167 protein-coding genes, 2 tRNA genes and 1 pseudogene (1 of these 170 running past the window's edge) are annotated in these 230,686 nt (G+C 64.9%); 97 read left to right on the forward strand and 73 right to left on the reverse strand.

Annotated features, from left to right (window positions below; genetic code table 11):
• From VT03_RS14215 to VT03_RS14235, 5 genes are all read right to left on the reverse strand, one after another.
• On the reverse strand, window positions 1–86 hold the 5' portion of the coding sequence (locus tag VT03_RS14215) for a DUF1559 domain-containing protein (RefSeq protein ID WP_075093584.1). Its footprint begins 880 nt before the window's first position; only the first 86 of its 966 coding nucleotides appear in the window; it begins with the start codon at window positions 84–86; the stop codon falls past the left edge of the window.
• Window positions 87–161: 75 nt separating this feature from the next.
• Window positions 162–857 carry a GntR family transcriptional regulator gene (locus tag VT03_RS14220; RefSeq protein ID WP_075093585.1) on the reverse strand — a complete coding sequence of 232 codons (696 nt, stop codon included), beginning with the start codon at window positions 855–857 and terminating at the stop codon, window positions 162–164.
• Window positions 858–1,574: 717 nt separating this feature from the next.
• The gene (locus tag VT03_RS14225) at window positions 1,575–3,617 is read right to left on the reverse strand and encodes an acyltransferase family protein (protein ID WP_156514488.1); all 2,043 of its coding nucleotides are present in this window, start codon (window positions 3,615–3,617) and stop codon (window positions 1,575–1,577) included.
• A 112-nt stretch (window positions 3,618–3,729) separates the two neighbouring features.
• A complete protein-coding gene (locus VT03_RS14230; RefSeq protein WP_075093587.1) occupies window positions 3,730–5,811 on the reverse strand; it encodes an acyltransferase family protein in 2,082 nt (693 codons plus the stop codon).
• Between the two features lie 281 nt (window positions 5,812–6,092).
• Window positions 6,093–6,878, reverse strand: a complete 786-nt coding sequence (locus VT03_RS14235; RefSeq protein ID WP_197489367.1) for an alpha/beta hydrolase — start codon at window positions 6,876–6,878, stop codon at window positions 6,093–6,095.
• A gap of 602 nt (window positions 6,879–7,480) precedes the next feature.
• On the opposite strand from VT03_RS14235, the gene VT03_RS33480 reads away from it, so the two are divergent.
• The gene (locus tag VT03_RS33480; RefSeq protein WP_156514489.1) at window positions 7,481–7,630 is read left to right on the forward strand and encodes a hypothetical protein; all 150 of its coding nucleotides are present in this window, start codon (window positions 7,481–7,483) and stop codon (window positions 7,628–7,630) included.
• Between the two features lie 33 nt (window positions 7,631–7,663).
• Here VT03_RS33480 and VT03_RS14240 read toward each other — a convergent pair whose 3' ends face one another.
• Window positions 7,664–9,064, reverse strand: a complete 1,401-nt coding sequence (locus VT03_RS14240; RefSeq protein WP_075093588.1) for an HD domain-containing protein — start codon at window positions 9,062–9,064, stop codon at window positions 7,664–7,666.
• Between the two features lie 488 nt (window positions 9,065–9,552).
• On the opposite strand from VT03_RS14240, the gene VT03_RS14245 reads away from it, so the two are divergent.
• Window positions 9,553–10,965, forward strand: coding sequence for a neutral/alkaline non-lysosomal ceramidase N-terminal domain-containing protein (locus tag VT03_RS14245; RefSeq protein WP_075093589.1), 1,413 nt, complete (start codon window positions 9,553–9,555; stop codon window positions 10,963–10,965).
• A 162-nt stretch (window positions 10,966–11,127) separates the two neighbouring features.
• Here the strand turns inward: VT03_RS14245 and VT03_RS14250 are convergent, their stop codons facing one another.
• Window positions 11,128–11,460, reverse strand: a complete 333-nt coding sequence (locus VT03_RS14250; protein WP_075093590.1) for a hypothetical protein — start codon at window positions 11,458–11,460, stop codon at window positions 11,128–11,130.
• Window positions 11,461–11,781: 321 nt separating this feature from the next.
• Between VT03_RS14250 and VT03_RS14255 the strand changes: the two genes are divergently transcribed.
• Both VT03_RS14255 and ispH read left to right on the forward strand, forming a co-directional pair.
• On the forward strand, window positions 11,782–12,609 hold the full coding sequence (locus VT03_RS14255; RefSeq protein ID WP_197489325.1) for an SPFH domain-containing protein: 828 nt from the start codon (window positions 11,782–11,784) through the stop codon (window positions 12,607–12,609).
• A 454-nt stretch (window positions 12,610–13,063) separates the two neighbouring features.
• The gene (gene ispH, locus VT03_RS14260; RefSeq protein WP_075093592.1) at window positions 13,064–14,008 is read left to right on the forward strand and encodes a 4-hydroxy-3-methylbut-2-enyl diphosphate reductase; all 945 of its coding nucleotides are present in this window, start codon (window positions 13,064–13,066) and stop codon (window positions 14,006–14,008) included.
• 462 nt (window positions 14,009–14,470) lie between these two features.
• Here ispH and VT03_RS14265 read toward each other — a convergent pair whose 3' ends face one another.
• Together VT03_RS14265 and VT03_RS14270 are read right to left on the reverse strand one after the other, a co-directional pair.
• Window positions 14,471–20,596 (reverse strand): hypothetical protein, encoded by a 6,126-nt coding sequence (locus VT03_RS14265; protein ID WP_156514490.1) that lies wholly within the window; start codon window positions 20,594–20,596, stop codon window positions 14,471–14,473.
• 461 nt (window positions 20,597–21,057) lie between these two features.
• On the reverse strand, window positions 21,058–22,449 hold the full coding sequence (locus VT03_RS14270; protein WP_075093594.1) for a hypothetical protein: 1,392 nt from the start codon (window positions 22,447–22,449) through the stop codon (window positions 21,058–21,060).
• A 1,389-nt stretch (window positions 22,450–23,838) separates the two neighbouring features.
• Here VT03_RS14270 and VT03_RS14275 point away from each other — a divergent pair.
• Together VT03_RS14275 and VT03_RS14280 are read left to right on the forward strand one after the other, a co-directional pair.
• Window positions 23,839–26,247 (forward strand): serine/threonine-protein kinase, encoded by a 2,409-nt coding sequence (locus VT03_RS14275; protein ID WP_075093595.1) that lies wholly within the window; start codon window positions 23,839–23,841, stop codon window positions 26,245–26,247.
• A gap of 105 nt (window positions 26,248–26,352) precedes the next feature.
• Complete coding sequence (locus VT03_RS14280; RefSeq protein WP_075093596.1) at window positions 26,353–27,054, forward strand: glycosyltransferase; 702 nt, start codon at window positions 26,353–26,355, stop codon at window positions 27,052–27,054.
• A gap of 339 nt (window positions 27,055–27,393) precedes the next feature.
• On the opposite strand, the gene VT03_RS33485 is transcribed toward VT03_RS14280, so the two are convergent.
• From VT03_RS33485 to VT03_RS14295, 3 genes are read right to left on the reverse strand one after another with little or no spacing between them, the layout of a single operon-like run.
• Complete coding sequence (locus VT03_RS33485) at window positions 27,394–28,530, reverse strand: prenyltransferase/squalene oxidase repeat-containing protein (protein ID WP_156514491.1); 1,137 nt, start codon at window positions 28,528–28,530, stop codon at window positions 27,394–27,396.
• 41 nt (window positions 28,531–28,571) lie between these two features.
• Complete coding sequence (locus VT03_RS14290; RefSeq protein WP_156514492.1) at window positions 28,572–29,750, reverse strand: hypothetical protein; 1,179 nt, start codon at window positions 29,748–29,750, stop codon at window positions 28,572–28,574.
• On the reverse strand, window positions 29,747–30,826 hold the full coding sequence (locus VT03_RS14295; RefSeq protein WP_156514493.1) for a hypothetical protein: 1,080 nt from the start codon (window positions 30,824–30,826) through the stop codon (window positions 29,747–29,749). Before VT03_RS14295 ends, VT03_RS14290 begins: the two co-directional genes overlap by 4 nt.
• A 599-nt stretch (window positions 30,827–31,425) precedes the next feature.
• Here VT03_RS14295 and VT03_RS14300 point away from each other — a divergent pair.
• Window positions 31,426–33,603, forward strand: a complete 2,178-nt coding sequence (locus tag VT03_RS14300) for a hypothetical protein (protein ID WP_075093600.1) — start codon at window positions 31,426–31,428, stop codon at window positions 33,601–33,603.
• Between the two features lie 129 nt (window positions 33,604–33,732).
• Here the strand turns inward: VT03_RS14300 and VT03_RS14305 are convergent, their stop codons facing one another.
• A complete protein-coding gene (locus VT03_RS14305) occupies window positions 33,733–34,383 on the reverse strand; it encodes a hypothetical protein (RefSeq protein WP_075093601.1) in 651 nt (216 codons plus the stop codon).
• Between the two features lie 146 nt (window positions 34,384–34,529).
• Between VT03_RS14305 and VT03_RS14310 the strand changes: the two genes are divergently transcribed.
• From VT03_RS14310 to VT03_RS35075, 8 genes are all read left to right on the forward strand, one after another.
• The gene (locus VT03_RS14310) at window positions 34,530–35,882 is read left to right on the forward strand and encodes a Gfo/Idh/MocA family protein (protein WP_075093602.1); all 1,353 of its coding nucleotides are present in this window, start codon (window positions 34,530–34,532) and stop codon (window positions 35,880–35,882) included.
• 164 nt (window positions 35,883–36,046) lie between these two features.
• On the forward strand, window positions 36,047–37,063 hold the full coding sequence (locus tag VT03_RS14315) for a serine hydrolase domain-containing protein (RefSeq protein ID WP_075093603.1): 1,017 nt from the start codon (window positions 36,047–36,049) through the stop codon (window positions 37,061–37,063).
• A 217-nt stretch (window positions 37,064–37,280) separates the two neighbouring features.
• A tRNA-Leu gene (locus VT03_RS14320) sits at window positions 37,281–37,364 on the forward strand.
• 154 nt (window positions 37,365–37,518) lie between these two features.
• A complete protein-coding gene (locus VT03_RS14325; protein WP_075093604.1) occupies window positions 37,519–38,064 on the forward strand; it encodes a hypothetical protein in 546 nt (181 codons plus the stop codon).
• Window positions 38,065–38,474: 410 nt separating this feature from the next.
• On the forward strand, window positions 38,475–41,054 hold the full coding sequence (locus tag VT03_RS14330; protein ID WP_075093605.1) for a DEAD/DEAH box helicase: 2,580 nt from the start codon (window positions 38,475–38,477) through the stop codon (window positions 41,052–41,054).
• A 101-nt stretch (window positions 41,055–41,155) separates the two neighbouring features.
• Window positions 41,156–41,668 (forward strand): hypothetical protein, encoded by a 513-nt coding sequence (locus tag VT03_RS14335; protein WP_075093606.1) that lies wholly within the window; start codon window positions 41,156–41,158, stop codon window positions 41,666–41,668.
• A 54-nt stretch (window positions 41,669–41,722) separates the two neighbouring features.
• The gene (locus VT03_RS14340) at window positions 41,723–42,130 is read left to right on the forward strand and encodes a VOC family protein (protein ID WP_075093607.1); all 408 of its coding nucleotides are present in this window, start codon (window positions 41,723–41,725) and stop codon (window positions 42,128–42,130) included.
• Between the two features lie 350 nt (window positions 42,131–42,480).
• Window positions 42,481–45,663: an autotransporter outer membrane beta-barrel domain-containing protein gene (locus VT03_RS35075; RefSeq protein ID WP_075093608.1), complete on the forward strand. Its 3,183-nt coding sequence runs from the start codon at window positions 42,481–42,483 to the stop codon at window positions 45,661–45,663.
• Window positions 45,664–45,953: 290 nt separating this feature from the next.
• On the opposite strand, the gene VT03_RS33495 is transcribed toward VT03_RS35075, so the two are convergent.
• From VT03_RS33495 to VT03_RS14370, 6 genes are all read right to left on the reverse strand, one after another.
• Window positions 45,954–46,130, reverse strand: coding sequence for a hypothetical protein (locus VT03_RS33495; protein WP_156514494.1), 177 nt, complete (start codon window positions 46,128–46,130; stop codon window positions 45,954–45,956).
• A gap of 41 nt (window positions 46,131–46,171) precedes the next feature.
• On the reverse strand, window positions 46,172–46,957 hold the full coding sequence (locus VT03_RS14350) for a hypothetical protein (protein WP_075093609.1): 786 nt from the start codon (window positions 46,955–46,957) through the stop codon (window positions 46,172–46,174).
• 146 nt (window positions 46,958–47,103) lie between these two features.
• Entirely contained in the window at window positions 47,104–47,280 is a 177-nt protein-coding gene (locus VT03_RS14355; protein ID WP_156514495.1) for a rubredoxin-like domain-containing protein, read from the reverse strand.
• A 16-nt stretch (window positions 47,281–47,296) separates the two neighbouring features.
• On the reverse strand, window positions 47,297–47,659 hold the full coding sequence (locus tag VT03_RS14360; protein ID WP_082846211.1) for a DUF2513 domain-containing protein: 363 nt from the start codon (window positions 47,657–47,659) through the stop codon (window positions 47,297–47,299).
• Window positions 47,660–47,892: 233 nt separating this feature from the next.
• Window positions 47,893–48,249 carry a hypothetical protein gene (locus VT03_RS14365; protein WP_156514496.1) on the reverse strand — a complete coding sequence of 119 codons (357 nt, stop codon included), beginning with the start codon at window positions 48,247–48,249 and terminating at the stop codon, window positions 47,893–47,895.
• A 108-nt stretch (window positions 48,250–48,357) separates the two neighbouring features.
• Complete coding sequence (locus VT03_RS14370; protein WP_075093613.1) at window positions 48,358–49,257, reverse strand: formylglycine-generating enzyme family protein; 900 nt, start codon at window positions 49,255–49,257, stop codon at window positions 48,358–48,360.
• 415 nt (window positions 49,258–49,672) lie between these two features.
• Here VT03_RS14370 and VT03_RS14375 point away from each other — a divergent pair, with 415 nt between their 5' ends.
• A complete protein-coding gene (locus tag VT03_RS14375) occupies window positions 49,673–50,059 on the forward strand; it encodes a hypothetical protein (protein ID WP_075093614.1) in 387 nt (128 codons plus the stop codon).
• 15 nt (window positions 50,060–50,074) lie between these two features.
• Here the strand turns inward: VT03_RS14375 and VT03_RS14380 are convergent, their stop codons facing one another.
• The gene (locus VT03_RS14380) at window positions 50,075–50,923 is read right to left on the reverse strand and encodes a helix-turn-helix transcriptional regulator (protein WP_075093615.1); all 849 of its coding nucleotides are present in this window, start codon (window positions 50,921–50,923) and stop codon (window positions 50,075–50,077) included.
• A gap of 104 nt (window positions 50,924–51,027) precedes the next feature.
• On the opposite strand from VT03_RS14380, the gene VT03_RS14385 reads away from it, so the two are divergent.
• The 5 genes from VT03_RS14385 to VT03_RS14405 all read left to right on the forward strand — a co-directional run bounded on the left by VT03_RS14385 (window position 51,028) and on the right by VT03_RS14405 (window position 58,500).
• Window positions 51,028–53,202, forward strand: a complete 2,175-nt coding sequence (locus VT03_RS14385; RefSeq protein WP_075093616.1) for a PSD1 and planctomycete cytochrome C domain-containing protein — start codon at window positions 51,028–51,030, stop codon at window positions 53,200–53,202.
• Window positions 53,192–54,586, forward strand: a complete 1,395-nt coding sequence (locus VT03_RS14390; RefSeq protein ID WP_075093617.1) for a DUF1501 domain-containing protein — start codon at window positions 53,192–53,194, stop codon at window positions 54,584–54,586. Before VT03_RS14385 ends, VT03_RS14390 begins: the two co-directional genes overlap by 11 nt.
• Window positions 54,587–54,728: 142 nt before the next feature.
• A complete protein-coding gene (locus VT03_RS14395) occupies window positions 54,729–55,055 on the forward strand; it encodes a hypothetical protein (RefSeq protein WP_075093618.1) in 327 nt (108 codons plus the stop codon).
• Window positions 55,056–56,227: 1,172 nt separating this feature from the next.
• Window positions 56,228–57,688 (forward strand): YeiH family protein, encoded by a 1,461-nt coding sequence (locus VT03_RS14400; RefSeq protein WP_075093619.1) that lies wholly within the window; start codon window positions 56,228–56,230, stop codon window positions 57,686–57,688.
• 110 nt (window positions 57,689–57,798) lie between these two features.
• A complete protein-coding gene (locus tag VT03_RS14405) occupies window positions 57,799–58,500 on the forward strand; it encodes an ABC transporter ATP-binding protein (protein ID WP_075093620.1) in 702 nt (233 codons plus the stop codon).
• 87 nt (window positions 58,501–58,587) lie between these two features.
• On the opposite strand, the gene VT03_RS14410 is transcribed toward VT03_RS14405, so the two are convergent.
• Window positions 58,588–58,803: a SlyX family protein gene (locus VT03_RS14410; RefSeq protein ID WP_075093621.1), complete on the reverse strand. Its 216-nt coding sequence runs from the start codon at window positions 58,801–58,803 to the stop codon at window positions 58,588–58,590.
• Window positions 58,804–59,146: 343 nt separating this feature from the next.
• Between VT03_RS14410 and VT03_RS14415 the strand changes: the two genes are divergently transcribed.
• Window positions 59,147–59,746: an ECF-type sigma factor gene (locus VT03_RS14415; protein ID WP_075093622.1), complete on the forward strand. Its 600-nt coding sequence runs from the start codon at window positions 59,147–59,149 to the stop codon at window positions 59,744–59,746.
• Window positions 59,743–62,136: a serine/threonine-protein kinase gene (locus VT03_RS14420; RefSeq protein ID WP_075093623.1), complete on the forward strand. Its 2,394-nt coding sequence runs from the start codon at window positions 59,743–59,745 to the stop codon at window positions 62,134–62,136. The genes VT03_RS14415 and VT03_RS14420 overlap by 4 nt, the downstream gene beginning before the upstream one ends.
• Before the next feature lie 125 nt (window positions 62,137–62,261).
• On the opposite strand, the gene VT03_RS14425 is transcribed toward VT03_RS14420, so the two are convergent.
• A complete protein-coding gene (locus tag VT03_RS14425; protein ID WP_156514497.1) occupies window positions 62,262–62,936 on the reverse strand; it encodes a hypothetical protein in 675 nt (224 codons plus the stop codon).
• Between the two features lie 185 nt (window positions 62,937–63,121).
• Window positions 63,122–64,123, reverse strand: coding sequence for a DUF1559 domain-containing protein (locus VT03_RS14430; RefSeq protein WP_261340458.1), 1,002 nt, complete (start codon window positions 64,121–64,123; stop codon window positions 63,122–63,124).
• A gap of 509 nt (window positions 64,124–64,632) precedes the next feature.
• Between VT03_RS14430 and VT03_RS14435 the strand changes: the two genes are divergently transcribed.
• The 3 genes from VT03_RS14435 to VT03_RS14445 all read left to right on the forward strand — a co-directional run bounded on the left by VT03_RS14435 (window position 64,633) and on the right by VT03_RS14445 (window position 69,907).
• A complete protein-coding gene (locus tag VT03_RS14435; protein ID WP_075093625.1) occupies window positions 64,633–65,478 on the forward strand; it encodes a sugar phosphate isomerase/epimerase family protein in 846 nt (281 codons plus the stop codon).
• 1,072 nt (window positions 65,479–66,550) lie between these two features.
• On the forward strand, window positions 66,551–68,275 hold the full coding sequence (locus tag VT03_RS14440; RefSeq protein WP_075093626.1) for a sigma-70 family RNA polymerase sigma factor: 1,725 nt from the start codon (window positions 66,551–66,553) through the stop codon (window positions 68,273–68,275).
• Between the two features lie 612 nt (window positions 68,276–68,887).
• Window positions 68,888–69,907, forward strand: coding sequence for a CPBP family intramembrane glutamic endopeptidase (locus tag VT03_RS14445; RefSeq protein WP_075093627.1), 1,020 nt, complete (start codon window positions 68,888–68,890; stop codon window positions 69,905–69,907).
• 212 nt (window positions 69,908–70,119) lie between these two features.
• On the opposite strand, the gene VT03_RS14450 is transcribed toward VT03_RS14445, so the two are convergent.
• A complete protein-coding gene (locus tag VT03_RS14450; RefSeq protein ID WP_075093628.1) occupies window positions 70,120–73,209 on the reverse strand; it encodes an LPS-assembly protein LptD in 3,090 nt (1,029 codons plus the stop codon).
• A gap of 652 nt (window positions 73,210–73,861) precedes the next feature.
• Between VT03_RS14450 and VT03_RS14455 the strand changes: the two genes are divergently transcribed.
• Window positions 73,862–73,935: transfer RNA gene (locus tag VT03_RS14455), tRNA-Arg, on the forward strand.
• Between the two features lie 260 nt (window positions 73,936–74,195).
• On the opposite strand, the gene VT03_RS14460 is transcribed toward VT03_RS14455, so the two are convergent.
• Entirely contained in the window at window positions 74,196–74,879 is a 684-nt protein-coding gene (locus VT03_RS14460) for a carbonic anhydrase (RefSeq protein WP_075093629.1), read from the reverse strand.
• Between the two features lie 447 nt (window positions 74,880–75,326).
• Here VT03_RS14460 and VT03_RS14465 point away from each other — a divergent pair, with 447 nt between their 5' ends.
• The 13 genes from VT03_RS14465 (at window position 75,327) to VT03_RS14525 (ending at window position 93,940) form a co-directional block, all read left to right on the forward strand.
• Window positions 75,327–76,184 (forward strand): LysR family transcriptional regulator, encoded by an 858-nt coding sequence (locus VT03_RS14465; protein ID WP_075093630.1) that lies wholly within the window; start codon window positions 75,327–75,329, stop codon window positions 76,182–76,184.
• 138 nt (window positions 76,185–76,322) lie between these two features.
• Window positions 76,323–77,375, forward strand: coding sequence for a formylglycine-generating enzyme family protein (locus VT03_RS14470; RefSeq protein WP_075093631.1), 1,053 nt, complete (start codon window positions 76,323–76,325; stop codon window positions 77,373–77,375).
• Window positions 77,376–77,435: 60 nt separating this feature from the next.
• Entirely contained in the window at window positions 77,436–79,286 is a 1,851-nt protein-coding gene (locus VT03_RS14475; RefSeq protein WP_197489327.1) for an arylsulfatase, read from the forward strand.
• A gap of 77 nt (window positions 79,287–79,363) precedes the next feature.
• Window positions 79,364–81,871 carry a fused MFS/spermidine synthase gene (locus tag VT03_RS14480; protein ID WP_082846781.1) on the forward strand — a complete coding sequence of 836 codons (2,508 nt, stop codon included), beginning with the start codon at window positions 79,364–79,366 and terminating at the stop codon, window positions 81,869–81,871.
• 129 nt (window positions 81,872–82,000) lie between these two features.
• Window positions 82,001–82,984: an AAA family ATPase gene (locus tag VT03_RS14485; RefSeq protein WP_075093632.1), complete on the forward strand. Its 984-nt coding sequence runs from the start codon at window positions 82,001–82,003 to the stop codon at window positions 82,982–82,984.
• Between the two features lie 12 nt (window positions 82,985–82,996).
• Window positions 82,997–83,953: a DUF58 domain-containing protein gene (locus VT03_RS14490; protein WP_075093633.1), complete on the forward strand. Its 957-nt coding sequence runs from the start codon at window positions 82,997–82,999 to the stop codon at window positions 83,951–83,953.
• Window positions 83,953–84,507: a DUF4381 domain-containing protein gene (locus tag VT03_RS14495; protein ID WP_082846214.1), complete on the forward strand. Its 555-nt coding sequence runs from the start codon at window positions 83,953–83,955 to the stop codon at window positions 84,505–84,507. Before VT03_RS14490 ends, VT03_RS14495 begins: the two co-directional genes overlap by 1 nt.
• Window positions 84,501–86,531 (forward strand): VWA domain-containing protein, encoded by a 2,031-nt coding sequence (locus VT03_RS14500; protein ID WP_075093634.1) that lies wholly within the window; start codon window positions 84,501–84,503, stop codon window positions 86,529–86,531. Before VT03_RS14495 ends, VT03_RS14500 begins: the two co-directional genes overlap by 7 nt.
• Complete coding sequence (locus tag VT03_RS34205) at window positions 86,528–87,202, forward strand: tetratricopeptide repeat protein (RefSeq protein WP_075093635.1); 675 nt, start codon at window positions 86,528–86,530, stop codon at window positions 87,200–87,202. Before VT03_RS14500 ends, VT03_RS34205 begins: the two co-directional genes overlap by 4 nt.
• Complete coding sequence (locus VT03_RS34210) at window positions 87,199–88,485, forward strand: BatD family protein (protein ID WP_075093636.1); 1,287 nt, start codon at window positions 87,199–87,201, stop codon at window positions 88,483–88,485. Before VT03_RS34205 ends, VT03_RS34210 begins: the two co-directional genes overlap by 4 nt.
• Before the next feature lie 180 nt (window positions 88,486–88,665).
• Window positions 88,666–91,029, forward strand: a complete 2,364-nt coding sequence (locus tag VT03_RS14515; protein WP_075093637.1) for a DUF1592 domain-containing protein — start codon at window positions 88,666–88,668, stop codon at window positions 91,027–91,029.
• Complete coding sequence (locus VT03_RS14520) at window positions 91,029–92,372, forward strand: DUF1552 domain-containing protein (RefSeq protein ID WP_410000421.1); 1,344 nt, start codon at window positions 91,029–91,031, stop codon at window positions 92,370–92,372. Before VT03_RS14515 ends, VT03_RS14520 begins: the two co-directional genes overlap by 1 nt.
• Before the next feature lie 56 nt (window positions 92,373–92,428).
• Entirely contained in the window at window positions 92,429–93,940 is a 1,512-nt protein-coding gene (locus VT03_RS14525) for an ankyrin repeat domain-containing protein (protein WP_197489328.1), read from the forward strand.
• 62 nt (window positions 93,941–94,002) lie between these two features.
• On the opposite strand, the gene VT03_RS14530 is transcribed toward VT03_RS14525, so the two are convergent.
• From VT03_RS14530 to VT03_RS14550, 5 genes are all read right to left on the reverse strand, one after another.
• Window positions 94,003–95,505, reverse strand: coding sequence for a hypothetical protein (locus VT03_RS14530; RefSeq protein WP_197489329.1), 1,503 nt, complete (start codon window positions 95,503–95,505; stop codon window positions 94,003–94,005).
• Window positions 95,492–96,847 (reverse strand): MFS transporter, encoded by a 1,356-nt coding sequence (locus VT03_RS14535; protein ID WP_075093640.1) that lies wholly within the window; start codon window positions 96,845–96,847, stop codon window positions 95,492–95,494. Before VT03_RS14535 ends, VT03_RS14530 begins: the two co-directional genes overlap by 14 nt.
• A gap of 36 nt (window positions 96,848–96,883) precedes the next feature.
• Window positions 96,884–98,062, reverse strand: a complete 1,179-nt coding sequence (gene dgoD, locus VT03_RS14540) for a galactonate dehydratase (RefSeq protein WP_075093641.1) — start codon at window positions 98,060–98,062, stop codon at window positions 96,884–96,886.
• 132 nt (window positions 98,063–98,194) lie between these two features.
• A complete protein-coding gene (locus VT03_RS14545; protein ID WP_075093642.1) occupies window positions 98,195–98,677 on the reverse strand; it encodes a YbhB/YbcL family Raf kinase inhibitor-like protein in 483 nt (160 codons plus the stop codon).
• 72 nt (window positions 98,678–98,749) lie between these two features.
• Window positions 98,750–99,322: a 1-acyl-sn-glycerol-3-phosphate acyltransferase gene (locus VT03_RS14550; protein WP_075093643.1), complete on the reverse strand. Its 573-nt coding sequence runs from the start codon at window positions 99,320–99,322 to the stop codon at window positions 98,750–98,752.
• 175 nt (window positions 99,323–99,497) lie between these two features.
• Here VT03_RS14550 and VT03_RS14555 point away from each other — a divergent pair, with 175 nt between their 5' ends.
• Window positions 99,498–100,217, forward strand: a complete 720-nt coding sequence (locus tag VT03_RS14555; RefSeq protein ID WP_075093644.1) for an SDR family NAD(P)-dependent oxidoreductase — start codon at window positions 99,498–99,500, stop codon at window positions 100,215–100,217.
• Between the two features lie 347 nt (window positions 100,218–100,564).
• Window positions 100,565–101,578, forward strand: a complete 1,014-nt coding sequence (locus VT03_RS14560; protein ID WP_197489330.1) for a DUF4886 domain-containing protein — start codon at window positions 100,565–100,567, stop codon at window positions 101,576–101,578.
• A 27-nt stretch (window positions 101,579–101,605) separates the two neighbouring features.
• Here the strand turns inward: VT03_RS14560 and VT03_RS14565 are convergent, their stop codons facing one another.
• From VT03_RS14565 to VT03_RS14595, 7 genes are all read right to left on the reverse strand, one after another.
• A complete protein-coding gene (locus VT03_RS14565) occupies window positions 101,606–103,303 on the reverse strand; it encodes a PepSY-associated TM helix domain-containing protein (RefSeq protein ID WP_075093645.1) in 1,698 nt (565 codons plus the stop codon).
• Window positions 103,304–103,376: 73 nt separating this feature from the next.
• The gene (locus tag VT03_RS14570; protein ID WP_075093646.1) at window positions 103,377–103,832 is read right to left on the reverse strand and encodes a hypothetical protein; all 456 of its coding nucleotides are present in this window, start codon (window positions 103,830–103,832) and stop codon (window positions 103,377–103,379) included.
• Between the two features lie 105 nt (window positions 103,833–103,937).
• Window positions 103,938–104,936 (reverse strand): DUF1559 domain-containing protein, encoded by a 999-nt coding sequence (locus VT03_RS14575; RefSeq protein WP_197489331.1) that lies wholly within the window; start codon window positions 104,934–104,936, stop codon window positions 103,938–103,940.
• A gap of 53 nt (window positions 104,937–104,989) precedes the next feature.
• On the reverse strand, window positions 104,990–106,603 hold the full coding sequence (locus VT03_RS14580) for an EF-hand domain-containing protein (RefSeq protein ID WP_075093647.1): 1,614 nt from the start codon (window positions 106,601–106,603) through the stop codon (window positions 104,990–104,992).
• Window positions 106,600–107,907 carry a DUF1501 domain-containing protein gene (locus VT03_RS14585; protein ID WP_075093648.1) on the reverse strand — a complete coding sequence of 436 codons (1,308 nt, stop codon included), beginning with the start codon at window positions 107,905–107,907 and terminating at the stop codon, window positions 106,600–106,602. Before VT03_RS14585 ends, VT03_RS14580 begins: the two co-directional genes overlap by 4 nt.
• A 20-nt stretch (window positions 107,908–107,927) precedes the next feature.
• Window positions 107,928–109,505 (reverse strand): DUF1549 domain-containing protein, encoded by a 1,578-nt coding sequence (locus VT03_RS14590; RefSeq protein ID WP_156514499.1) that lies wholly within the window; start codon window positions 109,503–109,505, stop codon window positions 107,928–107,930.
• A 3-nt stretch (window positions 109,506–109,508) separates the two neighbouring features.
• Window positions 109,509–110,441 (reverse strand): DUF1559 domain-containing protein, encoded by a 933-nt coding sequence (locus VT03_RS14595; protein WP_075093649.1) that lies wholly within the window; start codon window positions 110,439–110,441, stop codon window positions 109,509–109,511.
• A gap of 995 nt (window positions 110,442–111,436) precedes the next feature.
• Here VT03_RS14595 and VT03_RS14600 point away from each other — a divergent pair.
• From VT03_RS14600 to VT03_RS14640, 9 genes are all read left to right on the forward strand, one after another.
• Window positions 111,437–112,879: a sensor histidine kinase gene (locus VT03_RS14600; RefSeq protein ID WP_075093650.1), complete on the forward strand. Its 1,443-nt coding sequence runs from the start codon at window positions 111,437–111,439 to the stop codon at window positions 112,877–112,879.
• A 67-nt stretch (window positions 112,880–112,946) separates the two neighbouring features.
• Window positions 112,947–114,371, forward strand: a complete 1,425-nt coding sequence (locus VT03_RS14605) for a sigma-54-dependent transcriptional regulator (RefSeq protein ID WP_075093651.1) — start codon at window positions 112,947–112,949, stop codon at window positions 114,369–114,371.
• Between the two features lie 136 nt (window positions 114,372–114,507).
• The gene (locus tag VT03_RS14610) at window positions 114,508–125,979 is read left to right on the forward strand and encodes a DUF1583 domain-containing protein (RefSeq protein ID WP_075093652.1); all 11,472 of its coding nucleotides are present in this window, start codon (window positions 114,508–114,510) and stop codon (window positions 125,977–125,979) included.
• A gap of 170 nt (window positions 125,980–126,149) precedes the next feature.
• Complete coding sequence (locus VT03_RS14615) at window positions 126,150–127,163, forward strand: AAA family ATPase (protein ID WP_075093653.1); 1,014 nt, start codon at window positions 126,150–126,152, stop codon at window positions 127,161–127,163.
• A 60-nt stretch (window positions 127,164–127,223) separates the two neighbouring features.
• Window positions 127,224–127,619 (forward strand): GxxExxY protein, encoded by a 396-nt coding sequence (locus VT03_RS14620; protein WP_075093654.1) that lies wholly within the window; start codon window positions 127,224–127,226, stop codon window positions 127,617–127,619.
• A 60-nt stretch (window positions 127,620–127,679) separates the two neighbouring features.
• Complete coding sequence (locus VT03_RS14625; RefSeq protein ID WP_075093655.1) at window positions 127,680–128,558, forward strand: DUF58 domain-containing protein; 879 nt, start codon at window positions 127,680–127,682, stop codon at window positions 128,556–128,558.
• A gap of 173 nt (window positions 128,559–128,731) precedes the next feature.
• Window positions 128,732–130,630 (forward strand): vWA domain-containing protein, encoded by a 1,899-nt coding sequence (locus VT03_RS14630; RefSeq protein WP_075093656.1) that lies wholly within the window; start codon window positions 128,732–128,734, stop codon window positions 130,628–130,630.
• The gene (locus tag VT03_RS14635) at window positions 130,627–133,341 is read left to right on the forward strand and encodes a FixH family protein (RefSeq protein WP_075093657.1); all 2,715 of its coding nucleotides are present in this window, start codon (window positions 130,627–130,629) and stop codon (window positions 133,339–133,341) included. Before VT03_RS14630 ends, VT03_RS14635 begins: the two co-directional genes overlap by 4 nt.
• A 185-nt stretch (window positions 133,342–133,526) precedes the next feature.
• Window positions 133,527–135,023 carry a hypothetical protein gene (locus tag VT03_RS14640; RefSeq protein ID WP_156514500.1) on the forward strand — a complete coding sequence of 499 codons (1,497 nt, stop codon included), beginning with the start codon at window positions 133,527–133,529 and terminating at the stop codon, window positions 135,021–135,023.
• 68 nt (window positions 135,024–135,091) lie between these two features.
• Here VT03_RS14640 and VT03_RS14645 read toward each other — a convergent pair whose 3' ends face one another.
• On the reverse strand, window positions 135,092–137,542 hold the full coding sequence (locus VT03_RS14645) for a serine/threonine-protein kinase (protein WP_082846219.1): 2,451 nt from the start codon (window positions 137,540–137,542) through the stop codon (window positions 135,092–135,094).
• Between the two features lie 21 nt (window positions 137,543–137,563).
• Entirely contained in the window at window positions 137,564–138,664 is a 1,101-nt protein-coding gene (locus VT03_RS14650) for a sensor domain-containing diguanylate cyclase (RefSeq protein WP_197489332.1), read from the reverse strand.
• 654 nt (window positions 138,665–139,318) lie between these two features.
• On the opposite strand from VT03_RS14650, the gene VT03_RS34215 reads away from it, so the two are divergent.
• Window positions 139,319–139,525, forward strand: coding sequence for a hypothetical protein (locus tag VT03_RS34215; RefSeq protein WP_197489333.1), 207 nt, complete (start codon window positions 139,319–139,321; stop codon window positions 139,523–139,525).
• A gap of 156 nt (window positions 139,526–139,681) precedes the next feature.
• Here the strand turns inward: VT03_RS34215 and VT03_RS14660 are convergent, their stop codons facing one another.
• The 4 genes from VT03_RS14660 to VT03_RS35235 all read right to left on the reverse strand — a co-directional run bounded on the left by VT03_RS14660 (window position 139,682) and on the right by VT03_RS35235 (window position 147,449).
• Window positions 139,682–143,185 (reverse strand): hypothetical protein, encoded by a 3,504-nt coding sequence (locus tag VT03_RS14660; RefSeq protein WP_075093662.1) that lies wholly within the window; start codon window positions 143,183–143,185, stop codon window positions 139,682–139,684.
• A gap of 1,503 nt (window positions 143,186–144,688) precedes the next feature.
• Window positions 144,689–145,237, reverse strand: a complete 549-nt coding sequence (locus tag VT03_RS14670; RefSeq protein WP_075093664.1) for a hypothetical protein — start codon at window positions 145,235–145,237, stop codon at window positions 144,689–144,691.
• A 495-nt stretch (window positions 145,238–145,732) separates the two neighbouring features.
• Window positions 145,733–146,032 carry a hypothetical protein gene (locus VT03_RS14675; protein WP_156514501.1) on the reverse strand — a complete coding sequence of 100 codons (300 nt, stop codon included), beginning with the start codon at window positions 146,030–146,032 and terminating at the stop codon, window positions 145,733–145,735.
• Window positions 146,033–147,131: 1,099 nt separating this feature from the next.
• Complete coding sequence (locus VT03_RS35235) at window positions 147,132–147,449, reverse strand: transposase (protein WP_082846220.1); 318 nt, start codon at window positions 147,447–147,449, stop codon at window positions 147,132–147,134.
• A 155-nt stretch (window positions 147,450–147,604) separates the two neighbouring features.
• Here VT03_RS35235 and VT03_RS14695 point away from each other — a divergent pair, with 155 nt between their 5' ends.
• The 3 genes from VT03_RS14695 to VT03_RS33500 all read left to right on the forward strand — a co-directional run bounded on the left by VT03_RS14695 (window position 147,605) and on the right by VT03_RS33500 (window position 152,235).
• A complete protein-coding gene (locus tag VT03_RS14695; protein ID WP_231870660.1) occupies window positions 147,605–148,024 on the forward strand; it encodes a MarR family winged helix-turn-helix transcriptional regulator in 420 nt (139 codons plus the stop codon).
• 9 nt (window positions 148,025–148,033) lie between these two features.
• Window positions 148,034–151,564, forward strand: coding sequence for an endo-1,4-beta-xylanase (locus VT03_RS14700; protein WP_075093670.1), 3,531 nt, complete (start codon window positions 148,034–148,036; stop codon window positions 151,562–151,564).
• 317 nt (window positions 151,565–151,881) lie between these two features.
• The gene (locus tag VT03_RS33500; protein ID WP_156514502.1) at window positions 151,882–152,235 is read left to right on the forward strand and encodes a hypothetical protein; all 354 of its coding nucleotides are present in this window, start codon (window positions 151,882–151,884) and stop codon (window positions 152,233–152,235) included.
• Window positions 152,236–152,488: 253 nt separating this feature from the next.
• Here the strand turns inward: VT03_RS33500 and VT03_RS14710 are convergent, their stop codons facing one another.
• The 5 genes from VT03_RS14710 to VT03_RS33505 form a co-directional block, all read right to left on the reverse strand.
• A complete protein-coding gene (locus VT03_RS14710) occupies window positions 152,489–153,757 on the reverse strand; it encodes an MFS transporter (RefSeq protein ID WP_082846221.1) in 1,269 nt (422 codons plus the stop codon).
• Window positions 153,758–153,799: 42 nt separating this feature from the next.
• Window positions 153,800–154,150, reverse strand: coding sequence for a DMT family protein (locus tag VT03_RS14715; protein ID WP_075093672.1), 351 nt, complete (start codon window positions 154,148–154,150; stop codon window positions 153,800–153,802).
• 104 nt (window positions 154,151–154,254) lie between these two features.
• The gene (locus VT03_RS14720; protein ID WP_075093673.1) at window positions 154,255–155,628 is read right to left on the reverse strand and encodes a sensor histidine kinase; all 1,374 of its coding nucleotides are present in this window, start codon (window positions 155,626–155,628) and stop codon (window positions 154,255–154,257) included.
• 88 nt (window positions 155,629–155,716) lie between these two features.
• Window positions 155,717–156,370, reverse strand: coding sequence for a response regulator transcription factor (locus tag VT03_RS14725; RefSeq protein WP_075093674.1), 654 nt, complete (start codon window positions 156,368–156,370; stop codon window positions 155,717–155,719).
• A 76-nt stretch (window positions 156,371–156,446) separates the two neighbouring features.
• Entirely contained in the window at window positions 156,447–157,283 is an 837-nt protein-coding gene (locus tag VT03_RS33505) for an OB-fold nucleic acid binding domain-containing protein (RefSeq protein WP_156514503.1), read from the reverse strand.
• Window positions 157,284–157,689: 406 nt separating this feature from the next.
• On the opposite strand from VT03_RS33505, the gene VT03_RS14740 reads away from it, so the two are divergent.
• The 7 genes from VT03_RS14740 (at window position 157,690) to VT03_RS33515 (ending at window position 166,075) form a co-directional block, all read left to right on the forward strand.
• Window positions 157,690–158,502: an ABC transporter ATP-binding protein gene (locus tag VT03_RS14740; RefSeq protein ID WP_197489368.1), complete on the forward strand. Its 813-nt coding sequence runs from the start codon at window positions 157,690–157,692 to the stop codon at window positions 158,500–158,502.
• 644 nt (window positions 158,503–159,146) lie between these two features.
• Window positions 159,147–161,708, forward strand: coding sequence for an ABC transporter permease (locus VT03_RS14745; protein ID WP_082846224.1), 2,562 nt, complete (start codon window positions 159,147–159,149; stop codon window positions 161,706–161,708).
• Between the two features lie 199 nt (window positions 161,709–161,907).
• Window positions 161,908–162,222 (forward strand): hypothetical protein, encoded by a 315-nt coding sequence (locus VT03_RS33510; protein WP_156514504.1) that lies wholly within the window; start codon window positions 161,908–161,910, stop codon window positions 162,220–162,222.
• A gap of 63 nt (window positions 162,223–162,285) precedes the next feature.
• Window positions 162,286–163,212 carry a DUF1559 domain-containing protein gene (locus VT03_RS14750; protein WP_261340459.1) on the forward strand — a complete coding sequence of 309 codons (927 nt, stop codon included), beginning with the start codon at window positions 162,286–162,288 and terminating at the stop codon, window positions 163,210–163,212.
• 129 nt (window positions 163,213–163,341) lie between these two features.
• A complete protein-coding gene (locus tag VT03_RS14755; RefSeq protein ID WP_075093679.1) occupies window positions 163,342–163,632 on the forward strand; it encodes a hypothetical protein in 291 nt (96 codons plus the stop codon).
• 825 nt (window positions 163,633–164,457) lie between these two features.
• The gene (locus tag VT03_RS14760) at window positions 164,458–165,498 is read left to right on the forward strand and encodes a DUF1559 domain-containing protein (protein ID WP_075093680.1); all 1,041 of its coding nucleotides are present in this window, start codon (window positions 164,458–164,460) and stop codon (window positions 165,496–165,498) included.
• A 97-nt stretch (window positions 165,499–165,595) separates the two neighbouring features.
• Window positions 165,596–166,075 (forward strand): hypothetical protein, encoded by a 480-nt coding sequence (locus VT03_RS33515; protein WP_156514506.1) that lies wholly within the window; start codon window positions 165,596–165,598, stop codon window positions 166,073–166,075.
• Window positions 166,076–166,370: 295 nt separating this feature from the next.
• On the opposite strand, the gene VT03_RS35240 is transcribed toward VT03_RS33515, so the two are convergent.
• Window positions 166,371–166,703: a 2TM domain-containing protein gene (locus tag VT03_RS35240; protein WP_156514507.1), complete on the reverse strand. Its 333-nt coding sequence runs from the start codon at window positions 166,701–166,703 to the stop codon at window positions 166,371–166,373.
• 1,003 nt (window positions 166,704–167,706) lie between these two features.
• On the opposite strand from VT03_RS35240, the gene VT03_RS14775 reads away from it, so the two are divergent.
• The 3 genes from VT03_RS14775 to VT03_RS14785 all read left to right on the forward strand — a co-directional run bounded on the left by VT03_RS14775 (window position 167,707) and on the right by VT03_RS14785 (window position 168,534).
• Entirely contained in the window at window positions 167,707–167,931 is a 225-nt protein-coding gene (locus VT03_RS14775) for a hypothetical protein (RefSeq protein ID WP_156514508.1), read from the forward strand.
• A gap of 71 nt (window positions 167,932–168,002) precedes the next feature.
• Window positions 168,003–168,278 (forward strand): DUF1488 family protein, encoded by a 276-nt coding sequence (locus VT03_RS14780; protein WP_075093684.1) that lies wholly within the window; start codon window positions 168,003–168,005, stop codon window positions 168,276–168,278.
• A gap of 13 nt (window positions 168,279–168,291) precedes the next feature.
• Window positions 168,292–168,534, forward strand: coding sequence for a hypothetical protein (locus VT03_RS14785; protein ID WP_075093685.1), 243 nt, complete (start codon window positions 168,292–168,294; stop codon window positions 168,532–168,534).
• 49 nt (window positions 168,535–168,583) lie between these two features.
• On the opposite strand, the gene VT03_RS14790 is transcribed toward VT03_RS14785, so the two are convergent.
• The 9 genes from VT03_RS14790 to VT03_RS14830 all read right to left on the reverse strand — a co-directional run bounded on the left by VT03_RS14790 (window position 168,584) and on the right by VT03_RS14830 (window position 177,784).
• Complete coding sequence (locus VT03_RS14790) at window positions 168,584–168,817, reverse strand: hypothetical protein (RefSeq protein WP_075093686.1); 234 nt, start codon at window positions 168,815–168,817, stop codon at window positions 168,584–168,586.
• 252 nt (window positions 168,818–169,069) lie between these two features.
• Entirely contained in the window at window positions 169,070–169,327 is a 258-nt protein-coding gene (locus tag VT03_RS14795) for a hypothetical protein (RefSeq protein WP_156514509.1), read from the reverse strand.
• Window positions 169,328–169,523: 196 nt separating this feature from the next.
• Entirely contained in the window at window positions 169,524–169,814 is a 291-nt protein-coding gene (locus VT03_RS14800) for a hypothetical protein (RefSeq protein WP_075093688.1), read from the reverse strand.
• Between the two features lie 524 nt (window positions 169,815–170,338).
• Window positions 170,339–171,082, reverse strand: a complete 744-nt coding sequence (locus VT03_RS14805; protein WP_075093689.1) for a YoaK family protein — start codon at window positions 171,080–171,082, stop codon at window positions 170,339–170,341.
• Window positions 171,083–171,200: 118 nt separating this feature from the next.
• Window positions 171,201–171,644 carry an Hsp20/alpha crystallin family protein gene (locus tag VT03_RS14810; protein WP_075093690.1) on the reverse strand — a complete coding sequence of 148 codons (444 nt, stop codon included), beginning with the start codon at window positions 171,642–171,644 and terminating at the stop codon, window positions 171,201–171,203.
• 844 nt (window positions 171,645–172,488) lie between these two features.
• Window positions 172,489–174,294 (reverse strand): ATP-dependent nuclease, encoded by a 1,806-nt coding sequence (locus VT03_RS14815; protein WP_082846226.1) that lies wholly within the window; start codon window positions 174,292–174,294, stop codon window positions 172,489–172,491.
• A gap of 97 nt (window positions 174,295–174,391) precedes the next feature.
• Window positions 174,392–175,000 carry a hypothetical protein gene (locus tag VT03_RS14820; RefSeq protein WP_075093691.1) on the reverse strand — a complete coding sequence of 203 codons (609 nt, stop codon included), beginning with the start codon at window positions 174,998–175,000 and terminating at the stop codon, window positions 174,392–174,394.
• 58 nt (window positions 175,001–175,058) lie between these two features.
• On the reverse strand, window positions 175,059–176,372 hold the full coding sequence (locus VT03_RS14825) for a reverse transcriptase domain-containing protein (protein ID WP_075093692.1): 1,314 nt from the start codon (window positions 176,370–176,372) through the stop codon (window positions 175,059–175,061).
• Window positions 176,369–177,784 carry a hypothetical protein gene (locus VT03_RS14830; protein ID WP_075093693.1) on the reverse strand — a complete coding sequence of 472 codons (1,416 nt, stop codon included), beginning with the start codon at window positions 177,782–177,784 and terminating at the stop codon, window positions 176,369–176,371. The genes VT03_RS14825 and VT03_RS14830 overlap by 4 nt, the downstream gene beginning before the upstream one ends.
• Window positions 177,785–178,263: 479 nt before the next feature.
• Here VT03_RS14830 and istA point away from each other — a divergent pair, with 479 nt between their 5' ends.
• The 8 genes from istA to VT03_RS14870 all read left to right on the forward strand — a co-directional run bounded on the left by istA (window position 178,264) and on the right by VT03_RS14870 (window position 187,487).
• Window positions 178,264–179,754 carry an IS21 family transposase gene (gene istA, locus VT03_RS14835; protein WP_075092119.1) on the forward strand — a complete coding sequence of 497 codons (1,491 nt, stop codon included), beginning with the start codon at window positions 178,264–178,266 and terminating at the stop codon, window positions 179,752–179,754.
• Complete coding sequence (gene istB, locus VT03_RS14840) at window positions 179,751–180,512, forward strand: IS21-like element helper ATPase IstB (protein ID WP_075092120.1); 762 nt, start codon at window positions 179,751–179,753, stop codon at window positions 180,510–180,512. The genes istA and istB overlap by 4 nt, the downstream gene beginning before the upstream one ends.
• Window positions 180,513–181,163: 651 nt before the next feature.
• Window positions 181,164–182,189, forward strand: a complete 1,026-nt coding sequence (locus VT03_RS14845) for a hypothetical protein (protein WP_075093694.1) — start codon at window positions 181,164–181,166, stop codon at window positions 182,187–182,189.
• 401 nt (window positions 182,190–182,590) lie between these two features.
• On the forward strand, window positions 182,591–184,798 hold the full coding sequence (locus tag VT03_RS14850; RefSeq protein ID WP_075093695.1) for a recombinase family protein: 2,208 nt from the start codon (window positions 182,591–182,593) through the stop codon (window positions 184,796–184,798).
• Window positions 184,799–185,038: 240 nt separating this feature from the next.
• Window positions 185,039–185,401, forward strand: a complete 363-nt coding sequence (locus tag VT03_RS14855; protein ID WP_075093696.1) for a DUF1257 domain-containing protein — start codon at window positions 185,039–185,041, stop codon at window positions 185,399–185,401.
• An 8-nt stretch (window positions 185,402–185,409) separates the two neighbouring features.
• The gene (locus VT03_RS14860) at window positions 185,410–185,601 is read left to right on the forward strand and encodes a DUF2997 domain-containing protein (protein ID WP_075093697.1); all 192 of its coding nucleotides are present in this window, start codon (window positions 185,410–185,412) and stop codon (window positions 185,599–185,601) included.
• 95 nt (window positions 185,602–185,696) lie between these two features.
• Window positions 185,697–187,160 carry an AAA family ATPase gene (locus VT03_RS14865; protein WP_075093698.1) on the forward strand — a complete coding sequence of 488 codons (1,464 nt, stop codon included), beginning with the start codon at window positions 185,697–185,699 and terminating at the stop codon, window positions 187,158–187,160.
• Window positions 187,161–187,181: 21 nt separating this feature from the next.
• Window positions 187,182–187,487, forward strand: a complete 306-nt coding sequence (locus VT03_RS14870) for a hypothetical protein (RefSeq protein WP_075093699.1) — start codon at window positions 187,182–187,184, stop codon at window positions 187,485–187,487.
• Between the two features lie 9 nt (window positions 187,488–187,496).
• On the opposite strand, the gene VT03_RS14875 is transcribed toward VT03_RS14870, so the two are convergent.
• On the reverse strand, window positions 187,497–187,718 hold the full coding sequence (locus tag VT03_RS14875) for a helix-turn-helix domain-containing protein (protein WP_075093700.1): 222 nt from the start codon (window positions 187,716–187,718) through the stop codon (window positions 187,497–187,499).
• Window positions 187,719–187,971: 253 nt separating this feature from the next.
• Between VT03_RS14875 and VT03_RS14880 the strand changes: the two genes are divergently transcribed.
• The 13 genes from VT03_RS14880 (at window position 187,972) to VT03_RS14945 (ending at window position 196,288) form a co-directional block, all read left to right on the forward strand.
• Entirely contained in the window at window positions 187,972–188,751 is a 780-nt protein-coding gene (locus VT03_RS14880) for a hypothetical protein (RefSeq protein WP_156514510.1), read from the forward strand.
• A 140-nt stretch (window positions 188,752–188,891) separates the two neighbouring features.
• Complete coding sequence (locus VT03_RS14885) at window positions 188,892–189,437, forward strand: hypothetical protein (protein ID WP_156514511.1); 546 nt, start codon at window positions 188,892–188,894, stop codon at window positions 189,435–189,437.
• A gap of 133 nt (window positions 189,438–189,570) precedes the next feature.
• Window positions 189,571–190,536: a hypothetical protein gene (locus VT03_RS14890; RefSeq protein ID WP_075097133.1), complete on the forward strand. Its 966-nt coding sequence runs from the start codon at window positions 189,571–189,573 to the stop codon at window positions 190,534–190,536.
• On the forward strand, window positions 190,536–190,772 hold the full coding sequence (locus VT03_RS14895; protein WP_075093703.1) for a hypothetical protein: 237 nt from the start codon (window positions 190,536–190,538) through the stop codon (window positions 190,770–190,772). The genes VT03_RS14890 and VT03_RS14895 overlap by 1 nt, the downstream gene beginning before the upstream one ends.
• 90 nt (window positions 190,773–190,862) lie before the next feature.
• On the forward strand, window positions 190,863–191,111 hold the full coding sequence (locus tag VT03_RS14900) for a hypothetical protein (protein ID WP_075093704.1): 249 nt from the start codon (window positions 190,863–190,865) through the stop codon (window positions 191,109–191,111).
• Between the two features lie 121 nt (window positions 191,112–191,232).
• Window positions 191,233–191,412: a hypothetical protein gene (locus VT03_RS14905; protein WP_075093705.1), complete on the forward strand. Its 180-nt coding sequence runs from the start codon at window positions 191,233–191,235 to the stop codon at window positions 191,410–191,412.
• Window positions 191,413–191,864: 452 nt separating this feature from the next.
• Window positions 191,865–192,413, forward strand: coding sequence for an SOS response-associated peptidase (locus VT03_RS14910; RefSeq protein WP_255378618.1), 549 nt, complete (start codon window positions 191,865–191,867; stop codon window positions 192,411–192,413).
• A gap of 363 nt (window positions 192,414–192,776) precedes the next feature.
• Window positions 192,777–193,571 (forward strand): hypothetical protein, encoded by a 795-nt coding sequence (locus tag VT03_RS14915; protein ID WP_156514512.1) that lies wholly within the window; start codon window positions 192,777–192,779, stop codon window positions 193,569–193,571.
• 294 nt (window positions 193,572–193,865) lie between these two features.
• The gene (locus VT03_RS14920; RefSeq protein WP_156514513.1) at window positions 193,866–194,060 is read left to right on the forward strand and encodes a hypothetical protein; all 195 of its coding nucleotides are present in this window, start codon (window positions 193,866–193,868) and stop codon (window positions 194,058–194,060) included.
• A 267-nt stretch (window positions 194,061–194,327) separates the two neighbouring features.
• Entirely contained in the window at window positions 194,328–194,588 is a 261-nt protein-coding gene (locus VT03_RS14925) for a hypothetical protein (RefSeq protein ID WP_075093709.1), read from the forward strand.
• A gap of 107 nt (window positions 194,589–194,695) precedes the next feature.
• On the forward strand, window positions 194,696–194,935 hold the full coding sequence (locus VT03_RS14930) for a hypothetical protein (RefSeq protein ID WP_075093710.1): 240 nt from the start codon (window positions 194,696–194,698) through the stop codon (window positions 194,933–194,935).
• Between the two features lie 150 nt (window positions 194,936–195,085).
• The gene (locus tag VT03_RS14935; protein WP_075093711.1) at window positions 195,086–195,328 is read left to right on the forward strand and encodes a hypothetical protein; all 243 of its coding nucleotides are present in this window, start codon (window positions 195,086–195,088) and stop codon (window positions 195,326–195,328) included.
• Window positions 195,329–196,027: 699 nt separating this feature from the next.
• Window positions 196,028–196,288, forward strand: a complete 261-nt coding sequence (locus VT03_RS14945; protein ID WP_075093713.1) for a hypothetical protein — start codon at window positions 196,028–196,030, stop codon at window positions 196,286–196,288.
• An 85-nt stretch (window positions 196,289–196,373) separates the two neighbouring features.
• Here VT03_RS14945 and VT03_RS14950 read toward each other — a convergent pair whose 3' ends face one another.
• On the reverse strand, window positions 196,374–196,607 hold the full coding sequence (locus VT03_RS14950; protein ID WP_075093714.1) for a hypothetical protein: 234 nt from the start codon (window positions 196,605–196,607) through the stop codon (window positions 196,374–196,376).
• Window positions 196,608–196,810: 203 nt separating this feature from the next.
• Between VT03_RS14950 and VT03_RS14955 the strand changes: the two genes are divergently transcribed.
• Window positions 196,811–197,641 (forward strand): DUF6585 family protein, encoded by an 831-nt coding sequence (locus tag VT03_RS14955; protein ID WP_075093715.1) that lies wholly within the window; start codon window positions 196,811–196,813, stop codon window positions 197,639–197,641.
• 1,286 nt (window positions 197,642–198,927) lie between these two features.
• Here the strand turns inward: VT03_RS14955 and VT03_RS14965 are convergent.
• The 3 genes from VT03_RS14965 to VT03_RS14975 form a co-directional block, all read right to left on the reverse strand.
• Window positions 198,928–200,970 (reverse strand): ATP-binding protein, encoded by a 2,043-nt coding sequence (locus VT03_RS14965; RefSeq protein ID WP_075093717.1) that lies wholly within the window; start codon window positions 200,968–200,970, stop codon window positions 198,928–198,930.
• A gap of 216 nt (window positions 200,971–201,186) precedes the next feature.
• Window positions 201,187–201,468 carry a hypothetical protein gene (locus tag VT03_RS14970; RefSeq protein ID WP_156514514.1) on the reverse strand — a complete coding sequence of 94 codons (282 nt, stop codon included), beginning with the start codon at window positions 201,466–201,468 and terminating at the stop codon, window positions 201,187–201,189.
• Window positions 201,452–201,697 carry a hypothetical protein gene (locus VT03_RS14975; RefSeq protein ID WP_075093719.1) on the reverse strand — a complete coding sequence of 82 codons (246 nt, stop codon included), beginning with the start codon at window positions 201,695–201,697 and terminating at the stop codon, window positions 201,452–201,454. The genes VT03_RS14970 and VT03_RS14975 overlap by 17 nt, the downstream gene beginning before the upstream one ends.
• Before the next feature lie 327 nt (window positions 201,698–202,024).
• Between VT03_RS14975 and VT03_RS14980 the strand changes: the two genes are divergently transcribed.
• On the forward strand, window positions 202,025–202,306 hold the full coding sequence (locus tag VT03_RS14980) for a 2TM domain-containing protein (RefSeq protein WP_075093720.1): 282 nt from the start codon (window positions 202,025–202,027) through the stop codon (window positions 202,304–202,306).
• Window positions 202,307–203,109: 803 nt separating this feature from the next.
• Entirely contained in the window at window positions 203,110–203,529 is a 420-nt protein-coding gene (locus VT03_RS14985; RefSeq protein WP_156514515.1) for a hypothetical protein, read from the forward strand.
• 205 nt (window positions 203,530–203,734) lie between these two features.
• Here VT03_RS14985 and VT03_RS14990 read toward each other — a convergent pair whose 3' ends face one another.
• A complete protein-coding gene (locus VT03_RS14990; RefSeq protein WP_156514516.1) occupies window positions 203,735–203,959 on the reverse strand; it encodes a hypothetical protein in 225 nt (74 codons plus the stop codon).
• A gap of 342 nt (window positions 203,960–204,301) precedes the next feature.
• Here VT03_RS14990 and VT03_RS14995 point away from each other — a divergent pair, with 342 nt between their 5' ends.
• Together VT03_RS14995 and VT03_RS15005 are read left to right on the forward strand one after the other, a co-directional pair.
• Window positions 204,302–204,538, forward strand: coding sequence for a hypothetical protein (locus VT03_RS14995; protein ID WP_075093723.1), 237 nt, complete (start codon window positions 204,302–204,304; stop codon window positions 204,536–204,538).
• Window positions 204,539–205,207: 669 nt separating this feature from the next.
• Window positions 205,208–205,498 (forward strand): hypothetical protein, encoded by a 291-nt coding sequence (locus tag VT03_RS15005; RefSeq protein ID WP_075093725.1) that lies wholly within the window; start codon window positions 205,208–205,210, stop codon window positions 205,496–205,498.
• A gap of 1,238 nt (window positions 205,499–206,736) precedes the next feature.
• Here the strand turns inward: VT03_RS15005 and VT03_RS15015 are convergent.
• Both VT03_RS15015 and VT03_RS15020 read right to left on the reverse strand, forming a co-directional pair.
• Window positions 206,737–207,573, reverse strand: a complete 837-nt coding sequence (locus VT03_RS15015; protein WP_075093727.1) for an SHOCT domain-containing protein — start codon at window positions 207,571–207,573, stop codon at window positions 206,737–206,739.
• A 62-nt stretch (window positions 207,574–207,635) separates the two neighbouring features.
• Window positions 207,636–208,511 (reverse strand): SDR family oxidoreductase, encoded by an 876-nt coding sequence (locus tag VT03_RS15020; RefSeq protein ID WP_075093728.1) that lies wholly within the window; start codon window positions 208,509–208,511, stop codon window positions 207,636–207,638.
• Between the two features lie 1,203 nt (window positions 208,512–209,714).
• Between VT03_RS15020 and VT03_RS15030 the strand changes: the two genes are divergently transcribed.
• Together VT03_RS15030 and VT03_RS15035 are read left to right on the forward strand one after the other, a co-directional pair.
• The gene (locus VT03_RS15030; protein WP_197489337.1) at window positions 209,715–211,151 is read left to right on the forward strand and encodes a cytochrome B6; all 1,437 of its coding nucleotides are present in this window, start codon (window positions 209,715–209,717) and stop codon (window positions 211,149–211,151) included.
• A 10-nt stretch (window positions 211,152–211,161) separates the two neighbouring features.
• A complete protein-coding gene (locus tag VT03_RS15035) occupies window positions 211,162–211,983 on the forward strand; it encodes a DUF72 domain-containing protein (RefSeq protein WP_197489338.1) in 822 nt (273 codons plus the stop codon).
• Window positions 211,984–212,038: 55 nt separating this feature from the next.
• On the opposite strand, the gene VT03_RS15040 is transcribed toward VT03_RS15035, so the two are convergent.
• The 6 genes and pseudogenes from VT03_RS15040 to VT03_RS15070 all read right to left on the reverse strand — a co-directional run bounded on the left by VT03_RS15040 (window position 212,039) and on the right by VT03_RS15070 (window position 218,542).
• Window positions 212,039–212,950, reverse strand: a complete 912-nt coding sequence (locus VT03_RS15040; RefSeq protein ID WP_075093730.1) for an SDR family oxidoreductase — start codon at window positions 212,948–212,950, stop codon at window positions 212,039–212,041.
• Window positions 212,951–212,977: 27 nt separating this feature from the next.
• Window positions 212,978–214,006 (reverse strand): zinc-dependent alcohol dehydrogenase, encoded by a 1,029-nt coding sequence (locus VT03_RS15045; protein ID WP_082846231.1) that lies wholly within the window; start codon window positions 214,004–214,006, stop codon window positions 212,978–212,980.
• A 9-nt stretch (window positions 214,007–214,015) separates the two neighbouring features.
• Window positions 214,016–215,494 carry an IS4 family transposase gene (locus VT03_RS15050; protein WP_082846232.1) on the reverse strand — a complete coding sequence of 493 codons (1,479 nt, stop codon included), beginning with the start codon at window positions 215,492–215,494 and terminating at the stop codon, window positions 214,016–214,018.
• A gap of 118 nt (window positions 215,495–215,612) precedes the next feature.
• Window positions 215,613–215,774 (reverse strand): annotated as a pseudogene (locus VT03_RS35245) (glutathione-dependent formaldehyde dehydrogenase); the annotation flags it as partial.
• A gap of 425 nt (window positions 215,775–216,199) precedes the next feature.
• Window positions 216,200–216,760 carry a low affinity iron permease family protein gene (locus VT03_RS15060; RefSeq protein WP_315850213.1) on the reverse strand — a complete coding sequence of 187 codons (561 nt, stop codon included), beginning with the start codon at window positions 216,758–216,760 and terminating at the stop codon, window positions 216,200–216,202.
• Window positions 216,761–217,108: 348 nt separating this feature from the next.
• Window positions 217,109–218,542 carry a RecQ family ATP-dependent DNA helicase gene (locus tag VT03_RS15070; protein ID WP_075093734.1) on the reverse strand — a complete coding sequence of 478 codons (1,434 nt, stop codon included), beginning with the start codon at window positions 218,540–218,542 and terminating at the stop codon, window positions 217,109–217,111.
• 1,206 nt (window positions 218,543–219,748) lie between these two features.
• Here VT03_RS15070 and VT03_RS15075 point away from each other — a divergent pair.
• The 3 genes from VT03_RS15075 (at window position 219,749) to glgB (ending at window position 227,267) form a co-directional block, all read left to right on the forward strand.
• Window positions 219,749–221,770: an alpha-1,4-glucan--maltose-1-phosphate maltosyltransferase gene (locus VT03_RS15075; protein ID WP_075093735.1), complete on the forward strand. Its 2,022-nt coding sequence runs from the start codon at window positions 219,749–219,751 to the stop codon at window positions 221,768–221,770.
• Window positions 221,771–221,886: 116 nt separating this feature from the next.
• Window positions 221,887–225,306 (forward strand): alpha-amylase family glycosyl hydrolase, encoded by a 3,420-nt coding sequence (locus VT03_RS15080; protein ID WP_075093736.1) that lies wholly within the window; start codon window positions 221,887–221,889, stop codon window positions 225,304–225,306.
• Window positions 225,303–227,267: a 1,4-alpha-glucan branching protein GlgB gene (glgB, locus tag VT03_RS15085; RefSeq protein WP_075093737.1), complete on the forward strand. Its 1,965-nt coding sequence runs from the start codon at window positions 225,303–225,305 to the stop codon at window positions 227,265–227,267. The genes VT03_RS15080 and glgB overlap by 4 nt, the downstream gene beginning before the upstream one ends.
• Here the strand turns inward: glgB and VT03_RS15090 are convergent.
• The gene (locus VT03_RS15090) at window positions 227,179–227,895 is read right to left on the reverse strand and encodes a low molecular weight phosphatase family protein (RefSeq protein WP_082846233.1); all 717 of its coding nucleotides are present in this window, start codon (window positions 227,893–227,895) and stop codon (window positions 227,179–227,181) included. The genes glgB and VT03_RS15090 overlap by 89 nt on opposite strands.
• 1,634 nt (window positions 227,896–229,529) lie before the next feature.
• Here VT03_RS15090 and VT03_RS15100 point away from each other — a divergent pair.
• Window positions 229,530–230,636 (forward strand): PAS domain-containing sensor histidine kinase, encoded by a 1,107-nt coding sequence (locus tag VT03_RS15100; RefSeq protein WP_197489342.1) that lies wholly within the window; start codon window positions 229,530–229,532, stop codon window positions 230,634–230,636.
• Window positions 230,637–230,686: the final 50 nt, after the last annotated feature.

Here is a 230,686-nt window from a genome sequence, read left to right on the forward strand (position 1 = left end):
ATCGCGACCAGGACGGCGATGATCGCGATGACCACCAGCAGTTCGATCAGCGTGAATCCGCGGCGGGATAGACGTGGCGTCGCCATACGTGCCTCGCTTGCTTCAAAAGGGACAGCCCTGCGGCCTCGCAGGGAAACAAACGGTCTCTGCGTCGTGCCGACTCAACTTCTCCCGCGTTCCGGCGGGGCGTCCTCGTCTCCCGCGAGCGGTCGGCGGGAGCCGCGAATGTGCAGCAGCATCCGCTCGGAGGCGAGCTCCGCCCGGCGGCCCTGAAGTGCTTCCAGAATCGATTCGTGTTCTCCGGCGATCATCACCTGCCGCTGGATCGCTCCCGCTTCGACGTTGGACCGCACCTGTGCCAGGAGGCGGAGCGTCGAGGTCAGGTTCATGACGAGCGGGTTGGCGGCGGCGGCCAGGATGATCCCGTGGAAATCCTGTTCCTCGCGGACCAGGCGGGGCATGAAGCGGTGGCGGCCCTCAACCGTTTCGATATGGGTGACCTTCTCCGCCAGCTCGCGGAACCGTTCGCAGATCCTCTCGAGTTGACTCAGCTGCTTGGCCGTGAGGCGGGTGGCGGCGCGTCCGGCGGCATAGGGTTCGATCAGCTCGCGGACGTCGCAGAGGTTGGCGTATTCGTCGGCCGAGAGTTCGCGGACGTAGGTCCCGCTCTGGGGGCGCCGTTCGACGAGTCCTTCGCTTTCGAGTTGCCCGAGGGCCTGCTGGACGAGCGCGGGGCTGACGCCGATCTCCTCGGCCAGCCGCCGCCGCGAGAGCTTCGTTCCGGGAGCGACCGCCGCGCCCGTGAGCTTGTCGCGGATGTACTCGTAGGTGGACTCGAGTTGTGTGACGACGGTCACAGGACGATCCCTTCCGCAGAGTGACGAATCGATGGGACCCGGTGAGCGCGATGGTCAGTCATGCAACTGACGGACCGCTCATCATGTTTTCATTGACGACGAAGAATTGGTGGCGAGGAACGGATTCGCCGCGAGATGGCGGCGCGCAATGCGAACGAGGACGAAGCGAGAGGGGCTTCGTTGGGAACTGGGACGACTTGAGCGAGAGAAAACGGGCGGACAACCGCCTTAGGACGGGACGATCGGAAACTGGGTAGCCGCAACAGGATTGACGGGTCTTCGGGCAGAGTTGCCCACGGCCTCATCAGGAGACCGTCAATCTGGATATCCAGTTTGCGCACGCCCGCGCAATAAGTCAACGACATTCCGATGGGGTGGATTCTCAAAGAATCGGGTCCAGGGGCACCCTGGTGGGGGATGCAAGGGGGCAACGCCCTTTTGCCCGCCGGAGGCCTGGCCGTTGAGAGATTATCTGAAGGAGCGCGTGTCCAAGCGCGGACAACGTGCCGGATGCCCCCCCCACCTAACCCGCGGGGGTTGTTAAGCAAGCGGTGTGGATTGAGGGAGTCCTCATAGCCGGCTCCACAAAGCGGACGCCCGTTGTGTCCCACGGTTCCTCACAGGAGTGCCTCCGGCGGCAAGGGGGCGTGGCCCCCTTGACCCCAGACTGCCGTGGCACGTTGGGTTTGAGCTACCAACGCTGCGCCGGCAAGAACGCTACCCTCCCGACACCGGCACCGCGGGCTCCTCAGAACGCTCTGCCGCCCGCTCGGGAACACCCGCGAAAATCGGCTCGAACAGCGGCCGCAGATAGAGCGCCCCCGTCGCCGTCAAATGGTTCGAGTCGTAATACAACGACCGCCCATGGTCATGCGCCAGCGACCGCCCCTGCGCGTCAGACAGATACCGCCGCGGCTCCAGCACCTTCGCCCCCAGCGACGCGGTCGAATCGATCGCCGCCCCATACGCCACCAGGTCACGCTCAAAGTCCTCGAACGCGCCGACCCCGATCTGAGCCCCCGCCGCCCCGGCCGCTCCTGCCCCCGCGTCCGTCTCTCCCGCCGCCGACAGCCGCGCCAGCTTTTGCGGAACCGACAGCGTGTAAACCGGAACCTGCTTCATGATCCAGACCGTCGCCCCCGCCTCCTGCAACGCCTTCACGGTCCGGGCAAAGTACTCCGGCATCTCGGGACGCTCCCGGAGATGCGGAGCCAGCCCCTCCACATGCGAGCTCCAGAAACAGGCCAGCACCACGTGCGGGACCCGGTGCCGCCGCACGTACTCCAGGACCTCCTGGTTGAACTTCGGACACTCGTCGAGCAGCGAGTAGATCGAGCGGCTCGCAAACCCCAGCAGCGGCGCCGTCCCGGGATACGTCGCGGCCACACACCGCTTGTGATGCGCCTCGGCCAGCGCCTGAAGCGCCGGCGCGATCGAGCCCGCATGACTGTCTCCCCAGAGCAGACAATGAACCGGATCGGCCGGACTCCCACCCCCCAGCTCGAACAGCCGGTCGCTCCGGACCGCGTCAATCGACACCGGGTAGAACAAGGGAAAGTCGCGGGCCCCCTCGTTGTAGCGGAGCGACGCCTCCGAGAACCGCTGCGGATACCCATCCGACCGCGTCCCCTGGAAACCAAGCGTGAACATCACGACGAGCGCCGCCGCCCCGAAGGCGAGAATCCCCCGACGACGCGGAAACACGATCCGCCGCCGGAACGGCGTCTCGACGAGATACCACGAGGCGATCGCCAGAATCACGCTCACCGCCAGGATCACCCCCCGTTCCACCGCCGTCGGCTCGCGGTAATGCGCCATCCGGGCAAACACGAGCAGCGGCCAGTGCCACAGATAGAGGGAGTACGAAATCAGCCCGATCCCCCGCAGCAGCGGCCACGACAACCACCGGGCGACCGCCGCTGGCCGCGGGGCCAACTCCGCCTCCGCCGAAGACCGGCCAGGCTTTCCCGCCCAGATCACCACCGCGGCCCCCAGACAGGGAAGGAGCGCCGCCACGCCGGGGAACCGCGTCTCCTTGTCGAAGAAGAGAACCGCCGCCGCGATCGCCAGGAGGCCGGCAAATCCGACGACGTTCCTGAGCCCGGTCCGCGAAGCCGCAGCCGCGGGGACATACAGGATCAGCGAGCCGATCAGGAGCTCCCAGGCCCGCGAATAGATCATGTAGTAGTTGATGTTGGGACGGGCATACGACTCGAAGACACACGCGCCGAACGAAAGGACCGTCGCGACCACCAGCCCCGGCAGGATCCACGACCGGCGGAATCGCGCCGCCACCATCAGCGCCAGGGGGAGCACGATGTAGAACTGCTCTTCCACCGCCAGCGACCAGAGATGGAGCAGCGGCGTCGCCTCGGCGGTCGGCTGGAAGTAGCCGGTCTTCAGGCAGAACCACATGTTGGACAGCATCACCGCCTGCGCCGCGACCGATCCGCAGAAGTCCTGAAACTCCTGCGGCAGCAGCCAGTACCAGGCCAGGACCGACGACGTCGCCAGGACGACCAGCAGCGGAGGCATGATCCGGCGGACCCGCCGCTCCCAGAACTGGGTCAGCGAGAACGTCCCCGCGTCCAAGTCCTTGAGGATCAGCCCCGTGATGAGATAGCCGGAGATGACAAAGAAGACGTCGACCCCCACGAACCCGCCCGGCAGACCGAACCCGGCGTGGAACAGGAGAACCGGCAGGACCGCGACGGCGCGAAGCCCGTCGATGTCGGGACGATAATCCGGCGATGGGGTCATGAACCGTGGGAACTCCGGAAAAACACCGCGGCCGGCGCCGACGGTCACAAGCCGGCTCCGGGACGGAAATGGCCCGTGGTGACCGACTCACCGGAACGGACGCCGCCGCAAATCAGGAGCCGGACGGCGCCTGGAGTGCGTTCGCGTCGCGCGTCGGCGACCCGTCGCCGACCGGGACGGGAGCCTCCGCTGTCTGCGGACTCCCCGGCGAGACGACCGCCTGCGAGTCGACCAGTTGCTCGGGCGCGGTGAAGACCGGCTCGAACAGCGGACGAAGCAACAGGGCGCCGGCGGGACTGAGATGGTTCGTATCGGCGTACAGGGACTCGCCCCCGAAATGCCCCGGGATGTTCCCTTCGGCATCGGCCAGGAACGGTCGCGGCTCCAGGACCTTCGCCCCGAGCGCCGTCATCGACTCGATCAGCTCGTGGTAGGCGACCCGTCCCCGGTTGTGATCTTCAAACGCCGTGACCCCCTGAGCGTTGATCAGCCCCGCCTGGCACATCCGGGCCAGCTTCTGCGGGACCGACAACGTGTAGACCGGAACCTGCTTCAGGATCCAGACGTTCGCCCCGGTCTCCCGCAGGGCGGTCACTGTCCGGAGCATGTCGCGCGAGAACTCGGGCAACTCGCAGTACTGCTGGTCGACCGTCTGGGCATAGGCTCCCCAGTAGCAGATGAGAATCACGTTCTGAACGCGATGCCGGCGGGCGAAGTCGACAACCCCCCGGCTGAACTCCGGGCACTTCTCCATGAACGAGTAAGGGGACTGGCTGACGAAATCCAAGAGCGGCGGAGTCGCGGGATGGGTCGCCGTCACGCAGCGTTTCTGATGAGTCTCGGCGAGCGACTGGAAGACCGAGCGGAGCGAGCCCGCGTGGCTGTCCCCCCAGACGAGACAGTGGATCGGATCCGTCGGACCTCCGCCGCCGAGATCGTCGAGCTGATCCTTCTGGACCTGTTCGATCGAGACGAAGCCGGTATTCGGCATCTGGTGGACGCTGGCCCCATAACGGAGCGACGCCTCCGAGAACCGCTGCGGGTAACCGTCGGACCACGTCCCCTGGTATCCGAGGGTGAACATCAGCGCCAGGGACGCCGCTCCGAAGGCCAGAATCCCGGCCCGGCCAGGCAGAACGATCCGCCGCCGGAACGGAGTCTCGACGACATACCACGAGGCGATCGCCAGGACGAAGCTCACCCCCACGACGACCAGGCGATCGAGCGCGGACGGCTCCCGGTAGTGGGCCATCCGGGTAAAGACGAGCAGCGGCCAGTGCCACAGGTAGAGCGAGTACGAAATCAGTCCGATCGCCCGCAGCAGCCGCCACGACAGCCAGCGGACGACCAGGGCCGTTGGCGGCGGCGTTCCGTCCTCTTGCCGTGACCGGTCCGGCTTGCCGGCCCAGATCAGCGCCGCCGCCCCCAGACAGGGGAGCAGTGCCGGGATGCCGGGAAAGCGCGTCTCGCTGTTGAAGAGAGCGATCGACGCCCCAATCGCCAGGAGTCCCGCAAAGCCGACCGCGCTCCGGAGCCGGGTCCGCGACGCGGCCGCCGGAGGGACATACAGGACCAGCGAACCGACAAGCAGCTCCCAGGCCCGCGAATAGATCATGTAGTAGTTGATATTCGGACGCGTGTAGGACTCGAACACGCACGCGGCGAAGGAGAGGACTGTCGCGACGACCAGGCCCGGCAGGATCCACGACCGGCAGAAGCGGGCTGCCGCCATGAGGGCCAGCGGCAGGACGAGGTAGAACTGCTCTTCGACCGCCAGCGACCAGAGATTCAGCAGCGGAGTCGCCTCTCCGGTCGGCTGGAAGTAGCCGGTCTTCAGGCAGAACCACATGTTGGAGAGCATGACCGCCTGCGCGGCGACCGATGCGCAGAAGTCTTGGAACTCGTTGGGAAGCAGGATGTTCCAGGCGATCACCGAGCAGACCGCCAGCATGACGAGCAGCGGCGGCATGATCCGGCGGACCCGCCGCTCCCAGAACTGGGTCAGCGAGAACGTCCCCGCGTCCAGATCCTTGAGGATCAGCCCCGTGATGAGGTAGCCCGAGATCACGAAGAAGATGTCGACGCCGACGAACCCGCCGGGGAAACCGAACCCGGCGTGAAACAGGACGACCGGCAGGACCGCCACAGCCCTCAATCCGTCGATGTCGGGGCGATAGTCCGGCGATTGCGACATGGGCGGAGACGACTTCCCATCGAACCCTGCGACCGGCAACGCAGGATGGCTGCGAACACCCTCCCTAGAGCAGTTCCACGAACGTGTGGCGTCCTCGGCCGCAGTCCCTGAGATGAACCGCAAGGTTCCATGCCCAGGCCACCTGCGCACCAGCCCCGGATCGGACCTGGCAGTGCCGTGCCCGATTCTCAGCCGGTGGGGGGACCGTCGGCAAGAACTTTTCGCAGACCAGAGAAACCCTGGGTGTGATCCCGAGTGGAAGAGACGGCTTCGCAGAGCGACTACGAAGCGGGCTTCGTTTTCGGCGCCTTGATGAACTTGAGAAGAAGCGGATGCGCCGGGCGGGCCATTTCCCCGTGATTGAAGCCGTCGAGCTCATAGAGGACGGTTCCGGTGTGGCCGACTTCCTTCATCATCCGCCACAGGTAGGCGTTTTCCTCGTACCGTCCGCGGAGTTCCAGCTCGCGGTCGCCGGTGATCAGGAGAATCGGCGGGGCGTCCTTCCGCACATGGAACAGGGGGGCCATGTCGTCGATCACCGGCTGGAGCTCGCCGATGCTCCGCTCCTTGCGGACCGTGAAGTGGGTGATCGTCTGGCTGCTGTAGGGGACGAGACCGGCGATCCGGTTGGCGTCGATGTCGTGCGTGGCGAGCCACTTCTTATCGAGCCCCAGCAAAAGCGTCAGGTACGCCCCGGCCGAGTGTCCCGCGACGTAGATCCGGTCCGGCGATCCGCCGTAGCGCTCGATGTTGCGAAAAGTCCACGCGACCGCCGCGGCGGCGTCCTCGACGTACTCAGGCGACTTCGCCTTCGGAGCGAGCCGGTACCCCGCGGCCGCGATCGCCAGTCCCTGCCCGGTCAGCTCGGCGGGAATGCTCCGTTCCCCACCGGTCAGGCCGCCCCCGTGGAACCAGACCACTGTCGGGAAGCCCTTCACACCTTCGGGGACCGAGAGATCGAGCAGGCACCGCTCCTTTGCGTACTCGGGAACGTCCGTTTCGTTCCGGTAGGGGATACCGACCTCAATGCGCGAAGCCGGCTTCCGCGGGGCGCTCTCCTGCGCCATCGCCGATGCCGCTATGGCGACGGCCCAGCTGCCGAGCAACAGGAAAGACACGGCACGTCGTACGAAGGAGCGGCGCATGGGGCGACTCTTCAGGAGAAGGAGGAACAGGAGGGCCTGGATCAGGCAAAGGAGAATGCGGCCCGGGAATGGAATCTGCATTTCATCTGGCGGTAGTCACCCAATACTCGCCAACCGGGGTCCAGGGGGTACCCCTGGTGGGGAGTGCAGAGGGGCCTGTGTTGTCTTCTTGGCCCTTTGCCCGCCGGAGGCCGTCTCGTCGGACAACGGCGGAAGGAGACCGTGTCCAAGCGCAGACACCGTGTCGTATGCCTTCTCACCAACTCGCAGGGATTGCAAAGCGAGCGGTGCGATGTGAGGGAGTCTTCAACGCCGGTACCCCAAAGGGGACATCCGTTGTGTACCACGGTTCCTCACAGGAGTGCCTCCGGCGGCAAAGGGGCGAGGCCCCCTTGACCCCGACTGCCGTGGCACAGTGGGTTTGAGCTATGGGAGTCGTGCCGGCAAGGACGCGGCCCTCCTCGACCGACCACCATCCAGCGATGCCCGCAAGCATCCGACGGGCAGACGATCAAGAGGTCATTATGATTCGCAAACTCAGATCCGGAAAGTATCGGCTGTACTCACGGAAGGTGAATCCTTCGACAGGCAAGCGCCGGAACCTCGGAACGTTCGACACCCGCGAAGCGGCGGAGAAGCACGAGCGCGAGGTCCAGTACTTCAAGCGGCATTGAGCGACAGTCGGGCGTGCCTCGCTCACAGCGGCCCTACATGTTCGTCTTCGCGTCCGCCGTGTCGCCCAGCACCGAGTTGAGCGCGGCGTGCAGTTCCGCGTCGTGGGTGTGGTCCTGGGTGTAGATGCGGAAAATCAGGAAGCTGACCGGCAGGGCCCGGAACAGCTCGTCGTCGTGGAGCTCCTGCGGGGTCGACATGCCCGGTTCGTAGAGGAAGTTCTGTCCGCCGGCGGGGCGGCGGCCGCTGGGGCGGTGGTAGTGGCGGGCGACGTCGATTTTGAGCGGGATGTCGCGGTCGCCGATCGGGAGCCGCTTGCGGACCCGGCTCAGGACGAGGTCCGGCTCGGAGAAGATCGACATCCGCTCGGCGTTGGCGGTGTGGAAGTTCATCGTCCGTTCGACCGCCATCTTCCACGTCACCTCGCGGCAGAGGATCGCCTGCCACCGCTTGCCGAGGTCGTTCAGCGCCGGGTCGGTCGAATCCTGCCAACGCTGGACGTCGACCAGCAGGGAGGACTCCGTCAGGCCGCGGTAGCCGCGGAGGTTCTCGAGCGGGCTGCCGCGGAAGAGGTGCGGCATGGTGGCCGGGAAGATCTCTTCCAGAGCCAGATCGAGGGCCCGGACCGTGCGGTGGAAGTAGACGGTGCGGAAGAGGTTGGCCCGGGTCTCGATGAAGTGGATCAGCGTCGGCAGGCCGCGGTTGTGGATTGTCAGGCCCTGCTCGGTGAAGAAGGAGTAGTGCAGGAGCCGCGAGAGGTCGAAGGCCTTGGTGTTGAAGCCGGTCATGTACGCGTCGCGGAGGACGAAGTCCATGTTGTCGACGGTGTAGATGCCGCTGAAGAGGGAGCGGAGTTTCCGCAACCAGTCGGGGTGGCCTTCGCGGTCGTCCGCTTTGGGGCGGCGGATGAGCCAGGCGACCTGGCGGGGGTCGAGTTCTTCGAGCGGCAGGAGTTTCCCGTTGGGGTTGCGGCGGATCCCGCGGATCAGCTCTCCCAGATCCTTCTCGATGATCGCCCCGCCGATGTCCTCGTGAGTGATGCCGTACTGGTCGAGGTACTGGTCGTCGAAGAAGTGGCCGAAGGGGCCGTGGCCGACGTCATGGAGCAGGCCGGAGATGCGGCAGAGGCTTTCGACGTAGGCGCGGGAGGGGACGCTGGCGCAGGAGTCTTTGAGGGAGTCGTACCACTGTTCGATGACCCGCGAGGCGAGGTGCATCACGCCGAGGATGTGCTGGAACCGCATGTGTTCCGCGGAGGGGAAGACCCACCAGGCGGTCTGGAGCTGGTGGATCTGGCGCATGCGCTGGACCCAGGGGTGGTCGATGAGTTCCTGTTCGGAGATTTCGCCTTTGGGCAGACCGGTGCGGGAGATGAAGGGGATGTAGCCGTGGATCGGATCGTGGGCGAGGCTCTCCGTGGCGTAGTCGCGGGACATGACATCCATTCCGTGAAGCGGGGGGTTTGGGAGACCCTAAAGTCAAATCGTGTCAGGTTCGGTAGCCTCACTCAACCCAGCCGGGTCCAGGGGCACCCTGGTGGGGGATGCAAGGGGGCAACGCCTCCTTGCCCGCCGGAGGCCTGGCCGTCGAGAGATGTCTGAAGGAATGAGCATCCAGACGCGGACGTTGTGTCGGATGCCCCCTCACCAACCCGCGGGGATTGCAGAGCGAGCGGTGTGATGTGAGGGAGTGCTCAATGCTGGTTCCACAAAGCGGACATCCGTTGCTTACCACGGTTCCTCATAGAAGCGCCTCCGGCGGCAAGGGGTGCCCCCCTTGACCCCGGCTGCCGTCGCACGTTGGGTTTGAGCCATCATCACTGTGCCGGCAAGGGCGGCTTCGCTGTTCAATGGCTGGTCGCGCTCTCTAACTTGCCCCCACCAGCGCTCTTCCCTCCGCGGTCCAACGATCCTTCGAGGTCCCCATGTCGGGTCTGGTGTCGAGACGCACATTCCTGGGCCACTGCCACCGAGCGGCAGCCCTCGCAGCCTTCACCCCGTCATCACTCGTTTACGGACAGGAACCGGCCAACGGCTTCCCCTGGAAAGCCGGCATCGCCCGCTCCGTCATCACCCCCGAGAAAGCGGTCTGGCTCGCCGGCTACGGCTCCAAACGATCCCCCGAAGGCAAACTCCACGACCTCTGGATGAAAGCCCTCGCCCTCGAAGACACCGCCGGCCAGCGGGCCGTCCTCATCACCAGCGACTTCCAGGGCGTCCCACGAAGCATGAGCGACCTCGTCTTCGCCGAAGCTGAAAAGCGCTTCGGCCTCAAGCGAGACCAGATCCTCTTCACCTTCTCGCACAACCACTGCGGCCCCCGCCTGGGGGATGACCTCATCGACTACTACCCGGTCGAAGCGGACCAGGAAGAACTAGTCCAGCAGTACACCGCCCGGATGGTGACCGAGACGGTCGAACTCATCGGCCGCGCGCTCGCCGCCCTCGCGCCCGCCCGCCTCCAGCAAGGCTCCGGCAAAGCCACGTTCGCCGTCAACCGCCGCAACAACCGCGAGGCCGACATCCCGCAGCTCCTCGCCGACGGAGCGGCTCTCAAAGGGCCGGTCGACCACACCGTCCCGGTCCTGACCGTCACCCGCCCGGACGGAACGCTCGCGGCCATCCTGTTCGGCTACGCCTGCCATCCCACAACGCTCAGCTTCCTCCAGTGGTGCGGCGACTACCCCGGCTTCGCGCAGCTCGAACTGGAGCAGAACCACCCCGGCGCGACGGCGATGTTCGTCAACACCTGCGGCGGCGACCAGAACCCGCTCCCGCGGCGGACGGTCGCCCTCTGCGAGAAGTACGGCCACCAGCTCGCGGTCGGTGTCGAAGAAGCCCTGAAACAACCGCTGACGCCCATCGCCGCCACGCTGCGAACCGCCTTCGAAATCGTCGATCTCCCCTACCTGATGGTCGTCTCCCGGGACGAGCTGACGGCGTACCGGCAGGACCGCAATGCCATCCGGGCCCGCTGGGCGGAGCGCCTTCTCAAAAAGCTCGACGCCGGCGACACCTTCGAAGCCGCCTATCCCTACCCGGTCCACGCCTGGAAACTCGGGGGCGAGATGCTCGTCATCGCGCAAGGGGCAGAGACCGTCGTCGACTACGCCCTGCGGTTCAAGCAGAAGTACGGCCCCGGAACCTGGGTCATGGGCTACACCGACGACATGATCTCCTACATCCCCTCGCGCCGGGTCTGGGACGAAGGGGGTTACGAAGGAGGATCGAACCTCTTCGAATACGGCCGCCCGGCCCTTCGCTGGGCGGGGGACATCGAAGAGCGGATCGCCGCGACGGTCGAGAAACTGGTCGCTCAGGTCCGCGCGAAACAGTAGGCCCGCCGGGCCGGACGGCACAAAAACTCGAACGGCGGTCGGCTCCCGGTGGTCGTGTCCGTCGGCTGAGCCGGACGCGATTCCCGATTGCCGCCGCCGTTGTCAGAACAGTCCGGCCGGGTTGATCACCCGGCCGGCTTCACTTAGGGCTGGCTGGTCCGGTTACCGGCTGTAGCTGAACCCGAATCCCTTGCCGTAGAACGACACGCCCTGCTGCGGGTACGTCTGATAGACCGGATAGCTGGGAGCGACGTAGACCGGCTGGACCGGGGCGATGTAGGCCGGCTGGTAGCCGTAGCCATAGCCGGCGCCGTAGGGCCGCGGGCGGGGACCGTGGTGATGATGGCAGTCGTCAAAGCCGCGGCCGTAGCCGCCGCCATATCCCCCACCGTAGCCACCGCCGTATCCGCCATAGAACCCGCCGGCCTTGGCTTCCGTGGCGCCGAACAGTCCGAGTCCCAGAACCGCCACCGTCGAGATCATGAACGCCTTCATGGTTAAACCCTTTCACTCAGGAAGAGGAGAATCCTGCGCTCGTGACGTCGGGCTCTTCCCCGGTGTCCAGTTCCGTCGCAGTCGAGGAAGGAACTAAGGAAGTCCCGTGCCAAGCCCGGGGAGCGGCGTTTTCGGCCGATTTTGCCCGCAGATTCTGCCGATTCGCCCCAATTCGACACTCATTCTGATCCGGTTGTCGTCAGGTTGATGATGGAAACGGGTCCCTCGCGGAATCGGGGGCGGGATTCGATGATCCGGGTTTGTCGGCCCAGCGTTGTGACGTCAGGAAACAGGCACAAGACACTCTGGAAGGGCTTCATCATGTCGACCGCGTCAGGGGCTCCGAGTACGAACTACAGGGACATGCCGGACGAGAAGCAGGGGCAGCTGGAGCTGTTTCTGGTGATCTTCTTCTCCGTGATCTTCCCGCCGATCCTGCTGTTCGGGTTCTTTGTGGTGAATCCGCGGGAGGAGATTGTCGTCCTCCGGTTCGGGAAGTTCGTGACGACGCTGAAGACGCAGGGGATCCGGTGGATTCATCCGGTGGGTCGGGCGCTGCATCGGATCTCGACGCGGGACACGACGCATGAGATTCCTAAGACGACCGTCGTTGAGAAGAACGGGAACCCGATCGAGATCAGTGCCGTGGTTCTCTACCGCGTGGAGGACACCTATCGGGCGGCGCTGCATGTCGATGACTACAAGCGGTTCGTTCACGACCAGGCGGGGGCGGTGATCAAGCGGGTGAGTGCGCTGTTTCCGTATGAGTCGGTGGATGAGACGGTGCCGTGTCTCAAGAAGGAGAGTCCGGCGGTGACGGCGGAGTTCATCCGGGAGCTGCAGGAGGCGGTGAATCCGGCGGGGATTCAGGTTCTGGGGGTGCGGATGAACGACCTGACGTATGCGCCGGAGATTGCCCAGGCGATGTTGATGCGGCAGCAGGCGATGGCGCTGATTGATGCCCGGAAGACGATTGTGGAGGGGGCGGTTCACATTGTTCGTGATGCGGTCAGTCAGCTGCAGGCGGAGGGGTTGGAGCTCTCGACGGAGTCGCGGGAGCAGCTGGTGTCGAATCTGTTGGTGGTGATTTGTGGTGGCGAGCGTCCGCAGCCGGTGGTTCAGGTGCAGTCGAGCAAGCGCCAGGGCTAACTCACCGGGTCCAGGGGAACCCTGGTGAGGGGATGCAAGGGGGTCAAACCCCCTTGCCCGCCGGAGGCCTGGCCGTCGAGAGATGCCTGAAGGAGATTGTGTCCAAGCGCGGACACTGTGCCGTATGCCCCCACATCAAGCCGCTGGGATTCCAGGGCGAGCGGTGAGTCCTCAACGCCGGTCGCCTAAAGGGGACATCCGTTGTTTGCCACGGTTCCGCGATGGAAGAGGCCTCCGGCGGCAAGGGGGCGTGGCCCCCTTGACCCCAGGCTGCCGTAGAACATTGGGTTTGAGCTATGGGCGTCGCGCCGGCAGGAACGGTGTTTGGGTGGAAGCGCAATTGCGGTTTGATTCGAGAACCTGCCTCGGACAAGCTCCCCAAAACCACTAGACTACACCCGGCGCCCTGAACCTTTGCGATGGAGCGAAGCCCGCAGCGCCGGAAGGAACAATCATGCGCGTCCTGTTGGCAAGCCCCCGCGGCTTCTGCGCCGGGGTCAACATGGCCATCGAATGCCTCGAAGAATGCATCCGCATCTTCGGAACCAACATCTACGTCTACCACGAGATCGTTCACAACAAATACGTCGTCGACCGCTTCTCCTCCCAGGGGGTCAAGTTCGTCAACGAAGTCGATGAAGTCCCCGAAGGGGCCGTCCTCCTCTACTCCGCCCACGGCGTCTCGCCCGTCGTCCGCCAGGCCGCCCGCGCCCGCAAGCTCCGGACCGTCGACGCCACCTGCCCCCTCGTCACCAAGGTCCACCTCGAAGCGATCAAGTACGCCGAGGAGGGCTACAACATCCTCCTCATCGGCCACGAGGGGCACGACGAAGTCATCGGGACCATGGGCGAAGCCCCCGAGAGCATCACCCTGGTCGAAAGCCCCGAGGACGTCGACCGCCTGGAGTTCGCCCCGGGCGCCAAGCTCGCATACCTGACCCAGACCACGCTCAGCGTCGAAGAAGCGAGCGCCGTCATCACCCGCCTGGAACAGCGGTTCCCGCAGATCGAGCACCCTCCCAAGGAAGACATCTGCTACGCGACGACGAACCGCCAGTTCGCCGTCCGCTCGCTCATTCCCGACTGCGACGTGCTGCTCGTCCTGGGAAGCCAGAACAGCTCGAACAGTCGCCGGCTGATGGAGATCGGCCAGTCGCTTGGTAAATCGGCCCATCTCATTGATGGACGGCACGAGCTTCGTCCGGAGTGGTTCGACGGCGCGGAGAGGGTGCTCGTCACCGCCGGCGCGAGTGCTCCGCAGGTCGTCGTCGAGGAGTGCCTGGACTACCTCCGGGAGACGTTCGGTGCCGACGTTGTGGAAGAGGTGACTCGCGAGGAGCACGTCAATTTTCCGCTCCCGCGGGAGCTCCGTCAGATGGCCCGCGTTCAGCTGCAGTAGTGAACCGCGTCTTTGCCGGCGCAGCTCCCATAGCTCAAACCCATCGTGCGACGGCAGCCTGGGGTCAAGGGGCCAAAAAACAACACAGGCCCCCTTGCCGCCGGAGGCACTTCCATGAGGAACCGTGGTACACAACGGGCGTCCGTTTTGTGGCACCCGCGCTGAGGACTCACCGCTCGCGCTGAAATCCCCGCGGGTTGGTGAGGGGGCATACGGCACGATGTCCGCGTTTGGACACGACCTCCTTCAGACATCTCTCGACGGCCAGGCCTCCGGCGGGCAAGGGGCATTCTGCCCCCTGCACTCCCTGACCAGGGTGCCCCTGGACCCGATGAGGGCCAATGATTCTGAGTTGCGCTGCTCTACCTTCCGCCTTAAGCCTGAACCCCTTCCGCCTCCCTACAGGCCCCCTTGCATCCCCTACCAGGGGTGCCCCCTGGCCCCCGGTTGGTTTGCCAGGACTCAGCCTTCCATCTCCGCATGCTGCATCTGCCACGCAGCAACCACATGCAATAACTTCACGAATCCCGTCGCGGCGATAATCGCCAACCCCAACGCACTCGGCGAAAAGGCCAGCCACCACAGCAGCCCCAGCCCGAACATCGCCACGAACGCGTGACCCGCCATCCAGTCCGCAGCCTCCACCCGCCGCTGCATCCGGTCCAGCCCCCGTAGCAAAAACAGCAGGGACAGCCCCGTAACAACCACCAGGGTGATCCGCGTCGGAAGCTGCGGCAGCGACCGGCCCAGCTCCACCGGCTCCGACAGCGGCTCATAGAACTCCACCGGAATTCTCGCGTCCGACGCAACCATCGTCGTCATCAGGTCCGCCGTCGGCACGCCTCGCGCCGTCGTCCCGGGAGCCGCGGCGTTCACGGGCAGCGTCTGCTGAATCGCCTTCCACTCCCCGCGCAACTCCTCGAGCCGCCGACGGTCGGCATCCGTCCCCGCGCCGCCCGACGCGATCGCCTGCTGCAAGCCGCTCTCGCACTGCCGGATCGCCTCCAGCCCCGGGTCATCCAGCGACCAGGCCCGGTTCCGCTGCTGCTTCACCGTCTCCAGCAGATTCGAAAGATGCCGCAGCCCCCCCACCACCGATGAGACGGACGCTGCGCCGCGATCGAGACGCAGCCGGTCCCGCGGCGGAATCACCGCCAGCAGAACATTCTCATGCCCCTGCGGCCGTGGCACCTCGATCCCCGCTGTTCCCCGTTCCGACGGGGCGGTCCAGGCCAGCTCGATCTCCTCCTGCGAATCGGAGGGGTCGATCCGCAACAGCAGCGGCCCTCCTCCCGCTCCCGCAGCCTTGAGGTCGTCCGCCGGACGGCTGGAGGACTTGCGGCGGATCCCCGTCACCTGCACCCCGTCCGGAACGGTGACTCGCAGCGTCGCCGGACGGTCCGCGACCGCGACGATCCGGGTGATGCCCTGCGTCTCCTCAGCCCGCGGCCAGACGATCGCTTCGACAAGAGGCGTGGCCGCCGTCCCCGTCTCCGCCAGGTCGACGCGATGCTCCAGCGTCCAGCTGTCGGCCCGCCCCAGGTACACGTCGACGTCGGACAGATTGACTCCCGCGCGCCACGCTTCGGGCAGGCTCGCTCGCCGGAATCCGGACGCGGTCGTCGCGGTCCCGGCGGCGGGGACGAACGGGAACGATCGGGGCGCCATCAGGTGGCGGCGAACGACGCGCGCGGAATCGAACGTCGGCTCCGGGATCACCAATTCGCCAGACGGGTCGACCGTGACCACTCCGCCAAAGAGCAGATCGGCCGAGGAGGCCGATTGCGGCGAGGAGACGAGATTCAGCGTGAAGGGGACCGCCCCATCCTCGGCCGGCGTCCCGAGCATGAGCGCCGGTCCGGCGACCGAACCGGCCAGCGCCGCCGGGATCGTTCCCGACAGGACCTGCAGCGGCCCCTCCTGGGACGTGACGCGGCAGTGAATCCCGACCGCGACCTCCGTGTCCGACACGGACGCCAGCCGGACCCACGTCTCCGCCTGCGCCGCGTCGGGACCGGGACGGAGCCGGAAGCGGGCCTCGGGCTGCGCCATCAGGTCCACCAGGACCTGCGAACGCGTCGAGTCGACCGCGGGAAGCGGGACCGACTCGTCCGGTCGATCGAAGTCGGTCTCCAGGATCCAGCTCGACTCGTTGCGGATCGTCAGCTCGCTGCCGCGGGTCTCCCCGTCGAGGATCCCGAGCATCGGGACCGGAGACCAGTTCAGCCGGTCTCCCGACCACGTTCCGTCCATCCGGATCTGCAGGGGATCGGCCGTCTGGCTGCGGACAAAGAGCGTCAGGCGGTCGCCGTTCCGCACGGACCGGACCAGCCGCTCCGCGCCGTCCTGCTCCGCCGACACCAGGTTCACCGTCAGACGCGGGTCGATCCGGAACACATGCGAGAGAAGCGGGGTGCGGGACGGCTGGAGCTCCACCTGCGCGGACCACCGGGTCTGCGAGCGGTCGATGACGAGCCCCTGGCGGACCTGGACGGAGCGCGGGATGCGCGAAGGCTGAGCCTGCAGGGCGATCGGGCCCGGCGCGTTCTGGTCGAAACAGAGCTGCGGAGTCGGCCAGACCAGCTCATCCGGCTGGTTCCGCACGAACTCGGTGACGGGGACCGGAACGAGCGTCCCGTCGGTCCGCGGGATCGGCTCCAGGACCACCGTCCCCCGGTTCGACAGGCCGATCCGATGCCGGGCGAACGAGTGCCCCGGGACCGTCACCAGGGCCGGCAGGGCCGGGCCCGGCTCGGTCGCGTCGAACGGGAGTCGATACATGATGTCGACGTGCGGGTGCTCGGCCCCTCCGGCGGCCCCCCCGCCGACCCCGCTCGCGGGCCTCAGGAGAACCTCGACCTTCTGCGTTCCGGCGGCCGCGCCGGACGTGACGCGATAGTGTTCCAGCAGCGGGCCCGTGACCGATTCGACGAGCGCGCCGGCCGGCACTTCGACCGTCTGCGCCCGCCCATCCGGCCCGAGGGCGAAGTCGACGCGGGCCTGGACCAGGAGCGACAGGTCGTCGATCTCGACGAAGGTCTGCGCCGTCGTCTCCCGGCTGCCAGGGACGGATGTCTCGAGCGGCCGGACCACGGACAGCCGGCCGCTGCTCCCCAGCGCCGCGGTCCAGACTCCGGACTCGGAGTGCCGGACGGGGCCGAGCGAGCGGATCGTCGCCGGACCGCGGTCGGACTCCAGCGACCGGGACCGGAAGGTGAAGTCGGTTGCCCCGGCGCTCGGCACCAGGACCTCCATCCGGGTCCGGTCGAGTCCCTCGGTCCGCGGCAGGAAGTCGATCTGCAGCCGGTGCCGCCGCGGCTCGGCGTCCGAGCCGTCGAACGCGGGACCGGAGGTGGCCGCGCGGGGAGCGGAGGAGGAGGGAGCCGGGAGCGAAATCAGGATCGACTTCCCGTCGGCGGCGGGAAGCATCTGCACCGTCCGGCCGTCCACCTGGCATCCGGAGGCGGCATCGAGGGTCACGTTCTCGAACGGCAGGCGGACGACCGCCGCGGCGGCGGGGTCCAGCACCCGGACCGCGATCTCCGCTTTCCCGGAGAGCCGCCCCTGATCGTCCGAAACCGAGTAGTGCGCGGACTCCACGACATACGCCGGCGAGGCGTCCCGCTTTCGCCAGGCATTCCAGGCGTCGTACAGGGGGGTGTCGAGATAGACCGTCTCGAGCGGCTGCCCATCCTCGGTCGGCAACAGGACCGTCCCGACGATCTGCGGCGGATCGGACGCCTGGTCCTGAGCCGTCAGGGCCGAATGCCCCACAAACAGCGCCACGGCCCCGGTGATGACCGTCGAGACCCGCCGCGGGTCTCGACGCGAGACGAGCTGCCGCGGCTTCCAGAACTGGTCGCGGACGACGATCCCGCGGGGGACCAGATGGATCAGCGTCAGCCCGGCGGCGATCGCCCCCATCGGGATCCCGTACAGCGGCGGGAGGAACCAGGCGAGCGGAACGAGAAGGCACATCGAGAAGTACCCCGCCTGCCGGACGACGTACCACCGCGCGCGGCGGGCAAAGGCCCCTGTCAGCAGACAGCCGAGGAACAGGGTCCAGGCCAGCGTCCGCACCCGAGGGACGGAATAGCTCTGGATCTGGACCCGCGGGGGGACCGATCGCAGGAGGTGCAGCAGATCGTCGGGCCCGGCGGCGGGATCGTCCGCCGGCTCGGGAAACACCAGGTTCCGCCAGTCTCCCCGGCGGAACGGATTGAACACCGGTTCCCCGGGCGACCGCTCCAGCGGACCGAGGATCTGACTCCAGCGGATCCCCAGCGGCGGCTGCGGCGTGCTCTGCTGGGGAAGGTCGGTCCCCAGGAGCGCCCGGGAACCATTCAGTTCGACGCGCCACAGCATCGGCCCGGAAAAGCCCGCCAGCTGCGGGAACGAAATTGACTCCGACGTCAGAAGCCATCCCTCGGAGGAGCGGGTCCGGTAGTCGAAGCGGATCCACCGGGAGCGCCGCTGCGGATCGCCGAAGACGAGGCGTCCTTCGCTGAACGCAAAGGCGACATCCCCGTGCTCATCCTGGATCGAGACGGGGCGGACGTCGGCGGGGAGCGTGAACTGCAGCTCCGCCAGACGGGTCTCGCCCGACAACCGATACTCGGCGGTATGCAGATGGTCCATCGCTCCAGGCGCGCCCAGAGTGGTGACGATCGAGGCGACGGAGACGTCCGGGCCGCCGGCGGCGGGGACCGCCGGATCGGTTGGACGCGGCGGGACGAACGGCGGGGCCGGAGACGCCGGGGGAGCGGCGGCGGGGAGCGGCTCGGAACCGGCGGGGACCGTCGGCACGAGCGTCAGGTTGAGGGGACCCCGCTGGCCGTCCGCCAGCAGAAAGACCGCCTTGTCGAACAGCATCTCCTTGGAGAACGTCCCCCCCAGCTGAAAGAACTCCGCCGGCAGGTCGCCCGTCACCCCTTTCCGCCACGGCGCATTGGCCGCCGGACGGACCTCGTACTGGGGCGGGGCCCAGACCGCCGCAAAGGCGGTCACCTCCCGCGCATCGTCCGGGACCAGGACCGGCAGCGACGCTTCCCGTCCCCCGAGCGGCTGTCCGCGAAGTTCCAGGACGATCCGCTTCGGAGCCTGCGGCGTCAGCCCGCGGCGGAACTCGATCGACAGGAACCCCTGGTTCCCCTTCCGTTCGAAATTCCATTGGGCCAGCGAAGAATCGGGAGCGTCGTCGACCGGGACCACCCGGACCACTTCCCAGGGCTCCGGAATCGGGATGTCGTTGAGTCGATAGGCCTCCCCCGCCTGCGACTCCAGGCTCCAGACGGTCCAGAGCGCGGGGCTGTCAGTCCGGAAGTCGGCCAGAGTCCAGAGCTCGGCCGCCAGGCGGACTTTTGGTTCGGAGACGGCGATCGAAAGCCGGGCATCGCGGGCGGTGGCATCGAAGACGTAGGTCTCGCGGTTGCCCTCCGTTGAGACATCCGCCTGCTCGAGGCCCACCGTCGCCAGCGACTGAAGCTCGAGCGGGCGGTCGACGTGCAGCGTCAGCCGCCGCCGCAGGGCCCGGGCGGCGGGATAGGAGACGTCCTGAAGCAGGACCGACTTCCCGGCGGGCCAGCGGACGGTCTGGGCTCCCCGGAACCGGAGCGTGGTCCGCGCGTCGCGGGGCCAGTCGTTCACTTCGACCATCAGGCGGTCGACCTTCTCGCCCCGTTCGCGGCGGAAGGCGAGGGGCGTCTCACCGTAGGTCACGGAGCTGATCTGGAGGTCCCGCGGGACGGCGAACTCCAGCCGCGGTCCCGGGATCCGGCCCAGGATCGAGAGGTCGGTCGTCGTCTCGGTGCCGGTGCGGGTCACGGTCAGGACGGTGGCGGACTCCCAGGCGGAATTCGACGGATCCGTCTCTTCGCCGGCTGACCGCTTCAACGTCAGCTTCGCCCGCGGCCGATGCCCCAGGTCGAGGACCCACGTGCGCTCGGCCGCCCCCGTCGACGCTCCCTCCGGGCGGACCGGGTGATCGGACTCGACGCTCCAGAGGGACGGCAGCTTGAGGCGGAGGGTGGAGGCGAGCGCCGGAAGCCCCACGAGATCGCATTCGAGGGAGTCGAACACCATCCGTCCGCGGAGCGACCACTGTCCCGTGAGCGGCGCGGAGCGGGAGGGGGCAAAGACAACGAGCCGGTCGTCGGAGGCGACGCCCCACGTCGCCGGAATCGGGGCAGGGGATCCCCATTGGAGCCCGGCCAGCGCAACCCCCGTTCCCGTCAGGTCGAGCAGGTTCGTCCCCGTGGCCCCGGTACCGGGCAAGTCCCCCTCCGGGACGAGGACCTTCGCCTCGAAGGTTCCGACCAGCGCGTCCTGGACCAGGGAGGCTTCATAGGTGATCGATTCGATGAGCGGAACCGGGTTGGGGGCCGCATCGGCGGGCCGCTTCAGGCTCCGGCGGAAAGCCTCAAAGCTCGCCCGCGGAACCGGATGCCAGGGTCCCGCCGGCCACAGGCCGGGCTGGGAGGCCGGAACCTCGATCTCCTGAACCACCGGGCGGCTTTCCTGGGCCACTACAGTCGAGGCGATCAGCCCGCTTGCGAAGAGAACGCAAACCAGCCGGACGACGAATCGCAAGATGACACACGATCGAACCGGTGGAAGACGCTGCGGCCTTGACCGGATCGCGAAGCGCGAGATCGGACGGCCAGTCATCGCCAACGTCATAAAGAATCGCCTGAACTGTCGGTGATGCTGAATTCTCTGAACTCTCCTGAACAAAGGGAAGGGGCGACAACGCCATTCCAACAGAAACAACCCTGGCGAGCCCTGGCTGCCGTCGGATGAATCACCGAGCCCCAAGCTTGCGCGAGGGTGTCGAATCGAAAGGCCGTATCCCCCTCCTTCAGAACACCGCGTCCGCACCGCCATTCCAGCTCAGCCGGCATCGCCGCCCCAGACGGCATACCCAACGAGGAGCTCCGGTCAGCCATGACACGGAGGGCGATGGGAGTTCCCGGCCTCCCTGCAACCAGGAACGTCCGGCAGCTTCGTCCGTGCAAGACCGCCCCATGACGGTTGCGAGAGGCCTCGCCTCGTCAGACTTCGGCGAACGACATTGGCTCGGAGATCGCCGAATGAGGAATTCGCTCGCTGTTGAACCGCGTAAAATCAATGTATCTCTTGAACTTCAGATACTCGTAGTAGTCGTTGTCTTGCCGCGCGCGGCGCAACACCTGCACAGACGACCACAAGCTCTTTTGCCCCCACACATACCGATTAACCTGAATGATTTCAGGGTCCAGAGAATCGAGGTCCTTGTACCCCGCAATGACGCCCGCGCATGGCAGAAACGGGTACTCAAAGTAGCTGAACTCAATCCCTGCGTTGCTGCTAGCGATCGTTTGCAGGTTCGTCATAGATTCTTTGCGCAGCTTGACCATGTCTCGATTTCGCAGTTTGTCAGGAATATCGCTGGTCTTAGTCTGTGCCAAATCAATATCCTGCAACTTCCGCATACTCTCCAGATTGGTCTCCGAGCAGAAATAAACCTCGACCTTGCTGACCGCCGGCAACTGAAACCCGGACCTGGCCACGGCGAAGTGCCGGCTAAACCGCTCATTAATTGCCCCAATGATCACAATTCGCTGGCACGGCACATAGGACTTGTCTGAGAGCAGCTGCCCTAAAGTCTCCTCCATTTGCTTCGGATCACGGATCTCATGGACAACCTTCAGGCTCGGCTCCTCCTCCAACCCTCCGATAACGAGCGTCTTCCTGACCGGCTGGCCATCAGGGTCAGGGATGGCTACAGTGACCGACAAAACGATATTGCAGATTTTCAACTGATAGTCATGCTTGACGGTGTAAATCCCGTCAATCGACGAGACGTTCACTTTGTAATCCGCATCCGCGTTGATCCGCGGCACGCGATCGAGCCCCTTCTGGACCGTCGGGATTAGCGCACTGAGGCCTCGGCGAGCATTGTAGTCTTTTACCTCCGATGCCAGCTTTTCCAGAATGGACGGTGAGGACAGATAGCTCTGATGAAAGTCCATGGAACAGAGAATGTGGCCGTCTGGGCCCCCGATATCCATAATTCGCTGGGCCTGATTAATCGCGTGACCGCAGAAGTTGGAGTTGCCGTTGATATCTTCGATTACGGTCAATTCCCCGGAATGCAGACCGATTCGCAGCGTCACGCCGCTATGCCTTGCCCACTCGGTGAGATAAAATGACAGCAACAACAGAACATGCCCCGTGTCCAGATTGGGCCGTGGAGTCTTTTCCAGACAGACGACCATCCCATCACCCGTGGGCATGGCCGCCACAATCAAGTCTCGCCCGCGGTGTTCCGACAGTCGCTGCTCCCGAAACTCGGGGACCAGGAATCTGGCGCACCTTTCGTTGATGTCTTGCGAGAGCGCCTGCTGCTCCTTATTCGTTTTCTTGGAATAGCTGACGATATCCACAAAGATGATAGCGGCCATTTTTTGAGTGCCTGAATCCCAGGTTGTTTGTTATGGCAGGAGCGGTGGGCCCGACCCCAAGAGCAGGGGTGAAGTGATTGGGAACCTATTCGCTTAAAGATCCCCTGTCAACCAGACGCGGTTTCCTGGAATGACCGACGTGCGCTGGGCCAGTGACGACTTGCCGAACAAGGCGAAAACGCCCGACCGCAGGAACAAGGGGAGGCGGGCCAGCTCAGCCCCTCGCTCGACCACGGTCGGGCGCCGGTATTCTCGGCTGAGGCTGGCCGCCCGCAAGGGTGCCCAGATTATTAAGAATTCGTGAGATCGTGGACCAGGCCAAACAGAGGACCCGCGAAAGCCGCTCGCCCAGAATGAAAACGGGAGAAGAACAGCGGGATTCCGCGAGGGCGCTTTCGGTCGATGGGCGGAGCCCTCTCGACCGCCCAAATAAAGAAAGCCCGGAGGAGAGAAGCCCGCAGCCTCCCCGCCGGGCAATCTGGCCTGCGGTGTTTGACGATCGTCAATCGCCGGCTTCTTCACATGACCTGAAGGGGTCATTCCGGCCGATTCGCGCGAGTTTTTTCGACCGCAGGCCCCCATTTGAGGTCCGGGTAATCCCGGATGTCGAAAGTCCGGTTTGGAAACCACTCGCCCGGAAAGAATTTGACCGGAATCTGACGTCACGCCGCAGCGGGTGACCTAGGGTTGCGATGGTACGTTTTGACGTCACTCCATTTTCAGTCCATTGAGACGGATATCTCCATCCAACCACCCTGTGCGGTGCCCGAGACAGGGGTTAGATGGCTGGGCCGTTTCTCCGTCCGATCGATGGGCCCCGTCCGGTCACGGCACGGGGGACGCCGACGGCCGGAACCCCATTGCCTGACCAGGGGGAGCCAACCATGGTCATCTATCGCGGCGATCTGCCGCACCTGAAGCGCCCGCAAGGGGCGCACACCGAACGGAGTTTGCCGCCCGTGTCACGGGGGGTGGACTCCGCGGAGGACTGCTCCAACCCAGTCCCGGCCCCGCTCACGCGAAGGCTCCGGGACAAGGCGCCGGAGAATGGGACGACGCCGACCAGGCGTCCCACCGGGATGGACCTGTGAGAGACCTCGAGCGACCACGCTCCCGCGGGGCCGCGCCTCCGGTTGATCGAACCCCCCGTTGTCACGCCGGTTCACCCGGCAGCGCTCCGACCGCCTCACGGCCCGCCGGCTGTCGTCGGGGAGCGACGTCCGCCGCCGTCCGTTGAGGATTCGCCAACCCAGACCCTCGACGGACTCCGACTCCGGAACCGTTGTGTTCCCGGAGTCCCTCGCACCGCCCCCCGCCCCGTCGCTCAGTCCTGTCTCCGGGGCTGTGACGGCGCGATCGCGACCCTGTTGATTTTCAGAGTCACTTTCCATGCCACATGACGCGGATGAAAGCAGCCAGTCGTCAGGACCGGGAGGGAGCGCCCTCCTCCCGAAGAGCGACTTCACTCAGGAGACCTTCCGCCTGCCGCGGCGGGACTTCGCCGGCCTCGGGTCTGAAGAGTTCAATGAGCTGCTCGAGCTCGGCGCGCGAGACATGGCCTCCAAGCAGGAGCGGGACTTCATCCTGGCCGCGCTGCTGATCCGCGGGAAGCATCTCGGCGAGCGGGTCCTCCGCAAGGTCCTGAAAGGGTGGACCCCCTTTGGCGAAATCCCCCTGCGGGACTACCTCCTGAAAAGGGAGGCGGTCTCGGAGGAGATCGTGACGCAGGTCGAACAGGAAGGGCGGGAGTTCCTCAAGTCCCTCATCGGCCGGGCCTCCTGGTCGACCCTCGGCCCGCCGGCCCGCCGGACATCCGACCTGCTGGAGCGGATCGACCCCTCCGGACGCGTGGCCAAGCTGCTGGGCTTCTCGCAGATCCGCAAGGGGGTCACCGGCACGGAGGTCCGCAGCTATCGCCAGCAGTTCCGCCTGCTGCGCAAACTCGGACAGGGGGGACTGGGGACCGTCTGGCTGGCGCTCGACATGAGCCTCAACCGCTACGTCGCGCTCAAGGAGATCCTGGGGAGCGCTTCGAGCCATTCTCCGGCGGTCGCCCGCTTCCGCCGGGAAGCGGAGATCACGGGGCGGCTCGATCATCCGAGCATCGTCCCGGTGCACGTTCTCGGGGAGAACGATGGGGACGGGCGGCTGTTCTACGTCATGCGGTTTCTCGGCAACGAGACCCTGGAAGACGCCATCCGCGACTACCACGAGCGGCGGGAAGCGGGGCGGGCCACGCCGCTCGCCTTCCACCGGCTGCTGAACGCCTTCGTCAGCGCCTGCCAGGCGATCGCCTACGCGCATTCGCGGCACGTGATCCATCGGGACCTGAAACCGCAGAACATCGCCCTCGACAGCTTCGGCCAAGTGATCATCCTCGACTGGGGCCTCGCCAAGGCGCTCGGAATGCAGGAGCCGATCGCGCTCCTCCACGAGGGGCGGCGGGGAACGGCCGACCAGGTCGACATGACGATGGCGGGCCAGGTCATGGGGACCCCGATGTACATGGCCCCCGAACAGGCGGCGGGACGGATCGACGAGATCGACGAGCAGACGGACGTGTACGGCCTGGGGGCGATCCTGTTCGCCATCCTGACCGGGTACGCGCCGCACGAGCTCAGCCACGACAGCCTGGCGGCGGGGAGCCAGGTCACGGCGCTGCTCGACGTGATCGTCGAGCGCCCGGCGGTGCCGCCGCGGCAGCTCAACCCCGATGTCCCCTCGGCTCTCAACGCCATCTGCCTCAAGGCGATGTCGCACGACCGCTACCGGCGGTACGCCTCGGCGGCCGCCCTCTCGGACGATCTGCAGCGGTGGATCGCCGACGAGCCGGTCTCCGCGGTCGAAGAGTCCCCGGGCAAGCGTCTGCGGCGGTGGATCGAACGGAACCGCCGGCTCTCCCAGCTCGGTTTCCTGGTGCTCGTCGTCCTCTCGCTGCTGGGGGGCATGTGGGGGATCTCGCAATACCGGGACGCGGTCGCCGCGGCGTACTTCCGCACGGAGCTCCTGGCGGACGATGCCCGTCTGCTCCAGTCGCGGATGACGCACGAGATGCAGACGCTCGCCGGGAATGCGCGGTTCATGTCGTCGGTCCCCCCCGTCTATGAAGTCTTCAAGGCCCGTGTCGCGCGGGACGCCGCCCTGGAGGCGGAATGGACCGAACGGCTGCGGCGGACCTACCGCGGCCTGCTGGACGCGAATCCCAGCTACGCCGCCGTCACGTACTGGATCGACAGTCCGGGGGCGAAGGGGGCACCGATCCGCGTGCTGGTCCCGGCGGCGGAGAACGGTCCGCTCCGCACCGACATCGCGGAGTTCATGGAGCATCATCTTCCGGAGATCGCAGCCCTCTCCGAGCGGAGCGTCTACATCGGCATGCCGGGGGCCGGGCGGGGCGCCGCGGGCGGTTCGGGGGACCAGGAGCAATTCATCGGCCGCTGCATGCTTGCGGGGATCGGCGTGTTCGACCCGGCGACCGGCCAGAAGATCGGAGGGGTCGTGATCGAGTGCAGCCTGGAAGGGCTGTTCCGGGACTACCTGGCGGGGGCGAACCATCAGAACCTGGAGATCCTGCTTGTCGACGGCACCGGCCGCTCGACGATGCAGTTCAACCGCAAGGAGGGTCTGCAGCCGTCACTCGCCTCGCCGCCGCTCGATCCCGCGATGCTGGCCTTTCTGCGGTCGGACGACGGGGGGGAAACCCAGGTCTTCTCGCCGAAGCTCTCGGCCGCCCGGATCACGTTGAACGCCGGGGCGTCGAAGAAGGTTCTGGGCCTGCTCCTGCGAGTGCCGGACTGACCGTTCCCTTCAATCCGGCCGCCCTCCCCGGGATTCCGTTCGCGATCCGTTCCGCGCCGCCGTAGTTCCCGGGATCCCTCTTCCACCGCGGCGGGAGCGGCCGACGTGTTGTCCTTCGTCATTCCAGCCCACAACGAGGAGCAGCACCTGCCGGCGACGCTCTCCGCCGCGCGGGAAGCGGGGGTACAGTGCGGGGAGCCGTTCGAGATCGTGGTCGTCAGCGACAGTTCGACCGACCGGACGGAGGCCATCGCGCGCGAGCACGGGGTGCGAGTGCTCTCGGTGGCTCACCGGCAGATCGCCGCCACGCGGAACAGCGGGGCTCGGGAGGCGCGGGGCGATCTCCTGTTCTTTGTCGATGCGGACACGCTGCCGAACGCGGCGGCGGTCCGGGCGGGGATCGAGACGCTGCGGGGCGGTGCGGTCGGGGGCGGGTGTATCCCGGTGTTCGACGGGGTTCTGCCGTTGTGGGCGCGGCTGATGTATCCCGCGTTTGTCGTGGGGATGCGGACGTTTCGGTTTGTCGGCGGGTGTTTTCTGTTTTGCACGCGGGAGGCGTTCGAGGCGATCGGCGGGTTTCCCGAGCGTTACTTTGCGGCGGAGGAGGTCGGTTTCATTCGTTCGCTGAAGGGAGTGGGGAAGTTTGTGATTCCGCGGCCGACGGTGGTGACGTCGGGGCGGAAGTTGCGGGCGCATTCGGGTCGGGAGTTGTTGGCATTGGCGGGGCGGCGTGTGGTTCGGGGCCGGAAGTTGTTGGAGGGGCGTGAGGGCTTGGCAATCTGGTACGGCCCCCGAACAGAGGATTGAGGGAAACAATGAGCACCCCCACAACCGGGTCCAGGGGCACCCTGGTGGGGGATGCAAGGGGGCCTGTGTTGTTTTCTAGGCCCCCTTGCCCGCCTGAGGCCTGGCCGTCGAGAGATGTCTGAAGGAGATCGTGTCCAAGCGCGGACGGCGTGTGGGATGCCCCTCACCTGGAACGCGGTTCCCACAAAGCGGACATCTGTTGTGCACCACGGTTCCTCATGGAAGTGCCTCCGGCGGCAAGGGGGCCTGTGTTGTTTCTTTGGCCACTTGACCCCGGCTGCCGTGGCACGATGGGATTGAGCTATACAGCCCTGCCGGCAAGGACGTTGTTCGAGCAATCTACGAGGCCCCGCCACCGCCGCGGCTGAGCATCGGAACGACGTTCTCCGGCATCTGCAAAACCATCAGCGCCATCGCCGTCGCATACTCATCCCCGATCTGCAGATCCCCCCACCGCCCATCCCCCAGCTGCATCACCAGCAACTCCTCGCGAACAGCCGGAAACCACCGGCCCCACGCTGCAGCCCCCTCCCGCCAGACCACCTGCGCCTCATAAAACCGGCCGTAATAAAAGTACTCCGCCTGCCGAGGCAACGGCGTCCCCCTCGGCCCCCGCTCCAGATACCGCACTCCCCGACGAACGGCCGCGCCACCCCCCGCCGCCCCCGCCGCCACCTCCCGACCCGCCTGAGCCAGGGCGACAACAGCCGCCGCCGAACGCGGCCACAGAGACTCCGGCGGATCCTTCACGCGGTACCGGAACCCGCCATCAGGATTCTGGCACGACATCACGAACCCCACGCCGCGATCAATCACCTCCCGCGGAACCGAGATCCCCGCCCCGCGCGCCGACAGCAACGCGATCAACTGACACGTCGTGACGGAGACATCGGAGTCATCCGGAAACGGCGTGTACCGCCAGGCCCCCTGCTCATCTTGAGCGGAAAGAATCAGCTCCACCCCCTTGCGAAGCACCGCAGCCACCCTCGATCCACCCGGCGCCAAACCGGCTCCCTCCTCCGCTCCCAGGACCTGAGACAGGTAAGCCACGGCAAAGCCGTGCCCATACATCGGCCCGTGCGTCCGGACTTCTTCCTCCACAATGAACCCGCCCGGCTGGGCCCGCGACACGAGATACCCCGTGCACCGCGTGACGATGTCTGCCCAGCGGCTCCGGACTCCCCCCGCGCACAGAAAGGCGGTCCCGCACAGCGCCGCGACCCCCACGTTGCCGGCATAAGCCCCGCGATCCCCGAAGGCTCCGTCCGCCGTCTGCCGCCCCGCGAGCCACCGCAGCCCCCGGGCGATCGCCTCGCGAGTCGCCGGCGTGACACCGTGCGGATCCTCCAGAGCCACCCCCTCTCTCAGGAACGCGTCGCTGAACACCGACGCTCCAAGCCCGATCCGGACCGCCCGGTCAAGCACTCGACGCCGCGTCTCGCGCTGCGGGTCCTCGCTGGAAGAGTCTGTTGGCATGGATGTCGTCCGTGGCTCGGTTCAGGACCGCGTCAAATACGTCACTCGGGTTCGCCCCCGCGGGCACTCAGGCCGCGGCGGAGGGCCAGCACGGCGAAGGCGGTGGCAATCAAGGGATCGTCTTCCCGCATCGTCGGGTCCTGACTAGCCCATGACCCGTCGCGACGTTGCCGGCGAATCAGTTCCTCCCCCCACAGGCCATACTCGCCATCGGCTTCGGACGTGTCGGCCCGCATCAAGACCAGTGACCTCGCCGCGACCGTGTAGAACGCGAGCCCCCTGTCCGCGCCATGCCCGGCGAACGGCGGAACGTCCCGAGCCTCCCTCCGGATGAAGGCGAGCGTCGCCCGTGACTCCCGCGAATCGACCGGCTCTCCGCAGGCCCGCCGGGCGAGCCAACCGTCGCACGAGGGGGCAAGATACGGACGGGGAAAGCGATTCCCGTTCGCATCGACGAGATCGCCCCCCTTGTTGAGCGGCTCGTCGGCCCGCGGCGTGAAGACGAACCCGCCGTCGTAGTGCTGGTCGCCGGAGCGGTGCCGGCAGCGGTTGAGGAACAGCAGCGCCTCGTCGCGGACCGCCTGATCGAGACTCCCCGCGCGGTCGAGGGCCTGGAGGACCACAGAGGTCAACGACACGTTGGACGGCCCAAACCGCCCGGCGCGGTCGGCGGAGCGGGAGAGTCCCCAGCCGCCGAAGTCGGTCTCATCCCGCCGCCAGCCGTTCCGCTCCGTCCGCTGATAGGCCTTGAGCCCGTCGGCCAGCCGGACGCGAACCGCCTCGTGGTCCCGGTCGGTCGACTCCACCAGGACCAGAAGTGTCAGGGCGGCGGCATAAAGGGGATTGTCCCGCGCTCCATCGGGCGCCACGACCAGACCGTCGTCCGCCGGACGGCCCGTCAGGAACTTCACCCCGCGGCAGATCGCGGCGGACTCTGCTCCCCCTTCAGCCGTAGGCGCCGCCGCGAGAGCCAGCACAACGAGCGCCGTGCAACCCGTCCCGGCCTGCATCGAACCGTAGGTCTCAGAGTGCCAGCCCCCATCATCCGCCTGCCGACCGAGGAGCCATTTGGTGCCGCGTCGACAGGAGGCGTTCCAGGCCCCCCGTCGGACCGCCGCAGCGCCGTCGCTCCCAGCGCCGACCAGATCGTCCGCCGCGGCTGCCCCCGCCGCGCTTCGGGCAATCAACAGCACGACCATCGCCAGGCGCAGCAACGTCATAGGTCGGACAGCGAAAGCTGATGCCGGGGCGCGAGCAGCGTCAGCAGGGCGGAGGCGGTGCAGAACGTCCGGTCCGTAATGCAGTGATGTCCGGTCCAGCTCCCGTCCCGGTTCTGCATCTTGACCACCCCGGCACTGACATCGGGATACCAGCTCCGCCACTCCGGACGCGGATCCTGCACGAGACACTCGGTGACGAGATAGAACGCGAGGTACTCCTCGCCCCCCGCCAGCTCAAAGACCGGCTGCTCCCCCCGGACCGCCGCCAGCAGCCGCGGGATGCTGTCGCGGAAGACCGGCTCCTGCCGCAGGTCGAGCGAATAGAGCACCCGGAGACTGGAGGCTTCCTTGTAGAAGCGATGCATCCAGCTCTCGTCGTCGGGCGATTTCTCCTTCAGTGTCTTGAGCAGAGCGGTCCCGACCCGCCTGGCCGACGCGGTCACCTGAAACCCGGTGGCGTCGGCGGCCCGCAGCGACTCCCAGCCGAGCACCGTCCCCAGGACCGGCGCCCAGCTCTCGGTCCCCCAGGTCCCGTCGGGCCCCTGGGTCTCGCCGATGTGCCGGACCAGCTTCACCAGAGCCGCGCGAATCAGCCGCTCGTCTCCTGGCGACTCGTAGTAGACCTCGGAGAGGTAGATCGCGGCGAGAAACAGGTCCGCGTTCCGGCCGATCTTCCGCTGGATGAGGGTGATGGAATCGAGCGTCCCCGCCTCTCTCTGTTCGAGCAGCTCCAGCAGTCCGTAGAGCAGCCGGCGGCTGTGCTGGGCGTAGCGCCCGCCGCGGGGCGTGCTCCCTTCGGAGAGAAGCGCCAGTCCGACGATCGCGGTGCAGCCGAGATCCGGTCCCTGGTCCCGATCGGGACCGACCGTTCCGTTCCCGCGGATCGCCCCTACCAGCCAGTCGAATCCCCGGTCGATCGACCGGCGGACCTCCGGGCTCGCGCTCTCGGACCAGGCCGCCGCGCCGGCCGGCACACGATCGAGGTCCGCGCGCGTCTCCAGCCACGCCCCCTCGCCGAGCCATGCCACCAGAAGGACCGCCACAGAGACAACAGGAGATCGAGTGCGTCGCACCATCCGCATCGGTCACTGAGCGGTGAGGGGGGAAGGGAGTGACTCCCGGTGAGGCACAATTCGTGCCGCCCTGCCTGGCCGCCGGAAGCGTGACGATTTGCAGCCATCGGCTAGAGCGCCGGGCCACGAACCGGTCACATAGTCGCCACCGTCGACGAATTCTCCATCAGCGCTGCCGCACCTCACCCGGGTCCAGGGGCACCCTGGTGGGGAGTGCAGAGGGGCCTGTGTTGTTTTCTTGGGCCCTTTGCCCGCCGGAGGCCCGTCTCGTCTCGATCAATCTGAAGGAGCGAGCGTCCAAGCGCGGACACCGTGCCGGATGCCCCCCACATCAACCCGCGAGGATTGCGAATTGAGTAGTGAGTTCTCAACGCCGGTTCCACAAAGCGGTCGCCCGTTGCTGACCACGGTTCCTCATGGAAGCGCCTCCGGCGGCAAGGGGGCGTGGCCCCCTTGACCCCAGGTGCCGGAGCACGTTGGGTTTGAGCGAGCAGAGCTGTGCCGGCAAGGACGTGGGAATCGCGTCCGGCTTTCCCTATCATCGGCCACACTGGCCGTTCATTGAGTCCTCACCAAGGACGGGTCAATCCGGGACCGCCTGTATGCATGGGATTCGCCTCGCGCTCGCGTGGTCTCTCTTCGCTGCCACCCTCCCTGTCGCCTTCGCGGCCGAGGACTGGCACCCCTTTCAACCACCGCCCGACGCCCTCGTCGACAGCCCCATCGGCCTGCGGTCCCTGAACGAGCGGTTCGCCGGAGAACACGGCCGGATCGCTGCCCGGGACGGACGCTTCGTCCACGGCGACACGGGAAGCCCCGTCCGATTCTGGGCCGTGAACGGCCCGCCGGATGATCTGACGGGAGACGACCTCCGCCGCTGCGCCCGGATGCTGGCCGACTACGGCGTCAACCTGGTCCGGGTCCATCGTCCGCTGTTCGACGCCAGGGGCGAAGTCGACCCCGCCAAGGTTCGGCAGGCCCAAGAGATCGTCGCCGCCCTGAAGGCCGAAGGGATCTACACGCACTTCTCGATCTACTTCCCGCTCTGGTTCAAGCCGAAAGCGGACCTGGCATGGCTCCCCGGCTACGACGGCCAGAAGCCGCCGTTTGCCGCCCTGCAGTTCAACCGCGAGTTTCAAAAGCGGCATCAGGAATGGCTGCGGGCCCTCCTGACGACGCCGGACGCCAGGACCGGAAAGACCCTCCTCGACGAACCGGCGGTCTTCGGGGTCGAGGTCCAGAACGAAGACTCCTTCTTCTTCTGGACGTTCGATGCCCGCAACATCCCCGCCCCGCAGCTCCAGATCCTGGAGACCCGCTTCGGCGACTGGCTGACCAAACGTTACGGCTCGATCGCCAAGGCGCTCGAAACCTGGAAGGGCCAGGCCCTCCCCCGCGACGCCGAGAAGGAGGGACGCGTCGGCTTCCGCCCGCTCTGGAACATCGCCCACGAGAAAACCCGCCGAGATCAGGACACCGCGACGTTCCTGCTGGAGGTCCAGACCGAGTTCTATCGCGACACGTACCAGTTCCTGCGGCAGCTCGGCTTCCAGGGACTGATCCATTGCAGCAACTGGGCGACCGCCGATCCCGCCGTCCTCGGTCCCCTCGAAAAGCTGAGCTACACCGCCGGGGACTTCGTCGACCGCCACGGCTACTTCGAGTGCAACCACAAGGGGGACAACGCGGCGTGGTCGATCCGCCCCGGACACACCTACAGCGACCGCAGCGCCCTCCGGTTCGACCCGCCCGTCCCCGGCAAGCCGCGGACCATCGGGCATCCGGTGATGGACCCGCACTACGACGACAAGCCGTCGATGATCTCCGAGACGACCTTCACCCGCCCGAACCGCTATCGCTCCGAGGCCCCGCTGTACTTCGCCGCCTACGGAGCCCTGCAGGACAGCGACGGCATCGTCCACTTCGCGTTCGACGGGGCAAACTGGAACGTCAAGCCCCGGTTCTGGATGCAGCAGTGGACCCTCGCGACGCCGGCGATGCTGGGCCAGTTCCCCGCAGCCGCTCTCCTCTATCGCAAGGGGCTGATCCAGGAGGGAGACATGGTCGCCGACATCTCCCTCAACCGCGATGACCTGCTGCACCTGAAGGGGACTCCCCTCCCGCAGGACGCCGCCTTCGACGAGCTTCGGCTGGCCGATGTGCCGTCGGGCGTGGACATCAAGCCGGGGCAGCGGCTCGATCCCCTGCTCCATTTCGCCGGCCGGACGCGAGTCCGGTTCGTCGACGGCCCGGGAGGGTTTCTCGGCTGCGACTCCGCTTCTCTGATCGACCACAAGGGGCAGACGGTCACGAGCACGACGCGAGAACTGAAGCTCGACTACGGCCGGGGTCTGCTGACAATCAACGCCCCGCAGGCCGCGGGGCTCTCAGGCAACCTCAAGTCGGCGGGAGCAACGAAGCTCGGCGCGTTCGAGATCGCGAGTGACCTCGACCTCGGGCATATCCTGGCGGTCTCGCTCGACGATCAGCCGCTGTCGACCTCGAAGAAGATCCTCGTGCAGGCGATGTCCGAAGAGCGGGCAACCGGCTTTCGGACGGAACCTGCGGAAGAGGGGACCTACAAGATCACCGACATCGGCCGCGATCCCTGGCAGGTCCGGAGCCTCTCGGGGACCGTCAGGTTCCATCGTCCGGATGCCGCGACACTGCGCGTGACGCCGCTCGATATCAGCGGCCGGCCGCAGAGGAAGGGAGCGGCCCTGAAGGCGAATGCGATTTCGCTTCTGCCGGACACGATCTACTACTTGATCGAAAAGTGACGGGTGCCAGATTGAGGGACCGGATGAGACTCACGTCCGGGACAGGACGGGGCTCCGTGTGGAGTGGCTGGGATAGGTGTAGAGTGTGGCGCTCCGCGGCCACGGTCGAGTTCAGCGGCAGGGGCGCTATCACCCGGCGGGGAGCCGGAACGGCTCACAAAACTCGTCGCTGCTCCAATCGACTCCCGGACCATCTTTCTTCAGAACGGTCGGCCACCAGAGGCTGCGCGGGAACTGAAAGCAAACCTGCGCCCAATCCGTGTAGAACTGCAACAACGATTCGGCGAGGCGATGCCCGTTCTCACCAGTCCCGCCGTCGCACCAGTCATGTTTGTCGAACACGACGGGGGCCGGGTCCAAGGCGGTGTCGAGGCTGAATCCGTCGCCGTTCCCTTCGTTATGGAAGGGCATCCATTTTCGCATCTTGAGTGCGGTCTGCTTCGCCAACACGGGGTTCTTCGTACCGCTGAAGTCGTAGTCATCGTTCCACTCTGTCATCCAGCTCAGCACGTCAAAGGATTCGATTACCCGACTGTTGAGCTTCGGAAACTCGTGGTTCGCGAATGGCTCTCGATCACGTTTCGTACTCCACGCGAATTCCAGCCCATCGCCCATCTCCGCGTAGAACTCGGCCATCGACGCGGGAATCGGGATCAGCGCCTTCGCCCGCGCGCGTTCGATGGTGGAGGTGGTCAACGCTTCGCCGCGTTCGAACGTGACCTTCACGCCCTGACGCCGCACGTGATCCGCAACCCGTTCGAACAGTTCGAGGTACGCCATGGCGACTGCTGACTCCGCTTATCGGAATGAGGTGCTTTGAGAATGCCCCGCCGCATTCGCCCGTGAACCGTAGCCGGCTCCCCTTTTCGAAGCCACGCCGTTCGCCGATGATGGCGATCTCCCGTCGCTCTCCCGGAGATTCTTCCATGGACCGCCGCACTTTTCTGCAGTTGGGGGCCGCGGGCCTCAGTCTGCCTGCTTTCGGCCCCTCGCTCTACGCCGCCGCCTCCGACAAGCCGCCGCGGGTGGCGCTGATCGGCTGCGGGTGGTACGGCAAGGCAGACCTGCTGCGGCTGATTCAAGTCGCTCCGGTCGAGGTCGTCGGCCTGTGCGACGTCGACAGCACGATGCTGGCGGAGGCGGCGGCGCTCGTCAAAGAGCGGCAGAGATCCGATAAGGCCCCGCCGACATTCCGGGACTACCGCGACCTGCTGAAGCAGACGCAGCCGGAGATCATCCTGATCGCCACGCCGGACCACTGGCACGCCCTCAACGCCATCGCGGCGATCGAGGCGGGGGCCGACCTCTACCTGCAGAAGCCGATCAGCGTCGACGTCGTCGAAGGGGAGGCGATCCTCGCCGCCGCGCGGAAGCACGGCCGCGTCGTCCAGGTCGGAACGCAGCGGCGGAGCACGCCGCACCTCATCGAGGCCCGCGACCAGATCCTCAAGGAGGGGAAGCTCGGAAAGATCGGCGTCGTCGAGATCTACTGCTACTACCACATGCGGGCCCGCGGCAACCCGCCCGACATCGCCCCGCCGGAGAACCTCGACTACGAACTTTGGACCGGCCCCGCGCCGATGCGGCCCTACAACGAGCTCGTCCATCCCCGCCGCTGGCGAGCCTACATGGAGTACGGCAACGGCATCGTGGGGGACATGTGCATCCACATGCTCGACATGGTCCGGTGGATGATGGACCTCGGCTGGCCCAGCACCGTCAGCTCTTCGGGAGGGATCCTCGTCGACAAGGAGAGCCGCTCCAACATCTCCGACACCCAGACCGCCACCTTCGACTTTGGCGGCCTGCCGGTCATCTGGCAGCACCGCACCTACGGACACCCCGCCGACCCCAAGTACCCCTGGGGGGCGACGTTCTACGGCGACAAGGGGACCCTCAAGTGCAGCGTCATGGGCTATGACTTCACGCCGTTCGGAAAGGGCGAGGCGGTCCACCGCGATGTCGTCTACGAACTGGAGCAGTATCCTGAGGACCAGACCGAGAAGGACCTCGAAAAGCACGTCGCCCCCGCGATCCGCGGGCACATGCTCGACTTCCTGAAGGCCCGGGAGTCCCGCGGCCGTCCGGTGGCGGACATCGAGCAGGGGCACATCTCGACGGCGAGCTGCATACTGGCCAACATGGCGATGGAGCTGGGCCGAACGCTGGCGTGGGATCCGGCGACCGGCCGCATCCGGAACGACGACGAGGCCAACCGCCGGCTCCAGAGACCGTACCGCGAGCCCTGGACACATCCGGTCCCCGCGAAGAACGCCTAGATTCGATCCGTTCCGTCGTCCGGCCTTCCCGACTCGTCCGTTACGTTGCCGTTACACGCGGCGGGCGGCTCGTTGAGGGAAGCTCGCCGGATTCGATACCGTGCGGCCGGTGTCCGGCGGCTGACCGGCCGCGATCCCCGTTCGCTCTCCCGGAGGCTCTCCTGATGATCCGTCTTGGTCTGCTCGCGCTCGCGTGCTGTCTTCTGCTCGGCCGGCCGGCCCGGGCCGAAGGGGTGTTCCCCGGCGCCGACTGGGAGACCGCGGCGCCGGAAAGCCAGGGGCTGTCGGCCGAGAAGCTCGACAAGGCCCGCGAGTGGCTGGCGTCGCACAACAGCCGCTCGGGGCTCGTCGTCCGCCACGGCCGCATCGTCGCCGAGTGGTATTTCCAGGAGGCGGACCGGAACTCCAGGTTCGCCGCCTATTCGACCAGCAAGTCCCTCTCCAGCATGGCGACGGGACTGGCGATCGCCGACGGCAAGCTGACGCTCGATACCACCGTGGGCCAGTTTCAGCCGGACGTCCAGCCCGCGGGCAAGAAAGCGATCACGGTGAAGCAGCTCCTGAGCATGAGCTCGGGCGTCCACAACAATCCCGAGGTTCACCAGCGGACGGACCTCTTCACCTATGCCCTGAACGAGGCCCCGCTCGATCACCCGCCAGGCTCGAAGTGGGACTACAACAACACCGGCCTGGCGCTCCTCAGCCCCGTCTTCCAGAAGGCAACCGGCAAGCCGATCGACGACTTCCTGAACGAACGGGTTTTCAAGCCGATCGGGATTGCCGCGGACGACTGGACCTGGGAGCGGCGGGAGGGATACGCCCTTCCGTACTCCGGCTGCCACATGACCGCCCGCGGGATGGGACGCATCGGCCTGCTGGTCCTCAACAAGGGGGAATGGGACGGCCGCCGGGTCGTTCCGGCGGACTGGCTGAAGGAATCGATCGGCCCTTCGCAGGACCTCAACAAGTCGTACGGTTACCTGTGGTGGAACAACACGACGAACAAGTGGCCCAAGGTCCCGCAGGACGCCTACGCCGCGCTCGGCCGCTGGGACAACAACATCCTGATCGTCCCCAGCCTCGACCTCGTCGTCATCCGCCAGTCCGATCTGGCCCCGGCGCAGGGGCATCAGATCGCCGAATATTTTGCGCTCGTCTGCGACGCCGTCGCGAAGCCGTAGTCTCGCGCAGGACCTTCCCCGCGCCGCGCCCGATCCGGGCGGAAAGTCGGGTCACGGCGTCTTGGGTTTGCCCGCCCGGTTGCTCTCGGTAGACTCTGTCGCGTCATCACCCTGTCAGAGCAGGGTGGTGGCGGATTGAAGTCCGGCGTCAGAAAAGGGTGTCGACGACACCGCGCCGGGCCCGGAAACAGCCAATCGACCAGGCAAAGCACTGGTCGCCGAAGTGGCGGAATGGCAGACGCAGCGGATTCAAAATCCGCCGACCTCAAAAGTCGTGTGGGTTCGAGTCCCACCTTCGGCACTCTCAGATTCCTCTCCGTCTCAGCATCCTGCCTGGACGGGGAGCGATGCTCTATGCACTCTCTCGGGCAAACCGCTCCCGTCGTCCGGGCTGACCACGGAGTTGGGACCGGTCGACGTCGCTGTCAGGGGACGAGCTTTCCGGTGACACCGCCATGATGGTTTGCGAAGCCCGATGCCAGGTGTTTCTGCACAACCCCAAGGCAGCCGGGATCGCCGTCGGCAACTGGCTGCGGAAGCATCACGGCTACGTCGATGCTGCCCCGGACCTCGGCGCCCAGCGGCATCCGGACCGTCCCGACTCCTATCTGTGGCGGCACGCCCCGACACCGCCTGACGGCTGCGAGCACTACGAGAAGTGGTGCATTGTCCGGCATCCGCTGCGGCGGTGGGAGTCTTACTTCAACTACACCCGCCGCTGGGAGCCGGAGATTGCTCACCTGTCGTTCGACGAGTTCACCGCGGCCCGCGTCGCGTGGCTGCCGAAGCAGGTGGTCTATGTCCAGGCCTCCGATTACTGGATTCAGGTCGAGCATCTTCAAGCGGGGCTCGCCGAGCTCGGTCTGACGGATCGGCTTGAGGAGCTCACGCGGGAGAACGTGACTGGTCACGGTGTTCTCTGGACCGACTGGTCGCGAGCCCGTGTCCTCGAGCACTTCCATGAGGATTTTCATCGCTGCGGCTACCGGCTACCGCGATAGCCTCTCAGCTCGACCGACCAATCCGGGGTCCAGGGGGCACCCCTGGTGGGGAGTGCAGAGGGGCAACGCCCCTTTGCCCGCCGGAGGCTTGGCCGTCGAGAGATATCTGAAGGAGCACGTGTCCAAACGCGGACAAAGTGCCGTATGCCCCCCTCACCAACCCACGGGGATTTCATAGCGAGCGGTGAGTCCTCAACGCCGGTACCACAAAGGGGGTATCCGTTGTGTCCCACGGTTCCTCACAGGAGTGCCTCCGGCGGCAAGGGGTGACCCCCTTGACCCCAGGCTGCCGTCGCACGTTGGGTTTGAGCTATGGATGCTGTGCCGGCAAGGACGCGGGCCGGCGTCCGTTCCAATTCGCACCTCTCCGCTATCATGCCCGGCTGACCTCACCCACCCGGACCAATCTGATGCCCGAACCGCTGTCTCGCGACGAACTGGCCGCCCGGTATCTCGAGCAGCTCCCCTACGCCCCCTACCCCATCCAGGAAGAAGCCCTCCTGGCCTGGTACACCTCGGAAGAAGGAGTCCTCGTCTGCGCCCCCACCGGCACCGGCAAGACCCTCATCGCCGAAGCCGCCCTCTTCGAAGCCCTGCACCTCGGCAAAGTCGCCTACTACACCACCCCGCTGATCGCTTTGACGGAACAGAAGTTCCGGGAGATGCAGGACGCCGCTGAACGCTGGGGGTTCTCCCGCGAGGACGTCGGCCTCGTCACCGGCAACCGCCGCGTCAACCCGCAGGCCAAGGTCCTCGTCGTCGTCGCCGAGATCCTGCTGAACCGCCTCCTCAACGCCGAAGAGTTCGACAACTTCTCGGATGTCTGCGCCGTCGTGATGGACGAGTTCCACAGCTTCAACGACCCCGAGCGCGGCGTCGTCTGGGAACTGTCACTGACCATGCTCCCCAAGCACGTCCGGCTGATGCTCCTCTCCGCCACGGTCGGCAACACCGCCGAGTTCATGATCTGGCTCCGCGGCAAGCACGGCCGCAAGGTCGACCTCGTCCAGGGGACCGAGCGGAAGGTCCCGCTCCACTTCGAGTGGGTCGGCTCGCGGCTCCTCAACGAGCAGCTCGAAATGATGAACCAGGGAGCGGACGATGGCCGCCGCGTCCCGGCCCTCCTCTTCTGCTTCAACCGGGCGGAGTGCTGGAACGTCGCCGAGCAGCTCAAGGGGAAGGACATGCTGGGAGACGGCCAGCAGAAAAAACTCGTCGAGGCCATGGAGGGCTGGGACTGGAGCGGCGGCGCGGGCCCCAAGCTCAAGCAGATCCTCCTCCGCGGCGTCGGCGTCCACCACGCGGGACTCCTCCCCAAGTTCCGCCGCCGCGTCGAAGAACTGTTCCAGAAGAAGCTGCTGTCGGTCTGCGTCTGTACCGAGACCCTGGCGGCGGGGATCAACCTCCCGGCCCGGTCGGTCGTCCTGACGTCGCTGATCAAGGGGCCGCGAGGGAAGAAGACCGTCATCGATGCCAGCTCGGCCCATCAGATGTTCGGCCGCGCGGGCCGGCCGCAGTTCGACTCGCGAGGCTTCGTCTTCGCCCTCTCGCATGAGGACGACGTCAAGATCCTCAAGTGGAAGGAGCGGTACGACCAGATCCCCGAGGACACCAAGGATCCCAACCTGATCCGGGCCAAGAAGGCTCTCAAGAAGAAGATGCCCACGCGGCGGAACACGGAGCAGTACTGGAACGAGCAGCAGTTCCAGAAGCTGATCGCCGCCCCGGCCGCCAAGCTCGCCAGCCGGGGCCAGATCCCGTGGCGGCTGATGGCCTACATGCTCTCGCTCTCGCCGGACGTCTCGCGGCTGCGGACCTTCGTGCAGAAGCGGCTCCTCGATGCCGCAGCCGTCGAGAAGGGCGAGCGTCGGCTCAACGAAATGCTCCTGACGCTCTGGTCGGCAGGCTACATCGATCTCGAACCGGAGCCCCCCGCGGCGCTGCGAACCCGGATCGTCGTCGAATCGACCGGCGCAGCCACGGGCGACGAGGACGACGGAGAAGACGAAGCCCCCCGCCCGGCGGCAGCCCCGGCATCAAAGGCTCCGGGCGACGGCGAAGCAGACTTCGGCGATGGCCTCGATGACGACCCGGCCGCCGCTGCGGACACAGAGACGGCTGCCGCAGAACCCGATGATCAGCCCCCGCCTGCCATAGCCCGGCTCACCTTCGGCGCGGCCCCCGCTCCACTGCCTCCCCCGGCCGCCTCCAAGCCGACCAAGAAGCAGGGAAAGGTCATCAACCTCACCGGCAAGCCCGCCCCGCCGCCTCCGCCGGAGCTCCCCGCCTACCACCCCGCGCAGGCCCGGCCCACCCCCGCCATGGCCAAGCTGCTCGCCTTCCGAGCCATCAACCCGGTCTACGGGGCCTGGCTCCTCGACCTGATGGGCTCCGCCGAACGGATCGAGCGGCTGCAGATCTTCGAGAGCGTTCTGGAAGTCCCCACGTCGCTCCTCTCGCAGGTCCGCGTCCCGCCGCCGGACGTCCTCACCCCCGGCCCGCTCGCCCGGGAGCGGATCGACCAGGAGCTGATCGCCCGCGGCCTCCTGACCCCGGCCGACATCAACCCGGCAGCGGTGGAAGAAGACCCCGCCGACCGCTTCAACCGCGAACGACGGTTCGCGGTCCCGCTCGCGGAGAAAGTCCGGATGCTGTTCGACTCCGACTACCCCGGCGTCCTGGAGACCCCGGTCCGCGGGGTCTGGATCGCGGGCGATCTCGAGCAGTTCGGCTGGGACTTCCACAAGTACGTCAGCGGCCGGGACCTCTCCAAGCAGGAGGGCCTGATCTTCCGCCACCTGATGCGGCTCATTCTCCTCTGCGGAGAGTTCTCCCAACTGACGCCCCCCAACATGCCCGACGGCGAATGGCGTGATGAGCTCCGCGACCTGAGCGAAAACCTGACGGAAGCCTGCCGCAAAGTCGACCCGGACAGCACGGATGAAGTCCTCGCGGCACTGGAGGGGGCGGACGTCATCAAGGGGGGATGAGACCCCGGGTCAAGGGCGGGAGCCCTTGCCGCCGGAGGCACTTCACTGAGGAACCGTCCAAGCAACAACGGACGCCCGTAGTCGGCCAAGGAGGCCAACCGATGCGGATCTCGTTCGATCTTGACGACACACTGATCTGCTATCAGCCGGACGTTCCTCGCGAGCCGCGTCTCGCGTGGTATCAGCGTGTCTTCGTCGGTGACGAACCGCTCCGTCTCGGTTCGCGCTCGCTCATGAGACGACTTCGCGAGCAGGGCTGGGAGATCTGGATCTACACAACGTCCTATCGCCGGCCGGCCCACATTCGCCGCTGGCTTTGGTGCTACGGAATCCGCGTCGCGAACGTCATCAATCAGGATGTCTACGACGCCCACTTGAAGAAGACGCCGCAGCACCGTCCTCCGACCAAGAGTCCGAAAGCCTTCGGGATCGATCTCCACATCGATGACCTGGAGGGGGTTCGTCTCGAAGGGGAGACCCACGGGTTCCGCGTCCTCGTCATCCGTCCGGATGATGAAGCGTGGGCGGATAAAGTCTGGACAACCACCGAAGAGTTCCGGTGGCGGACGGCTGGCCCGCAGCGGCCAACCGTGGCCCCCGGCGCTTGCGGGTGACTTCAGCGGGCGGCACCATGACCACACCGATTTCTTTCTCTACCAGGCGCTTCCATGCCAACGAGCCTTTTCATCTCACTGCCGGTCCAGGACGTGACGAAGTCGACCGCGCTCTATGAAGCGATTGGTTTCCAGCGCAACCCGCAGTTCACTGGCGACGCGACATCCTGCCTTGTTGTCAGTGACACGATCTCCCTCATGCTGGCGTCGCACGAGCAGTTCCAGCAGATCTCACCGAGACCGATGGCCGACCCGACGAAAGGCTGCCAGGTCCTCCTCAGCCTCTCGCTCGAGAGTCGGGAAGCCGTTGACGACATGGTGGCGAAGGCCATCGCGGCCGGAGGATCGAAGGCCCATGAACCGGAAGATTATGGGTTCATGTACCAGCATGCGTTCTACGATCTCGACGGTCACGGTTGGGGACTGACGTGGTTCAATCCGAATGCTGCTCAAGTGAGTTAGCAAGTCTTCCGGGCATGCGAGAAGGCACTGTTCTGTTGCTCAGAGCGGGTCCCGGGCAGTGGATCCTTCCGCGAAGTGAGACCTCGGCGACCTGCTGCGCATGCCGTCGACCGCGGGGCTCGGGTCGCGCGCCAGAAACTCGCGGTGCTTGTGCGATGGGATTCTTGAGCCCTTCTTCCCAAGAATTGAGGGCTTTGTAATGACCGGCGACCGGTTTTTATGCATCGACGGCCGGATTTGCCCGATTGTTAGAGAAGGAAAAAGCGGATTGCGCGGATTGACCGGCATTGCGGGAGTAGCTTGCCGGCGTTGAGGGCCCATGACTTGCACCAGGGAAGGGATGTTCAGCCATGGCCCGAGCGACGGATCGCCGGAAGACGTTTCGGAAGGCCTGGAGCGCCCTGCTCCTCGGCGTGGCATCGTCCGCTAGCGTGCAGGGAGCGGATTACACGGTGAGCTCGTCGGCGGAGTTCGCGCAGGCGATTGTGGACATCAATGCCGATCCGACGGCCGACCATCGGATCATCCTGTCGCAGGACTTCGCGCTCGCCGGGCAGCCGGGGCCCATCACGCTCACCGGCGGGTCGCTGACGGTGGTCGGCAACGGTCATGCGATCGACGGTAACGGCCAGTACCGGGCGTTCTTCGTCGAGAGCGGCTCGGTGGCGCTCGAGAACCTGTCGATCGCCAATGGGCGGGCCCAGGGGGGCGCGGGGGGCGACGGTGCCGGTGGTGGTCTGGGGGCCGGCGGGGCCGTGTTTGTGGATGCCGGGGGCTCGCTGCGGCTGAAGAACGTCAGCTTCGCCGGGAATGCGGCGGTTGGCGGCAGCGGCGGTGCCAGCGGCACCGGAGGTGGGGGCGGCGGGCTCGGCGGCAGCGGCGGGAGCGCTTCCGCCAGCGGCGCGGGGGGCGGCGGCCTGTACGGCAACGGCGGAAGTGCCACGTCCACGGGCGGCGCGGGGGGCGGCGGACAGTCGTTCAGCGGCGGCTCGTCGAACGCGAGCAACGGCGGCGGTGGCGGCGGCGTGACGTCGGCCGGGGGCGACGGGACATCGAGCGGTGCGGGCGCCGGCGGACTCGGCGCCGATGGCGCGACCCCCGTCGGCGGTGACGGCAGCAACTCGCTCGGTGCGCCCGGTGGCAACGGTGGCAATGGGGGAGGCGGCGGCGGCGGACAACGCGCGGACGGCGGCGCGGGGGGGACGTTCGGCGGCGGCGGCGGGGCGGCCGCTCCGTTCAGCGGTACGAACTACAACGGCGGCAGCGGCGGACGCTTCGGCGGTGGCGGCGGTTCGTCAACGGGGATCGGCGGCGACGGCGGATTCGGCGGCGGCGGTGGTGCGGGGAGTACTGCGGGGGGCTACGGCGGATTCGGCGGTGGCGGCGGCGGGAGCCTCGGCGGCACGCCTGGCGCGAGTGCGTTCGGCGGCGGCGAAGGCGATTCGGCCGGCCAGGGGGGCGGCGGCGCGGGCTTTGGCGGCGCGCTCTTCGTCGCGCAAGGCGCCAACATCACCATTGAAGAGGGGGTCACCTTCTCCACCAACTCGGTGACGGGCGGCAGCAGCGCGGGCATCAACGGCCTCGGTGCGGCCGACGGCAACGATCTCTTCCTCATGAGCGGCACGTCGACGACGTTCGACATCGCCGCCGGCCAGACGCTCAGCTTCGCGCAGCCCATCGGCAACAACGACGGCAACAACTTCGGCGTCGAACTCACCAAGACCGGCGCGGGAACGCTCTCCCTCAGCGGCGCCAGCCCGTGGGTGTCGACCACCTCCGTCGATCAGGGGACGCTCATCGTCAACGGCACGCTCGGCGCGTTCGACCTCATGTCCGGCCGCATCAGCTCGCTCGAAGTCAGTGAATTCGGCACGCTCGCGGGGACCGGAACTGTTCAGGGATACCTCGACAACTACGGCCGCATCTCGCCCGGCAACGCCCCCGGCGACATCGGCACGCTCAACGTCAACGGCGTCTACATGCAGGGCTCTGAAGGGGTCTACGACGTCGACATCAATGCGGCCGGCCAGAGCGACCAGATCGCTGTCACATACGCCGCTCAACTCACGTGCGGCTGCGGACCCGATGGCGGCGATCTGTTCGTCCGCGCTCAGCCGGGGAGTTACACCATCGGCCAGCGGTACACGATCCTGACGACCGGATTCGGCCTCTTCGACACGTTCGGTCAGATCACAACGTCGGGCCTGCCGTACTTCTGGACGGCGTCCGTCGAGTACGACGCCTTCAACGCGTACCTCGTTCTCAACAACGACGGGCTCACGCCGTACGCGCAGACGCGGAACCAGATCAGCACGGCCGCCGCCGTGATGAACACGGCGACCACGACCGACCCGTTGCTGGACAGCGTCTACAGCTCGATGAGCGGCATGACTGCCGACGGCAAGCAGGCCGCGCTCGATCAGCTGAGCGGCGACCTCTACGGCACCCTCGCTTCGTCAGGGATTCAAGGGACCACCGCCTGGCTCGGCGCGATCGGCGATCGGCTCCGTCCCAACGGCGCGATGTCGACTGCTGGAGGGGAGGGCCTCGCCAGGACGCAGGCGCTCCGGCCGCGCGCAGCTCCTGCCCCGCGGACAAGCAATCTTCACTTCGCCTCGTTCGAAGGCGAGAGTGCGATTCGCACGATCGACGCGAGCTCGGATCCCATCGTCGATCCGTTCAATTCGAGTGCGACGCGGCGACCTGCGACGGAGTACCGCGGCTGGATCGGCGGTTACGGACTGGGCGGCACCGCCAGCAGCGACGGCAACGCGCAGGGCTTCCATTACGGCTTCGGCGGCACCGCCTTTGGCGTCGATCGCCGGCTCGGTGACGACATGGTGGCAGGCGTTGCGGGGGGCTATGCCGGCAGCCAGGTGCGGACCGCCAGCCGCCAGCAGTCCGCCCAGGTCGATTCGTTTCAGGTGGCTCCGTACCTGAGCCGCACCTATGGCCCCGCCTACGTGTTTGGCGTCGCCGGTTTTTCGTACGACGACTACCAGACGACGCGCCAGCTGCCGGGAGCGGTGACGGCCCGCGGCGACTACACGGGGTACCAGCTTTCGGCGTACCTCGAAGGGGGCGCGACGTACGCGCTCGGCCGCTGGAACGTGCAGCCGCTCATGAACCTGCAGTACATCGCGCTGCAGCAGGATGGCTTCACCGAAACCGGCGCAGGGGGGGCGGGGCTGACGGTGGGGAGCTCGGTGAACGACTCGCTGCGTCCGGGCGTCGGCCTGCGTGTCGCCCGGCCGACGGCGGTCCGCGGCGTGATCCTCGTGCCCGACCTCCACGCCCGCTACGCCTATGAACTGCTCGACCCCGACCGCCTGGTGACCGCCAACTTCGGCGGCGTGGTCGGCGGCGGGTTCCTCACGGCCGGCAATCAGCTCGGCCGCAACTTCGGCCTGTTCGGCCTCGGCCTCAACGCGGCCTTCACCCCTCGCGTCGGCGGCTACCTCGGCTACGACGCCACCACCGCCGACCGCACCGTCTCCCACGCCGGCACCGGCGGCCTGCAGATTACGTGGTGACGGAATTTGGCGGCTGCGTCCGTCGCATCGTCCTGACTCGTCGCCTTGCGCCTGGCCCGAGCGCTCATCGCTCTCCAAGACAGGGGCGTGTCGACCCAATACACCAGCGTCCCTTCCGGCGATCTTGCGACGCGAATCAGGCTGAGGTCATTCGACCAAATGGCTCTCCCGGCCTCGGTCGATGCTGGCTTGCCATAATTTGACGTGAAGTCGGCAGTGATTCGGTCGGTTGGATCGACCACGGCAATCGCGATGGCCGCCACGGGCCCTATTCGCGAACTCTTCGAATGTCATCGCACCGGACGTACGCCTTTGACGTCGAATCGTTTGGGAGATGGCAGCGGGCAATGGGGAAGCAGACCGTCCGTTTTCTTCGCAGAACGTTGCAGATGGGCGAACCAGATGCCGCCAACAACCAGTGGAATGGCACCCACACACCCACCAATGGCGGCTTTCGTCGGATCCATGCCAGCCCTCCAGTGTCTCAAACGATCGATCTCCCAATAACTCACTTCTCACCGATCAGGACCGAGGAGTCTTCATTCCACTCAATGAGGGCGGGAGACCAACGGGGAGGACTCTCCTTCCCCGCCCCAATCACCTTGCATACCCACTTGCCTTTCTCTTCGTCGGACTTCGCTACGTACAGCGTAATCTCAAGGTGAACGTCTCGCCCGGCCGTGTTGTACCTTCGCAGGTGATTGAGACTTGCCTGGTATGCAGCTTCGGCGACTGCTTCGTATCGCGGTTTGCTTGCTCCAGGTCCTAGGTACGCGTGTGCGAACCGCATGTCCTCTTTGTCTTCCTTCTGCGAGGAGGCGCGAATCAACTTCAGCCCTCGAATGTGGGACATCGCGTCGCTGTAGTTCGCGCTCTCGGCTTCAACCTCCTTCCATCTTGCGAGTCTTGCAAGCGTCTCGAACTCCACCTTCTCGTCGCCTGGAGATGAGCCTTCAATGTCGGCCAACCTGACCCACAGGTACTCCAGTTTGTGTCGTCCGTTGAAGGTCTTCACCTCAGCGAAGTCGCCTTCGACTTTGATGACGCGAACATGAACTCCCAAGCCGAGTTTGCCACCGCGCCCCGCGGCCTCGTGGGTCAGGTAACCTACATCGTCCCTTGCTTCGGCCAACTCGATGGCCCGCCTGAGACCAGCCACGTCGGCTCCGCCGTGGATGCCATCAGGGACCGAGAGCACGTCTCCCGCCTTGATCTTCGGCGCAGGAGGTGGGGCGGTCTTCGAACAACTGGCTAATGCACACGCGGCAATCACAAACAGCAGAACTGTCCTCATGTCTGGCCCTTCGTAGCAGCGATCTTCTCTATTTGCCCTTTAGCAGTTTCGCCACTCCTGTCCAAGTAACTCGCGAGGTCCATCGGACGATGCGAGCACATGCCATGTCGCGGCAGCTCAACCCGTTTCTGATCCCACCATCCGCTTCATTTCCAGCCCGTCGCATAGCCGGCGATGACGATCACGATTCCGAAGGCAATCAGCCCTAGGATCGCCGCGAACTTCAGTTCGTCCTGACTCGGCTGATTCCCGCATCGCGGACATTTGGTTGCCGCGCTGCGTACCCGGAAGATGTAGCCGCAACTCGGGCATACGAACTTCATGGCCATGCCTGTCGCCTCAGAGTTTGATTCCTAGCTTCTCTTCGATCGTCACCTTCGCCAGCGCGTATGCCGCCGAGATCGTGAGCGCGACACCAGACGCTTTCGCCTTCTCGACCACAGCGTTCCAGATCGTTTCGGATCGGACTTTGTCTAAATAGTCATGGCCGCGGGGTGTGAGTCCTTCACACTGTGCAGATCCGTATTCCAGCGTGCCGATGACGCCATGTACGAATCCTTCCATCTCGAGGAGACGGACGTACTCGTCAAAGTCTGGTCGTGAAAGCCCCTGCTTCGACTGGTCGTAGCCAAAGCTCCCGTCACTGGGAATCTCTTCGATCTCGATGAGCAGTCCACGAACTACCGCCAAGTCTCGCTTCATCGATCAGCCCTTACCGTCCACTGCCACTGAGCCCCCATAGCCCAACCTTCGAAGGCAGTATAATTGACAATACTTCAACGGACACGTGGCCCGGCAGGGTGGCGCTGACGGCCCGTGTGACACAGACGGGGGGCGTGTCCGCGGCTTTGCGGGTCGGGTGGCACGCTCTGGAAGCTTTCCGCAAGGGTGTGGTCCGGACAGAGGCGACGTCTGTTCCGACGCGGACAACGGGCTCACTCGCCGGGAGGAACTCTGACCCGTGATTTCTCATTGAGATCCAGGAACCAGACGCCTGTCGTTCCGACGTCTGCCGATTGGACGTTCGCTTCGATTCGGGTCGGCGACACGACTCGAATGACGGAGATCCGCGCGTCCAGGATGGCTGCAACCTGTTCCGTTTCGATCAACTCGGCGCGTCCCTCCTGATTGTTGTCCTTCTCATAGGCCCGCATTTTGTCGAGGGCCGCTTCCGTCTTTCCGGCGACGGCCACGCCGAGTAAGCGGACATCGCCCGGCTTGAGCGTCCCATCCGTGGCTGACGGCCCGGAGCATCCTGAGGCGAGGAGAGTCAGCAGAACGAGTCGATTCATTTCCATCGCCTTCCGACGGGGAGTCCTGACCCTTTGATTTCCCGCTCGCCGGAGCTTCCCGTTGGTCCGGCCCCGGCTCCGGCCATCCCGTCGCCGGTCACCCTGCGGTCACTTCGACACGAAGACCAGCGCCGGCCGGAACCCGAGTCCGGCTCCGCCGAAGTCATGCTTGCCGTAGCCACGCGCCGCCGACCGACAGTGCCGTCCGGCAACGTAGGTGTCGCCTCCCCGTTCGATGCGATTGTCGCCTCCCATCAGGACCACGGGGTCCGTTCCGCCTGGCAGCGATTTCGTCTGAAAGTCGAGACACCACTCGGAAACGTTGCCATGCATGTCATAGAGGCCCCAGGCATTCGGCTTGTACTGCCCAACCTCCCGCTCTTCGAGCACCTTCGGGCCGGCCTTCCCCTTGTTGTAGGGCTTCGCGCCGTTGAAGTTGGCATCCTCGCTGGAAAGTGAGTCGCCGAAGTGCGTGGCGGTCTTCGTTCCCGCTCGGCAGGCGTATTCCCATTGGGCTTCCGTGGGCAAACGGAATTCCCAGTTCTTCGAAAGGCGACCCGCGTCGTGCTCCTGCTGTGTGAGCTTCCGGCAGAACTCCATCGCCTCGTCATGGCTGACGCAGACGATCGGAAACCGGGGCCCCACGGAGTTCGAGTCTGCCGAGAGTGCCTTGGCCCGTTGTTGATCGAGGGTCGTGTGCATGACCGACTCCCAGGCGGCCTGCGTCAGCTCGTGCTTCGCCATCCAGAACCCGTGCGTCAACGTCACATCGACCTGCTCCTCCTCCACGATCGAACCGCGGGGATCGCGGTTCACCTCTTTCGGAGGGCTTCCCATTTTGAACGTCCCGGCCGGGCACCAGCAGAACGAAAGGCCAAGCCCCTTGTTGGACGATTCTTCGCCGGCCTTCGTGCCGTCCCCCGGATCGGCGATTCCCGCGGCCCGGGAGGGTGACGCACTCGACAGGACTGCAAAGACGAGGGCCGCGCAGACACCGGATCGAAACATGAAATCCCTCTCAGAGCGTGGAAGAGGAATGCGACAGAACCGCGATCATAAAGGCCCTGCGTGTTCGGCCAGCAACACCACGGTTACGAATCGGTAACACGCGAGTGACGGGAGGTTTTCGCAGAACGAACCTCCTCAGCTTCGGGTCGGATGGCGCGGGCGTGGTCCGGGCTGAGGCGACGCTTTGGGCGACCATCATGGCGACAACCAATCGCAAGCGGCCTCTCCATGCCCGTGCAATGCCATGCACCTGCCACCCGTCCGTTCAACGAACAGCGGACGCCGGCACCTGGTGAAGGCCTTTACCTTCCGGCAGTGCGAAGGCAGACTGAACGCGCCGCCCGGACTGCAACGTCCGGCGGGCCCCGCTCGGCACGGGCGAGCACTCACTCACAAAGATCCCTCGAGGGCCACGATGACTGATCCGCAGTCCAGACGTACCGCAGGCACATGGCTCGCGTTTCTGGCGGTCTCGGTCCTCTGGATCGCGACGGTCATCGGGATCTCGGCCGACCGCGCACTCTGCGTCCACCTCGCCACCAGCTTCGCGATGGCCATGCCCTCCTTCGCGTACTTCCTTGTCTTCTCCATCCCGACCGCCTTCCTCGCGGGACTCGCGATGTTCGCCATCAGCGGCAGCCTGTTTGTGCAGTACCGCGCCGCGTCGACCGCACAGCGTCTCGCGACTCACTTCGCATGCGGCCTGGCCTGCGTCGTCCTGCTTCTGCTCTACCGGGAAGCGTCGCACGAAACACTCCTGACGCTCCTGCGGGACATCGGCGAAGCACCTCAGGCGGGATAGCTGCAGCCATGCCCCCTACTCGCCTGAGGCCGCGGAGACTCGTTCCGCCGCTCGGGGGGAACGGCCGCGCCACCGCTTGAAGGCGGCTGTGAACGAAGAGGTGCTTTCGTAGCCGACTTCGGCGGCGACGTTCTCGACCGTCTGGCCCGGGAGGCTGAAGAGGTATTCGGCGCGGCGGATGCGGAGCCACGAGACGTGCTGCATCGGGCTCCGGTGCCAGGCCGCACGGGTCAGCCGGCGGAGATGGACTTCGCTCATCTTCGCCCAGGCCGCCAGCTCCGTGACGCTCCAGGGATGCGCGAGCCGCGACTCGACGTGTTGCCAGAGCGGCGCGAGGCGATCGACCTCGCCCGACAGGACGCGGCGGCTCAGGAGAAAAATCGTCTGGGCCCAGGCGGCCAGGTGCTGCGGGTCCATGAACGTCTGGAGCTCGAGCCGCAGCCCCTTGAGGGCACAGTCCCACGCCGCGGGATCGGTCTGGACGACCCGGCTGACCGTCTCCTGCCGGCTGGCGAGCGGGTCGGTCCGCTCGTCGAAGATCACCCACGCCATCCGCCACGGCTTCCGTTCCCGCTGCCATGCCCCCTGGGTGTCGAACGCGGGACGGAGGATCGCGGCGCCGGTCGGGAGTTCGACCCACTGGCGATCGACGAGGTGCAGGCCCGAGCCCTCCAGGCAGATGTTGATGTGCCCGAATGTCGGCCGGAGCCTCACGATCTTGTAACCGAGCCCGACTTCCGCGACGCCGACGCTCCGGATCCCGTACGAATTCAGCGCCGGACAGGAGCCCGAGGCGACCCCCCACTGCCGGGTCGAGGGACTGATGATGTTCGTTTCGAGCAGATCGTCGTCGGCTGGCAACATGGACGCCCCCCGGGGACCGCAATACGATTTTCCTGTCGAATCGCTCGACGAAGTCTTACGGACTGTCTGTTTCTCCAGACACTTTACCGACCCGCCGCGCTCCGATGAATCCGCTTTCCCGATGTTCGATTCTGGCACCGGCCCGCTGGGTCGCTCTGTGGCTGTTCGTTTCGAGCATCGCCGCGGCGGCGGAACCGGCGGTGTCGTACCTGCGGGATATCCAGCCGGTCCTCTCTGATGCCTGCTACCGCTGCCATGGCCCGGATGCCGGGTCGCGGGAAGCGGGACTGCGGCTCGACCTCCGGGCCGAGGCCCTGAAGCCAGCCGATTCGGGGCGGACGGCGATCGTGCCGGGGGCGGCGCTCGAGAGCGAACTGGTCCGGCGGATTCTGAGCGACGACCCGGATGAGCAGATGCCTCCGCCGACCGCGAGGCGACAGCTCACCGGGGCCGAGAAGAGCCGGCTCAAGGAGTGGATCGCGGCGGGGGCCCCCTTTGACCGGCACTGGTCGTTCGCGCCGATCCGCCGGCCTCCGGTCCCCGTGGTCCGGAACCGGGAGTGGTGCCGGACGCCGATCGACCACTTCGTCCTGGCCCGGCTCGAACAGGGGGGACTGCCGGCGAACGGCCCGGCGCCCCCCACGACGCTCCTGCGGCGGATTTCGTTCGGCCTGACGGGACTCCCTCCCCGTCCGGAGGAGATCGCGTCCCTGCTGGCGGCGGCCGAGGGGGTTGACCGCGAGCAGCGTCTCACGGAGGCGATCGATCGCCGGCTGGCGAGCGTGCAGTACGGGGAGCACTGGGCCCGGCACTGGATGGACCTGGCCCGCTATGCCGACAGCGCCGGGTACGAGCTGGACTACCCGTTCGAGCATTCGTGGCACTACCGCGACTGGCTGATCCGGAGCTTTCAGGAGAACAAGCCGCTCGACCGGTTCCTGCAGGAGCAGCTGGCGGGGGACCAGCTCTGGCCGGAGTCGGACGACGCCCGGACCGGGACGCTGTTTCTGACGGTCGGACCCCGCCGCTTCGAGGGGGGGCTGCAAGCCAAAGACGAGCGGGCCTATGAGTGGCTGACGGATCTCGCCGACACGACCGCGAGCGCGATGCTCGGGCTGACGATGGGGTGTGCCCGCTGCCACGACCACAAGTTCGATGCGATCACGCAGCGCGATTACTTCGGCCTGCAGGCGATCTTCGCCGAGAGCCGGATTGAAGAGACCCGACTGGGGGAAAAGAAGAGCGACACCAGCCCCGCCTCGCTGCGGGTGATTGCGCGCGACAAACCGCTGGTGGTGCAGCTCCTCCGGCGGGGGGAACCGGAGCACCCGCTCGGTCCGGTCGAGGCGGCGCTCCCGTCGGCCCTCTCGGCGGAGGGTCCGCTGGCTGAGACCATGGGACCCCGGCGGACGGCGCTCGCCCGCTGGCTGACGTCGGCCGAGCATCCCCTCACGGCCCGCGTGCTGGCGAACCGGATCTGGATGTGGCACTTCGGCAAAGGGCTGGTCCGGACCCCCAACGACTTCGGCCGGCAAGGAGAGCGGCCGACCGATCCGGAGCTGCTCGACTGGCTGGCGAGCGAGCTCGTCGCGTCGGGCTGGGACCTCAATCACCTCCACCGGCTGATCCTGAACTCGGCGGTCTATCGCCAGTCGAGCACCGCCGACCCGGCCATTGAGCAGCAGGACCCCGACCACCGGCTTCTGACGCGGTTCCCCCGCCGCCGGCTCCAGGCGGAAGAACTGCAGGACGCGCTCCGCCTGGTCGCGGGGCGGCTGAACCTCGAGGCGTTCGGTCCTCCGGTTGTCCCGCCCCTCGAGCCGTGGGCGCTGGCGGGGCTGCGGAATGCCAACTGGCAACCGACCACTGCCGAAGGAGCCGCGCAGCGCCGCGGGGTCTACATGGTGGTCCGCCGGTCGATGAAGCTCCCGTTCTTCGACGCCTTCAACGGCCCCGACACGGTCAACAGTTGCGCCGCGCGGGATTCGACGACGACTCCCCTGCAGGCCCTGACCCTCTTCCACAGTGCCGAGACCCTCGCGAACGCCGAGGCGCTCGCGGCCGACCTGTGGCAGACGAGCCGCCACGATGCGCAGCAGGCGGCGACCCTCGCCTGGCCCCGGATCTTCGGCCGGCCGATCCGCGACGCCGAGCGGGACGCGGCCCGCGAGTTTCTCGTCAGCGGGCCCCCGGCGGCCGACGCCACCGCCCTCCCCGAGACCTGGGTGGCGTGGACCCTGATCCTCCTGAACTCGAGCGAGTTCTGTTATGTCGATTGACGATCGTTCGCTGGCATCGCGTCGGGAATGGCTCCGGAGCTCCGCCGGGGCGGTGGGGATGCTCGCGCTCGCGGAACTGCTCGGAGAGACGACCCCCGCGAGAGCGGCAGAGCCTCCGGCGGTGGCGAGGCCGCATCATCCGCCGCGGGCCCGGTCGATCATCTACCTGTTCATGCACGGCGGCCCGAGCCAGGTCGACACCTTCGATCCCAAGCCGAGCCTGACGCGGTACGACGGCACGCCGCCGCCGGAGGCGTTTCACAACCTGAACCTCCAGTTCACCGACGTCCGGAAGCAGAAGCTGATGGCGAGCCGGCAGACGTTCCGCCGCTGCGGCGAGAGCGGCCTCGAGATCTGCGACTCGCTTCCGCAGATGCAGCGCTGCGCCGACGACCTGTGCATCGTCCGGAGCCTGCACCACGAGGTCTTCAACCACACGCCGGCGATCTGGCTGATGAACACCGGGCACGACGTCCCGGGACGTCCCTCGCTCGGCTCGTGGCTGCAGTACGGCCTCGGGAGCCTCACCCGCGGTCTGCCGTCGTTCGTCGTCATGCACGCCAAGCCCCTCAAGCCCGGCCCCGGCGTGTGGGGGAACGGCTTTCTCCCGGCCGCCTTCCAGGGGACCCGGCTGAGCCAGGGGGCGACGCCGATCCCGTACCTCACTCCGCCGGAACTGCTCCAGCGGGGAGACGCGGCGAAGCAGCTCGCCTACTTCCGGTCGCTGAACGGGGAGCATGCCCGCGACCGGCACGACACGGAACTCGACGCCCGGATCGCCTCGTACGAACTCGCCTTCCGGATGCAGTCCGCGGCCCCGGAAGCGGTCGACCTCGCTCAGGAGACGCAGACAACCCGCGCGGCCTACGGCGGCGGCTTCGGCGAACAGTGCCTCATCGCCCGGCGGCTCGTCGAGCGGGGAGTCCGCTGCGTGCAGATCTACCACGGCGGCGGTCCGGACGACTGGGACTCGCACCACGACAACCACAACATGCAGACCCGCCGGATGCAGGAGGTCGACCAGGGGACCGCCGCCCTGCTGCAGGACCTCAAGGCCCGCGGCCTGCTGGACGAGACCCTCGTGGTCTGGGGAGGCGAGTTCGGCCGGACCCCCACGACCGAGGGGAGCAACGGCCGGGACCACAGCCCGTACGGGTTCTCGATGTGCCTGGCTGGCGGGGGCGTGAAGGGGGGCCTCACGTACGGCGGGACGGACGAGCTCGGGTTCCGGGCGACGGAGCAGCCGGTCCATCTCCACGACCTCAACGCGACCCTGCTGCACCTGTTCGGGCTCGATCACGAACGCCTCACAACCCGCCACACCGGCCGCGACTTCCGGCTGACGGACGTCTTCGGCCACGTGGTCCGCGACATCCTGACCTGAGCGAAGTGTGGGACGTCTCGTCGCGGGTGGGTGGCTGGGGCGTTACGGGTCGGGTGGCACACAGCGTCATTGTCCGTGACAGAGCCCCACGCGCCGATAGACCGGGAATGACAAGCTCACTCCCCCTCCATTGGCCCCCGTCATGAACCCCAGGCTCACCCCCGACCAGCAGAAGCTCCTCTCTGCCTACAGAGCCACCGGCCTCATCTCCATCGCCGCCCCGCTCGCCGGCGTCCCCCCCACCCTCCACGAAGACTCCCTCCAGACCTCCGACACCTACCGCGAAGCCTTCGCCCGCGCTCAGTGGGACTCCGCCCTCTCCCTCGAAGAACAGGCCCGGCACCGCGCCCTCGTCGGCACCGAAACCCCCGTCTACCACGCCGGCGAAGTCGTCGGATCCCGCCAGCACCGCTCCGACCGACTCCTCATCGCCCTCCTCCAGGCCAACGCCCCCGGCAAGTTCTACTGACCAGCTCCACCTGACACTCGCGCGATTTTCCCGACACCGCACCGAGCCAGAAGCTCCCGGACCGATGGATTGGCACCTCTTGGTCGGAACCCCGCCATGCCCAAGCCCCTCACCCCCAAGCAGCAGGCCTTCCTCGAAGCCTACCGGACCTACGGCATCGTCCGGATCGCCGCCGCCAAAGCGGGCGTCTCCCGCGAACTCCACTACAACGCCCTCCGGGTCTCCGAAACCTACCGCCACGCCCTCGCCGCCATCGAGAAAGAGCACGCCCTCCATCTCGAAGAACAGGCCCGAACCATCGCCCGGAATCAGGGCGACCCCGAACCGGTCTTCTACGGCCGAAAGCTCGTCGGCTTCAAACGCCGCTTCTCCGACAAGCTCCTGGTCTTCCTTCTCGAAGCCAACAACCCCGAAAAATTCCGTCACCCCAAAGCCCCCCGCCAACGACGCCCCAAACCTGACACTCAGGCGATTTCCCGCCCACACCGACCAGCCCGAACACGTCGCAGGCCCCTGAAACGACGTCCCCCACCGACTCCGCACCCAGTCGGCCCCCTGACAGCCGAGCAGCAGGCCCGCGCCTCGCTCCAGAAGCTGCACGCCCTCCGCCTCGAAGAAGAAGCCCGCACCATCGCGATCCAGGGCCTCCCCGAACCGGTCTACTACGGCCGCCAGATCGTCGGCGTCCGACGTCGCTACTCCGATCGCCTCCTGATCCGCCTCCTCGAAGCCAACAACCCCGCCAAGTTCCGCCGGCCCCGCTCCCCCGCTCGTCAAAGGCGGAAACCTGACACTGAGGCGATTTCTTCGACACCCTTCGCGAACGTTGACGCCGAAATGCGAGCCCGGTCATTCGCCGCAGCGACGCGCCACCGAGGAAGCCTCTGCTCAAGACCCGAACCCGCAGGTCGCGCAGAGGTGAAGGGGGCATCTCGCACCGAACCGCGCCTGGACACGCCCTCCTTCAGACACCCCTCGACGGCCAGGCCTCCGGCGGGCAAGAGGGCGTTGCCCCCTTGCATCCCCCACCAGGGCATCCGCCCTGGACCCGGGTCAGCGGGACGCTGGCTCTCTACCTTCCGCCTTCCGCCTTCCCCCGCCCCCGCCCGGGGTGGCACGTTCCGCACCGGCGGACTACGTTCTAAACCCCCGCCGCTCGAACAGGAACCCCCATGTCCTCCACTGTTCCCGCCTCAAGTCCTGCCGCCCCCTTCGCCTCCACCCCGAACTCGCCCGCCACACCCTCCGACTCAGCGCCTCCCCCGCCCCCCCGCTCACTCTGGCATGAGATGACCACCCACGACGACTGGTGGGCCATCTGGCTCGGCGCCCTGATCCTCGTCGGAGCCACCATCGCCGTCCTCGCCTTCGGCCCGGTCAAGTTCGTCGACGGCAAAGCGGCCCTCCCGTCCGCCCTCAAGAACTGGATCGCCAAGCCCGAAACCTGGGCCTCCAACCCACTCGACGCCTTCACCAAGAGCGGCAAATCGCTCCTCCCCGGCATCGCCGCCATGGGGGGCCTCCTGCTCGCCCTCTTCACCGGAGCCCAGACCCTGCGGGGCCACAACCCCCTCCGCTTCACGATCGCCTTCCTCGGCGTCTTCCTCCTCGGCGTCGCGTCGTTTGTTCTCGCGGGCCAGCACCTCCTGCACTACTACAACCTGGAATACGTCCTCTGGGCCCTCGTGCTCGGAATGGTCATCAGCAACACCATCGGCACCCCGGGCTTCCTCAAACCGGCCGTGCTCCCCGAGTTCTACATCAAGACCGGCCTCGTCCTCCTCGGAGCCGAAGTCCTCTTCGGCCTGTTGTTCCGGCTCGGGCTTCCCGGAATGGTCGTCTCCTGGATCACGACCCCCATCGTATTCCTCCTCTCGTACCTCTTCGGCCAGAAGGTCCTCCGGATCGAATCCCGCTCGCTGAACATCGTCATCTCGGCTGACATGTCGGTCTGCGGCGCCTCGGCCGCCATCGCGACCGGCGCCGCCTGCCGGGCGAAGAAGGAAGAGGTCTCCCTCGCCGTCGGGCTCTCGCTCGCCTTCACCGCGATCATGATGATCGTCCAGCCGATCTTCATCCGCGCCGTCGACATGGATCCCGTGGTCGCCGGAGCCTGGATGGGAGGGACCATCGACTCGACCGGCGCCGTCGCCGCGGCCGGGAAACTGGTGGGGGGCGAAGCGGAGAAGGTCGCCGTCACGGTCAAGATGATCCAGAACGTCCTGATCGGCGTGATGGCCTTCGCCGTCGCGGTCTACTGGACGACCAAGGTCGAAGTCGTCCCCAACGGCCCGCCGCCCACGCTGTGGGAAGTCTGGTACCGCTTCCCCAAGTTCGTCCTGGGCTTCCTCGCCGCTTCGATCATCTTCTCGATCCTGTACGCGGTCCTGCCGCAAGGCGAGGCCCTCGTCCAGGACCTCATCACCAAGGGCGTCACCTCCCCGATCCGCGTCTGGCTGTTCTGCCTGGCCTTCGTCGCCATCGGCCTCGAAACGAACTTCCGGGAGCTCCTCCCGTACATGAAGGCCGGCAAACCCCTCACGCTCTACGTCGTCGGCCAGACCCTCAACCTCGTCCTCAGCTTCATCATGTCCTGGATCGCCTTCGGCTGGCTCTGGAAGGGAGTGCTGTGAGGAGGGGACTAGGGTCCAGGGACTAGAGTCTAGAGACCCAAACTTCATCAACTCATCCCACAGTCCTCTCCCCTCCCTCGTCCCTAGACCCTAGTCCTCCCCCCCCCCCAATGCCTCTCGCCGCCAAGCTCGTCGATCTCCACAAGTCCTACGACCTCGGGGCGGTGATCGTCCACGCGCTGCGGGGGGTGTCGCTCGATGTCCCCGAGGGGGACTTCCTGGCCATCATGGGGACGTCGGGAAGCGGCAAGAGCACGATGCTCAACCTGCTCGGAGCCCTCGACCGGCCGACGAAGGGGAAATACTACCTGGGGGGCCGCGACGTCTCGGAGATGACCGACGACGAGCTCTCGCTGGCCCGCAACGCGATGATCGGGTTCATCTTCCAGTCGTTCAACCTGATCCCGCAGTACACGGTCCTCGAGAACATCGAAGTCCCGCTGACCTACCGCATGGGGCAATCGGGGATCACTCGCGAAGACCGGACGCGGTGTCTGCGGCTCGCCGAGCGGGTGGGCCTCTCGACCCGGCTCGACCACCGGCCGATGCAGCTCTCCGGGGGGCAGCAGCAGCGGGTCGCCATCGCCCGCGCCCTCGTCAACAACCCCACGATCGTCCTGGCGGACGAACCGACCGGAAACCTCGACTCGGCAACCGGCGAAGAGATCATGGAGTTCCTCTGCGAGCTCAACCGCGAGGGCCGGACCATCATCATGGTGACCCACGAGCCGGACATCGCCCGCCGGGCCAAACGGCAGATCTACATGAAGGACGGCGCCATCGCCGGAGAGGGGGTCTTCCCGGGCCACTGAATGAGAGAGGCGGAAGACGGAAGGCTTAAGGCGGAAGGAAGAGTCAGATTGTGCAGGTTCCTGCCTGCTCCGATCTTCGATCTCTCCTTAACGCCCTCCGTAATGCGGCGGCTTCTCCGCCGCTGGATCGCGCGGCGCGACGGCATGGTCTTCGAACTCCGACCGGAACCGCATCAGCTCCGTTCGCAGCCGGGCGATCTCAGCCTGCTGTCCCAGGACCGCCTTGTTGAGCTGCTCCACGTCATACTGCACATGCATCAGCAGCGACTCAACCGCCGCCAGCCGTTCGGATTCCTGAGCCATCGGATGCCTCAATGAGTTCGTCGGAGCCCGCCAGCATACTCTCGCGGGAGAGAGAATGCGTTCGTCGTGCCGATGGAAGATGGGAAGCAACCGCATAACGGACTCAACCACGTCAACGAACCGTGACACGCTGTTGGTCTTCGATTACGCTCCTGCGAAGGATGTGGACCGTTGAACAAGGCCCGTCGCTCGGGATGCATTCGCAACGAGCCGGCGGCGATCGCGGCTCGAGAGTCGCCACCTCGAAGCCTCGTCGGAGTCGGACGGCGGCATCCGTGTCCCGGATCCCTCCCCTTCCTGCGCTATCTCTCCTCGCGCCCTCCCCCCCTCCCCCGATTCTCGGATGAGTGATCTTTCCGACGATTCGATTTCCGGCTGGCTCCAGCAGTTGCAGGCGGGAGACGCAGCGGCCATCCGGGAACTGTGGGAGAAGTTCTTCTCGAAGCTCGTCGCCGCCTCGGAAGCGCAGATGCGCAAGCTCCCCCCCATCTCGGCCGATGGAGAGGACGTGGCGGCCAGCGTCTTCCGCAGCATCTGGAACGGGGCCCGGGAGGGGCGGTTCCGCGAGCTGAAGAACCTGGACGAGGTATGGTGGTGCCTGCTCCGGATGGCCAAGCGGAAATGCATCGACCGCGTGCGGAACGAGGGGGCCCAGAAGCGGGGGGGAAAGTCGCAGATCCTCCCGCTGGAAGGGATCCCGGCCGAGGAGTTCCGCAAGCTCGTCTCCGAGGAGCCGGATCCGGAGTTCGTGGCGACATTCAACGAAGAGCTTTTTCGGCTGGCCGATCTGTTGCCTGACAAAACGGCTAAAGAGATTGCGGTTCTTACGGTAGAGGGCCATTCCGCCGAGGAGATCGCTCCGATCCTGGGACTCTCATTGTCGTCCGTGTATCGGAAGCTGCGAATCGTGCGGAAGATCTGGAAGAACGAGCTGGATACATGAATCAGGATGAGTTTTCGACCGGGCCCACGGATGACGCAGCGGCGACCGGCAGCCCGTCTCGTCAGGACGGAGGAGGAGTAGGAAGAGGAGGGGGGGCCGACATCGAAGTCGACCTGCTGGTCGACTCGGTCTGCGACGCCTTCGAGAGCGCCTGGCAATCGGGAAAGCGACCGGAACTCGCGGATTTTCTCACCGACACGCAGCTCCCGACCTCCACGCTGTTCGTGGAGTTGGTCCAGATCGACATGGACTACCGCCGCCGGACCGGCGAGCGCATCACCATCGAGGAGTACGCCGCCCGTTATCCGAAGTTCGGCGACGTCCTTTCGCACCTCGGCCCCGCCCTCGAAGCGGCGTCGGTCCCGGCCGCCGGCGAACGACCGGCCCAGGTCCTGGGGCGGTTCGAGCTGGTCGCTCCGGTCGGCGAGGGGACGTTCGGCGTCGTCTGGAAAGCCCGCGACACGAAGCTGCGGACCTGGGTGGCGATCAAGCGGTTCCGCGAGTCGATCCTGCTCCAGAACCGCGAGCTGTTCGCCCGCGAGGCCCGGGCCCTGCAGAAGCTGCACCATCCCAACGTCGTTCAGCTTCGCGAGCTGAGCCAGGGGGCCCTGACCGACTACATCGTCTTCGAGTTCGTCGAGGGGCAGAACCTCCGGACGATCCTCGAAGAGGGGGACGCCGCCCCGCTGGCCCCGGAGCGGGCCGCGCGGATCGCCCTGCAGCTGGCCGAAGGTCTGCAGCACGTTCACACCCATGGAATCATTCACCGGGACGTGAAGCCGGCGAACGTGATGCTCACGCCGGACGGAACGGCCAAGATCCTGGACTTTGGCCTGGCCCGGCATGCCGACTCCGCTTCGACGATCGCGGGAAAGGACCGCCTGCTGGGAACCGTGCCGTACATGAGCCCCGAACAGTGCCGGGGTCCGTCGGTGGCGGCGGTGACGGACGTGTATTCGCTCGGCGTCGTCCTTTACGAGATGCTGGCCGGCCGCCGGCCGTTTGAAGGGAGCGCGACCGACCTGATGGCCCGCATCCCGCAGGGGAACCCGCCCCCCTTGGATGCCCCGCCGGTCCTCCAGGCGATCGTCCGCCGGGCCATGGAAGTGGACCCGCGGGACCGGTACGGCTCGGCCGCGGAGATGGCCGCGGACCTGACACGGTTCTTCGAACAGAAGCCTTTGCCGTGCCGCTGGCGTCCGGGCCGTCAACTGGCCAAGACTGTTGGAAACCGTCGGGATTTTCTCGTCGCCGGCCTCGGCATGCTGGCTACGGGCGCGGCGACCTGGGCGTTCGTCAACCGCTCCCCTCCGCTGGACGACGGAAAGGTCACCGTCAAGCTGACGACGGATCCGCCGGGAGCCCGGCTCTCGTTCATCCCCCTGGACCGGGCGAACGGGCGGCCGCAGGCGGAATTCATTGAGCACGCCCCCATGCTCAGCCCCGTAACGATCCGCCTGGCTCCGAGAGACTACCTCGTCGTGGCCACGCTCGGCGACAAGATGGAGCGATTCCACGAGGTCTACCGCCACGTTCCGGCGAACGCGGAGAAGGCAAAGCAGCCCTGGCGTCACACCCTCTGCCGCGAGGACGACCAGGGAGCCATCCTGCTGATCGACATCCAGATTCCGGAAGCCTCCGTCACGAACTCGATGGTGCAGGTGGAGGGAGCCCGGGATTTCAACTGGGCATGGTGGAAAGACGGCGAACAGCGGATGACCATTCCAGACTTCTGGGTCGATCCCTTCGAGTTTACGGTCGCCGAGTTCCGCCGGATCCAGGAGCGAGGCCTGTCCCTGGCGACAGCCAAAAGGCTGACGGACCAACTCAGCCAGAACAAGCCGGACGACTTTGCGATGGGATGGATGTCGTTCGATGAGGCGGTGCAGCGGGCGGAAAACTCGGGAAAGCGCCTGCTCCACGAATGGGAGCACGACTACCTCTCATCCAACCGGGGGACGACTCGATACCCCTGGGGAAACACCCCCTACGATCAGATGGAGTTTCCACCAGCCCTCGGACCGATCGGGGACGTGCCGTTCGACCAGGTCCACACCAAGGGAGGGGTCGTCCACGGACTCTGCTCGAACGTCGATGAATGGGTCGATTCCTATCATCTCCTGCGGCCGGAGATCTGGAGCGCAGACGGCGCCGCACAGAAGGGAGACATGAGCCTGCGACACCTTCGCGGAAATCTGCCCCTTCTGCGAGCCCCCGAGAACATGTCCCAGAATTCGCCCCAGGAAGAACAGGGCTACTACCCGCTCAGACAACTCCGATGGCGATACGACATGTCGGAAACCCTGGGTTTCCGCTGCGCCCGAAGCGTTCGGCCTCGACTGCTGCCGAGCGACTTTGTTCGCGAGATTCGTCCGGCGGCAAACAGGTGATCCGCCGGCCTCGTCGGCTGGCTGGCAGATCGGCACGGCCTGTCCGGCGTTGGACGTCGCCACTCAACGGGGCGACGTCCATGGCACGATGGTCCGACGTGACGGCCGACGCGGGAGTGGTCTCGCTACCGAACCGTTCGCAGCAGATAGACGCTGCCGCGATAGGTGACCTGGTAGAACCCCTGGGCGTTCTTCTTCACGCTGGAGTCCGGAACGGACGTGGCACCGGCGGCATCCCGCGTCTCGAAGCCGAACGAGATCACGCGGTCCGCATCTCGACGCAGGGTCGAGGCCTTGGCGGCGTCCGCGTCGGGCCGGACCTCGGAGGGCTTGATCAGGAACTGATAGCAGTTCACGTAACGAGGGGCATTCTCGCCGGGCAGCTTCACACTCAGTTTCGTGACGGTTCCGACCTGCGAGGAATGGTCACGCCAGACCCCTTTCAGGTGCGTCTCGGGACTCCACCGGGTGGGGTCCTCCTTGGCCGGGGGATCGGTCACCTCAATCGCGCAGTCCGGACAGTACTCGGGACAAAGCTGGCCGGACGGAAGGATGAGCCAGTCCGCATAGGGGTTGTTGCAGTCGTTGACGCTGATTTCCGTGTAGTAGTAGCACAGGCCGGTCGGGTTCGAATCGTCGACCGGACCGAGGCACCACAGGGGGCACTTGTAGACAATGTCGGCCGAGGTCGCCTTCGCGGCACCGCCGACCACTCTTTGCGCCGCCGGCGCTGGTCCCACGTTCACCGGCGGACGGTAGACCTGGCGGTTCCGCCGCCCCGCAAACGAATCGCTCGTCAAGCCCGCGAGAATCACGGCCAGAAACAAAGGCCTCAAGCTCTTCAGGATCACAATGGCACTCCCTCACTGACAATATTCGCACCCAGCAACCGTGCTGGTACGGATCCGTCCACGACACAGCCCCAGCCCGCCCGGACCTGGGCCGATAGATTCCGATGGAGGAGGCGACTCCGAGGCGCGAGCCCTTAATCCACGACCACCTTCAGCCCATCATCCCGGCAAGCCATCCGCTTCAGCGCTTCGATGTCGATGTTTTCATTCACAAAGCGAACTCCGCCGTCTGCCATGACCGTGTTCACTCCGCCTGTGTGCGAAGACGACAGCGGATTGTTCGCGCCATGATTGTCACGCACGCCTGGCTGGGAGTACGCCGAATTCGGGGAGTATCGAATTGTCGTGATGTTGAACGCCGGAGGCGGGTTTGTCCCCGCGGTCGTATGGGTGTAGAGGGGAGGAACACCCACTCCGCTCGTCCCGGCGATCCAACCAAGGTTGAACGATCCGTCGACCCGTTTGAATTGATTCGTGGCCACGTCCCACAGCGACTTGGACGCCTCCCCGATCGCCATGATATTGGACGTTCCGTCCGTCAGTTCGGCGATTCGAATGACAGCGTTCGGCACGAGAACGCCATCCGCGGAGATCTGCCCGGAATTCAAGTCAGGCTGGCAGCAGTCGTTGACCCGCTTCGCCGGGAAACTCCCATGCGTCGTCGCGCCCGCGATTCCCACGTAGGAACTCATCTGCGGAGTGACTCCGACAAACGTGTACGGCGGGAGGGCGTTCGACGGGCAATGAAACTGAGCGAAGACGAGATTGTTGACGATCGGACCGTTCTTGGACCCTGGAAGCGTCGGATTGCCGCTGTTAGGGGAATCCACATCCAGCTTTTCGTAGATATTCCCCTGCTCCAGGTAGGGCAACAGTCCCAGAAGCCACGAGGGGCCGACCCCCCGCTGAACGCGGGCTCCGATCGGAAACGAACCGTGGACCTCGTGGTAATCGTGGAGCGCGATCCCGAGCTGCTTCAGGTTGTTCTGGCAGCGCGAACGGTTCGCCGCCTCCCGCGCCTGCTGAACGGCGGGCAGAAGGATCGCCACCAGAACGGCGATGATCGCAATGACAACCAGCAGCTCGATCAGCGTAAATCCACGCTGGCGGCGGCAGAATTCTCCTGGAGGCAGCACGGTCGTCTCCCTACAACCGATGACCTCGCGCAAAAGGCCACCCGAAAAACAGCTTCGACACCCAGCGGACTTGACCGGCAGGATCGCTGCCAGCCCTGGCCCGCACGACGAGAGAGATCGTCGCATGAAGTCCGCGGGGTGTCGAGTGCTGCTATTCAATACACCGCAATTTGTGGCAGGACGGTGCCACAAAGATCGCTGGATTTTCAGCGACACGCGAAAACCGCCTCCCCCTGCGTGCGGAACCAGTCCAGTCCGCCGGCCGGTCTCGTGCATTCATCGAATCGCTCCGATAGGATCGCCGGAGCGCCGCACCTCGCGGAACGCTCAAGCCTGCCCGCCCGCACCAGACGATTGCACCCGCGATCGTGGCACCGAGGCACGGCAGCCACCCGCGCCGGGTCACTGCACCTCGGCTCTGAACGCTTGAGCTTCCGATCCGTTTCGGACTTCGAACTCCGAAGCCCCACCCCGCCCGCCTCACCCCCTTTACGGTTGGAGAGTTCTCGATGGACAAGTGGCCGATTGGCGTGTTCACCTCGATTGATGCCGGACTCGGCGTCCACATGGATGTGGCCCAGGAACTGGGAATCCGGACAGTGCAGGTCCACGCCCCCCACGCCGGCACGCGCAATCAGGCGGCGGCCGATGCCTTCCTCAAGCGGACGGGAGACGCGGGGATCACGGTCACCTGTGTCTTCGGCGGCTTTGAGGGAGAGAGCTACGCCGACATTGCCACCACCGCGCGGACCGTCGGCCTGGTCCCCGCGGCGACCCGCTCCGCCCGGGCCGCCGAAATGAAGGAGATCTCGGACTTCACCCGCCTGATCGGCTGCGATGTCGTCGGGATGCACATCGGCTTCGTTCCGGAGCGGGGGAGTCCGGACTACAAGGGGCTCCTCGCGACGACGCAGGACCTGCTCGACCACGTCGCCGGGAACGGGCAGCGGATGCACCTGGAAACCGGCCAGGAAACCGCGGACCACCTGCTGGAATTCATCGGGGACGTCGGGCGGAAGAATCTGTTCATCAACTTCGACCCGGCGAACATGATCCTCTACGGCACGGGGAATCCGATCGAGGCCCTCAAGAAAGTCGGGCACCTCGTGAAGAGCTGCCACTGCAAGGACGCCAAGTGGGCCCCCGAAGGACAGCGCGGCACCGGCTGGGGCCAGGAAGTTCCGCTGGGGGAAGGGGACGTCGGGATGGAGACGTACCTGCGAACGCTGAAGGAAGTCGGTTACGACGGACCGCTCACGATCGAGCGGGAGATCGCCCACGACCGCGAGCGCCAGAAGGCGGACATCGGCCACGCCGTCAAACTGTTGACCGACCTGAAAGCTAAGGTGCTGTAAGGGGTTGTGCGTTTTGCCGTGAGGTCTGAGCGCCGGAGACGGACACCGCTGTCGAGGAGGGAACAGCAGCGTCGCTGAGTGCTCTACCTCCGTTCTTGAGTGCTTTCCCTCAATTTCGTCCGGCATGAAAAAAGAGTGTAGACTGAGCGATTCCGCGCGTTAGCATTCTCGTCCATTGGCCTATCCGGGGCTATGTTTCCGATCGCAAGTGGATATCCAATATGCACTTGCGGGAGTTCGCCGCATCAGGCGGCGCGACTCAGAACGGCCCGGAATCGGAAGACCCAATGGGGACTGAAGGGATGCAGTCACAAGCGGGATTCAGCCCATCGGGGGGCGGAGCGATGCCCCAGTCCGGGGAGGGCCGGGATGGGAAGGGGGGAGGCCGATTCCCGTGCTGGCCAGACCGCGCTGTTCCAGACATGTTCGGTCCCCATGCGGTCGCTCCAGATCGTCGCAATGACGGGCCGCTAACGAGGCAGGATGCCGTTTTGCAGCGCGCTGTTCTGCGAAACGGCCCTCGACGGAGCGAAATCGACTGGAACAATAGGGTGAGCCGAACCCGTCGGCGCGGCGGGGTGTCGAATTCAGTTGGTCCGTGTTTATGTGAATGCAATTTTGCGAGGCGGTGTTCTCAGTCCGCCCGTCACTGCTTCCCTAACCGGCTGCGCAAGCCCGGAAAGTTGAGTGATCTCTGCGGATCGGGCCGTGCGGTGCGGACGAACGTCCGAAAACGAAGCCCGGTCCACTTTTCAGGACTCCAAATTTTGTCGGTTCACACATCGCCAAACCCGGGTAGGATCGAAGCTTTCGGCGCGCGAAGAGGCACAGAGCGGAAGACCCGACGAGAAGAAATCCAAGGAGCATTGCTCCCGCTTTCCCTCCGTCCCTCCTCCACCGAGCCGCCTAGCAACCCAGCAGTCTCAGACGGACGGGACTGACACACGAGACTCATCACAAACAGACGCTGCCGCCTGCGGTTCGCCGCGGCCGGCAAGACCCCTGGATGCCCGGTCGAATCGGAATCGAGCGGCCTTCCGGACTACCAATCACTTTCCTCAGGAGTTCGACTGTGCATCGTTACGACCCCGCCCTCAAGGCACTGATGGATCAGGCCCAGGCCCGTGGTTTTCTGACCTACCAGATGGTGGATGAGTACCTCCCTGATGAAGGGGGCGACGTCTCGATGGTCGAGCACATCATCCACGCTCTCGAAGAGACCGAACTCCCGCTCATCAACGACCCCTCCGCCCCCCGGACCATCGCCGACAAGACTCGCCAGGAGCAGCAGGCCAAGGAAGGGACGCCCCTTCCTTCCGATATCGTCAAGGCGCTGATCGAGCCCGAATCGCCGATGTCCTCGCGCGATCCGATCCGCATGTACCTGAGCCAGATGGGGAACATCCCGCTGCTCAACCGCGAAGACGAGATCTTCCTGGCGAAGGAAATCGAGATCACCCGCAAGCGGTATCGCCGCAAGCTGATGGAGTCCGATTACGCGCTCGTCACGGCGTACGACATTCTCCAGAAGGTCAACAGCCAGGAGCTCCCGTTCGAGCGGACCCTGCGGACCTCCGACACCGAGAACACGCACAAGGACCAGATCCTGGGCCGCATGCCCGGGAACCTGAAGACGATCGGCCAGCTTCTCGAGCAGAACGCCGCCGACTGGGTCATCATCCAGGACGAGCAGTCCGGCAAGAAGGAAAAGCAGGCGGCCCGTGACCGGATGGTGATCCGTCGCCGCAAGCTCTGCACGCTGACCGAAGAACTCTCCGTTCGTACGCACCGCCTGACCCCCATCTTCAAGAAGATGGAGCAGATGGCGCAGCGGATGGCCGAGATCGAACGCGCTCTGCATCACTTCCGTCACCGGCCGGCGGCCGCCAAGGAAGTGGCGAAGATGCAGGTCGAGATGGCGGAATACGTCGAGCTGGTCCGCGAGCAGCCGGCCGAGTTCATTGCCCGCATGAACGAAGTCCGGGCTCGGTTTGACGCCTGGACCGATGCGAAGCAGCAGCTCTCGGGCGGAAACCTGCGGCTCGTGGTCTCGATCGCCAAGAAGTATCGCAACCGCGGTCTGTCGTTCCTCGACCTGATCCAGGAGGGGAACGCGGGCCTGATGCGCGGCGTCGAGAAGTACGAGTACCGTCGCGGCTACAAGTTCTCGACGTACGCGACGTGGTGGATCCGGCAGGCGATCACGCGGGCGGTCGCAGACCATGCCCGGACGATCCGCATCCCGGTCCACATGTTCCAGAGCATTTCGACGCTGAAGGCGAAGAGCGAAGAGATCCGTCAGAACACCGGCCGCGAGCCGACGACGGAAGAGCTGGCCGAAGCGGTCGGTCTGTCGGTTGAGGAAACCGAACGGATCATGAAGACCTGGAAGCACCCGATCAGCCTCGACACGCCGGTGGGCGAGAGCGAGGACTCGAGCTACGGGGACTTCCTGGAAGACCACAGCGAGAGCACGCCAGCCGACTCGGCGATGCATCAGATGCTGCGGGACAAGATCAACCATGTCCTGAAGAGCCTGACCTATCGCGAGCGGGAGATCATCAAGCTCCGTTACGGGCTGGGTGACGGCTACTCCTACACGCTCGAAGAGACGGGTCGGATCTTCAAGGTGACGCGTGAGCGGATCCGGCAGATCGAGTCGAAGGCGCTCCGCAAGCTGCAGCACAGCACGCGGGCCGAGCACCTGAAGGGCTTTGTGGAAGCCGCCTACACGGACGGCCCGATGCCGATGGTGGAAGAGGAGTCGGACGTCGACGCGGAACCGGTCGAAGTCTGAGCCGAGAATAGAGCTTGTTCTTTACAAAACGCCCACGGATGAAACCGTGGGCGTTTTTGTTGCGCTGGTCGAATCGTGAGGGAAGCGTCATCCACCGGGTCCAGGGGCACCCTGGTCAGGGGGTGCAGGGGGAAGAATTCCCCTTGCCCGCCGGAGGCCTGGCCGTCGAGAGATATCTGAAGGAGCCCGTGTCCAAACGCGGACGACGTGCCGGATGCCCCCTCACCAACCCACGGGGATTGCAAAGCGAGTGGTGTGGTTTGGTGGAGCCCTCAACGCCGGTACCACAAAACGGAAGCCCGTTGTGTACCACGGTTCCTCACAAAAGTGCCTCCGGCGGCAAGGGGTTGCCCCCTTGACCCCGGCTGCCGTCGCACGTTGGGTTTGAGGTGGCATAGCCGTGCCGGCAAGAACGGCTTTGGGAAACCCCGAAATGTGGGGAACATGCCAGATTCTCCGTTACGACCAATCGCCCCATCCGTATCCAAAGAAGGCCCGTGACTGCCCTTGCGCCCACCTTGTGAACTTTCCCGACGGCCTTTTCCCCCGTCGGGGCAAGCCGCATAATCGGACGGACGACGCGAGCCGCAGCGTTTCCATCGAGGTCGTTTGATGTCCCTCGTGAGCCCCGGCAACGACACAGCCCTCCCCGCCGCCCACGCCCCCTCCGGGACCGAGGCGATGTCCGCCTCAGCCACCGATTCGTCCCGCCTCGGACCGAATCTGCTCGAAAGTATCAGCTGGGTCGGCCTCTATTTCCTGCTGCAGAACCTCGCCTTCGCCGCCACCCTCGGCCTGATCGCCTTCGCGGCATTCGGAACACTCCAGATTTCCTGGAACCAGCTGATCGAGTTCATCATCGAGCTCGACCTCGATCGGTCCTTCGTCCTCATCGGCGTCCCCGGTCTCGCCGCCCTGCTCGCCATCTTCCCCCTCGTCCGCTGGCGAATGGGACCGACCTGGCGAACCGACCTCCGACTCTCGCGGCCGACACTCGACCAGACCCTCCTCGTCCTCGGCGCGGTCCTGCCGCTGGGCCTCCTGTCAGACGAGATCTACCGTCAGGCCCTCATCGTCTGGCGGTCGATGTGGAACATCCCGACTGTCTCCGAAACGCCCCTGGGCCTCCTCGGCAACCATCTGCTCCGAACCCCCTATCCCATCCTGGTCGTGGCCCTGGCCCTCGGCCCCGCGCTGGCGGAAGAACTCGTGTTCCGCGGCCTCATCGGCCGGGGACTCGTGGCCCGCCGCGGCATTGTCGCGGGCGTCCTCTGGACATCGCTTCTCTTCGGAGCGGCCCACGCCTTCCCGCCCCACATGCTTGCCACGATCCCCGTCGGGATCTTCCTCCACGTCGCCTACCTCGCAACCGGGAACCTGTGGGTCCCCATCCTGCTCCACTTCTTTAACAACCTGCTGTGGGTGTCGCTGGCCCGCTACCGCGTCGTCGAGCAACTTCCCAACGCCCCCGCCGTCCTCCTCGCCGCTGCCGTCTACCTCGTGATCCTGGCCTGGAGTCTCCGGCGGCGCTCGGACCAGAAAGTCCCTGCATGCCATCCCCGCGAGGCGGCGTTCGCCGGTCTGGGGATCGCAAATTTCACACTGACGTTCGTGCTGAACACCGTCCGGTAGCGCGGTCGGTCTACTCCCGGACTTGCGGGAGAAAGCTCCTCGGCGGAGACGAAGAGCCAAGGAAGAGTCCTCAACCCGGTCGTCCGTGGTTCGGGTGATTCATCACCGGAACGCCTTCGGTTCTTAGCTCGAACCGCGTCCTCGCCGACACGGCCCCCGCAACCTCAATCCCATCGCCCCACGGCCACCGGGTCCAGGGGCCTCGCCCCTGGTTAGTAGCCTTGAATGCCGAGGAGAGAGCTGAGCTGGGTTGAGCCGCCGGCATAGGAGCCGAACTTGGGCTCGATCGAAATGCCGACGCCAAAGTTGTTCCGGCTGCGGTCGTAGCCGATCCCCAGATGGAACAGCATGTACTCGCCGATCCGGGTCAGCGTTGCCGTCTGCCCGCGGTCGATCCCCTCGGCGACGTCGAACGAAGTGCCGAGCGTCGAGACCCATTTGTCGCTCATGCGGTACGACATGCTGCCGACCAGGAGCTGCGTCTGGACCTCGCCGACTTCAATCTGCCGGAAGCCGACATAGACGCTCCCCCGCGTGCTCCGCTGGCTGAGGATCCCCGCATTCCAGAGCCGCTGACCGCCGACGAAGGGATCCCAGACCCCGCTGGCCAGAAAGCTCGTCCGCTCTCCGACATACCACGCGTAGCGGCCGGTGATGAGACCGAACGTCTCGCCGAAGTTGTCGCGGTTGGCGTTCGGGAAGACCGACATCTCGAGGTCAAGCGTCATCCAGTCCTTGGTTCGGGGACCGGCGGGCGAGCCTTCCTTGGTCTGGAGACGATGCCGCCAGCCAAACGTGGCGACGTGCAGATCGTCGACGAGTTCGGGGGACATCGCGGTAACGGACCGCTGGGCTCCGCTGCGGATCGCATACGATCGCGGATCGACGAACGCCGGAGGCATGCCGTTGAACGAGTTGGTGAACAGCCGCTCGCGGAAACGCTCCTGCGCGTCGTCGTCGAACTCGTTGTACTGGGCGATCTGGCCGATTCCACGCGACGACTCGGAGTACGAGTAGTCGACATCAAAGACCATTTTGTGCGCCAGACCGTTGAGGCCCAGGATCGGGTTGTAGAGGTTCGGGTACGCCTTCCAGAACTCGACGCTGGCCCGCACGCCGAGGCTGCCGTAGAAGCGGTCGATCGCGTCGCCGTTCTGTCCCTGTTCCCAGAACGCCGCCTCGCCGAGGGCATAGGGGACCACCTTGGCCGGCCCGACGTTGAGCGGCAGGCTGACCTCGTGCCGGGTCATGGCGACCAGCCCCTCGACGTCCGGGAAGTACGGCAGCGGCGTGAACACATCCTGGGGATTCGTCGGCGGCTGCGCGGGCTTGATGTGGCCATAGCCGACGGAGGTATGCGAGCTCCAGTTGAGGTAGTCGCCGAGAAGCGGCTGGCCGAGGAGCGTCAGGTCCGCCTTGGGGAGCCACGACGTCTGGTCAAAGATGTTGTTGAGGCGGTCCCGCACCATGATCGACGCCGTCAGGTTGTCGTAGGTGTGCGAGAGAGTCGCCTGCGTCTCCTTGTCCTTGCCGGTGTCGAAGTCGTTCTCGTACCACTGCTCGTAGAAGTTGCGGTCGTTGTTGAGAACGTAGGCCAGTTCGGTCGTCAGCGTGGTGCCGAAGGGGAACTCGATCCGCTGCCCCCAGTCGACCTTGCCGCGGTTCGCGTCCGGAAAGGCCAGGTCGCGGCGGTCGAGACCGAGGTTGTCGAGGCCACTGTCGTTGATGTAGCGGGCGCGGGCATTCCCGAAGACCCGCGACGGCACGCCGAAGATTGGAACCACGCGGTCGTATTCAAACCGCGTTCCGATCGCCGGCCCGCGCTTGGTGTACCCGTCGAGCTCGAGGGTCCAGTCGATATCGTCTTCGAAATTGAGCCCCAGCAGCGTCTCCACGTTCCACAGGGTTTCAACCGAGACCCCGTTGATGCTGTCGGAGCCAACCTTGGCGCGGCGGATCGGGATCAGGCTCTCGTCCGCCGGACCGCTGATCGAGGGGAGAGCCAGAACCGGGACATTCTCGATATAGACCCGCGGATTGACGGCGGAGACATAGGGGGACTGTCGCTTGCCGGTGAACGGGTTCGGCTCGTTGTCGACGAAGATCTCGCCCGCTTCAAGACGGTAACCGGGCTGGCCGAACTCGCTCGTCGTCACGAAGGCGTTCTTCGCGTGGAACTTGTTCTCCGACTGCTGCCGGAGCGTGTCGGCCCGGAGACGCAGCGTCGCGTCGTATTCGGGAACGAAGGTCTTGACCTCCGCGTTCATCATCAGTCCGCGCCGCTCGCGGATGTCGTAGAAGGCGTTCGTGGCCGTGATCTCGTTCGTCCCCTGGCGAATGACGATGTTCCCTTCGAGATAAACCTGAAAGGGAGTCGTCTCATCGACGTCGAAGCCGCCGCCGAGACCGTCGAGCCGGTTGGCGTCGGTCCAGATGACGGCCCGGTCCGCCGTGAGGTCGATGCGGGTGTAGATCGCCTGCCCGGCAGCATTGATCGGGACGTTGTCCACGACCAGGTTGACCCCGCGGGTCACCGTGATGACGTACTCGGGAGGCGCGGTGTTAGGAACGATGCCGCCGCGGATGACCGGATCCTGCCCGATTGTCCGCGGATTGATCGTGACGTGCCGGGGGCCGATGGGACCGGGTGCGATCTGGAGGGGAATGGCGCCGGACCCAGGCTGGGGCGCGGTGCCGGGAGGGCTGGCGGGAACGACGAACTGAGTCAGCTCCACGCCCGTCCGCTGCCGCTTGCGGTTCTGGAAGGCCCGCTTGACGATCGGCCGGTCGGCCATCGAGGACTGAACGAGGCTCGTCTTCGGGAACGACGGATCCGGACGCGAAACGAGGGTGATGCTCGCGAACCCATAGGGATCGCGGGAGGTGGGCCGCTCGATGACGACGTCCCCCTCCATGTAGACGAAATACCGCGTCTCGTCCGCCGGGTCGGCACCCGCTTCGCGGATGACGACCATCTCGTTGGCCGAAAGATTGAGCCGTCCCTGGGAAATCCGGCAGCGCCCGTGGAGATATAGGGCCCCTTCGCCCCCCTCTTCCCAGGACCACCCCTGGTCCGCCTGGAGTTCGATCGGATCGCCGGCGTGGGCGGCGGGAGTCTCCTGGTACTCGGGCGTGGTGATCTGGTGCCCGCTGGCCGGACGGACCGTCGCCTGAGGGATTGCCGCGCTGTGCCCCCCTACTCCCAAGGTTCGCGCGGGGCGCGACTGCCCCAGGGCCTGCGTTGCCAACGCAACGAGGCCGAGGACCGCCAGGCACAGTTTGACGCGAAACGAACGCGGCAAGCGAGCGGACTCGGGGTAGGGGTGAGGTTGGAAGGAAAGGTCGGATGTCGAGTGCCGGCAGCCAGTTGTGAAAACCGGGCTCCGGTGCTTCGGGGGATTTGAGACTTGGAGGGACAGAATCTCTCCAGGGTCTGAAATGGACTTGGACTATACGACTGGGTGAAAAAGATGGTCAATACGGGTCCTCAGGCAGACATCAGACGCGCAACCAATTTGAAAACAACAACTTACACCATGAAGCCGTGCTGACTGCCGGATGCCACCCTGGCAGCGGGGAGCAATCCGGTCGCCTCGTCGCCGGATTTCCCCGAAGCTAAATGCTCATATGGGGTTGTCACCATCGGTCCCGCGATCGACGGTCACCGTCGCCAGAGCCGACGATGCTCCACAAACAAACGGTCCCCCTCGATGGGCAAGCGGGGTCAACAACGGGTCGTGGCGCCCCCAGGGCCAGAGCTGAGCGAGCAATGAAAGCGGCGCCCGGGGACTGCTCGACGGCAGAATTGAGCGGCGGGCGAGCGAGATTCCAAAATGAGCCAGCCGATCGACGCGGCGGTTGATGGAATCGCGACGTCGATTCGATAAGATGCCGAACCCGCCGCCCTGAACGGTGTCGATTTGTCGACACGCCCAGAAGTGGCGACTGCTTTCGGTCCTCGTAGCTCAATTGGATAGAGCGTCGGCCTCCGAAGCCGAAGGTTGGAGGTTCGAGCCCTCCCGAGGACGCTTTTCGCTGGCAACGATTTACGTCGACACCAGCAAGCTTTCTTCCTGGCCCGTCCCAGAACTTTGTCACAGAGGCCCCCCGCCAGCGCCAGCTGACGGGGGCTGCAACGAACCTCTCGGCTCGTCACTGGTTTCCAGAACGAGAGGTTTGAGATCTCAAAGTTTGCTGGGCCGAAGAACGCCGCGAAGCGCCTGGAGCCTCCCCCCGTGTTCCGGCCGGCGTCGCGCAACGCTCCCGGCAGGCGCGTTCCAGCGCGTCATCAAGCTCCATGCCCCGCGCACAGGGCTGGTGTGGCCAGCGGGGTCGCGGAGGCCGCCGGCTGGCAATGCTCCGTGATCGGCTGAAACTGGCCCGTCTTCGGAGCGAACGCGAACACCTCGCCCGTCTCGATCTTGTAAACCCAGCCGTGCAGCTTCAACGTCCCCTTCGCCAACAGGTCCGCGACCGCCGGATGCGTCCGCAGGTTCTCCAGCTGCACCAGAACATTCTCCTGCACCGCGGCATTGACCAGAGCCCCCTCTGACAGATGCTCGTATTTCTCCCGAATGATCCGCCGCGTCCCCTCCGCGTGCGAGAGCCAGGAACGGACCGCGGGCATCGCACCCAGCCGGTCGGAATGGAGCAGCCCTGTCACCGCGCCGCATCGCGTATGCCCGCAGACGATGATGTCCCGGATCTTGAGCTCCGTGACGGCAAACTCGATCGTCGCCTCCTCCCCGCCGGGGTTGGGATGATGCGGCGGAATGATGTTCCCTGCATTCCGGATAACGAACAGGTCCCCCGGATCGGTCTGGGTGATCAGGTTCGGATTCACCCGGCTGTCCGAGCAGGTCACAAAGACCGCCAGCGGCCGCTGTCCGTCGGCCAGCTTCTCAAAACGCTCCCGCTGCGGCCGGAAGATCTTGGCCTGAAAGTGGTGGATTCCGTGCACGAGCTTCTGCATGGTCGGACCTCGCGAGGTGAGCGGCTGAGTGGGAGTTGGAGGAAGGGGAGCGAGCGGCAAGAGCGGAGGGCAGCAGCGCGGCAGGATGCACGGAGCGGCTGTCGACGGGAGAACTCCGGCCTCATGGGCGGAGTCCGCCGGCCGTTAGCACAGGAACCGCTGGAAGAGGAGGACGACATCGCGACGCCGGACGGCGGCCTGTGAGACGGCTGTCCGTGAGGCGACCGCCTGGCCGGTGAAATCAGGCTCCAGCCCGGGCGTCACGCAAGAGCGGCGCGGGAACGGGAACGAACCCAACTCGTGAGAGCGAGACAACGGATCGAGGCTCCTTTCTGGGAATCGTGGCGTTCTTCTCAATCATCGTGCTCGACAGGGTAGGCGCCGCAGTTCTATTTGTACAATTGATAGTTCTCATCTGTCTGATGAGGTTTTTGAATAGGTCGAATCATGTCGTTCTTTGTCGATACGTTGCAGCTCACCAGCTTTGTGGCGATTGCCGAAACCGGCACGTTCAGCCAGGCGGCGGCCAAGGTGAACCGGACGCAGTCCGCCTTGAGCCTGCAGATCAAGAAGCTGGAAACGCAGCTCGGCTGCGAGCTGTTTGACCGCACAGGTCGCCGGGTCTCGCTGACGCCGGAGGGAGAGATCTTCCTGGGCTATGCGCGGCGGATGATCCAGCTTCAGTGGGAGGCGTTCAGCCGTCTGCGGGAGCCGGACATCGAGGGGGAGATCCGATTCGGCACGCCGGAGGACTTCGCGACGCACTACCTGCCGGACGTGCTCGCCCGTTTCCGGCAGCATCATCCGCGGGTGCAGTTGAAGGTGGCGTGCGACCTGACGCTCAACCTGATGGATGGTTTCCATCGGGGCGAGTACGACGTCATCCTGGCCAAACGCGATCCGCAGCGGGTCAAGGGGGGAACGAAGGTCTGGCGCGAGCCGCTGGTCTGGGCGGCGGCGGACGGTTATCAGCCGGAGGAGCGTCTCTCGCTGGTGCTGTCGCCTCAGCCCTGTATCTATCGAGCCCGGGCGCTGGCGGCGCTCGACCGGGCGAAGCGGAGCTGGAACATCAGTTACACGAGCCCCAGTCTGGCGGGAACGCTGGCGGCGGTGAGGGCGGGGTTGGGGATCACGGTGCTGCCGGCGCACATGATTCCGCCCGGAATTCATCCGATCCGGAAGGAGACGAAGCTGCCGCATCTGGCGGATTCGGAGGTGGCGCTGATGAAGAAGGACCAGCTGTCGAGGATCGCGGAGATTTTCGCGGAGCACGTCGTGCGCAGCCTCGAGAGCATCAAGGGCTGACGAGCGTCGTTGCCGGAGCCGCGATCACAGGGGATCCGATGCCGCCTCACTGCTCGCGGACATTCTGACGCGGCGGCGTTCCGCCTCTGATTGCGATGAACCACAATACCCGCGGATCTCACACGGGATGGTTTGTCCATGAAATCAGTTTCGGCCTTCGCCATCGCCCTGGCGGCATTTGGCATCGTGTTCGGCGCCACAAAGGGTTGGCAGGCCTACCGCGGATCGGCCGCTGCCGCGACTCCTCCCGGAATGGTTTGGATTCCCGGCGGCGAGTTCACGATGGGGACTGAGTCGGACCTCGGCTGGCCCGATGAGAAGCCAGCGCACCGCGTCCGTGTCGGCGGGTTCTGGATGGACGTGGCCGAGGTGACGAACGGGGAGTTCGAGGCATTCGTCGCCGCGACCGGCTATGTGACGACCGCCGAGAAAGCCCCCACGGCTGAGGAGATCCTGGCTCAGTCGCCGCCGGGGACACCCGCGCCGCCGCCGGAGACGCTGGTTGCGGGAGCCCTCGTCTTTACACCCCCCGAGGGGCCGGTACCGCTCGACAACGTCGCCGGGTGGTGGAGTTGGACGCCGGGGGCGAACTGGCGACACCCGGAAGGCCCCGGAAGCGATCTGACCGAGCGGGAGAACCACCCCGTGGTGCAGGTCTCGTGGGACGACGCCGAGGCATACGCCCGCTGGGCGGGAAAGCGGCTTCCGACCGAGGCGGAATGGGAGCGGGCCGCGCGGGGCGGGGTCGACCGGGCTCCTTATGTGTGGGGGACGGAGCCGCCGATGAGCGGGGCACCGCGGGCCAACATCTGGGAGGGAGAGTTTCCGTATCGCAACACGATGCAGGACGGCTACGTCCGCACGGCACCGGTCCGCTCCTTTGCCCCCAATCCCTACGGCCTCTACGACATGGCGGGGAACGTGTGGGAGTGGTGCGCCGACTGGTATGTTCGCGACGCCTACATGGAACATTCGCGCCGCGAAGTTACAATCGATCCCGTCGAGGCGACGGCCAGCCGCGATCCGCGTCATCCCTTCACGCCGCAGCGGTCCCAGCGCGGTGGATCCTTTCTCTGCAACGACAGCTACTGTTCCCGATATCGTCCCGGCGCGCGACACGGCTGCGCTCCGGATACGGGGATGTCGCATGTCGGGTTTCGCTGCGTCCGGCCTGATCCGTCCCATCCCTGACTGATTCCGGCGCGATGTCGGTCGCACCGGTTCTCTTGTGTCGTCGAGGAGAGCTACACGATGAAACGCATCCATTGGCCAACGCTCGTGCTGATGGCGTTCGGGGGGGCGCTCGGATACGCCGCCGCCCTGATGCCGTCGCCTGGCGAGAAGGCGGCACTGGCCGCACAGTTGGGGCCGGGCCGCGCCCGCCCCACGGCGGTCGAGCCGGAGACCGCTTCGAAGGGGTCGCTGGGGGACCGTCTGCTCCGGGCCGCGACGGCGGGGAGCGAAGGGGAGAGCGGAGGCGACGGCAGCGGGATCTGCTGCAGTTCGGGAACGGGCCGCTGCGAGGCAGTAGCGAACGACGTCGGGTTCGGCGCCACGCTGCTGGCTCAGGCGGACTCCAAAGCGGCAGCCGCCTCCGGGAAGAAGCCGAACATCCTCGTGATCTTCGGAGACGACGTCGGCCAGTCGAACCTCAGCGCCTACACGCACGGGCTGGTCGGTTACAAGACGCCGAACATCGACCGGATCGCGAAGGAAGGTCTGCTGTTCACCGATTACTACGCGGAGAACAGCTGCACCGCCGGCCGCTCGACGTTCATCACCGGACAGGCGTGCCTCCGGACGGGGCTGTCGAAGGTTGGGATTCCGGGCGCGACGGTCGGTCTCCAAAAAGGGGACATGACGATCGCCCAGGCGGTCAAGCCCCTCGGTTATGCGACGGGGCAGTTCGGCAAGAACCATCTCGGCGACCGGGACGAATACCTCCCGACGGCCCACGGCTTCGACGAGTTCTTCGGGAACCTTTACCACCTCAACGCGGAAGAGGAGCCGGAGCGACCGTATTTTCCGAAGCACGACAAGGCGTTCGTCAAAGCCTACTCGCCACGCGGCGTCATCAAGAGCTCGGCCGACGGCAAGATCGTCGACTCCGGTCCGCTGACCCGGAAGCGGATGGAGACGATCGACGACGAGACGACCGCCGCCTGCCAGGACTTCATCGACCGGCAGGTCAAGGCGGACAAACCGTTCTTCTGCTGGATGAATTTCACGCGGATGCACATCTTTACCCACGTGCGGGAGAGCATGCGGGGGCAGAGCGGCATGCCCGGCAACGAGTATGCCGACGGCATGATCGAGATGGACATGAACGTCGGGAAGCTGCTGAAGCAGCTCGACGATCTGAAGATCGCCGACAACACGATCGTGATCTTCACGACCGACAACGGCCCGAACGCCTTCACCTGGCCCGACGCGGCGACAACTCCGTTCCGATCCGAGAAAGACACGAACTGGGAAGGGGCGTTCCGCGTCCCGTGTCTGGCCCGCTGGCCGGGGAAGTTCCCTAAGGGAGAAGTGCTGAACGGCATCGTTTCGGGTCAGGATTGGTTCCCGACCCTTGTGGCCGCCGCCGGTGATGACGGCGTCAAGGACCGGCTCCTCAAGGGCTGGCAGCCGGAAGGGAACGAGACGAAGTTTCGGAACCACCTCGACGGTTTCAATCAGCTCGACTACCTGACCGGCAAGTCGAAGGACAGCGCCCGGAGTGAGTTCTTCTACTTCAACGACGACGGTGACCTCGTGGCTATGCGGTCGGGGGACTGGAAGATCGTCTTCGAGAAACAGGAGCAGCCCGGCCAGATGGATATCTGGGCGAATCCGTTCAAGAAACTGCGTGTCCCGAAGATGTTCAACCTGCGGATGGACCCGTATGAGCACGCCGAGATCTCCGGCAGCGGTTACGACCAGTGGCGGGTCGAGAACGCCTACGTGATCGCCTACGGTCAGATCAAGGCCGCCGCGTTCCTGGAGACGTTCGTCGAGTATCCACCGAGCCAGCGACCGGCGAGCTTCAGCATCGACCAGATCCGTCGGCGGGTCGACAAGAAGATCGACGAGTCGTTCAAGAAGCGCGGACTGGATTGACCCTCGCTTCTCCGGTGTATCGAGTTGAACCAGGCGTGCCGGTCCGTGACCGGCACGCCTTTCTTATCGAGTCCCTGATGCTTCGATCAGTCGAGACGCGGCGCGAGGCCGCGGCGGCGCTGCTGCTGGCGGCCTCGGGAGCCGCCGCGCTGATCGATCAGACATTGTGGGTGAAACAGCTCTCGCTGGTGGTCGGCGTCGACGTCTATGCGGTGGCGATCGCAGTCAGCGGGTTCTTTGCGGGACTGGCGATCGGAGGAGCGGCGCTGGGCCGGCTGGCGGACTCGGCGCGGAGCCCGCTGATGCTGTATGCCCTCCTCGAAGTCGGCATCGGAGTCCTGGGGGTTGGTACGACGAGAGTACTGGCCTCCGCCGCGCCGGTCTTCGTCGCATGCGAACATTCGTCCGGGTTCCTCGCCTGGGGGCTGCCGTTCGTTCTGGTTGGCGCTCCCGCGTGTCTCATGGGGGGAACGCTCCCCGTGCTGCTGAAGGCCCTGCGGATCACCGGCCCGGTCGGGACCGCGGGGGGCCGGCTCTATGCCGCCAACACCGCGGGGGCAATCGTCGGGACGCTCCTGACGGCGTTCGTTCTGGTTCCCCGGTTTGGCGTTCTGGGATCGTCCTTCGTTGCCGCCGGGTTCAATGGGCTGGCGGCCGTGGGAGCGATCGTCTGGGCCACGTGGGACCGCGGCGCGGCGGCCGTCGGTGACTCCGAACCCGGTCCGGAGTTCTCTCCGTCCCCGCGTCCGGCTGGCTACGGGCTGGCGATGGGGCTCTATGCCGTCGCAGGCGGGATCGCGCTCGGCTACGAGGTGGTCTGGTCGCAGGTCGTGGTCCAGTGGACGAGCACGCGGACCTTTGCCTTTGCCGTCGTCCTCGCGGTCTATCTGGCCGGGCTCGCGATCGGCAGCGCCCTCTTCGCCCGGTGGGCCGACCGGAACAAAGATCCGTGGGGGCGGTTCGGGCTTTTGATCGCGGCTGCCGGCGCGGCGGCGTTGCTGGAAGTGAAGCTGCTGGGGTCCTGGCTTGCCGAGGTTCAGCGGACCGTCGCGGGCTGGGCCTTTGCGGCGACGGGACAGGAGTCGGCCGCGATGGCGGCCCGCTTTCTGACCGCGGCGGGAGCGATCGTCCTCCTCCCGACGATCCTGCTGGGCGCGGCGTTCCCCGCGGCGCTGCGACTGCTGGGGGATGCGCCGCGGGCCGGCCACGATGCCGGGCGACTCCTCGCCTGCAACACGATCGGCGGGATCGTGGGGACGCTGACGACGGGGTTCGTCCTCGTTCCGGCGCTCGGGCTGGAGCGGACGATGGCGGCGCTGGCGGTCGGGGCGGTGATCGTGGGGAGCACGGCCGCCTTTCGCGGGACGTCTCTCACCAAAGGGGTGACGGCCGTCCTGGGGGGGATCGTGGTCATCGCGGCGGCGGCGACCTCACCCGCGCACCTGGGATCGCTTCTGGCGGAGAGCCGCGGTGGAAAACTCCTCTTCCACGAAGCGGGGCCGGGAGGAACGGTCGCGGTTCTCCGGCAGGGAACCGGACAGAACACGTTCCGCCGGCTCTACATCCAGGGGGTCTCGAACTCCGGCGACTCGATGACGTCGCTGCGGTACATGCGGCTCCAGGCCCTCCTGCCGCTCCTGATCCATCGGGGCGAGCCCCGTTCGGCTCTGGTCATCGGACTGGGGACCGGGATCACGACCGGGAGCCTCCTGGCCTATGACGGACTCGAGCGCCGGGTCTGCGCGGAACTGATGCCGGCGGTCGTCCGGGCGGCTCCGCTCTTCGAGGGGAATGCCGGCGTCGCCTCCGATCCGCGGGTCGAGATCCGCCTTCGCGACGGGCGGCGCGAGCTTCTTCGGAGCGACGACCGCTACGACCTCGTTACCCTCGAACCGCCTCCCCCGTCGGCGGCCGGAGTCGTGAACCTCTATTCGCGCGACTTCTACGAGCTCGCCGCGAGCCGGCTGGAAGAACGGGGCCTCGTCGCCCAGTGGCTCCCCTTGCCGACCCAGGGGGAGCCCGAGACGCGGTCGCTCATCCGCAGCTTTCTCGATGCCTTTCCGCATGCCTCGCTCTGGACCACCGAGATCCACGAGATGCTGCTCGTGGGCTCGCGTTCGCCAATGGAGCTGGATGCCGCCAGGATCACCGCCCGCTTCGAGCAGCCGGGGGTCTCCGCGGCGCTGCGGGAGGTGGGGATCGACTCACCCGCCGCGCTCCTGGCGACGTTTGTCTGCGACCGCGCCGGACTCGTGCAATATGCCGGCGACGCGCCGCCGGTGACCGACGACCGGCCCCGGATCGAATCCGGCCCGTGGGTCCTTCCGGGAGAGTTTGAGCGGACGCTCGTCCATCTCCTGGAACTCCAGAGCGAGCCGCCCCTGGCGGGGGGCTCTCCCGATTTTCCCGGGGCCGTTGCTCGCACGCGGCAGACGCTCCACGCCTTCTATGCCGCCGCGCTCTATGCCTACGAGCGGGACCGATCCAAGTGGAGCGAGACGCTCGACGGGGTTCTCCGGGCGGAGCCGCACAACCTGTACTACCACTGGATCGCCGGCCGCGAACCGGCGCGCGGGCCGCCGTAGAGGGCCGCCAGCCCTCGTTCCTGTCGCCGGGAGCGCGGCGGCGCGAGGCTTCGGTATCCTGTTCCCGGGGGACGCGCGGGCTCCCGCCGCCAGTCCCCGCTCCGAATTTCCAACTTCCCCAGAGTCGCCATGTCCGCTCGCGAATCGATCCTGGAGCTTCAGCGCCGCGTCGGCGAGTCGATCATCGGCCAGGCGGCGGTGATCGAGCGGCTGATCCTGGCGCTCCTTACCGGCGGCAACGTCCTCCTTGAAGGGCTGCCGGGACTCGCCAAGACCCGGGCGGTCAAGACGCTGGCCAAGAACCTCGAATCCGAATTCCGGCGGGTCCAGTTCACGCCGGACCTCCTGCCGGCGGACGTCACCGGGAGCGAGATCTATTACGACAAGGGACAGGGGGGCGGTGGCGAGTTCACGTTCCAGCCCGGGCCGATCTTCGGGAACCTGATCCTCGCCGACGAGATCAACCGCGCCCCGGCCAAGGTCCAGGCGGCGCTGCTGGAGGCGATGGAAGAGAAGCAGGTCACCGTCGCCGGGAAGACCCACAAGCTGCCGGACCTGTTCATGGTCCTGGCGACGCAGAACCCCATTGAGCAGGAGGGGACCTACCCTCTTCCCGAGGCCCAGAAGGACCGCTTTCTGCTCCACGTCCTGGTCCGTCAGCCGGGCGATGACGACGAGCTCAAGGTGATGCGGCTCGTCCGGAGCGAGGAGCAGCCGGCCGAGTCCAGGGCCGCCGCCGAGTCCCCACCCAAGATCCCGCAGCAGGCGGTGTTCGATGCCCGGCGGGAGATCCACGGCGTCGGCGTGACCGAGATCGTGGAGCGGTACATCGTGGCCCTCGTGGCGGGAACCCGGCGGCCGGCAGCGTTCGGCAAGGACCTCGCCCGCTGGATCAGTGTCGGGGCCAGCCCCCGCGGGACGCTCGCGCTCGACCGGACCAGCCGGGCCCGAGCCTGGCTCCAGGGGCGGGACTACGTCACCCCCGACGACGTGCGGGCCGTCACCCTCGACTGCCTCCGGCATCGCGTCCTCCTGAGCTACGAGGCCCAGGCGGACGGCAAGACCGCGGATGACGTCCTGGCGGAACTCGTCAAACAGGTCGCCGTGGGATAGCGGAGAAGCGGCATGTCCGAAGAGACCCTCAACTCCGACGACGGCGTCTATTGCGACGTCCGCGACCTTGCGCGGCTCAAGCACCGCACGCAGGGGTTTTCCCTCCTGCCGCGGCAGCCGATCACGTCGATTCTCTCGGGGCCACATGCGTCGCGGCTGCGGGGGCGGGGGCTCAACTTCGAAGAGCTCCGCCGCTACCTCCCGGGGGACGACATCCGGACGATCGACTGGCACGTCACCGCCCGGACCCGCCGGCCGCACGTGCGGGTCTACACCGAAGAGCGGGACCGGCCGCTGCTCCTTATCGTCGACCAGCGGCCCTCGATGTTCTTCGGCAGCCGCCGCGCGATGAAGTCGGTCGCGGCCGCCGAAGGGGCCGCGCTCGCCGCGTGGCGGTCCCTCCGTTCCGGGGACCGCGTGGGGGGAATCGTGTTCAACGGGACCGAGCGGGAGGAGATCGCCCCGCACCGCAGCAACGCCCGCGTGATGCGGCTCCTGTCCGCGGTGGCGCGGCAGAACCGCCAGCTTCGGGCCGGTCAGGTCTCCCGCGACGGGGCGTTCGACGAGGCGATCGAGCGTGCGGCTCAGGTCGCCACGCACGATCACCTCGTGTGCGTCGTCAGCGACTTTGCGGGAGCCGGTCCGGCGACGCTCGAGCCGATGACCCGGATCACGGCGCACAACGACGTTCTCCTGGTCTTCGTCTACGACCCGCTCGAAGCGGACCTCCCCCCGGCCGGCCGGCTGCGGATGGCCCAGGGCGGCGACCGGCTGGAGGTCGACGCCTCCGAAGACCGGCTGCGGGAACGGTTCCGCCAGGACTTTCAGGGGCGGGTCGCCCGGCTTCAGGAACTCTCCCGCCGCCGGCAGGTTCCGGTCCTGACGGTCTCGGCGGCGGAGGACGTGCCGCGGCAGGTCGCGCGGGCCCTCGGAGCCCGGCTGCGTCCGGCCCAGGGAGGCGCGCCGTGATGAGCTTCTTCCTCTCGATGACCGCGAGCCTCGCGGTGGACGATCCGGGAAGCCTCGATCGTCTGGCCGACATCGTGACCGCGCCGCCCGCCGCCTGGTGGCCTCCCGCGCCGGGCTGGATCCTGCTCGCCGCGCTGCTGCTTGCCGCCGGCCTGTGGCGGCTCGCGAAGGAGGCGATCCGTTGGCGAGCGAACGCTTACCGGCGGATAGGGCTGGAAGAACTCGAACGGATCGCCCGCGAGAGCGAGCGCGCTCCGGAGCGGCTGCGGGAGATTCCCGTCCTGCTCAAACGAATCGCCCTTGTGGCAGCGGGACGTCCTCGTGTCGCTGGCCTGAGCGGCGCGGCGTGGCTCCGGTTCCTGAACGAGACCTCTGCGGACGGGACTTTTCCGGCGAAGGCGGGAATCGACCTGGAGTCGATCGCCTATGACCCCGCGGCCCCGGGGAGGCTGTCCCGGCCCGACCGCGAGCGGCTGATCGCCGCGGCCGAGGAGTGGATCCGCCACCACCGCGCGGACTCGCCCCCTTCCTCCGGGGAGCCGGTCCCATGCTGACGCTCGCCGCACCGTGGTGGCTCCTCCTGATAGCGGCCCCGCTCCTGATCGGTTGGTTGGTCCCGGCCTGGCGGCCGGCGCGGGCGGCGGTCGCGGTCCCGTTCCTCGACCGCCTCGCCCGGCTCACCGGTCGGTCCCCCTCGTCGGGAGGAGCGGCCGAGCGGCCCCCCCGCTTTCAGCGGCTGGCACTCTGGAGCGTCTGGCTGTTGACGGTCCTGGCGCTCGCCCGGCCGCAGTGGCTCGAGCCGCCGCTCCGCCGGACTGTCCCGACCCGCGACCTCCTGCTGGCGGTCGACCTCTCGGGCTCGATGGAGACGAAGGACTTCACGAACGCCACCGGGCAGAAGGTCGACCGCCTCACCGCCGTCAAGGAGGTCCTCGACGACTTCCTCAACCGCCGCCAGGGGGACCGGGTGGCGCTCGTCTTCTTCGGCTCCGCTCCGTTCCTCCAGACGACCTTCACCGAAGACCTCGATGCATGCCATGAGCTCCTGGCCGAGGCCCAGGTCCGGATGGCGGGGCCGAAGACGGTCCTCGGCGACGCGGTCGGGCTCGCGCTGACGGTCTTCGACAAGGACTCGACGATCCCGGACCGGGTCATCATCGCCCTCACCGACGGGAACGACACCGGCAGCCAGGTCCCTCCCGAGCAGGCGGCCCGGATCGCCCACGACCGCGGGATCACGATCCACACCGTCGCGGTCGGCGACCCCGCCGCCGCCGGCGAAGAGAAGCTCGATGAGGCGACGCTCAAGTCGATGGCCCGGACCACCGGAGGCCGCTACGCCCACGCGGCGGACCGCGCGGCGCTTGCGGCAATCTACCGGGACCTCGACGCCCTGCGGACGCGTCCGGCCGAGACCATCACGCACCGCCCCCGCCACGAACTGTTTCACTGGCCGCTCGGGATCGCCCTCGTCCTCTCGCTCGTCTGGCAGGCGGTCCGGATTCTGCGGCTCCCGGCGGAGAGCGCGACTGGCTCGCGACCGCTGGCGCCCGCGGCGACGGCGGTCGCGCTCCTTCTGGCCGCGGGGCTCTTCCCGGCGGCGCTCTCGGACCTGCACTTCCTGCGGCCCTGGTGGCTCCTCGGTCTCGGTCCCGCGGTCTGGCTGCTCGCGATGCTCCGCCGCCGGGGCGATCCGCTCTCGGCGTGGCGGCGGGCGATGGATCCGCGGCTGCTGCGGCATCTCGTGATCGGGGCCGATGCGCGGTCGCGGTGGGGACCGCTGGCGGCCCTCGCCGCGGGGTGGCTCCTGGCGATCGTGGCGGTCGCCGGTCCGGCGTGGCGGCGCGTCCCGTCCCCCTTCAGCCGCGACGACGCGGCGCTGGTCCTCGTCGTGAAGGTCACCCCGGACATGCTCGCCCAGGACATCCAGCCCTCCCGGCTCGCGCGGGCGGGGCAGAAGATCGCAGACATCCTGGAGCGGCGGAAAGGGACCCGGGCGGCCCTCGTGGCGTATGCCGGCTCCGCGCACCTCGTCATGCCGCTGACGCATGACGCCACGCAGATCGACCGTTTCGCCACCGCTCTCGATCCGGCCATCATGCCCGTCGAGGGGGACGATCCCGCCGCGGCGCTGAAGCTGGCACAGGCGCAGCTCGCCCGGGCACGGGTCCCCGGCTCGGTCATCCTGCTCGCCGACAGCTTCCCAGCCGACGCCTGGAAGTCCCTCCCGGCCGACTGGTCGCGGAGCGGACCCCCGGTCCAGGTCCTGGCGGTCGCCGCCCCTCCCGACGCCCCGGTTCCGCCGGGGAGCCCACCCGCTCCGCCGCTCGACCGGGAGGCGCTCTCCCGTTCCGTTGCCGCGCTCTCGGCCAGCTTCGTCCCGGTCACTCCGGACGACAGCGACGTCGAGGCGCTCACGAACCGCACCGTGACGCGGCTCGTCGCGTCCAAGGCCGATGACACCGAGAGCCGCTGGGAGGACTCGGGATACGTCCTGCTCTACCCGCTGGCCCTTCTCGTGCTGCTCTGGTTCCGGCCCGGATGGTTCGTGTTCCTCGGATCGGGAGGGGCCGGATGACGAGCCGTTTTCAACAACGAGCGATCGCCGCCGCCGGGGGACTGGGTGTCATCCTGGGGATCGCGTGGGCCTGGTCCGCCGCCGGGGGACGCTTTGCGAACCTGTGGCGGACGCCGGCCCAGCAGGGGGACCGGCTGATGGCCCGCCGACAGTTTGCCGAGGCGGCGAAGACCTATCCCGATCCGCGGCATCGCGCCGACGCTCTCTACCGCTCCGGCGACTTCAAGCAGGCGGCCGCGGAGTACGGCCGGGTCGCGACTCCGGAGGGGAGCTTCAACCGCGGCAACGCGCTGGTGATGGCCGGACAGTACGCCGAGGCGATCGCCAGCTACGACCTCGCGATCCGCGGGCGGCCCGGCTGGAACGACCCGGTCCGCAACCGGGCGATTGCCCAGGTTCGCCTCCAGCGGATCCATCCTCCGAACGACGGCAGCGAGGGGACCGGCGGCCAGATCAAGCCGGACGAGATCGCGTTCGACAGGAAGCCCGCCGATTCCAGGTCGCGGGAGACCGAGACCGTCACCGGCGGGACAATGTCGGACGCGGAGATCCAGGCGGTCTGGCTGCGGCGGGTCCAGACGAAGCCCGCCGACTTCCTGCGGGCCAAGTTCGCCTATCAGCAGAGCCGCACCTCGGACTCTGGAAACGGCCGCCAGGGAGACAGACCGTGAAGGTGGTTTTTCTCGGCGTCGTGGCCTTGATGCTCGTTCCGGATCGGAGCCTTCCCGCCGCGGAGCCGGTCACCGGTCCCGTCGCTATCGAGATGTCGCTGGAGAGCGACAAGCCGCTTCTGGCCGGGCAGAAGTGCCCCATCACGGTCAACCTCCTGACGGCGACCACCTTTTCCAGCGCCGTCGCGTTCGATCTGCCGAGGGTCGCCGGGGGGGTGCTGATGCAGTTCGGCGACCGTCCCACTCTCGGGACCCGCGACGAGGGGAAGACGAGCTATATCGTCCAGACGTACGACCTCGCCTTCTTCGCCCTGCGGCCGGGGACCTACACCCTCCCCTCCTTTGCGGTGCGGTTCTCGTCGCCGGCGATGCCGGGGGGACAACCGGTCGAGCGAAGCCTGATGACGGAGCCGCTGACCATCACGGCGAAAGCTCCGCCCGGAGCCGAGGCCCTTCCGGGAATCGTCTGCGCCGAAAAGTATCGCGTCGAAGAGTCCTGGACGCCCGACAGCCCGAAGACCCTCCATGTCGGTGACAGCCTGACCCGCAGGATCACGTCGACCGCCACCGACGTCCCGGCCATGGTCTTCCCTCCGATCCCCGCCTCCAGCACCGAGACGCTCAAGGCCTATCCGCGACCGCCGGCCGTGGAGGACCGGATCGAGCGCGGCGTTCTCCTCGGCAAGCGAATCGATGAGACGACCTACATCTGTCAGAAGCCCGGTCGCGTGTCGCTTCCGGAACTGGTCATTCCCTGGTGGAACCTGGAGGACAATGCCCTGCAAGAGGTTCGCCTCCCTGCGGTGACGTTTGAAATCCTCGCGAGGCCGGGCGACGCCGCCGACGGCAAGCCCCCCGCTCCGACGGCCGCCTCGGCCCGGCGACTGCGGTGGCCGTGGTGGATGGCCGCAGGCAGCGCGCTGCTTCTGAGCGCCGCCATCATCCTGTTCGTGCGCTGGGAACACTCCGCCTCCTCATCCCCACTTGAGGCAGCGCGTTTCCACGAACTCATCCTTGCCTGTCGAAAGAACGATCCGCGGAAGGCCCACGACGCTCTCTTTCGATGGAAATCGTTTTCGTCCGGCAATGCCGTCATGACCTGCGAAGAGATCGCCGCGCAGGACCATTCCCTGGCCGGTCCGATGGGTGATCTGGAACGCGCTGTCGCCACGGGAGCTCCGTGGGACGGCCGCTCTCTGGCCGACTCGCTGCAGCGTCATCGTGCCGGGGAAGGCCACCAGGCTCGCACCGCCGCCGCCCGTTTGCCTCCGCTGAACCCATAACCCGCAAACCCGGCAAGTGCCCCCGACCACACAAGAAGCTGTCGTCGGGTGGGTTGTTGCATTCATTCGAGACGCGTTCCATACTCGCAAGGAGACATTGATGCGTTGCGGGGGTTGTCGAGACTTCGGGAATCGAAGCCGGCACCGTGATGCACCGTTGCCAGCAGGAATGCACGCGCCATGCATCACCGATGGACTGCGGTCTGGTTCATCGCCCTTCATGCGCTCGCATGCGGCTCCCGCGCGGATCAGCCCTCGTCGCAGCCGTCGACCGTTTCGCCCGACCGGGCGCCTCTCGCGCGGCTGATCGAGTCGAGCTGCCTCAACTGTCACGACAGTTCGGATCACGCCGCGAACCTCGACCTTCAGAAGCTCGTCGCAGCGGAGATCGGCCCGAATACCGAGACCTGGGAGAAGGTGGTCCGCAAACTCGCCTCTCGGCAGATGCCCCCTCCGGAGGCGCCTCGCCCCTCCGAGAAGGATTTCCAATCCGCTCTGGCGGCGCTGACCTCGGCCCTCGATGCGGTCGCCGCCGCGGCTCCGAATCCCGGACGGACCGAGACGTTTCGAAGGCTCAACCGGACCGAGTATCGGAATACGATCCGCGACCTGCTGGACCTCGATGTCGACGTCGCGACGCTGCTCCCCCCGGATGAGTCGAGCCACGGATTCGACAACGTCACGGTCGCCGACCTCTCGCCGGCACTGCTCGGCCGATACCTCGCCGCCGCCGAGACGATCAGCCGCCTCGCCGTCGGCTCCGCGTCGCGGGAGCCCGATGCCCATACGGTCCGGCTCCGCCCCGATGTCACTCAGGACAGCCACGTCGAGGGACTCCCGTTCGGCACGCGCGGGGGACTCCTGATCCACTACCACTTTCCGCAGGACGGGGAGTACGAGGTCCAGGTCCGGCTGATGCGGGACCGCAACGACGAGATCGAGTCGCTGCGGGAACCGCACGACCTCGTCATCCTCCTCGACCGCGCCCGGATCGATCGCTTCCAGGTAAAACCCCCGACCGGCACGGAAAGCCACCAGACCGTTGACGCCAACCTGAAGTCCCGCGTCAGCGTGACCGCCGGCTCTCATCAGGTGGGAGTGACGTTCGTCAAGAAGGGGTCATCGCTCCTCGAATCGACCCGGCAGCCGCTCAACGTCCACTTCAACTTCTACCGCCACCCGCGTCTCGGACCGGCGGTCTACGAAGTGACGATCCTGGGGCCCATTCAGGCGTCCGGCCCGGAGGCCCGCCGGAGCGGGCGGCGGACCTTCGCCACGCCCCCGGCGAACCCGAGCGACGAGCCGGAGGCGGCCCGGCAGATCCTGACGACGCTGGCCCGACGAGCCTACCGCCGCCCGGTCTCCGAAGCGGACCTCAAGACGCCGCTGAAGTTCTTTCAGGAGGGGCGGGCCGAGGGAAGCTTTGAGACCGGCATCGAACGCGGGCTGAGCGCGATTCTCGTCAATCCGCAGTTCCTCTTCCGCATCGAGCGCGATCCCGCACAGGTCTCCGGGGGAACGCCGTACCGCATTTCCGAAGTCGAGCTTGCGTCCCGGCTCTCCTACTTCCTGTGGAGCAGCATGCCGGACGACGAACTCCTCGAACTCGCGACGCGGGGCGAGCTCCGCCGTCCCGAAGTCCTGGAGCCGCAGGTGCGGCGGATGCTCAAGGACCCGCGTTCACGGTCGCTCGTCGAAAACTTCGCCGGACAGTGGCTGTATCTCCGGAACCTCGACGCCGTTACCCCCGACATGCGGCTCTTTCCGGACTTCGACGACAACCTGCGGCAGGCGATGCGCCGCGAGACGGAGCTCGTCTTCGAGAAGGTCCTGCGGGATGACTGGAGCGTCCTGGATCTGGTCCGGTCGGACGCGACGTATCTCAATGAGCGCCTCGCCCGGCACTACGACGTCCCCCACGTCTACGGCAGCCGCTTCCGCCGCGTCACGCTCGATACCGGCAGTCATCGGGGAGGACTTCTGCGGCAGGCCAGCATCCTGACCGTGACCTCCTACGCCAACCGGACTTCGCCGGTCATCCGCGGGCAATGGGTTCTCAAGAACCTCGTCGGCACACCGTTGCCGCCCCCTCCTCCGGACGTCCCGGCCCTGGCCGACAACACCGTCTCAAGCCTCCTGCCGATCCGCGAGCGGCTGCAGCAGCACCGCGCCGACGCGAACTGCGCCGTCTGCCACAACCAGATGGACCCGGTCGGCTTCTCGCTGGAAAACTTCGATGCGGTCGGCCGCTGGCGCGAGACCGAAGGGGAGATGCTGGTCGATGATTCCGGCAGCCTTCCCGATGGGAGTGAGTTCTACGGCGTCGCCGGTCTCGAAGAGGCGCTGCTCCGCCGCCCGGAGCTGTTCGTTCAGACCCTCACCGAAAAGCTCCTGACGTTTGCGCTCGGCCGGGGAGTCGAGCACTTTGACGCCCCGGCTGTCCGGCGGATCGTTCGCGAGGCGGGTCAGGACAACAACCGGTTCTCCGCGCTGATCCTCGGCATCGTTCGCAGCACGCCGTTCCAGATGAGAAGGTCGCCATGATCATTCGAAAAGCCTTGCCGCGGCGGACGGCCCTGCGCGGGATGGGGGCGGCTCTCGCGCTCCCCCTGCTCGACGCCATGGTCGCTCCGCTGACGGCTCTCGCCGAGACGCCGGCCGCTCCGGCGAAGCTCCGCCGTCTGGGCTTCGTCTACATGCCGATGGGCTGCGACATGTCCCGCTGGGCGCCGCCCGGGGCCGAGACGCTCGACGAGCTCTCGCCGACGCTCTCGCCTCTCGAAGCGATGAAGCGGAAGATCGCGGTCGTTTCGAACCTGGAGTTGCGAAACGCCTATCCCGGGACGCATGCGACGTCGAACGCGGCCTTCCTCAGCGCCGCCAAGGCGAAGCGGACGGAGAGTACCGACTATCACCTCGGCACGACTGTCGATCAGCTTGCCGCCCAGCAGATCGGCCGCGAGACGCCGCTCCCGTCGCTGGAACTGTCGATGGACCTGATGTCGGTCGTCGGCCAGTGCGACAACGGGTACGCCTGCGTCTATCAGAACAATTTGTCGTGGTCGAGCCCCACCACGCCGCTCCCCGCGGAGGCCCATCCCCGGCTCGTCTTCGAAAGCCTGTTCGGCGAACAGGGAGCCGGTCCCGACCGCCGCGCCGCCCTCCGCCGCCGCGCGAGCCTGCTCGACTCCGTCACCGAAGAGTTTTCGAGCCTGCAGAAGACCCTCGGTCCGGCCGACCGGCAGCGGGTCGACCAGTACCTGACCTCCGTCCGGGACGTCGAACGGCGGATCCAGCAGGCCGAGACCGCCGCGCGGGACAATCCGCTTCCCGACCGGGACCGGCCGACCGGCGTTCCGGCGAGCTACGCCGATCATGCCCGGCTGATGTTCGACCTGCAGCTCCTGGCGCTCCAAGGGGACATCACCCGCGTGGTGACGTTCCAGCTGGCACGGGAGACGAGCAACCGGACCTATCCGGAGATCGGGGTCAATGAGCCCCACCATCCGCTGACGCATCACGGCAACGATCCGGAGATGATCGCCAAGGTCGCCCGGATCAACCGGTTCCACGTCTCGCTCTTCGCCGAGTTCCTGGAGAAGCTCGACGCGACCCGCGAGGGGGACGGTTCGCTCCTCGACCACTCGCTCTACCTGTATGGGAGCGGGATGGGGAATCCGAACGTGCACGACCACGTCAACCTGCCGATCGTCGTCGCCGGCGGCGCGGCGGGGAAGATGCAGGGGGGCCGCCATCTCCGGTTCGCGGAACCGACGCCGCTGGCCAACCTGCACCTGACGCTCCTCGACAAGGTCGGCGTCCGGCTGGACTCGTTCGCCGACAGCGACGGAAAGATGGACGAGCTGTTCCAGCCGCTCTCGATCTGAGAGGTTTTCAAGATGGGTCGATGTCCTCTTTGAACCACCCTCGAGCCGAGTCCACATTGTCCTCACGCAGATCCCATTGGGCGCTCCTTTCGCGGCTGGCCGGCGCGGTGATCGCGATGGGGCTGATGGTCGCGACCGCCTGCGCGGCCGATTCGCCCGTCGCCGACGCGGCAGAGCGCCAGGACGCCGCGGCAGTCCGGACGCTCCTCGGGCAGAAGGCCGACGTCAACGCGACTCAGGCCGATGGCATGACCGCTCTCCACTGGGGGGCGTATCACGACGATCCGGAGCTGGTGAAGCAGTGCCTGGAGGCGGGGGCCCGGGCGGGGGCCGCCAACGAGTACGGCGTCACGCCGCTCTCTCTGGCCTGCACGAACGGCAGCGAGGCGGTCGTCCGGTTGCTGCTGGAGGCTCAGGCCGACCCGAACGAAACTCTCGCGGGAGGAGAGACCGCCCTCATGACCGCGGCCCGCACCGGACGGGTCGGACCGGTCCGGCTGCTGCTGGAGCACGGGGCCAAGGTCGATGCCCGGGAACGGAAGGGGCAGACCGCCCTGATGTGGGCCGCGGCGGACGGAAACCTCGACGTCGTCGACGTGCTTCTCAAGGCGGGAGCCGATTTCCGGACTCCGCTGGCATCGGGATTTACACCCCTCTTCTTTGCGGTCCGCGAAGGGCGATCTGCTGTCGTATTCCGGCTCCTGGAGGCGGGGGTAGACGTCAACGCTCCCACCCAGCCGTCCGGAAAGAACGGCAAAGCCCTGACGCCGCTGATCCTGGCGATCGAGAACGGACACTTTGAACTCGCCGTCCATCTCCTCGAAGCGGGAGCGGATCCGAATCGCCGGCCGGCTGGCTACGCTCCCCTTCATGCGATCGCCCTGATGCGGAAGCCGATTCGCGGTGATGGCGATCCGCCTCCGCGGGGCTCGGGGCGTCTCAGCAGCCTCGATCTCGTCCGCGCGCTGGTGGAGCAGGGGGCGGACGTCGATCGGCCGCTCGAGAAGGGCTCTTCCGGCCGTGGGCGATTCACCACGACCGGCTCGACGCCGTTCCTCCTCGCGGCGCGGTCGGGGGACATGCCGCTCATGCGGCTGCTGCTGGAACTGAAGGCCGATGCCCGTCTGCCGAATGCCGACAAGTCCTCCCCGCTGCTGGCGGCGGCCGGGGTCGGTGCGCTCGGGGATGGCGACGAGGCCGCGGCGACGGAAGAGGAGGCGATGGCCGCCGTCCGGATGCTGCTCGACCTGGGCGCGGACATCAATGCCGTCGACGACAATGGCGAGACCGTCCTGCACGGCGCCGCCTACCAGAGCTGGAGCAAACTCGTGCCTCTGCTGGCCGAGCGCGGCGCGAAGGCGGAGGTCTGGGACCGGAAGAACAAGTGGGGCTGGACGCCGCTCATGATCGCCCAGGGACACCGCCCCGGAAATTTTCGGCCCTCGCCGGAGACGATCGCCGCCATCGAGCAGGTCCTGCGGCGCGATGCGGAGACGGCGGTTCCGGGGACCGGAGCGCACGCCGCTTCTCAGCAGAAGCCGAGTGGGCCGCCTTCCGCCCCCAAGTGAGTCTGATCGGCCGGGCAAGCCGGTTTGGCCGCTCCTGCCGGAGACGCCGCACAGCGCGTGGCTCAGCCCTCGATCCGGCGTTCGACCGCCTCGATGAGGGCCTCCAGGGCTCCGGGGGCGGTCGCGGCGATGACCTCCTGATAGATCCCCTGGCCGTACGCCGAGGCCGGCGGGATGTAGCCCGGCTGCCAGTCGTTGGCCATCGTCGTCACGAGGATCGGGCGGCCCGCGCAGCGGCTGCGGAGCGTTGTCTGGAAGACCTGGTAGAGCTCGCCGGGGACGAAGATCCAGACCGCGTCCCCGAGGAGGCCGATCGTCACGGGGAGCTTCCACCCCGGTCCCGACTGGAGCGCGGCGAGCCGAGCGAGTTGCCGCGAGCACTGCTCGACCCGGGCCCGGCAGTCGCGGAGCCTGACCTCGTCGCCCTCCGCGCGGGCTCGGGCTTCTTCGGCCGTCCATCGTTCGCGCTCCGCGGTCGTCTCGTCGGTCCGCGGAAGGTCGGCACGGTACGGCAGCTCGACATCCAGTTGCGTCCACTCCCACCGCTGCTGCGCCCGCAGGTCGGTCTCGGCGAGAGGCTGGTGCGTCCACGTCCCGAGGGTGGCCCCCGAGACGACCGGACCGCGGTAGACATACTCGGTCCCCGGGCTCGGCAACGGGGTCAGTGCGGCGAGGGCGGCGTACCCGACTTCGCGGCCGTTGCGGTCCGCCACCGCGGTGTCGCCGACGAAGCCTTCGCGCGGGCCGAGGTCTCCGGAGGCCCCCTGGAGGAAGAGCGTCGGGCTCCCTTCTTCCCGTTCGATCACCTCCCGCATGGCACCGATCCAGTCGGGACTGATGAGGGTATTGTCCCAGGCGAGCGTGGTGGGATGACAGGCGTAGTTGACGAGCGTCGCCAGCGTCCGGCCCGCCGCTTCGCCGTCCGTCGCGACGAGCCGCGCCACGAGGAGGGTGTCGTCCGCCGGGCCCTCCGGGTTCAGTCCGCAGACGAACTGTCCCCGCTGCTCATCGAAGTGGTCGCGGTGCCTGGCCAGACCGCAGCGTCCGGTTCCGTAGAGGAGTGTCGCCGGTTCGAGCTGACCTCCGAGAGGCTTGGCGAGCCGTCCCAGGGACGCGGCGAGTTCGTCGAGGTAGGGACCGATCTTCTCTCCGCCGGGGAGCCCGCTCCGAGAACGGGACATCCAGCCTGAGCCGTGGGTGTGCGAGAGGCAGAGCAGGACGTTCTCGACCGGAAGGGCGGCCGCTTCGGCGATCGCGAGGCGGATCGCCAGCATCTCGACCGAATCGAGCAGGCAGTGATCGATCGCGGTGATGATCCGCCCGTCGGTACTGCCAGTCCCGTGAGTTGATTGGACGGGTTCGAGCCGGAGCATCGTCACGGTCAGCGGGCGATGGACTCCGGTCGCCCGGTCGTGGAGGGCGGCCCCCCACATCCGGTGGTAGATCCCGACCGGCGGGGTGATGTCGAGCCGCGCGACCGCGGCGCGGCAGCGGGTTTGCGGGGTCCGGAGCCGCGGTGTCGGGATCTGCGAGGCCTGAGCCGGCCGGGCGTCATTCCGCGTCATCTGTCTCTCCTGCCAGGGATCCCCGGGGATTCAGGACCGCCCAGCACAGGGCATCGACCGCCATGATGGCGGCGAACAGGAACAGGATCAGGTTCCAGTTGCCGGTCCGGGCCACGAGCCAGCCCGCCGTCACGGGGAAGAGGGCGGCGCCGATGTTGCCGCACATGTTCATCGAGCTGAAGACGGTCGCGACATGCCGGCCGCCGAACTTGATCGCCACGGTGTAGCCGCTCACGCCGCCGAACGTGGCGCAGAACGCCCCTAGCGAGATGACCCCGATGCTCGCCCGGACATCCGTCAGGAAGTACGAGAGGACGATCAGCAGCGCGCAGCTCCCCATCCCGACGACCGCGATCCCCTGCCGGCTGAGGCGGGGATTCCCCGTCCGCCGGAGCAGCTCGTCCGAGGCGAAGCCCCCCGCGAGACTCCCGACGACCCCGCCGACACCGGCGATCGTCGTCAGCAGCCCCGACTCCAGCGATGAGACGCCGCGGGTCTTCTGCAGGAACGTCGGAAACCATGTCAGGAAGAAGACCATCCCGGCCGCCCGGAAGAACTGCTGCCCGCACAGGAGCGCCAGCGATCCGCTCGTCAGCAGCCGGGACCAGGGGAGCGGAGCCGCGACTCCCTCGGAAGACCGGACCGTCGGGAGCGAGACGGGAAGCCGGTTCGCGGGAACGAGCAGGAGGAACGCGAACGTCCAGAGGAGCCCGGGGATCGCGAACGTGGCGAACAGGAGCCGCCAGCGGTCGATCTCCCACCGGTCGGCCAGCGGCACGAGCGATTCCAGGAGCGATGCGGTCAGCACCGGGGCGAGCGCGCCACCAACTGCCATCCCGCTCGCGAGCAGCCCCGAGGCGCGGGCTCGTTCGCTGTCGGGAAAGAGCTGGCCGATCGCCTTTGCGGCACAGGGAAAGGCCCCCGCCTGCGCCGCCCCCATGAGGCCCCACAGGACCAGGAGCGAGCCGTAATCCGTCGCCAGTCCGCTGAGGCCGGTCGCAATCGACCACAGGACACAGAACAGAGCCAGTGTCCGGCGGCTCCCAAGGCGGTCGGCGAGCCAGCCGCTGGGGAGCTGCATGAGGGCGTAGCAGAAGTACCAGACCGACTGGACCCAGCCCATGTCCCGGGCCAGGTCGGCCAGCCGCAGGTCCCGCGCGATCTCGGCGGCCGGGACGCTGAGCGCCGCCCGCTGGACGTAGGCGATCGCGGCCGAGAGGCACAGGAGCGTCAGGATCCCATATCGCCCCTGCCCCGGATCCGGCCCCAGGCGCAACTCCGGCTCGGCCGCGAAGGAGCGGTCCGTGACATCGAAGGACGAAGGATCGGGAGCGGACGACATGGAGGTCTCTTGAGAAACGTGCCGGGCGCCCCGCTGTTACCAGTCGCCGACACTTCCGTCCGGATGGAACACCCGCTGGAGATGTTCCTGTTGGAAGGGGTGTTTACGGACCTCCGCCTCGTTGATCGTGATCCCCAACCCGGGCCGCTGGTTCGGCCGGACGATGCGTCCCTCGGCCTCGACGACGAACCCTTCCTGCACGACATCCTGCCGCCAGGGGACGTCCTGGTGGACGGTCTCGCAGATGACGTAGCTCGGCTGCGCGAAGCCGAACTCCAGCGAGGCGGCGGTGCTGACCGGCCCCTGCGGGTTGTGCGGGGCGAGGCTGATCCGGTGGGCCTCGGCGAGCGCCGCGATCCGGCGGGCTTCGCTGAAGCCGCCGCAGTGCGTGATGTCGAGCTGGCAGACCGCACACGCCCCGGCGGCGAAGAGGTCGCGGAACGACGCGAGGTGCGTCACCCGTTCCCCCGTCGCGATCGGCGTCCGGACCGCGCGGGCGATCGCCGCGAGCCCGTCGACGCTTTCGGGCCAGCACGGCTCCTCGAAGAAATAGAGGCCGTACGGCTCAAGGGCCTTTGCGAACTGGAGTCCCATCGCCGGCGAGGGGCGGGCGTGGCAGTCGACCATGATGTCGATCCCGTCCCCGACCGCCTCCCGCATCGCGGCGACGGCGGCCTCGGCGGTCCGGATCGGCTTCAAGCCGTCGAGCGGCATCGTCGGGGGGACCGCCATCGACTTGAAGGCCGTGTAGCCGTCCGCCACCGCCTGCCGGGCGAGGTCGGCGAACCGCTTCGCGTCATCGGCGGCGGTCTCGTAGAAGTCTTCCATCCGGCCGCCGCCGAGGTGGCAATAGGTCCGGACGTAGTCGCGGACCGGCCCTCCCCAGAGTTTGGAACACGGCAGTCCGGTCACCTTCCCGAGGATGTCCCACAGCGCGAGGTCGATCCCGGCGATCGCTGTCGAGCGGACGATCCCGTGGCCGTGCCAGAAGTGCTGCCGGTACATCATCTGCCACAGATGCTCGATCCGCGTCGGGTCTTCGCCCACGAGGAGCTGCGACAGATCTTCGATGGCCGCCACGACGCCGCGGGTGTGCCATTCGAGGGTCGCCTCGCCCCAGCCGAACAGGCCGTCCTGATCGGTCAGGACCTTGACGAAGATCCAGTTCCGCATCCGGGCGTGACAGACGAGCGTCTCGATCCGCGTAATCTTCATGAGTGCGGCAGTAGCGGGCAAAAGAATGGGGCGCAAGGCTCCCGTGAGCTGCCTGGCCATCGCGAGCGTGAGCGACGGGGCGATCTCCGCAACATAGTCCGCGTCAGCGTCCGTGTCGCGGCTGCGGCGTGGTCACCGCTCGTAGGTTCCGATCCACTCGGCCTCGCCGAGACAGTGTCCCGACATGGCGGCGAGCAGCGCCTTCTTGTCGATTCCCGGCTTCAGTCCGAGCGGAGCATCGAGGGCGTACAGACGGAAGTGGTAGTGATGCACGCCGTGCCCCCGCGGCGGCTCCGGACCGCGGTAACCGTCGACCTGCCCCGATGGCCATGAGTTGAGTCCCTGCCGGGCCGCGACCGGCGAGCGAAGCTCCACCGCGTCGGGGAGCCCTTCGGGGAGCTGCGTGACATCGGCAGACAGGCCGTAGAGGACCCAGTGCACCCAGGGCTCCGGAGTCGGGGCGTCCGGGTCGTCGCAGATCAGGGCCAGTTCGCGCGTGCCCTCAGGGACGCCGCGCCAGAGCAGCGGTGGCGAGACGTCCTCCCCCTCGGAGGTGAACTTCTTCGGGATCGGCGCGCCGTGACTGAAGGCGGAGCATTCCAGTTCGAATGTCATGGCGAATCTTCCTCACGTTGTTTGATGTGAGCGGCCGCCTGCCCTCTCGTGGGGCCGGCGACCGGAAGAGGCTCAACCGGCCGGCGACAGCGTCTCCTGGACCAACAACCGCAGTCGCTTGTAGTCCGCCTTGCCGTTTCCGAGGAGCGGAATCTGATCGAGCGGATGGACCTCGTCAATCCGCATGATGCCGTGAAACCCGGCCTCGGCCAGCAGCCTGTTCGCGTCCTGGAGCGAGATCGGTTTCGTGGTGAACAGGACAATCTTCCGCCGGCTTCCCGCCCCGGCTTCCGTTCCCTCCCCCTGGTTGACTCCTTCGACGGCGACCCGCGGGCCGTTCTCGGACCGCGCTTCCTGGCTCTGCCGGCCGCGGGCCGGAATCGAGATGCCGTTCAGGATTTTCGTCAGCGGACCGACGATCGCCCGGGGAAAGTTCTCTTCGGAGAAGACGATGCGGGGGCGGAGCGCGGGATAGAAGGTGATGAGGAACAGGACCGGATCGACGTAGGCCGGATGGTTCGGCAGGAGCAGGACCGGGCCCTTGAGAGTCGGCAGCACCTCCCGGCCATGCAGATGCACCCGGTACCGGAGCGACAGGACGAACCGGGCCAGCCGGGAGAGGATCGACCGCAGGACCTGCATCATGGCAACACCTTCCGTTTGCCCGGCTTCATTCTCTCCAATTGCGCCGCCGCCGACTATCTGACCCCGCGTCCCGGAGCCCGAAACCACGTCGACGAATCCTCGCCGGCCGGTTCGCTTCCCTCCGTCCTCAGGTCAAGGACAATGGGCCGGGTCCCGTTCTCGCTGGAGGCTCGTCATGAATCCGGAACGCAAGGTCGTGGTCATCACCGGGGCGTCGCAGGGAATCGGCGCGGGACTGGTCCGGGGGTTTCTGGACCGGGGGGATCGCGTCGTGGCGAATTCCCGGTCGATCCAGCCGGATCCCGCCTCGGGCGTGCTGGCGGTCGCCGGCGACATCGCCGATCCGGCGGTGGCGGAGCAGGTCATTGCCACGGCGGTCGAGGCGTTCGGCCGGGTCGACACGCTGGTGAACAATGCGGGCATTTTCGTCGCGAAGGCGTTCACCGAGTACACCGAGGCGGACTTCGCGAAGGTCATGGCGGTGAACATGGCCGGATTCTTTTACGTCTCGCAGTGTGCCGTCCGGCAGATGCTTCAGCAGGATGGGCGAGGGGGGCACATCGTGAACCTCACGACGTCGCTCGTCCGACAGCCGATGAAGGCAGTCCCGTCGGCGATGGCGTCGCTCACCAAGGGGGGGCTGGACGCGGTCACCCGATCGCTGGCGATCGAGTATGCGGACAAGAAGATCCGTGTGAACGCGGTCGCGCCGGGGATCATCCAGACGCCGATGCATGCGCCCGAGATTCATGACTTCCTGGCCGGTCTGCATCCGCTGGGTCGGATGGGCCAGGTGCAGGAGGTGGTCGATGCGGTGCTTTATCTGGACTCGGCCGGATTCGTGACGGGGGAGACGCTGCATATTGATGGTGGCGCGCATGCGGGTCGCTGGTAGCGTCTCCGACGTTTGCACCTCAACCGGGTCCAGGGGCACCCTGGTGGGGAGTGCAGAGGGGCAACGCCCCTTTGCCCGCCGGAGGCCCTCTCGTCGAGAGACGTCTGAAGGAGCCCGTGTCCAAGCGCGGACGCCGTGTCGTATGCCCCCTCACCAACCCGAGGGGATTGCAGAGCGAGCGAGGAGTCCTCACCGCCGGTTCCAAAGAAAGAACATCCGTTGTGTCCCACAGTCCCTCATGGAAATGCCTCCGGCGGCAATCGACAAGTTGGTCCCGGGCCCGTGGTGGTCGCGTTGATCGGCCGCTAGAACATGGGTCCAACGTTCCTCTTCCTCGCGAGGCTGACGTGAGCCGTTCCCGCACCCACCGCCGACCGTTTCTCAACTTCGGGCTCATCCTGCTGTGCGCCCTCCTGGGAGCGATCGATCCGATCACCGCGGCCGAGTCGAAGCCGGCCGAAGCGAGCCAGGAGGCGAAGGGGGGCAAGACCGTCCGGCTCTTCACCGTCGGCAACAGCTTTTCGGGGAACGCGACCCGGTTCCTTCCCAGTCTGGCCAAGGCCGGCGGACAGACCCTCGTCCTCGGGACCGCCTCGGTCGGCGGGGCCCCGCTCGCGCTGCATTGGGGCAAGGCCGAGGCCCATGAGAAGGACCCCCAAGACCCGGAAGGGCTCTACGGCACGAAGAAGAAGGAGGGCCTTCGGGAACTCCTGCGGGGCGAGAAGTGGGACTACGTGACGATCCAGCAGGCGAGCATCAAGAGCCACGACCTGGAGACCTACCGGCCCTACGCGAAGCAGCTGCACGATTACATCCGAACCAACGCCCCTGGAGCGAAGGTGCTGGTCCACCAGACATGGGCCTACCGTGTCGACGACCCGCGGTTCGCCGGCCGGCCCAAGGCGGGCGAGCCGACGACGCAGGAGGAAATGTATCAGCAGCTAACCCGCGCCTACCGCACGATCGCGTCCGAGCTCGGGACGCGGGTTATCCCGGTCGGCGATGCGTTCCACCTGGCAGACACCGACCCCAAGTGGGGCTACCGGCCGGACGCGATGTTTTCTGCGAAGACCGCCATGTCGCCCGCGCTCCCCGACCAGTCCCATTCGCTGCACGTGGGTTGGAAGTGGTCCAAGTCGGCCGACGGCAAGCCGTCGCTCCAGATGGACGGGCACCACGCCAACGATGCCGGCCAGTACCTGGGGGCGTGCGTCTTCTATGAGGTTCTGTTCGGCGAGAGTGTCGAGGAGAACTCCTTCGTCCCGAAGGGGCTCGATCCGGAGTATGCGAGGTTCCTCCGCCAGACCGCTCACCGGGCGGTCGCCGAAGCGGCTGAGCGCGAGTCCGCGGCCAATCGCTGAGCCCGGCGTTCCTACTCCGCCGTCCGGTCAGCGGACGAGCCGGAACCACACAGCGGTGAAGACCACGCACACGGCGAGGAAGCCGCCGAACGCGAGAGAGACCGCCACCGGCGCACGAGACTCTATCGGCTCGGAGGCGACGAAACGCTCGAGAGGCGCGACGTCGAACTCGGCGGAGTGCTCCTGGCCCTCGCGGTCTTCCAGCGTGACCGTGATCCGCTGAGCGGCGAGACCCGATGTGTCGGGGAACTTCGCGCTGAAGGCGTGCCGGGTCCCCTGGAACGCCGCTCGAACACTCTGTTCATCGGAACCGGTCAGCAATCGTCCCTCCAGCCTGCGGAGGTTGGGGAACCGGCCGTCGGGAAAGACCGCACGAAAACTGACGGGCTTTTGGCCCCGGCGATGGAACTGCTGAAGTTCGAGCCGGTAGGGGCCGAGCGGCTTCTCACCGAGACTGACATGGGGAGCGAGTCCGGGCAGCGACTGAACGGGGGGGGGAACGTTTCTCCAGGTGTAGGCGCCGGCTGTCGCCAGTATGGCGGCCGTGACGACCGTGGAGCATCCCCACTCGACGCGGCCGCGCGAGGCGACACCGCCGCGGACCGGGATGGCGGGAGAGGGCGAATCCGATGAGACGCCACGAGAGCGCGAGGAGCGCTGAAGCCAGATCGTCGCGCCGACCGGGATCAGGGCGCTGACAACGAGTCCGCCGGCAAACCACAGGAGCCGCGTCGGGAGTCCGCCGAACGTCCCGAAGTGGAGTGGATCGACGATCTGGTCGAGCGTTCCCGAGAGGTCCGTCGACGGAGCGGCCGACAGGATCGCGCCGGTCACGCCGTCGAACTTCACGAAGTCGGGAGTACGGCCCCGGAACAGGGTCCGGCGATTTGTGTAGAGCGTGACCGCTCCGTTGGGGTCGGGGGCGAACGTCACAAACCGCGGGTCAAAACCCGGGAACTCGCGCGTGGCGGTCGCCGTGAGATCGGCCAGCGAGGCGCGTGGCAGGAAGGGGTCTTCCCCGCTCTCTTCCGCCGAACGGTCGGCAGCGCGCTTTGCCGCCGCAGCGACCGGCGCGGTCCAGAGGGGACGCAGCCGCATCACGAGATACCACGTCCCCGTCGCTCCCCAGAGCAGGAGCAGCACCGCGCCCCAGACTCCGAGGAGCCGATGCAGGTCCCGCCAGAAGACGGACCAGCCCGCTCTACGCCGCAGGACGAAGAGCTTCGTCCAGAATCGGGCGTAACAGCAGAGCCCGGTGATTCCCGAGAGCATCAGGATCGGCCCGTAGAGACCGACCAGGTATGTCCCGTGAATCCCCCCCACGCCGAAGATGTAGAACTGCTTGTGGAACACCCGGAACAGGACCCGGGCGCGGTGCGGTGAGGTCGGTCCCAGGATCTCGCCGGTGCCGGGATGGACGAGATACGCGACGCGAACGCCATCCTCGCGCTCGACCTCGACGGAAGCCGCGAATCCCGGGTCGGTGGACGTGATCGAGGCGACCGACCAGTCGGGGTGGTCGGACTCGAGCTTCGCCTGGATCTCGGCCAGCGACAGCCGGGGCTCCTCGCTGCCGACCCGCAGCCGCGGGTCGATCAGCGCGTCGAGCTCCGGACCGAGCGTGGCGACTGTCCCCGACAGGCAGATGACGAACAGGACCACGCCGCAGTGGAGTCCGGTCCAGCGATGGATGGCATACAGCGTCTTGCGGGAAACCCAGGCCATTCTGGTCTCAAGCGGAACGAAGCTCGCCGGGGACGGCAGCGCGGTGTCGGAATTCGAAGAGGTCGAGTGCGGTTCACTCGGGAAGGCGAATCGGCGGAAGCTCGCCGCCGGCCGGTTCGACCGTCAGCGAGAGCGTCGTCGTCTTCGGATCGGCCAGCTTCCCCTCGAATCGATCGGCGACGTCTCCGCTGAAGACCGCTTGGAGCTGTTGTTCCCGCGGCTGCGTTTCGATCCCGCGGGGCCACAGGACGGTCACGCGATACCGGCCGGGCGCCGCGCCATCGCTCCCCTGGGCGACGCCCGGTACGAGCGTGCCGTCCGCTTCGACGACTCCTCGCGGAGTCCACAGCGACGGAGCCTCGGAATGGAGCGTGACCAGCGCCCCGACGGCAGGCTTCTCCCCCGAAAACACCTTCACCCGGACGGGGACCAGTTTCGGCTTCGGCTCCTGAGCCGTGCAACCGGCCAGAAGGGCCAGCGGCGCGAGGAGGGCGGCGAGGACGACACGGAACGAGGAACGAAATCCCATGAGGGCACGGAAGTCCAGAGAAGGGCGACAACCGGCGCCGAGCTCCTCTTCGAAAGCTCGGGCCGGTTGTCGATATGGGGGGGGCCGGGGTCGCCGGACGCGCGATCAGAACTCGCCGACGATCTCGCGGTCGTTGAGACACCCGAGGCGGAAGTAGTTGTCCGCGCTCATGTTCTCGCTCAGGAACCGGACCGAGCCGTCGCACAGGACCGACTGCGCCCCGCCGGCGTGGAAGCTGTAGGCCTGGAACTGGTTGTTGCAGTTCATGATGCAGGGGCCGGGGGTCGCGGTTCCGTCGCTCGAGTAGTTGTTGATCGCCATCGCGACGTTTCCGGCCCACACCGCATAAAAGTCGAAGCCGCCCCCGACCTTGCCGAGCGACTTCCCCATGATGAACTGCTCGGGCCGCCCCGCCATCTCGATCAGGAGGTTCGTGTTGGAGGTCCCGTCGACGATGTCGCGGATGCGGACAATCCCCGCCGGCATGGCGCCGTCCGAGGCGACGACGGGGCTCCCCGTCGGAACGACACGGCGGATGTTCCGGATGCCGAAGTAGTCGGTGACCGCGGCCTTGACGGTCGGCTGGCTGGCGTCGACCTGGTTCACCAGCGTCAAGGTCCGGTCTGCGACGGGGGTGGCGGGGCAGATGTAGGTCGGGATCACCGTGCTCAGCACCGGCTGGTTGTCGATGCTGAAGCACCCCTTGTCGTAGTCGTACCTGTTGTACAGGTTCGCCTGCTCGACGTACGGGAGGATGAACGCCAGATAGCCGTTCGTCGTCTGTCCCCCCGGGGCGGCGGGAGTGCTGTAGGTGAGACGGCCGGGGGGGAAGCACCCCATGGTCGACTCATAGTTGTGGACCGCCAGGCCGAGCTGCTTGAGGTTGTTCTTGCACTGCGTGCTGCGGGCCGCGGCCCGCGCCTGTTGGACCGCCGGCAGGAGGATCGCCACCAGTACGGCGATGATGGCGATCACGACGAGGAGCTCAATGAGCGTGAAGCCACGATTCTGGCCCGCGCGGAGACGGGCAGGGGAATGATCGGACAAGGTGGGGGCGGAGAAGGGCATGGAGGTCGAGGAGGGAACAAAGGGCAGGGGGGACATGGAATCAAATCCTTCGGGCGAACCTTGGGTTCGGCAGGCGGGAATGGGCGAAGTCACGGGGCAGCCTCCGGCGAGCTCTCGGGACGGAAGGCGGTCGCCTCGGCGGCGTCGATCCAGCCGCTGCCGTCGCGATCGATGGCGGCAAACTGGTCCGCCTCTCCGAGAAATTCGGCGCGGGAGACCGTGCCGTCCTGATTGCGGTCCATCGTCTTCAGCCACGCGGGTCCGGGGCGATCGGGAACGGCGACCAGCGACTCGGGGTGTCCGTGGCTGACGGTGATCCAGACGTGACGCGGAATCCGCGTCCCGTCGAGCCGGCCGTCGGACAAAACACCGAGTCGATCCAGCCGATCGGCCGCTCCGCGGAGCTCCGGGGGGGCGAGTCGACCGTCGCGATCCTCATCGAGGAGCTCGAACACTCCCTGGCCGAGATCGAGGGTCGTCACCAGAAACTGTCCGGCACACAGATCCCGGACGAGGCCCAGCCACGCCTCATGCTCGGCCCGTGAAAGAGCTGCGTCGCCATTGCGGTCCGCGACGTCGAGCACTCTCCGCAGCGACAAATCTTTGACGACCGCGGGACTCTGCGCTGTCAACGCACCGCGTCGATCGGTGTCGGCCTCGTCGAACCGGGCCGCGGCCCGTTGGCAGTGCTCCTTCAGCACGGCGGGGAGCCGCCCGGGATTGGCTGGCAGCGAGAGCCGGAGGCCTGCATCCGGAAGGAGCCGCTCCGAGGCCTCGCGGGAGAGAGCCGGGGCTCCCTGCTCCCAGACGACGTGCCAGGGGACCGAAGGAAGCGTTCGGATTCGTTCCCGGAGCGTCGTCTCTTCGGACGTTCCCTGCGACGCGATGCCGAGCGCTGTCCGCGCCCCAGCCAGAACCGGATCGGACGTTTCTGAAGACGCGGTCAGAGAACGGGCGAGCTCTTGAATCCAGCCTTTGCCCTCAAGGTCGAGGGGCAACAGCGTGATCGAGCGAAACGGCCGAGCGGCCGGCTCCTTGGAAGCGGCGCCGGACTCGCTCCCCCAGGGCTGGAGACGCAGGGTTCCGGCCGCGCCGGGATAACGGGTGCCGGCCACGAGTTCGTCCGGCGTCACCAGTTCGTCCTGGTTGAGATCGAGTGGAGCCAGGGTCTCGCGGGCTCGCTCCAGTTCCCGCCGCGAGACGACTCCGTCGCGATCGGCGTCGAGGCTCCTGGCCAGGGCGGCGTTGAGCGCGGCCACGTCGGGGGCCGTTCCGGTGCCGATCGTTACTTCGGCTCCGCGCCGGCCGTACCACTGGCGGACTTCGTCGGGCGTCAGCCGGCGATCTCCATCGCGATCAAGGGCCTCCCAGTGTTTTCCCAGTCCGGTCGGTGCGAGGAAGGCCCCCCAGAGCAGGCTCCGCAGTTCGTAGTCGGTCGGCAGGCGGCGGGCTTCGGGTTCGGTGAGAGCCCCGTCGCCGTCCCGGTCGTGAAACTCGAACAATCGGTCGAGGGCCCGCCTCCAGACCATCGGTGCCGAGTCTCCGTCGATCGCCAGGGCGAGTTCCACCCGAACCAGTCCGCGAGTTCCGGCCACCAGCAGGCGGGCCGCCTGACGGCTGGACTCAGTCTCAGTGGCCTCCGCTGCGAAAGCGGCCGTGTGGCTCAAGAGCCCCAATAGAAGGAAGGAGGAGCGGAGCATCATCCCAGCACCTCCTCGATCACGGCGGCCGACTGGTCGACGACCCAGATCGGGCGGTTCACGTTCGACAGGTGCGACGTCCGGCAGTCGATGCCGAGCGCCGTGCAGATCGTCGCCAGGACATCCGGGACCTTGACCGGGCGGTCGACGACCGTCGTTCCATCGGGACTCGTCGCGCCGAAGGCCTGACCGCCCCGGATGCCGCCGCCGGCCAGGACCGTCGAAAAGCCCTGGGGCCAGTGGTCGCGCCCCGTCTGGGCGTTAATCCGCGGCGTCCGTCCGAACTCGCCCATCCAGACGACGAGCGTTGACTCCAGCCGGCCGCGGTCCTGCAGGTCCTGCATCAGCGCGGACCAGGCGCGGTCGAAGACCGCCGCGCGCTCCGCGACCTGGGCGAAATTGTTCGCGTGCGTATCCCAGCCATCGAGCGTCACTTCGACGAACGGGACGTCGCGTTCGATGAGCCGCCGCGCGAGCAGGACGCCCTGGCCGAACAGGCTCCGGCCGTAGGCATCCCGCGTCCCCTCCGATTCCCGGGTGAGATCGAACGCCTCCGCGGAGGACTCCTTCATGAGCCTCACCGCTCCGTCGACCGCCGAGAGACCGCTGGCCGCGACTGCGCCGGGACGCGAAGCGGCAAAGCGGCGATTCCTTCGCGACAGGACGTCGAGGCGGGCCGAGGTCTCGGCCGATTCAAGCGGTGCGTGCGGCCGGAGGTTAGCGATCTGAAGCGCCTGCTCGACCGTCGGGGCCGGCTCCTGCCCGAGAACGAGCGGATTGAAGCCGGGGCCGAGGAACCCGCCCGCCAGGTTGAACTCGGTCCCCCGCGGCGGAGCGATGCTGACGTAGTCGGCCAGGTCGCGGACGACTTCAGTCCGGTCCCGGGCCACGAGGGCTCCGAGGGCGGGAAACTGGATCGCGCCCTGCGGCGCGTAACCCGAGCGGAGCAGATGGCTCGCCCGTCCGTGGTCCCCCTCCTTGGTGGTGAGCGACCGGATCACGGCGAGCTGATCGCTCCAACGGGCCAGTTGCGGGAGATGCTCCGAGAGCTCCAGCCCCGGCGTGCGGGTCGCGATCGTCTTCGTCGGCCCTCCGTGTTCGTGGCCCGCCTTGACGTCCCACAGGTCGATCGTCGAGGGGCCGCCGTTCATCCACAGCAGGATGCAGGACCGTTTCCGCTCCGGGCTCGCCGCCACGGCGGAGGCGAGCGGGGCCAGCCACGGAGCGACGGCGGTGCCGGTCGCAACGCGCAGCCAGTGGCGGCGGGAGAGGTTCGACGAACGGAAAGACGAAGGGTGGTTCGACACAGGCAGAGCTCGGTAACGCGTCAGTGATTCGTGCTGAATTCCGTGGAGTTCACCAGGACCCAGAACACCCCTCCCAGATGTTCCGGCGACAGCGAGCCGCGGTCGGGGACGAGCGTTCTCAGCTCCGTCAGCTCCTCGTCCCCCGGGGGCCGGCCGAGCGTGGCGAGGCAAACCCCCTTGAGCTGACCATCGCGGTTGAGGAATGGGGAGGAGGCGATTGCCGTCACGGTCGGGCTGCTGGTCCACTCCCGGCCGAGTGGACCGTTCATCAGCTCCAGCGTCTGAAGAATGGAACGCTGCGCATTCGCCGGCTGATCCGTGGCGAAGGCGGTGACAACGCGCTGCCGCTCCCGCGCGCCGCCGCGGTCGACGGGATCGGCCCGCTCGAACGGGAACCCGGCCGCGGTCCGCAGGCTCGCATAGAGCTGTTCCCCCGACAGGCCACGGACCGCCATTCGGGCAAAGTGGGTGTCGCCGGAGCCGAGGTCCCGCGTCACGATCGCCGCGCTGGAGAGCTGGTAGACCTGGGACGACACGATCGCCCGGGTCAATCGACTGAGGTCGAAGCCCGTTTCGGCAAAGGACCGCGCGAGGTGGTCGAGGAGCGGGGCGTGTTCTGACCGGCTGGCGGCCGACAGGTCGTCGAGCGGCTCGACGAGTCCCCGCCCCAGGAGCGAAGCCCACGTCCGGTTCACCGCGTTGCGGGCGAAGTAGGGATTGTTTCGCGACGTGATCCAGGCCGCCAGGACGTTCCGGCCAGTGTCCCGCTGAAGCGTCGACGGCAGGACCACCGGCTCGTCGCTCAGCCAGCGGGCGGCGACGACCTGGTCCGTCTGCGGGATCCGGATGGTGAGGGCCGTGGGAACGTCCGCCGCCGCGTCCGTCTCCCCTCCCGGTGCGACGAAGAAAGCGGCGAATTCCCAGAACTGCCGGTTCGACCAGCGGGCGAAGGGATGGTCATGGCACTGGGCGCAGTCGAGGTTCACGCCCAGCAGCAGCCGCGACGAACTGGCGGCGAGGTTCTCCGGCTTCCGCTCGCCGACCGCGAGGAAACTCATCGCGGCGGAGGAGGTCTCGCGGTCGCTGTGCGTGGCGGTCAGGAGCTGCGTGATGAGCCGGTCATAGGGGGTCCCCTGCGAGAATTCCCTCTGGAGCCACGCTTCGAACGGGAGGGCGAGGGCCGCATACTCGGCGGCCGAAGCCTGCGGGAGCAGAATCCGCCGCCAGATGTTGGCCCGGTGCAGGCTGTGGGCCGGCGATGCCACGAGACGCTCGATCCAGACCCCTCGCCGCGTGGCCGCGGGAGCCGCGAGGAACTCTCGGACTTCCGCCGAAGTCGGGATCCGGCCGATGACATCGAGCGAGAGCCGCCGCAGGAACACCGCGTCGTCACAGAGGGGCTCGGGACGGATCTTGAGGTCGCCCCAGAGCCGCGCAAAGTGCGCGTCGATCTGATGCGTCATCGGCTCGAGCGCCGCGGGCTCGGCGCTCGGCCCTTCGCCACGCGCGGCGAGGGGCCGGACGAATAACAGCACGAACAGACACACGCAGCAGCGGGCGGGGATCGGACGGGTGGGGGCAGTCGCGAGCGAAGGCACGTCTCAGAACTCTCCTTCGTCGATCACTTCGTTCCCGGCGCGGCTGACGAGGGCGTAGAGCGCCATGTCGTCGATTGTCGACTTCAGGAACCGCACGGCTCCGTCGCACATCAGGGCGTTCACGCCGTTCTCGTGGAACGAGTAGAAGCCGTCCGAGTTGTTGCAGTTCACGCCGCAGGTGGTGGCGTCGGTCTCGCCGTTCTCTCCTCCGGCTCCGCCGCGGCGGCTCGTGCGGATCCACATCGCGTTGTAGGACGCCCACGCGCCGACCCAGCTTCCGTAGGTCTGGTCCTTGTTGTCCGGAAGCCGCTTGCCGTTCTGAAAGTGTCCCCAGCGGGCCGCCTGCTCCGAGATCAGGATCGTCGTGCCGGCACCGTCGGTGATTTGGCTGCGGCGGGGAGTCTCGTTGTACCACGCCAGCGCGCCCAGTTGCCGGCCGGGGGGGAGTCGCTCGTCGAGGTAGCCGCGGGGGACCATGTAGTCTCCGGCCGCCGCGAACTTCTCGGGGTGGATCTCGCCCATGATCTTGAGGGGCCCGACCGGCTTGGCCTCCGGCGAAGCGGGACAGAGGAACAGCGGCACCTGGACCTGGACCACCTTCTGGTTCTCAGGGTCGTACCAGTTCCGCGTGTAGTCGTACTGTTTGGCGAGATCGCCGACATCGAGGTACGGAAGGAGTTCTGCGGTCCATCCGCCGTAGATCGGATCCCAGTGCCCCGCGCGGGGAAGATGGCTGTGGGCGGTCTCGAAGGCGTTGACCCCTTTGCTGAGCGTGACCAGGTTCTTCTCACACTCCACGCGGCGGGCCGCGGAGCGGAGCCGGAGGAAACCGGGAGTGGCGATCACGACGAGGAGGAGCCCGATCACCACCGCCGTGAGGAGCTCGACGAGCGCGAATCCTCCGCGGGCGCTCTCGGACCGTTGTTGCCTGTTCACTCGATTCCCCTCCCCTTTTGTCGCGTCGCGACTTCGTTCTCGCTGGTGCCGCCCCGGACACCCGCAGCCAACCCCGCCTCGGAGCCGGAGCCTGGATGATGGATCAATGCATTCGTGGTGCCGTCTTCGGAAAGACGACCGTTCCTGCCAATCGGACCATCTCCCCGGAGCCGCTGCACACCAGGACAGAATCTCGACTGTCTGGCGAACATTTGTCCGGGGTGTGACGGACGCGGCGAACCGAGTGCCTCGGGTGCCACGGCTCCCACTTCGCCGACGGATCAGGGGACGAGCGTGGAAAACGTCCCGGATACGACTGGGGAGCCGGCCTCACCGCTGGCTGGCCTGATGGGCAGGCTGGCTAACCCCGCGCTAAGAGGGCGCGGGACGGATCGGGCAGGACGAGCATCGAGTTGAAAAGACAGCAATCGTAATGCCACGTCATGTTCGTGCCGACGCTGACTCAATCGCCATCCCGCTCTGCGTGGATCTCCTCCGTGGGATCTCATTCAGGGATCCTGATGGACCGACCTTCTCATTGCCCCAGGGAACATTTCCCGGGTGGTACAGGGAACCGCTCCCCAGGGTCGACCAACTACGATCGGGGTCCAGGGGGTACCCCTGGTGGGGGATGCAAGGGGGCAACGCCCTCTTGCCCGCCGGAGGCCTGGCCGTCGAGAGATGTCTGAAGCGTGCCGTGTCCAAACGCGGACACCGTGTCTTATGCCCCCTCACCAACCCGCGGGGATTCCGTAGCGGGCGGTGAGTCCTCAACGCCGATCACACAAAGGGGACGTCCGTTGTATCCCGCGGTTTCTCACAGGAGTGCCTCCGGCGGCAAGGGGGCGTGGCCCCCTTGACCCCAGGCTGCCGTGGCACGTTGGGTTTGAGCTATGGAAGCTGCTCCGGCAAGGACGCGTTTCGAGACACCCCCGATTGCGAAACCGACACGACGGTGTTGATTCATGCCCGGCTCCCCTGAGACCATGAGACCGATGTCCTGGTCTCTCCGCTATCAGATGATCGTCCCGCTCGCCGCACTCGTGGCGATGCTGATCTTCCACATCTCCAGCATCCGCACGGCACACGAGATGGGACGGCTCGACGTCGCCGAGCGGAGGGAGACCGCGGACCTGGCCCGCACCCTCTCTCCATTGGATGCCGGGCACCTTCGCGAGGAGCTCGAGGCCGCCAAGGCCAGTCGGCCCGGATGGAACTTCGTCGCCTTCCGGGACGCCGACGTCCTGGCCGCGACGCTCCCGCTCGAGGAGCGCGAGCGAGAAGTCCTGGCATCGATTCCCCCGCAGTCGGTCGAGCGGTCCTCGCGGGACATGATCATCGACATGCCGCACTCGTCGGACTACTTCTGGATCACGGTCACGGAAGTGCCGGACTGGCCCGCGGGGACCAAGCTGGTCGGCGTCTATTCCCGCGGGTACGCGCGGGGACTCGACAACCGGATCATCACCATCTCGGAAATCCTCGCCGTCTCGGCGGTCTCGCTCGTGATCCTGGGGGCGGTCTGGTACAGCCACCACCTCAGCCGCCGCGTCGTCCGCATCCAGGAGCAGGTCGAACGGATCGCCGCCGGAGAACTGCATCAACCGGCGGACGAGCAGGGGAAGGACGAGATCGGCCGCCTGGCGAAGTCCGTGAACGCGATGGCCGCCGATCTCGACCGGGCCCGGAAGCAGCTGCGGGACTCCGAGCGGTCCCGCCTGCATGCGCAGCTCGCGGGGGGACTCGGCCACGAACTCCGCAACGGGATCCACGGGGCGAAGATCTCGCTGGAGATTTACCGCGAGCAACTCCCCGCAACCGAAGGACAGACGACGCGGTCGCGGCTGCTCGCGAATGCGCTCCGGCAGCTCGAAGTGACCGGGACGCTCATCAGCCGCTTCCTCGCGATCGGCCGCAAGCCGATGCGGCAGAATCGGACCGCCAAGGAGCTGTCCGACATCCTGTCGGAGACGCAGGCGATCGTGGAGCCGATCGCCCGCCACGGCGAGATCACCTTCGAGAGCCGCGGCGACATCGACGTCCCGTTCCGGATCGACGACGCGGAAGAGTTCCGCGCGGCACTCATCAATCTCTGCATGAACGGCATGGAGGCGGCCGGACGCGGCGGGAAGCTGATCCTGAGCACCGCCATGTCCGACACGGGGGCAACCGTCCAAGTCCAGGACAACGGCCCCGGACCGCCCGATGCGATCGCCGAGACCCTGTTCGAACCGTTCGAGACGACGAAGCGGGACGGGATCGGCCTGGGGCTCGTCCAGGCCCGCGGCGCCGTCGAGGCGGAACGGGGAACGCTGGACTGGCGGCGCGAAGGAGACTGGACCGTGTTCTCGATCCACCTGCCGCGGACGGACCGCGCGGTGCCCGACGCGATCGCGCCTTCGATCGCTCCCGCCGCGGAAGCCCACGTGCTCTCCTGAGGAGCGCGATCTCCCGCGGAGCCCGGTTGTTCCGCGGCCGATTCCCAGACGACACCGGTTGAGCGAAATGGCCGACATCCTGATCGTGGACGACGAACCGGTCCACTGCGACAGCCTCCAGTTGTTCCTCGAAGAGAACGGGCACCGGGTCTCGATCGCCAGCTCGGCCGAACAGGCGTTCGATCTCGTGGAGCGGACACCGTTCCGCGCCCTGCTCCTCGACATCCGTCTTCCGGGACTCGATGGTCTCTCGGCGATTCCGCGTCTGCGGAGCCGGCTGGGGGACGCGCCGATCATCGTCATGACGGCGTTCGGAACGCTCGACACCGCGATGGAGTCGCTGAAGCTCGGCGTCTTCGAATACCTCATCAAACCGTTCTCGCTGAGCGACCTCCGCGGCGTTCTCCGCCGCGCGCTGGCGTCCGAGGCGACCGCACCGGCGGATCCCGTGACTCCCGCTCCGCCCGCCGGCGATGCGGAGGCGCCGGCGATCATCGGCACCTCGCCGGCGATGCAGCGGATCTTCAACCAGATCGCGATGGTCGCCTCGACCGATGTTCCGGTCCTGATCACGGGAGAGAGCGGGACCGGCAAGGAGATCGTCGCCCAGACGATTCATCGGTACAGCCGCCGCGGCGGGTCGCGCTTTGTTCCGGTCCTGCTCGCGGCCCTGAGCCCCGGCCTGATCGAGAGCGAGCTGTTCGGCCACGCGCGGGGCTCGTACACAGGAGCGGAGTCGCACCGGACCGGGCTCCTCGAACAGGCGGCCGGCGGCACCGTACTTCTCGACGAGCTGGGGGACATCCCGCTGTCACTCCAGGTAAAGCTGCTCCGCGCGATCGAGCAGCGCGAGGTGAGCCGCGTCGGCGAGGACCTGCCGCGGCGGATCGACGCCCGCTTCCTGGCGGCGACAAACCGGTCGCTGCCCGACCTGATCGCCCGCGGCCTCTTCCGCGAGGACCTCTACTACCGGCTCGGCGTCTACCATATCGAGCTTCCTCCCCTCCGCGACCGCCGCGAAGACATCCCGGAGCTGGCGCGGCACTTCCTGTCGCGAGTCAGCGCCCTCCATCCGAGCCGCGGATTCTCGTCGGCGGCGATGGACGAACTCCTGAACCGTCCCTGGCGGGGGAACGTCCGTGAACTGCGGAACGCGGTCGAGCACGCGGCGCTCGTCTCGCGGGGAACGCTCATCGCGCCGAGTCATCTCCCGCTTCCGCTCGGCGGGCTGCCGCCGCGGCCCTCCGGCTCCGGCGTCTCGATGCGGAGCGAAGTGGAACGCTGGCTGAAGGAACGGATCGCCAACGAAGACCCGCAGACCTGGAAGGCCCGGCTCCACGGGGAACTCCTTACGGAAGTCGAGGACGATCTCATTGAGCTGACGATGCGGCTCTGCCAGGACAACCAGTCCGCCGCCTGCCGGGTTCTCGGCGTCGATCCCAAGACGCTCCGCTCCAAACTCGCCACCGCGTCTCTCAAGCGGCGGACCTGAAGACGCCGTGAGTGTCGGGCTCCCGACAAGCATCCACCGCGATCGATGGAACGCCGCTGCGTTGCGGGTTTCGCGCGCGCCGGTCAAGATTTCCGGTCGCCCTCTCACCGCATGTTCTTGATCTGCGGGGTTTGAAATGTCGCTTGCTTCGTGTGGCCACCGGGTCCGGGTCATCGCCGGACTCCTCGCTCTTTGTGTCGGTCTTGGTCTTCCGTTCGGACACGTCGCCTTCCCCCAGACGGAAGAGAGCGACGAGGAAGCCTCGCGGCAGGCCAAGGTCATCGAGCGTTTTCTTGTCGTCCTGGAGAAGAACCCGCGGCGCGGGACGGCGCTCGACAAGGTCTACGGGTATCACATTGAGACCGGATCGATCGACGCGCTCGTCCAGCGGTACGCCGACCAGACGACGAAGAACCCGCAGGATGGGATCGCGTGGATGATCCGCGGCCTCATCGAAGCCCAGCGGGGCCGCGACGCGATGGCGGTCGAGAGCTTTACGAAAGCGGCGGAGCTGCTTCCCGCGAACGCGATGGCGTCCTACTACCTTGGGCAGAGCCTGGTCCTCGTCGGCCAGCCGGACAAGGCGGTCGAGGCCTTCGAGGCCGCGATCGCCCGCAAGCCGGTTCAGGCGGACTCGCTCGAGATCTTCCAGGCCCTCGGCCGCGTGCACCAGCGGGCCCAGCGGACACAGGAGGCCCTCGCCTGCTGGACCCGTCTCGAAAAGCTCTTCCCGAATGATCCCCGCGTGCAGGAGCAGATCGCGGCCACGCTGGTCGAGGAAGGTCAGCCGGCGCTCGCCCTCCCGCGCTACGAATCCCTGATCGGGATGACGAAGGACGATTACCGAAAGTCGTCCTACCGGATCGAGGCGGCTGAGCTGAAGGTCAAGCTGAACCGCTCGCAGGAAGCGATCGGCGATCTCGAGGCGCTCCTCGCCACGCTCAACCCGACGAGCTGGCTGCACCGCGACGTCCGGCGGCGGATCGACGAGATCTTTCTGCGCACGGACAACTACGACGGCCTCACGAAGTACTACGAAGCCTGGGTCGCCAAGAACCCGGAAGACGTCGACGCCATGGCCCGGCTCGCCCGAACGCTGGCCAAGCAGGCCCGCGTCCCTGAAGCCCAGGTCTGGCTCGACAAGGCGCTGAAGCTCGCGCCATCGCGGAAAGAGCTGCGGCTGGCGTTCATCGACCAGCTCGTCGACGACCAGCGGTATCCCGAGGCGATCGCCCAGTACCAGGAGCTCGACAAGACCGACCCCAACAACCCGGACCTGCTGCGGGACTGGGGAAAGCTGATCCTCCGCGACACGTCGCGGCCGAAGGAGCAGCGGAAGACCGAGGCCGAAACGGTCTGGCGGCGGCTGCTCGTCGCCCGGCCCAAGGACCCGCTCATCGCCACGCAGGTCGCCGACCTGTTCCGGCATTCCGAGATGCCCGATGCGGCGCTCGAGCTGTACCAGAAGGCGGTCGAACTCGCCCCCGAGCAGCCGCAGTACCGCGAGTACCTCGGCGAGTTCTACCACCAGCGGAAAGAGCCCGAGAAGGCGCTCGCCACGTGGCGGGTCATTGCGGAAGGGAAGAATCGCACGGCGGTCAATGTCGCCCGGCTGGCGGAAGTCCTGGCGTCGTTCGGCTATCTCAAAGACGCCCTCCCCGAGATCTCCGCCGCCTGCGAACTCGATCCCAAAGACTTTTCGCTGCAGATGAAATCGGTGGATCTGTTCGCCAAGGCGGACCAGCCGGTCGAGGCGCTCGCGGCCCTGACCCGCGCCGAAGCCCTCGCCCAGAACGAGGAAGAGCGAGAGAGCGTCCTCACCACGCAGATCCGGGTCTATGACCAGGACCGCTCGCTCCAGAAGCGGTCGGAAGAACTCGCGCAGGCGATCGCCGCCGGACAGGCGACGGCCCGCCAGCACTACCTGCTGGCCCGCTACCAGGAAGGGCTTCACGACCATGAAGAGGCGGCGCGGTCGATCGAAAAGGCCCTCGCCCTCGAACCGCAGTCCATCCCGCTCCTGGCGACCGCGGCCCGGCTCAGCGAGCAGGCGGGGAACCTCAAGGAGGCGGGGGACCTGAACCGCCGGCTGGCGACGGTCGACCGCCGGGGCCGGAGCGACTACCTCCGCCGCGTCGCGCAGCTGGAGATGCAGCTTGGACGGACCGACGAGGCGATCGCCGCGGGCCGGGACCTGCTCGCCTCCGCGCCGGGCAACACCGAGAACTACGAGTTCTTCGCCGGCCTCTGCTTCCGCCTCGGCCAGACCGACGAGGGACTGCAGACCCTCCGCCGCGCCGTACGGCTCAATCCGGGCGAGCCGCAGCTCCTGCTCGTCCTGGCCGGGGCTTTGGCGGAGCAGTTCCGGACCGATGAGGCGATCGAAATCTACTGGCAGGCGTTCGACAAGGGGCAGGCGCTGGACGACCGCCTGGCCGTCGTCCAGAAGCTGACCGACCAGTACCTCCAGTCCAACCGGTTCGACAAGGAGCTGGAACGTCTCGAACGCCAGCGGAGCGACGCGGACGACAAGCGGGAGACGACGATCTGCCTCGCCCAGGCCTACCAGGCCGCCGGGGACTACGGGATGGCCCGGCAGGAGCTCGAAAGCCTGCTGACCGACAACTCCCGCGACACGCAGCTCCTCCAGCAGCTCGCGAACCTCGCCGGGACCGAGAACGACCTGTCGGCGGCGGTGAAGTACCAGGAGCAGCTCGTCCGCCTCGCGCCGGGGCCGGAGACGGAGTACAAGCTCGCGACGCTCCTCTCGCAGAACGGCGCCGCCCAGGAGAGCAGCGCGATCCTGGTCCGGCTCGCTTCCAAGGAGGAAGACCCCGAGAAGCTGATGCGGAATATCGATTCGCTGCTCGGCAGCGAGCAGACCGAGACCGCCCTCCTGATCATCCAGGCCCGGCTGCGGGACGATCCCCGCAACTGGGAGCTGCTCTACCGCGAAGGGGCGGCCCTCTCGAAGACATCGCCGGCCGAAGCGGCCAAGCGGTTCGAAGCGATCCTGGCCCTCCCCAATGCCGACGAGGAGCTGACGCCAACCGCCAAGAACCAGGCGGCCAAAGCCGCCAAGGCAGCCGGCGGGGGGAGCGGTGGAGCCCCGTCGATCCAGACAGCGCTTCGGTCGCTCACCCGGACACAGGGCTCGTACGAACCGCTCGTCGTCGCGGGACTGCTCTCGCGCGAGAACTACGGTATGGCGCGGGCGTTCTGGGGGCCGTCTTCGTTCGGCGATGCCCGGTTGGGATCGATCGCCTGGATCTATCGCTTTGGACTCGATGCCGGAAAGTCGGCGGAGGTCCTGGAACGGTTCAATCGCCCTGTCGAAGCCGACGGCGTCAGCCCCCGGGCCTTGTGGGACGCGGCCTACCTGCAGTCGATCCTCGACTACGTCCAGTCGTCGTCGCGGGACCGGCTGCAGATGACGCCCCTCGTCCGGAAGCTGGCGCAGACGGGTGAGCTCGGGGGACACTATCGGCTGATCACGTCCCTGCAGTACCGGACGCGGGCCTATCGCGGTTCGCAGCAGGGACCGGAGCCCGAGCCGCTGTCGAAGGAGGACATGGATCTGGTCCTGCGATCGTTCACCGCCTGGCGGGAATGGTCGAGCCGGTTCTCCGACTCGGGCCTCTACACGTCGAACTTCACGCCGATGGTTCTCGAAGAACTGAAGCGGGCGGGAAGGACGGAAGAGGAACAGCGTCTCTTCCAGGAACTGCTCACCGGGCCGGAGTCCCCGGCGGCCCTGCAGGGCGCGCTGGCCATCCTGATCAGCCGCGAGAACGTCCCGGAGGCGCTGCAGGTCTTCGACCGGCTCGCGCGGCTCTCCCTGAAGCCGGGCAAGCCGAATCCGACGCAGCGGAGCACCGCCAGCCAGGCGGGCTACCAGCTGGCACAGCTCGTAGGGACCCTCGGCGCGGCCAAGAAGACGGATGAGGTCCTGGCGATCCTCGACCGGTACCTGGACTACAACCAGGAACGGTCCGCGATCGAGCGGGCCAAGCCCCGCCGCAGCGGCCAGCGGAGCACGCGGTCTCAGGGGTCGAACTACTACCAGATCTACAACGGCAAGTCGTCGAACCATGTGCAGGTCGCGTATCCGGTCCCGGGACCGTACTACGAGATGGACGCCCTGATGCTGCTGCGGAACGCGTTTGAGGTCTTCTCCCGGAACGACCTCCTGAGCGACCTGCAGAAGCACCTTGAAGAGCGGCTCGCCGCGGCGACGGAGAGCCAGCGGATCGACCGCCGGCTGGCGCTCGTGGCGTTCCATTCCTGGAACGACGACGCCGAAGGAGCCGTGCGGCACATCGCCGAGGCGTCGCGCCTCGCGCCGCAGGATTGGGAGCTGCGGACGGACGTCGCCCAGCTCCACGCCGCGTCGAACCGCTTCGAGGACGCGCTCGCCATTGTCGACGAGGTCGTTCCAGTCAATCAGGAGACGATGCGGGACCGGGAGTCGCTCGCCCTCGACTACGCGGTCCGGCTGGGGGACCTCGAGCGGGCCCGCACCGCCGCCGAGCGGCTCTTCGGCCTGCGGCTCGACGCCGGCACGCAGCTCCAGCTCGTCAGCCAGATGCGGCGGCTGGGCATGAACGAGCAGGCGGAGGCGGTCCTGAACCGCGTCCAGCGGCAGGCGGGGAGCAACCTGAGCTCGATGGCGACCCTGATGAGCATGCACCAGGCGCAGGGACAGGCGGACCTGGCGGTCCAGATCGCCCGGCAGATCCTCCGCCGGTCCCGCCCCTCGGGAACGAACACGTCATCGAGCCGGCGGATCTCCTCGGGAGGTGACGACGGCAACCGCAGCGCGGCGCTGCAGGTCCTCTCGGCCTCAGGAAAACTCAAGGAGCTGATCCAGTCGACGGAGGAGCAGCTCGCCCGCTCGCCGCAGTCGTCGCAGCTGCATCAGGCCCTGACGGAGTACTACCAGGCGGCCGGCGACAACGCCAAGGTCCTGGAGCTCCAGAGGAAGATCGTGGAGGCCCGGCCCGATGACGCCGTTCTCCGCTACCGGTTCGCCCAGCAGCTGCAGGGCTCCCAGAAGTTCTCCGAGGCGTGCGACGAGTTCCTCGCCGCGCTGAAGCTGCAGCCGCAGCTCCTTTCGAACGACTACTACGAAGTGACCCGCGCCTTCCAGTCGGCGAAGCGGCTCCCGGACCTGACGAAGTTCCTGGAAGGGATCGACCTCCGCCGGCTGGGCCAGTCCTACGTCGTCTCGAACCTGCTCCAGAACGCCATGAACAACAAGGAGCAGCGTCCCGCCGTGATGGCCCTCTTCAAGAAGGCCTGGGAGCAGTTCCCGGAACAGCGGCAGTACTTCATGACGTCGTTCTACAACGAAGAGGCCTGGGACTCCCCGGAGATCGTGGCCTACGGGAAGGAGATGCTGCTGCCGACCTCCGCCCTCACCAAGGGGAATCCGTGGTACGGCATCAACCAGGTCAACTCGTACGGCGGCAACGGCGAGACCTACACCGCGTTCCAGAACCTGGTCAAGATCGGCCTCAAGACAAACCAGCTCGAGGCGATCCGCGGGGAAGTCGCGGCGGCGGTTGAGAAGAACCCGGACTGGAAGGGGGGACCGCTCGTCCTGGCGGCGATCCAGGCCCGGTCGGGCCAGGTCGCGGAAGCCCGGACCGCCCTGGAGGCGTTCCTGAAGGACAAGAAGCCGGGAGAGGTCCCGCAGGCGGTCGGCTGGATCGTGGGGCAGGTCCTCGAGCCGGTCGAGGACCTCCGCGGCGAGACGATCCGCCTCTACGAGCTGGCCCTCGGCGGTGAGAACAACAGCGGGATGCGGGAGTTCCAGTATTCCCCCGGTCCGCGGCTGATCCAGATGTACATCGGGGCCAAGCGCCGCGACGACGCCAAGGCGCTCCTTGCCAAGTCGGCCAAGGGACAGAACTACGACAACTACGACGCCTCGTACGCCCTCTCGCAGAAGATGTCGGGGCTGTTCAGCATTGGCCAGCAGTACGAGCAGCTCGACTTCTCGATCGACGCCCTGCGGATGTACCGGGAGGCGCTGGAGCTCGGCGCGTCGGACAAGTCGAACCCGAACTACAACAATCGCGACTATTACACCCAGCAGACGACCAGCCGGCTGCAGGCCCTGATGGAGAAGCTGGCCAAGTCCAACGACCCGGCGCTCGTCGAGGCCCTGCTGCGCCCGCGGAACGAACCGGGGAAACCGGTCATCGACCTGATGCTCAGCCTGCAGAAGGACCGCAGCGGCTCGACGGACCTCGGCAGTCCCGTCGCGACCCTCCTGGCCGCCAAAGCCCTCGCGCCGGAGAATCTCCGCTCGGCGACGGCGGCGCTCGACGCTCTCCGGACCGAACACGCGGACGACTTCAGTCTGCGGATCACCGAAGTCCTGCTGGCCCTCCGCGGCGAGGATCCCGCCGCCGTCGACAAGCCGCTGGCCGAACTCGAGGCGCTCGTCGGCCGGACCCCGCTCGAACCGCTCCCCCCCGGAACGCGGGCCAACGCCCGTCAGCGGGAGGAGGCGGCGGGGCAGATGGACCTGTGGATCGTGGTCAAGGCGTGCGCGGCCCGGAAGGACCTGGCCGCCCGGCTCGATCCGCTGGCGACCCGCAGCGTCGAGGCGGCGCTCCGCCAGACCGCGCCCGACCACGCCCAGGCGATGCTTCACCAGCGGTCGATCCTGGCCCGCGACGCCGGCGACAAGGACCGGCTCGAAAAGTCGCTGACGATGCTCGTCGACTCGGCGGTCGTCCGTCCGGTCGTCAAGAAGTCCGCTTCGCCGCAGGCCTCGGCAGCCGGGATGCCTCCCCGCCCGCCGCGTCCCCCGGGGACGGTTCCGGGAGCGAAGCCCGGTGAGGTGAAACCCGCCGCAACGACGGCGCTGATTCCGCCGCTGACCCTCTCGCAGTTCCGCGTCGCCATGAACGCCGCCCAGCTCGCCGCTGACTCCGGACTCCCGGAGATTGCGCTGCGGGCCATCCGGGACTCCCTCGCCGGGGGACTGCCGGTCCCTGACGTCTCCCCCGCGACCAGCCGCACCCGGGGAGCCGCCGGGTTCGCGGTCTCCGCCCCCGCGCTCCTGGGAAGCGGCAACCCGTCTGGCTCGCTCGAAAGTCCCGAGATCCTCCAGGCGGTCGGAACGTCCCTCTCGCGGCTGTCTCAGACGTGGCGGCAGAAGAAGTACCCGCCGCAGGCGATGTACGACACGCTGTTCAAGATTGTCTTCCCGGCGCACCGCCCGGGGGACATCCTGCTCTACGAGCAGTCCCTCAATGACTGGACCCAGCCGCAGAACCTGGGGATCGAGCTGGCCCGCTGGGCCCGCGACGCGAAGACCGTCGAGCCGCTGCGGGAGGCGATCGCCGCCCGCCAGAGCGGCACGTCGGGCGTCGTCCCGGCCGCGGTCCTCGAGGTGGCGGTGGCGGTCGAGACGGCGGATTACGCCGCCGCCGTTGCTCCGCTGAAGGCCCTCCAGAAAGTCGCGACGCCGCAGACCGGACCCCGGCAGCAGGGGAGCACGCTCCTCTCGACCGCCTCGCACGCCGCTGCGCTCGCCTTCCCGCACGCGCCGCTGAAGGAGCATGCCCTGCCGATCGTCGACGCCGCGGCGCGGAGCCTGTCTTCGAACTCCTCTCTCCAGGCGCGGGGGCCGCTCCTGCTCCTCGTCGAGCATCACATCCGCACGGGAGACGGAGGCAAGGTCCAGCCGCTGATCGACGCGTTCCTCCAGGGCCGGCAGGCGTACTACGCCCAGTACAGCGGCGACTACGGCATCTATCAGCAGAAGCAGGAGCTGCGGCAGATTGTCACGTCCCTCGCGACCACCGGGGACGCACGGCTGACGCTCGACTACCTCGGTCGCTTTGAAGATGTTCCGGTGACGCGGAACTACGGCGACGTCACCCTCACGACGCCGATCCTGATTCTGGCCCGGCAACTGACCCGCCGCACTCCGCAGGAGCGGTACGAAACGTGGCGGGACTGGACCCTGCCGGCCGAGAAACGCCGCACCATCCGGTTCCTCGCGGAGTTCTCCGGAGGGGACATCACCCCCGCGGTCTTCCGGCCCGAGTCGCAGCGGGACCTGCCGCCGGCTCCCCCGATCGGACTCGTCTCCAACATCGGCCTCCTGATCGACGCCGCGCGGGAGAGCGGGCAGCTGGCGGAACTCCGCAAGCTGGTCGAACCGCTCGTCGCCGAGAAGCTCCCGCGGGCCGAGACCCTGCTGACGGCGATCCTCCTCGCCGAGGACTCTCCGGAAGCGGCCCCCTCGCTCGAAGCGGTCCTGGCGCGGGTCAACGACCGGATCAAGGGGACCACGACGACGCCCGCCACCCCGGCCAGTACGTCCAACAACGCGGCGGAGACCGCCGCCGCCAAGTCGGTCGCCGATCAGCGGTGGGATGAGTTTCTCCTTGTCGAGCGGGGCTTCGCTTCGCCGAAAAATCTCGCGATCGTTCGCCGCCTCGCGCCGCGGGTCGTGGAAGACCACCGCAAGGGGCAGGTCCGCAACCAGCTGCCGCACCTCTATCGGCTCCTCGCGCTCGACGCGATCCGGGACCTCTCCGAGGCCGACCGCGAAGCGGCCGTCCGGCCGGGCCTGGCCCACTGGATGACGGCCGGTCCCGCCGGCGGGATCGGGCAGGGGAGCGCGACCCCCTCTTGGTGGAGCGTCCACGACGACGCCCTCCTGCCGCTCTGCAACAGCGAGTTCGCCAGCGGCCTCTATTGGCGTTCTCCGCTGGAAGGGACGTTCGAGTTCTCGTTCGAGGCCGCTTCGGAGGAACTCGGAGAAGCGCAGTTCGGCTACGCGGGGCTCGTCTGTCAGCCGCAGCACTGGTCGAACCGCGTCTCCATCCAGCCCCACTCGCAGAACGAAGTCGTCCAGCGGGCCGCTCCGATCACCGCCGTCAACTGGGCGAACCGCTACCGGCTCCAGATCAGCCCGGAGAGGGTCCGCTACTTCGTCAACGAACACCTGGTCTACGAGGATTCCGAGCCGAGCCGCACGTCGCCGTGGCTCCTGCTGGGAGCTCTCGATCAGCGCCGCGCGGCGCTGCGGAACCTGCGGCTGACCGGCGAGCCGAAGGTCCCCCGCGAAGTCCGGCTGGTCGAGGGAAACCGCTTCGACGGGTGGTCCGCGCCGCAGGGGGAGAAGATCGAGCCCCGCCTCTCGCTCCGCGAGCCGCCGCCGAAGGTCGACCCGAACAATCCACGGGAGGTCGACACGCGGCCGGCCGACTGGTTTGCCGAAGAGGGGATCCTGCAGGCCCGCCTGGCGCCGAACGTCTCGAACTATCCAGGGGTCTGGCGGTCGCGGCTGATTTATCATCGCCCGCTCGTCAGCGGCGACACGGTCCGCTGCGAGTTCCTGTACCGCCCCGATCAGGTCGAGGTCTCTCCAACGCTCGGACCGGTCACGTTCCTGCTCCGGCCCGAAGGGATTCGAGTCCACTGGCTCAATACGAGCCCGTATTTCGATATCCCGGCGGACAACGTCCAAAACGAACCGGAGAACCGCCGCCGGGAAGGCCCGCTGCCCCTCCGGCCGGATGACTGGAATGCGCTGGAGCTTACGCTGAAGGACCGGACAGCCGAGATCCGGCTCAACGGAACGCTCGTTTACCAGCGGCCGATGGAGGCGGGGAACGACCTGCGGTTCGGCTTCTTCCGCGATCGGACGAAGCACGCCGTCCAGATCCGCAACGTCGTCCTGACCGGCGACTGGCCGAAGGAACTGGGCCCCGAGGTCCTCGGTAATCTTCTCGCGCGAGCCCACGGCGAGGAGTCCGCAGAACTGCGGCGGGCCCGCTCCGTGATGACGCGGGAAGAGAACTTCGTCGACGATCCCTATGGAGTCTGGAAGCTCGCGCAGGGGCTGCCGCCCGAAGAGCGGTTCGCGGTCCTGCGGGACTGGGTCCTGCCGGGCGCCGGGCACTCGACGTTCCGTCTTCAAGGAGCGTTCGTGCCGGTCGATTCGCGGACGCTCTCGCCCGCCGCGGCGAAAGCGGACGCCGCTGTCCGTGGGGGAGACTTTGTCGCTCCCGCGGCCGCCCTCGTCGCGACCGCCGCGGAACTCAATCGCCTGCCGGAGCTGGAACAGCTCCTGGAGAACATCGACGAGTCGGCGCCGCACCGCGGCCGGAACGTCGCGGCGCTCAAGACTCTCATCGGCCTCGCGCGGCAGGACTCCCTCGCGGCGGCGCAGAGCCTCAAGGTCGTGTTCGACGGCCTCAAGGCGCTCCCGGCCGACACCGCGGTCCTGCACCGGTCGCCGGAAGTTCTGGCGGCCCATGCCGCCCTTGGTGATCCCAACCTGCGGACGGCGGTCCTGCCGATCGCCGAGCTGATCGTGACACAGCAGCAGACGGCGGCGCTCGGCCAGGAGTGGGACAGGAAAGTCCGCTGGCTCCGGAGCCGCGCCCGCTGGCTGACGAGTGCCGAGACGGCCGCGCTGCCGATGCAGACGCGGCCCGACCGGGGCTCGCAGTGGGCCGTCGTCAGTTATCCCTCTCCCGAATTCCGCGGCCGGGGCTATCCCGCGGCGACCTGGCGGCTCGCGCCGGGACGGGCGGAGTTCCACACCGGGCAGGGGGACGACACGCTCCTCTTCCAGTCGCCGCTGACAGGGAACTTCGAAGTCAGCGCCCGGCGGACGACGAACGGCTGGCGGGAGATCTCGCTCGAGTACGCCGCCGTCGGAATCGACCTGTTCCACGACGGGAAATCGCTCCGGCGGAATCCGTTCAGCCGGGCCGGCTCGTCGATCGACCTCAAGGAGAAGATCGACCGCTGGGGAGCGGAGGTCGACTACGTCCTCCGGATCCAGGAGGGGAAGATGAAGGTCGAGGTGAACGGCAAACCGGTTCACGAGGAGCCGGTCCCCGTCGCGGCCGATCCCTGGCTGGCGATCCGCTCCTCCCAGCCGCAGCTCAATGGCGTCGTCTCGAACCTGCGGATCACCGGCTCGCCGACGATTCCGGAGGCGATCGATCTCTCGGTGGCCGACAACCTCGCCTCGTGGCGGCCGGACTACGGCGACACGATCGACGCCAAGGACGCGATCTGGCGGAAGGACAAGGCGGAGATCGTCGGCTCGGTCCTCGAGAACGCCCCCGGCAGCAAGCGAGAGAGCCTCCTCGTCTACCGCCGGCCGCTCGTCGAAGACGGGACGCTGGAGTACGACTTCTACTACGAGCCCGGGAAGACGGCGGTCTTCCCGGCCCTCGGCCGCGTGGCGGTCCTGTTCTCCGAAACCGGCGTCCGGACCCACGTCCTGACCGACGGCCCCTACGAACGGAGCGGGATCGAGCCGGGGAACGAGGCTCCGCTCGCCGGCGGCTTGGAGAAGCCGCCGCTCAAGTCGGCGGACTGGAACCACCTCTCGCTCGCGGTGAAGGGGGACGTTCTCGCGCTCACGCTCAACGGTGAGCGGCTGGGCGAGATCCCGATCGCCGCGGACAACTCGCGGCTCTTCGGCTTCTTCCGCTTCCGGGACGAGGCCGCCAGCCGGATCAAGAACGTCCGCTACCGCGGCGAGTGGCCGAAGGTCCTCCCGCCGGTCGCCGAGCAAACCCTCGCCGCGCCCGACGCGAAGGTGGCCAGGGAATGATCGTCGCCTCGGGGTCATGGTGATGCATGGCGGATTCGCCGGGAGATCGCTTCATGCCCTCTTCGGAGACGAAGCCAAAAATGGACTTGGCCCCTTGGACAGCCCCGGATCGGTCGGGTAGCGTTTGCCCCGGTTCGCTCTTCTTACGAACTCCTCTTCCTGAGACTCTTATGGCCGAAGCTGAGCTCCAGCACCTCCGGGAAGCCCTCGACGGTTTCCGCAGCGATTTCCGCCGCCTCCGGGACGAGGTCGGCAAGGTGATCGTCGGGCAGCTCGACATCCTCGACGACACGCTGATGGCGCTGATCGCCGGCGGGCATGTCCTCCTGGAAGGGGTCCCGGGCCTCGGGAAGACGCTCCTCGTCCGGACGCTCTCGGACTGCCTGCATCTCAAGTTCCAGCGGATCCAGTTTACGCCCGACCTCATGCCGGCGGATCTGATCGGCACAAACGTTGTCATGGAGACCTCCGCCGGCGGGAAGCGGTTCGAGTTTCAGCCCGGCCCGATCTTCGGCAACATCATTCTCGCCGACGAAATCAATCGCGCGACGCCGAAGACGCAGTCGGCGCTCCTCGAAGCGATGCAGGAGCACTCGGTGACGATCGCTGGGACGACGCACCGTCTCGGCGAGCCGTTCTTCGTCCTCGCCACGCAGAACCCGCTCGAAATGGAGGGGACCTATCCGCTCCCCGAAGCTCAGCTCGACCGGTTCTTCTGCAAGCTCCTCGTGAAATTCCCCTCGACCGCCGACATGGAGGCAATCCTCGACCGGACGACGGAGAAGAAGACGCAGCGGGCCGAGGCGGTCCTCTCGGGGGAGCGGATCGTCGAGATGTCCCGGCTCATCCGCGAGATCCCGATCTCGAACGAAGTCCGCCGCTACGGGATCGCCCTCGTGATGGCGACCCACCCCGAACACGAGTTGGCGGCCGACATCACGCGGAAGTACATCCGCTTCGGCTCGAGCCCCCGCGGCGCCCAGGCCCTGATCCTGGGAGCGAAGATCCGGGCGATCCTCGATAACCGCTACCACGTCGCCCGCGAAGACCTCCAGGCGGTGGCACCGGCCGTCCTGCGGCACCGCCTGATCCTGAACTTCGAAGGCCAGGCCGAAGGGGTGCCGACGGACGACGTAGTCGCCCAGATTGTCAAGAACGTGAAGGAGCCGGCCAAGGCGGCGTGAAGAAGACTTAAACACCAAGACACAAAGGTGGCACCAAGGGCACAAAGGATTTGGCGGGGGATGGGTGGATTTGTTCCGATTCCGGAGAGAACAGACGAAGTGGCGCGGGCGGTTGTTGATTGCGTATTTCGTATCCACTCGCGTCTTGGTCCTGGCCTGCTCGAGTCCGTTTACGAGGAATGCCTGTGCTACGAGCTCCGAAAACGAGGTCTCGCCTATTCACGGCAGCTGGAAGTGCCTGTCACCTATGAGGAGATCCGGATGGAAACCGGTTTCCGTCTAGACGTCCTCGTTGAGGATCTCGTCATCGTCGAGATCAAAGCCGTCGCGGAAATGCAGCCCGTCTTCGAAACCACGACTTTGACCTACCTCAAAATGACAGGCAAACGACTCGCTCTCCTGATCAACTTTCATGTCCCTTTCATCAAGGACGGAATCCGACGAATCATCCGCTGACACCCCTGCCTTGAATCCTTGGTGCCCTTGGTGCCACCTTTGTGCCTTGGTGTTTAACCCATGCCCCTCTTCGGCTCCGACTTCCTGAGTAAGCTCGAATATCTGTCGCTCGTGTCGCGGCGGATCTTTCGCGGTTCGCTGCTGGCCCAGCGGCGGACGATGCAGTTCGGGAGCGGGATCGAGTTCTCGGACCACCGGGAGTACGCCGCGGGGGACGACCTCCGGTACCTCGACTGGAACATCTACGCCCGGCACGGAGAGTTCCTGCTCAAGCGGTTTCAGGAGGAGCAGGACCTGCACGTCTACTTCCTGCTCGACTGCTCGCGGAGCATGGCCTACGGCGAGGGGGCGAAGTACGACCTGGCGCGGCAGCTCACGGCGGCGCTCGCCTACATCGCACTGGCCGACCTCGACCGGATCTCGGTGATCGCCTTCGCGGACAGGATCATCGACGACTTTCCGCTGACCCGCGGCAAGGCGCGAATTCTTTCGCTGCTCGAGTTCCTCGAAGACCTCTCTCCGCAGGGGGCCGACACCGACTTCGCGCGGGTCATGCGGGACTTCACGCGGCGGAAGCAGCGGTCGGGGCTCGCCGTCGTCCTGAGCGACCTCTTTGCGCCGAGCGGCTATGAGCAGGGGCTCGACCAGCTGCGGCACCGCCGCTACGAGCCGACGGTGATCCAGCTTCACGACCCCAAGGAGGCGAACCCCGACTTCCTGGGGGACGTCGAGCTCTATGACATCGAGAACGAATCGAGCCGGAAAGTGACCGTCACCGAGGCGAACCTCCGGGCTTACCGAAAACTCTTCGGCGACTTCCAGACGGGGGTCGCCCGTTACTGCCGCAACTACGGCATCGGCTGCACGCAGTCCGATACGCGGACGACGTTCGATGACCTCGTCCTGCGGATGATGCGGGCCGTCGGAACCGTGGGGTAAGAGGTTAAACACCAAGACACCAAGGAGGCACGAAGGGCACCAAGAAAAGAAGACACGATCCACCCAGGCCCGTTCGAGAGGCGATTGGCGTGCAGAAGCCACGCCTTGGTCCTTCTCCTCCTTTGTGGCCTTAGTGAATCCTTGGTGTCTTGGTGTTTAACCCTTAACCAACCATGTCCTTCGCCACACCACTCGCGCTTGCCTGGGCGGCCCTCACGGTGCCGGTGGTGATCTTCTATATCCTGAAGATCCGACTGCGGCAGGTGCCGGTCTCGACGACGATCTTCTGGCAGCAGATCTACGACGAGAAGAGTCCCCGCTCCCTGTGGCAGCAGCTCCGGCACTGGCTGTCGCTTCTCGTGCAGCTCGTGTGGCTGATGCTCCTCGTCCTCGCACTCGCGGAACCGTTCTTCCGCTCCGACGGCTGGCAGCCCCGGCGGGTGGTGCTTGTCATCGACAACTCCGCCAGCATGAACGCGACCGACGTCGCCCCGACCCGGCTTGCGGCTGCTAAGGCCGCCGCGGCCAGGCAGGTGGCGTCGCTGCGGCATCAGGATGAGTTCGCGATTCTCGCCGCCGGAACGCAGCCCCGCGTCGTGTGCGGGCTGACCAGCCATGAGCGGACACTCCAGGATGCGATCGACTCGATCGGCAAGACCGATGGCCCGACGAAAGTTCCCGAGGCGGTCGAGCTCGCGCGGCGACTCCTGGCGGATGCCAAAAACGGTCTCGTGGTCGTGTATTCCGATGGGGGTTTCGCCGGCAGCGAGGCGCTTGCGGCGGATCCCGTCGTCAAGCTCCATCCGGTCGGGACGGCGTCGGGAAATGTCGGGATCACGCAGTTCCAGGTCCGGCGGAGTCTTCTCGATCCGATCGGGTACGAGATCCTCGTCGAGATCGTCAACGCCTCGGGCGACCCGGCCGAGGCGCGGCTCGACCTCGACCTCAACGACCAGCCGGTCGACGTCGTGCCGCTGAAGCTCGCCGCCGGACAGACCTGGAGCCAGACGTTCGAGAAGACGTCGATCGACGGTGGAAGGCTCGTGGCCCGGCTGAAGCATGATGATCCTCTCGCGGCGGACAACACCGCCCAGGCCCTTCTGCCGAAGCGGGAGATGCAGAAGGTGCTCCTCGTCACGCCGGGGAACCTGTTTCTCGAGAAGGCGTTCAGCGCGAATCCCCTCGTCGACCTCAAGGTGGTGAAGGAACTCCCGGAGACATTCGAGAAGGGGGTTGTCCACGTCTTCCATCGGCTCGTCCCCCCCACGATGCCGCTCGGGAACGCGTTCGTGGTCGATCCGCGAGAAGGGACCGACCTCTGGAAGCTCGGCGAACAGCTCGACAACCCGATCGTGACGAAGCAGGAGGCCGACTCTCCGCTGATGCAGCACGTCCGGCTGGAGAACGTCCTCCTTCCGCAGGCCCGCCAGCTTACCCCCGCCGAGGGAGCCGGAGCGAAGGTCCTCGTCGGCGCGGTGTCGGGAGACCCGCTCTACTTCCAGGTCGAGACGCCCGGCCGCCGGACGGCGGTCCTGACGGTGAACCTCGATGAGGGGGACCTCACGTTCCGGACGGCGTTCCCGATCCTCGTCACGAACGCGCTCGGCTGGTTCGGTGGACAGGCGGGGGAACTGCGGGAGGCGCTCGTCGCGGGGGCCGTGACCGACGTCACGATCCCGCCGCACGACACCGCCCGGCCGCTGGCGCTCTGGTCCCCCGCGGGGGTCCAGAAGCCGCTCCCGGCCGGCGCGGAGAAGGCCTCGGTCGGTCCCCTGGATGAGATCGGAGTCTGGAGCCTCCGCCCGGCCGAGGCCGAGGGAACGAAGAAGCCGGTCGGCGAGACACCGGGAGCCGCGACGGAAGCGGCCGACGCGCCCGCGCTCGAACTGGCCTGCAACCTCGCCAGCCGCGTGGAGGGGGACCTTCGTCCGCCACAGGCGTGGCGCGAGCTGTCGACGGCGGCGATCGGCGGCGGGACGTTTGTCCGGCCGATCTGGTTCTATCTGATTGCACTCGCGTGGTTCCTCGCCGCGGTGGAATGGGTCCTCTACCAGAGGCGGTGGATCGGATGACTGGATGGGCCCTCGAACTGACGCACCCGCTCCGGCTCCTCGGTCTCGTGGCCGTACCGGTGCTCGTCTACTACTTCTATCGGAGCCTCGCCGACTTTCCGCGGTCCCAGCGGCTCGTGTCGCTGGTGGTCCGCTCCGTAATTGTGCTCCTGCTGGTCCTCTCGCTCGCGGGGCTGACGCTCTCGCGGCCGACGCAGGAGCAGTTCATCGTCCTCGCCGTTGACCAGAGCCAGAGCATCGGGACCGAGGCGGAGCCGGCTCTCCGGAAGCTTGTCGAGGAGGCGGCACAGAAGGCGGGGAAGAACAAGATCGCCTTCCTGCCGTTCCAGGCGGCCCCGGGAAAGTTCTCGAACGATCCCGCGCCGTTCCTCAAGAAAGCGGACGAGGCCGCGAGCGAGAAACCCGCGGCGGAAGCTCCGGGAACGCCTCCGGCCGAAGCCGTTCCCGCCGTCCCTCCCGCGCCGACGGGTCCTACTCCGGGGACCGACATTGAGGCCGCGATCGAGGCCTCGCTCGCCTCGATCCCTCCCGGCTACGTCCCGCAGATCCTGCTTCTGAGCGACGGCAACCAGACCCGCGGCGATGCGCTCCGGACGGCGCTTCAGGCGAAGGTCCCGATCTCGACGATTCCGCTCCCGACCCGCAGCGAGCCCGAGGCCCAGGTCTCGGCGGTCGCGCTCCCCGCCCAGGTCCGCCAGGGGGAGCCGTTCCACGTCGAAGTCGTGATTGACTCGAACCACGACGACGAAGGGCTGATCCAGGTCTACCGCGGCGACCACCAGGTCGTCAGCGAGCGGAAGCCCATCAAGAAAGGGGAGAACCGGTTCCGGTTCCAGCAGTCGATCGAGAGCGAGCGGCTGGCGAACTTCACGGTCCGTCTCTCCGGCATGAAAGAAGACACGCTCCTCGACAACAACACCGACAGCGGACTCGTCTACACCGCTGGGAAGCCGCGGGTCCTGATCGTTGAGAGCAATCCCAAGCTGATCCGGGAGTTCGTCGCGGCCCTTGAACAGGAAGAGATCCAGGCGGACGTCCGCCCCCCCGCGGGGATGCCCGACAACCTGTCGGACCTCCAGAACTACGAGATGCTGATCCTCTCGAACGTCCCCGCGACCGTCCTGTCGCAGCAGCAGATGGAGATTGCCCGGACGTATGTGCAGGACCTCGGCGGGGGGCTGATGATGCTCGGCGGCGAGCAGTCGTTCGGCCTGGGGGGCTACTACAAGTCGGTCCTGGAAGAGGTCCTCCCGGTCCGGAGCGACTTCGAGAAGGAAAAGGAAAAGCCGAGCCTCGGGATGGTCCTCGTCATCGACAAGTCGGGCTCCATGAGCGGCGACAAGATCGAGATGGCGAAATCGGCGGCCCGCGCGGCGGTCGAGCTGCTCGGCAACCGGGACATGGTCGGCGTCGTCGCCTTCGACGGCGAGACCTACGTCACGAGCGAGCTGCAGTCCGCGTCCAACAAGGGGCGGATCAGCGACGAGATCAGCCGGATCGACGCCGGCGGCGGAACGACGATGTACCCCGCCATGGAGAAGGCGTACGAGATGCTTCAGTCCGCTCCGGCGAAGATCAAGCACGTCATCATGCTGACTGACGGCGTTTCCTCTCCCGGCGATTTCGAGGGGCTCGCCGGGACGATGGCCCAGTCGAAGATCACGGTCAGTACGGTCTCGATCGGGGCGGATGCCGCGGCGGATGTCCTCGAGGGGATCGCCAAGATCGGCCAGGGGCGGTACTACTTCACCGACGATCCGGCCAACATCCCGCAGATCTTCGCCAAGGAGACCGTGACAGCGAGCAAGAGCGCGATCGACGAGCAGCCCTTCATCCCGCAGGTCGTCCGGGCCTCGCAGGCGATGCGGGGAATCGACCTGGAGAACGCGCCGTTTCTTCTGGGCTACGTCATGACCCGCCCCAAGCCGACGAGCGAAGTCATCCTCTCGACCGAGAAGGGAGATCCGCTCCTGTCGTGGTGGCGGTACGGCCTGGGGATGTCGGTCGCCTTCACGTCGGACGCCAAGAGCCGCTGGGCGGCCGAGTGGCTGACGTGGCCCGAGTTCGCCAAGTTCTGGGCGCAGGTCGTCCGGCAGGCGATGCGGAAGAGCGACGCCAAGGGGGTCTCGGTCGAGGTCGCTCAGAAGAGCGGGACCGCGACCGTCACGCTCGACGCCGTCGATGCCGCGGGGCGGTTCCTCAATCAGGCCGAGACCGAGATGACGGTGATCGATCCGCAGCTCGGAAACCGCAGGATCTCGCTCCAGCAGTCGGCGCCGGGGCGGTACGTCGCGACCTTCGACACGCCGCGGAGCGGGGCGTACCACATCGAGCTGACCCAGAAGAAAGACGGCCAGGTCCTCTACCGCCAGTCGCGGGGGCTGACGGTCGGCTACAGCGACGAACTCCGGCTGCGGCCCCCCAACGAGGCGCTCCTCAAGAGCGTCGCCGAAGCCTCCGGCGGGCGGTTCCAGCCGACCGTCGACCAGATCCTGGAACCGACCGAGCGGACCGCCCTGCGGCCGACGCCGCTGTGGCCGTATCTCGTGACGCTGGCGGCCGTTCTGCTCGTCCTCGACGTTTTCCTCCGGCGGGTCGACGTCGGCCTGATGCTCGGACGGCGCCCTGCTGCCGTCCCGCTCCGGCCGGGCCGCGGCGAGGCGCCCCGGACCGCCTCGCGGAACCGCCGCCGACGGGCGGACGCCGTCTGACGTCCCGTTTGGAAGCCGCCGGGCCGGGCCGGCACGGCGGCAGAACGGGGCTGAACTTTTCATGAGGCGAACCGAAATCGTTTGGGGTTTCCGGAACGGTCCGGGTAGACTTTTGCCTGCGTTTCAGGCGGCCGCCATTCCATCGGCCGCGACAACGGGATGACCATTCGGGTCAGGAGCGGATGATGGGCCAGACGCTGCACTCGCACTTGGAACCGGTCTGCCTTCGGCAGCGGCTCGCTCGCGGGATCGGGTTTTCCGCCTGGGGACTTCTGGTCGGCTCGGCACTCGCCGCCGTGATCGCCCTCGGGACCTGGGCGTCGGTCGCGGCCTTCCCGCTGTGGCTGGCCCCCGCGCTCGCGCTCGGCGGTGCCGCCGCGGGCTTCGTGATCGGCTTCGTCTGGCGGAAGGAACTCCACGACGCCGCGGCCGCCATCGACAGCCACTACGCCCTCAAGGACCGGGCCGCCACGGCTCTCGAGTTCCAGGGCCGCCGCGACGTCACACCAGCGCAGCAGCTCGCCTTCGACGACGCCCTGACGCATATGTCCCGCGTGAAGGCGAACGAGGTGGTCCCCTTCCGCATGCCGCGGGTCCTGCCGTACGCCCTCGGGTCGGTCGCGGTGATGGCCGCCGTCGTGGTTCTGGCGGTCCTGAATGCCCCGGCGGAGGCCAGCATTCCGGAGCCGCTCGACGTCGTGGTCGCTCAGGCGGACCGGATTGCGGAAGAAGTGAAGGAGCTCGAGGAGTTCGCCCAGAAGGAGCAGGACCCCGAAGTGGAAAAGCTCGTGCAGGAGCTGAAAGAGGCCCTGCAGGAACTGAAGGAGCCGGGGACCGATATCCGGGAGGCGATGGCCAAGCTCTCCGAGATGCAGGCCGCCCTCCAGGCGGAACAGGCGAAGCACAACGTCGCCGCAGTTGACGCCAACATGAAGGCGGCCGGCGAAGCGCTCGCTCTCGCCGAGCCCCTGGCCGAAGCGGGCCAGGCGCTGGCGGCGGGGGACTATGACAAGGCGGCCCAGAAGCTCGAAGAGCTGACCGATCCGCAGCTCGACCGGCAGACCGAGAAGGCGGTGAAGGAGAAGTTGGAAGCGGTCGCCAAAAAGGCCGGGAGCGACGGGCAGAACTCGCTCAGCAAGGCGACCGGCGAGATGTCGCAGGGCCTCGGCGAGAAGGGGGGCCAGTTCTCGGAAGGAAGCAAGAAGCTTGCTGGCGAAGCCAAGAAGCAGAGCAAGCGGAAGAAGCTGACCGACCTCCTGATGAAGCAGTGTAACTGCCTCGGCGAGTGCAAGAGCGAGTGCGAGGGGAGCTGCAAGTCGACCGCCAAGTCCAGCAGCAAGGGGAAGGGCGGCAAGAACTGGGGTCTCGCCGCCAGCGGCAACGAGGCGGGCGAGCAGACCGCCGCCCTCGGCACGAAGCCGCAGGACAAGCTCAAGGGGCAGCAGTCGGAGGATGGCGACGTCGAGACCGAGACGACGCACTCGCCCGAAGGGGAGCAGCAGGCCCAGCGGCAGTATCGCGAGAACCACGCCAAGTATCAGAAGATGGCCGAATCGGTCCTCGACAACGAGCCGATTCCGCTCGGGCACCGGCAGACGATCCGCAAGTACTTCGAGTCGATCCGCCCCAATGACGCGGCGACGGACGAAGTCGAGCGCCGCACCGCTCCGGCCGCGAACTGACCTCCCGTCCGCGGCCGCGGCGCGGCTCGCCTGCGAACGCCCGGCAGTCCGGTGGCGGCGGCCGGGAATCAACGGCTCCGCACCTGCGTCACGACTCCCATGAAGTGATCGGGATCGTGCGGGCTCAGCGGGATTCGAGTCACGGAGAGGGTCGGCGAGATCACCGTCAGGACCTCGCTGGTCGTGGACGTGAGGAACGTCTTGATTTCCGCGGCGCTGGGGAACCCGGGATCCCCCTGGGCGAGGGGCAGTAGTCCCCGTTCCGGCGTGAACTGCATCCGCGGGCGGCCGGTCTCGTCAGTCAGCCAGATGACGACGTGCTGGTTGGACGCGGCCGGCAGGTGGTCGCGGAGGATCTTCTCCAGGTCGCATTCGATCGCGACCCCGCCGACTTCGCTCCGCCGGTTCTCGTCATAGACCCCGATCCCCGCCACGAGGCATCGTCCGACCGGCTCCTTGCCCGCCGCGGGAGTCCCTTCGGCCGCGGACGGCTCGACCGACGTCATCCGGCCCGGCATCCCGACATAGACGTCCCGGCGGGCGAGTTCCGAGATCGCCGGGAGGTGTCGGCCGAAGAACTCCCGCAGATCGCTCTGCAGGGCGACGGGCCGCGCCAGCGGGTTCTCGGCGCGGACGGGACGTCCCTTCGCGGCCGGCTCCTCGATCCAGTACGTGACCGCCATGTAGCTCGGATTGGCGTCGATCAGCCCCCGGTAGATCCGCGTGAGCCGCTGCGTCCACTGGGCTTCCGCTTTCGCATCCTTCTGCTGGCGGGCTTCCAGCAGGTCCTGCACCAGCGGGACCGTCGACATGAAGCGGACGTTGTCGCGGAGGGCGTGGATCTCGTGCGTCAGGCGGGCTTCCAGTTCCCGCGTGTCGTCCGCCAGCACCTGCAGCCGCAGCTGGCGCTCGGCCAGCCGCTTCTGGTATGCGTCGGCCGATCCGAGGGAGATCAGCACCGCCAGGAGGACCGTGAAGAAGGCGATCACGGAGGAGAGGACGCGGTGGCGGCCGATCCAGCGGTGCAGGCGTTTGAACGTCGGCTCCTCGGCGGCGGAGATCGGCTGGTCGGCCATCCACCGCTGCACGTCGTCCGAGAGAGCGGAGACCGAGGCGTAGCGCTGGCGGCGATCGCGGGACATCGCCTTGAGGCAGATCGCCTCGAGCGACGGCGAGACCTGGGGGTTGAGCTTCCGCGGGGGCGCGGTCCGCGGGTCGGCGATCGCGTCCAGAAGGGCCGCGATCCGGTTGTCGCCGGGCAGGGACTGGTGGCTCATCTCATGCGGGGCGTACCCGGTCAGGATGGCGAACAGGATCGCTCCCAGGCCGTAGATGTCGGTCAGTTCGTCGATCTCGTCCACCCGCCCGGACGCCTGCTCGGGCGACATGTACATAGGGGTCCCCATGACCTGGCCCGCCAGCGTGACGTCGAGGCTGTCGAGGCCCTGCCCGGAATGACCGGACGCCAGGTAGCGGTCCGGATCCTCCATCCCCAGGACCTTGGCCAGCCCCCAGTCCAGGACGACCACCTGCCCGAAGTGGTCGAGCGCGATGTTCTGGGGCTTCAGGTCGCGGTGGATGACCTTGTGGGAATGGGCGTAGGCCACCGCCTGGCAGACGCTGACGAAGGCGACCAGCAGGCGGTGGAAGTCGAGCGGGTTCTCCGTGCTTCCTTCGCGGCGGTCGTGGTATTCGCGGATCGCGTCGTCCAGCGTCTGGTTGCCGAGGAACCGCATCACGTAGAACAGCCGTCCGTCCCCCTCGTTCTCCCCCAGGACGTGGAGGGGGACGATGCTGGGATGGTCCAGCCGGCCGGTGATCTCCGCCTCCCGCCGGAAGCGGGCGGTGACGACCGAGTGGGCGCCGCCCGGACTCGCGATCTCCTTGAGGGCCACGTAGCGGTTGAGGCTGGTGTCGATCGCCAGCCAGACGGTCCCCAGCCCTCCCTGCCCCAGCTTGCGCAGCAGCCGGAACTGGGTCTTGAACGTGCGGACTTCTTCTCCCACGACCTCCTTGGGGATCAGCGAGAGCCCCAGGACCTTCGCCACGCCCCCCGTCGGGTCGATCCGGTCGAGCAGGGTCGAGGTCCGCCGGGCCACCGTCGAGACGACGCGGTCGCCGCTCCCCCGCTGCGCGTCGGCGCTGAAGAACCGCTGGCTCTCCTGTTCGGCCTGGGCCAGGGCCTCCTCGCTGCACGCCTTCTGCTCCAGGAGAAAGTCCCGCAGCGGCCGCCGGCCGAAGGGTGTCCAGCGTTTGAGGACGCCGCGAAGCGTCCGGCCGCTGACGGCGTTCGTCCGCATCAGGAAGGCCGCCAGGACGAAGTCCCGCTCCGGCTTGGAGGCGCCCCCCGGGGCGAGATTCAGGAGCTCCGACAGCTCCTCGTCGGTCAGGGCCCGGGACGCCGACGAGATCGGCAGCTCCCGCGCTCCCCCCTCCTGCGGGATCAGGGTCGGGCTCGTCCCGACCGGCCCGGCATGGTGATCGCTCGTCACGGGACCTTTTGCGGAATTCTCAGCCATGGACTGGTTGAACGGCTTGAGTCAGGAAGCGGCCAGGGCGGCGGTGGCATCGGGCGGCGTGCAGACGATGCGGTTCCGTCCGGCCCGTTTCGCGGAATAGAGGGCTTGATCGGCGCGGTGGATCACCGCGATCAGCGAGTCGCCGGGGCCGTCCCGGCCGGCGCACCCTCCGCTGACCGTCACATGCGGAGAGAGTCCCGAGGTCGGATGCGGGAGCCTCCGCTCGCGGATCCGCGCCTGGATGGACCGGGCGATCTCCTCCGCTTCGTGGAGGCTGCGGCCGGGAAGGATGAGGGCGAATTCCTCGCCTCCGAATCGCGCCACGGACAGCGGGCTTCCGAGCGTCGACTCGTTGAGAATGGAGGCGATGACCCGCAGGCACTGGTCCCCCGCCGGATGGCCGCATGAATCGTTGTAGAGCTTGAAGCAGTCGACATCGAACAGGATCAGGCTGAACGGGAGGTTCTCGTCCAGGCAGAGCCTCCATTCGCGGGACGCCACCTGCTCGAAGGCGCGGCGGTTGAAGAGTCCCGTCAGTTCGTCGACGGAGGCGAGCCGCTCCAGCCGGGTGTTGAGGATCTCCAGGTCGCCGTTGAGCTCCTTGAGCCGCTGGGCGGAGGCGATGGCGAGGGCCTCGGCCTGCTTCTTGATCGTGACGTCGTCATGCGTCACCAGGATCCAGAGACGCGACGCGAACTCGCAGGCGAAGCCGCGGATCTCGTAGGTCGACGGACAGGCGGCCGTCCCGGCGGTGTATTCCACCTGGAACTCCGCAGAGGTGCGCTCGAGGACGTGCTGCAGTCCGCGGCCGATCTCTACCAGCGGGAGGATCGCCGACGGCTGGGCGCGTTCGACCGAGCGGAGGACGTTCACCCCCTGGGCGAGGGCCAGGGTGTCCGGGAAGCCGGAGAGGAGGAAGCGGTCCCAGGCGGCGTTCCGCGCAACGATGGTCCCTTGGTCATCGAGGATCGCCAGCCCCACCTGGAGCGTGTCGAAGATCGCCTGATAGAGCCACGGCGGCACCTCGCCGGAGGGTTCGGTCGGAGCACCCGGCAACAGGGCCTGAGCATCGACAGGCCGCCGTTGCGCGTCGGCGGAAGCATCTCGCGCAGTCTCGATCATGACGTTCATTCCCCTGGTCCCGGGTTGGCCGTGCGGAACGACTCGCACCGTCCAGTATTGGTTGGACACCCCCGCGGACGGCCCGAAAGTGCGGGCGATGTGGCCAAAACGCCGCGCGCCGGTTGCAAAGTGCAAATTGCAGCACTCGTAGAGCGGCCGGCGGGTGGATTTCCCCGAAAGCCGGGAGGAACTTGTTGACTCCGAATTCTCGCGCTCGTTTAGACGCCGGTTCCCCAAAGCGGACGTCCGTCGTGCCACGATTCCTCGTCGAAGCGCTTCCGGCGGCCAGGGTCTGCGTGGTTTTTCCAGCCCTTGAGCCCAGTGGCCGTGGCACGATGGGTTTGAGCTGGCACAGCCGTGGCGGCGAGGACGCGGTTCGAGACGGCGGGATAAGACATCCGTCTTCCACGTCCCCTCGATTGACTCCACATCCCGGCGGCGGTATCGCTGGAGAGGCGGCAGAGGGCCGCTTGAGGGAGGCTTGTCATCTTTTCCGAATACCTCGCCGATTTCGAGGAGCTGCCCGACCTGCGTCAGCGGGTCCTCCGCGTCCTGGTCGCGCTGCCGTCCGAAGTCCAGCGCGACTTTCTCGACGACTCCCGGTTCCAGATCCTGCTCGAACGCCATGTCCCCGGCCGCGGCTGGACGATGCTGATGCCCGCCCCGGGACCGTTCGACCAGGGGAGCCGCTGCGTCCTGCTCCGCCGGCGGCTCGCGATTTCGCCGGAACCGTTCGCCCTCTACATCATCGCCCACGAGCTGGCGCACGCCTTTCTCCGCAACGGAGGCTGGGGCGAAGTGACCGACCCCGAAGCGGCGGCCGACGCCCTGGCGGCCCACTGGGGCTTCGAAAAGCCGTAGCGGCGTTTCCGGCGGGCGGCTCTCCAGTCCTCTATCGGCCGGATGAGGATTGAGGGCGTCTTGTTAAACACCAAGACACCAAGGCTGAGCCCTGGGGAAATCCCACCTTGGTGCTCTTGGTGACGTCTTTGTGCCTTGGTGTTTAATCCTCTTTCATCAAGCCCGGATCCCGGAAGGAGAGACGCCGCTGCGGCCCGGCAGGACGTAGGGGAGCTTGTCCGGCCAGATCCGGTCTTCGCCGCGGGACCAGATCGCGACCCAGTCCTTCCAGGCGATCTCGGTCTCGTCGAAGATCGCTTCCCGGCGGGTGAGGATCGGCCACGCGGGGTGCCCGTCGGACGACTCCTGCTGCGGGAGGAGCACCTCTTCCTCGGAGAGAATCGCGTAGGTCGCCGTCCGTTCGAAATGCTCCTGGTTGTGGACGACCAGCCCGTGCGGCGTGAACTCCTTCCAGCCGCCGATCCCGCGGAGGACCGGGTCGAGGTGCTCATGCACCAGCTCCACGCCGGCCAGCTTGTAGAGCCCCGAGAGGGCTGCGTTGAGGCGGTCCCGGTCCTCGGCCCGCAGCGTCGTCAGCCAGCCGGCCGAGACGATCCGGGCACAGAGCCAGTTCCCCAGCTCCTCGAACTCGATGACGAGCGGCTCGCCGGCGTCGTCGCGGCGGCGGTCGAAGGCGATCTCGATCCGGTTCGTGGCGAGGCCGATCGAGCGGATCCGCAGGTCGGCGAAGGTCTCGCCATCTTCCAGACGGAGCAGCTCGCAGAAAGTGCGGTCGACGAAACGGCCGACCGCGGTCTCCACGACTTCGAGACCGTCGCGGTAGTGCTCCACGTTCCGGTCGTGGTTCCGATCGCCGACGACCCGGAGCTCGCCGCGGAGCTTGGAGAAGAGCTTCGGCAGGGTGCCGGAGTGGAAACCGGGACGGAGGAGGGCGGTCATCGTCTCGCCGTGATGGCCGAACCGCGACGGGTGGAGCGAGCTGGGGCGATTGGCGGCGTACAGCCCCCAGTTCCCCTTGAGCTCCCACACCAGGAAGCCGAACACCCCCGGCAGGAGGAACAGGTTCACGGCGGCAAAGACGAGGGCCAGGTTGTAGCCCATCAGCGGGCTCAGGAGGTCCACCATGACCCGCGTCATCACCGGGTAGAACGGAAGCATCATCTTGTGCGTGACGGTCACGACCGGGAAGTGCTTCACCGGGTTGATCTGCGGCTCGATGAGGAGAGTCACGTAGATGCGGACGAGGTACGACACGACCCCCCAGATCATCCCCAGGAGGGCTTTGACGACCACGAACCGCCGCGGATCGCCGGAGCGGAACCGCAGCCATTCGTCGACGACGTAGATCACCTGTTCCAAGCCGCGCATCAGGCGGTGGAAGTTGTCCATGATCCAGTAGAACGTCGCCGCGAAGACCCGCATCCGGAGCTCATGCCACGCCCGGACGAAGAGGTCGGTCAGCCACTCCTCGAAGTAGCGGCCGATCGGGGAGTTCAGGAACAGATTCGTCGCCAGGAAGACCTCGAAAATCGTCCGCTGCGACCAGTTGGATTCGGCAACCCAGGCCAGCCCGGTGAAGATCGCGGTGGCGATCGCCGGGCGGAAGACGTAGTTCCGCAGGACGCCGTAGAACTGACTGCGAAGGATCCGCTGCACCACGGGGGCGTTGACGATCTGGCTCGGAAGATCGACCAGCAGCCAGTGGGCAGAGGACCAGACGGCGTGGAGCGCGTTGGTGACCCGCGTCCGGAAGCGTTCGTTCTGCTGCAGAAGCAGCAGGAAGAACCCGAGCGTGAGGAACGCCACGTAGAACAGCGGGCCGTTGCGGTGATGCGCGTGCAGGTGCGTGACGAGCTGGGCTCCGACGCCGGTCACCGCCCCCAGCGGCAGATCGACTTCGAGCGGAGGGGGATCCTGGAACATCCCGACGATGTGCTTGATCGCTTCCAGGGCGACGAAGGCGATCCCGAACGGCAGGGCGATGAACTCCGTCAGGAACCGTCCCACATGCGTCCCGAAGGCGATCGAGCTCAGCCGCTGGGGCAGTCGCAGGTAGATCGGGCCCTTGCGGTACACCTGGTCGAGCCGCTGGCCGAGGCGCTTGTCCGCCTTCAGCAGCTTGTCCCCCAGGAGGGGCTCGAGCGTTCCCGCGACATCGGGGAGCTTGAGGTCGTTCCGCGAGATCGCGTCCCGCAGGTCGCCGATGCCGGCGAACCCCCGCTCGACGATCGAGTCGAGGAGCTCTTCGACGATCTTCTTGCGGGCGATCTGCTCGGGGACGTTCTCCGGGATCAGCCCGACTTCTTCCAGGACGGCGTCGATCGTCGGCCGGATGTCGTTGCGGACCTGCTCTTCCGAGCAGTGGATCTGGTGCTCCAGCAGATGGCGGATCGCCTCGCGTTCCTCGGTCGAGATCTGGAGGCTGCTGACACGCTTCTGCGCGGTCCGCAGGTTCTTGACGCTCAGGACGCCGCGGAGGAGCGTGAGGTTCTGGCGCATCGGCTCGCGGCCGAAGGAGCGGATCCACCGCCACAGGTCGATCCGGTAGACCCCCTTTTCCAGCGACAGGCAGACCTTCTGAAGGTCATACAGGAGCCGGGCCTCGGCGGTGCGGTAGCCGTCGCGGACGTGCTGGAGGAGAGGCGTGAGGGCCGACCGCCACGTGGCGGCCGAGTCCGGGTCGAGGGTGCAGGCGGCCTGGAGCCGCTCGGTGAGACGGCCGAGCTCCGCCGCCGCCCGTTCGCGGGCCTGTTCGGAGACCTCGCCTCCCGTGAGAGCGGCCGCTTCCATCGCGAGAATCGCCGCCTTGACCTGGTTTCCCCGGCGTCCCGCTTCGTCGGCCCGCATCAGGAGCCGGCGGTAGTCCGGATCCGGGGCGGCCGCGTCGGAGGCGGAGACCCGCAGCGGAGCGTGGCGGGGGTGCTGCGGCGGTTCGGGAGAAATGTGGAGCGAGTCCGCCGCACCGGGGGGGCGGGTCGTTTCGAACAGGGTGCCATGCGGGACTTCGCGGCCGATCATCTCGTCGACCGCATCCCAGTCCCGGACCGACGGGAAGAAGGCGGACCGGTCGGCCGGCGCGAAGTACTTGAGCTCCAGCGCGATGGCGACGAACTCGGAGTAGATCTCCTGTTCGGTCATCGGCGGCAGAAGCTGGCCGTCGTGTTCGAGGACCGTGCGGACTTCGCTCCATTCCGCTTCGCCCATCCGCTGCATCCGCCGGGTCACTTCGCTGAGCGGGAGCCGGTCGGATTCGAAGGCGAGTTCGAGATGGGCGTGGACGCGGCCGTGGAAGACGAGCCGCCAAAAAAAATGCAGCCGCTGCGACGTGTCGAGGCGGGCAAAGTTCTCGTTTTCGGTCGGGCGGGGGATGAGGATGACGTGCGGGGGGAGTTCCGCGGCGGGGGAGAGGTCGAGCTCCTGCCGCTCGACGATCATCAGCAGCCGTTCGCGGTCGATCGTGTAGACGTGGCTGTGGGGAACGTGGATGCCGAGGCCGGACATCCGCCGGTCCTGCATGATGACGCGGCGGAGGATCCGCGGTTCGACGAACAGGACCGAGGGGTCGGTATGGTGGACCATCCGCTCGATGCCGGGCATCGACAGTTCGCCGGCGGTCCGGGCTCGGGATTCCGACTCCGAGTGGGGGACGAGACGTTCCATGGATTGAGGGGCGTTCTCCGTCAGATGGGGAGGGGGTCGGGCGGTTGCTTCCTGGCCTGACAGGACTGTCGAAACGACTGGCCGAAGACCGTTCTCTTCGTTTCCCTCCCGATGGGGGAGGGACATCTGATGAACGCATCGTAAGAAAACCCGGATCACCCCCAAAGCCCAGCGTCCCGCTGGACCGGGTGGCCGTGGAGAGATGGGATTGAGCCAGCGTCCCGCTGGACCGGGCTGCCGTGGAGCAATGGGATTGAGCTATGGACGCCGACTCGGCGAGTCCGGTTTCTGAACGAAGGCCGGAAAGCGCGCCCGGCGGACGGGTGTTCTTTGCGCAGTTCGATGCCATTCGCCAGCTGGGTCCAGGGGACACCCTGGCGGCGTGCAGGGGCCGCCCCCTGCCCGCCGGAGGCCTGGCCGTCGGGAGTTGTCTGAAGGAGGGAGTGTCCAGGCGCGGCTCGGTGCGAGATGCCCCCCTCACCTCTGCGCGACCTGCGGGTTCGGGTCTTGAGCAGAGGCTTCCTCGGTGGCACGTCGCGGCGGCGAATGACCGGGCTCGCATTTCGGCGTCGACGTTCGCGAAGGGGGTCGAAGAATTCTCCCCATTGTCAGGTTTCCTCTTTCTCCGCCGGACGCGGGGGCGGCGGAACTTTTGGGGGTTGTTGGCTTCGAGGAGGCAGATCAGGAGGCGGTCGGAGTACCGGCGCCGGATGCCGACGATCTGTCGTCCGAAGTAGACCGGTTCGGGGAGGCCCTGGATCGCGATGGTTCGGGCCTGTTCTTCGAGGCGGAGGGCGTGCTCGTTCGTGGACGGTGCGGCGGGGGTGGAGCGGTGGCCCGATTTCGGGCGGCGGAACTTCTCGGGGTTGTTGGCCCTGAGAAGACAGATCAGGAGCTTGTCGGAGAACCGGCGTTGGAATCCGACGAGTTTCCGGCCGTAGAAGACCGGCTCCGGGACGCCGTTACTTTGGGCGATGGTCCGGGCCTCTTCGTACAGACGGAGCCCGTGCTCCTGGTCGATGGCCGCAAAGGCCTGGCGGTAGGCTTCGGAGACGCGGAGGGCGTTGTAGTGGAGTTCGCGGGAGACGCCGGACCTGGCGGCGGCGATTCGGACGATGCCGTAGGTTCGGTAGGCTCCGAGGAAGGCCTGTTGCTTCTTGGTCAGTGGCTTCGGCACGGCGCGGTTCCTGTCGCGGACGCCGATCCATCGGCACATGCCGGCTTTGCCTGTGCGAGCGCCCCGGAAAAACGGCTCGAGTGTCAGGTTTGCCGATCGACGGGCGTGGTGGGGCGATCATTGCCTGCCGCTGGTCGGCGCGCCGGCTCAGCTCCTCGTCTCTGTGCCTCTGTGTTTCCGTCTTCCGGAAGAGATTTGAAACACAGAGAAACGGAGGACGCAGAGAGGCATCGAGGATTGATCGGCCGCGGGAGCCACCGACGCGGCTCGGCGGGAGCCTCGCCCTCCCGGAGGGAGATGCAAAGGAATACCTCGCCCGGCGCGCCCTATCCGCAGCCGCAACCGCCCGAGCCGCAGCCGCCACCCCCGCCCCCCTTCGGCATTGCCACGAGGCCCTGGGCGGAGACCGGCTGGACCTCGATCACACCGAAGCCCGCCGCGGCCGCCTGCAGTGCCAGCTTCGTGCACTCCGGCCCGCGGTCATTGAGGACGTAGAGAATCAGCTTCGCCCCATCGAGCGTCACTTCGAGATCGATCAGCTGCAGATCGACCTTCCACTCCGCGATCCGCCGCTCCCAGGCGGCGAACTCCCCCTGGAGGGCATTTCGCTGAGCCCGCGCCTTCGCTTCGTCCTCGGCCGAAACGCTGCGGACGATTTCCATCGGGACCGCGTCGTCTCCGTCTTCGGCCCGCCGGCGGACAATGTCGACGACCGTCGCCAGTTCCAGACCGCGGTGCGTCTGCACCACGACCTTCTGCCCGCGGCGAACCGCAAGGTCCTCCGGGAAACGCGACCGCGCAACCTCGGGAATCTGCCCGTAACGGACAAGGGCGATGGTGCGGGGAACCGAAGCGGACGAGAGAGGAGCAATCATGACGGATCGACGCTACCGCGCGGCGGTTCCCGGCCGCAAGCGGGACGCGGTCGGAAACGGAGAGAACGGCGCAGTCGCCAACGCCTGGTGGGGAAAGTCGTCAGGCCCTCATGATGGCGAGCCCGTTGTTGTTGCGCCCCTTCAGGGCTTCGGATCGAGCGCTGCCCAGTTTCCTGGGGCGTTGCCCCAGGCTAGGGTTGTTTCACGCCGTTGGCGTTCTCCCAAGCTCAGCAACGTCCGCAATTAGTTGCCCATCTGGTTATGGGATAACAACTTGCGAATCAGTCCCACGGATACAATCTTGGGATACAGGGAGCAGATCTAGTCCTGGATACAAAAGGGTCCCCACTTGGATAGAGGGTTGCAGGACCACGGAGAGTGGACGAAACGCTGATTTTCCTGAGAGTCCGTTACGATTCCAAATCGCGTGCCAACAACTCGTTTCAGCGGTTTTGTCGTTTGACGTCAGCCATACCCGCGGCCGTTCGAACGCGCCTACGCCTTGGGCCACCTTGGCAGTTTGCCGCCCGGTTTGAAGTCCCGACCGAGGTCGTCGTGAGGTATGGATGCGCTGCCGTCCTCGTAGCGATTGGCGAGCTTCAGGAAGCGAGTCCCGCGAGGCTCGACGATCAGTGTCCCTGACTCGAATGTCACGAAACTCAGACCTAGCAATTCGGCCACGTCAGAAAGTCGGCCGCGCATGCCGGCCGCCGGCATCCCCGTCGCGGACCGGCCGGCCACTTCTTCCAAGAGTCGCATTGCCCCTGCGCCAAGAGTCAGAAGCTCCTGTTTCACTCGTGCCTCCGTAGGCTTCCGATGAGCCCTTAGTTTTGAATGCCCCGGTCACCATCAAACTCCCGCGGCTTGAACTTCGGCGGGCTCAACAAGTCGTCGTCGATCGATGCACTGCCGTCTTGATGCCGCGAGCATCCCTGGAGGAACTCACGCCCACGAGTGAGCAGGACCAAACGTCCGTCCGAAAACTCCACGAACTCACAGTCGACCAGTTTCCCGAGACTGTCTAGGTCAACCTCTTCGTTTGCCAATCTGCGGACCTGTTCAGGGGGAGAGCCGGCTATCTGCAAGAGTTGGAACGCTTCCTTCGCTAACTTGAAGCACTGACTTTGCATCTCTTCACCCGAACGGGCCACGGAATCGCCACCCTTGCGGAGCTACGCAATTCGCGGACCGTTGGGCGAACATCGCCACTTCGCGTTCGCCTACCGGGAGTTGCATCATTCGGGCTTGGCGATTCGCCGCCGCGTGTGAAAGGTCGGCAGCCAGGTCGATCCCCTGCGGGTCCCGATCCACCCTCTTCTGTCGCCTCCGGCCGCAACATGTACACGTGCTGACGGCGGTTCAAATGGCAGCGGCGTTCGGCCGTAAATGGCATCGCTGGTTCGACTAACATCCTCAGTTTGGCGTCGAACACGTAGTGAACCTCCAAGCCAGTAAGGTTATTCCATAGTTGCCGACGCGGCATTCGCCACACCCGCGAATCTGACTTGAGCCCCCCCCCGGGCACGAAGAGCGGCCCACTCATGCGACTGAGGTAGTCCGCGCATATTTGGCACTCCTTCAAGCTCAAGCAGAGACACGACGGTGGGGCGGCTTGCGGGGTACCCCAGTTGCCGCGTTGGTCCATTTCGGCCCCGCCGAACTGCCCCCCAACCAGAAGGACCGTCTCCCTCCCGATTTGACTGAACGAGAAGCCATTCGGCATCGCGTCGAGGGGTTCTCTCAGTGCCGTTCCGAGCACCCCGGCCGTCCTCCAAGCGGTGATGGCGAACTGCAGGTGGAGAAGTGCGAGATAGTTGGCGGCGGTCTTTTCCCAGCGGGTCAGCAGGCGTCGGGCGCGGTTCGTCCACGAGTGCAGCCGTTCCACCACCCACCGTCACGCCCGGCCTCGTCGCCGCACAGGACGCGGAGGCTCGGTCCCCTTCCGAGGGATATGGACGACGTATCCTCGACGGGCCGCCATCTGGCGGATTGTCTGCGCGTCATAGCCCTTGTCCGCGCACAGATGTTGACGACGACGTCGTCGCGGGGGACGGCGAACAGGAAGGCTTTGGAACGTCTCGATCACCAACTTCTGATCGTGCACGTTGGCGCCGGCCACGGCCACTCCCACCGGCACACCCCGGCCATCAGTCAGCACCGAGCGTTTGACCCCCAGTTTCCCGCGATCTGTGGGGTTCTTGGCAGGTGTCAGCCTGTCTGCGGGAACTCCCGGCGACCTCCACTATTGATCGGCTTTCCGCCGTCACCTACATTCGTGTGTATACACACGGTTTCACATGGCCGATCGCTGGGACATGCTCGATGAGACCGAGGGATCGTCTGCCGCATGAACTGAGGGCCGCTTACATGGCTCTCCATCGCTGTTCCAACACTTGCTTTGCCCAGCTGGGCGTGACAGCCGATCAGTTCGTTCTCTTGGCAACTCTTGAGCGAGGGCACGCCCTCACTCAGCGTGATCTGGCCGCTCGCATGCCGTCCGATCCCAGCACCGTTCGGGCGATGCTGGTCCTATTGGAAAAGCGGGGCCTCGTCTCGCGCCAGACACATCCGACAGATGGACGCGCCAGAGCGGTCGCCCTGACAGAGGCGGGCCGACTGAAGTACCGACAGGTCTTCGCGGCCGGCCAGGCCATCAGGGATCAGATGGTGAGCTCCCTGAGCGACGCCGAGACAAGATGCCTTTTGAAGCTGCTGGGGCGCGTCTCCGAATCACTGCTGGCCACCACGATGTCCGTGACGGCCGAGTCAACCGCAAAGAGGAAGTGACGGCTTTTCATGCACAAGCTGATCATCATGTGCGGCCTGCTTCTGTGCGCCGATGCGGCGCTTCCAGCACAGGACCGCAGCGACAGCGACCGCAGCTCTCAAGACCAGCCGTCAGGCAATCGTTCTGGCGAACAGGCCGATCGGCCGCGCCGTGGCGGCCCGGGCGGCATTGGCCGGCCCATTGATCTCGGCCCCGATGACAAGCAGATCTTTGCCGATCCCCCCGCGAGCATCATCACCCTCCGGGAGAATGCGCCACGCGGCCAACTGGAAATGATCGAGTACGACTCCAAGACAGTCGGCGCGACGCGGAAGATGAATGTCTACACGCCTCCAGGCTACTCAACGGAGAAGACGTATCCCGTGCTCTACCTGCTGCACGGGATCGGCGGCGATGAGACCGAATGGCAGCGATTCGCCTCTCCCGACAAGCTCCTGGACAATCTGATTAACGATGGCAGGGCAGTACCGATGATCGTCGTCATGCCCAACGGACGGGCGCAGAAGAACGATCGTGCCGTCGGCAATGTCTTTGAGTCGGCTCCAGCGTTCGCGACGTTCGAGCGGGATTTGCTGGACGATGTCATTCCCGCGATCGAGGCTCGGTACTCCGTCCATGACGATCGCCAGCACCGGGCCCTGGCCGGGCTCTCGATGGGGGGAGGTCAGTCCCTGAACTTTGGTCTCACGCACCTCGACACCTTCGCCTGGGTCGGTGGCTTCTCCTCCGCCCCCAACACCAAGTTGCCCGAGGAGCTGATCCCCGATCCAGCCAGGAGCAAAGAGCAACTCAAGCTCTTATGGCTTTCCTGTGGAAACAAAGACGGCCTCATCAACTTCAGCCAGCGGATGCAACGGTACCTGAAGCAGAAAGGGATCCCGCACGTCTGGAATGTGGACGGACACGGTCACGACGCGACGCACTGGCGAAACAACCTCTACCACTTTGCACAGCTGCTGTTTAACGACGAGGCCGCGAAAGTCGCTACCGCTCGGTCTTCCGAGGCCGTGACGCGTCCGCTTGGGAATCCGGCTCCGCCATCGTCGGAAGCCAATCATTCGCCGGTCGCTGTTCCCGAGGGGATGGCCAACGACTTTCGACCTGCGTCGACGAACCAGCCGGGGCGAGAGTATCCGCAGGTCAATTCACAGGGGCGGATCAAGTTTCGAATCGTTGCGCCGGAGGCGAAGTCCGTCGGCGTCACGTTTCGCGAGAGCTCGGAATTCGTCAAAGGGGAGGACGGCGCTTGGATCGGGTACTCACGCCCGCTCGATGAAGGCTTTCATTACTACTCGATCAAGATCGACGGCGCAGAAGTGCCGGATCCCAATAGCATGATGTTCTTTGGGGCCAATCGCTGGGGGAGCGGTGTGGAAGTCCCTGCCCAGGATCGCGACTTCTACGCAGTGAAGACGGTTCCTCATGGCCAGATTCGGGAAGTCCTGTTCCACTCGAAGAGTACCGACACGCACCGCCGCGCATTCGTCTACACGCCCCCCGGCTACGACGAGCAAACCGAGAGCCGTTACCCGGTTCTGTATCTGCAGCACGGTTATGGCGAGAACGAGTACGGATGGAGCGTCCAAGGGCATGCCGGACTGATCATGGACAACCTGATCGCCGAAAAGAGAACCAAGCCGTTCCTCATCGTAATGACCTATGGCATGACGAACGACGCCCGTCCTGGCGGTCTACGTGACTTCGACATCCGTCCTTTTCAGACCGTGCTCTGTGACGAGTTGATTCCGTACATCGACACCCACTTTCGCACGATTGCCGATCAGCCGCACCGCGCCATGGCCGGCCTGTCGATGGGAAGCATGGAAACGAAGTCGATCACGCTCAAAAAGCTCGACACCTTCTCTCACATCGGCCTCTTCAGCGGAGCGACCATTTCGCCGGGTGACCTTGAGGACTTGGAGGCATTCAAAAAGGAACATCGGTTGGTGTTTGTCAGCTACGGCGGCCACGAGCTGGGCGGCGGAGGCCCACGTCGAGGGGGGGACCCGCAGGCGAGCGTAGACGCATTGAAGAGCGCCGGTATCAACGCCCATTTCTACGTCTCTCCAAGAACTGGCCATGAATGGCAATCCTGGCGTCGCAGCCTACGGGAGTTCGCACCGCTGCTCTTTCAGGAGGCCTCCGGCGAGTGGCACGCTCAGTTCGAGACCCCTGTTGGGCTGCAGTCCTACCACTTTGATCTTGTCTTTAAGAAGGGGGCATGGTCGGCCACCGCAGTAGTCGTTTCGGGCAACGACGTGCGCGATGTCCGCTTCTCCGATGTATCGATCGATGGGGATACGGTCACGTTCGTCGAGTCGCGACAGCTCCAGGGCCGCGAGATCCGCATCGACTACAGGGGCGAGGTGTCCGGCAATCAGATCGCGATGGTCCGCAAGGTGGGAAATTTCGGCTCCACAGAAGCCATAGCCATCCGCCAGCCACCCCAGAAGTCAACCCGTCCCAATTCCGAGCTCCGAACCGATCCTGCACCGGTCGTCGAGGTCAAGATCGACCGGGTGATCAAGGACGCATTCCAAGAGGCCTTCCGCATCGGGTTGGCGGGTGATCTTCCCACTGGCTACTCCGACAACGACCTCACCCTGGCAACAACCCACTTCGGCGCGATAACGCCAGAGAATTGCATGAAGCCGGAGCCAATCCATCCCGAAGAAAACCGCTGGCGGTTTGAACGGCCAGACTCCCTCGTCGAGTGGGCCGAACGTAACAAGCTGTCTATCCACGGCCACACACTGGTCTGGCACGCCCAAACGCCGGACTGGTTCTTTGCCGATGCTGACAAGGCCGTTGTTACGCAGCGTCTGAAAGACCACATTCTCACGCTCGTCGGCCGTTACAAAGGAAAGATCCAGAGCTGGGACGTCGTCAACGAAGCGATCATTGACGAGGGCAACAGGGAGACCGCCTCCACTGAAGCCCTGCGTCGCTCGAAGTGGCTGCAATCTCTTGGCCCGGACTACCTGACGCTTGCCTTCCAGTTCGCCCACGAAGCGGACCCGGACGCGACCCTCTACTACAACGACTACAACATTGAATCGGGACCAAAGCATGCCAGCTCGGTCGTCCTGCTCAAACGCCTGCTCAGCGAGAAGGCTCCGGTGCATGCCGTCGGTATTCAGGGACACTGGCGGTCTGGCAACGTCCCGTTCGAAGACATCGACCGGGCGATTTCCGACTACGCCTCTCTGGGACTGAAAGTCAGCATTACGGAACTCGACGTCACGATTCGCGGAGCCTCCGGCGGACAGTTCGAAGGAGGAGTCGGGCAACGAGGCCGCTCCGCCGGTGCCCCCGCCTCGTCGGAAGACCTCACGCAGCAGGCCAGCGACTATGCAAAACTCTTCGCGATCTTCGCGAAGCACAAGGACGTCATCGAGCGCGTCACTTTCTGGGGACTGCACGATCGCCGCACCTGGCGCGCAGGGCAACATCCCTTGATCCTGAGCGCCGACGGCCGGCCCAAGCCCGCCTACGCAGCCATCGTGAATATTCCCTCTCGCGGCACGGCCGAGCCCTGAGGTTGCCCTTGTCTCCGCGCGAAGGACCTCGGAGGCCGCCCGAAAGCCCGCCTCAACGCGTATAGGCGATCAGGCCAGCCTGAGTTCCCTCGCTTACCTCGTGCGCATCAAAAATGGGCCGCATCGGTTCGAACCGCTGGGCACTCCTAATCCGCTATCGATCTGGCGATTCTGGCCAGCGCGGGCCGTCTGAAGAAAGTACTCGGGATCCGGCGACCGGAGGCGATGCGCAAGCCGACAGTGCTGGAAGAGAGAGGAGCGGACACCCTCAGTCGTCAGCAATTTTGGGAACTCGCAACTCTCTGTAGGAGGACGGGATGACGGTGGCGTGGGCCAATCCGTCGCTGTCACTCAGGATCGAGCAAGTGGTAAAACATTCTTGCCGCCTGGCCAATGACGTGCTGTCGCTCCGTAGAGGTTCGCGCAACGGAGACCTTTACCGCTACGTCCTTTTCGTCGTCTTTCTCCGGGCCCTCAGATTGGATACCGAATGGAACTTTCGGAATGACCTGGACAGGCTGTCGTCGAAGCAGTTTCTGAAGGGAGATCGCGGGATGTGTGCCCACGAACAGATGTTCGCTCGCGATCACGAGCACACAGTCAGAGGCCACAATGCCGAAGAACATGCCTACAACGAGGCAAAGTTCGGCCATCGGAAGGGAGTGCCCTAACCCTCTCAACGTCATTCCAAGCCCGCCTGAGCAAATTGGTTGTTCAAGTTCTGAAGATAGGGCGGTCGCCCCTCTGCCGTAAGACTCGAAACAGCGCCTTCATTCGGTATTTATCCGCCCCACCTCTCCCTTCCTCGGAGGCCGACTAGCATTGCGTGCGATATGGAATCGCGGGTCCTTGCCGGAGGGAAACGTGTTTCCGCCTTCGCCGGCGGGGTGAGGGACACGTAGGTGGTTACACGTCTTTTGCGACTCATACGCCATTCACTTTCTTGGGGGCACTGTCAGGCCCGGTGTCGGCGACCCGAACAAAGAACGTTACGGCAGCGACAACCGCGATCCCGGACAGGAACAAGAAGCCGTAGTCGTATCCTCCGGCATCGACGATCAGGCCGGTCAGATAGTTGCTCGCCGCCGCTCCAAGGCCGATGGCAGTCGCCACCATCCCCTGCGCGAAGTTGAACCGGCCGGTCCCTCGTGTCAGGTCCGCCATCATGAGCACCGAGACGACGCCGAAAATGCCGGCCCCGACCCCGTCCAAGATTTGATTCGCGATGAGCAGCGGTGTGGCGTCGGTCAGCGTGTAGATCAGGCCCCGGATGGGAAGGATTGCGAATCCCAGAAGGAATACCCGTCGGCGGGAGAGAGTCGCCTTCACACTCGCCAGCAGTGCGACAGGAACCATCGTCACCTGAGCGACGATGATGCACACCGCCATCAGAGTCGCCGCGCTCTCCGGCGACTTGTGACCAACCTTCTGGCCTACCAGGGGGAGCATGGCCGCGTTGGCGAAATGAAAGAGCACCACTGCGACAGTGAACCAGAGGATTCGGGAGTCGGTCAAAAGTCGTCGAAGCGGGACGATTGCGCAGTGGCCGTCGGGACTGTCGGCCCCGCGGGCGAGTTGATGGTCGAGGTCCCTCTCTCGAATCTGAAGCACGCTGATCGCACTGGCGATCGCCATGACCGCGACGCCGTAGAAGATCCCCATCGATCCGCAGCACCAGTTGGCCGCGGCGGCCATGACAGCCGACGCCACATTCCCCGCGTGAAAGCAGGCTTCGTTTCGTCCGAGTCGTGACGCGAGCTGCTCGCGACCGACCAGCCCCAGGCTGATCGCCGCCAGTGCGGGAGGGATCACCGCCACGGTCACACCGGTGAGTATCTGAAGGCTGTAGACCGCAGTCCGGGAGCCTGCGGAGTAGAGCGAGACGGACGCCAGGGCGACAACGAGCGCCGCCGCGGCGACGGCCAGCCGCTTTCGCCGCGTGCTGTCGATCCAGAGGCCGACCAATGTCTGGGTCGCGACTGTTCCGACGAGGAGCATCGCCAGCGCGAGCCCCGCCTCGGATGAAGACCATCCCCGGCGGCTCGTCAGATCGATGACGAGAAACGGGCCCAGTCCATCCGCAACGTCCGCGAGAAAGAACGCCGTCACGTCGAGAGCCCGATCGCTCCAGCGTCTCCCACCAATCGCCGTCACTGGAACGGACGGGGGACAGTCCGACAAGATCTCCGACATGATCCAACTCCCGGTCAACGGTGAGAGAAGGGAGAGGACGGCCTACGACCTGAAGACGAAGAACACGGCGCCGCACAGGCAAAGTCCTGCCCACGCGAAGTTCCAGTTGACCGGCCGATTCATGTAGTACACCGAGAATGGGACGAACACGGACAACGTGACCACCTCCTGCAGGATCTTGAGCTGCCCGAGGCTCAGTCGGTGGGCATCGCCGTAGCGGTTCGCGGGAACCTGCACGAGATACTCGAAGAAGGCGATCAGCCAGCTCACAAGAACCGCGACATACCACGGGCGATCGGCCAGATCCTTCAGGTGGCCATACCAGGCAAAGGTCATGAATACGTTGGAAATCGCCAACAATGTGACGACGGTTGGAATCACCAGTGGAGACATGGCGTGGTTCGCAAGACAGGCCGCGGGATCGGAATACCCCAAGGTTGGCCGCGAACCTTAAACGGTGATGAGAGCGACCGTCGTGACGAACACCCGTCGAGCGATCAAGTCATTGCGGAGGTTGGAAGGAGGACCGTCACCGTGGTCCCGTTTCCCGGCGTCGACTGGAGGGCGACTGTTCCTCCATGGGCCTCGACAATCTCCCTCACGATGCTGAGGCCCAGACCGGTCCCCGTCTCCCCATGCTGCGTTCGGGCCGAATCGCCGCGAGTGAAGCGGTCGAACACGGTCGCCTGACTCGCGAGAGGGATACCCGGGCCGCGATCCTCAACCGTCAGGGTAACCTTGACGGAGCTGTCCTCACATGGCCGCGGCTCGACGGAGACCAGGACCTCTCCTCCCAGATGGTTGTAGCGGATGGCGTTGGTCAGCAGATTCGTCACCACCTGTCCGAGCTGTCCCGCATCTCCGAGCGACCGACTGGGGGCAAGTTTTGTGCTGACTCGGACCTTTCGCTCCTGTGCCAGTGGCCTCAGGAGGTCCACGACGTCACGCGTGATCTGAGCCAGGTCGAGCGGGTCGCGTCGTGCCAGTAGCTGGCCACCGTCGGCTCGACTCAACAGCAGCAGGTCGTCGACTAACCTCTTCATGCGTCTCGCCGCATCCCGGCACGTTCCGAGGGCGCCCTGGTAGTCTTCGGATGCCCGTTCCCGAGATAGTGCGTGTTCCGCCTGCGCGAGGATCACCGCGACCGGAGTCCGGAGTTCATGAGAGGCGTCGGCCGTGAAGCGGGACTGCCGATCAAAGGCCTGCTCCAGCCTCAGAAGCATGGCGTTAAAGACCGTCGCAAGCTGACCGACTTCGATGATTGTCGACTCAGCGGGAAGACGTTCCTTGAGGTTTCGATCGGAAACCCGCTTTGCCGATACGGCCATGCGACGCAATGGAGTCGAGATCCGGTCGGCGAGCCAGACGGCAGCGATTGCTCCGATCACCAGTGCGACCATCGCGCCGGTTGCCAGCCGCACGGCCAGCCGCCCTAGATCGTCAGACTCCTTTGCCAAGGGGCGCCCGATCCGGAGTTGTCCGCCATCAGGCGTTGCGACAACGATGTCGAGCCGAGGGCCGCTGACCTGCGTCTCGAAGGGATGGGGCCCTTCCCGCTTTGGTCGCCGATCGAGTGGACCGATTCCAGCGGGAACGTTTCCCTTCTCAACGACCTTCACTCCTGCCGAGTTCCACAGAGCGAAGAATGCCTGATCCCGCGGAGCCGGTCCGAATCGATGGAAGTACGTTTCCGGAATTCGGAGAGATGTCGGTGCGGTCCCTTCATTCAGCTCGCGAACCAGGATCTCGGCCGCTGCCAGAAGGTCGGCTTCTGCCTGATGATGCACTGCCCTGGACATCATCCAGTAGATCGCCCCGGCGAACGTGGCGACAACGGCGGCCAGAAGGCCCACATGCGATGCGGTCAGCACACTGCGGAGCGTCCATGCGCGGTGCGACGGCCAATCCGCAGCCGGGTTCGGGGACGCTGCGGAGGATGGGGGCGTTTCGGCTTCCGGTTTATTCGGGGATGACATAACCCTGGCCCCGTCGCGTCTCAATGGTGTCTGGTCCGAGCTTCTTGCGGAGATAAGAGACGTAGACATCGAGAAGATTCGACGCCGCCTCGTCATTCTCGTCAAAGAGGTGGTCATACAGCTCGGAGCGGCTGACCACTTTTCCACGGTGAAGCGCGAGATACTGGAACAGTCCGTACTCCCTCGCCGTCAGCGGAATTTCCTCACCACTTCGGCTGACCGTCTGCGAACGCATGTCGAGAAGCAGGTCGCCAATCGTGACTGTCGATTTCGTTCGGCCCGCGGCGCGTCGGATCAGGGCTCGCAATCGAGCCAGCAGTTCCACACGCTCGAATGGCTTGGACAGAAAGTCGTCCCCGCCGAGATCGAGACCGAGGACCCGATCCGAGAGGGAGTCACGTGCCGAAAGAATCAACACAGGCGTGTGGTGCGTTTCCCGAAGTTGTTCGAGGAGCTTCCAGCCATCGATTTTGGGAAGCATGATGTCCAGAACGATGGCGTCATAAGGCCAGGACTGGGCCTTCGCGAGTCCATCGGCACCATCTGGCGCGACGTCAACCGCGTAGCCGTCGTCCTCCAGCATGCCGATCAGCAGCCGCCGGAGTTCCGGTTGATCCTCGATGACCAGAAGACGCATCGAACTCTGCTCTAGGGGTTCGTAAGTCGAGAGAACAGAGGCGCGACCGAATGGCCGCGCCTCCTGGCAGCGTATCCTAGGAAGCACCTTTCTCCAGCAGCTTTCGCAGGTCGCGAAGCTCCCGAAGAATCTCGTCTTGAGTTCGCTGCAGGTCGTCGAAATCACGGGGCCGTGAGCTTTCCTGCAGCGGCTCCCTCCGTGGCCCACCTGGGCCTCCCGGCTTCGGCGGATGCCGTTCGATGGCCGTTCCCGTGGCAACGACTTCGATTCGATCCGCATGCAGATGCACGTCCCCCTTCGGCGTGATGTGCTTCCGTCCGTCGATTCGCACGAGCTCGCCCGGCTTGACGATCGCCTCCAGCTCTGCACCGAGATGCGGAGGAAACTTCACTTCCGTGCCGTCCTTCAGCCGGAACCCGTCGACATCACCGTGTGGATTGGTCACCAGTTCAGCGACGGCTCCCTGCGCCTGCATTGGCACTTCCTGGCCAGGCTTTCCCTTCGGGCCCGGCTTTCCCTTGGGACCCCGAGGCGGGTGGTCGACCTCAATCACTCTCCCTTCCCGCTCGATCCTGCGAGCCTCAAGAACCGTCTCGCCCCGCGGCCGCGTGACGCGCTCGGCCTGAATGGCGACCTCGTCACCCACTTTCGCGAGCCTGGTGACCTCCCTGCCGATGTGTGGAGGAAAGCGGACATCGACCCCTCCCTCCAGTGTCACGCCGTCGATGTCGTCATGGTCATTTTTCAGAAACTGTCGAACGGTCCCTCGAATCACTTTGTGCTCCTCAGATTGATCTTCTTGAACGGGGGGCTCGGCTTGTGTTACTCGGGATGCGAGCCCAAAGGGCAAAACAACGCTGCCCAAAGCTACCGCTGATGCCGCGCCCCAGAATTTGAGTCGACTCAGGTGCATGGTGACTTCTCTCTCTCAGACCGGAACGGTTGGGATCGACTGATCCGTGAGTCCCCGCCCAGTGACGGAGAAGAATCTAAGAGCCGTGGATTAAACGGAGGTGAGAAGCTGCGGCGGGCAACATCGGGATGCCGAAGGTGGATCGCTGCTTCGGTCGACTGGGGCGTGTCCGTCTGCCTCTGAGCTAGCCACCGGAGGCAATGGGCAGGGGGCGAGTTTTTAGTCAACGGGTGACCATCCGATCGCCACAGATTGCGCGAGAGCCTCCTCCGCGTCAGGTGCGAATCGTCCTTCCCTGCAAAATGCTTGGCCGCAGAGATGAAGAAACTGTAACTCCCGCGAGGTTCGCTTCGTGCAGTCCGAAATGGAGCGTCTCTTCATTGGGCAGATTCTAGGGGAAGTTTGGATGGTGGATGGCACAGCTGAAGCTTCGTCGAAAGTGCATGCACCGTTGCGTGCTGGCGCGACGTCACCGTTGCAGCTCATCCGGATCGTAAAGCGTTTCCGGCAAGGCGACTCGGCGATCGAAGCGGTTCGTCAGGCGTCTTTGACGGTCAACCGAGGCGAGTTCGTGGCCATCATGGGGGCGAGCGGTTCCGGAAAAAGCACCATGCTGCACGTTGCCGCTGGGTTGACGGCTCCTGACGAAGGCCAAGTGCTCGTCGATTCGACCGATCTTTCAAAGCTTTCAGATTCTCAGTTAACAGGCTTCCGCCGGAGACGCATTGGACTGGTCTTTCAGGCGTTCAACTTGATCCCGTCGCTGACGGCAGAAGACAACGTGATGCTGCCCGCCGTGTCTGAAGGACGGGACCGCGATGTAAATGCAGAAGTCGCGGGGATCTTAGAGCGTCTCGGACTCTCGCAGCGTCGCAAGCATCGGCCCGATGCTTTGAGCGGTGGGGAACAACAGCGTGTGGCGATCGCCAGGGCATTGATCATGAACCCGGCTCTCGTCATGGCGGACGAGCCCACAGGCAGTCTTGATTCCGTCACCGGCCAGTCGATCTGCAGGCTGCTGACGGAACTGCGCGAGGAGCAAGAGCGAACAATCGTCGTCGTAACTCATGAGCCGTCCGTCGCGCGATGGGCTCAACGGGTGGTGGTCATGAAGGATGGCCGGATACTCGGCGAGTTCGCCACTCGCGATTTCCAGACGCCACAAGACTTGGCGGCGCACTATCAAGATGTCGTGAACGCCGACTCTTCCGGCAAATAGTTTCGGCCTGCAAAGGCGACTGCTCCTCGCGGACATCTCCCTTCCTCGCGATTGCTTCGTGCCCCATGACCGTCGCTGAATGTCGTACCGTTCTTCGTCTCACGACGTCTCACCTGTGGCAGCGTCCCGGCCGAATGGTTCTGACTCTGCTCGCTACGATCGCGGCAGCCTGCATCGTTGTGTGGGTTGTCAGCAGCTATGACTCACTGGTCGCCAAGTTTGACGAGTTCAGCGACAACTATCTCGGGCGATACGAGCTACTCGTTCTGACTGCCGACACAGACAGTCCGATTTCACAGGGCGGTTTCGGATCGCCTTCCCGCCCAGTTTCAAAGGATCTGATCGAGTCGCTCCGGAATGACGTCGCAGTGGCGGTCGCGGATCCGGTGTCCCAGGCGCGGGTTCGAGTCACAAAAGTTGGAGCGGTGGCTGACGAACCTGAGAAAGGAGCCGTCAGCGGTGCCAGACGGTTCGGGGGGCGAGGCGGTGGTGGCGGAGGCGGGGGCGGTCGAACGGGTGAACCAACCAGTGGTGAGGACGGAAACGCGGGCACTCCAGGCCCAACGGGTCGTCCGCAGGGTGAGGGGATTCCCGGCTCACTGTCGGGATCCAGCACAAACCCCATTTGGGCCTTGATCCCCGGCATGACTGAGAAGGGAGGAGTTCGATTCACCGGTGGTGGAGCGCCTGGAGGAGCTTTCAACCGCGGTCCCACCCTTGTTGGCACCGACGCTGTCGAAGCCCCTTATACCCTGCTTGAAGGGCGCTGGCTTGATCCTAAGCAGGCCGACGCCTTGGACGCTGTCATCTCCAAGGACGCGGCTTCGCAATTGAAGGTCACGGTTGGCGACGAAGTGAACGTGAGCCCTGGAGGCGGATTCGGTTTCGGGGGCTCGGCCGGAGAGACGGCGAACCTCACCATCGTTGGAATCGTCGAGCAACGGAAGACGCTACCAACGACGCCTGCTATCGTCGGGTTACCTGCAATGCGTGCTGCTCCCGTCATTCGCGGACCGGCGAGCGCCGCTCTCTACGTGCCAGTGAACCTTGCCAGCAAGATTGCGGGAGTCGAGCCGACGTTTGAGTACGTTGGACTGGCATTGAAGAAGGGCTACGGGATCGACGAGTTTCAGCGCAACTGGGCTGGCCGGCTGTCGCAGGCCAAGCCCGCCGCGTATATGCAGTCTCTCGCCGAACTCGACGCTGAGCTGAGCGAGAGCACGACGTCAGACACCGTTCGTTCACAGGCGTATGCCGCGACCGGTATCTCGCTCCTCGCGGCCTTGTTTATCGTCTTCTCCACGTTGAGCATGGGAGTCGATGAGCGGATACGGCAGTTCGCGATCCTCCGCGCAGTGACGCTAACGAAGTGGCAGGTCGCTGCGATGATTGGACTGGAAAGCCTGCTTCTCGGCCTGGTCGGCTGGTGCGGTGGATTGCTCGCTGGATGGGGTCTACTACAGCTCATCGTCAGTTGGAAGCCGGACCTGTTTCCGATCGGAGCATTCCTGGGTTTCTGGTGCGTCTTCCTGTCGGGATTGTGTGCTGTGGGAGGGGCTCTGGCCGCGGCGATCATGCCCGCATGGCGGGCAACTCGGGTTCATCCGCTGGAAGCGATGGCGCCTCAGCCGAAGCTGCCAATGTCTCGTGCTTCCTCATTTGCGTCCGCCGTCGGTCTCGTGCTCGTTGCAGTGAATCCTCTGCTCGTGTTTTGGATTCCGATGGCGGATACCTCTCGATACATGATGTCGGCCGCTGTCGGCTGCACGGCAATGGCGATCGGCTTCATCCTGCTCGCCCCGGCGGTTGTTCTCATCACGGAACGTTTCCTTGGGCCGGTGCTGGCCCGGTTGCTGGGTGTGGCGCCCCAGTTGTTGGCGACTCAACTCTCTACGAACCTCTGGCGAACGCTCGGCACGACGATTGGCCTCACCCTGGGGTTGGGACTGTTTGTCGCGATGCAGACCTGGGGATCCTCGATGCTCGGGCCTTACACGCCAGGTGACTGGGTGCCGGACATGCTGGTGGCACTCTCGCCTTCAGGCCTACCGGACTCCGCGGTCAAAGCCGTTCTGGATGTTCCCGGTGTCGACAGCAACGGTTCACTGCCGTGCGTTGCGGAACAGACGCGATTCGCCACCGATGTCACCGGCGCGAAAGTTCGGGCGACGGCATCTCGACAAGACAATTGTGTGATGGTCGGTGTGGATGCGGACCGCGGAATCGGAGGCGACGACCCCGTGTTTCCGTTCCACTTCGTAAAAGGCAGTGCGAAGGAGGCCGCGGCCAAGCTGAAGGAAGGGCGGTATTGCCTGGTTCCTGACCACTTTGAACGCGAGAGCGGACTCACCATCGGAGGAAAGTTTGGGGTGGTTCCCCCGGAAGCGAAAGACGAGGTCATCGAGTACGAGATTGCTGGCATCGTCTCGATGGACGGCTGGCACTGGATGAGCAAGATCGGTTTGCGAAACCGAGGTGGTGGTCGCTCCGCGGGCCTAATGTTCGCCGACTTTGCGCAAGTGCAGCGGGATTTCGGCATCAAGCGGACCTCCTTGTTCTGGCTCAATACGGATGGAACTGCCACCGAAGAGGAGATCAAGAAGTCGATTCAGTCGATTGCGGAGGCGAATTATGATCCTTCGGCAGTACGACGGGGAGGGTTTGGCGGAGCGGGTGGTTTCGGCGGGATGATGGGAGGTCGCGGAAACGGTGGATCCGCAACGAGTGTGAACATCAGGACTCGGGAAGGGGTTCGAGAGGCGATCCGTGAGAGGGCGGCCGGGATCATTTGGCTGCTGAGCCGTCTTCCTCTTGTAACGCTCTTGGTGACTTCGCTGGGCGTTGTGAACGCCATCGTGTCCTCAGTCCGGGCGAGGAGGTGGGATCTGGGGATCCTGCGGGCCGTGGGTCTGACACGGTCTGGACTCTTCCGGCTCGTTCTCTGCGAAGCGATCCTCGTGGGCTTGGCGGCGTGTCTATTGAGCTTTGGCTTTGGCGTCATGGCGGGCTATTGCGGAACGGGTATCACGCGATACGTCAACATCCGCGGCGGCCTCGTGACACCGCTCATTATCCCGTGGAGCTCAATCGCGGCTGGCTTCGGTTTGACGCTCGCTCTTTGCTTGGCGGCGGCGTTATGGCCAGCAATCCAGGCCGGCCGAACCGAGCCGCTGAAGCTCCTTCAAGCTGGCCGCTCTGCAATGTGATGCGTCACGTGATCTCCCTATCCTGCCGAAATGTGATTCTGCTGTGACTGAGTTTTCGCCTCCAACAAGCGTATGCGTCGTCCAGCGATGGCGTGTCCATGTCTGCATGATCGCAGCGCTTTCGATATCTCTGATCTCGGGCTGCCAAAGACCTACTCCGTCCGGTCCGAAGGTCTTCCCGGTGTCGGGGGAGGTCAGCGTGAATGGTGAGCGGGCAATCGGTGCGCATGTCACGTTTCATCGCGTCGGGGAGACAAATCCGAAGGCGATCACTCCATACGCAGTCGTTGAAGGAGATGGATGGTTCCGGCCGAGCACAATCGATGCCTTCGATGGGGCACCGGCCGGACAGTATGTCGTGACGGTCACTTGGCCAACGATCACGGTGGAAGCTGGTGAAGAAATCGAAGGCCCAGACCGCCTTCAAGGACGATACGCCACCCTCAGGAGTCCTGCAGCTACCGTGACCGTCGTCGAGGGGGAGAACGAGTTTCCGCCATTCGAACTGAAATGATGCGTGTTTCCCATCCTGTTGTCCCCTCACTCTGACCGCCCGAAAGTCGACTCGATGCCATCCTTGACTGATGCCAAGACCAGTTTACCTCGTTCTCGCCAACGCGGCTTTACGTTGATTGAGCTACTCGTCGTGATTGCCGTCATCGGCACTCTCGTGGCGATTCTTCTGCCCGCTGTGCAGCAGGCGCGGGAGGCGGCCCGGCGGTCGCAGTGCTTGAGCAACATGAAGCAGATTGGACTTGCCTTCCACAACTATGAAAGTGCACACGGAGGCTTTCCGGCCTGTCGTTGGACTTTCGGGAGTGCCACGTCCGGCTCAGGGTGGTCCGTGCAGATCCTTCCCTATGTGGATCAAGGAGCGTTGTTCAACAAGTACGACTTTTCAAAGAACTACTACGACACCGAAAACGGTGACGTGGTGAAGTCGCAAGTCCCCGTCTTTCGATGTGCGTCCGCCCCAGACCCGGGGCTCGTTGCGTGTACGAAGGGAGCGACAACGACTCTAACGGGCACATTCGGCGCGGTAGGTGACTACGCTGTCACCCACCTGCTGAACGCCCAGTACCAAGTCAACGGAGCCCAGGCAAAACCTGCGCTTCCCACTGAGAACGCCATCGGCAAGATCTCGGACATCAAGGATGGAACTTCCAACACCGTACTGATTCACGAGCAGGCTGGACGTCCCGACTACTACATTCGCGGGCAGAAGCAGGCAACAACGACTGGCATGACCAATCCTGTCTGGTGGGCTCATTGGGCGTCGTATCGCCACTTCACGTATCAGTCGTACGCGGCCAATGGAACCGCAACTGGATTCGCTTGCACGATCAACTGCAGCAACAGCCAAGGAACCTACGGATTCCACACGGGCGGAGCCCATGTGACACTTTGCGATGGCAGTGCCAAGTTTCTCGGTGAGTCGCTCGATGCGAAGGTCATGTTTGCACTCCTGTCCCGTGAAGGAAACGAGCCAGTCGGCGAGTTCTAAACCGGCATCTTCTCTCCAGCGAAGCGTCGGTGTTCGAGCCCTGAAGAGGCGTCTCGGCCTTTGCTCGCCCCTTACTCTCGGGCCACCTACGATCAGTGTGATTCATTCACACATCCAAGGGGCCGAGCCATGTCGCAGATCGCCGGAAGCATCCTCATCGTCGGGGCGGCTCTCGTTCACATGATGGAGAGGGCTATTCTCTTCCAGCACGACGCCGCAGCAGGACTGGGGAGCAGCATCCGAATGGCCGGCTACTCGATTGCGAAGGTCAACGGATCTGTCGGCAGGCAAGGAATCGGGTCACCGCCGGAGATACGCTACATCGTCTGGGGGCTGGCAGGAGTGGGGGCGGTCCTCCTCCTGGCCGGATTTGTCCTCGACCTCCGCCGTCTGAGAGGGCGGGACAGTTCGAGTTCGTGACCCGCGCAAAAATAGACCCGGGAACAACGAGGAGGACTGCCTCTGCATGATCGCGGAATGCGTCCAGGACCTGGCGGCCGTGGGAATGGTGACGGAGTGAGCTCTTGGCCGTATGCTGTCCCCGCCCGGGGGATGTCACTGAGGAGGAGGGAGCACTGTGCCGGCAGCGCTTTTGTGTCTCTCCCCGGGCTTCGCAGTCTTCTTCCGCCCGGGGATGGTCGAGCGGGAGCGAAGGCCGAACCGCCTCACTCCCGCTCCTGTCTCCGGGCTTTGTTACTCGCTCGCGATGTCGGTTGCCTTTCCACCAACGGTCGAGCAGGGATTGCTAGCGACTGTCGCCTGACTGAGTTTCGCCTGCTGCTGTTCCTCGATTAGTTTCAGCTCGACTTGGATCAGGCGTAACCGCCTCAGAGTCGCCTTGTCGGCAATCGTGCGAAGGTTGGCCGCCGCCTCAGCAACGAGACGTGCGGCTCCATTGAGGTTCTGCAGGGCCCGCGACGGATCACTCGTAATCGAAACGATATCGGCGTGCGTGGCTCTCTGCTATGACGCGTCTGCCCGGAGATGGCGAACGGAACTGTGGCTGGCCCTACACGCTCTGTTCCTAAACCTGGGCGTTGTTCGTTCCAGGCCGCCGGAGCATCTTAAGATCGACTGAATCTTTTGATTTCGTGAACAACCGGTTCGTAACGGAGTACGAACGCCGCCTGAAAATTGACATTCCCCGACTGGGCGGGCAACATTACGGTCCCTTCAGCTGCACCGTTCTCGAGGTGTCGGGTCGTCCGCACGTCAATTCATATTCTCTCTTGTGGAGTTCTTCCGATGCTCAGGAAGCGGAACACGGGTTTCACCCTCATCGAACTACTGGTGGTTATCGCCATCATCGCAGTGCTTGTGGCAATTCTCCTGCCGGCGGTGCAGCAGGCCCGCGAGGCGGCTCGTATGTCGCAGTGCAAGAGCAACCTCAAACAAATGGGGATTGCGATGCACTCGTACATCGAGACCTACAGCTGCTTTCCTCCAGGTCTCACCGGCTCGGCGCAGCAACCAGGCGATAACAGCGACAACGCGGGCCGCCTCTCCGCCAACTTCGGCCTGCTGCCGTTTTTTGACCAGCAATCGATCTACAACGCCATCACCGCCGCCAGCAATCAAGGGGCTCGTCCATGGGATAGCCGCGACTGGTGGAATGCGAACATTCCCACACTCCAATGTCCGTCTGATGTGCAGCACAAGCGGGATCGCGGCAAGACCAGCTATGCATTCAGCAAGGGTGATCGAAGCATCGAACTCGAGCACCGAGAAATCGAACGCGTCCGCGGCCTCTTCGGCGGATGGACGCCGTTCAGCATTCGGGATGTGACGGATGGTACCAGCAACACGCTCGCCATGTCCGAGGTGAGAAAGTCGGTGGCCTACGGCGGCGATAACCTTGAGGTATACGGCCAAGTTCTCAAGAGCGTCACGGGTGTTCAGACCAATCCGTCTCTGTGCCTCGGGCAGCTGTCATCAAATCCGGGGCGATTTACGACGGGCGACGCCGACCGCATGCGCGGGGATCGCTGGGGGGATGGTAGACCGGCATTTACAGGCTTTCAGGCCATCCTGCCTCCGAACTCGCCTTCCTGTGTAAACAGCACCAATGCGGAAGATCCCGACAATGCGGTCTACTCTGCTTCAAGTGCTCACACTGGTGGAGTTAACTGTCTGATGGCCGACGGCGCTGTGCACTTCATCAGCGACAACATCGACTGCGGTAATCTCGCATCGCCGCCCCCCGGCCGCGACACGACCCCGAGTCAGTACGGCATCTGGGGCGCGATGGGCACGCGAGCGTGTCAGGAATCGAAGAACCCGTTCTAGTGACTCATTGCTACGCCGAAGGATTCGCAAGGGCCCGGCACTTAACGTAGGTGCCGGGCCTATTTTTTCCCTCGTTGAAACATCACTGAGACCGAGCATGCGCTACGCTCAAGTCATCTGTTCGTCCGCCTTGTCTGCCCTCATTCTTGTCGGTTGCGGCCGAGGAGGAGGAGAACTCTCAGGCACACGAGAGCCGACGTTTCCCGCAAGCGGCGTTGTTACCTACAAAGGAGAACCTGTTCCGGACGCCACGGTCGGGGCGCGTAGCACCGGCACGAAGAACATTGTCGCATCGAGCGGGCGAACTGATTCCTCCGGACGTTTCTCTCTGTCGACGTACCAGCCGGGCGACGGAGCAATCGCCGGGCAGCACCAGTTCACTGTGACGAAGGCGGTGACAGAAGGTGACGATCCCTCGTATTTCGATCCGAGTTCTCCCAACTACGGAAAGCCGGCCCCCAAGACAACCACCAAATACCTTGTCCCTCAGAAGTACTCGAGTTTTGATACATCGGGCCTGTCAGGTGAGGTGAAGGACTCGGGCTCAGCTGAGATCAAACTGGAGCTGAAAGATTGACCGGTCTGAGCAATGGCGGCCACTCGCACGTCTCACCCGGGTTGGGCGTCCGACCTGCCCGGGTGTTCTTTTTGGGCCGCTTGTCACTCGTCCGGAAAGCAAGCCGGAGCCTCAACTGGCTGTTCGGCGCTTTGCTGGATACGGGGTTTCCAGTTTGGTCGCCAAACTAACGCAGTTGAAGCTCCGGCTGTGAACGCAGATGTTGCAATATGTGACGGCCTACCGAACAGGCTGGCTCTTTTTGTCCGTCATACCGCTTCCACGAGCGTCGCGCTCATTCTGGCGTTCCATCACGTTATGAACGCCCTTCTCGCGCGTCGCCGGGGTGGAAACCCAGGATCGCATGGAGGACGAGTCCGAGACCCCATCCGCCAGCCACCCACATGACCCACATATTGTCAGGGTTGCGGGTGTAGTTCATGTACGCGAAGGCGCCCACGACGATCGCGTAGACGGCAAAATGTATTGCAAACCCCTCGATTGATCTTCTGTTCGGCGACTTCACGCGCAGCCATGTTTTTCTCCTGTAACGGCTGAGACACCAAGCTCCTGGGCAAAGGCCATGCCCGTGGTCATTGCACGTCGGCCCAAGAGAAATCCCGAGGGCGCGAGGGCACAACCTCTGCATGAAGCACGCCACTTGGTGCCAGCTGGTCCGGCAGCCCCTGGCTCTCACGCTCGTGACAGGGGCCACTCTGTCCGAGTGCTTTGGATGAACGGCCCGGGGATGGTTGAGCAGAGCTGTGGCTGGCCCTACACCCTCTGTTCCCGTCCCCGGGTTTCTCTTCCGACGGCGCAGACTTTGATGGCAAATTCGGATGAATCGGTCCGCGCGTCCATCAGCAAATTCCCGCAATTCTTTCTGCCGATACTCTTCGCCGCCGGGGGACGGTTGAGCAGCCAGTGATGTGCTGGCCCGCCGTCAAGTCTGTTCCCTCCCCGGCACTTTGTACACGGAGGCGAGGGCCCGAGGGAGAGGAGCGGCGGACTGGAAGGAACGTGCCTGCCGCTCCCCTCTTGGGCCGGCCTCACTGAGTCGTTTCTTGCTTGCACCAGTCGGCTACGGATTTCAAAATTGCCGTGCCCGGTACGCGGTCGATTTAAGGCAGGTCGGCAACCCCCTTGTTCGTTCGCGGCACCGGGTATCTTTCTTGACAGCCGGGGCGCGTGGAGCAAAATGGCGTGTTGCGGGCGGACCTACGGAGGTCAGGACCATGGAAAACCCAACCTATTTTGTGAAAGTGAACCTTCGCCGATTCGTGGAGAACGCCAGGCGTGAGGGAGAACCGCTGACTCCCGAAGCGGCCAAATCGTACCTGAGGGCATGGGGGCTCGAACCTTGCCTCGGAAACGTTTGGCGCTGCAACCAAACGACAGTCGACTATCTCAGGCCGGATGAGATCGAATCGAAGATCCGAGTGTGACGGACGAGGCTGAGTACGCCCCCGGGCGGCGTATGCTTAGCCCGGGGCCTGCTCGTCTTCTGCCCTGGGAGACTCCGATCAGGCGCAGACGATTCGGGGGTTCCGCGAGTTGCGGGGCGGAACCGCACTCCAGTAGGCACGGAAGGAAAGGCCAGAACTGTGGACCGCTTAACGGATGGAACTCGGACGATCGAATTCACTGAGGGTGTGAAAGTTGATCAGATGGGGCGGATCATCACGCTGACGGCCAAGAAGCCGATTGGTGCCCAGGTGTGGTGGCACTGCGATATCGAAATTGGCGCACTCCGCGGGCGTGGCAGAGTCATCGACATCGACATTGATCGCGGCAACGGCCTCGAATCGATCCGGCTCGTGCTCGATGCCGAAGAGCCGAAGTCGACGACGAGCGGCGACGCCACTGCTAGAAACTGACAATCTGGTCCCCGCCCTTCGCATCGACCGGCGGAACGTTCCTGCCGAGGCCACTCGGCTAGAGTGAAAGTATGGCAAAGCACGTCGAGTTCACGGGAAAACGCGAGTACCTCTTCGAACGCAACGCCGTGCGATTCGCCGCGATCGTGGACGGCGTTCCAACTTGGTGCATCATTTCAGAGGAGGCAGTCACCGCGGGTGGCCTCCCGTGTTCCAACGCTCTGGATCTTCTGAGAGTCTTTGACCAGCGGTTCAGAGAGGTCGAGGCCGCGTCCCGGCGGAGGATTGACAAGGCTGATCCCAACGCCGAGATCGTGATCACTCGGGCCGACCTCGAGAACAGCTGAATCCGCCAGCGGCATGCGCCGATGGCTCTACGGTGACCTTCAGGAAGCTCTGACCAAGTATGCAATGCATGTCGACCCAAGCCTCCTCTGTGGACTCTCATTTGTCCTCGTCTTCATCGGGGTCTTGCTCGTAGCCGGCAAGGCTACTGGTGCCGTCAAACTTGACTGGAACACCACTTTGATCGCCGCTGCCCTGTTGCTGAACCTGGCGATCATTTTAGCTGCATACGCCGCCCAGACAGTCCCTCTGAGATGATTGCGGAGAAGTGGGATCCAGACTTCTGCGGTCCCGGCAGTGGGCCGCCTCACCAGCCTAGCCCCTCAGCATCGAAACTGACCACCACCGGGCTCCAGCTGTATGGCGTAGCCTTCAACAGCTCCGTGCCTCGCGGAGTGATCGTCACTGTGTCCCCTTCTCGAGAGGCGAGGTTGGCAGCCACCAGGAACTCAACATCGCCTGCAACCGAGGGGGCGACAAGGGTCACAGCGATCGGCTTTACGCCGATCTCTCGAAGCGTGATGTATTCGGAGACCAGCATCCGAAACAGTCGAGATGGTGCTCTCGGTCCGAGCGAGTCCTGCTCCATATCCAGCCTCACCCCGAAAGTGCCCCAACGACAATCGAACTGCCAGAGAATCGTCGTGCATCCGGCGTTGGAGGACGCCCGTACCTCAAGCCCAAAGGGTCGCCGCTGTGACCGGAAGATAACGGCAGAAATAGATCAGGTCCAAACCGCCGAAGCTGAGCGGCAACTGCGGCCCTTCCCCCGCGACATGGCCTTTGAGACGAGTCAGGCCGGGGGTGCGCCACCGCGATCGGAGCCCGGCTTCTCTCTTGGATCCTCTGGCTCGACGACGCCGCACCAGACCCGCGGACCTCCGGGGACGTATCGGGGCCCATCCGCCCTCACCCGGTATCCCAGCTTCGTGACCCGTGTGCCGTTCCGCACCTCTTCGAGCAGTCCGCTTTGAATCAGCCCCTGCATGGCCATGTCGAGTCGGACGGGGTGGTAGCGCGTGGCATCGAAGCCGGCAATCAGGTCAACCAACAGCCGCCACTCATCCTCTGAGATCTTGAGGCTTTGAACCGGCCCTGCCGAACTCCCCGTCGCTCCCACCACACACCTCCGACCGACAACCGGTTCTCAGAAAGAGTTTATACGGCCACGCCGGGGGAGAGCTGGTCCGCCGCCTTTCTCAGATGCACCACAGCAGTCCAGGAATGGTCTACCCCTGACGTGGCCGCTATGGCTCCAAACCCCGATGGCTCGCAAATGGTGGTCCCAGCGCATCGAGAACTGAACGCGGGATCGACACCGTGCCGGAAGCTCCTGAGTCGATGAGCTTCTGCGATACAGCTCGCCCCAACGGTGTCAGTCGCAGCTCGTCGCCGACGGCTTCGGCCAGGCCAGCCTCACAGAAGAATTCGCAGGCGATTTCGTGCCCCAGCGTCGGGCCGGTCCGGCTCAGAACCCCGTCCTTTGCCGCGAACTTCAAGAGCGCGACCTCGTCCCCCAACAACACCAGCCCCTTCATTCACAACTCCGTTGTCCTGGTCCCTGCCACCCTTGGCAGTCCTCCAGGCTTCACTATCCTCGGGTCATTTTCGCGAGGAGTCGCAGCCCGGCCAGCCCCCGATTTTCCGAGGAGCCGCCGTTGAAGGGCGGTGAATTCTGGCCGCCTCGACCGCGATCGCCGACCCCGGAACGGCTGCCCTTTCGTGCGGTCTTTTTACTCCGCCGAGAGACTCTGCGCCGGGACGCGATCGGACGCGAACGCATGAGCGGGAAACAGTTTCCTCTGCTCCCTTACCCACTCGATGGCAAACGCCCGCAGGCTTTGCGCGTCCAACTCGGCAGTCCGCAGGCGCTCCCGCAGAAGCATCGAATGATGGCGCAATCTCTCGCACTCAGCGGCGAGCTCTCGATTGCCGGCGGGCGGACTTTCGAACGGACACTCCAGATCTGTCCCTCACCCCTCGCATCGTTTAGAAGCCCGCATTCGATGTCGCGAGGAACGCCGCATGTTTCGCCCACGGAGCCCCAACGCAACAAGTTGCCCTAGCGGATGCCAATATCGCTGGGACTCCATGCGCTGGTAAAGCTGAGAGCCGTAGCCACGCTGACCAAGATCGCCGGTGCCAGCAGGGTGAAGTAGTCGAGAGAAAGGGTTAAGGGGACGGCTACGCCAGCCCCGAGCATGAACGCCAGAATCTTCCCTCCTCGAAGAGCGGCCCCACGCAGGGCCGCCCGACGCTCTTCCCCGTCGGCCAGGATGGCTGTTCCCAGGTGCATTCCGGTGTCAGTTGCCGGACCGCTCAAGTGAGTCGTACGCACGGCGAGCCCCGTCGTCGACGCGACCGCCGAGTTCTGGAGACCCATCGTGAAGGCCAGCAGGGATAGAAACGCGACCGGAGGGGGCTCCGTGGCGGCCGTCCGAACCAGCTGGCCGAAAGCACCGCCGCGTCCGGCAATAGCGGTGCTCACCAGAAGCACAACCACCAGTACGAGCGGCGTCGCCCAGCGCGGCTGCTTTCCCTGACGCGCTCGGGACTGAATGACAATCACGGCAACAGCCGCCCCCAGGACGAAGCTGACAACCACGACGGCATACTCGATTGCCACTCCGACGACCGGCCACTCGAGCCCCATCCGCGTCACCGTTCCCGTGACGTGTGTGACGAACTGTTCACACATCAGGAAGGCAAAGCCGTTGACCATCCCCGCGGCACAAGCCAGAAGCAGCCAGCTTGGCGCGTGGCGAGGCGAATAGATCGTCTCGGGAGTGTGAAGCGTGATCTTCATGGAACGAGGGCGCCGGAAGAACGAGTCCCGACGACGGGAGCACAGTGAGGCGGGCCAGCTCTACACTCCGCTCAACCATCGTCGGGAACTCACTCATCACATGATGAGGAACGAGAACCTACGAGGTGGCGAGCCGTTTCTGCCCGTCGGCCCGTACAGGGATCCGCCGCGGCTGGTGTTCCGGCTTCTTGGCGATCTTGATCTGGACCACACCATCCGACAGGACCGCCTCGACCGACTCGGCATCGACCTCGTCGGTCAGCCGCAGCGATCGTCGGAGCGTGCCGTACGCGCGTTCGTCATACCAGCTGTTGCGCGCGTTCGTGGGCGCCTTTCGGGTGACCTCGATCAGCAGGTGTTCCTTCTCGAACGTGATGCTCAGATCGTCAAGCGCGACTCCCGGGACATCCATTTCAACGAAGTAGTTTCCTTCATCTTCCCACGAGGACAAGGCGCCGAAACCGTTTGCGATCGCCCGCGGGCGACTGGCGATCTCGCGGCGAACGGCCTCGAAGGGATCGGAAAACAAAGCGTTCCAGCGTTCATTGAGCGTGGGCATCATCTTTCATCTCCTTTCGTGGTTTTAGCCGCGCCCGTTCAGTCAGGGCGAATTGCCGGAGAGGGAAAATCGCCTCCGACATGGAGCGACACCGCAAGCAAGCCGCGCGCCGACGGCGGTTCGTAGCTTCAAGAGGAAACTCGTCAAGAACTTGTGGCAAAGAAGGACCACGAAGCCCTAAACATCGCCTGTCATCTCGGCAGACAAATGGCAGCGTGGCTGTCTTGGAGGACTAGTCTGGATCGCCCGGGCTTCGCGATCATCTCCTGGCCGAAGTCGTGAAAGTTTCTTTTGGCTTGACCATCGCAGGCCATCTCCACCGAGGGGCCTGACTGCGATCCTCTCGCGGCCGGACCGCATCCCTGCGAGGAATCGAAGCAACCGGCGCCCGGGCCAGGGATGGAACAGCGAGTTTATAGGGACAGCCCGCTCTATTCGGAGGGTCACGAGAATGCGCCACAGGGTCGACGGGGCTTTTCGCGGGACCACAACAGGGCTCGCGTGACGCGCGGCGGGAGAGGCCTCGTCGACGTTCAAATCACCGAGGTCGAAGCCTCCGGGCTCGGCGAGCCGAGAGTTCACTCGGACGATTGCTGTGGGTTGACTCGAAGCGACGCCTCAAGCCAGCTCCCACTGCTGTTTGCCGACGTTATCGGCAACCGCTCGAAATCGGTCGGGTACTCGGCTATGTCGGCAGAGACAATCCCAACACAACGCTCTGCAGCCTCTGTCTCGGAGTCCTAAGACGGGGGAGTGAAACCGGACAAGTTTGGCGATGCTGGAAACACACCTCGCGCGCCAGTAGCGATTCAGGTTGGATGCAGTTGGCCGAACTGCCGGTAGAAACCTACGCGTTCGCAAATTGTTCGTAGCGTGCCTTCAACTCCTCTTCGGTCTTCCACTCGCAACACTCCTCTGGCGCCGCGTCGTGATGATCGAGCAGAGCGTACAAAAGGCGTTTGACGCGATCGCACAGCTCTTGGCTCTCCTTCATCCTCAGCCAAGCACTGACAGGCTTCTCTTCGCTGAACTCCTCACCGAAAAATGCGCCCTCGAAATGAGGGATAAGTGCGAGCAGTCGTACCCGCACCGCTTCGACGGCCTCTTGAACTGATGCAAGAATGTTCCTGTTGTTCGTCCAAGCCGGATTCGCGATGTCTTCGTATTCCTGAGACTTCCTCTTTCTTCGTCTCGCGGTGGGTGAATCGCTGTCATGCAGGACGGCATACCGTGCATTGAACTGATTGAGAATCTTCGCGATGAGGCAGATCGTCGCTTTGCCGCGGGCACGGATGATGTGCACGTCCCTAAGCTTCTCATCGTCGATACATGTGTGGATCAGGTACTTGAAGGCCGTATATTCGGTGTCCCCCTCCACGACGATCGTTCGACCGCCGAAGAAAAACTCGCAGAGATGGGGGTCGCAAAGGTTGAGCATCTTCAGCTCTTCCTTTTCGTCGACGCTGAGATTTGCCTTCTCTGGACGGAAAACCGTCGTCCCGGTGATGACCCCGGCCACCGAGTCCCGTTCAACTCGTACGACAGTCGTGTTGTCCCGTGACAGATCGATGAAGGCTGGTGAATGCGTTGTGACCATCACCTGCCACTTCCCAGCCTGAGGCAGGTTGTACAGGACGTTGCACGCTTCTCGGACAGCATTCGGATGAAGGCACAGCTCAGGTTCGTCCATCAGCAAGAGATTCGGACGGGTATCTTCGGTTGCCTTCTTTTCAGCCGCGTACTTCAAGGCGGCCCACATCAGAGTTCGTCGGGCTCCACTGCCTTGCTTGTCCGCGGAACTGAGGTGGCCGTCCTGTGGCCCCATTCGTAACACGGCCCCCGGCTTGAAGAATTGAAGACAGTCCGTGAGATCCTCTTCAGTTTTGGCTTCGAACTGAATCTGATAGCCGCGAAAGACGTTCTGAATCAAACTGGTGAGGTGCTCTTGAGCGTGGTCAATTTCTTCCTGAGCCTGTTCGAGAACGGACTTCTGGACAGCAGCGATGCTGTCGATGAGCTTACCGTAGTCTGTCCTTGTTTCTGTCCCGTCCTCGGCCATGTGACTCTGCGGCATCTTCTCAACTGCGGCATGCAATGCCGCGATCAGGAGCTTGATTACTGCTCCCGTTTGGGCTTCTGGACTCGCGAATGCGTCAATGCGATGGGGACGCGGTCTGCGTGAATTCGCGACGTTGGCTGCTCCCCAAGGCACTTGGTCCGACCACTCGTTAGTCTGCGTGTCGAATCCCTGACGCTTCGCCACTCCAGGATTGCTCCACGTCCATCTTTCTCGAACGATCTGCTCTCCGTCGAGAGTGGCGATCCATTTGCTCGCGGGCGGATTGTCGATGATTCGTGTGTGGAGCTCGATCTCGGGCAGAGAGCCCTCGACTACCTTGTTTCCCGGAAAGTCTTCGATCGTCAGCTTCGGAGTCGACGAATCGAAAAGGACCTCATAGGCGCGAAGGATCGTGCTCTTGCCCGTGTTGTTGCGACCGACCAAGACGACAACGTCATCCAGATCGATCTCGACTGGTGTGCTTCCAATGCAGCCGAGATTGCGGATGATCAGTTTTCGGAGCTTCGTCCCGATATCCGATGCTATCACTCCGTCAGCTTCGGATGCTGCTTTCGCTGCCGCCTTCTTGGCCATTGCTTGCCTCAATGGGATGTGATCGGCTGACGCAGCGTGGCCCGCCAGTGATGCCCTAAGCCTGATTCTGTCTGGCCAATCTGGATGTGCAAGCGAGTCACACCGAGGGAGACGCATTGCGCGAAAGCGCCTTTTGAAGGCGAAGCATCATCACGGACATCCGCGAAAGTGATTCCTCGATGGCACCACCCAGTGCGGGCGAAGCGGGATCCGCGACGTCGTTGATCCGATCATCAACGGTCTGCAGCCATGCGGTGGATTTCCGATCGACCCGAACCCACCATTCCGAATCGGAACTCGCTCTCTTCGCCTTCCTGCCGGCGCCGCGGGGATTGGTTCGTTGGTATTTGCCCCCGATGTGTTCCGACACCGCGCTGACCGTCATCCCGTCCGCGATTGCGGCCTTGGCGATTTTCATCCGCTCGCTCCGGTCCCCTACGCTGAGCAGTTTTCGGACGATTCCCCAGCCGAGCGGCGTTCCCCGTTTTGGCGTGGTGATCATCCTGAAATCGCGCTCAGTGAAGAGCTGTCGAAATCGCTTCGCCTTCTGGACCTCATCCAGGCTGACGCCATTCTCAGCTGCGAAAGCCGGGATCGCTCCGTGAGGCGTCCTTCCCTCGGGGTACGCCGCTAGAAACTTTCGGCCGAGTTCGTACCAGCGGCGCAGAATCTCCGCGGATCCGTCGTGTTGCGAGGAGTCGGGCATGAGAGTCGGTGTTGAAGAGTAGGGAATCCAGTCGCTCGAACAGCAACTACCGCAACGATTAGACGTCTTTGCCGATCCACGGTGGAATCGACAAGGGATTGTCGACGAGCTCATCAACCAAGAGTTGGTCAGCGTCGTCGAAAAACGGTGGCCGCGGAGAGGCACACCCCACACCACCACCCCTTACCCTCACCCATCTCTCCTTCGCCTCCTCGATCCACTGGTGGATTTCGTGACGCGTCGGCGCTTCGAGATGGAACTTGGTGCAGAGATTTACGATGCGCGAGGCTTCATAGTGTGCTGCCGCAGGTCCAAAAGCAGGTCCGTAAGCCATGATCCACCCTCTCGTGGCGAGACGGGCAGTGTGATGTGGCGTGGGAGATCGCAGGCCGTCTTCGAGCTTGCCTCTCAGGTACTCCCAGGACTGGTCCGGAATACTGATCCTGAGCTGGCTGCCATCCCAGCGGACTGCGTAGCCCAGCACGGATGCCGTCCGCTTGGTGAGATCGGTGATCCGGTCTGGCACACGCTTCAGCTGAAGACCAGCCGCCGCAAGGTGGCGCTCTGAGATGTCGAGCGATCGTTCTGCTTCGGATGGGCTGCCCGCTGGGCCGATCAGATTGTCGGCGTAACGGACTTGGCCCAGGTTGGGTTCCTGGCGAACCAGGATGTCCAGATCGTAGTGCAGTTCAACGTTCAAGCCGGTTGGCGCAAAGGCGTCTCCTTGTGGTAGCCCAATCTCTCTCGTTCCGCGCTCGAAACGGAACATCCGCTCGATGAGGGAGAGAAGTCGGGGGTCAGATACGTGATTTGAAAGATGTCGAAAAAGCCGGTCCAGCCGTACCGACGGAAACGCGTGGCGAACATCGTCTTGATAAAGAATCGTCCGTCCGGTGCGTTGAATTTCGCGCTCGATATGAAGGAGCAACTGCCAGACGCCGCGCCCGCTTCGAAAGCCATAGATCGAATCCAGGAACATCGTGTCGAAGATCGGTGTGAGGGCACGATGAACAGCTGTCGACACGCAACGATCCATCACTGTTGCGATCGATATTTCACGTCGCTCCCCGCTCTGATCGGCGGACAGGCTCCGTTTCGGGATCAGGACGGTCCGAAAGGGCTTCGCGCGGTACGTTCCGTCCTTGATCTTCCTGGTTAGATCGCGAAAAGCCGCAGCCGCCTCCCTCGGGCCGTAGTCGTCGTAGGTCAGTCCATCGATTCCAGCGGCGCGTCCGCCGTTAGCCCGAAGATCTTGAAACACCGCGAGCAGGTTCTCGTGGTCGACGATGTCGTCGAAGGAAGTCGTGGCGACGGCAACTGCCTGAGAGGCAGAGGAACGGACTCGGCGTCTCGGGATCTCGTACTGGCTCATCGCGAGATCTCCCTGCGGGAGAGGTACTCCGCGACCTTCTGCTCGAGCGAGTTCCCTGCCAGCCAACCCCATCGCTGATAGGCCGCTTCACGCATCTTTGCGCCACGCCGCAACTCCGGATGGTGGATATCGAGGAAGTCGACCCATATTGCGGGTCGGTGCCTTATCCAATACCCGGGTATTGTAATTGAACGGACGTTGTCATCGACTCCACACGTTCCGGCGGCGTAGATCACAGTCTCCGCCTGATCAAGCGACGCTTCTCCCAAGTCTCCGAGCGGCACGACGCGAAGCGTTGAATCCATCATCGTTCGCCTCACCTTACGCCGAATGACGTGGTGATCGGCTTCAGAGATCCAGTGCGGAATTGATGCATCGGAGCGGACAATCTCAGCACGTGGGAGCTTCTTGGCGAGACGCACCGCGTGCCGGAGATCGGCCGCGACAATCACCGTTGATGTCGAGGCAGAGCTCACCGCAACCTGCACGATCGCACGGTTTCGCGACTGGTGATAGACGATCCCGTGGTCGCGCAGTTTCTGACCCGTGAGATCCCCTGAAAGCTTCCGTCCGCTGCGGACGTTGACGATTCTCGCGTTGATTTCCCGAGCGGAATCCCCTCCCGGGAGGATCGACACCGACTCCAGCCCGAATACACAGTCAATGCTGTCCGCCTCAACGGCAGACAGGCTTACTGTTCCAAGACGGAAGCCCAGCACCCGCACGAAGGCGAAGCTGTCCACTGCCTCGGCGGCCCACGAGTGGGCAATGTTGCTCGCATCCAGAAAGATGATCAGGCCATTTGGGATGCCACTCAGACGGTAGAGCCACTGCAGATCGGCGATGGTCCCGAAGTAGGTGTGTCCATCCCTCTCGACGACTCCATTGCGAATCGGGATCAGCCTTGCATGATGAGACTCTGCCAGCAGATTCCTGATACTGCGAATTGTGTACTCGAGATCTGATCGACTGCCGGAGACGACCGCGATCTGAATCGACGGGAACGCCGCAATGATGTGTGCGATCACCCTGTCCCGCAGTTTCTCGGTGGGAACGTCGACAACCCCTTGTTTGGCCTCCGCGATCAGCTCCAGTGGGGCCGTAGAGAGTCGGGGGCCCAGATATCCAGCCTCATACGGATTGCAAATCGACCATTGAGCGGTTTTGAACGAGAACTCACATCCAGTGACAGCCTCAAGCACCGGCTGCAAACCACGCCGGACATACAAATCGATTTCGCGCCCCTCGAGCGTGATGTGGGCTGGCTCGATTCCCTCGACGGCCGCCGACTGCGACGAGAGAGGCGAGAAAACAGACCTCAGTTGATCCGCCTGGTCGGCAGAAAACGTAGCGCTCAGGCGCCGATTTTCTCGGATGACGCTCCGCGGCGTGCAGCGAGGTAGAGGAGTCATTCACCTGTCCACAATTACCGTGTATTGGGAAATCTATCCTAGCCGAGGATTAGGAGCAACTAACAGTCGAGCTTCCACATATCGGGATCCCAAATCGCATGTCGAACGGTAGCATCTGCAGCGAGTCCTCGATGAGGACGTGACACCGGCTCTTCGGGACCTTGGCCGCATTCGGAGAGATGCTCGAGGCTGACTCCCCGTCGATTGAAGACGGAGTATCGCGAGTTCACCTGATTGTTGGTTACCGGCGTACTCGAACCCTCGTACACGCCGGTAACAAACGAATGAGTGAACTGCCGCAACACCTGCCTCGTAGGCGGGTTGCGTGTTGAGGGCGGTCCAAAATGGCAGCGGCGGGCGGGGATCGGGGCGGTCGAATCTGACAGCGCACAGTTGTGCATCTTGAGAACACGGCAGGATGGAGGCGTCAGCCTCCGTCCTGTCCGTCGTCCCCGAGGTGCCTAGGAGTGCGATCCGATATGGAGTTCTGGAAAGAAGTCCGGCAGCAGGTCCTGACCGGCCAACTCACCCAGCGCGCCGCCTGCCGCAAATACAGCCTCGGCTGGCGGACGCTCAAGAAGATCCTGGCCCACGCGGAGCCGCCGGGGTATCGGAAGAACCAGCCTCGCCCCAAGCCCAAGCTGGAGTCGTTTCTCCCCGTCATTCACCAGATTCTGGAAGCGGACCGCACGGCGCCCAGGAAGCAGCGGCACACGGCCAAGCGGATCTTCGAGCGTTTGCGGGACGAGCATGGCTATCAGGGTAAGCTGACCGTCGTGAAAGACGCGGTCCGGGACTGGAAGCAATCCCACCAGGAGGTCTTCCTGCCGCTCTCCCATCCACCGGGTGAGGCTCAGGTCGACTTCGGGGAGGCGACGATCCGGCTCGACGGCCAGGAACGGAAGGTGGCCCTGTTCGTGATGACGCTCCCCTACTCGGGAGCGATCTTCCTGCAGGCCTTTCCCCGGGAATGCACCGAGACCTTCCTGGAAGGACATCGCCGGGCGTTCGAGTTCTTCGGAGGGGTTCCGTATCGGATCAGCTACGACAACTCCGCCATTGCGGTGATCGAGGTTCTCAAGGGTCGGGAGCGGAAGCTCACCCGGGAGTTCCTGCGTCTGCAGAGCCACTACCTGTTCCGGGAGCACTTCTGCCTCGTCCGCCGCCCCAACGAGAAAGGGCATGTCGAACGCCTGATCGGCTTCGCCCGGAGGAACTTCCTTGTGCCGGTTCCGCAGGTCGGTTCCCTGGAGGAACTCAACGCCCAGTTGCGGGAGCGGTGTCGGACGGATCTCGCGGAGCGGGTCCGTGGGAGAGGGAGTTCCAAGCAGGACCGGCTTCCAGAGGATCAGGCGGCCTTCCTGCCGCTCCCGAAGCAGACGTTCGAGGCTCGACGTGTGGGAGAGCGAACGGTCGACTCCCAGTCCCTGGTGCGGTTCGACGACAACGAGTATTCGGTTCCGGTCCGGTACGCCCACCGCAAGCTTCTGGTCGTCGCCACGGTCCAGGAGATCCGGCTCGTCCATGAAGACCGACTGGTGGCCCGGCACCTGCGGTGCTGGGACCGGGAACGGACGTTTTTTGAGCCCGTTCACTATCTGGCTCTGCTGGAGCGGAAGCCTGGCGGCCTCGACTACGCCCGCCCTCTGGAGCAATGGGGACTGCCGGAGTGCTTCGCGGTGCTCCGGCGACGCCTGGAGGCGGGAGATCCCCGCTCGGGAACGCGGTCGTACATCCGGGTCCTGCGGCTGCTGGAGAAGTTCTCTCTGGCCCAGCTGTCGGCCGCGGTTGAGTACGCGCTGGACATCGATGTAATCGATCCGGACAGCCTCCGGACGATCGTTGAACATCGGGCGGAGCGCCCTGCAGAGCTGTTCCGGCTCGACGGCCGGCCGCATCTGGCTCATGTGCGGGTCGAGACGACCTGCGTCGCCTCCTACCAGGCCCTTCTGGAAGGAGGGACGCCATGACCGACACGAAGAGCACGGTGCTGCTGAAGCACCACCTCAAACAGCTCAAGCTGCCGACGATGCAGCAGGAGTGTGAGAAGGTCGCCCAGCGGTGCGCCTCTGACAATGCGGATCACCTGGCGTACCTGCTGCAGCTCTCGGAGCTGGAGCTGATCGAGCGGGAACGGAAGGCGGCGGACCGGCGGCTCAAAGCCGCCCGGTTCCCGGCGGCGAAGCTGCTGGACGAGTTCGACTTCGCAGCCCGTCCCAGCGTGAACAAGCCGCTCGTGTTGCTGCTGGCGAAAGGAGAGTACCTCGATCGGCGGGAGAACATCCTGCTGGTCGGTCCTTCCGGGACCGGGAAGTCGCACCTGGCGACGGCGCTGGGAATGGCGGCCTGCGCCCAGGGCCGCAAGGTGCGGTTCTTCCGGGTGACGGAGCTGATCACACAGCTCCTGGAAGCCAAGGAAGAACGCCAGCTTCTGCGGATGCGGCAACACCTGGCGAAGCTGGACCTCTTGATCCTGGACGAGCTGGGCTACGTCCCGGCCAGCAAGGCCGGCGCCGAGCTGCTGTTCGACGTGATCGCAACGGCGTACGAGCGGAACAGCCTGATCGTGACGACGAACCTGCCGTTCGAGAACTGGACGGAGGTGCTGGGGAGCGAGCGCCTTACGGGCGCCGCGCTCGATCGTCTGACGCACCGCTGCCACATCCTGGAGACGCAGGGCGAAAGCTACCGCCTGCAGGACGCCAAACGCCGGCGGAAGTCCGGCTGAGCGGCTTTCCCGGCTCGACTCCGGACGTTCCGGAGGTCGATACAAGCTTCAGGCCCCGATCCGTCTGGTGTTCTTCACCCCCTCAGCGCTGTCATTTTCGGCCGCCCGCCGCTGCCATTTTGAACCGCCCTCAACAGGTTGCGACGGCGTCACAGGGCAACTCCGCACTCCCGAGCAGAATTGGGCCCCTTGAAGAGCCGCCGCGTTCAAGGCTTGTCATCCCCCCGATGATTCACTCTTTGGTGCGGGCTCGCGGGCGTCACAACGATCTCTCCCAGCTAAATCCCCCTCAAAAATGCGTCACTATCTGTAGAGGACCCGCCTAGCACTTCGCGACCGGTAATCCTCAGTCTTCAGAGGAGCGATGCATGAATGAGGTGCAACGAACAGAGGGCCAGCTGACTCCCGCCCAGATTCGGATTGCCGAGGTCATCGCCTTGGCGATTGCGACGCGGTGGCGAACAATTCAGGGCGAGGGCGAACCTGATCGATCTCCGCCTGACGGGCAACCGGCTTTACCAGTTCCCCGAAGTGAAGGGACCGAGTCCGGCGATTCCCGAAGCGTTCAGCAGTGATGGCGAACGACGTCGCCAGAGTTTGAAGTCATGTGCCCCGGCGGAGCCGGGCGAAAAAAGGAGAGGGAGTGTCTCGATGATCGAATTTGGGCTTGAGAAGCTGGCCGAACGCCCAAGTTTGGCCAAGACGTGGTACTACGTGCTGCCCTCCCGACTTCTGAGCCTGCTCGAGGCCGAAGGGGTGACGCAACGTCTCGATGCGTCGCTCTGGGCGGAAGAGATCGAGCTGGGCAAGCTGGCCGAGAGACTCGGAGCAGTTGGCTTTCGCAATGGAAGCCCGGTTTTCGACTCGGTTCTTGTGCCCCCGCCGAAGCTCCAAGATCAGGGACTCGCTCGTCGGACGATGGAGGAGTGGGGGCTCAACGATGCCGAAAGAGCCACGTTATTGAACAAGGCCGAAAGCCGGCTCGACTTCGAACGTGAGACCGCGAGGGGCTACTGCGGTTGGCTCTTTACCAACCCAGCATTTCGCTCCGAGTACCAGGCTCTACAGACGGCGATGCCGCAACTTCTCCGGCCCGAAGGAGAGATCCTGCTCCCTGCCGGCCCGACGAACTCGGAAACCGAACTGCGAGTAATTCGGCGGGAAACGATGGATCTAGGTCTCCTGGAGGACTTTTGCCTGCGCTGGAGACTGAATCACGTCGTCGGCCCGAGGACCGTCATGCCGCTGGGGCGTCAGGAGGTCTCGCCGCTTCCCTCACTGGATGCCGCCCGTGCACAAGAGGTCGGCCGGATCGCGTTTACGCCGGACATCGCCCGGCTCCCGCCGCGTGATGAGCTTCGAGAACGTGAGGAGGCAGCTATCCGCTTCACCGCTCGGTCGGCCGAACATCTCCGCGAGTGGATCAACCTCGTCGAGTCAATCACTCTGGGTAAGAAGTCGATCGCACGGTGGGCTCGGATCTACAGTCTGCAGCACTACTGGGGCGTTCTCCACGAACGTCACGGCGCGTCGCTCAATCGACTTGGCTCGAAGACGCTTGACGCATTCGCCCAGTGGCTGGAGATCGACCGGTCGACGCTCGAAGGGGATCTCAGCCAGATTCGGAGTCGGCTGGGGGGAGCTTTTGAGTCCCCGCGCGGGCGATCGCTGGATTGAAACGCCGGGGGATGAGGGGCCCATCCCGCTCTTCCGCTTGATTTCGATCAGCTTGGCCATCGCCGCGCGGCTTCTCCAGCATTCTGCATTCTGAAAGAGCCCGGGCAACCCCCGGCGATGGGGCAGCGGCGGGCTTTTCCACCAGTCGAGGACCCTGCCCGACGGGCCTTATGACATGCGGCAGGTCTCGCCGGCTTTGGCGGGCGCTCCTCGCGAGTGCGCGTCATGAGCTGACGTCCCACCGATGTCCTGCCAGAACGGCCCGTGACAAGGGCGGATCTCGGTCCGACATCCCCTGCTGTTTTCTGCGCGTCCTCACGGAAGTCTTTGGTGGGTCGGCGACACTCGCCGCCCCACCTTCTCCCCCGGGGACGATGTCCCACCAATCAGAAGCAGAAAACATGAATCATTCGCTGAAAGACAACACCCTGAGGAAGCTCGATGAGCTCCTTAGATCGAATGCGGCGCGCCGCAGGAAGCGCAGGCAGGAGCAGGAGAAAGCCTCGTACGCCCGGTACTCCAGCTGGCGTCTGCAAGATGAGACGAGCATCGAGGACCAGAACCGCGAGACGTGCGGTCTCGCCGGAGTGGCGATCAAGCCCGAGTTGCAGTTCGCCGACAAGGGCATCTCCGGAGCGGAGCACAACCGCGAGGGGCTGTACCAGATGCTCGAAGCAGCCGCCGATGGAGAGTTCAGCGAGTTGTACGTCTTCTCTCTGAGCCGGCTCGCTCGCGAGTACGTCTTCACGATGTCGCTGCTCAAGTGGTTGGTTTACGAGTGCGGTGTTCGCGTTCGTTCCAAGGTTGAGGGGATCGACACGAATGTCCTCGGTTGGGAACTGCACTCGGCGTTCCAGGCCATGTTTGCGGAGCAGTATCGAAAGGAGCTGCAGGAGAACAGCCTGCGCGGATTGCTGGGCAATTTGGCGTCCTTCTACAGCCTTGGAGACTATTGCTTCGGATTCGATTCGCATCCGGATCCGAACGGTGCGTCTCGGAAGGTCCGCGGCGTTGACGTGCCCAAACGTCGGTATGCCATTCACCCCGAAAATGCCAACTGGGTGAAGCGGATCTTCCACTGGTTTGTCCGCGAGAATCGTGACATCCAGTGGATCGTCCGTGAGTTGAATGAGCTTCAGGTTCCCCGCGACCACCGGGCCACCAACACGCATTGGGATCACTCGTCGGTCCGTCGGCTCCTTGAGTCGACGAAGTACATTGGACTCTGGACCTGGGGCCGCCGGAAGAACTGTCGGAGTCCCCTCACCGGAATCAAGTTTCGGCAGCTGCGCACGGACGAAGAGATCCTGAAGTGGAACCGCCAGTTCCCTGAGCTGCGGATCATCGACGACGAAACCTTCCACCTGGCTCATTTGAAGCTGAAGGCCAATGCCGACCGGGTCGCCGCATACCGCCGCCCTGATGGCAAGCTGGGTGGCGCTGCCGGCCCGAACGGAGTGCCGCGGCATCTGCTGCAGGGACTCTTGCACTGTTCGGCCTGCGGGTCGCCCATGCACGTCACTGGTCCCAAGGCGAGGTACCTCCGTTGCCGCGGATACCGCGATGGGCTCTGTGACCAGCGGAGTCAGCTCCCGCGCGATCTGGCGGAGCAAGAGATTCTTCAGCTCGTGAGCAATCGGATTCTGCGTGACGACGAGTGGACCAACCTCATTGTCACTAGGACCATCGAGCATTGGCGCACCGAGTGGAAAGGCCTGCCGAACGACATCGACACCCTGCGCAGGCGTCTGCGTGAGTGCGAGAGCGGCATTGAGAACCTGCTGAATAAGATCGAGCGGAGTAAGGTTGCCATTCCGTCGGTCGACAAGCGGCTTGAGGAACGTCTGCAGGAGAAGCAGCAGCTCGAAGACGATCTGGCCAACGCATCGGATCGCCTGACGAAGGCCCCGGATGAGCGGGGGCGAGAGGACATCGTAAGGGAGCTTGGCAAGCTTGATTCCGTCATCCGGTCTCAAACTCCGGCGGCTGCTGTCGCCTTGGCGGATTTGCTCCGTGGACCGATCCTCGTCTCCACGGTCCCGGCGCCGCGTCGTATGCGGAAGGCGTTCCAGTTGGCGATTCCTCTGACCGTAGACCGCGTGCTCTACGCGACGGGCCTTCTCGGCTCCGAACCGCCCACAGATCAGGAAGCTTCGCCTCTGACCCTTGATGTCGAGAGACCCTCGCGGGGACGGACTCAAGCTCAGGAGGCTTGGAGGCTCCTCCATGAGGGAAAGGCCGCTAAGGACATCGCCCTCGAACTGGGGGTGTCGCGGAGTCGCGTGACCGTCCTCCTCCAGGAGCTGGCCGCGACAAATCGGCTAGGCTTGAGCGTGAAGCAGTTGCACGCGCTGGCGAGGTCGAGGCGCGCCGCACCTCCAAAGCTGGCGGACCGTCTCGAACCGCGCGTCATGGAGCTCTTTCGCGAGGGCCACCTGATCGAAGAGATTGCCACGGAACTCGGATGCAGCGACGCCACTGTCCATAAGGCCATCGCCAACTGGCATCGGACCCGCGGTCTGGCAGTTCCGGACGGGAGGACCCGGCGGAAGCAGCTCACCAACAAGGTCCGGCGGCTTCCCAGCGACGGGGCAACAGAGAATGCGTAGCTCGCCGACGCCTCGCCTTCGACAACGCCGATCGAGGTAGATCGCGATCCACACAGTCCTTTCCGTCGAACCGAACTCCGCAGTGCCGTCAGAACTCAGTTCCGACGGCACTTCTTTTTGCGCTCGTGCCAGTTGGCTAAATCCCAAGCGATCTTGCGTCACTAACAGTGTTCACCTCCGAAACCCGTTTCCTGTTTGCGAATCTCACGTCCTTCCCAACATCGAAAGGCCCCACACGGAATGTCCCACATCGTCCACATCCAGACGGAGGTCCGCGATCCGATCGCGATCTTCAACGCCTGCACAAGGCTCTTGCTGCCGCAGCCGGTCTCCGGAGAGCACCAGCTCTTCGCCAGCCGCGTCCGCGGCCTCGGAGTTCAGCTCCCACGTTGGCAGTACCCGGTCGTTTGCCAGACCGAGACGGGCCAGCTCCAGTACGACAACTACGGCGGCCGCTGGGGGGATCCTGCGGAGCTCGACCGTTTCCTGCAGCGCTACGCCGTCGAGAAGACCAAGCTCGAAGCCCGTCGCCAGGGACACAGCGTCACCGAGCAGTCCATGGAGAATGGCTCGATCCGTCTCACCGTTCAGGTCGGAGGCTGAAGATCCTCATGAAGACCATCGAGATCACTGTCACCCCGAATGGCCAGACCCAAGTCGAGACGAAGGGCTTCGAAGGGAGCTCCTGCCGTCAGGCGAGTGAGTTCCTGGAGCGAGCCCTCGGCGGCTCGATCGATGAGCGTCTGACTTCGGAGTTCTATACGACGCAGGCCGATTCGCATCGGACTGAGGCGAAGGCGTAACGGTTCGCACCGCGGGCCTCTCGCCAAGCTTCTCTTCTTCCAAGCGTCCCAGCCCCGCTTCGGACGCTCCTTCCCATCACAACAGGAGACCTCTCATGACGCTCACCGAGCGCATGCGGGAGTCGGTCCGCGCCTGCTTCACCGGGCTGTGGATCGAATCCCATGAACATCACGATGCCTTGCTGGAGATCCAGCACCTCTGCCGCCAGGAAGGCTGGCAGCTCGCGACCTGGGACATTGACCAGGGGCTTGTCGCTCCCGGAGCCACTGCGGGTTCGGCCGCGGACCCTCTCTCGGCCATCCGGTCTCTCGGTTCGCTCGCCCAACCCGAGGGAACGACGCTCCTGGTCCTCCAGAACTTCCACCGGTTCCTGCAGTCGGCAGAGATTGTCCAGACGCTTTCCCGGCAGATCCTGGCCGGGAAGCAGAACCGGACGTTCCTCGTCGTCCTGGCGCCGGTGGTCAACATCCCGGTGGAGCTGGAGAAGCTCTTCCTCGTCCTGGAGCATGAGCTGCCGGGAAGGGGTCAGCTGCAGGAGATCGCCCACGGGATCGGGACCGAAGAGGGAGACCTTCCGAGTGGCGCCGAGTTGGACACCCTCCTCGATGCCGCCTCGGGCCTGACCCGTTACGAAGCGGAGGGGGCTTTCAGCCTCTCCCTCGTCCGGCACGGCCGGATCACTCCGGATGCCGTCTGGGAGCTGAAGACCCAGACGCTCCGGAAGAGCGGCCTGCTGTCGCTGTATCGGGGCGACGAGTCCTTCGACAGCCTGGGGGGCCTGGCGGCACTCAAGGCCTTCTGCCGGCGGTCGTTGCTCCATCCTCGCGGACAAACGAAGCCCAAGGGGGTTCTCCTGCTGGGAGTCCCCGGGACGGGCAAGAGTGCCTTCGCCAAGGCCCTTGGTCGGGAAACCGGACGTCCCACGCTCTGTCTTGATATCGGAGCCCTGATGGGCTCCCTCGTCGGGCAGACCGAGCAGAACATCCGGCAGGCGCTCCGCATTGCCGATGCGATGGCGCCCTGTGTCCTGTTTATTGACGAGGTCGAGAAGGCCCTCAGCGGTGTGTCCGGGACCGGGGACTCGGGAGTCTCCTCCCGGCTCTTCGGCTCTCTCCTGACCTGGATGAACGACCACACGTCGGACGTCTATCTCGTCGCCACCTGCAACGACATCTCCCGGCTGCCGCCGGAGTTCTCCCGGGCGGAGCGGTTTGATGGGATCTTCTTCCTGAACCTGCCCGGCCAGGGCGAGCGGGAAGCGATCTGGCGGCTCTACGTCGAGCAGTTCGGCCTCGATGCCGACCAGAAGCGGCCGGCGGACGAGCAATGGACGGGAGCGGAGATCCGGGCCTGCTGCCGATTGGCGGCGCTGCTCGATCTCCCGCTCGTTCAGGCCGCCCAGAACGTCGTCCCGGTCGCCGTAACCGCCGCCGAGTCGGTCGATCGGCTCCGGAACTGGGCCAGCGGGCGGTGTCTCTCGGCGGATCAGCCGGGAATCTACACCGCTGCCGTTGGTATGAGACCACCGCGGCGGAAGATCACGCCCTCCCAGAACTGACCCGCCACCCAGGAGTTCGCCTTGCTCACATCACGTGATTGGGCTGTCCTCCGGGCGGCCCTGATGTTCTTTGACGAAGAGATGAGCCCGCATGGCGCCGAGGCGTATCGGCCGTACCTTCCGAAGCGGCTTCGACCGGAGCTGGCGTCGGCCGAGGTCGCGGATCTTCGCCACAGGCTCAGCGCCGCTCGCGTGCGGTTCCTGTGTTGCGACTCCACCGCGACCCAGGCCGTCTCCACGCGGCTATTCCGCCAGCTCTCCCAGGCGGAAGCGATCGCGACCGCTGCGGGCGGCCAAGTGGCAACTATCTTGGTTTTCCTTGACTGACAGGGCGCTTCAGAGTCCGGTCATCAGCTCCGCCAGGCTGATCCCCAGCGTCTGGGCGATCGCTTCGATGTTCCGCAGGGCCACGTTCCGCTCTCCTCGCTCGATGCCACCGATGTACGTCCGGTCGAGCTCACAGGCGGCGGCGAACGCCTCCTGGCTGTAGCCCTGCTCCTTCCGGAGCGCGCGGACCCGCTGGCCAAACCGCTCCAGGATGTCCGCTCGCCGTGCCATCCCGGCATTCGATGTTGACTATGCGCATCGCTCCACGGACTATGAGTATCATTCCGTGGAGGGCTGGTTGGGGGCGGGGCGATCTGGCGGCAGGGGCCCATTCGATGCGCCTGTGTTTCTTTCTTCACCTTCCTCCTCGAATCGAGGCCTTTGTATGACGACATCACTCAGCTCAGACGGCTCGCCGCCGCCTCCATTGCCCGTGGCCGGATGGCCGTGGGGTCAGATTGCCATTCTGCTCCCCGGCCTGGGAATGGCACTGTCATTCCTGAACGACGCCTCCCGGCTTCTGACCGGGCAGGAGTTCGACGTCATCGTCCTCTTCGCTGGTCTCTTGGTCCTGACGGGGTTCGGACTGGGGCTGTTTGCGATCGGGAAGGCCTTGTGGCTGCGTTCCACCGGCCAGCGGCTTCCCCGCTACAAGAAGCTGACGCAGGTCAATCAAGGCGTTTGGGCAGTGGTCGTTGGACTGACGGCGCTCTCCGTTTCCATCCCCGCTTTCCGCGCCGCGGCCTCCGCGTCCCGACAGGGCCAACTCGGCCCGCCGTCAGGAAAACTGCGAGTCATCTCGTCTCCCAACGGCGCCATCGCGATGAAGGTCCCCGCGGAGTGGACGGACTATCCCCGGGACCTGCTCGCTCCTCCGGCCTTCGGAGCCATCGATCCGACGCAGCAAATGGGAGTGGCGGTCTTTGTCGAAGACCGCCGCAACCTGGAGGCGAACAATGTGGAGCAGTACGGGGCCCTCGTCTCCAGTCGATTCTCTCGGGACTTCGACAAGGTGGAGTTGCTGGAGGCGACGATGTCCTCACGCCCCGAAGAACCCCAGCTCCAGGAGTACGTCGACGCCATCAAGGACGGGGAACGCACGCGGTTCCTGCTCGCCTACGTCGTCCGGCCTTCTCTCTTCATCCAGTTGCGGGCTTGGGCCCCCCCTTCGGTCTTCGAGCAGAACGAAGCCCAGCTGGCGGAGATCCTGAAATCGGTCCACTACCGGGGCGACGAGGCCGCGATCGGAGGGAGGAGCCCCTGACCAGGGGACTGTGACTTGTCGAACTCCGTGGCCCACATCCATCACCATTCAATGGAGGCGTTATTGACCAGCAACAGCCCAAGCGAGAATCTCGCACCGGGAGCGACTTTTGGCGCAATAGCCTCGGACTGGCGGTCAGCTTGTGGTTCCTTCGGACCTACGTCTGGAACAAGCCGTCCCAAACCCCAGTGAAGCCGGCCGCCGCCCCGACGGTCGTCGTTGAACGGCGTGCCGACGGAAAGCAGTGCCTCCGGACACCCGACGGCCAGTTCGAAGTCGACGTTCCGGGCGCTTGGGTCAAGGCCTCGCCGGGCCAGCCCAGGTCTTATGGCGTCACGATGTCGGACCACGCCGGCAAGTTTGGTGTGGGGATCGACTCGGAGCCGCGACCATCGCCGGGCCGCAGCAGTGCCGCCGAGTTCGGAGTTGCCCGTTTCGAGACATTCTCCAAGTCGTTCGACCACGGGACCGTTCTGGATTCGACGATCTCGATGCGTCCTGGACGACCGCCGTTTCAGCAGACAGTTGAGACGGTTCACAAGGGCGTCCGAACGATCTTCATCCTGGCCTACCAGGAGTCTGAGAAGGCTTTCGTTCAGCTGAGCGTCTGGGGACCGCCAGATGACGTCGAAACACGTCGAACGATCCAGCGATCCCTTTGGGCGAGCCTTCGCGAGGTTCGCTAGCAGTCCATCACTGCCAGCGGATCGGCTTGTCTCCGATCCCTGGCTCTGACCTTCAGTCCTGTAGGGCGGTCGTGATCCTCGGAATCGCGGCCGCCCTTTTTGTTTGTGCTACCAGTTCCTCAAAGGAGCCTTCATGCCCCCTGTCTCAACGGATGAGCCGCAAACGGCCTCGTCCTCCACTTCCCGAGCCTCACAGCGGCTCCGCACGACAATGGCCGCCACCCGCGTCAGCTTCACCTGGATGGGAGTCCGCAAGACGCTCAGTCAGGAGCAGAAGGCCCAGGCGGCCGATCAGTTCGATGCGGAGGCGAAATACGTCTCCGCCAGCAAGAAACTGCTCGACACCCAGCATCCGCAGTTTCGGGCGGTGACCGGTGTTCGAGGCAAGATCCTGCAGTTCTGGAGGTCCCAGACCCTGCCATACCCGGAGCCGGGAGTCCGGCTCATTCCGCAGAAGGAGATCGGGCGGTTCGACGAGGTCCTCGGGGAGTACCGCGTCGAGCTAAACGACGCCGTCGGCGAACTCGATCAGGTGTACTCCGAGCTGCGAAGTGCCGCTCGGAACCGCCTTGGTCGCCTGTTCAATGCCTCGGACTATCCCGTCTCGTTGCGGGACGAGTTTGCCGTGAGCTGGGACTTTCCGGCGGTCGAGCCACCGAACTACCTCCAGCAGCTGAACCCGGCCCTCTACGAGCAGGAAAGCCAAAGAGTCCAGGCCCGCTTCGATGAAGCGGTCCAGCTGGCCGAGCAGGCCTTCCTTGATGAGCTGTCCAGGCTCGTCGAGCACCTCGCGGAGCGGCTCTCCGGATCGGACGATGGCAAGCCGAAGGTCTTCCGGGACTCGGCCGTCGAGAACCTGACCGAGTTCTTCGATCGATTCCGTCGGCTGAACATTCACTCCAGCGACGAGCTCGACACTGTTGTCGAACGGGCTCGGAACCTGATGAACCAGGTTCAGCCGCAACAGCTCCGCGATGATGCGCCGCTTCGCGGCCGCATGGCGTCGCAGCTCTCGAACGTCCAGGCCTCGCTCGATGGCCTGATGGTCGATCGGCCCCGCCGCTCCATCATCAGGCCCACGCGGCCGGAGGCAACGTGATGGAGGTGCTTATCCATTACGACGGCAGCATCATCGCACTCTATGACGAGGTGCTCGACCTCAGACCGCTGGGGCGTCCGTCCATCGAACGGGCCAGCCGCGTTGAACCGGATCACGAAGGTCGCTGGACCGCACAGTTGATTGGAGGGCCCGAGTTGGGGCCTTTTGATCGCCGTTCCGAGGCTATCGCGGCGGAGATCGCCTGGCTGGAAGTGCATCGTCTTTCCGGCGGGTGAGCCAGCCCGAAGTCGGATCCACACGTCCTCGAATCATCACACGCCGCTCCCTTTGGGCGGCGTTTTTCTTTTGCCCTCTACGGAGTCCACATGTCCCTACGTCAGACCTTCGAAGATTGCGCCGTGCAGTCGATCGCCGAAATCCTGGAGGAGATCCTGCCCGGCGAGCAGCAGGACCTCGACCGGGAGATCTCACGCGCCACGGGCGACAGCCGGGAAACGATAAGCCAGCACGGCTTTGTGCGGCTACGGTCGTTCCCGATCGAGCGGGATCCCGAGGACCTCATCGTCGACTGGGATGCGCTCGATTTGGAGCGGAATGTTTCGGTCGTTTCCTGATTGCGGGGCTTCGGGTGGCTGATCGTCGCTCCGAATCCGCCGCTGACATTGTAGCTTCATTCGCTCGCCGAGCCGTTCGAGATCGGGCGGCTCTTCCGCACATCCTCAGAAGGAGATTCGTTTGAGTGCTCGTCAGAAACTGAACAACGCCCATGTCAACGGAGTCCTGATCGCCGCGGCGGTGGTCGGCGCGGTAACCGGCTCGTGGGCTGTCTTCCTTATCACAGCGATCATCGGCGTCGCGATGGCGCTTCATTCAGGAGGGATCCGGCTGCGGTCCGGACGTGACCGTCGCTCCTGATTTCAACGGGTGAACCTCGTACGCAAAGTGTTTGGGTAAGGGCCCGGTGAGGAAAGCCGGCTTCGAAATCCGTTCCCTCTAGCTTATGTCGTCGAAAAAGCCCCACAAGGTTATGTCGACATAGCCTATTTACGACTACTACGTAGTCTTGCGCCTCCGCGTCGGCCGCTCCGCTCGTAGAGCGGCGGAACGTCTGCCGACGCTTCAGCGAAATGGGTTCCTGAATTGACGTTCTTGTCGATTCGAATGGCCGTCTCGATTGGCCCCACGAAAGGCCGACCGCAACCCCTGCTCGACGGGCTTCGCGAACAGATTCGCCCCCATCTGCGGATGGGGGCGAGTTCTGTTCTCTTAGGTATTGGATGGCGAACTGCGGCCGACGGACTGCAGCCTCTTGCTCACCTGGTACAGGCGGCTTCGCTTAGCTCGAGATCTTTACGATGTAGACCTGAATCCCATCTGGAGAGACGCACAACGTCCGATCCGAGACCATGAAGGAGAAGCGCTCCTGCAAGACGGCCTGGAATCGCGGCAACCCTTTGATCATTCCCGTCCCGGGCGTCTACGAATGGCCGAAGCCAACCTGGGGCCGGGGCACGCCGGCCCGGTACATCTTCCGACGGGACGGGGAGCCGATGCTGATCGCTGGACTCTGGTGGGACTGGAAGCACAGGACACCGGATGGCGCGGAAGCTTCTCTGCCGACGTTCACAATGAACACGACAGAGCCCAATGACGTTCTGAAGTCGATCCCACACGACCGGATGCTCTGCATTCTCGATCGGAAGGACATCGACGCCTGGCTGGATCCGGAGAACGAGGCGGCGGACCAGCTGTTGAGGCCCTGCCCAGATTCGTGGCTCGACTACTACGTGACCACTGGGTTCGTGAACAAGTGCGACAAGCAGCACCAAGGGCCTGGGTGCATCGAAAAGGGGCCACCCGGATCGGAGTTGCCGCCGCCTCCAAAGGAAAAGAAACCGAGGAAGACAGCAGCATGATCAACCTATCCGCGACATGTCGGCCGGCGCGCGACAAAGTTCTTGAGGTGCGTATCTGTTAGCGAGCGATGCAACCTCAGGCACAGGCTGACGGAACCGGCCTCCTTTCGGAGAACCTCGGCCGTCGGTGGCGCAGGCGGGGTGGGAGATTTCGTTGATGGACTATTGAACTCGCGTTGCTTCGCCGTCGTTCCTCAAGCAGACTCTCGGGCGTGGTGGGTGTCGGTGTCGGACAGGGAAGCGGCTGGTCAGTGGTGTGAGGAGCGCGAGGTACTCGAAATGGCAGCGGCTTCGCGATCGGTGATAACGATCCTGGCACTGTGTGTAGGGCTAGTGTCAGGGATAGCCGGCGACGATCGGACCATGAAGCGCGTGGAAGAGTTGTTGATGGCGCCGGACGCCACGAGTCCACACATCCGCTTGGTGAAGGCGGTCTTCGGTGGCATGAGGGAGTCCGACCTTGCTGACCTGGTCTTAGACTCGCCAAGCATGACACTACGGCTACGTGCCGCCGAGGAACTGGCGCTCAACCGGGGTGACCGACATCCCGGTGAAACCTTCCTGGAACTCATCGGCGAGGCGCAAGGCATAGCGACTCCGCCGCGTGCCGAGGATGCCATTCGAAATGGTGTTCACCATTCCGTAGGGGGCCTCTTCTTCATTGACGGGGAGATTCGACCGCTGATGAGAGGCGGGGCAACTTCAATCGAGGGCGGCGATGGCCGGTGGTCGGCGGCGTTTCAGGAACCGAGCTCTCTCGTCGTGAAGGTGGGAGGGCGTCGCCATGAGGTCCACCTGCCGTTTCGGCGACCAACGCTTGCGGCGGCAGCTGACGAGAGGGTGATTGTGTGCTCGCTGTACGAACCCTACAGCGCCTCTTCGCCTCTCAGCATCGCGTTCTCCATGCAAACAGGAGAGGAGATCTGGCGTCGTGAGAGTCTGGCCCCAGCAAAGCCCCTCATGCCTCGCGGTCTGCGCCAGGATCTGGAGCTCGTGATCCGAGGGGACCGGGTTTACCTGTTCGGTGTCTGTTCACAGTCCATGTTCATCGAGTGCATTTCGCTGGCGGACGGGGGACTCATTGGTGTTTACCGGATGCCCGCGACGTTTATCGCCGGGGTCCCGGCGAAGGTCTTGAAAACCGCTGCGGAACGATAGGCCGCTGGAAATCGCCTCAAGGCAATTTAGCCATGCAACCCCGCAGGCCTTGCGCGGAGTCGGAGCGGAGAGCCCGGCCCGTTGAGGGGACGCCGTGCTCTAAGCATGCGAATTGATTACATCGTTCCGCAGACTGAAGCGAAGATTCCCGCAACCAGCTTGAAAGAGCCGAAGTACTTGGAACAAGGGCTATTGCGGTGTCGTGGACTTCCGTTGGTGCCGAAGCGGGGGTGCGGGCAGATGTTGAAACTCACGTTGTTGGATGATGAGTGGGGCGCTCTGACTCAGTTGGCGATGGTTCCGCGTCGACGGACGTACGCCGAAGAGCACTTCGGAGCGGAGGTGGTTCGTCACCTGTGCGTCAAAGGGCTGATCGAGCAGGACGGCGATCTGCTCTCGGCGACTCGCCGCGGGCTGATCGGCCTGAAAGCCGATCCTCCGCCGTCGCCGGTTGGAGTGCGGGTCTGGTTCGAGCCAGACGTGGCCTGACGTCTGCAGAGCTGCCGCCATAGGCCGGAGTGACGCAGCTTGCAGCGGCTGGCGTGCGAAGAACTCCGGAACCAGCATATCGGTTAGCGAGCTTACCAATGCCGGCGGCAACTCTGTGCGATTTCGCTGCATCCGGGGAATCCCTGAATCACAAATATCAGGTGAAGCGGGTGGAAGGGATGTCGCCGGTCGCCGGAGGCGACCTCTATCATCCACTCCGCGCCGGGCCATTTGACGTAAACTCAGGTCAGGACCCCGGAGACCGTGGTGGAAGAGTTGATTCTGCTCAGGGATGAGGTGCAGTTTCTGCGGTGGCTTCACGGGCGCGGCGGAGTCGGAGCGGTGGGGCAGTTCTCAGGCGATAGCGTTCGCTCCGATTTTCTCGATGCGAAAGGACTGATCCGGCGTAGCGGCGAAGTCGCGGAGCTGACTTCTCTGGGAGAGCGTATTGCCGGGAGGGTGACAGATCGGGACTTTGTCGAGGTGGTGATCCTGACGGCCTTCGAGGTCGAAGCGCTGCAGCGTTAACGCGGAAATCGTTGCCAAAACAGACACGAAGATTCCGTTTCGAAGATAGAGGCAGTGTCGCCCAAATGGGCGATGATCCATGAACCACTCCACCAAGGTGCGGGGTCATGCGAAAGATCACGCTTTTCGACGACGAATGGAGTGGGCTGACTCGGCTGGCTTTCGCCCCCATGCGGGTTATCTTCGCGCTCGAAGAGCTGGGGGCGGATGTGATCGAAGTTCTCACTCGCGAGGGTCTGGCGGTAAAAGATGCGGACCGCCTCTCGGTGACACCGCTCGGCGTGCGGTTGGTCCAGGCGAAGTTGACGCCTTTCGCAGACGGTGTTCGCGTCTGGCTCGAACCCTGAGAGGACGGTAACGCTCTGTCACACTTCGGTCATCAAACGATATCAATGACCGAACGGGCTCACAATCTGCGACATTTGCAAACGACTCCTTGAACGCCTGACGCATATCGTGCAGGGCCATCGACGCAAAACTCCGGAAGGAGGGCCTCGATGGACACTGACGAACATTCTTTCCCCTTGCGCTTATCACTATGGGCTGTCATCGTGGTGGACAAGTTCGCAAAGGCCCTCCAGCGCATGGACGCGGCTGCTGATCGAGCAGTCGTAGTGAGGGAGCGCCTTGAGACGGTGCAGGTCCGAATTGAAACGCGCATCGCGAGCAACGAGGCGTTTCTAGAAGACCAGCGGTGCAGGCTGCTCAATGGCTTCCCGCCGAACAGGAGACCGGAGTGAGGCGCACGGTCGCCGTCAGCACGCCCGATCGGGCCCGATTTCTTGCCTCAAAGCAATTCTCGCCACCTCCTCCGGATCACCAGTCGGCAGCGTCCCTCGGGTCGTCGGACTTGCGACGCATCGGGACCGGCTTGTGCTGCTAAGTGGCCGACGGTGAACCGGGGTCGCTTCAGGTCGGACGGTTCGGCCGGCGATGACGGTCTGGTGTTGAGTAGCGCGATGTCGAATTCCGCAGGATGGGGATCGGAGGGTCCGACCAATGTGAAGCCGGTGCTCAGGAATGGCATGCTTTCAATGCCTGTTGCGACCTACGTTGTACTTCGTGAGGCTGCCGACGGCCGGAAGCTGTGGGAGGGGCGCGTGTCCCCCTCGGATGAGGCGCGTGTGTGGGGACTCATGGAGGCCGGACTCGTGGTTCTCCACAGTCGGATGTACGTCGCAACGGATGCGGGGGAGCAGGTGGTGAGGGCGGTCGTGCGAAGCTGCCCTGGCGACATGTGGCCAGCGAACGGTCTCATTCAGGTGGACGTCAAAGCAATCGGGTGGTGACCAGGGGCGTCGGTCTCGGCAGCGTCATATCGACGGGCTGGGGAAAACCCGGTGTCAGAACCCGCTTCGCAGCGTCCGCTATTTACCGCGGGGGCAATCAAACTGCGGGGGCTTTCAATGACAGGACGGACAAGAAGAGAGAGGCGAAGGATGTGGCGGGAGTCGCTGAAAGAAGCCGAGCGAAACCTTCTGCAAGGCGTCGCCCTCACTCCTCGCGAGCTGTCGGACTTTCTTCTCCTGGCTGGGGATGAGCGTGCAGCCTTCTTCGCGATGATTGAGAGCGCCTATCTGGAATTCGACAGTGGCTTCGTCGTTGTGAGTCGAGCGGGGCGTCTTGCCCTGCGTGGCGTGTTTGGATCGAGATGGAACGACACGGATCGCTGGTACGACCCAGAGCAGGGCAAGTCGTGAGCGGACCGGTTGCCAGTTCTTGCCTCAAGGCCATTTTTGGCCCCGGAGGGATTCCTCAGTATCACCCCCCCATCTACTCAACAGGTTACCGCTGAGCCTCAGCGGTTTTCAGCTGCTCGACCTCGTGCTCCACTCGGCCGAGTTGGTTTCGGAGTGCAAGGATGTCTGTCCGCGCTTCTTCCGCGAGCTGGAGGTCCTTTTCGAGGCTCTGCATGACCCGTCGGTGCTGCCAGCCGGTCAGACTCATGAAGACGACGAATGCCCCGAATGCCCAGAATGGGGCACTTCGAGTCGTGGTGGTCGAACGGTCATCCGCCATTGGAAAACCTCCCTGGTCTATGGCCGAAGCAGAGCAGACTGTTTCCACTGAGGAGCGGCCGGTATCAACCACTCATCAGCGGGGGGAGGGGCTGTGGGCTGAGTGGCGGTTCGTCATACAGCCGCTTAACGTGCGGACGACGGCCACATTGCCGGGGGCTTTCATCACGATTGCGTCACATTCTTTGCGCTGGGGTGAGTCCGATGGTGAATGGGCAGCAGGTGGACGAGGAGCGGGCTGAAGAGATCGAGGACCTGGGGGAACCAACCAGCGTTCACATGCCGTCCCAATGGCGGCGGACTCTTGACCAATTCTCAGACCCGGAGCGGGTCGTGCCGTGGGTGCTGACAGGCCTCTTCATCCTGGTGGCCGGAGTCCTGTTCCAGCAATACTGGAGCGGAGCCTGGGGCGCCGGAGGGCCGGCGGTGGCAATGCCGATCGGCGGGGCAGTCTGCCTGGCCCTGGCGATCGGCTCGGCGGCCTTTGGCTGGCGGACGCTCCGGAAGCCGCCGAAGGTGATCGACCGGCCGACCTATTTCCTCTACCCCGAGGCAATCGTCGTCGAGACCTCCGAGACCACGGAGATCCTTCGCTGGGCCGACGTCGATGCCCTGCTCGCGCCGCCAGCGACCGGCAAGGGGTTCCGGCTAGACGCGCAGGACGGGCGGAAGTTCGAGCTGACCCAGTCGGTCGAGGAGTGGGGGACGCTGATCCAGACGATCATCGCCCGGGTGACGGCGGAGAAGCTGCCGGCGGCGCTGGAGGCCCTCGCCGCGGGTGAGACGCTGCGTTTCCGGAACCTGGGGATTCGGCGGGAGGGGCTGAGCAACAAGGACAAGCAGATTAACTGGTCAGAGGTAACGGCCATGGTGCTGCTCGTCAAGCCGGGGGCGAGCCTGTTGACCGTGCGGAAGAGCGGCTCCCTACTGAACTGGTGTTCGATGGACTTGCTTGAGATGCCCAACAACCAGCTTGTTTACGAACTGCTGGTTCGGACGGCGCCGAAGCATCTGTTGAAGGAGGAGAAGGCTTAGCGAGTCGTGGGCCCGCATCAGGGGGACGGCGGAGTGGGTGATTTCGCAGGCCCCGCCGGTCACTTCGCGCCTCATCGCGCCTCTGTCTCCTAGCGGGATGATGTTCGGCACAGTCAGCAAGTCATGTTGCGTTTGCCGCTTGTTGGGAGCAGACTGCTGAGAGTGGGCCGACAACACCAAGCGTCGGCAGGGCCCGGCAACATCCCTGGATGCTTCACGAGGTGGGTAACATGGCGGTGAATCCTCGGTCTTCGCTTTTGGTCGCCTTCGCATCCATCGCTCTGAGGGGGTCAGGTCTGTTCGGAGCCGATCCAACTCTCGAAAGAGTCGAAGAGCTCTTGATGGCCCCAGAACCCGCCCGTTCACAGAGTCGATTGGTGACAACGGTGTTCGGCAGCATGGACGACTCTCAACTAGCCGACATCATCGTCAGCTCGGCCAGCCTTTCGTTGCGTCTCCGGGCGGCCGAGGAGATCGCTTTGCATCGTGGGGACCCGCATGCCTGCGAGACGCTGCGTAAACTGATGGAGGACGTTCTCGATCTGCCGCTACCGTATCGAGTAGATGATGCGATTCTGAGTGGGAACTTCCGCCCACAAGGTCCAGGCCTCCCAGCCCCGGAACCAACGCGGATCCGAGTGCACCAAGGGATCATTCCGACTGAAGTGAAGCGGGATGAATGGTCCGTGTCATTCGAGGCCGCCGGCCGTCTTGTCGTATCGACTGGACGGAATCGGCGCGAGGTCCAAACATCCTTTCAGCGACCGAATGTCGCAGCTGTCGAATCAGATGGCGGGATCATCGTGTGTGCACTCTACGACGCCAGTGGCGATTCGCCACCGCTCTGTCTGGCGTTCGAGAAGGCAACGGCAGATGAGATCTGGCGACACGAGTGCGTCGTCCCCTCCCGTGACCAATTCGTGGCTTTGAGGAACGATCTGGAGCTGGCCATTCACGGAGATCATGTCTACGTGTTTGGCACCTGCTCACTGAGGGTGTTCGTCGAGTGCCTCGACTTGTCGAACGGGAGCCATCTGGGAAGCTACCGCCTCCGGTCTCCGATGATGCCGTTGCCGAAGAGGCACCTCGTTCCGGCAGAAAGAGGCTAGTCACGGCAACTCGTCCCGCTGCCCGTGTGGAACGCTATACGCTCCCCATCCGGCACGGCAGACTGGAATGACGCAGGCCAGGAAGGCCGATTGCGACCTCCAGCAGGATGGCGCGGCATTTAAGCGGCCAAAGCATCCTCCCAACAGCGCTTGCCCTCACCGTCGAGGGAGGGCCGCTTACGCCGGTGCTGATTCCATGATCATTCGCAATAGGTCCAAACTGACCGGTTTGACCAGATGGTGGTCGAAGCCGGACTCCCGTGTGCGGCGACGGTCGCCCTCCTGCCCCCAGCCGGTAAGTGCGATGAGGCGGACGTTCGCAAGGGCCGGCAGCTGACGGACCCGCTGCGCGACTTCGAACCCGCTCATGCCCGGCATCCCGAGATCGAGGAGAATCACCCGGGGGCCGAAGGCTTCCACCATCCCCAGCGCCTCCTCTCCACTGTAGACGGCGTGGGCATCACTCCCCAGCAACTGCAGCAGCGTGCAGAGGCTGGCGGCCGCGTCGCGGTTGTCGTCGACGATCAAGACTTTCTGCTGACGGGCCGCGCCGGCGGGACCTGGAGCCTGCGATCCTTCGGCCGGGGACGACGGCGCCTCGGATCGGGGGAGCCGCACGACAAACGTGCTCCCGCGTCCCTCGCCGTCACTGAGAGCCTCGACGGTCCCCTTGTGAAGCGCGACAAGCCGGTCGACGAGAGCGAGGCCGATGCCGAGTCCCCCTTGGGACGCGTCCCGCTGGCGGCTGACCTGCGAGAACATTTTGAGGACGTCCGGCAGTGACTCGGGCGGAATGCCGATCCCGTTGTCGCGGACGGTGATCGAGACCTCGCTCCCTTCTCCGGAGACCGTCAACGCGATGCGGCCTCCCGGGTTCGTGAACTTGGCCGCGTTGTTCAGGAGGTTGGAGACCACCTGCGAGAGGCGGACCGGATCCCCTTCGACGGTCACCGGATGCCGCGGCACGGACACTACCAGTTCGTGCGCCGCGGCGTCGATCAGCGGCCGGCTGGTCTCGACGGCGCTGGCGACGATCGTTCCGATGTCGACCGGCTGCAGCCGCAGATCGATCTTCCCCGTCGTTATCCGCGCAATCTCCAGCAGGTCGTCGACCAGGCGGACCATGTGGTGCACCTGGCGCTCCATCATCTCCTGGAGCTCCACCGCAGACGGGTCGGCTGGCGGACGCAGACGCAGGATGTAGAGCGATGTCTGAATCGGAGCGAGCGGATTGCGAAGCTCATGAGCCAGAGTCGCGAGGAATTCATTTTTCTGCCGGTCCGCGGCGAGTAGCTCTCGTTCAATCCGCTTTTGTTCAGAGACGTCTCGCGCAATCTTGGAGGCTCCGACGATCTCTCCTCGCGCGTTCCTGATAGGAGAGACTGTCAGGGAGATCTCAACGAGCGAGCCATCTTTTCGCCGGCGGACCGTTTCGAAGTGCCGGATGCGATCTCCCCGCCGGACCCGCGTGAGGATGTCATTTTCCTCAGCCAGCCGGTCCGGTGGGATCAGCATGGTGATCGACCGCCCGACAGCCTCCGAGGCGGGGTAGCCGAAGAGCTGCTCCGCCCCGGCGTTCCAGCTCTCTATGATGCCGTTGAGGTCCTTACTGACGATTGCGTCGTCTGAGCCTTCGACAATCGCCGCCAACCGCTGGTTGCTGGGCTCCAGGGCGTCGATCGAGCGGAGGATCTGGAAAGCGGACCCGGCGAACCGTCCCAAGGAAGCGAGCAACCTCGCATCCTCGCGATCGAACCGCCGGTCCTCGTCATGCGCGATCAGCCAGATGGTGCCGACGGGCTTTCCGTCGATGAAAAATGGCTCCAGGAGCGCTTCGCAAATGGGTGGATCTACGGCAACGGAATAGTGGTAATGCCGCTCGGGATATCGGAACAGTTGCGCGGAGCGATGGGAGATCACGACTCCGCACGGACTGGCGTCGAAGGGGAGCCCTCCACCGGTTTTGGGGGCCCAAGCTCCAGCGATTGCGGGCCAGTGAAACATCTCCTGGTCAGAATCAGATGAGAGAAGGCTGAGACCGGCAGAGCCGGCTCCAAACACGTTCAGCGCGACTTCTACCAGTCGACGAAGAATCGTGGAGGGGGATGCCGCAAGTTCTCGGGCAAGCTCTTCGAGCGCGCTGCATTGCAATTGGAAGTCCGGCCCCCGTGACGGCCGCCGTTCCAGTTCCTCTGTGACGAGGACCGACTCCAAGGGCATTCGATTTGGTGTCAGCACTATTCCCTCATTGCACTGAGGGGGAAGAGTGCCAGTGCGTTCGGCACCAGTCTATGACTCCATCTCAAGTCTCGCCACACTGCTCGATGCCAACGAGTCGCGGTCCCGTCCCGCTCCCTCGTATCCACGCTCGCATTGGTCTCGGTTCCTGAAAACAGGCGGTCGCTTCCAGAGCGGAATGTAGCGTCGCCGATCGGCTTACTTTCCGCCCAGATGAGCGTAGAGCCACCCTACGATGTCATTTGCCAGGCGGAAGTTCTGCATGAGCCAACGGAGAGGGGCGTACACGAACTTGAAGGGCACCGAAAGTCCTTCAGGAACGTATCCCTTCTGGTAGAGCACGGCGATGACGACGAAGCCGCCGATGTAGACGATGATGAGCACGGCGGACCATGCGGCCCATCGTGCGACTTTTCGTCCAGCCTGCATGCTGTTCCCCCGTTCGGACGCGGTCGCAGGATCGTCAGCTCCGTGACGCATCCAACGACGCCTCAGGGTCATCGGATAGCCGGATGACCTTCTCGATCTCGTCCGGACGCAGGTAGCTCAGCGTGATCTCGTTGCAGCGCCACACATTTCCGATGCATGGCTTGATACCCCACGCTTGGAGGTAGAGCTTCGCAGTCGTTGGGGTCAGCGGCTCCCCCTCACTGCGAGCGTTCTCAATGAAACGTTTCAGGTTCACTTTCACAAAAATCGGCGTTTCCATCTTGCGACCTCGAGAGTGCAGTCGTGGTCCCAAGACGCCATTTTGTCCGGAAATCTGACTTGCTCGCAAGCGAAAATGCTCGACGACGGAAGCAGGCTCGGCCGCCCGGTCCAACCCGTCTTCCGCTCCCGAGCGGCTGGAAAAAAGACAAGGTTGGGGGAGGAATCCGGCCGAGCTAGGGCGTAGCGACTGAGAGCCGCCTCCGACCTTGTGCAGCAGCGTTCGTACCTACCGATCCATGGGCGTTTTCGCGGACTCATACGTGAGGCTGTGCGGGCATGCACTTTGCCGGCGGAAATGGCATCATTGCCTACCAAGGAGCAAAACATGGCCACGCGCGAAGTCGCAGAGCAGAAGATCAACCGAGGGTTCGCAATTCATTTTGCCGTATACGCGATCGTCGTAGGTGCGTTGGCGTACATGAACCACACCCGCAACCCTGATAATTTGTGGGTGATGTGGGTAGCCGGAGGTTGGGGCCTAGGCGTGGTTCTTCATGCAATCCTGGCATTCACCCCGGCGACGCGTGAGAAGGGCGTCCATAACGTGATGGAACGGCAGAACGAGCGCGAAGCACGCGGCGGTAACATGACCGACAAGATGAGTTAGCCTGCTCGGTAAGCAATCAATGTTCGCGACCACTGAATCGCGTTCTGAGTTCACAGCCGGAGCTTCAACTGTCCTGATTCGACGATCGCACTGGAAACCTCGTATCCAGCCAGGCACGTTGATCAGCCAGTTGAGGCTCTGGCTTGTTTTCTTGACGATGACAGCTTGGTCAAAAAGAACACCCGGGCAGGTCGGACGCCTAACCCGGGTGAGACGTGCGAGTGGCTGCCGGACCACTAGCACACTGCTCGACTTATAAGCAGATCGTGTGCCCCGCGACCCAGGAACAATCGGGGCGAATGTACTTCGCCCACCTGGGTGTGGAGCTGCAGGACTTTGGCCCTGCGAGTCTGCCGCCCGTCTCCTAGGCATCGCCACCTTTGGATGTGAAAATCGATCGGGGCGGAAGCGGACATGAAGGCGGGCAAGCGCGACGCTGCCCCGACTCGATCATCCCCGAGCGATAACCAGAATTGGCAGGAACCGATCCGGAAAGTTCCTGACGGACACCCGCGTTGCTCAACCGACTTGAAGGCAAGTTAGAAAGGGCCAAGAAGAAGAACGCCCGGAGACGCCAGTAGGAGCGCGCCGGCATTCGTCTCATCCTCCTCGCCGTTATCCCCGGGCTACGCCAGTCTATCAGGATGGCCACCACAAGCATTCCGCGTGGCGCTTGAAAGTTCGCTCATCCGAGAGTCCGGAGTGGCACCCCCGACCTCGACAATTGGAGGTTCGTTGGATCAAGATGCGGCCCGACGCAGCTGAGTGCGTCTTCCGCAACCTGGTACCACGGGGCCGTGACGATGCGTGCTGTTCTGTCGATGGCGGTCGCTCTTTTCCTTGCTGGTGAGATCACCGCATTCGCTGCCGAAGAGGTCAAGGATCAGTTTGCCGCCGGATCCGTCTGGAACGGAGAGCTCCGTGTGGCTGGCAAGGAGGAGGCGGGGAAGGCGATCCTTACCGTCAGTGAGCGAATGGGCGAGTCATTCAAAGGTGAGTTCCTGGCCAAGAGTCCCGCAGGCAAGGTCGTTACGTTCCAGGTCAGCGGGACAGCGACGAACAAGGCTTCCGGCGCCGTGATCTTCGAGACGGAGAAGCAGGGTGTCTCTCAGTTGAAGATGCGTGGGAAGCTCACGAACAACGCGGTCAATCTCGTGTTCGTCGGCACGAGTCCGTTCGGCGGCAAGGGCGGTGGGGCGATCGTGCTGACTCCCAAACTGTAGCTGGAAGTCGTTCTGCAGAAGATCAATGACCGGGGACGGGAACAGAGGCGGTCCTTCAACCTCGCCCCGGTTAGTTATCCCCGGGCCATTCGTCCAAAGCACTCGGCAGAGTGGTCCCTGCCCAAGCGTGAGAGCCAGCGGCTACCGGACCGAATCTGGCTCTCAGTGTCCGAGCTGAGTATCCAGAATCCCGCAGTTCTGCGGGTCAAAAGTAAATTACAGCTTCGATCTCGTCCGGCCGGAGATAGGCCAAAGAGTGATCGGTGCACTGCCAGAGATCGTCTGGCAGCGGGACGAACTTCCACGCAAGCAGATACATCCGAGCTTGTTCGAGTGGCAGAGGCTCCCCGTCACGACCCGCGTTCTCGGCCAACCGCTTCAGGTTCACCTGCACGTAATACGTCGCCCGTTTCAATTCCAGCATTTTCACCACAACACCTTCGATCGTCCGCGGTGAAGGAACACTGACATGGGGTCGCAATCGAAAATGCCCGGAGACAGGAGCGGCAGCGAGGCAATCGAATCCCGTGGCTGCTCGACCGTCCCCAGGTGGAACACCAAAAGTGCCCGAGGCAGGAACTTGGGCTCGGCTAGGAAGCCACGCTCTACCGCTCTCGGGCCTTATCAGTATCCGCTGGCCGGGGGAATCCACAAGAAAATAACGACGCCCGGGGACAGGAACAGGGCGTGTAGGGCCAGCCACAGCTCCGCTCACCTTCCCCGGGCAACAGAGTGATAGCAGGACGAGATCCCCGCGGATATCGTTCCCCCCATGAGTGATCCGTCGCGGGGCCTGCAGAATCTCAACGGTGCCGCACGTCTCGTCGCTGAGGCTGCGGCCAACCTTCGCACGATCGCCGACAAGGCTACGCTAAGGCGGTTGCGTTTGATCCAAGTCGAACTGAAGCTGATCGAGGAACAGCAGCAGGCGAAACTCAGCCGGGCGACAGTAGCTGACAATCCCCCCTCGTCCGCCGCTGGAAAGGCGACCGACAACGCGAGCGAGTAACAACGCTCGAGAACGGAAACGGTCGCGATGCAACACGATCTCGTGACTGCCCAACCGTCTCCAAGCGGAAAGAGACTGCGAAGCCCGGGGAGAGCCACCAGAGCGCTGCCGGGACAGTGCTCCCTCCTCCTCAGTGACATCCACCGGGCGAGGACAGCATACCGCCGACAGCTCACTCCGTCCCGATTCCCGCGGCCGTCAGGTCTTGGACGAATTCCGCGATCATACGGAGGCAGTCCTCCTCTTGTTCAACGCCTTCGATCGTGGTGCGAATCTTGTCGGTGTGCCCGACAGCGTCCGACTGGACGACGAAGAGATAAGGGCCAATTTCGCGGTCCTTAAAGCTCTGGAGGCGCCAGTCGTTAAGGCGGAGATCTCATACGGGGTCGCAGTCATGCCGGGAGGCGTCCCTTCCCGCGAGCGCCTAGATTCGCCCCCACCGAGCCGTGCAGATCACCGCATACTCGGGCTGCGGTCAAAGAGCTGGTAACCGCTTTCAGACCACAAAGGATTACTGACCCCCGATCTTCTCGACGCCGACACGGCGATTTCGCGCGTGGCACCCAGATCACGTCTGGTGCGCGGTCAACCGCTTGGGAAGATGGGCGTTGGAAGCTGAGTCCTGCCGGTCCTTCCTTCCCGACCAATTGAGGGTCTGTGGGGTGGCCGATGACAGGGCTTGTTCTGCTGTCCGACGAGGTCGCGCTGCTGAAGTTCGCTGCAACGCAGGGGGCCCTCCGCCGAACGGGTGAGACGCTCGGCCACGAGATCGCTTGTGATTTCTTCTGCCAGTCCGGTCTCGCCGATCTTGAAGGCGATCAGGTGCGACTCACAGCCTTCGGTCAACGCTTGGCACGCCGGCTCATCTCAACTTCGGCGGCTGGCACCGTATCCATTCCCCCGGCCCTTCTCGATGCACTGGGGCCGCAAGTTGTATTCACGCGTTCGCCGTGCATGTAATGGTCACGTGGGGGAATCGCTCTTCCTGGCTTGCCGTAGCGTGTTTGGGAACGGCGGCGAATCATGTGCTCCTCGGCTCGGCCATCTTCTCTCCGGCTGAGCCAACCGACGTTGAGACGCGGTCGCGAACAGGGCGCCGACGAAGTCGTATTCGAGTAACGAGGCCGAGCAGGATCGGACGGCCGTTGACAGCGTCATCGCGGCAAGCAATTGGACTCGAGTTGAACACCATTCGGAGCTCGCATCCGCCCTGATTTCTCAGCGACCGCGTTCCCGGGGAATTCCTGGTCTTCATGGAACTCCTGGACTGAGGTTGATTCGCAAGTAGTCGATGGTCGGCGGTTCTCGAAGGATTGAGTCAAGTCGATACGGCCTGCCGGGTGCTGCGATCGAAATCGCGATCAGCGAGGGAGTAGTTCGATGCAGGACCTGGTGCTCTTGCCTGATGAAGTTGCGTTACTGAAACGGAGTGCGTTGCAGGGGGGGCTCTGCGGGACGCACGGAGGTCTGTCCGAAGAGGCAGCTTTCGAATTCTTTTGTGAGCAGGGACTGGCGGAACTTCGGGCGAATGGCCTTCGTCTGACTTCCTGGGGCCGCCAGCTCGCCCGCGAGCTGACCGAAGACGGCAATGTCGGCGTAGTGCGACTTCGACCGTCCACGCTGGCTGCTTTCAGGGGCGGTTGACTCGCAGTGGCTGAGCGGACTTTCCCAGCGATGTTGGGGGAAAACCTGTTTGTGCCAAGCGCCGTCCGGTAGTGCCCATCGCTCGACGTCTTTCCCGCAGCGCCCGTGTCGGATGACGAGAGAAAAAACGTGATCGCAGAAGACTGGGTGTTCTCAGACATCACATACGAGTTATTACAGGGGGCGGCGACCGCTGATGGAGTTCCAGTGCAGCGGCTCACGGTTCCAGAGGCTGCAGCTACATGGTGGTTGGCCCACCTCGGCTTGGTGCGTCTGGAGAAGGGGCGCGTCGTCGCGACAGATCGAGGGCAGGTCGTTTCACGTGCTGAGATGGAGCAGGTCCCAGGTGCTTCTCGCATACGGGTGAGGGCAGGATCCCTCTGGGCAACGAAGCTCTCGAGGCAATGGGCTGCGCTCGGGCCTGGCAATCGGATCCCGTGGGGAGGCTGACTGCCGTACAGGGGCGGCAGATGACAGATCGAATTCCACAACTCGCTAGATAACGGGAGGTCACTGAAGCGCGTTCACTAAACAACGATCGATACGTCCAATGCTCATAACCGTGCGAGCAGTTCGCGTTTCTTTGTCTGAAACTCCTCTTCCGTCAATGCACCGCTTTTGTGCAGCTTCGCCAGGCGTTCGATCGACGAGATTACGTCTTCCGAACCCGACCGCCTTTCCACCTTTGACTCCGTCTGTTCACGCGGGAGAGGTTCCGAGACTGCCTTCGCCGGGTAAAGCTGAGGCAGGCTGGCGATGTCGATCGGACCATGCTGGCTGCTGAATTTGATGGAACTGCCCCCGGACTGTTGTTGAGAAACCCCTCCGATCTGATGATCCAGCGTGTCGTACACCGAGACTTCTCCGCCGAGATCGAGGGCCAGCCGCCGCGGCCCTGCGAAGTAAGCGTACCGCATGTTGTTCTGGGATCCCGTCGCGTTTGGCGTCCCCAACTCGTCGGGCCACCAGTTCTTGGATTGTGCCGCGGTGCCCTGAACAAAGAGATTTGATCTGCGGGCAGTGTTGCCCGCTGCTGCGGCTGTCGGAGCTGGGACGTCTCGCGTTGCTCGACTCGAAGATTGTGACTGACTCTGAGACTGGCTCATGGATGGGCTCTCTTCCGAAATTGGGGAGTCGTTGAGGAGGTCCGAGAGTTCCCGGCAAAGCGCATCCACCTTGGCTTTCAGGGCGTGATTGAACATGTCGCCAATCATCGTCATTCCGCCCCGCATCCATTGCCCGACCCCTCCCAGTTCGGCGATCGAGAACTGGGCCATCGTCCCGTTGCCCTGGACGACGGCTTCAAGCAACGTTGTCACTGCCTCGGCCGATACCTGATTCCGGCGGGCGATCTCTTGAATTCGTTTCCGTCCCTCAGGTGTCAGCTGCATGGTGCTCACATGTGCTTCGTCAGGAATCCGTTGCCCCGCAAGTGACCTCATTGGTGAGCCCTTCAGCCGGCTCGCGTCTCACCGCCCAGAACGGTAAGAATCTCTCCGCTGATGTAGCTGGAGTCCGCCTGCGAAGCGAAGAACACGAACGCCGGCGCGACCTCTTCCGGTTGACCGGGACGCTTCATTGGCGTGTCGGCGCCATGCTTGGCAACTTTCTCCGGCGGCTTCGAGACCGGCTGAAGCGGAGTCCAGATCGGTCCCGGCGCGACGCAGTTCACCCTGATCCTTCGGTCAGCCAGGTTCTGAGCCAACGACTTCGTGAAGGCGTGGATCGCTCCCTTCGTCGAGGCGTAGTCGATCAGTTCCTTACTCCCCTCCAATCCTGTGATTGATCCGCAGTTGATGATGGCGGACCCGGGCGCCAGGTGAGGCAATGCCGCCTTGGCCATGTAGAAGTAACCGTGAATATTGGTCCGAAACGTCAGGTCCCACTCGTCATCCGAGATGTCCTCGAGCGACTTGTGCGTCTGCTGGTAGGCGGCGTTGTTGACGAGAATGTCGAGCTGTCCGAACTCCTGAACGGTCGTCTGGACGGCGGACCGGCAGAACGCCGCGTCCGTGACATCGCCCGGAATCAGCAATCCTCTGCGGCCTTCCTTCTCGATGGCCGCCTTGGTTGTCTCGGCGTCGGACTGCTCGGGAGGGAGGTAGACGATCGCGACGTTGGCCCCTTCGCGAGCAAAGAGGACGGCCACGGACCGGCCGATCCCGGAGTCGCCTCCCGTGATCAAGGCCGAAAGTCCCTCCAATTTGCCCGAGCCACGATAGAGCGGCGCCTGGTAATGTGGCTGAGGCGTCATCGCGGAATCGAGTCCCGGTTTTGCCTGGGATTGCTCAGGAAGCGGGGACGCCGGTTGACGCTGTAGCTCGGTCATAGCAATGGGGATCCAGATGAGTTGCTGTCGCAGCGACAGAAGGACCTCTGCCACGTAGCAGCCAGCATTCCCACCGCGCACGATCGCTACATTGCATCGTGAAGACGAACGGACTGATACCGTCATCCGCGTCCGGGAGAATCGGGAAGTCGATGCGTTACACTGCCACCACGCGACAAAGGTGAGCTCGACAATGGACCCCGGTGGCAGGCTTTGATCACCATTGTCCCCCTGGACCTTGGCCCCCATCGTCCGCGGTCTTCGCGAGTCCTTTAGGTTGGGTGGCGGCGCATCCCAAAGGTGCCCCTGGGCGAAGCACGGTTGGGGGAAAGTTGATCCGACGCATTCCATCCCGAAGCGCGCTGGATCAGTTTTGTCTTTCCCCCAATGACGTGCCCGTCAACGCACTGCCGCCTCCCAAATCGCTCTCGATTAGTCCCAAGACTTCCAGCTGCGACCTCTGGAGCCAGACAGTTCCGCTGGCGTCATCCGCGATCAGCTTTCGCGCGACCCGGTGTCCGATGGGCGTCAGCCTCAAGGTCTGACCTTCTCGTCCTATCAGTCCTCGTGCACAGAGAGATTCACAAGCGAGTTCATAGCTGAATGGTCTGTCGTTGCCGGCTTTCACGCTCTGAAGCTCGGTCTGCTTCAAGAACAAAACTTCATCGGACAGCAGTACCAAGTCGTGCATAAGTCCGCCCCAATCTCGCCAGTCCGTCGACTGCCATAACCAAGGTCAGTGCTACGTCACCCCGCCAGATTGATTCACCTCTGCGCCGTTGCAATGTCTTCTCTCTCCGTCGGCCATTGGATTGCGAGAAGACAAGAGTTTTCCCGAGGCCTCGCCCGGGCTCACCAAAGCTCTACGAGTGCTGAAGGCTCCGTGCGACCACGGTATGCTCGAGGAGCGACACGGGAATAGCACTTGCTCTCCGGCTACTGATCTGACGGTCAGTCTTTCGGAGGTTGGTGATGTCCAGGATTTCTTGTTTTGCGGTTCTGCTTGCAGCTCAAGGTGCGGCGACGGCGGTCGCCCAACAAACGCCCCCACGACGTGCCCCGGTGGCACCACCGGCAACGAAGCAGTCCGCCAACAAGGTTCCCACAGCGTCACGGTCCGGACCGCAAGGGGCCAATCAGGAGCCCGCCGCTCGGCGGTCACAGCCTGTTCTTGCAACGACACCCGAGACTGGCAAAGGGCCGATGTCTGGGGATGTCGTTGAACGAGCTCAGACCGCCGGGCCGCCAGAGGGGACTCTTGTTGAACAACGGCAGCAGGAGGCGGACCGTCCAGAGAAGTTCGATCCGAAGCATGCCCAGTCTGCCTCCCCTGCGTTCAAGGACCAGCCGAAAGCGGGGAAGATCACCGGGTTTGATTTCTTTCGCGACCCGCTGAATGCCGACGAGCCGTTCACGCCGTTTGCGGACGTCATGAAGAAGGAGGCGGCCGGCAAGGATGCCGTGGTCAAGGCCCAGCGAGCTCTTCTCGGGACACGATACGACCTGACGCCGCGGCCTGATCCGGACGTCACGATGTCTCGCGGAAAAGCCGTCTTGAAGGGGCCGACGGCTAGGCTGACCAAAGGGCTGACGTGGGACGAACTGGGCAAGATGTCGCCGTCGGACATCCGGGAAAAAGGAGTCTTCCCCTATCCGGCACTTCCGCATCCGCTCCAGGTCAATGGCGGGCAGGTGTTTCCCCAGGTCCAGACCCGGATGTTCCCCCGGCTGGAGCGGTTCGATGTCGAGTTCGACCTCCCCGCAGAGTTCCTTCCGGAGTTCCCGCCCGCCATCTTCCTTCAGAACCGTCCGGAGCTGGGAGACGTCTCCCGCGGCCAAGTGGTCTCGATCAACAACTTCCGTGACCTCTTCAAGGACCTGCTGACGCCGGTCCAACTCGATGGCCTGCGGTTGCTCCTGACGCCAATGCCCCAGGAGGAGTTCAATCCGACTGACGATCGCAAGACCGTCCAGCCGAGCCTCGGCGTTGCCTGTTTCGACTGCCATGTGAACGGCCATACGACCGGGCAGTTCCACCTGACTCCCGATATCCGCCCGCAGGAACGGCGGTTCCGCCTCGACACGACTAGCCTCCGTGGGATGTTCAATCAACAGATCCATGGCTCCAAGCGGAGCCTGCGGTCGGTCGAAGACTTCACGGAGTTCGAGCAGCGGACTGCCTACTTCAACGGCGATCCGATCCATGCCATGAAGAAGGGCTTCCAGGAGATTCCGCGGGTCTCCGTGCCGCACATGGCCCAGTTTCAGAACATGCTCGACTTTCCGCCCGCCCCTAAGCTCAATGTCCTCGGCCGGCTGAATCGCAAAGCCAGCGAACATGAGCGGCGGGGCGAGACCCTGTTCTTCGGCAAGGCGCAGTGCTCGGTCTGCCATCCGGCGCCGTTCTATCTCGATCATCAGATGCACGACCTGCATCTGGAGCGATTCCTGGCCGACGAACCGGGGGACGGACCGATCAAGTCGTTCACGCTTCGCGGGATCAAGGACAGCCCGCCGTACCTGAAAGATGGACGGTGTCTCACGCTCGACGACACGGTCGAGTTTTTCAACCTTGTTCTCGAACTGGAACTCACGGCCGACGAGAAAGCGGATCTCGTCGCCTTCCTCAAGTGTCTCTAAGGCCATCAACGTGGCTCGTCCTTCCTCAGCTCGGCGGACGGCAAGCGTTGCCCCCGGGCCCTCGCCCGGCTACAGCATTGATCCGTCCCTGACATTCTGGATCGGCTGTGCCGGGTGGAACATTCCGAAACAGCACGACGACCTGTTCCCTCGCGACGGGAGCCATCTCGCCCGCTACCAGCGGCAGTTCAACGCCGGCGAGATCAACTCGTCGTTCTATCGCTCGCATCGTCCGGCGACGTACCGACGATGGGCTGATGACTCACCCGAGGAATTCCGCTTCGCCGTCAAAGCCCCGCGGACAGTCACGCATGAGCATCGCCTGAAGGGAGCCGACGACCTCCTGAAGGCGTTCCTCGGGGAAGTGGCCGAACTCGGCGAGCATCTCGGCCCGCTGCTATTCCAACTCCCTCCATCGTTGCGGTTCTCGCCATCGGACGTGGAAAACTTTCTGGAACTCCTCCGTGGCTTGTTCTCGGGCGCCCTCGTCCTCGAGCCGCGGCACACCTCCTGGCTCGGCGAGGACGCTGCACATCTTCTGAGGCAGTACCGCGTGGCGATGGCCGCTGCCGATCCTCCCCTCGGCCCCGAGATCGCCCCCGCCGGCTCGTCGTCGCCGACGTACTACCGCCTGCACGGTCATCCCCGAATGTACTATTCGCCTTACTCCGAGGGGGACCTCGCTCGTCTGGCTCGCGACATGTTCGAGCACGCCGCTGGCGGGCACGACGTCTGGTGCATCTTCGACAATACGGCCGACGGGGCGGCGCAGACCGATGCATTGACCATGCAGCGAATGCTCGCGGCCCGCAGATCGACACTGGGACGATAGAGTGGACCACAGGGCCAGGTGGCGATGCCGCCCCAGAACGGACGCCGATCGATTGCTACCGTGGCTGATTGCCGCCCGTTCCATTGGTTCGTCCCGCGACGCCCGTCGCTTCGCTCGCCTGGTACAAAGCTCCATTCGGGTTGCGCGGCTTCTCGTCGTAGGTGAGATCGTCGACCCGCCCCGCAGACAAGCGGTCCGCGACACTGGGGATCAGTTTCGAAAGCGCCGTGCTCACGAGCGACATCGCTCCAACCTTCTTCTCCCGTGTCGGGTGCTCGGCGACGTGCAAGATCGCCTCGGCCACGTCCTGCGCCTGGATCATCGGATCGGGGAGCTTCGGCTCCTTGGGCATGTCGTTCTTCGCATGCTGAGGGAACGGCGTGTCGACGGCAGTCGGCTGGATCAACGTCACCGCAACGGGAAGCTTGTCGACCTCCTCGACTTCGACCCGCAGGACGTCGACGTACCCCTTGATGGCGTGTTTGGTCGCGACGTAGATGCTCATGAGCGGGGCGTAGGAATCGGAGACCTCGCTTCCGACCGTGATCAGCGCACCGCCACTGCTTTTCAGATGCGGAAGAGCGACGACGCAGCCGTTGACCGCTCCCCAGAAGTTGATATCGAACAGTCTCCGGGCATCCTCTTCGCGAAACGTGTCCGCGCGGCCGTACATCCCCAGGCCGGCGTTGTTGACCCACGTGTCGATCCGCCCGAAGGTCCTGATCGCCGTTTTGGCGAGGGCTTCTACCTGGCTGCGGTCGGAAACATCACACGGGACCGCGATCGCCCGGCCCCCCCGGCCCGTGATCCGCCCCGCGACGTGAAGAAGCGTCTTTTCGCTGCGGGCGGCGAGGACGACCGAAGCCCCCATCTCCGCGAGAAGTTCGGCGGTCGCCAGTCCGATCCCTGAAGACGCGCCGGTAATCACGACAACCTGATCCGCAATCTTCTTGAGCGTTGTCGACATGAAGAAGAACTCCTTGGGAGGGGGCGATCAGGGCTTCAGGACAACTTTGACACAGCCGTCTTTCTTATCGCGGAAGGTCTTGTAGGCGTCGGGCGCCTCGGACAGGGGCAACCGGTGCGTGATGATCGCCGACGGATCGATCTGGTCTTTCTCGATCCGCTCCAGGAGCGGCTGCAGGTAGCGGTGCACATGCGTCTGACCGGACTTCATCGTCAGGGCCTTGTTGACGAAGGCCCCCATCGGAACCTTGTCGAGTAGGCCCACATACACCCCCGGCACCGAGACGGTTCCTCCTTTTCGGCAGGCCATGATTGCCTGCCGCAGTACGGACGGCCGGTCGGTCGCCAGGCCGACCGCCGCCTTCGCGTTGTCGAGCACCGCCGGCCAGCTCCCCCACCCGTGGGCCTCCGCTCCGACGGCATCAATACACCGGTCCGGCCCGCGTCCCTTCGTCATCTCCTGCAGCCGGTCAAAGACGCTGGCATCGGTCTCGGTGAAGTCGATCGTCTCCGCTCGCCCCAGACGCCTCGCCATCTCCAGCCGCTCCGGAACGTGGTCGATGGCGATCACCCGCCCGGCTCCGAACAGCCAGGCGCTCTGAATGCAGAACTGCCCCACCGGCCCGCACCCCCAGACCGCGACGGTGTCGCCCGCCTCAATGTCGGCCTGCTCCGCTCCCATGTACCCGGTCGGGAAGATGTCGGTCAGGAACAGCACCTTCTCGTCGGGGATGTGGCTGGGCACCTTGAAGGCCCCGAAGTCCGCCAGGGGGACCCGGACGTATTCCGCCTGCCCTCCGGCGAATCCCCCGAGCATGTGGCTGTAGCCAAACAGTCCGCTGGGCGAATGGCCCATCGCCTCCTCGGCGATCTTCTTGTTGGGGTTGGAGTTCTCGCAGCACGAGAACAGCGTCTTCTGGCAGAAGAAGCACGTCCCGCACGCCATCGTGAATGGGACGACGACCCGGTCCCCTTTGCTCAGCTTGCCGGCGGCGACGGTCCCGGTCTCGACCACCTCCCCCATGAACTCGTGCCCCAGGACGTCGCCGGACTCCATCGCTGTGTCCTACCCACAATCGTCGCGTGCCAGGGCGCGGCCTTCCAGCAGGTGCAGAAGCTTGGTTGCGCCACGTGACAGGGTGATCCAGCCAGGAAGGCCATCCCCCTTTCGTCCCAGGAACCCGCCCAGCATCGCCAGTCGGCGAGTGAACTCGTCGATCGTCCATCCGTCGAGTCGGGCCTTGGGGAAGTGGATCGCCGTGTATCGCCTGAGCATTTCGATCCATTCCCGCGGCGCCGCCCTTTCCGCCGGACGGTCCGGCTCCGTACGGGACAGGTTGCGGATCGTGAGCAGCCGTACGGCCGTCACGCACAGGACCGCCGTGATCCGCTCCAGACGTGAGGCCGACTGGTACTGCCGCTCTTCGACATGGCAGCCGCTCTTGAGCGCCTTGTGGTAGTCCTCGATCAACGGGCGGCGGGCGTAGTCCGTCGCCACCTGTCGGGCCTCGTCGGCGGTGCCAACGTCTTCTGACGTGAGCAGCACCCACCTTAAGGGGGCAGCTCCCTTCGGAGGGCGGCGCTCCACGACTTCGACGGCGCTCATCCGGATCGCCGAAGGCGCCTGGGCTTTCGCCCAGGCGCTCATCGGGGACCGCCGCGGCATCTCGATCCGGGCCCAACGGAGTTCGACCGTCGCCGTGCGGGCCGGACGCTGCGCCTTGGCGACCACCTCCACCTCATACCCCGCCACGAAGCAGGCCTGAGAGAGCCAGGTCTCCAGGGGCGTCGTCGACGAGTCGGCAACCCCTTCCTTCGGCACGGGACGAATCTTTCGCCGCAACTGAGCGGCCCGGATGATCCACCCGGTTCCCAACAGCGCCGCCTGAGCGTAGACCTCGTAGTTGTCCGCTCCCCGATCGCACACATGAACCAGCCGTTCTCCCGCCGGGGCTGCGCCGACCTGGGCGATCAGGTTCCGCCAGACCTCCGATTCGCGGGGACGCTTCAGGCTCTGCTCGACCGTCTCCCGCTTGCCGTCCGGCCGCCGCGGCTTGCGCTGGCGGCAGAACAGGATCTGGCCTGCCAGTCCATGCACCTCCTGAGTCGCGGCGTCGATCTTGAGCGCCGTATGCAGGTGAAAGCCCTGCCGAAGACCGCTGCCCGTCAGTCCGAGGCCTTCCAGCGGCCGGTGCAGGTGTGTTAACGAGATCTCGGTCGTGTCATGGATCACCAGGGACCGGCCGGTCGTGGAGACCTTCTCACGCGTCTCCCGGCAATGCGGCTCGACGAGGGCCCCGAAGTGGACGTCGGCACAGTCCATGAATCGGTAGGCCCCCTTGCAGGATGACCAGGTTCGCGTCTGGACAGGTGTGGTGGCCCCGGGATCAATCGCGACCGCCGCGGCGAATGAGATGAGGCGACGGTTGCGTCGTCGATCCCCCAGCTGACACTGCCGAAACTGAGTTTCAGCCCATTCCGCGGGCGGAAGACAGAGGCTCTCCATATCGCCGATTCCAACCGGCCAAAGTGACCCGGAGTCCATGCCCCCGGTTCCGGCCTCCTATTCTCTCAAGGAGGCATGCCACACGGCCAGCCTGTCGCAAGACCTTGCGGGAACCATCACGCCTCCAGAGAAGCTCCCTGAAATGTGGGTAAGACACAGACTCCATCGTGGGCATGTCGCCGTCGTAGAGATGCAGGTCGGATCCGCAGATGGCGGTCGAGGTGACCCGGATGATCGCATCCCGGGGATCCTCGATTTGGGGATCGGGCACGTTGTCGATTCGTACGTCTTCTTTGCCGTGCCAGCAGAGCGCCTTCATGAATGTCTCCCGGTTGCTGCCGCTCGAGCCCGGTTCCGGCTCGATGCCGTCTCCTGGTGCCGGAGGTTTCCCTGCCCGGTTGCAAACGCACGGCCGGCGCGGCGGTCGACGGTGTCGATTTCGACGCCAGCGGCTCCGTCCAGAGAATCCCCGGCGGTCAGCCCATTGGAAGGACGGGAACTGCGGGCAGAATCGGCCTGGCCGTCAGACTGCGATGTGGACGCACCTCGTCCGAACGGCATGCAGAGTGCTATCCTGACTCGGTCAGGATCATGAATCGCATAGCCCATCATCCTTCCTGCGGCATGGCCTGATCGACGAAGGAGCCCATTGGATCCAGCGCAAGGCCGCCGAGACCGTCACAGCGGAGATCATCCAGAACTGCTCCTCTTCACGCCACGGCGCAGCCAAACGTGCAACGGCACCTAGGGCGTTGCCTGCACGGCTCCAGGGCGAGACGGTCGTTGGGGACGGTCGTCTCGCATCTCCCGGGCCTTGGCGGCGAGCCGCCGGTATTCGTCGCGAATCTCTTCGAGTTCCGACTCTTCGAGATCCTCGATGTCCATGAAGTTGTCGCGCGCGTCGGCGATGGACCGGAGGACTTCATCCAGCTTGAGATGGAGGGCCACAGTGTCCCGGTTCTGACTGTTCTGAATCAGGAACACCATCAGGAAGGTGACGATCGTTGTCCCGGTGTTGATCACGAGCTGCCACGTATCACTGAAACCGAAGATCGGTCCTGTAATGGCCCAGATCAAGACGATCGCTGACGCCGAGATGAACCCTCCTGGTTTCCCCGTCCAACACGCGGTGTTGTGTGCCGCGCGGCCGAACCAGGACTTGTGACTACTTGACTCTTGAGCGCAAGAACCCATGACGCATCCCCCCTTTTCCCAGCGTCCACTGCAGAACCGATTCCTTGTGACGGAAACGTAACCCGTGTCTCGGGGCGGTTCAGCAGTCGCCTTGCCTGTCGGGCTTATCATTCTTGCCGGCGCCACGAAGATTCAGGGCAGCCAGAAGGACTTGAAGCACGATTGTCGCGGGGGCCGAGGCGGTCCATCCCCAGACCGCCCACAGCACATTGCTCAGGAGAAAGATCCAAAAACCGATGGCACGTCGCCGAGCGGCTCGTGAAGCGGTGAGCCAGGCGCCGGCCACCGTTGCCAACATCGCTGGCCATTGGACCCAATCAAGCGAGGACATCGTGTTTCACGAGACGAAAGCCTCGATTTTGGGAGAGATATTTGGACAACGAATCGGTGGCGAAGCTGGCCCAAAGACTTGCGAGGAAAGTTCGCGACGCCGATTCGACATTCATTGCGAGGTGAGTGCTACCCTCCACATCGATCACAGTGACCGCAATCACCGGAACTAGCGGACCGTTCGAAATACTCCACGATCGAACGCCAGCGGCAGCGCTTCCCCTCGGCAAACGCTTGCATCTCTTCCTGACATCTTCGGTCGGCCTCCTCTTTCCGAACGAAGGCACAGGCGATCGCCTCGCATCGTTCTCGGGAGAGATCGGAGACAATGAGCTGCCAGTGGGACGACCGGCGGCGCAGGACGCCTGCATTTTCCAGCAGCTTCAGGCAAAGCCGCGTCTTTGCCTTGGAGATCGGGGAGGCAGCCTCAAGACTGGCAGTTGTCGGGTTACCTCTATTGCGACAAGCGGTCTGCACGGCGTGATAGACGTTCACGAGATCCGAGTCGTCGGGGAAACGGTTGCCTCGAAAGAACCGTAGGAGCTTCCAATCAGACGGGCAGTAAAGAAGCGTACAGGCCGCAGGTTGCCCGTCACGTCCGGAGCGGCCAATCTCCTGATAGTATGCCTCCAGAGTCGTCGGAACATGGAAGTGCGTAATCCAGCGAATGTCCGGCTTGTCGATGCCAAGCCCAAATGCGTTGGTGGCCACCACAACCTGGGCCTGGCCGCTCATGAACACGTCCTGTGCGGAATTCCGATCCCGGGCCGACATTCGACCGTGGTACCCTACTGAAGAGACTCCCTGAGCAATAAGCCCTGCCTTCAGATCGTCGACCGCACGGGTTGTCGCAACATACACAATCCCTTGGCCATCCCGTTTGGCTAGTTCGTGCATCGCGCGCTCCTTGTCAGTCGGCGTCTGAAAGTGTTTGACCTCCAGGAAGAGGTTGTCACGTCGGTAGCCTGTTTCGATGACTTGAGCTTCGGGAATTCCCAATTCCCGGATGATGTCGCCGAGTACCGTCTCAGTGGCACTGGCCGTCAGTGCCAGTACAGGCGGTCGTCCGATCGCTTTGAGTGCGGCTCCAAGTTCCATGTAGGCAGGTCGGAAGTCCTGTCCCCATGTGCTGATGCAATGGGCTTCGTCAACCACGAAAAGGTCAATCGACAATCGCTGCAGCAGGCTGAGGAATTGGGGCTCCTGCAATCGTTCGGGCGTCGTGTAGATGAACTCGACTTCACCGTTCTCGATCGCTTGAAGCGCTGCTTTGAGCTGCTTCTCACCGAGGGAGCTATTGACGGAGACTGCGTGCAGCCCCCGGGCGTTGAGCTTCTCCGTTTGATCTTTCATCAAAGCGATCAGCGGACTCACGACGACAGTCGTCCCTTCGAGTTCAATCGCCGGGAGTTGGAAGCACAAGGACTTTCCCGATCCGGTCGGCATCACGACGACGACGTCGCGGCCGTTGAGAGCCGATTGAATCGCGGCCGCCTGGCCTGATCGAAAGTCGCTGAATCCAAATTGCTCAGCAAGCAGTCTGAGCAACCGCTGATGCGTCATCTGAGCACCGCTATCCTTTGAATTGGCCAGCTGCGTTGAGACCGAACAACGGAGACGATCGATGGGCAACTCGCGTTCCCGATTGAGCTGCTGCGAGATGGTGCCTTGTTCGGACGGAAGTGACGCAGACGTCTCTGACGTCGTTAGTCGCCTGGCCAGAGCGACCGCCCGACGTCCGTGTGCCTAATCGGCCATCGAGTCCATGCGACGCCGAATGGTCGCAGGAGAATTTCTGTCGCGTGTCCCTGTCGTATCGTGATCGACCGGCGGCGAACAAGTTGTCCTTCACTTGCGACCTCGACATGAGTCTCGCGTGATTCTGGCAGGGCCCCCATTTCCACGGAGAGAAGACGAATCGCCGTCTCCGCGTGCAACAACTCAGCACTCCTCAACAGCAATTCATAGGGTGCATCGGTCTCGAAGTTGCGTGGCCCGATCAGTACAGTTGAGAGGGAACGGGTAACATGCAGACACTGTTGCGACAGATTCTTGGGGCGGTTCGATGTCTCGCGGGCGTTGGTGCTTTTCTCCTCGCTCTCGTGGTCTATGAGCGTTACTCTCGCTTTGAATTGTCAGGTGGTCTTCCTTCAATTGCCACCTGGGAGTTGGCCGGCTTCCTCTGGCTCGGAAAATGGCCACTCGTCGGTCTGTTTACCTTGATCGGGACGCTGCTCCTTATGGTCGCCCCAGGGGGCATGCACTCTGCCCTGGACACCGGCCTGTCGTCTGCGGCTACCGCTGGGCCGGACAAGACAATCGGTCTAACGACTCCCTTCGCAGCAAGTTTGCCTTCGCCGAACGTGCGTATTGATTCCAGTCCAGCGCGTTTACTCGGCTCCTAGCCCCGTTTGCAAGTCGAGCAAGCCGGGTGAGATTTGAGGCGATCGGAGAGGGAAAAACACCACGGCTCTCTTTGGTCGGCGAGACCGGAGCGGTTCGTGCACGGGGGAGGGGGCTTGCGCGTTGAACGGAATTGGGAGCGAGCGGTGACGTTGATGCCTGGGTAGAGCGTAGGACTGCCATCCCGCCGATGGCTCGCCAATCAACTGACGTCTTGAAAGTTCGTCCGGAGGGCAGCTCGGTCCCGAAACATCGGTGAACAACGGGGGGGGCGTTTGCACTGACGGCCTTCACGCACGGCATGCCGAATGCTTCGGGGGTCGCCTGAGTCGAACCTCCGCGGCCATGCCTCGAACTATGCACGCTATGCCTTCACTCGCCGCCAGGGCAGCCGAATTCCTTGATTTGCAGCAGGTGTCACCGAGTCGGGTGATCGTAACCGGCGTTTCGCCAGAGATCGACGGGGGGCGACAAGCCGCCAAGCGGATTCTTGGAGACCGAGTCACTGTTGAGGCAGACCTGCTGGTGGACTCCCATGATCTCCTGACAGGTGTTGTGAAGTACCGGCCCGCCGGCGATGTCCGATGGCGGGAAGCGAGGATGGCACCCCGCCCGAATGACCGCTGGGCGGCCAGCTTCCAGGTCGAACGGCTCGGCTTCTATGAATTTACCGTGACTGCGTGGATCGACCGATTCACAACATGGCATCGCGGACTTATGAAGAAAGTCGAGGCGGGGCAGTCTGTCGGTTCGGAACTTCTTGAGGGGGCCGCTCTGGTCCACCGCGTTGGCCAACAGGCCCCCGGACAGGACGGTGACTGGCTTGTCCGTCACGCCGCGGAGCTAAAGGAGGGTTCCGAACCGGAACGGGTGACTGCCGCCGGAGATCCCGTGCTGACAATGCTGATGGCCCGGCATGACCCTCGGATCGGGCGGCGAGAATACGACCAGGTCCTGCTGATCTGGGTTGATCGCCTGCGGGCGGAGTTTGGCGGATGGTATGAGGTCTTTCCCCGCTCCTGCTCCCCGGAGCCGAACCGTCACGGGACATTCCGGGATCTTGAGCAACGACTTCCCGATATCGCCCGCATGGGATTCGATGTCGTCTACCTTCCCCCCATTCATCCCATCGGTCGGACGCATCGAAAAGGACCGAACAACACCCTGACGGCCAATGAGAGTGATCCCGGAAGCCCTTGGGCGATCGGCGGGGCCGAAGGCGGACACCAGGCGATTCATCCCGAGCTCGGAACGCTTGAGGACTTCGACCGTCTGTTCACTGCGGCCGTTGGCCAGGGGATCGAGTTCGCTCTCGATCTCGCGTTCCAGTGCTCGCCGGACCATCCGTATGTCCGCGACCACCCCGAGTGGTTCCGACATCGGCCCGACGGTTCGATCCAGTACGCCGAGAATCCGCCAAAGAAGTACCAGGACATCTATCCGCTCGACTTCGAATGCGCGGACTGGAAGGCACTGTGGTCGGAGCTTCTTCAGGTTGTCCAGTTTTGGATCGACCGCGGGATTCGCATCTTCCGCGTCGACAACCCGCACACGAAGCCGCTTCCTTTTTGGGAATGGCTGATCGCCGCGGTCCGTCAGCGAAACCCGGATGTCTTTTTCCTGGCCGAAGCCTTCACCCGCCCGAAGCTCATGAAGCAGCTGGCGAAGCTCGGATTCTCACAGTCCTATACCTACTTCACCTGGCGGAATTCCGCCTGGGAGCTGCGTGAGTATTTCACGGAGCTGACTCAGACCGAAGCTGCGGAATACCTCCGTCCGAACCTCTTCGCCAACACGCCGGACATCCTGCCGGAGTATCTCCAGCACGGCGGTCCTGCGGCATTCCAGATTCGGCTGATCCTGGCGGCGACCCTGGGAGCAACTTACGGGATCTATGGGCCCCCTTTCGAAACTTTTCAGGCCGTTCCACGCCAAGGCAGCGAGGAGTACGTCGACAATGAGAAGTACGAAATTCGCCAATGGGATTGGAAAAGTCCGAACGTCTTTCGGGAACTGATTGCCCTGGTCAATCGGATCCGCCGCGAAAATTCGGCCCTGCAGCGCAACGATCGGCTCCGTTTTCACGGGAGCGAGAACGATCACCTGCTCGTCTACAGCAAGACCAGTCAAGACCTGTCGAATATCGTGTTCGTCGTTGTCAGTGATGACCCACACCGCCCGCAGGCCGGTCGAATTCAGGTCCCTCTGACGGAATGGGGACTGAGCCCCGAAGACACCTTTCAGATGGAAGATCTCCTGACCGGAGCCCATTTCCTGTGGCGCGGCGAATGGAATGACGTGATTCTTGATCCATATTCGACGGCGGCCCACATCTTGCGTCTCCGGCGAAAGATGCGAACCGAGCACGACTTCGACTACTTCGCCTGACACCTCCGGGCCACCTGCCCTTTTAGACGCTGCGCGCGACGACCGACGCCGCGGACACACGCATAGGCCGGTGAACTCGTAAGCTGCCTCCTCCAGGGAGGCCAGGATGCCGTCCGATGATCAAGTCCGTGGAACGATCGACTGCGACGGCCGCTCGCGACTGGCATCGACAAGCGGTCTTCTATGAAGTGCCTGTTCCGGCGTTCTTCGACTCCGATGGCGATGGTCGTGGAGACCTGAAAGGACTGGAAGAGAGGCTCGACTACATCGAGTCACTGGGCGTGACCGCTCTCTGGTTGTTGCCGATTTTTCGCTCTCCTGGCGAAGACGACGGGTACGACGTCTCGGACTTTCGCTCGGTCGATCCTTCGCTGGGAACTCTGGAGGACTTTCGAAGGATCGTCTCCAAGCTGCATTCTCGAAATCTGCGGATCGTGCTTGAACTGCCGATCAACCGGACGTCGGTCGAGCACCCCTGGTTTCAACTGGCACGGAGGACGGAACCTGGCAGCCCATTCCGCGACTTCTATGTATGGAGGCAGGAACCGGCCGATGCGGCCGCGAACATCTCGGACTCGGAGCGGGGAGCCGATCGATGGAGCTGGGACCTCGTCGCGCAGGCGTTTTACCATCACCGCTTTTCCCGGGCGGAACCAGATCTCAATCTGGCCAGCGAATCGGTGCGGCGGGAGCTTGTTGACGTTTTGCGGTTCTGGGCCAGGCTTGGCGTTGACGGCTTCAGCTTGAGCGGAATGGGAGGCGCTCCGGCCACCCGAAGGGAGTCCACGTCAAATGGAGAATCCGACGAGAGACGCTTCGTTCAGAGTCTCGAAGAGGCCCTGAGACCCGAGTTTCCAGAGCTCCTGATCGTCGCACGCGGAGAGCGGTCGCCGGGAGATCCGTCGACTAACGAAGCAGCCAAGTCTCTTTCGCTGCGTCCCCAGCCGGAGTTCGCCGCCACGCTATTTCTCGCCCTGCGGCGTCAGGACCGGACTCCTCTGGTGGAGTTGTTCCATCCTCTTCCATCAGCGAATGAGCCGCGGCCCCTCGGACTCACCTGGCTGCGCGACCACGACGAAATGGCACTCAGCGTGGCGAGTGATGATGAGGAGGATTTTCTCGTTGAATCGTACGCCCGCGATATGTCGCACAAAATCAGCGGCGGGATCGCCCGCCGACTGGCCCCGATGGTGAATCATGATCGGCGACAGATCGAGCTGCTGCTTTCGCTCCTCGTCGCATTGCCAGGCGTCCCATTGCTGTACTACGGGGACGAACTGGGGATGGGCGACCACCCGCGTCTCGGCGATCGCCGCGGAATCCGTACCCCATTTCCCTGGTCTGACGGTCCGAACGGCGGCTTCTCCGAGGCGAATGCAGAGCAACTCTCCACACCGCTCGTAGCGGACCCCGTTGGAGGCTTTCGCGCCGTCAATGCCGCTCGTCTCCGGCGCGATCCCTACTCACTCCTGGCATTCGTTCAGTCTCTGCTGAAGATTCGAGGAGCGTTTCCGCACCTGTCGGACGGCCCGCTGCAGGTCTTGAATTCTGGAACGGCGGAGGTTCTCGCATTCCAACGGAAGGCCGGCCCCTTCGCGGAGGCCGCGGGGGAGGGGGCTGACACATTGCTTGTGGCGGCCAATCTCTCCGGCTCCGCCCGGGCGTTCGATCTCGACCTAGCCGAGCACTCAGGACAAACGCCGACCGAGGTCTTTGGAAACGTCCGGTTTCCGTCCGTCGATCGAAACCCCTATCGGCTGACGTTGCCTCCCTACGGCGTTCTCTGGCTCCGTTTTCATTCTTCAGTGACGCGAGTGGAACCGACCCCGTCAGGAGGATCAACGAAGACGAATCCACCCAACGTCCCGCTCTGGACCGGAGAACCGACGCGAGACTGGAAACACCTTCTGGCAGGAGAACGCCGCTCTCTCCTTGAACAGGAGATCCTGCCGGCGGATCTTCCGAATCGCCGGTGGTTCGGAGCCAAGACGCGGCGGATCGAGCAAGTCCAGGTGGCCGACTGGTGGCCGCTTCCCGACACATCCGCCGTCATCCTGTTTGCCAGGGTCCGCTACCGAACCGGGCCGGATGACCTTTATCTCCTCCCGCTTTCGATCCTTCCCCCCTCGCGCCAGGAGAGAACCGCCGGCCCTCCACAGATCCCGGGAGCACCGCTCGCGCTGTTGTCAGACGGCTCATACGTTGTCGATGCTCTGACCGATCCAGTTGCGGCGCTCGCCTTCCTAAGGATGGTCGAGGAGAACACCGAGGCGGCGAGTGAAGCGGGCTCGGTGAGGGGGCGGCGCACGAACGCGTTTCCGGCCCTCCGCGACTCACGGAACCAGCCGCTTGTTCCCCGGAGAGGCCCAGAAACGTCGAGCAACTCCCTCGTGTTCTTCGGCCGGAAGCTGTTGCTCAAGATCTTTCGCCGCCTGGAAACGGGAATCAATCCAGATCTGGAAGTCGGGCGTTTCCTCACCGAGCGAGAGACGGGCGCCCGCGTTCCTCAGGTCGCGGGGGCGTTGGAGTATGTCGCCTCGGACGGGAACGGCTTGCGGACATTGGGAATCGTGCAGTCGCTGGTCTCGTCCCAGGGAGACGGCTGGAGCCACGCGCTTGCAGAACTCAAGCTCTACTATGCGAGGGCAGCGGACTTGGGCCCGCTTGACGATCAAGGGCTCCACGGCGAGGTGAGTCTGGTCGACCGCGCTTCCCGAACACCCCCCGCTCGGCTGGTGGAAGCGTTGGGGGGAGCGCTCGTTTCTGCATCCCAACTCGCCCTGAGAACCGCGGAGCTGCATCTCGCCTTGTCGGCCGATCGTTCCGACTCGGACTTCTCTCCAGAACCCATGGGCCGGGAGGACGTCGCCCAGATCGCTCGTGAGATGCACCGTCAGTTCGAGCTGGGAAGGGACGCCCTGCAGCGGGTTCTCCCAAAGCTCCCGATGACGATCCGCACGCCGGCGGAGCGGCTGCTGAACGAGGGGCCGAGTGCGCTGGAGCAGCTGAAGGCGGCGGAGGTTCCTGAGGTCATTCCGGGGCAGAAGATTCGAATCCACGGGGACTTTCACCTGGGGCAGGTCCTCCGTGTCGGCGACGACTTCGTCCTGCTCGATTTCGAGGGAGAGCCGACCCGGACGGTGTCGGAACGTCGTGCCAAGTTCTCGCCAGTTCGAGACGTCGCCGGGATGCTTCGCTCCTATCACTATGCCGCCTATGCCGCGCTCTTCGACTTCGTGGACGGCAACTCAATGCTGCTGGACCGCCTCGTCCCATGGGCTGATGCCTGGCATCAATGGGTCGGCGCAGCGTTCGTCCAACGTTATCGCCACGAGATGAAAGGGAGTTCCGTCGTCCCCGCTGCCGACGCCGACTTTGCGCTCCTGCTCGACCGGTACATCCTGGCAAAGGGGCTCTACGAACTCGCGTACGAACTCAACAACCGTCCTGACTGGGTGCGAATCCCCCTGGGGGGCGTGAACCGTCTTCTGTTCCCTGATTCGGCTTCCCGGCCTCTTGAGATAACGACACCATGAGCTGGCAGATCTGGAGCGACTTTGACTCGCATCTTTGGGCCGAAGGGACCCACATGCGGGCCTATGAAAAGCTTGGAGCGCATCCGGAAACGGTCGATGGACAGCCAAGTTGCCGATTCGCCGTCTGGGCGCCGAACGCGTCGAACGTTTCGGTGATCGGAGACTTCAACGGCTGGCAGCCTGGCCGCGATGAGCTGCAGCCGGTCCTAGGGAGCGGCGTGTGGCAGGGTCTTCTTCCCCGGGTCCGCACAGGGGCCCTCTACAAGTTTCACATTGTCTCGCGCCACGGGGACTTTCGAGTCGACAAGGCCGATCCGTTTGCCTTCCAGGCCGAACTGCCACCGGGAACGGCATCGCGAGTTTGTGAGACAGGCCAGTTCGAATGGCATGACGCCGAGTGGCGGCAATCGCGCGGTCTCCGCCAGGCGCCGACTGCTCCCATCTCCATTTACGAGGTTCATCTCGGTTCTTGGCGTCGCGGCCCGCAAGGGGAAACGCTGACCTACCGTCAATTGGCGCCCCTGCTGGCCGACTATATTCATGAGATGGGGTTCACGCACGTGGAGCTGATGCCGCTGGGGGAGCATCCCTTTGGCGGCTCCTGGGGCTATCAGACGATCGGATACTTCGCACCGACGAGCCGATATGGGGCTCCGGACGATCTCCGGACGCTGATCGATTTGCTCCATCAGCGGGGAATCGGCGTGCTGCTTGATTGGGTCCCCGCGCACTTCCCGCGCGACGAGCACGGTCTGGCCTACTTTGATGGCACGCACCTGTTCGAGGCTTCCGATCCGCAGCGCCGATCACAGCCGGACTGGAATACGTTCATCTTTGATTACGGCAAACCGGAAGTCGTCAGCTTCCTGACTAGCAGCGCTCTGTTCTGGCTAGACCAGTTCCACATCGACGGGCTCCGCGTCGACGCGGTCGCTTCGATGCTGTACCTCGACTACTCGCGCGAGCCGGGCGAGTGGACCCCCAATCGACAGGGAGGACGGGAGAACCTGGAGGCGATCGAGTTCCTGCGGCATCTCAACCGGCAGGTATCGCAACACCACCCGGGAACGCTGGTCATAGCGGAGGAATCGACCGCTTTCTCGGGAGTCTCTCGTTCCGTCGAGCAAGGAGGACTCGGCTTCAGCTACAAGTGGGACATGGGATGGATGCACGACACTCTCCGTTATGCCGCGGTCCAACCGGCGGCGCGGCGGGAGCACCATTCCGAGCTCACGTTCCGAATGAATTACGCCTTCAGCGAGCGCTTCGTCCTCCCGCTCTCGCACGACGAAGTTGTGTACGGGAAGGGATCGCTGCTCTCACGCATGCCGGGCGACGACTGGCAGAAGCGCGCCCATCTGCGACTCCTGTTCGGCTATCTCTTTACCCAGCCCGGCAAGAAGCTGCTCTTCATGGGAGGCGAGTTGGGACAGTGGGACGAGTGGAACCACGACGCCACCGTGTGCTGGGAGCTGTTGAACTCACCGGAGCATCGCGGGCTCCAGCGATGGGTCCGTGATCTCAACACGTTCTATCGTGGTCAAACGGCGCTCCACGCGTTGGACACGGAGCCCGGCGGATTCGAGTGGATCGAAGCGCACGACGCGGCGCGCAGCATCATCGGCTACCTACGGAGACCGAGCCATGGGGACCCACTCTTGGTGCTTTTGAACTGGACTGCGGCAACGGTGCGGAACTACCGGATTGGGGTTCCCACCGGAGGGGACTGGACGGAGCTGCTGAACAGCGACGCGGCGCTGTACGGGGGGAGCGGTCAGGGGAACCTGGGAACGGTCCACGCGGCACCGGTTCCGGCGCAGGGACGTCCCTACCTGCTCAGCGTCACTGTCCCTCCGTTGGCACTCACGATCTTCAGGCCGACCGGGGAACGACCATGGGGCCCCAGCGGATTTCGCTCGGATCCACCAAGCGAGCCATCAGTTCCTCGACATGAATCCTGAGCTGCGGCAGAGCGCTCTCCGGACCGGCGCAGTCGAGGTCATGGACGTGCCAGAACTCGACTTGGCCGACTGCCCCGGGGAATGAGCGTTGGAGGAGCGGGCGGTGCTCCGCCTCCTTCACCGCTACAACGATCTGGGCCGCTGACAGGTCGTTCTCGGTAACCGGCATCGGAAAACGAAGCGGATTGGGAGCAGGGATACCGGCAGACCGGAGAGCCGCCAGGGTGTGCTGGGATATCGGCCCAGGATTTCGATCGTCGGGCGCGAGGCCACGTGACGTGGCCTGCCACACAAGCCCGTAGGCGGGCGCCAGGTGGTTGAACACAATTTCAGCGTAACGGCTCCGGTAATAGTTTCCGGTGCAGAGAAAGAGAATCTGATTCACAGCTACTGGTGCGGTCGAAGGCGAGGGACAAGGCGAACCGTCCGATTCTAGACCGCCGGAGCGATTCTCTCCAAACCGTGTTTGCCGCCCCCCGGTTGAGACATCCGCAATGCCGCGTCGCTCGAAGTCGTCGCGAGACAAGGGGCTCCTGGGAGATCCACGCCCTCTGTCTGCTGGCGATGGTGTGAATTCGTCCGCTCGCTGGTCCGGAACCGCCCGCTTTCTTTTCGTTGACAACTCCATCAATGAGAAACATTTGCGACCCGCGATCCGTTTCCAGGGTGCACAGAGCACCAGAATTGATCCGGCAGATGCCGGCAATCTCGCTCGGGTTAGGGGCGGAAGCCTGACCGAGCGTTTCTGCTTAGCCCACTCGGGGTGGCAGAAGAGTTGCAGCGGGCGGCCGAGCCTGCTCCTGGCCCCGGGAATTTCCTAGGTTGACGGCCCTCTAAGCCGGTTCAAAAATCCGACCGATTTCACTCTCAACAATCTGCCGGGGTTGACGAGATGTTGGTTTTCGCGCGCCGCGTCGGACAGGCATTTGCCATCGATGATTCAACGGTTTTCCGTGTACTCGCCCTTGGCGAAGAAGAGGCGACGCTCCTTCGCACGGCCGGTGCAGGAACTCAAGCGGACGAGCTGACCATTCGAACGAGCTCACTCGTGGAGATTGCGCCCGGAGTTCAGGCATTGCTCGTCTTGGATGGGTATGACGTGCCCCGCATCGGATTCGAGGCTGGCCCTGACGTCCGGTCCGTCGCATAGACGGCCGGGCGTTGACAGCGACTAAGACATTCGGACGGGAGAATCGCTTCTGAAGAGGGCTCCATGATCGGCCGTGCCTAGGCGACGAACCGGATCGTCCCCTGCATGATTGGGAGGACCCCTTTTTAGAGGAGACTGAGCCATGCAGCGAATCCCGTTTTCCCGTCATGCCACTGAAGCGGAGTTTGCAGCCGTCATGCAAATCGCTTCTTGCTTCAACGACGCGCAGTGGCGTGGCTACCCCGGAATGCGATTCAGTTCAATACTGGAGACTGGGACCCCGTCACTGGCATGATGACGGGCGATCCAGACCTCCGCAGGCCAAGGTTCCTCATCGATCAGGACATGGGGCACGCGGGCGACGTCACGCTGGGAGATGTGCATGACTTCGCAGATCCGCCCCCAGGCAGTACCTAAGGACCCATCCTCTGTCTGGGTTCGATACCGGCATTTCCCGGTCGCACGCACCTTCGAACAGACTGACCATCTCGTCGCCCGACGCTGCGACGGACCTTCGCCGTAACTGACCGCCTGGCTGTGACCACCGTCGTGAGATATTGGACGACGACCACCTGACCCGGCCTTCGGCGACTCCCCAGTACGATGTGCGTTGCTAGTCTTCCGAGGCAGTCGGCCAGTCGAAAAACGCTCGAGGCAGGGCGAAAGTATCTGACGTATGACCGCCACTCTGCGGCACACCGGATAGAACTTGAGCTCCCCCTGGCTTCCTTGGACCGATGAGTTGAATCCCTGGTTGAAATCTCAGTCCACGGCACCGCCACGCTCCGGCTCGAAGCCCCGTCGCATTCTTCCCGTTGATCGCGAGCGGCGCCTCGGTCGAGCTTTCGGCTCCAGGCAGTCCACACGGCGAGAATGGCCTACGGGCGAGCACCGCAACCTTGCACGTCGCTGTCCCTTCGTACTCCTGGTGCGACATTTTCTGGCGGACGAGTGACGTCGCGACGGGCCTTGAATCTGACAGTAAACCCGCAACCCGTGCAATCTTCGCTACACTTCAAACTGGGACACGAAAACCCCGGGGGGGATACATCTTGGAGCCACATCTCTCACATGAGAGGCCCGGAGCTCTACGCTCTGCAACGATCCGGCATTTGCTGGAAGATGATGTCGATCACGCCGTGTTCGTCTTGGACGGCGACGGCATTGTAAGCGAGTGGGGAGCTGGAGCTCGACATCTATTTGGTTATCCCGAAGGGGAGATCGTCGGCAAGCCGTTCTCGACTCTGTTCACGCCAGAGGACGTGGTCCTTGGTATGGACCAGCAGGAGATCCGCGTGGCGGCTGAAGATGCAAGGTCAGAAGACGACCGATGGCACGTTCGGAAAGACGGCTCGCGTTTTTGGGCCAACGGCACGCTGAAGGCACTCCGGTCCGAGGATGGGAGCACAATCGGCTTCCTGAAGATCATCTGCAATCGCACTGAGAAAAAGATCCAGGCTGACGCACTGGAGAACCAGGTCGCCGCGCTCAACGCACTCAAAGATCGAACCACCGCTTTTATGGGGGCGTTGGCTCACGAACTCGGTAACACGTTCATCCCGCTCGGGCACGCTCTCCATCTCGTCAAGGAAGCGGTCTCCTCGAACGCGGACTTCGAGCACCTGCTGACCCTCGGTGAACGTCAGTTGGCGGTAGCGGGCCGACTCCTCAACGACCTTAAGGACGTGACCCGCATCGAATCGGGGAACCTCGAAATCCTGCAGATCGAGACGTGCGTCAACCATGTGGTCGAGCGTGCGGTCGCGGCAATGAATGAGGAGGCAAAGCGGCGCCACCAGTCACTTGAGCTGCTACTACCATCATCCCTTATCACAGTGGATGGCGACGCCACTCGGCTCCACCAGGTATTCACGAATCTCGTCGGCAATGCGTGCAAGTACACGCCCGATGGTGGAAAGATCTGGGTGAAGATCTCCACGGAGGGTAACCACGTCATTGTGAAGGTTCAGGATACTGGTGTGGGAATCAGCCGCGAGACACTGCCTAAGCTGTTCGAGATCTTCACTCAAGAAGAGTCCTCGCTTGGGCGATCGCAGGGCGGCTTGGGTATGGGCCTTTGGCTGGTGAAGAATCTGGTGACGCTGCACGGCGGAACGGTATCCGTTCGAAGCGACGGCAAAGGTCACGGGAGTGAGTTCTTTGTGTCGCTTCGAATCCGGCGGACCATTCCCTCGGTAGGCGGGGACGAGCCGCGATAGCGGGCGGAACGGCGGCGCAGCTCGCGCGTCTCGTGACGACCTCTGCAGTC

Origin of the sequence: Planctomyces sp. SH-PL14 (assembly GCF_001610835.1) — a bacterium.
Lineage (GTDB): Bacteria > Planctomycetota > Planctomycetia > Planctomycetales > Planctomycetaceae > Planctomyces_A.

What these genes read in the sequence shown, in the direction of transcription:
- VT03_RS14225 (WP_156514488.1), bottom strand. Translation starts at nt 3,617, where the DNA reads ATGACCCCATCGCCGGATTATCGTCCCGACATCGACGGGCTTCGCGCC.
- VT03_RS14230 (WP_075093587.1), bottom strand. Translation starts at nt 5,811, where the DNA reads ATGTCGCAATCGCCGGACTATCGCCCCGACATCGACGGATTGAGGGCT.
- VT03_RS14235 (WP_197489367.1), bottom strand. Translation starts at nt 6,878, where the DNA reads ATGGCGCAGGAGAGCGCCCCGCGGAAGCCGGCTTCGCGCATTGAGGTC.
- VT03_RS33480 (WP_156514489.1), top strand. Translation starts at nt 7,481, where the DNA reads ATGATTCGCAAACTCAGATCCGGAAAGTATCGGCTGTACTCACGGAAG.
- VT03_RS14240 (WP_075093588.1), bottom strand. Translation starts at nt 9,064, where the DNA reads ATGTCCCGCGACTACGCCACGGAGAGCCTCGCCCACGATCCGATCCAC.
- VT03_RS14245 (WP_075093589.1), top strand. Translation starts at nt 9,553, where the DNA reads ATGTCGGGTCTGGTGTCGAGACGCACATTCCTGGGCCACTGCCACCGA.
- VT03_RS14250 (WP_075093590.1), bottom strand. Translation starts at nt 11,460, where the DNA reads ATGAAGGCGTTCATGATCTCGACGGTGGCGGTTCTGGGACTCGGACTG.
- VT03_RS14255 (WP_197489325.1), top strand. Translation starts at nt 11,782, where the DNA reads ATGTCGACCGCGTCAGGGGCTCCGAGTACGAACTACAGGGACATGCCG.
- ispH (WP_075093592.1), top strand. Translation starts at nt 13,064, where the DNA reads ATGCGCGTCCTGTTGGCAAGCCCCCGCGGCTTCTGCGCCGGGGTCAAC.
- VT03_RS14270 (WP_075093594.1), bottom strand. Translation starts at nt 22,449, where the DNA reads ATGGCCGCTATCATCTTTGTGGATATCGTCAGCTATTCCAAGAAAACG.
- VT03_RS14275 (WP_075093595.1), top strand. Translation starts at nt 23,839, where the DNA reads ATGCCACATGACGCGGATGAAAGCAGCCAGTCGTCAGGACCGGGAGGG.
- VT03_RS33485 (WP_156514491.1), bottom strand. Translation starts at nt 28,530, where the DNA reads ATGCCAACAGACTCTTCCAGCGAGGACCCGCAGCGCGAGACGCGGCGT.
- VT03_RS14290 (WP_156514492.1), bottom strand. Translation starts at nt 29,750, where the DNA reads ATGACGTTGCTGCGCCTGGCGATGGTCGTGCTGTTGATTGCCCGAAGC.
- VT03_RS14295 (WP_156514493.1), bottom strand. Translation starts at nt 30,826, where the DNA reads ATGGTGCGACGCACTCGATCTCCTGTTGTCTCTGTGGCGGTCCTTCTG.
- VT03_RS14300 (WP_075093600.1), top strand. Translation starts at nt 31,426, where the DNA reads ATGCATGGGATTCGCCTCGCGCTCGCGTGGTCTCTCTTCGCTGCCACC.
- VT03_RS14305 (WP_075093601.1), bottom strand. Translation starts at nt 34,383, where the DNA reads ATGGCGTACCTCGAACTGTTCGAACGGGTTGCGGATCACGTGCGGCGT.
- VT03_RS14310 (WP_075093602.1), top strand. Translation starts at nt 34,530, where the DNA reads ATGGACCGCCGCACTTTTCTGCAGTTGGGGGCCGCGGGCCTCAGTCTG.
- VT03_RS14315 (WP_075093603.1), top strand. Translation starts at nt 36,047, where the DNA reads ATGATCCGTCTTGGTCTGCTCGCGCTCGCGTGCTGTCTTCTGCTCGGC.
- VT03_RS14325 (WP_075093604.1), top strand. Translation starts at nt 37,519, where the DNA reads ATGATGGTTTGCGAAGCCCGATGCCAGGTGTTTCTGCACAACCCCAAG.
- VT03_RS14330 (WP_075093605.1), top strand. Translation starts at nt 38,475, where the DNA reads ATGCCCGAACCGCTGTCTCGCGACGAACTGGCCGCCCGGTATCTCGAG.
- VT03_RS14335 (WP_075093606.1), top strand. Translation starts at nt 41,156, where the DNA reads ATGCGGATCTCGTTCGATCTTGACGACACACTGATCTGCTATCAGCCG.
- VT03_RS14340 (WP_075093607.1), top strand. Translation starts at nt 41,723, where the DNA reads ATGCCAACGAGCCTTTTCATCTCACTGCCGGTCCAGGACGTGACGAAG.
- VT03_RS35075 (WP_075093608.1), top strand. Translation starts at nt 42,481, where the DNA reads ATGGCCCGAGCGACGGATCGCCGGAAGACGTTTCGGAAGGCCTGGAGC.
- VT03_RS33495 (WP_156514494.1), bottom strand. Translation starts at nt 46,130, where the DNA reads ATGGATCCGACGAAAGCCGCCATTGGTGGGTGTGTGGGTGCCATTCCA.
- VT03_RS14350 (WP_075093609.1), bottom strand. Translation starts at nt 46,957, where the DNA reads ATGAGGACAGTTCTGCTGTTTGTGATTGCCGCGTGTGCATTAGCCAGT.
- VT03_RS14355 (WP_156514495.1), bottom strand. Translation starts at nt 47,280, where the DNA reads ATGAAGTTCGTATGCCCGAGTTGCGGCTACATCTTCCGGGTACGCAGC.
- VT03_RS14360 (WP_082846211.1), bottom strand. Translation starts at nt 47,659, where the DNA reads ATGAAGCGAGACTTGGCGGTAGTTCGTGGACTGCTCATCGAGATCGAA.
- VT03_RS14365 (WP_156514496.1), bottom strand. Translation starts at nt 48,249, where the DNA reads ATGAATCGACTCGTTCTGCTGACTCTCCTCGCCTCAGGATGCTCCGGG.
- VT03_RS14370 (WP_075093613.1), bottom strand. Translation starts at nt 49,257, where the DNA reads ATGTTTCGATCCGGTGTCTGCGCGGCCCTCGTCTTTGCAGTCCTGTCG.
- VT03_RS14375 (WP_075093614.1), top strand. Translation starts at nt 49,673, where the DNA reads ATGACTGATCCGCAGTCCAGACGTACCGCAGGCACATGGCTCGCGTTT.
- VT03_RS14380 (WP_075093615.1), bottom strand. Translation starts at nt 50,923, where the DNA reads ATGTTGCCAGCCGACGACGATCTGCTCGAAACGAACATCATCAGTCCC.
- VT03_RS14385 (WP_075093616.1), top strand. Translation starts at nt 51,028, where the DNA reads ATGAATCCGCTTTCCCGATGTTCGATTCTGGCACCGGCCCGCTGGGTC.
- VT03_RS14390 (WP_075093617.1), top strand. Translation starts at nt 53,192, where the DNA reads ATGTCGATTGACGATCGTTCGCTGGCATCGCGTCGGGAATGGCTCCGG.
- VT03_RS14395 (WP_075093618.1), top strand. Translation starts at nt 54,729, where the DNA reads ATGAACCCCAGGCTCACCCCCGACCAGCAGAAGCTCCTCTCTGCCTAC.
- VT03_RS14400 (WP_075093619.1), top strand. Translation starts at nt 56,228, where the DNA reads ATGTCCTCCACTGTTCCCGCCTCAAGTCCTGCCGCCCCCTTCGCCTCC.
- VT03_RS14405 (WP_075093620.1), top strand. Translation starts at nt 57,799, where the DNA reads ATGCCTCTCGCCGCCAAGCTCGTCGATCTCCACAAGTCCTACGACCTC.
- VT03_RS14410 (WP_075093621.1), bottom strand. Translation starts at nt 58,803, where the DNA reads ATGGCTCAGGAATCCGAACGGCTGGCGGCGGTTGAGTCGCTGCTGATG.
- VT03_RS14415 (WP_075093622.1), top strand. Translation starts at nt 59,147, where the DNA reads ATGAGTGATCTTTCCGACGATTCGATTTCCGGCTGGCTCCAGCAGTTG.
- VT03_RS14420 (WP_075093623.1), top strand. Translation starts at nt 59,743, where the DNA reads ATGAATCAGGATGAGTTTTCGACCGGGCCCACGGATGACGCAGCGGCG.
- VT03_RS14435 (WP_075093625.1), top strand. Translation starts at nt 64,633, where the DNA reads ATGGACAAGTGGCCGATTGGCGTGTTCACCTCGATTGATGCCGGACTC.
- VT03_RS14445 (WP_075093627.1), top strand. Translation starts at nt 68,888, where the DNA reads ATGTCCCTCGTGAGCCCCGGCAACGACACAGCCCTCCCCGCCGCCCAC.
- VT03_RS14460 (WP_075093629.1), bottom strand. Translation starts at nt 74,879, where the DNA reads ATGCAGAAGCTCGTGCACGGAATCCACCACTTTCAGGCCAAGATCTTC.
- VT03_RS14465 (WP_075093630.1), top strand. Translation starts at nt 75,327, where the DNA reads ATGTCGTTCTTTGTCGATACGTTGCAGCTCACCAGCTTTGTGGCGATT.
- VT03_RS14470 (WP_075093631.1), top strand. Translation starts at nt 76,323, where the DNA reads ATGAAATCAGTTTCGGCCTTCGCCATCGCCCTGGCGGCATTTGGCATC.
- VT03_RS14475 (WP_197489327.1), top strand. Translation starts at nt 77,436, where the DNA reads ATGAAACGCATCCATTGGCCAACGCTCGTGCTGATGGCGTTCGGGGGG.
- VT03_RS14480 (WP_082846781.1), top strand. Translation starts at nt 79,364, where the DNA reads ATGCTTCGATCAGTCGAGACGCGGCGCGAGGCCGCGGCGGCGCTGCTG.
- VT03_RS14485 (WP_075093632.1), top strand. Translation starts at nt 82,001, where the DNA reads ATGTCCGCTCGCGAATCGATCCTGGAGCTTCAGCGCCGCGTCGGCGAG.
- VT03_RS14490 (WP_075093633.1), top strand. Translation starts at nt 82,997, where the DNA reads ATGTCCGAAGAGACCCTCAACTCCGACGACGGCGTCTATTGCGACGTC.
- VT03_RS14495 (WP_082846214.1), top strand. Translation starts at nt 83,953, where the DNA reads ATGAGCTTCTTCCTCTCGATGACCGCGAGCCTCGCGGTGGACGATCCG.
- VT03_RS14500 (WP_075093634.1), top strand. Translation starts at nt 84,501, where the DNA reads ATGCTGACGCTCGCCGCACCGTGGTGGCTCCTCCTGATAGCGGCCCCG.
- VT03_RS34205 (WP_075093635.1), top strand. Translation starts at nt 86,528, where the DNA reads ATGACGAGCCGTTTTCAACAACGAGCGATCGCCGCCGCCGGGGGACTG.
- VT03_RS14515 (WP_075093637.1), top strand. Translation starts at nt 88,666, where the DNA reads ATGCATCACCGATGGACTGCGGTCTGGTTCATCGCCCTTCATGCGCTC.
- VT03_RS14530 (WP_197489329.1), bottom strand. Translation starts at nt 95,505, where the DNA reads ATGACGCGGAATGACGCCCGGCCGGCTCAGGCCTCGCAGATCCCGACA.
- VT03_RS14535 (WP_075093640.1), bottom strand. Translation starts at nt 96,847, where the DNA reads ATGTCGTCCGCTCCCGATCCTTCGTCCTTCGATGTCACGGACCGCTCC.
- dgoD (WP_075093641.1), bottom strand. Translation starts at nt 98,062, where the DNA reads ATGAAGATTACGCGGATCGAGACGCTCGTCTGTCACGCCCGGATGCGG.
- VT03_RS14545 (WP_075093642.1), bottom strand. Translation starts at nt 98,677, where the DNA reads ATGACATTCGAACTGGAATGCTCCGCCTTCAGTCACGGCGCGCCGATC.
- VT03_RS14550 (WP_075093643.1), bottom strand. Translation starts at nt 99,322, where the DNA reads ATGATGCAGGTCCTGCGGTCGATCCTCTCCCGGCTGGCCCGGTTCGTC.
- VT03_RS14555 (WP_075093644.1), top strand. Translation starts at nt 99,498, where the DNA reads ATGAATCCGGAACGCAAGGTCGTGGTCATCACCGGGGCGTCGCAGGGA.
- VT03_RS14565 (WP_075093645.1), bottom strand. Translation starts at nt 103,303, where the DNA reads ATGGCCTGGGTTTCCCGCAAGACGCTGTATGCCATCCATCGCTGGACC.
- VT03_RS14570 (WP_075093646.1), bottom strand. Translation starts at nt 103,832, where the DNA reads ATGGGATTTCGTTCCTCGTTCCGTGTCGTCCTCGCCGCCCTCCTCGCG.
- VT03_RS14575 (WP_197489331.1), bottom strand. Translation starts at nt 104,936, where the DNA reads ATGTCCCCCCTGCCCTTTGTTCCCTCCTCGACCTCCATGCCCTTCTCC.
- VT03_RS14580 (WP_075093647.1), bottom strand. Translation starts at nt 106,603, where the DNA reads ATGATGCTCCGCTCCTCCTTCCTTCTATTGGGGCTCTTGAGCCACACG.
- VT03_RS14600 (WP_075093650.1), top strand. Translation starts at nt 111,437, where the DNA reads ATGTCCTGGTCTCTCCGCTATCAGATGATCGTCCCGCTCGCCGCACTC.
- VT03_RS14605 (WP_075093651.1), top strand. Translation starts at nt 112,947, where the DNA reads ATGGCCGACATCCTGATCGTGGACGACGAACCGGTCCACTGCGACAGC.
- VT03_RS14610 (WP_075093652.1), top strand. Translation starts at nt 114,508, where the DNA reads ATGTCGCTTGCTTCGTGTGGCCACCGGGTCCGGGTCATCGCCGGACTC.
- VT03_RS14615 (WP_075093653.1), top strand. Translation starts at nt 126,150, where the DNA reads ATGGCCGAAGCTGAGCTCCAGCACCTCCGGGAAGCCCTCGACGGTTTC.
- VT03_RS14620 (WP_075093654.1), top strand. Translation starts at nt 127,224, where the DNA reads ATGGGTGGATTTGTTCCGATTCCGGAGAGAACAGACGAAGTGGCGCGG.
- VT03_RS14625 (WP_075093655.1), top strand. Translation starts at nt 127,680, where the DNA reads ATGCCCCTCTTCGGCTCCGACTTCCTGAGTAAGCTCGAATATCTGTCG.
- VT03_RS14630 (WP_075093656.1), top strand. Translation starts at nt 128,732, where the DNA reads ATGTCCTTCGCCACACCACTCGCGCTTGCCTGGGCGGCCCTCACGGTG.
- VT03_RS14635 (WP_075093657.1), top strand. Translation starts at nt 130,627, where the DNA reads ATGACTGGATGGGCCCTCGAACTGACGCACCCGCTCCGGCTCCTCGGT.
- VT03_RS14640 (WP_156514500.1), top strand. Translation starts at nt 133,527, where the DNA reads ATGGGCCAGACGCTGCACTCGCACTTGGAACCGGTCTGCCTTCGGCAG.
- VT03_RS14645 (WP_082846219.1), bottom strand. Translation starts at nt 137,542, where the DNA reads ATGGCTGAGAATTCCGCAAAAGGTCCCGTGACGAGCGATCACCATGCC.
- VT03_RS14650 (WP_197489332.1), bottom strand. Translation starts at nt 138,664, where the DNA reads ATGATCGAGACTGCGCGAGATGCTTCCGCCGACGCGCAACGGCGGCCT.
- VT03_RS34215 (WP_197489333.1), top strand. Translation starts at nt 139,319, where the DNA reads ATGCCCGCCCCGGGACCGTTCGACCAGGGGAGCCGCTGCGTCCTGCTC.
- VT03_RS14660 (WP_075093662.1), bottom strand. Translation starts at nt 143,185, where the DNA reads ATGGAACGTCTCGTCCCCCACTCGGAGTCGGAATCCCGAGCCCGGACC.
- VT03_RS14670 (WP_075093664.1), bottom strand. Translation starts at nt 145,237, where the DNA reads ATGATTGCTCCTCTCTCGTCCGCTTCGGTTCCCCGCACCATCGCCCTT.
- VT03_RS14695 (WP_231870660.1), top strand. Translation starts at nt 147,605, where the DNA reads ATGGCTCTCCATCGCTGTTCCAACACTTGCTTTGCCCAGCTGGGCGTG.
- VT03_RS14700 (WP_075093670.1), top strand. Translation starts at nt 148,034, where the DNA reads ATGCACAAGCTGATCATCATGTGCGGCCTGCTTCTGTGCGCCGATGCG.
- VT03_RS33500 (WP_156514502.1), top strand. Translation starts at nt 151,882, where the DNA reads ATGACGGTGGCGTGGGCCAATCCGTCGCTGTCACTCAGGATCGAGCAA.
- VT03_RS14710 (WP_082846221.1), bottom strand. Translation starts at nt 153,757, where the DNA reads ATGTCGGAGATCTTGTCGGACTGTCCCCCGTCCGTTCCAGTGACGGCG.
- VT03_RS14715 (WP_075093672.1), bottom strand. Translation starts at nt 154,150, where the DNA reads ATGTCTCCACTGGTGATTCCAACCGTCGTCACATTGTTGGCGATTTCC.
- VT03_RS14725 (WP_075093674.1), bottom strand. Translation starts at nt 156,370, where the DNA reads ATGCGTCTTCTGGTCATCGAGGATCAACCGGAACTCCGGCGGCTGCTG.
- VT03_RS33505 (WP_156514503.1), bottom strand. Translation starts at nt 157,283, where the DNA reads ATGCACCTGAGTCGACTCAAATTCTGGGGCGCGGCATCAGCGGTAGCT.
- VT03_RS14740 (WP_197489368.1), top strand. Translation starts at nt 157,690, where the DNA reads ATGGTGGATGGCACAGCTGAAGCTTCGTCGAAAGTGCATGCACCGTTG.
- VT03_RS14745 (WP_082846224.1), top strand. Translation starts at nt 159,147, where the DNA reads ATGACTGAGAAGGGAGGAGTTCGATTCACCGGTGGTGGAGCGCCTGGA.
- VT03_RS14755 (WP_075093679.1), top strand. Translation starts at nt 163,342, where the DNA reads ATGTCGCAGATCGCCGGAAGCATCCTCATCGTCGGGGCGGCTCTCGTT.
- VT03_RS14760 (WP_075093680.1), top strand. Translation starts at nt 164,458, where the DNA reads ATGCTCAGGAAGCGGAACACGGGTTTCACCCTCATCGAACTACTGGTG.
- VT03_RS33515 (WP_156514506.1), top strand. Translation starts at nt 165,596, where the DNA reads ATGCGCTACGCTCAAGTCATCTGTTCGTCCGCCTTGTCTGCCCTCATT.
- VT03_RS35240 (WP_156514507.1), bottom strand. Translation starts at nt 166,703, where the DNA reads ATGCAGAGGTTGTGCCCTCGCGCCCTCGGGATTTCTCTTGGGCCGACG.
- VT03_RS14780 (WP_075093684.1), top strand. Translation starts at nt 168,003, where the DNA reads ATGGCAAAGCACGTCGAGTTCACGGGAAAACGCGAGTACCTCTTCGAA.
- VT03_RS14785 (WP_075093685.1), top strand. Translation starts at nt 168,292, where the DNA reads ATGCGCCGATGGCTCTACGGTGACCTTCAGGAAGCTCTGACCAAGTAT.
- VT03_RS14790 (WP_075093686.1), bottom strand. Translation starts at nt 168,817, where the DNA reads ATGCTGGTCTCCGAATACATCACGCTTCGAGAGATCGGCGTAAAGCCG.
- VT03_RS14800 (WP_075093688.1), bottom strand. Translation starts at nt 169,814, where the DNA reads ATGAAGGGGCTGGTGTTGTTGGGGGACGAGGTCGCGCTCTTGAAGTTC.
- VT03_RS14805 (WP_075093689.1), bottom strand. Translation starts at nt 171,082, where the DNA reads ATGAAGATCACGCTTCACACTCCCGAGACGATCTATTCGCCTCGCCAC.
- VT03_RS14810 (WP_075093690.1), bottom strand. Translation starts at nt 171,644, where the DNA reads ATGATGCCCACGCTCAATGAACGCTGGAACGCTTTGTTTTCCGATCCC.
- VT03_RS14815 (WP_082846226.1), bottom strand. Translation starts at nt 174,294, where the DNA reads ATGGCCAAGAAGGCGGCAGCGAAAGCAGCATCCGAAGCTGACGGAGTG.
- VT03_RS14820 (WP_075093691.1), bottom strand. Translation starts at nt 175,000, where the DNA reads ATGCCCGACTCCTCGCAACACGACGGATCCGCGGAGATTCTGCGCCGC.
- VT03_RS14825 (WP_075093692.1), bottom strand. Translation starts at nt 176,372, where the DNA reads ATGAGCCAGTACGAGATCCCGAGACGCCGAGTCCGTTCCTCTGCCTCT.
- VT03_RS14830 (WP_075093693.1), bottom strand. Translation starts at nt 177,784, where the DNA reads ATGACTCCTCTACCTCGCTGCACGCCGCGGAGCGTCATCCGAGAAAAT.
- istA (WP_075092119.1), top strand. Translation starts at nt 178,264, where the DNA reads ATGGAGTTCTGGAAAGAAGTCCGGCAGCAGGTCCTGACCGGCCAACTC.
- istB (WP_075092120.1), top strand. Translation starts at nt 179,751, where the DNA reads ATGACCGACACGAAGAGCACGGTGCTGCTGAAGCACCACCTCAAACAG.
- VT03_RS14845 (WP_075093694.1), top strand. Translation starts at nt 181,164, where the DNA reads ATGATCGAATTTGGGCTTGAGAAGCTGGCCGAACGCCCAAGTTTGGCC.
- VT03_RS14850 (WP_075093695.1), top strand. Translation starts at nt 182,591, where the DNA reads ATGAATCATTCGCTGAAAGACAACACCCTGAGGAAGCTCGATGAGCTC.
- VT03_RS14855 (WP_075093696.1), top strand. Translation starts at nt 185,039, where the DNA reads ATGTCCCACATCGTCCACATCCAGACGGAGGTCCGCGATCCGATCGCG.
- VT03_RS14860 (WP_075093697.1), top strand. Translation starts at nt 185,410, where the DNA reads ATGAAGACCATCGAGATCACTGTCACCCCGAATGGCCAGACCCAAGTC.
- VT03_RS14865 (WP_075093698.1), top strand. Translation starts at nt 185,697, where the DNA reads ATGACGCTCACCGAGCGCATGCGGGAGTCGGTCCGCGCCTGCTTCACC.
- VT03_RS14875 (WP_075093700.1), bottom strand. Translation starts at nt 187,718, where the DNA reads ATGGCACGGCGAGCGGACATCCTGGAGCGGTTTGGCCAGCGGGTCCGC.
- VT03_RS14880 (WP_156514510.1), top strand. Translation starts at nt 187,972, where the DNA reads ATGGCACTGTCATTCCTGAACGACGCCTCCCGGCTTCTGACCGGGCAG.
- VT03_RS14890 (WP_075097133.1), top strand. Translation starts at nt 189,571, where the DNA reads ATGCCCCCTGTCTCAACGGATGAGCCGCAAACGGCCTCGTCCTCCACT.
- VT03_RS14895 (WP_075093703.1), top strand. Translation starts at nt 190,536, where the DNA reads ATGGAGGTGCTTATCCATTACGACGGCAGCATCATCGCACTCTATGAC.
- VT03_RS14900 (WP_075093704.1), top strand. Translation starts at nt 190,863, where the DNA reads ATGTCCCTACGTCAGACCTTCGAAGATTGCGCCGTGCAGTCGATCGCC.
- VT03_RS14915 (WP_156514512.1), top strand. Translation starts at nt 192,777, where the DNA reads ATGAAGCGCGTGGAAGAGTTGTTGATGGCGCCGGACGCCACGAGTCCA.
- VT03_RS14920 (WP_156514513.1), top strand. Translation starts at nt 193,866, where the DNA reads ATGGTTCCGCGTCGACGGACGTACGCCGAAGAGCACTTCGGAGCGGAG.
- VT03_RS14930 (WP_075093710.1), top strand. Translation starts at nt 194,696, where the DNA reads ATGCGAAAGATCACGCTTTTCGACGACGAATGGAGTGGGCTGACTCGG.
- VT03_RS14935 (WP_075093711.1), top strand. Translation starts at nt 195,086, where the DNA reads ATGGACACTGACGAACATTCTTTCCCCTTGCGCTTATCACTATGGGCT.
- VT03_RS14945 (WP_075093713.1), top strand. Translation starts at nt 196,028, where the DNA reads ATGTGGCGGGAGTCGCTGAAAGAAGCCGAGCGAAACCTTCTGCAAGGC.
- VT03_RS14950 (WP_075093714.1), bottom strand. Translation starts at nt 196,607, where the DNA reads ATGGCGGATGACCGTTCGACCACCACGACTCGAAGTGCCCCATTCTGG.
- VT03_RS14955 (WP_075093715.1), top strand. Translation starts at nt 196,811, where the DNA reads ATGGTGAATGGGCAGCAGGTGGACGAGGAGCGGGCTGAAGAGATCGAG.
- VT03_RS14965 (WP_075093717.1), bottom strand. Translation starts at nt 200,970, where the DNA reads ATGCCCTTGGAGTCGGTCCTCGTCACAGAGGAACTGGAACGGCGGCCG.
- VT03_RS14970 (WP_156514514.1), bottom strand. Translation starts at nt 201,468, where the DNA reads ATGCGTCACGGAGCTGACGATCCTGCGACCGCGTCCGAACGGGGGAAC.
- VT03_RS14975 (WP_075093719.1), bottom strand. Translation starts at nt 201,697, where the DNA reads ATGGAAACGCCGATTTTTGTGAAAGTGAACCTGAAACGTTTCATTGAG.
- VT03_RS14980 (WP_075093720.1), top strand. Translation starts at nt 202,025, where the DNA reads ATGGCCACGCGCGAAGTCGCAGAGCAGAAGATCAACCGAGGGTTCGCA.
- VT03_RS14985 (WP_156514515.1), top strand. Translation starts at nt 203,110, where the DNA reads ATGCGTGCTGTTCTGTCGATGGCGGTCGCTCTTTTCCTTGCTGGTGAG.
- VT03_RS14995 (WP_075093723.1), top strand. Translation starts at nt 204,302, where the DNA reads ATGAGTGATCCGTCGCGGGGCCTGCAGAATCTCAACGGTGCCGCACGT.
- VT03_RS15005 (WP_075093725.1), top strand. Translation starts at nt 205,208, where the DNA reads ATGACAGGGCTTGTTCTGCTGTCCGACGAGGTCGCGCTGCTGAAGTTC.
- VT03_RS15015 (WP_075093727.1), bottom strand. Translation starts at nt 207,573, where the DNA reads ATGCAGCTGACACCTGAGGGACGGAAACGAATTCAAGAGATCGCCCGC.
- VT03_RS15020 (WP_075093728.1), bottom strand. Translation starts at nt 208,511, where the DNA reads ATGACCGAGCTACAGCGTCAACCGGCGTCCCCGCTTCCTGAGCAATCC.
- VT03_RS15030 (WP_197489337.1), top strand. Translation starts at nt 209,715, where the DNA reads ATGTCTGGGGATGTCGTTGAACGAGCTCAGACCGCCGGGCCGCCAGAG.
- VT03_RS15040 (WP_075093730.1), bottom strand. Translation starts at nt 212,950, where the DNA reads ATGTCGACAACGCTCAAGAAGATTGCGGATCAGGTTGTCGTGATTACC.
- VT03_RS15045 (WP_082846231.1), bottom strand. Translation starts at nt 214,006, where the DNA reads ATGGAGTCCGGCGACGTCCTGGGGCACGAGTTCATGGGGGAGGTGGTC.
- VT03_RS15050 (WP_082846232.1), bottom strand. Translation starts at nt 215,494, where the DNA reads ATGGACTCCGGGTCACTTTGGCCGGTTGGAATCGGCGATATGGAGAGC.
- VT03_RS15060 (WP_315850213.1), bottom strand. Translation starts at nt 216,760, where the DNA reads ATGATAAGCCCGACAGGCAAGGCGACTGCTGAACCGCCCCGAGACACG.
- VT03_RS15070 (WP_075093734.1), bottom strand. Translation starts at nt 218,542, where the DNA reads ATGACGCATCAGCGGTTGCTCAGACTGCTTGCTGAGCAATTTGGATTC.
- VT03_RS15075 (WP_075093735.1), top strand. Translation starts at nt 219,749, where the DNA reads ATGCCTTCACTCGCCGCCAGGGCAGCCGAATTCCTTGATTTGCAGCAG.
- VT03_RS15080 (WP_075093736.1), top strand. Translation starts at nt 221,887, where the DNA reads ATGATCAAGTCCGTGGAACGATCGACTGCGACGGCCGCTCGCGACTGG.
- glgB (WP_075093737.1), top strand. Translation starts at nt 225,303, where the DNA reads ATGAGCTGGCAGATCTGGAGCGACTTTGACTCGCATCTTTGGGCCGAA.
- VT03_RS15090 (WP_082846233.1), bottom strand. Translation starts at nt 227,895, where the DNA reads ATGGAGTTGTCAACGAAAAGAAAGCGGGCGGTTCCGGACCAGCGAGCG.